The sequence below is a fragment of the Paraburkholderia sp. D15 genome, from assembly GCF_029910215.1.
In the GTDB taxonomy this organism is placed as follows: Bacteria; Pseudomonadota; Gammaproteobacteria; order Burkholderiales; family Burkholderiaceae; genus Paraburkholderia.
Window position 1 is genome coordinate 2,979,184 of the sequence record NZ_CP110396.1, and the last position, 230,686, is coordinate 3,209,869.

Annotated in this window: 192 protein-coding genes, 1 pseudogene and 1 riboswitch (1 of these 194 cut by a window edge); of the genes and pseudogenes, 109 read left to right on the forward strand and 84 right to left on the reverse strand. The window is 63.8% G+C overall.

Going from position 1 to position 230,686, the window contains the following annotated elements:
- Positions 1-70: 70 nt before the first annotated feature.
- Both LFL96_RS33060 and LFL96_RS33065 read right to left on the reverse strand, forming a co-directional pair.
- Positions 71-535: a DUF3175 domain-containing protein gene (locus LFL96_RS33060; RefSeq protein ID WP_281002097.1), complete on the reverse strand. Its 465-nt coding sequence runs from the start codon at positions 533-535 to the stop codon at positions 71-73.
- A 197-nt stretch (positions 536-732) separates the two neighbouring features.
- Positions 733-1,260, reverse strand: a complete 528-nt coding sequence (locus tag LFL96_RS33065) for a PRC-barrel domain-containing protein (protein ID WP_281002098.1) — start codon at positions 1,258-1,260, stop codon at positions 733-735.
- 202 nt (positions 1,261-1,462) lie between these two features.
- On the opposite strand from LFL96_RS33065, the gene LFL96_RS33070 reads away from it, so the two are divergent.
- Complete coding sequence (locus tag LFL96_RS33070) at positions 1,463-1,789, forward strand: hypothetical protein (protein ID WP_281002099.1); 327 nt, start codon at positions 1,463-1,465, stop codon at positions 1,787-1,789.
- Positions 1,790-1,924: 135 nt separating this feature from the next.
- Here the strand turns inward: LFL96_RS33070 and LFL96_RS33075 are convergent, their stop codons facing one another.
- A complete protein-coding gene (locus tag LFL96_RS33075; RefSeq protein WP_281002100.1) occupies positions 1,925-3,313 on the reverse strand; it encodes a DNA topoisomerase IB in 1,389 nt (462 codons plus the stop codon).
- A 435-nt stretch (positions 3,314-3,748) separates the two neighbouring features.
- On the opposite strand from LFL96_RS33075, the gene LFL96_RS33080 reads away from it, so the two are divergent.
- From LFL96_RS33080 to LFL96_RS33100, 5 genes are all read left to right on the forward strand, one after another.
- Entirely contained in the window at positions 3,749-4,090 is a 342-nt protein-coding gene (locus LFL96_RS33080) for a chemotaxis protein (protein WP_281002101.1), read from the forward strand.
- 125 nt (positions 4,091-4,215) lie between these two features.
- Positions 4,216-4,779: a type 1 glutamine amidotransferase domain-containing protein gene (locus tag LFL96_RS33085; RefSeq protein WP_281002102.1), complete on the forward strand. Its 564-nt coding sequence runs from the start codon at positions 4,216-4,218 to the stop codon at positions 4,777-4,779.
- Positions 4,780-4,907: 128 nt separating this feature from the next.
- A complete protein-coding gene (locus tag LFL96_RS33090) occupies positions 4,908-5,471 on the forward strand; it encodes a DUF4142 domain-containing protein (protein ID WP_281002103.1) in 564 nt (187 codons plus the stop codon).
- Positions 5,468-5,812 carry a DUF1488 domain-containing protein gene (locus LFL96_RS33095; RefSeq protein WP_281002104.1) on the forward strand — a complete coding sequence of 115 codons (345 nt, stop codon included), beginning with the start codon at positions 5,468-5,470 and terminating at the stop codon, positions 5,810-5,812. The genes LFL96_RS33090 and LFL96_RS33095 overlap by 4 nt, the downstream gene beginning before the upstream one ends.
- Before the next feature lie 85 nt (positions 5,813-5,897).
- Positions 5,898-6,476, forward strand: a complete 579-nt coding sequence (locus tag LFL96_RS33100) for a hypothetical protein (RefSeq protein ID WP_281002105.1) — start codon at positions 5,898-5,900, stop codon at positions 6,474-6,476.
- A gap of 93 nt (positions 6,477-6,569) precedes the next feature.
- Here LFL96_RS33100 and LFL96_RS33105 read toward each other — a convergent pair whose 3' ends face one another.
- The gene (locus tag LFL96_RS33105) at positions 6,570-6,860 is read right to left on the reverse strand and encodes a hypothetical protein (RefSeq protein ID WP_281002106.1); all 291 of its coding nucleotides are present in this window, start codon (positions 6,858-6,860) and stop codon (positions 6,570-6,572) included.
- Between the two features lie 400 nt (positions 6,861-7,260).
- On the opposite strand from LFL96_RS33105, the gene LFL96_RS33110 reads away from it, so the two are divergent.
- Positions 7,261-7,713 (forward strand): PA2169 family four-helix-bundle protein, encoded by a 453-nt coding sequence (locus LFL96_RS33110; protein ID WP_281002107.1) that lies wholly within the window; start codon positions 7,261-7,263, stop codon positions 7,711-7,713.
- A 138-nt stretch (positions 7,714-7,851) separates the two neighbouring features.
- Here LFL96_RS33110 and ilvD read toward each other — a convergent pair whose 3' ends face one another.
- Together ilvD and LFL96_RS33120 are read right to left on the reverse strand one after the other, a co-directional pair.
- A complete protein-coding gene (gene ilvD / locus LFL96_RS33115) occupies positions 7,852-9,711 on the reverse strand; it encodes a dihydroxy-acid dehydratase (protein WP_281002108.1) in 1,860 nt (619 codons plus the stop codon).
- Between the two features lie 308 nt (positions 9,712-10,019).
- Positions 10,020-10,361 carry a BON domain-containing protein gene (locus LFL96_RS33120; RefSeq protein ID WP_281002109.1) on the reverse strand — a complete coding sequence of 114 codons (342 nt, stop codon included), beginning with the start codon at positions 10,359-10,361 and terminating at the stop codon, positions 10,020-10,022.
- 519 nt (positions 10,362-10,880) lie between these two features.
- On the opposite strand from LFL96_RS33120, the gene LFL96_RS33125 reads away from it, so the two are divergent.
- The 7 genes from LFL96_RS33125 to LFL96_RS33155 all read left to right on the forward strand — a co-directional run bounded on the left by LFL96_RS33125 (position 10,881) and on the right by LFL96_RS33155 (position 19,647).
- Positions 10,881-12,362 (forward strand): RNA polymerase factor sigma-54, encoded by a 1,482-nt coding sequence (locus tag LFL96_RS33125; RefSeq protein WP_281002110.1) that lies wholly within the window; start codon positions 10,881-10,883, stop codon positions 12,360-12,362.
- A gap of 199 nt (positions 12,363-12,561) precedes the next feature.
- Positions 12,562-13,749 carry an aminotransferase class I/II-fold pyridoxal phosphate-dependent enzyme gene (locus LFL96_RS33130; RefSeq protein WP_281002111.1) on the forward strand — a complete coding sequence of 396 codons (1,188 nt, stop codon included), beginning with the start codon at positions 12,562-12,564 and terminating at the stop codon, positions 13,747-13,749.
- Between the two features lie 95 nt (positions 13,750-13,844).
- Complete coding sequence (locus tag LFL96_RS33135; RefSeq protein ID WP_281002112.1) at positions 13,845-15,677, forward strand: peptidase S10; 1,833 nt, start codon at positions 13,845-13,847, stop codon at positions 15,675-15,677.
- Positions 15,678-15,867: 190 nt separating this feature from the next.
- Entirely contained in the window at positions 15,868-16,617 is a 750-nt protein-coding gene (locus LFL96_RS33140; protein ID WP_281002113.1) for a FadR/GntR family transcriptional regulator, read from the forward strand.
- Between the two features lie 315 nt (positions 16,618-16,932).
- Positions 16,933-17,688, forward strand: coding sequence for a (Fe-S)-binding protein (locus LFL96_RS33145; protein WP_281002114.1), 756 nt, complete (start codon positions 16,933-16,935; stop codon positions 17,686-17,688).
- Positions 17,685-19,076, forward strand: a complete 1,392-nt coding sequence (locus tag LFL96_RS33150) for an LUD domain-containing protein (protein WP_281002115.1) — start codon at positions 17,685-17,687, stop codon at positions 19,074-19,076. The genes LFL96_RS33145 and LFL96_RS33150 overlap by 4 nt, the downstream gene beginning before the upstream one ends.
- Positions 19,063-19,647 carry an LUD domain-containing protein gene (locus LFL96_RS33155; protein ID WP_281002116.1) on the forward strand — a complete coding sequence of 195 codons (585 nt, stop codon included), beginning with the start codon at positions 19,063-19,065 and terminating at the stop codon, positions 19,645-19,647. The genes LFL96_RS33150 and LFL96_RS33155 overlap by 14 nt, the downstream gene beginning before the upstream one ends.
- Positions 19,648-19,705: 58 nt before the next feature.
- On the opposite strand, the gene LFL96_RS33160 is transcribed toward LFL96_RS33155, so the two are convergent.
- From LFL96_RS33160 to LFL96_RS33170, 3 genes are all read right to left on the reverse strand, one after another.
- Positions 19,706-20,092 (reverse strand): hypothetical protein, encoded by a 387-nt coding sequence (locus LFL96_RS33160; protein ID WP_281002117.1) that lies wholly within the window; start codon positions 20,090-20,092, stop codon positions 19,706-19,708.
- Positions 20,093-20,171: 79 nt separating this feature from the next.
- Positions 20,172-21,359 carry a GDSL-type esterase/lipase family protein gene (locus LFL96_RS33165; RefSeq protein ID WP_281002118.1) on the reverse strand — a complete coding sequence of 396 codons (1,188 nt, stop codon included), beginning with the start codon at positions 21,357-21,359 and terminating at the stop codon, positions 20,172-20,174.
- Positions 21,360-21,442: 83 nt separating this feature from the next.
- On the reverse strand, positions 21,443-22,381 hold the full coding sequence (locus LFL96_RS33170) for a helix-turn-helix domain-containing protein (protein ID WP_281002119.1): 939 nt from the start codon (positions 22,379-22,381) through the stop codon (positions 21,443-21,445).
- A 189-nt stretch (positions 22,382-22,570) separates the two neighbouring features.
- Here LFL96_RS33170 and LFL96_RS33175 point away from each other — a divergent pair, with 189 nt between their 5' ends.
- The 4 genes from LFL96_RS33175 (at position 22,571) to LFL96_RS33195 (ending at position 29,466) form a co-directional block, all read left to right on the forward strand.
- A complete protein-coding gene (locus tag LFL96_RS33175; RefSeq protein WP_281002120.1) occupies positions 22,571-23,986 on the forward strand; it encodes a cytochrome P450 in 1,416 nt (471 codons plus the stop codon).
- Positions 23,987-24,096: 110 nt separating this feature from the next.
- Positions 24,097-26,115 carry a VRR-NUC domain-containing protein gene (locus tag LFL96_RS33180; RefSeq protein ID WP_281002121.1) on the forward strand — a complete coding sequence of 673 codons (2,019 nt, stop codon included), beginning with the start codon at positions 24,097-24,099 and terminating at the stop codon, positions 26,113-26,115.
- Positions 26,112-28,388 (forward strand): ATP-dependent DNA helicase, encoded by a 2,277-nt coding sequence (locus LFL96_RS33185; RefSeq protein WP_281002122.1) that lies wholly within the window; start codon positions 26,112-26,114, stop codon positions 28,386-28,388. The genes LFL96_RS33180 and LFL96_RS33185 overlap by 4 nt, the downstream gene beginning before the upstream one ends.
- A gap of 535 nt (positions 28,389-28,923) precedes the next feature.
- Complete coding sequence (locus LFL96_RS33195; protein WP_281002124.1) at positions 28,924-29,466, forward strand: hypothetical protein; 543 nt, start codon at positions 28,924-28,926, stop codon at positions 29,464-29,466.
- Between the two features lie 626 nt (positions 29,467-30,092).
- Here the strand turns inward: LFL96_RS33195 and LFL96_RS33200 are convergent.
- A complete protein-coding gene (locus LFL96_RS33200; protein WP_281002125.1) occupies positions 30,093-30,374 on the reverse strand; it encodes a hypothetical protein in 282 nt (93 codons plus the stop codon).
- Between the two features lie 439 nt (positions 30,375-30,813).
- On the opposite strand from LFL96_RS33200, the gene LFL96_RS33205 reads away from it, so the two are divergent.
- The 7 genes from LFL96_RS33205 (at position 30,814) to LFL96_RS33235 (ending at position 35,809) form a co-directional block, all read left to right on the forward strand.
- The gene (locus tag LFL96_RS33205) at positions 30,814-31,032 is read left to right on the forward strand and encodes a hypothetical protein (RefSeq protein ID WP_281002126.1); all 219 of its coding nucleotides are present in this window, start codon (positions 30,814-30,816) and stop codon (positions 31,030-31,032) included.
- A gap of 434 nt (positions 31,033-31,466) precedes the next feature.
- The gene (locus LFL96_RS33210) at positions 31,467-32,186 is read left to right on the forward strand and encodes a hypothetical protein (RefSeq protein ID WP_281002127.1); all 720 of its coding nucleotides are present in this window, start codon (positions 31,467-31,469) and stop codon (positions 32,184-32,186) included.
- Positions 32,187-33,000: 814 nt separating this feature from the next.
- Positions 33,001-33,327, forward strand: coding sequence for a hypothetical protein (locus tag LFL96_RS33215; RefSeq protein ID WP_281002128.1), 327 nt, complete (start codon positions 33,001-33,003; stop codon positions 33,325-33,327).
- Positions 33,320-33,664: a hypothetical protein gene (locus LFL96_RS33220; protein ID WP_281002129.1), complete on the forward strand. Its 345-nt coding sequence runs from the start codon at positions 33,320-33,322 to the stop codon at positions 33,662-33,664. Before LFL96_RS33215 ends, LFL96_RS33220 begins: the two co-directional genes overlap by 8 nt.
- A 45-nt stretch (positions 33,665-33,709) precedes the next feature.
- Positions 33,710-34,363, forward strand: a complete 654-nt coding sequence (locus LFL96_RS33225; protein ID WP_281002130.1) for a hypothetical protein — start codon at positions 33,710-33,712, stop codon at positions 34,361-34,363.
- Positions 34,364-34,681: 318 nt separating this feature from the next.
- Complete coding sequence (locus LFL96_RS33230; protein ID WP_281002131.1) at positions 34,682-35,083, forward strand: hypothetical protein; 402 nt, start codon at positions 34,682-34,684, stop codon at positions 35,081-35,083.
- Positions 35,084-35,512: 429 nt separating this feature from the next.
- Positions 35,513-35,809, forward strand: coding sequence for a YrhB domain-containing protein (locus tag LFL96_RS33235; RefSeq protein ID WP_281002132.1), 297 nt, complete (start codon positions 35,513-35,515; stop codon positions 35,807-35,809).
- A gap of 692 nt (positions 35,810-36,501) precedes the next feature.
- Here LFL96_RS33235 and LFL96_RS33240 read toward each other — a convergent pair.
- The 3 genes from LFL96_RS33240 to LFL96_RS33250 all read right to left on the reverse strand — a co-directional run bounded on the left by LFL96_RS33240 (position 36,502) and on the right by LFL96_RS33250 (position 39,003).
- Positions 36,502-36,993 carry a hypothetical protein gene (locus LFL96_RS33240; protein WP_281002133.1) on the reverse strand — a complete coding sequence of 164 codons (492 nt, stop codon included), beginning with the start codon at positions 36,991-36,993 and terminating at the stop codon, positions 36,502-36,504.
- Between the two features lie 203 nt (positions 36,994-37,196).
- Positions 37,197-37,874 (reverse strand): peroxiredoxin-like family protein, encoded by a 678-nt coding sequence (locus LFL96_RS33245; protein WP_281002134.1) that lies wholly within the window; start codon positions 37,872-37,874, stop codon positions 37,197-37,199.
- Between the two features lie 28 nt (positions 37,875-37,902).
- Positions 37,903-39,003 (reverse strand): alkene reductase, encoded by a 1,101-nt coding sequence (locus tag LFL96_RS33250; protein ID WP_281002135.1) that lies wholly within the window; start codon positions 39,001-39,003, stop codon positions 37,903-37,905.
- Positions 39,004-39,107: 104 nt separating this feature from the next.
- On the opposite strand from LFL96_RS33250, the gene LFL96_RS33255 reads away from it, so the two are divergent.
- Positions 39,108-40,013 (forward strand): LysR family transcriptional regulator, encoded by a 906-nt coding sequence (locus LFL96_RS33255; protein ID WP_281002136.1) that lies wholly within the window; start codon positions 39,108-39,110, stop codon positions 40,011-40,013.
- Between the two features lie 342 nt (positions 40,014-40,355).
- On the opposite strand, the gene LFL96_RS33260 is transcribed toward LFL96_RS33255, so the two are convergent.
- Positions 40,356-41,990 (reverse strand): SEC-C domain-containing protein, encoded by a 1,635-nt coding sequence (locus tag LFL96_RS33260; RefSeq protein ID WP_281002137.1) that lies wholly within the window; start codon positions 41,988-41,990, stop codon positions 40,356-40,358.
- A gap of 356 nt (positions 41,991-42,346) precedes the next feature.
- Here LFL96_RS33260 and LFL96_RS33265 point away from each other — a divergent pair, with 356 nt between their 5' ends.
- Complete coding sequence (locus tag LFL96_RS33265) at positions 42,347-42,826, forward strand: NUDIX domain-containing protein (RefSeq protein WP_281002138.1); 480 nt, start codon at positions 42,347-42,349, stop codon at positions 42,824-42,826.
- A 127-nt stretch (positions 42,827-42,953) separates the two neighbouring features.
- Here LFL96_RS33265 and LFL96_RS33270 read toward each other — a convergent pair whose 3' ends face one another.
- Complete coding sequence (locus LFL96_RS33270) at positions 42,954-43,388, reverse strand: hypothetical protein (RefSeq protein ID WP_281002139.1); 435 nt, start codon at positions 43,386-43,388, stop codon at positions 42,954-42,956.
- Between the two features lie 302 nt (positions 43,389-43,690).
- Between LFL96_RS33270 and LFL96_RS33275 the strand changes: the two genes are divergently transcribed.
- The 6 genes from LFL96_RS33275 (at position 43,691) to LFL96_RS33300 (ending at position 52,572) form a co-directional block, all read left to right on the forward strand.
- Positions 43,691-46,456, forward strand: a complete 2,766-nt coding sequence (locus tag LFL96_RS33275) for a type VI secretion system Vgr family protein (RefSeq protein ID WP_281002140.1) — start codon at positions 43,691-43,693, stop codon at positions 46,454-46,456.
- Between the two features lie 14 nt (positions 46,457-46,470).
- Positions 46,471-48,861: a hypothetical protein gene (locus LFL96_RS33280; RefSeq protein WP_281002141.1), complete on the forward strand. Its 2,391-nt coding sequence runs from the start codon at positions 46,471-46,473 to the stop codon at positions 48,859-48,861.
- On the forward strand, positions 48,858-50,330 hold the full coding sequence (locus LFL96_RS33285; protein ID WP_281002142.1) for a virulence factor: 1,473 nt from the start codon (positions 48,858-48,860) through the stop codon (positions 50,328-50,330). Before LFL96_RS33280 ends, LFL96_RS33285 begins: the two co-directional genes overlap by 4 nt.
- A gap of 19 nt (positions 50,331-50,349) precedes the next feature.
- Positions 50,350-50,607 carry a PAAR domain-containing protein gene (locus tag LFL96_RS33290; RefSeq protein WP_281002143.1) on the forward strand — a complete coding sequence of 86 codons (258 nt, stop codon included), beginning with the start codon at positions 50,350-50,352 and terminating at the stop codon, positions 50,605-50,607.
- A 157-nt stretch (positions 50,608-50,764) separates the two neighbouring features.
- A complete protein-coding gene (gene tssF / locus LFL96_RS33295) occupies positions 50,765-52,351 on the forward strand; it encodes a type VI secretion system baseplate subunit TssF (RefSeq protein WP_281002144.1) in 1,587 nt (528 codons plus the stop codon).
- Positions 52,342-52,572 carry a type VI secretion system baseplate subunit TssF gene (locus LFL96_RS33300; protein WP_281002145.1) on the forward strand — a complete coding sequence of 77 codons (231 nt, stop codon included), beginning with the start codon at positions 52,342-52,344 and terminating at the stop codon, positions 52,570-52,572. The genes tssF and LFL96_RS33300 overlap by 10 nt, the downstream gene beginning before the upstream one ends.
- A 45-nt stretch (positions 52,573-52,617) precedes the next feature.
- Here the strand turns inward: LFL96_RS33300 and LFL96_RS33305 are convergent, their stop codons facing one another.
- From LFL96_RS33305 to LFL96_RS33315, 3 genes are all read right to left on the reverse strand, one after another.
- Positions 52,618-53,118, reverse strand: coding sequence for a flavin reductase family protein (locus LFL96_RS33305; RefSeq protein WP_281002146.1), 501 nt, complete (start codon positions 53,116-53,118; stop codon positions 52,618-52,620).
- Positions 53,119-53,258: 140 nt separating this feature from the next.
- On the reverse strand, positions 53,259-54,287 hold the full coding sequence (locus tag LFL96_RS33310; protein WP_281002147.1) for a methionine synthase: 1,029 nt from the start codon (positions 54,285-54,287) through the stop codon (positions 53,259-53,261).
- A gap of 26 nt (positions 54,288-54,313) precedes the next feature.
- Positions 54,314-55,297 (reverse strand): DUF1852 domain-containing protein, encoded by a 984-nt coding sequence (locus LFL96_RS33315; protein WP_281002148.1) that lies wholly within the window; start codon positions 55,295-55,297, stop codon positions 54,314-54,316.
- 244 nt (positions 55,298-55,541) lie between these two features.
- On the opposite strand from LFL96_RS33315, the gene LFL96_RS33320 reads away from it, so the two are divergent.
- Positions 55,542-56,450, forward strand: a complete 909-nt coding sequence (locus LFL96_RS33320) for a LysR family transcriptional regulator (protein WP_281002149.1) — start codon at positions 55,542-55,544, stop codon at positions 56,448-56,450.
- Between the two features lie 151 nt (positions 56,451-56,601).
- Positions 56,602-57,663: pseudogene (locus LFL96_RS33325) on the forward strand (nitronate monooxygenase).
- A gap of 58 nt (positions 57,664-57,721) precedes the next feature.
- Here the strand turns inward: LFL96_RS33325 and LFL96_RS33330 are convergent.
- On the reverse strand, positions 57,722-59,257 hold the full coding sequence (locus LFL96_RS33330) for a hypothetical protein (protein ID WP_281002150.1): 1,536 nt from the start codon (positions 59,255-59,257) through the stop codon (positions 57,722-57,724).
- 1,118 nt (positions 59,258-60,375) lie between these two features.
- Here LFL96_RS33330 and LFL96_RS33335 point away from each other — a divergent pair.
- Entirely contained in the window at positions 60,376-61,065 is a 690-nt protein-coding gene (locus tag LFL96_RS33335; protein WP_281002151.1) for a hypothetical protein, read from the forward strand.
- Between the two features lie 217 nt (positions 61,066-61,282).
- The gene (locus tag LFL96_RS33340; RefSeq protein WP_281002152.1) at positions 61,283-62,146 is read left to right on the forward strand and encodes an alpha/beta hydrolase; all 864 of its coding nucleotides are present in this window, start codon (positions 61,283-61,285) and stop codon (positions 62,144-62,146) included.
- On the opposite strand, the gene LFL96_RS33345 is transcribed toward LFL96_RS33340, so the two are convergent.
- From LFL96_RS33345 to LFL96_RS33355, 3 genes are all read right to left on the reverse strand, one after another.
- Entirely contained in the window at positions 62,085-64,961 is a 2,877-nt protein-coding gene (locus LFL96_RS33345; RefSeq protein ID WP_281002153.1) for a mechanosensitive ion channel domain-containing protein, read from the reverse strand. The genes LFL96_RS33340 and LFL96_RS33345 overlap by 62 nt on opposite strands.
- A gap of 483 nt (positions 64,962-65,444) precedes the next feature.
- Complete coding sequence (locus tag LFL96_RS33350; protein ID WP_281002154.1) at positions 65,445-65,774, reverse strand: NIPSNAP family protein; 330 nt, start codon at positions 65,772-65,774, stop codon at positions 65,445-65,447.
- A 105-nt stretch (positions 65,775-65,879) separates the two neighbouring features.
- On the reverse strand, positions 65,880-67,322 hold the full coding sequence (locus LFL96_RS33355; protein WP_281002155.1) for a sigma-54 dependent transcriptional regulator: 1,443 nt from the start codon (positions 67,320-67,322) through the stop codon (positions 65,880-65,882).
- Positions 67,323-68,603: 1,281 nt separating this feature from the next.
- Here LFL96_RS33355 and LFL96_RS33360 point away from each other — a divergent pair.
- From LFL96_RS33360 to LFL96_RS33370, 3 genes are all read left to right on the forward strand, one after another.
- A complete protein-coding gene (locus LFL96_RS33360) occupies positions 68,604-68,855 on the forward strand; it encodes a hypothetical protein (RefSeq protein ID WP_281002156.1) in 252 nt (83 codons plus the stop codon).
- A gap of 73 nt (positions 68,856-68,928) precedes the next feature.
- Entirely contained in the window at positions 68,929-70,131 is a 1,203-nt protein-coding gene (locus LFL96_RS33365; protein WP_281002157.1) for an AAA family ATPase, read from the forward strand.
- A 148-nt stretch (positions 70,132-70,279) separates the two neighbouring features.
- A complete protein-coding gene (locus tag LFL96_RS33370; RefSeq protein WP_281002158.1) occupies positions 70,280-71,722 on the forward strand; it encodes a nicotinate phosphoribosyltransferase in 1,443 nt (480 codons plus the stop codon).
- Here the strand turns inward: LFL96_RS33370 and LFL96_RS33375 are convergent.
- The 3 genes from LFL96_RS33375 to LFL96_RS33385 all read right to left on the reverse strand — a co-directional run bounded on the left by LFL96_RS33375 (position 71,719) and on the right by LFL96_RS33385 (position 75,547).
- Positions 71,719-73,623, reverse strand: coding sequence for an ATP-binding cassette domain-containing protein (locus LFL96_RS33375; RefSeq protein ID WP_281002159.1), 1,905 nt, complete (start codon positions 73,621-73,623; stop codon positions 71,719-71,721). The two genes, LFL96_RS33370 and LFL96_RS33375, sit on opposite strands and share 4 nt — an antisense overlap.
- Positions 73,624-73,627: 4 nt before the next feature.
- Entirely contained in the window at positions 73,628-74,509 is an 882-nt protein-coding gene (locus LFL96_RS33380; protein WP_281002160.1) for an extracellular solute-binding protein, read from the reverse strand.
- A 114-nt stretch (positions 74,510-74,623) separates the two neighbouring features.
- Complete coding sequence (locus LFL96_RS33385) at positions 74,624-75,547, reverse strand: hypothetical protein (RefSeq protein ID WP_281002161.1); 924 nt, start codon at positions 75,545-75,547, stop codon at positions 74,624-74,626.
- A gap of 243 nt (positions 75,548-75,790) precedes the next feature.
- Between LFL96_RS33385 and LFL96_RS33390 the strand changes: the two genes are divergently transcribed.
- The 3 genes from LFL96_RS33390 (at position 75,791) to LFL96_RS33400 (ending at position 77,415) form a co-directional block, all read left to right on the forward strand.
- Positions 75,791-76,279 (forward strand): molybdopterin-dependent oxidoreductase, encoded by a 489-nt coding sequence (locus tag LFL96_RS33390; protein WP_281002162.1) that lies wholly within the window; start codon positions 75,791-75,793, stop codon positions 76,277-76,279.
- A gap of 51 nt (positions 76,280-76,330) precedes the next feature.
- Positions 76,331-76,954, forward strand: a complete 624-nt coding sequence (locus LFL96_RS33395) for a nitrogen fixation protein NifQ (RefSeq protein ID WP_281002163.1) — start codon at positions 76,331-76,333, stop codon at positions 76,952-76,954.
- 137 nt (positions 76,955-77,091) lie between these two features.
- A complete protein-coding gene (locus LFL96_RS33400) occupies positions 77,092-77,415 on the forward strand; it encodes a LysR family transcriptional regulator (protein WP_348638437.1) in 324 nt (107 codons plus the stop codon).
- Between the two features lie 53 nt (positions 77,416-77,468).
- On the opposite strand, the gene LFL96_RS33405 is transcribed toward LFL96_RS33400, so the two are convergent.
- The 3 genes from LFL96_RS33405 to LFL96_RS33415 form a co-directional block, all read right to left on the reverse strand.
- The gene (locus LFL96_RS33405; protein WP_281002164.1) at positions 77,469-78,818 is read right to left on the reverse strand and encodes a DUF2325 domain-containing protein; all 1,350 of its coding nucleotides are present in this window, start codon (positions 78,816-78,818) and stop codon (positions 77,469-77,471) included.
- A gap of 141 nt (positions 78,819-78,959) precedes the next feature.
- Complete coding sequence (locus LFL96_RS33410) at positions 78,960-79,598, reverse strand: hypothetical protein (RefSeq protein WP_281002165.1); 639 nt, start codon at positions 79,596-79,598, stop codon at positions 78,960-78,962.
- Positions 79,599-79,786: 188 nt separating this feature from the next.
- A complete protein-coding gene (locus LFL96_RS33415; protein WP_281002166.1) occupies positions 79,787-80,665 on the reverse strand; it encodes a LysR family transcriptional regulator in 879 nt (292 codons plus the stop codon).
- Between the two features lie 164 nt (positions 80,666-80,829).
- Between LFL96_RS33415 and LFL96_RS33420 the strand changes: the two genes are divergently transcribed.
- From LFL96_RS33420 to LFL96_RS33430, 3 genes are all read left to right on the forward strand, one after another.
- Positions 80,830-82,434 (forward strand): MFS transporter, encoded by a 1,605-nt coding sequence (locus LFL96_RS33420; protein WP_281002167.1) that lies wholly within the window; start codon positions 80,830-80,832, stop codon positions 82,432-82,434.
- 138 nt (positions 82,435-82,572) lie between these two features.
- Positions 82,573-83,052 carry a nuclear transport factor 2 family protein gene (locus LFL96_RS33425; protein WP_281002168.1) on the forward strand — a complete coding sequence of 160 codons (480 nt, stop codon included), beginning with the start codon at positions 82,573-82,575 and terminating at the stop codon, positions 83,050-83,052.
- Between the two features lie 130 nt (positions 83,053-83,182).
- Complete coding sequence (locus LFL96_RS33430; protein ID WP_281002169.1) at positions 83,183-84,058, forward strand: 2OG-Fe(II) oxygenase; 876 nt, start codon at positions 83,183-83,185, stop codon at positions 84,056-84,058.
- 86 nt (positions 84,059-84,144) lie between these two features.
- On the opposite strand, the gene LFL96_RS33435 is transcribed toward LFL96_RS33430, so the two are convergent.
- From LFL96_RS33435 to LFL96_RS33455, 5 genes are all read right to left on the reverse strand, one after another.
- The gene (locus LFL96_RS33435) at positions 84,145-84,813 is read right to left on the reverse strand and encodes a cation diffusion facilitator family transporter (RefSeq protein WP_281002170.1); all 669 of its coding nucleotides are present in this window, start codon (positions 84,811-84,813) and stop codon (positions 84,145-84,147) included.
- A gap of 125 nt (positions 84,814-84,938) precedes the next feature.
- Positions 84,939-85,373: a GNAT family N-acetyltransferase gene (locus LFL96_RS33440; protein ID WP_281002171.1), complete on the reverse strand. Its 435-nt coding sequence runs from the start codon at positions 85,371-85,373 to the stop codon at positions 84,939-84,941.
- A gap of 69 nt (positions 85,374-85,442) precedes the next feature.
- Positions 85,443-86,882 (reverse strand): MFS transporter, encoded by a 1,440-nt coding sequence (locus LFL96_RS33445; protein WP_281002172.1) that lies wholly within the window; start codon positions 86,880-86,882, stop codon positions 85,443-85,445.
- A gap of 367 nt (positions 86,883-87,249) precedes the next feature.
- Positions 87,250-88,131, reverse strand: a complete 882-nt coding sequence (locus tag LFL96_RS33450) for an oxaloacetate decarboxylase (protein WP_281002173.1) — start codon at positions 88,129-88,131, stop codon at positions 87,250-87,252.
- Positions 88,128-88,400 carry a hypothetical protein gene (locus LFL96_RS33455; RefSeq protein WP_281002174.1) on the reverse strand — a complete coding sequence of 91 codons (273 nt, stop codon included), beginning with the start codon at positions 88,398-88,400 and terminating at the stop codon, positions 88,128-88,130. Before LFL96_RS33455 ends, LFL96_RS33450 begins: the two co-directional genes overlap by 4 nt.
- Between LFL96_RS33455 and prpR the strand changes: the two genes are divergently transcribed.
- The 4 genes from prpR to LFL96_RS33475 all read left to right on the forward strand — a co-directional run bounded on the left by prpR (position 88,387) and on the right by LFL96_RS33475 (position 94,801).
- Positions 88,387-90,507, forward strand: coding sequence for a propionate catabolism operon regulatory protein PrpR (gene prpR, locus LFL96_RS33460; protein ID WP_281002175.1), 2,121 nt, complete (start codon positions 88,387-88,389; stop codon positions 90,505-90,507). The genes LFL96_RS33455 and prpR overlap by 14 nt on opposite strands.
- 141 nt (positions 90,508-90,648) lie before the next feature.
- Positions 90,649-91,212, forward strand: a complete 564-nt coding sequence (gene ahpC, locus LFL96_RS33465; RefSeq protein WP_281002176.1) for an alkyl hydroperoxide reductase subunit C — start codon at positions 90,649-90,651, stop codon at positions 91,210-91,212.
- A 204-nt stretch (positions 91,213-91,416) separates the two neighbouring features.
- Positions 91,417-93,009 (forward strand): alkyl hydroperoxide reductase subunit F, encoded by a 1,593-nt coding sequence (ahpF, locus tag LFL96_RS33470; protein ID WP_281002177.1) that lies wholly within the window; start codon positions 91,417-91,419, stop codon positions 93,007-93,009.
- A gap of 637 nt (positions 93,010-93,646) precedes the next feature.
- Positions 93,647-94,801 (forward strand): alkane 1-monooxygenase, encoded by a 1,155-nt coding sequence (locus tag LFL96_RS33475; RefSeq protein WP_281002178.1) that lies wholly within the window; start codon positions 93,647-93,649, stop codon positions 94,799-94,801.
- 114 nt (positions 94,802-94,915) lie between these two features.
- On the opposite strand, the gene LFL96_RS33480 is transcribed toward LFL96_RS33475, so the two are convergent.
- Positions 94,916-95,641, reverse strand: coding sequence for a pirin family protein (locus tag LFL96_RS33480; RefSeq protein ID WP_281002179.1), 726 nt, complete (start codon positions 95,639-95,641; stop codon positions 94,916-94,918).
- Positions 95,642-95,768: 127 nt separating this feature from the next.
- Between LFL96_RS33480 and LFL96_RS33485 the strand changes: the two genes are divergently transcribed.
- Positions 95,769-96,665, forward strand: coding sequence for a LysR family transcriptional regulator (locus tag LFL96_RS33485; protein ID WP_281002180.1), 897 nt, complete (start codon positions 95,769-95,771; stop codon positions 96,663-96,665).
- Between the two features lie 7 nt (positions 96,666-96,672).
- Here the strand turns inward: LFL96_RS33485 and LFL96_RS33490 are convergent, their stop codons facing one another.
- Positions 96,673-97,689 carry a 1-aminocyclopropane-1-carboxylate deaminase gene (locus tag LFL96_RS33490; RefSeq protein ID WP_281002181.1) on the reverse strand — a complete coding sequence of 339 codons (1,017 nt, stop codon included), beginning with the start codon at positions 97,687-97,689 and terminating at the stop codon, positions 96,673-96,675.
- 178 nt (positions 97,690-97,867) lie between these two features.
- Here LFL96_RS33490 and LFL96_RS33495 point away from each other — a divergent pair, with 178 nt between their 5' ends.
- From LFL96_RS33495 to katE, 4 genes are all read left to right on the forward strand, one after another.
- Complete coding sequence (locus LFL96_RS33495) at positions 97,868-98,446, forward strand: Lrp/AsnC ligand binding domain-containing protein (protein ID WP_281002182.1); 579 nt, start codon at positions 97,868-97,870, stop codon at positions 98,444-98,446.
- A gap of 135 nt (positions 98,447-98,581) precedes the next feature.
- Complete coding sequence (gene msrB / locus LFL96_RS33500; protein ID WP_281002183.1) at positions 98,582-99,103, forward strand: peptide-methionine (R)-S-oxide reductase MsrB; 522 nt, start codon at positions 98,582-98,584, stop codon at positions 99,101-99,103.
- Between the two features lie 435 nt (positions 99,104-99,538).
- Positions 99,539-100,435, forward strand: coding sequence for a MipA/OmpV family protein (locus tag LFL96_RS33505; RefSeq protein WP_281002184.1), 897 nt, complete (start codon positions 99,539-99,541; stop codon positions 100,433-100,435).
- Between the two features lie 191 nt (positions 100,436-100,626).
- Positions 100,627-102,831, forward strand: a complete 2,205-nt coding sequence (gene katE, locus LFL96_RS33510; RefSeq protein ID WP_281002185.1) for a catalase HPII — start codon at positions 100,627-100,629, stop codon at positions 102,829-102,831.
- A 71-nt stretch (positions 102,832-102,902) separates the two neighbouring features.
- Here katE and treA read toward each other — a convergent pair whose 3' ends face one another.
- On the reverse strand, positions 102,903-104,723 hold the full coding sequence (gene treA, locus LFL96_RS33515) for an alpha,alpha-trehalase TreA (RefSeq protein ID WP_281002186.1): 1,821 nt from the start codon (positions 104,721-104,723) through the stop codon (positions 102,903-102,905).
- Between the two features lie 251 nt (positions 104,724-104,974).
- On the opposite strand from treA, the gene LFL96_RS33520 reads away from it, so the two are divergent.
- The 4 genes from LFL96_RS33520 (at position 104,975) to LFL96_RS33535 (ending at position 111,300) form a co-directional block, all read left to right on the forward strand.
- On the forward strand, positions 104,975-108,580 hold the full coding sequence (locus tag LFL96_RS33520) for a response regulator (RefSeq protein WP_281002187.1): 3,606 nt from the start codon (positions 104,975-104,977) through the stop codon (positions 108,578-108,580).
- A 104-nt stretch (positions 108,581-108,684) separates the two neighbouring features.
- Positions 108,685-109,530, forward strand: coding sequence for a CheR family methyltransferase (locus tag LFL96_RS33525; RefSeq protein WP_281002188.1), 846 nt, complete (start codon positions 108,685-108,687; stop codon positions 109,528-109,530).
- A gap of 6 nt (positions 109,531-109,536) precedes the next feature.
- The gene (locus LFL96_RS33530) at positions 109,537-110,163 is read left to right on the forward strand and encodes a chemotaxis protein CheB (RefSeq protein WP_281002189.1); all 627 of its coding nucleotides are present in this window, start codon (positions 109,537-109,539) and stop codon (positions 110,161-110,163) included.
- Between the two features lie 9 nt (positions 110,164-110,172).
- Positions 110,173-111,300 (forward strand): hybrid sensor histidine kinase/response regulator, encoded by a 1,128-nt coding sequence (locus LFL96_RS33535; RefSeq protein WP_281002190.1) that lies wholly within the window; start codon positions 110,173-110,175, stop codon positions 111,298-111,300.
- Positions 111,301-111,382: 82 nt separating this feature from the next.
- On the opposite strand, the gene LFL96_RS33540 is transcribed toward LFL96_RS33535, so the two are convergent.
- From LFL96_RS33540 to LFL96_RS33550, 3 genes are all read right to left on the reverse strand, one after another.
- A complete protein-coding gene (locus LFL96_RS33540; RefSeq protein ID WP_281002191.1) occupies positions 111,383-112,981 on the reverse strand; it encodes an FAD-dependent monooxygenase in 1,599 nt (532 codons plus the stop codon).
- Between the two features lie 241 nt (positions 112,982-113,222).
- Positions 113,223-114,245, reverse strand: a complete 1,023-nt coding sequence (locus LFL96_RS33545) for a DUF4919 domain-containing protein (protein ID WP_281002192.1) — start codon at positions 114,243-114,245, stop codon at positions 113,223-113,225.
- Positions 114,246-114,571: 326 nt separating this feature from the next.
- Positions 114,572-115,483 carry a LysR family transcriptional regulator gene (locus tag LFL96_RS33550; protein ID WP_281002193.1) on the reverse strand — a complete coding sequence of 304 codons (912 nt, stop codon included), beginning with the start codon at positions 115,481-115,483 and terminating at the stop codon, positions 114,572-114,574.
- Positions 115,484-115,620: 137 nt separating this feature from the next.
- Between LFL96_RS33550 and LFL96_RS33555 the strand changes: the two genes are divergently transcribed.
- From LFL96_RS33555 to LFL96_RS33565, 3 genes are all read left to right on the forward strand, one after another.
- Complete coding sequence (locus tag LFL96_RS33555; protein WP_281002194.1) at positions 115,621-116,142, forward strand: hypothetical protein; 522 nt, start codon at positions 115,621-115,623, stop codon at positions 116,140-116,142.
- Positions 116,143-116,478: 336 nt separating this feature from the next.
- The gene (locus LFL96_RS33560) at positions 116,479-117,291 is read left to right on the forward strand and encodes a hypothetical protein (RefSeq protein ID WP_281002195.1); all 813 of its coding nucleotides are present in this window, start codon (positions 116,479-116,481) and stop codon (positions 117,289-117,291) included.
- 198 nt (positions 117,292-117,489) lie between these two features.
- Positions 117,490-118,848: a hypothetical protein gene (locus LFL96_RS33565; RefSeq protein WP_281002196.1), complete on the forward strand. Its 1,359-nt coding sequence runs from the start codon at positions 117,490-117,492 to the stop codon at positions 118,846-118,848.
- An 83-nt stretch (positions 118,849-118,931) separates the two neighbouring features.
- Here LFL96_RS33565 and LFL96_RS33570 read toward each other — a convergent pair whose 3' ends face one another.
- On the reverse strand, positions 118,932-119,495 hold the full coding sequence (locus LFL96_RS33570; RefSeq protein ID WP_281002197.1) for an isochorismatase family cysteine hydrolase: 564 nt from the start codon (positions 119,493-119,495) through the stop codon (positions 118,932-118,934).
- A 57-nt stretch (positions 119,496-119,552) separates the two neighbouring features.
- Complete coding sequence (locus LFL96_RS33575; protein WP_281002198.1) at positions 119,553-120,455, reverse strand: LysR family transcriptional regulator; 903 nt, start codon at positions 120,453-120,455, stop codon at positions 119,553-119,555.
- A 153-nt stretch (positions 120,456-120,608) separates the two neighbouring features.
- Between LFL96_RS33575 and LFL96_RS33580 the strand changes: the two genes are divergently transcribed.
- From LFL96_RS33580 to LFL96_RS33590, 3 genes are all read left to right on the forward strand, one after another.
- Entirely contained in the window at positions 120,609-122,378 is a 1,770-nt protein-coding gene (locus tag LFL96_RS33580) for an adenine deaminase C-terminal domain-containing protein (protein ID WP_281002199.1), read from the forward strand.
- Positions 122,379-122,560: 182 nt separating this feature from the next.
- Positions 122,561-123,271 carry a DUF6198 family protein gene (locus tag LFL96_RS33585; RefSeq protein ID WP_281002200.1) on the forward strand — a complete coding sequence of 237 codons (711 nt, stop codon included), beginning with the start codon at positions 122,561-122,563 and terminating at the stop codon, positions 123,269-123,271.
- Positions 123,272-123,432: 161 nt separating this feature from the next.
- Complete coding sequence (locus LFL96_RS33590; protein WP_281003927.1) at positions 123,433-124,509, forward strand: porin; 1,077 nt, start codon at positions 123,433-123,435, stop codon at positions 124,507-124,509.
- Between the two features lie 100 nt (positions 124,510-124,609).
- Here LFL96_RS33590 and LFL96_RS33595 read toward each other — a convergent pair whose 3' ends face one another.
- Both LFL96_RS33595 and LFL96_RS33600 read right to left on the reverse strand, forming a co-directional pair.
- A complete protein-coding gene (locus LFL96_RS33595; protein WP_281002201.1) occupies positions 124,610-125,497 on the reverse strand; it encodes an SDR family oxidoreductase in 888 nt (295 codons plus the stop codon).
- A 152-nt stretch (positions 125,498-125,649) separates the two neighbouring features.
- Positions 125,650-126,906 (reverse strand): MFS transporter, encoded by a 1,257-nt coding sequence (locus LFL96_RS33600; RefSeq protein ID WP_281002202.1) that lies wholly within the window; start codon positions 126,904-126,906, stop codon positions 125,650-125,652.
- 107 nt (positions 126,907-127,013) lie between these two features.
- On the opposite strand from LFL96_RS33600, the gene LFL96_RS33605 reads away from it, so the two are divergent.
- Positions 127,014-127,904, forward strand: a complete 891-nt coding sequence (locus LFL96_RS33605) for a LysR family transcriptional regulator (RefSeq protein ID WP_281002203.1) — start codon at positions 127,014-127,016, stop codon at positions 127,902-127,904.
- Between the two features lie 133 nt (positions 127,905-128,037).
- Positions 128,038-128,886 (forward strand): helix-turn-helix transcriptional regulator, encoded by an 849-nt coding sequence (locus LFL96_RS33610; RefSeq protein ID WP_281002204.1) that lies wholly within the window; start codon positions 128,038-128,040, stop codon positions 128,884-128,886.
- A 3-nt stretch (positions 128,887-128,889) separates the two neighbouring features.
- Here LFL96_RS33610 and LFL96_RS33615 read toward each other — a convergent pair whose 3' ends face one another.
- Positions 128,890-129,870: a LysR family transcriptional regulator gene (locus LFL96_RS33615; protein ID WP_281002205.1), complete on the reverse strand. Its 981-nt coding sequence runs from the start codon at positions 129,868-129,870 to the stop codon at positions 128,890-128,892.
- Positions 129,871-130,055: 185 nt separating this feature from the next.
- Here LFL96_RS33615 and LFL96_RS33620 point away from each other — a divergent pair, with 185 nt between their 5' ends.
- The 3 genes from LFL96_RS33620 to LFL96_RS33630 all read left to right on the forward strand — a co-directional run bounded on the left by LFL96_RS33620 (position 130,056) and on the right by LFL96_RS33630 (position 133,190).
- Positions 130,056-131,255, forward strand: coding sequence for an amino acid aminotransferase (locus LFL96_RS33620; protein ID WP_281002206.1), 1,200 nt, complete (start codon positions 130,056-130,058; stop codon positions 131,253-131,255).
- A 73-nt stretch (positions 131,256-131,328) separates the two neighbouring features.
- A complete protein-coding gene (locus LFL96_RS33625; protein ID WP_281002207.1) occupies positions 131,329-132,120 on the forward strand; it encodes a class II aldolase/adducin family protein in 792 nt (263 codons plus the stop codon).
- A gap of 86 nt (positions 132,121-132,206) precedes the next feature.
- Complete coding sequence (locus LFL96_RS33630; protein ID WP_281002208.1) at positions 132,207-133,190, forward strand: 2-dehydropantoate 2-reductase; 984 nt, start codon at positions 132,207-132,209, stop codon at positions 133,188-133,190.
- Positions 133,191-133,283: 93 nt separating this feature from the next.
- Here LFL96_RS33630 and LFL96_RS33635 read toward each other — a convergent pair whose 3' ends face one another.
- The 4 genes from LFL96_RS33635 to LFL96_RS33650 form a co-directional block, all read right to left on the reverse strand.
- Positions 133,284-133,475 (reverse strand): hypothetical protein, encoded by a 192-nt coding sequence (locus LFL96_RS33635; protein ID WP_281002209.1) that lies wholly within the window; start codon positions 133,473-133,475, stop codon positions 133,284-133,286.
- Positions 133,476-133,515: 40 nt separating this feature from the next.
- The gene (locus tag LFL96_RS33640) at positions 133,516-135,267 is read right to left on the reverse strand and encodes an FAD-dependent oxidoreductase (RefSeq protein ID WP_281002210.1); all 1,752 of its coding nucleotides are present in this window, start codon (positions 135,265-135,267) and stop codon (positions 133,516-133,518) included.
- Positions 135,268-135,581: 314 nt separating this feature from the next.
- Entirely contained in the window at positions 135,582-137,558 is a 1,977-nt protein-coding gene (locus LFL96_RS33645) for an AI-2E family transporter (RefSeq protein WP_281002211.1), read from the reverse strand.
- A 188-nt stretch (positions 137,559-137,746) separates the two neighbouring features.
- Entirely contained in the window at positions 137,747-139,024 is a 1,278-nt protein-coding gene (locus LFL96_RS33650; protein ID WP_281002212.1) for a DUF445 domain-containing protein, read from the reverse strand.
- A 231-nt stretch (positions 139,025-139,255) separates the two neighbouring features.
- On the opposite strand from LFL96_RS33650, the gene LFL96_RS33655 reads away from it, so the two are divergent.
- Together LFL96_RS33655 and LFL96_RS33660 are read left to right on the forward strand one after the other, a co-directional pair.
- Positions 139,256-140,413 (forward strand): DNA repair exonuclease, encoded by a 1,158-nt coding sequence (locus tag LFL96_RS33655; protein WP_281002213.1) that lies wholly within the window; start codon positions 139,256-139,258, stop codon positions 140,411-140,413.
- Positions 140,410-143,043 (forward strand): AAA family ATPase, encoded by a 2,634-nt coding sequence (locus LFL96_RS33660; protein WP_281002214.1) that lies wholly within the window; start codon positions 140,410-140,412, stop codon positions 143,041-143,043. Before LFL96_RS33655 ends, LFL96_RS33660 begins: the two co-directional genes overlap by 4 nt.
- 6 nt (positions 143,044-143,049) lie before the next feature.
- Here LFL96_RS33660 and cobJ read toward each other — a convergent pair whose 3' ends face one another.
- Genes cobJ through LFL96_RS33680 form a run of 4 tightly spaced genes read right to left on the reverse strand, consistent with a single transcriptional unit; the run spans position 143,050 to position 147,782 of the window.
- Positions 143,050-144,837, reverse strand: coding sequence for a precorrin-3B C(17)-methyltransferase (gene cobJ / locus LFL96_RS33665; protein ID WP_281002215.1), 1,788 nt, complete (start codon positions 144,835-144,837; stop codon positions 143,050-143,052).
- Positions 144,825-145,559 carry a precorrin-2 C(20)-methyltransferase gene (locus tag LFL96_RS33670; protein WP_281002216.1) on the reverse strand — a complete coding sequence of 245 codons (735 nt, stop codon included), beginning with the start codon at positions 145,557-145,559 and terminating at the stop codon, positions 144,825-144,827. Before LFL96_RS33670 ends, cobJ begins: the two co-directional genes overlap by 13 nt.
- The gene (locus LFL96_RS33675; RefSeq protein ID WP_281002217.1) at positions 145,556-146,182 is read right to left on the reverse strand and encodes a precorrin-8X methylmutase; all 627 of its coding nucleotides are present in this window, start codon (positions 146,180-146,182) and stop codon (positions 145,556-145,558) included. The genes LFL96_RS33670 and LFL96_RS33675 overlap by 4 nt, the downstream gene beginning before the upstream one ends.
- The gene (locus LFL96_RS33680; protein WP_281003928.1) at positions 146,175-147,782 is read right to left on the reverse strand and encodes an oxidoreductase; all 1,608 of its coding nucleotides are present in this window, start codon (positions 147,780-147,782) and stop codon (positions 146,175-146,177) included. Before LFL96_RS33680 ends, LFL96_RS33675 begins: the two co-directional genes overlap by 8 nt.
- Before the next feature lie 204 nt (positions 147,783-147,986).
- Positions 147,987-148,166: riboswitch (cobalamin riboswitch) on the reverse strand.
- Positions 148,167-148,233: 67 nt separating this feature from the next.
- On the opposite strand from LFL96_RS33680, the gene cbiE reads away from it, so the two are divergent.
- Genes cbiE through cobM form a run of 3 tightly spaced genes read left to right on the forward strand, consistent with a single transcriptional unit; the run spans position 148,234 to position 151,048 of the window.
- A complete protein-coding gene (gene cbiE / locus LFL96_RS33685; protein ID WP_281002218.1) occupies positions 148,234-149,502 on the forward strand; it encodes a precorrin-6y C5,15-methyltransferase (decarboxylating) subunit CbiE in 1,269 nt (422 codons plus the stop codon).
- Positions 149,499-150,281, forward strand: a complete 783-nt coding sequence (locus LFL96_RS33690; RefSeq protein ID WP_281002219.1) for a cobalt-precorrin-6A reductase — start codon at positions 149,499-149,501, stop codon at positions 150,279-150,281. Before cbiE ends, LFL96_RS33690 begins: the two co-directional genes overlap by 4 nt.
- A gap of 41 nt (positions 150,282-150,322) precedes the next feature.
- Positions 150,323-151,048, forward strand: coding sequence for a precorrin-4 C(11)-methyltransferase (gene cobM, locus LFL96_RS33695; RefSeq protein ID WP_281002220.1), 726 nt, complete (start codon positions 150,323-150,325; stop codon positions 151,046-151,048).
- A gap of 55 nt (positions 151,049-151,103) precedes the next feature.
- On the opposite strand, the gene LFL96_RS33700 is transcribed toward cobM, so the two are convergent.
- On the reverse strand, positions 151,104-152,189 hold the full coding sequence (locus LFL96_RS33700; protein WP_281003929.1) for a polyamine ABC transporter substrate-binding protein: 1,086 nt from the start codon (positions 152,187-152,189) through the stop codon (positions 151,104-151,106).
- A 76-nt stretch (positions 152,190-152,265) separates the two neighbouring features.
- Entirely contained in the window at positions 152,266-153,234 is a 969-nt protein-coding gene (speB, locus tag LFL96_RS33705) for an agmatinase (RefSeq protein WP_348638438.1), read from the reverse strand.
- A gap of 179 nt (positions 153,235-153,413) precedes the next feature.
- On the opposite strand from speB, the gene LFL96_RS33710 reads away from it, so the two are divergent.
- Entirely contained in the window at positions 153,414-154,295 is an 882-nt protein-coding gene (locus LFL96_RS33710; protein WP_281002221.1) for a LysR substrate-binding domain-containing protein, read from the forward strand.
- A 162-nt stretch (positions 154,296-154,457) separates the two neighbouring features.
- Here LFL96_RS33710 and LFL96_RS33715 read toward each other — a convergent pair whose 3' ends face one another.
- Complete coding sequence (locus tag LFL96_RS33715) at positions 154,458-155,954, reverse strand: MDR family MFS transporter (protein ID WP_281002222.1); 1,497 nt, start codon at positions 155,952-155,954, stop codon at positions 154,458-154,460.
- Positions 155,955-156,161: 207 nt separating this feature from the next.
- On the opposite strand from LFL96_RS33715, the gene LFL96_RS33720 reads away from it, so the two are divergent.
- The 3 genes from LFL96_RS33720 to LFL96_RS33730 all read left to right on the forward strand — a co-directional run bounded on the left by LFL96_RS33720 (position 156,162) and on the right by LFL96_RS33730 (position 158,121).
- Complete coding sequence (locus LFL96_RS33720) at positions 156,162-156,422, forward strand: DUF1488 domain-containing protein (protein ID WP_281002223.1); 261 nt, start codon at positions 156,162-156,164, stop codon at positions 156,420-156,422.
- A 335-nt stretch (positions 156,423-156,757) separates the two neighbouring features.
- Positions 156,758-157,087, forward strand: coding sequence for a DUF4148 domain-containing protein (locus LFL96_RS33725; RefSeq protein ID WP_281002224.1), 330 nt, complete (start codon positions 156,758-156,760; stop codon positions 157,085-157,087).
- A gap of 398 nt (positions 157,088-157,485) precedes the next feature.
- Complete coding sequence (locus tag LFL96_RS33730; RefSeq protein ID WP_281002225.1) at positions 157,486-158,121, forward strand: carbonic anhydrase; 636 nt, start codon at positions 157,486-157,488, stop codon at positions 158,119-158,121.
- A gap of 147 nt (positions 158,122-158,268) precedes the next feature.
- Here LFL96_RS33730 and LFL96_RS33735 read toward each other — a convergent pair whose 3' ends face one another.
- Positions 158,269-158,853: an alpha-ketoglutarate-dependent dioxygenase AlkB gene (locus LFL96_RS33735; protein WP_281002226.1), complete on the reverse strand. Its 585-nt coding sequence runs from the start codon at positions 158,851-158,853 to the stop codon at positions 158,269-158,271.
- A 176-nt stretch (positions 158,854-159,029) separates the two neighbouring features.
- On the reverse strand, positions 159,030-161,354 hold the full coding sequence (locus tag LFL96_RS33740; RefSeq protein ID WP_281002227.1) for a PA14 domain-containing protein: 2,325 nt from the start codon (positions 161,352-161,354) through the stop codon (positions 159,030-159,032).
- 325 nt (positions 161,355-161,679) lie between these two features.
- Here LFL96_RS33740 and LFL96_RS33745 point away from each other — a divergent pair, with 325 nt between their 5' ends.
- Positions 161,680-162,579, forward strand: a complete 900-nt coding sequence (locus tag LFL96_RS33745) for a DMT family transporter (RefSeq protein WP_281002228.1) — start codon at positions 161,680-161,682, stop codon at positions 162,577-162,579.
- 293 nt (positions 162,580-162,872) lie between these two features.
- Complete coding sequence (locus LFL96_RS33750) at positions 162,873-163,916, forward strand: DUF4148 domain-containing protein (protein WP_281002229.1); 1,044 nt, start codon at positions 162,873-162,875, stop codon at positions 163,914-163,916.
- Between the two features lie 200 nt (positions 163,917-164,116).
- On the opposite strand, the gene surE is transcribed toward LFL96_RS33750, so the two are convergent.
- Complete coding sequence (surE, locus tag LFL96_RS33755) at positions 164,117-164,896, reverse strand: 5'/3'-nucleotidase SurE (protein WP_281002230.1); 780 nt, start codon at positions 164,894-164,896, stop codon at positions 164,117-164,119.
- A gap of 321 nt (positions 164,897-165,217) precedes the next feature.
- Between surE and LFL96_RS33760 the strand changes: the two genes are divergently transcribed.
- The gene (locus LFL96_RS33760; protein ID WP_281002231.1) at positions 165,218-166,375 is read left to right on the forward strand and encodes an epoxide hydrolase family protein; all 1,158 of its coding nucleotides are present in this window, start codon (positions 165,218-165,220) and stop codon (positions 166,373-166,375) included.
- An 85-nt stretch (positions 166,376-166,460) separates the two neighbouring features.
- Here LFL96_RS33760 and LFL96_RS33765 read toward each other — a convergent pair whose 3' ends face one another.
- Positions 166,461-167,909, reverse strand: a complete 1,449-nt coding sequence (locus tag LFL96_RS33765) for a cytosine permease (RefSeq protein ID WP_281002232.1) — start codon at positions 167,907-167,909, stop codon at positions 166,461-166,463.
- 483 nt (positions 167,910-168,392) lie between these two features.
- On the opposite strand from LFL96_RS33765, the gene LFL96_RS33770 reads away from it, so the two are divergent.
- The 3 genes from LFL96_RS33770 to LFL96_RS33780 all read left to right on the forward strand — a co-directional run bounded on the left by LFL96_RS33770 (position 168,393) and on the right by LFL96_RS33780 (position 171,332).
- A complete protein-coding gene (locus LFL96_RS33770; RefSeq protein WP_281002233.1) occupies positions 168,393-169,748 on the forward strand; it encodes a sigma-54 dependent transcriptional regulator in 1,356 nt (451 codons plus the stop codon).
- A 352-nt stretch (positions 169,749-170,100) separates the two neighbouring features.
- Positions 170,101-171,075: a hypothetical protein gene (locus tag LFL96_RS33775; protein WP_281002234.1), complete on the forward strand. Its 975-nt coding sequence runs from the start codon at positions 170,101-170,103 to the stop codon at positions 171,073-171,075.
- Positions 171,039-171,332, forward strand: coding sequence for a hypothetical protein (locus LFL96_RS33780; RefSeq protein WP_281002235.1), 294 nt, complete (start codon positions 171,039-171,041; stop codon positions 171,330-171,332). The genes LFL96_RS33775 and LFL96_RS33780 overlap by 37 nt, the downstream gene beginning before the upstream one ends.
- Positions 171,333-171,557: 225 nt before the next feature.
- On the opposite strand, the gene LFL96_RS33785 is transcribed toward LFL96_RS33780, so the two are convergent.
- A complete protein-coding gene (locus LFL96_RS33785) occupies positions 171,558-172,337 on the reverse strand; it encodes a YkgJ family cysteine cluster protein (RefSeq protein WP_281002236.1) in 780 nt (259 codons plus the stop codon).
- 791 nt (positions 172,338-173,128) lie between these two features.
- Between LFL96_RS33785 and LFL96_RS33790 the strand changes: the two genes are divergently transcribed.
- From LFL96_RS33790 to LFL96_RS33800, 3 genes are all read left to right on the forward strand, one after another.
- Positions 173,129-175,306, forward strand: coding sequence for a M1 family metallopeptidase (locus LFL96_RS33790; protein WP_281002237.1), 2,178 nt, complete (start codon positions 173,129-173,131; stop codon positions 175,304-175,306).
- Positions 175,307-175,566: 260 nt separating this feature from the next.
- Positions 175,567-176,511 carry a metallophosphoesterase gene (locus LFL96_RS33795; protein WP_281002238.1) on the forward strand — a complete coding sequence of 315 codons (945 nt, stop codon included), beginning with the start codon at positions 175,567-175,569 and terminating at the stop codon, positions 176,509-176,511.
- A gap of 128 nt (positions 176,512-176,639) precedes the next feature.
- Positions 176,640-176,915, forward strand: a complete 276-nt coding sequence (locus tag LFL96_RS33800; protein WP_281003930.1) for a cupredoxin domain-containing protein — start codon at positions 176,640-176,642, stop codon at positions 176,913-176,915.
- Here LFL96_RS33800 and LFL96_RS33805 read toward each other — a convergent pair.
- Positions 176,879-177,133 carry a hypothetical protein gene (locus LFL96_RS33805; RefSeq protein WP_281002239.1) on the reverse strand — a complete coding sequence of 85 codons (255 nt, stop codon included), beginning with the start codon at positions 177,131-177,133 and terminating at the stop codon, positions 176,879-176,881. The genes LFL96_RS33800 and LFL96_RS33805 overlap by 37 nt on opposite strands.
- A gap of 293 nt (positions 177,134-177,426) precedes the next feature.
- Here LFL96_RS33805 and LFL96_RS33810 point away from each other — a divergent pair, with 293 nt between their 5' ends.
- A complete protein-coding gene (locus tag LFL96_RS33810) occupies positions 177,427-178,401 on the forward strand; it encodes a hypothetical protein (RefSeq protein ID WP_281002240.1) in 975 nt (324 codons plus the stop codon).
- A complete protein-coding gene (locus LFL96_RS33815) occupies positions 178,361-179,566 on the forward strand; it encodes a GGDEF domain-containing protein (protein ID WP_281002241.1) in 1,206 nt (401 codons plus the stop codon). The genes LFL96_RS33810 and LFL96_RS33815 overlap by 41 nt, the downstream gene beginning before the upstream one ends.
- On the opposite strand, the gene LFL96_RS37095 is transcribed toward LFL96_RS33815, so the two are convergent.
- Together LFL96_RS37095 and LFL96_RS33825 are read right to left on the reverse strand one after the other, a co-directional pair.
- Positions 179,539-179,913 carry a DUF1289 domain-containing protein gene (locus tag LFL96_RS37095; RefSeq protein ID WP_348638450.1) on the reverse strand — a complete coding sequence of 125 codons (375 nt, stop codon included), beginning with the start codon at positions 179,911-179,913 and terminating at the stop codon, positions 179,539-179,541. The two genes, LFL96_RS33815 and LFL96_RS37095, sit on opposite strands and share 28 nt — an antisense overlap.
- Positions 179,856-180,239 (reverse strand): hypothetical protein, encoded by a 384-nt coding sequence (locus LFL96_RS33825; RefSeq protein WP_281002242.1) that lies wholly within the window; start codon positions 180,237-180,239, stop codon positions 179,856-179,858. Before LFL96_RS33825 ends, LFL96_RS37095 begins: the two co-directional genes overlap by 58 nt.
- On the opposite strand from LFL96_RS33825, the gene LFL96_RS33830 reads away from it, so the two are divergent.
- Complete coding sequence (locus tag LFL96_RS33830) at positions 180,238-180,945, forward strand: phytochelatin synthase family protein (RefSeq protein WP_281002243.1); 708 nt, start codon at positions 180,238-180,240, stop codon at positions 180,943-180,945. The genes LFL96_RS33825 and LFL96_RS33830 overlap by 2 nt on opposite strands.
- Positions 180,946-181,076: 131 nt before the next feature.
- Here the strand turns inward: LFL96_RS33830 and LFL96_RS33835 are convergent, their stop codons facing one another.
- Complete coding sequence (locus LFL96_RS33835; RefSeq protein WP_281002244.1) at positions 181,077-181,724, reverse strand: glutathione S-transferase family protein; 648 nt, start codon at positions 181,722-181,724, stop codon at positions 181,077-181,079.
- 487 nt (positions 181,725-182,211) lie between these two features.
- On the opposite strand from LFL96_RS33835, the gene LFL96_RS33840 reads away from it, so the two are divergent.
- Positions 182,212-184,137: an FAD-binding protein gene (locus LFL96_RS33840; RefSeq protein WP_281002245.1), complete on the forward strand. Its 1,926-nt coding sequence runs from the start codon at positions 182,212-182,214 to the stop codon at positions 184,135-184,137.
- A 67-nt stretch (positions 184,138-184,204) separates the two neighbouring features.
- Here LFL96_RS33840 and LFL96_RS33845 read toward each other — a convergent pair whose 3' ends face one another.
- From LFL96_RS33845 to LFL96_RS33865, 5 genes are all read right to left on the reverse strand, one after another.
- Positions 184,205-184,597 carry a VOC family protein gene (locus LFL96_RS33845; protein ID WP_281002246.1) on the reverse strand — a complete coding sequence of 131 codons (393 nt, stop codon included), beginning with the start codon at positions 184,595-184,597 and terminating at the stop codon, positions 184,205-184,207.
- 20 nt (positions 184,598-184,617) lie between these two features.
- A complete protein-coding gene (locus tag LFL96_RS33850) occupies positions 184,618-185,451 on the reverse strand; it encodes a hypothetical protein (protein ID WP_281002247.1) in 834 nt (277 codons plus the stop codon).
- Positions 185,452-185,633: 182 nt separating this feature from the next.
- A complete protein-coding gene (glgA, locus tag LFL96_RS33855) occupies positions 185,634-187,271 on the reverse strand; it encodes a glycogen synthase GlgA (RefSeq protein ID WP_281002248.1) in 1,638 nt (545 codons plus the stop codon).
- Positions 187,272-187,652: 381 nt separating this feature from the next.
- A complete protein-coding gene (locus LFL96_RS33860) occupies positions 187,653-189,125 on the reverse strand; it encodes a sodium:solute symporter (RefSeq protein WP_281002249.1) in 1,473 nt (490 codons plus the stop codon).
- The gene (locus tag LFL96_RS33865) at positions 189,122-189,340 is read right to left on the reverse strand and encodes a DUF3311 domain-containing protein (protein WP_281002250.1); all 219 of its coding nucleotides are present in this window, start codon (positions 189,338-189,340) and stop codon (positions 189,122-189,124) included. The genes LFL96_RS33860 and LFL96_RS33865 overlap by 4 nt, the downstream gene beginning before the upstream one ends.
- A 238-nt stretch (positions 189,341-189,578) precedes the next feature.
- Between LFL96_RS33865 and LFL96_RS33870 the strand changes: the two genes are divergently transcribed.
- The gene (locus LFL96_RS33870; RefSeq protein WP_281002251.1) at positions 189,579-190,256 is read left to right on the forward strand and encodes a MarC family protein; all 678 of its coding nucleotides are present in this window, start codon (positions 189,579-189,581) and stop codon (positions 190,254-190,256) included.
- A 30-nt stretch (positions 190,257-190,286) separates the two neighbouring features.
- Here LFL96_RS33870 and LFL96_RS33875 read toward each other — a convergent pair whose 3' ends face one another.
- Both LFL96_RS33875 and LFL96_RS33880 read right to left on the reverse strand, forming a co-directional pair.
- Positions 190,287-192,071: a cobalamin biosynthesis protein CobT gene (locus tag LFL96_RS33875; protein WP_281002252.1), complete on the reverse strand. Its 1,785-nt coding sequence runs from the start codon at positions 192,069-192,071 to the stop codon at positions 190,287-190,289.
- A 2-nt stretch (positions 192,072-192,073) separates the two neighbouring features.
- Positions 192,074-193,318 (reverse strand): AAA family ATPase, encoded by a 1,245-nt coding sequence (locus LFL96_RS33880; protein ID WP_281003931.1) that lies wholly within the window; start codon positions 193,316-193,318, stop codon positions 192,074-192,076.
- A 345-nt stretch (positions 193,319-193,663) separates the two neighbouring features.
- On the opposite strand from LFL96_RS33880, the gene LFL96_RS33885 reads away from it, so the two are divergent.
- From LFL96_RS33885 to LFL96_RS33895, 3 genes are read left to right on the forward strand one after another with little or no spacing between them, the layout of a single operon-like run.
- Positions 193,664-194,137 carry a sugar dehydrogenase complex small subunit gene (locus tag LFL96_RS33885; protein ID WP_281003932.1) on the forward strand — a complete coding sequence of 158 codons (474 nt, stop codon included), beginning with the start codon at positions 193,664-193,666 and terminating at the stop codon, positions 194,135-194,137.
- Between the two features lie 2 nt (positions 194,138-194,139).
- Positions 194,140-195,762 (forward strand): GMC family oxidoreductase, encoded by a 1,623-nt coding sequence (locus LFL96_RS33890; RefSeq protein WP_281002253.1) that lies wholly within the window; start codon positions 194,140-194,142, stop codon positions 195,760-195,762.
- Positions 195,763-195,764: 2 nt separating this feature from the next.
- Positions 195,765-197,081 carry a cytochrome c gene (locus tag LFL96_RS33895; protein ID WP_281002254.1) on the forward strand — a complete coding sequence of 439 codons (1,317 nt, stop codon included), beginning with the start codon at positions 195,765-195,767 and terminating at the stop codon, positions 197,079-197,081.
- A 25-nt stretch (positions 197,082-197,106) separates the two neighbouring features.
- Here LFL96_RS33895 and LFL96_RS33900 read toward each other — a convergent pair whose 3' ends face one another.
- Together LFL96_RS33900 and LFL96_RS33905 are read right to left on the reverse strand one after the other, a co-directional pair.
- Positions 197,107-199,473: an FdhF/YdeP family oxidoreductase gene (locus tag LFL96_RS33900; protein ID WP_281002255.1), complete on the reverse strand. Its 2,367-nt coding sequence runs from the start codon at positions 199,471-199,473 to the stop codon at positions 197,107-197,109.
- A gap of 136 nt (positions 199,474-199,609) precedes the next feature.
- Positions 199,610-199,789 (reverse strand): hypothetical protein, encoded by a 180-nt coding sequence (locus LFL96_RS33905; RefSeq protein WP_281002256.1) that lies wholly within the window; start codon positions 199,787-199,789, stop codon positions 199,610-199,612.
- 164 nt (positions 199,790-199,953) lie between these two features.
- Here LFL96_RS33905 and LFL96_RS33910 point away from each other — a divergent pair, with 164 nt between their 5' ends.
- From LFL96_RS33910 to LFL96_RS33935, 6 genes are all read left to right on the forward strand, one after another.
- Entirely contained in the window at positions 199,954-200,199 is a 246-nt protein-coding gene (locus tag LFL96_RS33910) for a DUF6723 family protein (protein ID WP_281002257.1), read from the forward strand.
- Between the two features lie 216 nt (positions 200,200-200,415).
- Positions 200,416-200,721 carry a hypothetical protein gene (locus LFL96_RS33915; RefSeq protein ID WP_281002258.1) on the forward strand — a complete coding sequence of 102 codons (306 nt, stop codon included), beginning with the start codon at positions 200,416-200,418 and terminating at the stop codon, positions 200,719-200,721.
- Positions 200,722-200,769: 48 nt separating this feature from the next.
- Positions 200,770-201,315, forward strand: coding sequence for a cupin (locus LFL96_RS33920; RefSeq protein ID WP_281002259.1), 546 nt, complete (start codon positions 200,770-200,772; stop codon positions 201,313-201,315).
- 248 nt (positions 201,316-201,563) lie between these two features.
- Positions 201,564-203,642: a transketolase gene (tkt, locus tag LFL96_RS33925; protein WP_281002260.1), complete on the forward strand. Its 2,079-nt coding sequence runs from the start codon at positions 201,564-201,566 to the stop codon at positions 203,640-203,642.
- A 329-nt stretch (positions 203,643-203,971) separates the two neighbouring features.
- On the forward strand, positions 203,972-206,197 hold the full coding sequence (locus LFL96_RS33930) for a hypothetical protein (protein ID WP_281002261.1): 2,226 nt from the start codon (positions 203,972-203,974) through the stop codon (positions 206,195-206,197).
- Complete coding sequence (locus LFL96_RS33935) at positions 206,194-207,675, forward strand: virulence factor (RefSeq protein WP_281002262.1); 1,482 nt, start codon at positions 206,194-206,196, stop codon at positions 207,673-207,675. Before LFL96_RS33930 ends, LFL96_RS33935 begins: the two co-directional genes overlap by 4 nt.
- A 49-nt stretch (positions 207,676-207,724) precedes the next feature.
- Here LFL96_RS33935 and LFL96_RS33940 read toward each other — a convergent pair whose 3' ends face one another.
- The 4 genes from LFL96_RS33940 to LFL96_RS33955 form a co-directional block, all read right to left on the reverse strand.
- Positions 207,725-208,810: a hypothetical protein gene (locus LFL96_RS33940; RefSeq protein WP_281002263.1), complete on the reverse strand. Its 1,086-nt coding sequence runs from the start codon at positions 208,808-208,810 to the stop codon at positions 207,725-207,727.
- 238 nt (positions 208,811-209,048) lie between these two features.
- A complete protein-coding gene (gene zapE / locus LFL96_RS33945) occupies positions 209,049-210,161 on the reverse strand; it encodes a cell division protein ZapE (RefSeq protein ID WP_281002264.1) in 1,113 nt (370 codons plus the stop codon).
- Positions 210,162-210,185: 24 nt separating this feature from the next.
- Positions 210,186-212,522 carry a PAS domain S-box protein gene (locus LFL96_RS33950; RefSeq protein WP_281002265.1) on the reverse strand — a complete coding sequence of 779 codons (2,337 nt, stop codon included), beginning with the start codon at positions 212,520-212,522 and terminating at the stop codon, positions 210,186-210,188.
- A 156-nt stretch (positions 212,523-212,678) separates the two neighbouring features.
- Positions 212,679-213,581, reverse strand: coding sequence for a YihY/virulence factor BrkB family protein (locus LFL96_RS33955; RefSeq protein ID WP_281002266.1), 903 nt, complete (start codon positions 213,579-213,581; stop codon positions 212,679-212,681).
- A gap of 218 nt (positions 213,582-213,799) precedes the next feature.
- Between LFL96_RS33955 and LFL96_RS33960 the strand changes: the two genes are divergently transcribed.
- The 3 genes from LFL96_RS33960 to LFL96_RS33970 all read left to right on the forward strand — a co-directional run bounded on the left by LFL96_RS33960 (position 213,800) and on the right by LFL96_RS33970 (position 217,280).
- Positions 213,800-214,828: a ligase-associated DNA damage response exonuclease gene (locus LFL96_RS33960; protein ID WP_281002267.1), complete on the forward strand. Its 1,029-nt coding sequence runs from the start codon at positions 213,800-213,802 to the stop codon at positions 214,826-214,828.
- Entirely contained in the window at positions 214,825-216,552 is a 1,728-nt protein-coding gene (locus tag LFL96_RS33965; RefSeq protein WP_281002268.1) for an ATP-dependent DNA ligase, read from the forward strand. The genes LFL96_RS33960 and LFL96_RS33965 overlap by 4 nt, the downstream gene beginning before the upstream one ends.
- Positions 216,553-216,821: 269 nt before the next feature.
- Entirely contained in the window at positions 216,822-217,280 is a 459-nt protein-coding gene (locus tag LFL96_RS33970; RefSeq protein ID WP_281002269.1) for a response regulator, read from the forward strand.
- Positions 217,281-217,416: 136 nt separating this feature from the next.
- Here LFL96_RS33970 and LFL96_RS33975 read toward each other — a convergent pair whose 3' ends face one another.
- On the reverse strand, positions 217,417-217,812 hold the full coding sequence (locus LFL96_RS33975) for a PRC-barrel domain-containing protein (RefSeq protein ID WP_281003933.1): 396 nt from the start codon (positions 217,810-217,812) through the stop codon (positions 217,417-217,419).
- 390 nt (positions 217,813-218,202) lie between these two features.
- Between LFL96_RS33975 and glgX the strand changes: the two genes are divergently transcribed.
- The 3 genes from glgX to LFL96_RS33990 all read left to right on the forward strand — a co-directional run bounded on the left by glgX (position 218,203) and on the right by LFL96_RS33990 (position 222,917).
- On the forward strand, positions 218,203-220,425 hold the full coding sequence (gene glgX / locus LFL96_RS33980; protein WP_281002270.1) for a glycogen debranching protein GlgX: 2,223 nt from the start codon (positions 218,203-218,205) through the stop codon (positions 220,423-220,425).
- A 180-nt stretch (positions 220,426-220,605) separates the two neighbouring features.
- Positions 220,606-220,836, forward strand: a complete 231-nt coding sequence (locus LFL96_RS33985; RefSeq protein ID WP_281002271.1) for a DUF2934 domain-containing protein — start codon at positions 220,606-220,608, stop codon at positions 220,834-220,836.
- Between the two features lie 11 nt (positions 220,837-220,847).
- A complete protein-coding gene (locus tag LFL96_RS33990; RefSeq protein WP_281002272.1) occupies positions 220,848-222,917 on the forward strand; it encodes an AI-2E family transporter in 2,070 nt (689 codons plus the stop codon).
- 114 nt (positions 222,918-223,031) lie between these two features.
- Here the strand turns inward: LFL96_RS33990 and LFL96_RS33995 are convergent, their stop codons facing one another.
- The 6 genes from LFL96_RS33995 to LFL96_RS34020 all read right to left on the reverse strand — a co-directional run bounded on the left by LFL96_RS33995 (position 223,032) and on the right by LFL96_RS34020 (position 230,014).
- Positions 223,032-224,699 carry an efflux transporter outer membrane subunit gene (locus LFL96_RS33995; RefSeq protein ID WP_281002273.1) on the reverse strand — a complete coding sequence of 556 codons (1,668 nt, stop codon included), beginning with the start codon at positions 224,697-224,699 and terminating at the stop codon, positions 223,032-223,034.
- A 2-nt stretch (positions 224,700-224,701) separates the two neighbouring features.
- Entirely contained in the window at positions 224,702-226,288 is a 1,587-nt protein-coding gene (locus LFL96_RS34000) for a DHA2 family efflux MFS transporter permease subunit (protein WP_281002274.1), read from the reverse strand.
- A gap of 148 nt (positions 226,289-226,436) precedes the next feature.
- Entirely contained in the window at positions 226,437-226,742 is a 306-nt protein-coding gene (locus LFL96_RS34005) for a DUF4148 domain-containing protein (RefSeq protein ID WP_281002275.1), read from the reverse strand.
- Positions 226,743-226,886: 144 nt separating this feature from the next.
- Positions 226,887-228,098: an HlyD family secretion protein gene (locus tag LFL96_RS34010; RefSeq protein ID WP_281002276.1), complete on the reverse strand. Its 1,212-nt coding sequence runs from the start codon at positions 228,096-228,098 to the stop codon at positions 226,887-226,889.
- Positions 228,099-228,197: 99 nt separating this feature from the next.
- Positions 228,198-228,437 (reverse strand): hypothetical protein, encoded by a 240-nt coding sequence (locus LFL96_RS34015; protein WP_281002277.1) that lies wholly within the window; start codon positions 228,435-228,437, stop codon positions 228,198-228,200.
- Positions 228,437-230,014 carry an FAD-dependent oxidoreductase gene (locus LFL96_RS34020; protein WP_281002278.1) on the reverse strand — a complete coding sequence of 526 codons (1,578 nt, stop codon included), beginning with the start codon at positions 230,012-230,014 and terminating at the stop codon, positions 228,437-228,439. Before LFL96_RS34020 ends, LFL96_RS34015 begins: the two co-directional genes overlap by 1 nt.
- Before the next feature lie 275 nt (positions 230,015-230,289).
- On the opposite strand from LFL96_RS34020, the gene LFL96_RS34025 reads away from it, so the two are divergent.
- Positions 230,290-230,686: the start of a hybrid sensor histidine kinase/response regulator gene (locus tag LFL96_RS34025; RefSeq protein ID WP_281003934.1), read on the forward strand. 1,757 nt of this gene lie beyond the right edge of the window; only the first 397 of its 2,154 coding nucleotides appear in the window; the start codon lies at positions 230,290-230,292; its stop codon lies beyond the right edge, outside the window.

The window sequence follows — 230,686 nt, forward strand, 5'->3', positions numbered from 1 at the left end:
GCTTGAGGTGCGCGTGAGCCGTGTGCGAGGGGCAGGCGAGAGGCGCAACGCGGGGACCAGGCGAGCCGTTTCAGGGCGCACGTCCGAAGGCTTCGCGCAGCTTGCGCTTGGCCTGCTGCAAGGTCGCGCGACGGGTCTTCGGCAGATTCCTGCCGGCGCGGTTGATGTAGAAATTCAGCATCGACATCGCGGACTGGAATGGCGTGCCTTTGCGGCGTCGGCTGCGCGTCGAGGATTTTTTCAGCGACTGAGCGATCTCCTCCGCGCTGCCGGATTTGAAAACGTCCTGTTCGACGTCCATCGCGTCGCTGGTTTCCATCACATGATGGGACCACTTGTTCGTGCGCTTCGTGCTTGGTCCTGACGCGCGGGATGACGACTTCGATGCCTTCGCGCGCCGCGCGGCATGAGCCTGCGCGTGGCGCTGACGCGGCGGGCGGCCCGCCTTGCCGCGCGTGGCGGGGTGGGTGGCCGAGTGTCCGGCGGATCGTCTGGATTTGCCGGCGGTCTTGCGGGGGGATTTCCTGGCAGCCATGGTGAGGTCTCCGGGTCGTCGGTGCCGGCGGGGTGGCCGGCGAAGGCGGGTATAGCTCGGTAAAGCTCGGCGAAGCTCGGCAAACTTCGGGAAAACCTGGAACGCCTGGAGCGTCTGGAACGTTCGGAAAGCGAAACGCGCCGGTCGCCGCGCGGCATGACCGCGGCGAACCGGCGCATCCGGAAACAGGCGAATGGTTACAGCTTCAGCCCGCCCGCTTCGGGCGCATCCGACGAGCCCGCCGGAATATCGCCGACGCCGAGATCGTCGCGCGTGTCGTACGCACCGCGTCCCCAGTACGGCTCGCTGCCGTAGTACTGATGCACGGAGGTGGCCCACGTCTGATCGGCCATGGCCGGCCAATGATCCTTGTCGAAGCCCGGCGCGTTTTTCACGCGCTCGGCGCTCATGTTCAGCACGAAGCATTTCTGTTGCGTGTCGAGCGTGAGCGCGTGCCACGGAATCGCCAGCAGCTTGTCGCCGATGCCGAGAAAGCCGCCGCTCGACAACACCGCGTACGCGACGCGACCCGAACCGACGTCGAGCATGATGTCCTTGATCTTGCCGATGTCTTCGCCGTCGCTGCTGAGCACCTTGTTGCCGTCGAGAGTCGCCGCGGCCATCACGTCCGGACCGGGGCCGTCCGCGCTCGCGCTGCCCTTGCCGACGATGCGGGCGCCCTGGCCCTGCGTCATACCGGCTTGTGTCTGTGACTGGTTGAGCATGATGTGTCTCCCTACGGGTTGGATGTAGTGGAGGTTCAGCAACCGCCGTTCCCACGCTTTCCCGATGTGAAGCGACATGCCGGGGCCCACGTCGGCTCAGGAGGCATGGCCCTTGCGGCGCTGTTGGACGACAGCGCATGCCGCGCGTCAGGCTTGAGATGACGCGGCGCGCGTTCTCTTTTCATTCACCAGGGAGATTTCGATGAACTACCTCAAAACTAACGCGGCAAAGGCATTGCTGGCATCGGCACTGATCGCGGTATCGGGCGCGGCGCTCGCGCAGTCGGGCGGCGGCAATGGTAACGGCGGCAACGGCGGAGGCGGCGGCCCGGGCGACGCGCACGGCGCGGCGACGGCGGCGCCGACCACGGGCAACCAGCCTTCGTCGGGTGGAGCAATGAGCTCCGGTTCCAGCTCGATGAAGATGCATCACACCACCAAGTCGAAGATGTCGAAGACCAAGAAGCCGATGACCGATACGACCAACACGCCCGGCGCCGACGCGAGCAGCGACACGAAGGGGCAGTGACGGATAGGGCAGCAGGCTGCGTTCGACCGCGACGGAACTTCAACCGGTAAAGGTTGTATTCGTTGCACGACGCGGATGCGGCGATGGTTCGCCTGGCGCGGACCCTCGCCGCTTTTTATGGATGGTCACGATGCATCACGATGCAAGCGGCCGGGCAAGCTTCGCCGTTGACTTCCTGGTCGTGACGCCGGCAGCCGGACGCGCGGCGCGTGTCGTTGCGGCTTTACCGTTGCTGTTGCTGTTACCGTTGCCGTTGCCGTTGCCGTTTTTGTCGTTTGTTTTACCACCCGCCTCCTTGCGCACCGCACGCGACTTCTTCAACAGTCGCGTCAACGAATCGTCGATGCTCTCGGCGACCGCCGCTTCACGCACCTTGCGTCCCTTCGCGCCGGTTGCGCGTGCGAGTTTCGCCGCGCGCTTTTCCGCATGAGCGAGCAGCGCGGCGAACGCCACCTCGTCCACACGCAGACCGCGACGCGCCTGACCGGGCGGCAGCGTCTGCAACTCGTCGGCTTCGAACGCGCTGATCACCGCCGGATGGATGTAGCAACGCCGGCATACGGCCGGCGTATTGCGCAGCAGCACGGCGACGTCCTTCACCATCGCGACGATGTGACGGCGCGCCTCGGCCGCATCGCCGCAGATCAGGCGACGCAGCGCGGCCAGCGCATACACGCTGCCCGCCCACGTCCGATAGTCCTTCGCGGTGAAGTCCGCGTCGCTCGCGCGGCGCAGGTAGTCGTTGATATCGGCCGAGCCGACGGTGCGGCGCGTGCCGTCCTCGTCGAGATACTGGAACAGGTCATGGCCGGGCAGTTCGGCGCAGCGCCGCACGATCCGCTTGATGCGCGGATTGTTCACGGTGACGTCGTGCTCGATGCCGCTCTTGCCGCGAAACTTGAAGCGCAAACGGCCCGCTTCGATCTTCACGTGTTTCTTGCGCAGCGTCGTCAATCCGTACGACTGATTGTCGCGCGCGTATTCGACGCTGCCGATCCGGATCAACGTCGTATCGAGCAACTGCACGATCGCGGCGATCACCTTGTCGCACGGCATGCCCGGCAGCTTCAGATCGCGCGCGACGCGGGCGCGGATCTTCGGTAGCGCGCGGCCGAACGCGGCCATGCGTTCGTATTTGTCGGCGTCGCGGGTCTCGCGCCAGCGCGGGTGATAGCGGTACTGCTTGCGTCCGCGGGCGTCGCGGCCGGTCGCCTGAATATGGCCGCGCGGGTCGGGGCAGATCCACACGTCTTCATAAGCGGGCGGAATCGCCAGCGCGTTGATGCGCTGGATGTGTTCTTCATCGACGACGCGTTCGCCCGCCGCGTTGAAATAAGCGAAACCGTCTTTCTCGCGCTTGCGGGTGAAGCCGGGTTTGCTGTCGTCGGCGTGGCGCAGGCCGGGCGGCAAGGGCGCGGCGGTGGATTGCGGCGCTTGCGCGTTCGCGGCGGCAGTGGCGTCGGCGGTCGCGGCGGCTTTTGCGCGTGATGCGCGGCGCGCAGGCGAAGTGGTTGTCTCGGTCATGGTTGTTGTGGGTAGAAGTTGCAAGCCCGTTCAAGCCGGTAAGCGCATTCGCGCTGATGAATGCGTGACAAGCAAAGCCGGTGCCCAGGGTGTGCCGGGTTGGCGGCTTGGCGGGTGCGGTCCGGCGCGATGCACCCGGGCGTCTGGGCTAGATGTGAAGTGTGGACGTGCGGCGGCGTGTTTGCGCGTGAACGAGTTGGCAGGGAGGCAGGGAGGGCAAGGAGGGCAAGGAGGCAAGGAGGCAAGGAGGCAAGGAGGCAAGGAAGCGGTACGCACGTAATGAGCCACGCGGCCCCCAGGCATTTGAACGCCCGAACGCCAGGCGGAACGGTCCTTGCGAACTCGCTTGCAGACAGTGCAGGTGGACTGCCCGATCGTCTGGCGGGTCTTGCTTGCAGGTTTTGAATGACCCCGAACCCCATGAAGGAGAGCGCCATGAGCAGCACGCTAAACCCCGACGAAGAGCCGCAACAGGTGGTGAAACAGACGGCCGGCACGACAGGCGCGCTCGGTCCGAGCGATTCGTCGGACAGCGGCAGCGACGTCGCCGGCGCGAAGCGTCACGAGTTCGACGTCGATACCGAACTCGACAACCACGCGCTGGAAACCGGCGACAGCGAACTCGGCAGCGATACGGACCGGGCGGGCACTGGCGAGCGCGCCGCGGCCGACGGCGATTCCACGTTGACGCCGGATCGCGATATCGAGCCCGACCGGGTGGTCGATCCGCTCGCCAATGACGACGACGGTCTCGACGACGACCCGCACGGCCTGTAGCAAAAGCGGAGAGCCGGCGGTCCGCACCGCTTCATCTCACGGGCACACCTTTTGCTGACCCGTCATGTTAACGATGGGACCGCGCGGCCACGCGCCCCGGCCCCACACGAGCAAGGAGAGCAGGCATGAGCAGCACAAAGACAGACACGCTGAAGGGCTACAAGGTCGCGGTACTCGCCGTGGACGGTTTCGAGCAGGCTGAACTGGTCGAACCGAAGCGCGCGTTGCTCGACGCAGGCGCAACCGTCCACGTCATCTCTGCGAAGCCTGGCAAGATCCAGGGCTTCAAGCACGTCGACAAGGGCGATGCGGTCGATGTCGACACCACCTTCGACAAGGCCACCGCCAACGAGTACGACGCGGTCGTCCTGCCGGGCGGCGTGGTGAACGGCGATGCGATCCGTCTGCTGCCGCAGGCGCAAGCGTTCGTCAAAGCCGCCGACGGCGCGAAGAAGCCGATCGCGGTGATCTGCCACGGCGCCTGGTTGCCGGTATCGGCGGGCATCGTGCAGGGCCGCACGCTGACGAGCTGGCCGAGCCTGCAGGACGATATCCGCAACGCGGGCGGCACGTGGGTGGACAAGGAAGTCGTCGAGGACGGCAACCTGATCACCAGCCGCAAACCGGACGATCTGCCGGCGTTCAACAAATCGTTGATCGCGCAACTGGCGAAGCGCAAGGCGGCGTAGGCATAGGTGGCGCGGCGTGCGGTGCAACTTGCGCCGCACGCGCAATGCGTGCGGCAGGAAGGGCACGAAAAGCAGGAAAGGCACGAGGCAAACGGCTCGGTCAACCCGTCGAACCAGGGAGAAAATGCATGAAATTCCGGTATTCCCTACAAGTGATGACTGCCGCGCTGGGCTTCAGCGTGGCGTCGATCGGCGCGGTCCACGCGCAGGCGAGCGACGCGCCCGCCAGCGATGCCCCCAGCGCCGCCACGCAACTCTCGCCCGCCGACCAGCAATTCGTGCAGGACGCGTCGCAGGCGGACGCGACCGAAATCGCGGCCAGCAAACTCGCGCTGAAGAATTCGAACGACGCGAACGTGAAGAAATTCGCCCGGCAGATGATCGTCGATCACACGAAGCTGTCGCATGGCATGGCGGCGCTGGTCGCGAAGAAGGGTTTCACCGCGACGCCTTCGGCCGATGCCGCGCTGGTCGGCAAGCTGCAAACGCTGAAGGGCCGCCAGTTCGATCAGGCGTACGTCGAACAGATCGGTCTTGAAGCGCACCAGCGCGCGGTCGACCTGTTCCAGCAGGAAAGCCAGAGCGGTACCGATTCGCAACTGAAGGCGGCCGCCGCGCACGCGCTGCCGACCATCCAGCATCATCTTGCGATGGCGCAGCAACTCGCCGGCGCCATGAAGGGTTCGTCATGAACGCGATCTTGCCCCGGCCGGCCTACGAGGACTCTCTTATGCAGATCTCTTTTTCCGACGATAAACCCTCGTTCGACGGCGCGAATCTGACGGTGCGCTTCATGGCGCGGGTCGACGGCGAAGCGGTCGAATGCGCGATCACCGCCGAGGCCCTGGAGGATCATTTTGGCGCCGATTCGGCGCTCGAATCCGCGTTGATGTCCGCGTTCGATAAAGGCCGCAATCGCATCCGTTCGGTATGCGCGGAAGTGCTCGACCTGAACGCGGGCGAGGGCGTAGTGTTGCATAGCGGACTGTTCCGGGTGGAAGGCATGGAACCGGATCGCGGCGCGGCAGCTTGATCGCAGTTTGATCGCAGTTTGCTCTTTAAGCGCCCGCCATCGAGGTAAATCAACGACGCACATGCAAACGATGCAAGGAGGCCGTATGTCACTCATCGTCGCAGCACGTTTCACCACTTTTCCGGCCGCGGAAGACGCGGCGCAAAAGCTGTTCAACGCGGGGTTCGTCGAGGAAGACGTGACCCTGTTCTTCGTCAATCCGCGCGGGCAGCACGCGCGTTATCCGATTGGCGGCGACTCCGCCACCGATGCCAACTCGAAGGAGGCGCCGAAGGGCGCCGGCATGGGCGTGACGCTCGGCGCCGTCGCCGGCGCGGTGGTCGGCGTGGCGATTTTCGCGGCGTTTTCCGCGCCGATCATCGTGTCGCTGATCGCGGCGGGTGTCGGCGCCTACGTCGGCTCGCTGGTCGGCGCGATGGTGCGCACGCGCGGCGGCACGTCCGGCCATCACACGCCGTTTCATGCGGAAACGCGCGATTCCGGCGTGCTGGTCGCGGTGCACGTGTCGCCCGACAATCAGCTCGACGCCGCGCGCGTCTTGCGTGAGGCGGGCGGGGTGGCGATCGAACGGGCAACGGGCCGCTGGCAGCAGGGGCGCTGGGCCGATTTCGATCCGCTCAAGCAGCCGGTACCGTTGAACGAATACGCGGAGAAGCATGCTTGAGGTTGTGTTTCTCCAGTCGATTTTTTTCCCGCGCAAAAGCAAACGGCCCGACTTCAAGTCGGGCCGTTTGCTTGGGTCATGGGATTCCATTCACTACACCCAGATACGCGGCGTGACGCGCGGTTGCGGCGCGCGGTCCACCTGACGCTGGTCGCGTGCATGACGCGTAGCGCCGGCATCGCGTGTATTGCGTTCATCGCGTGTCGCTTCGCAGCTCGCCGGCATCAGACCTTCGTGCATCGCGCCGCATGACGTCGCCGCGTTTTCCTCGCTTGCGGCCTGCCCATCCGGTTGGCGCAGATGTTCGCGTATCTGCATCACGGTGGCCGACGAGATGATGGCGACGGCGACGAGAAATTCCGCGCTCCTGATCTTCGTCTTCATGGTGACACTCCCTGTCGTTATTGCCTGCCTGTTGTTATGAATTCCTGCACTGCGGCGGCGCTTCTTTTCGCTTCTTTTCATGCCTGTCGTTTGCCCGTCGAGCGGATTCGAGACCGCGCGGGCGCAGGAGATAAAGCAACCGTCGTGCCATTCTTGAAAGCCCGCTGGGACGGGGCTTTCAGCGCATCGAGCAGGAACGCGCCGGGCAACATTTACGCGCGTCGGCAAGATTGGCAGCGGCGCGCGCGGACGAACGTCGCGCGATGTTGCAGAGCATCAGCCGGGCACGCGTCATGCGAAGAGAACACTGAACCCCGCCGGTCGCGTGCATGCGCACCGTACCCCTACGGCGCGATGCAGACCGGCGGATTCCACGATCAATGAAACCTGGGAGGTTTACATGGCTACGAACGTTGTTTCCGTACTGAACGATCTGGTCGAAACGTCGAAGGATGGCGAAAAGGGTTTCCGCAAGGCAGCCGAGGACGCGCACGACGCGCAGCTGAAAACCTTGTTCCTGTCGCGCGCGGAAGATTGCACGCGCGGCGCGCGCGAGTTGCAGGATGCCGTGCAGGCGCTAGGCGGCAAGCCCGAAACGGGCGGCAGCGTGACGGGTGCGTTGCATCGCGGCTGGGTCGATGTGAAATCGGCCGTGACGGACCGCAGCGATCACGCGATTCTCGCCGAATGCGAAAAGGGCGAGGACGTCGCGAAGAAGCACTATCACGAAGCGCTGGAGAAGGATCTGCCGGTGGATGTACGTGCGATCGTGGAGCGGCAGTATCAAGGCGTGCTGCAGAATCACGACCGCGTGCGCGATCTGCGCGATCAGTATGCGGCGGCGAAGCGATAACCGTTCGCGCCGATCCGATACAGGCGCGTGACGTGAGATGGTAGAAGCAAAAAAGCCGCTCCAAACGGGGCGGCTTTTTCACGTCCGGGCCAAGCGGCCCGGACCAATGGACCAAGTTAGAACGTCAACCGTTCGTCATCAATCCTCGAGCAAGGACAGATCGCGCACCGCGCCCTTGTCCGCCGACATCACCAGCTTCGCGTACGCCTTCAAAGCCGCCGACACCTTGCGCGGACGCACGTTGACCGGCTTCCAGCCCTTCGCGTTCTGCTCTTCGCGGCGGCGCGCGAGTTCCTCGTCGGACACCAGCACGTCGATCGAACGGTTCGGAATGTCGATGCGGATGCGGTCGCCGTTGCGCACGAGGCCGATCGCGCCACCCGCTGCCGCTTCCGGCGAGCAGTGACCGATCGACAGACCCGACGTGCCGCCCGAGAACCGGCCGTCCGTCAGCAGCGCGCAGGCTTTGCCGAGACCCTTCGACTTGATGTAGCTGGTCGGGTAGAGCATTTCCTGCATGCCGGGGCCGCCCTTGGGGCCTTCGTAACGCACGATCACCACGTCGCCGGCCTTGACCTTGTCGTTCAGGATGTTCTCGACCGCTTCGTCCTGCGATTCCGTCACGTGCGCATTGCCTTCAAACACCAGAATGCTGTCGTCGACGCCCGCGGTCTTCACCACGCAGCCGTCCAGCGCGATGTTGCCGGTCAGCACGGCGAGGCCGCCTTCCTTCGAGAAGGCGTGCTCGTACGAGCGGATGCAGCCTTCCGCGCGGTCCAGATCGAGGCTCGGCCAGCGGGTGTTCTGGCTGAACGCGACCTGGGTCGGCACGCCGGCCGGACCGGCCATGTAGAACGTACGCACGGCTTCGTCACCGGTGCGCACGATGTCCCACTGGTCCAGCGCATGTTTCAGGCTGGCGGCGTGGACGGTCGGCACGTCGGTGTGCAGCTTGCCGGCGCGGTCCAGCTCGCCGAGGATCGCCATGATGCCGCCCGCGCGATGCACGTCTTCGATGTGGTACTTGTTGGTGTTCGGCGCGACCTTGCACAACTGCGGCACGCTGCGCGACAGACGGTCGATGTCCTTCATCGTGAAGTCGATCTCGGCTTCGCGCGCGATGGCCAGCAAGTGCAGGATCGTGTTGGTCGAGCCGCCCATCGCGATGTCGAGCGTCATGGCGTTTTCGAATGCCTTGAAGCCGACCGCGCGCGGCAGCACCGACGCGTCTTCCTGCTCGTAGTACTGGCGCGCCAGTTCGACGATGCGGCTGCCCGCGCGCTTGAAGAGCTGCTCGCGGTCCGCGTGCGTGGCCACCACCGTGCCGTTGCCCGGCAGCGACAGGCCGAGCGCTTCGGTCAGGCAGTTCATCGAGTTCGCGGTGAACATGCCCGAGCACGAACCGCAGGTCGGGCAGGCGGAGCGTTCCACCTCGGCGACGTCGGCGTCGGAATAGCTCGGGTCGGCGGCGACCACCATCGCATCGATCAGGTCGAGCTTCTTGAACTCGATGGTGCCGGTCTTCGGATTCGCGAGGCGCGTCTTGCCGGCTTCCATCGGACCGCCGGACACGAAGATCACCGGAATGTCGAGGCGCATCGCGGCCATCAGCATGCCCGGGGTGATCTTGTCGCAGTTGGAGATGCAGACCATGGCGTCCGCGCAGTGCGCGTTGACCATGTATTCGACCGAGTCGGCGATGATGTCGCGGCTCGGCAGCGAGTACAGCATGCCGTCATGGCCCATCGCGATGCCGTCGTCGACCGCGATGGTGTTGAATTCCTTCGCCACGCCGCCGGCGGCTTCGATCTCGCGCGCGACGAGCTGGCCCAGGTCCTTCAGGTGGACGTGGCCGGGCACGAACTGGGTGAACGAATTGACCACCGCGATGATCGGCTTCGAGAAGTCTTCGTCTTTCATGCCGGTGGCGCGCCACAGCGAGCGCGCGCCCGCCATGTTGCGGCCGGCGGTGGAGGTTTTGGAACGGTATGCGGGCATTGTGGTTGTCGATGAAAAAAACGCGGGAAGAAAATACGGACCTGGCGCGCGGCTTGAACACGCGGCCTGAACACGCGGAAAAACTCGGGCCACGGGAGTAGGGGCCCTCACGCGCCCGTGCGATCAACCTTTTGAGCCGCGCTCCGGGCAAACTTCGCGATTATCCCATACCCGTTGCGGGCAGGTGCGCGACGCCGGCCGGGACGAAAAAAAGCCGTCCGCCAGATGGCGGACGGCTTTCCTGTCCGTGCTGAAGCCCTGGCAGGAGGCGCCGGCCAGGGCCGGCTGCGCTCCGCCGTCGCCGGATCTTATTCGGCGGCGATCTTCAGGTGGTTCTTGACGCTGCTCACGCCCTTCACGGCTTCCACGACTTCGCCGGCGGCGGCCTTGTCGTCAGCCGACGGCACCGAGCCCGTGAGCCACACCACGCCCTTGCGGGTCTTCACGTGAATATGGGTCGACTTGACGTTCTTGGCGGCCAGCAGATCGGCCTTTGCCTTGGTGGTGATCGTGCCGTCGTCGACGTGCTGGCCGATGGTTTCCGATGCGGCCGACGGCGCGCTGGCCTGCGCCATGGCGTTCGTTGCGTTCAGTGCGAATGCGACACAAGCGATGCTGCCTGCTGCCTTGAGGATCTGGATCGTCTTCATGGTTTCTCCTTCGGGTGTTGATGAAAATTGCGGTCTTGTTGCCTGCGAACGATCGCGGCCGAAGCCGCCGATGACTCGCGTGGGGTCGTTGCCGCTACGGTTCCGTCACGGCCCGTTATCGACACCGGACGAGGGTTCTTGCATGGCTTCTGCCGCGTTGCCGCTACTGTGCTGCCGCATTCCCATGCAAGGACCGACGTCCGTCCACATAGTGCCCGGCCGCAAGGGGTGTGCCCGGCCACTGCCCCGGCGCGCCGCGATCGGCGGGGAAGCTTGCTGGCGCGGCGCTTTCGGCTGAGGAATGAAGCGAGGCGCCGCGCTGTCGCCTTGCGCCGCACCGCGTCACGACGTAGACCGGAATTTGCCGGGCGCTTGTAAAAAGGGCGCGCGGCGCCTGCGCAATTCGTGGGCCTGAAAGGATGAAACGTATAAAAAACAGCGTGTTGCGAAAGCTGGTACGACAGTTGCTCTAGTGATGTCACGAATCATTTCTCAGCTTATCAACGGGACCTCACTACGATGCCTTCGATCGAACTACGCACACGGCAGTCTCTCGCACTTACGCCGCGTCTCCAGCAATCGGTGCGTCTGTTGCAGTTGTCGTCTCTCGAATTCCAGCAGGAGTTGCGCACCGCGCTCGATACCAATCCGTTCCTCGAGTACGACTCGTCGGAAACGGAAGACGTCGCGCTCGCCACGGCATCGCCCGGTGAGGAAGGCGGCGCGCTGCCGGCCACCGACACCGTCGCCTCCGCCGAACCCGATTCGCTTCCCGCCGATGCCGCCGGCAGCGATTCGATGGAAAGCTCCGGTGGCGACGACATGCCCGGCGATTTCTCCGGCGATTACGGCAGCCGTGGTTCCAGCCGCCAGAACGGCGACTCGGACGGCAGCGATCCCGCCGAATGGGCCCGCTCGCAACCGACGCTGCGCGAACAACTGCACGACGCGCTGCGTCTGTATCGTCTCGACGACCGCGACCGCGCGGTGGCCCGCTTCATCATCGAAGCGCTCGACGACGACGGCTATCTGCGCCAGGACCTCGCCGATCTCGCCGACAGCGTCGATCTCGAGCCCGAGTTGACCGAAGAAGAATTGCTGGTCGCGCTGCGTCTCGTGCAATCGCTCGATCGCCCGGGCCTTGGCGCGCGTTCGTTGTCCGAATGCCTGTCGCTGCAGGTGAATGCATTGCCCGCCGACACGCCGGGACGCGATGTCGCGAAGCAGATCGTCGATCATCATCTGGAACGGCTCGCGCGGCGCGAGCAGGCCGAATTGCAGAAGCAGATCGGCTGCAGCGCCGACGAATTGCGCGTGGCCTGCGCGCTGGTCCGCAAGCTCGATCCGAAACCGGGCAACTGCTATGGCCGCACCGAGGACAACTACGTCGTGCCCGACGTGATCGTGCGCCAGGTGCGCAACAAGTGGGCCGTCTCGATCAACCCGGCGGTGCAGCCGCGCGCGCGGATTCACCGCATGTACGCCGAGCTGTTCGCGCAGTCGGCCGGCGCGAGCCGTTCGCCGCTCGCGCAGCAGTTGCAGGAAGCGCGCTGGCTGATCCGTAACGCGCAGCAGCGCTTCGATACGATTCAGCGCGTCGCCGAATGCATCGTCGCGCATCAGAAGGCGTTCTTCCAGTACGGCGAAATCGCCCTCAAGCCGATGGTGCTGCGCGATGTCGCCGACGAACTCGGCCTGCACGAATCGACCATCTCGCGCGCCACGGGCAACAAATATATGGCCACGCCGCGCGGCATCTTCGAATTCAAGCATTTCTTCCCGCGCGAACTCGGCACGGAAAGCGGCGGCACGTGTTCCGCCGCGGCGGTGCGCGCGCTGCTCAAGGAAATGATCGCCGCTGAAAATACCCGCGATCCGCTGTCCGACGTCACGCTCGCGAAAATGCTGGCGGATCAGGGCGTGCTGGTCGCGCGCCGCACGGTGGCCAAGTATCGTCACCTGATGAAGGTGCCGCCGGCGGAGTTGCGTCGTCAGGTGTGACCTGTAGTGACCTGTAGTGACCTGTAGTGACCTGTAGGGCCGCGATATGACCGCGTAGCGCGCGCGGGTCACTCGCGGTCGGGCATGCCGCCAAAGAAGCGCCACCCGGACTGTCCGTCCGCGTGGCGCTTCTTCGTATCTGGACGTTTCGAGCCGGCCCCTTTACATTGGCGGGTCCAGTGAAAACGGGGTGAGCTCAATGAAGTACTCGAATCTGGTCGAGCGTCTGCAGGGCCGGCGCACGTCGGCATGGGAGATTCATCGCGCCGCGCAGCAGGCGTTCGCGAGCGGCGAGGACGTCATCGTGCTGAGCGTCGGCGACCCCGATTTCGCGACGCCCGCGCCGATCGTCGAGCGCGCGGTCGAGGCCCTGCGTGCGGGCGACACCCACTACAGCGCGGTGTCCGGCCGCGACCCGGTGCGCGTGGCGATCGCCGAGGACCACATGCGCACGACCGGCTGCGTGACCGGCGCGGCCAACGTGATCCTGACGGCGGGCGCGCAGAACGGCGTGTTCGCCGCGTCGCTGTGTCTGCTGCAAGCCGGCGACGAAGTGATCGTCCCCGAGCCGATGTACCTCACTTACGAAGCCTGCGTGCGCGCGGCCGGCGCGACCCTGGTGGCCGTGCCGGTGGATGCGGCGCGGGATTTTCACGTCGATTGCGACGCGCTCGACGCGGCGATCACGCCACGCACGCGCGCCATTTTCTTCGCCACGCCCTGCAATCCGACCGGCGTGGTGATGCCGCGTGCGGACCTTGAGCGCATTGCGCGCCTCGCCTGCGAGCACGATCTCTGGGTGCTGTCCGACGAGGTGTACGCCGAGCTGACATTCGAGCGCGAGCATGTGAGCATCGCCTCGCTGCCCGGCATGGCGGAGCGCACGGTCACGCTCGGCAGCCTGTCCAAGTCGCATGCGATGGCGGGCTGGCGGGTCGGCTGGGCGATCGGGCCGACGGAGCTGATCGAACATTGGGGGCGGCTCGCGCTGGCCATGCTGTACGGCTTGCCGGGCTTCATCCAGCAGGCCGCGTTGACGGCGTTGCAGAACAAGAAGCAGATCGCCGCCGAGATGCGCGAGATCTACCGGCGCCGCCGCGACGTGGTGTTCGAGCGCTTACATCGCGTGCCGGGTTTGCGCTGTTTGCTGCCGGAGGCGGGGATGTTCATGATGGTCGACGTCAGCGGCACCGGCCTCGATACCGTCGATTTCACGTGGCAGCTGTTTCGCGCGAAGGGCGTGTCCTTGCTCGACGCGAGCGCGTTCGGGGAAACGGCGAACGGGTTCGTGCGGCTCGGCTTCGTGGTCGACGAAGCGCGTCTGATCGATGCGTGCGAGCGGATCGTGGCGTTTGTCGGCGGGTTGCGGGAAGGGAAGGCGGGTTAGGGGACGGGCGGCGTGTGGCGGCCTGGATCGATCGGATCACGATGGGGAACAGCATGGGCCTTCGGTTTAACGCGCGATCGACAACACCGGCACGCATGAGAGTCGTGCTCGGCGTCGCGGCCTGGATCGCGTTCGGCTATGTGAGCGCGGCTAACGCGGAACAGGATTCGGCGGAACGCGCGGCAAGCGTGGCGACGGCGGGTTCGGCGGCGTCGGATTCGGCCGCGCCTGCCGCGTCTTATGCGCCGGGGGCGCGGACGCCATCGGCGAAGCAGCGTCTCGAGGCGAGCGGACTGTCCAGCGGCGATGCGAACGCGGTTCCTCAGGCTAACGACACGCACGGCACGTCGGCGCGTAATCCGGCGCAACCGCGCACTGCGCCCGCCGCATCACGTAGCGAACCACGCAGCGAACCACGCAGCGACACACCCGGCACCGCCTCCCGCGACGCGTCACGCGACAATCCGCACGACGCGTCCGCATCCAAACCCGACGCCACCCCCACCCCCATTCCGCCGGAATCCACCGCAGTCACGCAGCACAGCATCCGCCTCGACGGCCGCAAGCTCGACTACACCGCGACCGCCGGCAACCTGCTGCTGCGCGACCGCAACAACCAGCCGAACGCGAGCGTGTTCTATATCGCGTACACGGTGGCGAGCAAACCGCCCGGCACGCGCCCGGTGACGTTCCTGTTCAACGGCGGCCCCGGCGCGGGCAGCGTGTTCCTGATGATGGGCTCGTTCGGCCCGAAACGCGCGCACACCGCCAGCCCCGCGATCACGCCGCCTGCGCCCTACGTGCTCGACGACAACCCCGACAGCCTGCTCGCCAGCACTGATCTGGTGTTCATCGACGCGGTCGGCGCCGGCTTCTCGCGCACCGTCGGCCGCGGCACCGGCAAGGACTTCTGGGGCGTCGACAAGGACCTCGACGCGTTCTCGCAATTCATCGATCGCTATCTGACGGTGAATCAGCGCTGGAATTCGCCAAAGTATCTGCTCGGCGAATCGTATGGCACCGCGCGCGCCGCAATGCTCGCGTACCGGTTGAGTCAGGACAACATCGCACTGAACGGCGTGATCCTGATGTCGTCGGTGCTCGACTCCGCCGATTTTTCCCCGGGCTCGGATTTTCAGAGCGAAAGCTATCTGCCGAGCTTCGCGGCGATCGCGTGGTACCACGACAAGATCTCGCCGAAGCCGGCCAGCCTGCCGGCCTTCCTGGACGAAGCCCGCGCGTTCGCGCGCGGACCGTACGCGCAGGCCCTGGCGCAAGGCGACGCTTTACCCGACGCCGAACGCGACGCGATCGCGGCGCGCGTCGCGCAATTCACCGGCCTCGACGTGGGTTATGTGAAGCGCAGCCGTCTGCGTCTTTATCCGGGGCGTTTTCGCGACGAATTGTTGCGCAACGAAGGGCGCAGCGTCGGCCGCTACGATGCGCGCTTCGAAGGCCTCGAATTCGACGGCGTATCGGAGCGGCCCGATTACGACGCATCGGTGACCAGCGTGTCGGCCGCGTTCGCGGCGGCGCTGCATCAGCATCTCGCGCAGGACCTGCACTACACGCCGACCGACCGCTATCGCGTGTTCAACGACGAGGCGCTGACGCAGTGGGACTGGAAGCATCGCGAGTGGTGGGGCGAACATCTGGCGGTGCCGTACGCGGCGGGCGATCTCGCCGAGGCGATGCGGCAGAATCCGCATTTGCGCGTGATGTCGCTGAACGGCTACTTCGATCTGGCCACGCCGTTCTTCGCGACCGAGTACGCGCTCGCGCATCTCGGCGTGGATGCGCCGCTGCAGGCCAATGTACGGATCGCCTACTATCCGACCGGCCATATGATCTATCTCGACGATGGCGCCTTACATGCGCTCAAGCGCGATCTGACGAGCTTCTACGCGGGCGCCGCGCAGCAGAACTAGCCGGGTTCGCGCGGACCGCCGGCCGGTATAATTCCCGGCCTGCGAGGTGGCCTCGAGGTGACCTCGAGGTGGCCTGGCGAGGTGACCTGCAAGGCGACCTCGCAGGCGGCCCGGCATATCCGGCCACCCCGCCCGCAGCCCTGATTTCCGACAACCCGCTTCATCAACCGCGTTTCGCCCACCGCCGCCCATGCCATTTCGCCCGATCCCGTCCTTCACGCGCAAACGGCTTTCCGACGTGGTGTCCGATCAGATCAAGCAGTTGATCTCGGACGGCGCGCTGATGCCGGGCGACCGCCTGCCGGCCGAACGCGATCTGGCGACCCAGCTTGGCGTATCGCGGCCCTCGCTGCGTGAAGCGCTGATCCGGCTCGAAGCGGACGGCTACATCGAAACCTCGGGGCGGGGCGGCTTCACGGTGGTCGACGTAACTGCGCCGATCATCTCCAAACCGCTCGCCGAACTGCTTACGCAGAATCCGCGCACCAGCGCCGATATTCTGGAACTGCGTCAGGGCCTCGAAGCGATGTCGACGGTCTACGCGACGCAGCGCGCCACACCCGCCGATCTGCAAAAGATCACCGAGGCGTTCGAAGCGCTGAAGGCCGGCTCGCTGTCGCAGGATCGCGCGAATCTCGCCGAACTGGACGCGGCGTTTCATCTGGCGATCGCCGACTCCACCCACAATGTCGCGCTCGCGCATGTGCTGCACGGCATTCATACGCTGATTCGCGAGGGGATGCGCCAGTACCATCGGCTGATCGATTATGACGACGCGATGGAAAAGCAGTTGATGACCCAGCATCAGGCGATCTACGACGCAGTGCTCGCGCGCGACGCGCAAAAGGCGCGCAAGGCGGCCGAGCGTCATCTGACCTACGTGCGCGAGATTTACGAAGACGACGCGGCGAATCCGTCGGCGACGAACATCGTGTCCTGACCGCGTGCCGGTGTGCCGGCGCGAGTTCGTGGCGCCCGGCCGATCGCCTTTCGTTTCAGGTCCCTCACCTCCGGGCGCCACCGCGCCCGGCTCCCCATCCGCCGATTGACACCGTCCGCCGACTTCCTTATATTTCGTTGGTCAGACCAACATGACCAAACTTACCAGATAGCCGGACATACCCCAACTGCCCGCGGTTCCGGTTCAGCAGTAGAGTAGGTCGATCCCCGTTCGCCCGGCACGGACGCGCCCCGCCATGCCGCCGCGCTTGCCCGTGTTTTTTCACGCCGCGCGCGGTTTCCTTTTATTGAGCTTATGAAAGTCGCCCTGTTCATCCCCTGCTTTATCGACGCGTTCTATCCCGAGGTCGGGATCGCCACGCTCGAACTGCTCGAACGCTTCGGCATCGAGGTCGACTATCCGCGGGAGCAGACCTGCTGCGGGCAGCCCATGGCGAACAGCGGCGCGCAGGCCGAGGCGGCCGGCGCCGAACGCGTGTTCGCGCGCAATTTCGCGGGCTACGACTACATCGTCGGGCCGTCCGCGAGCTGTATTCATCACGTGCGCGAGCATCTGAGCGCGATCGATCAGACCGACGAGGTGAAGAAGGTCCGCGCGAGCGCGTATGAACTCGTCGAGTTTCTGCACGACGTGGTCGGCGCGCGCGAATTTCCGTGGGCCGAGTTTCCGCATCGCGTCGGCCTGCACAACAGTTGCAGCGCGCTGCGGCATCTTAAGGAAGCGTCGATCTCGGAAGTGGCGGGTACGCCGTTCTCGAAGCCGCGTGCGCTGCTGGCGGGCGTGAAGGGTATCGAGTTCGTGAAGCCGGTACGGCCCGACGAGTGCTGCGGTTTCGGCGGCACCTTCTCGGTGACGGAAGAGCCGGTGTCGGTGCGCATGGGTCAGGACAAGGTTCGCGATCATCTGCAGGCGGGCGCGCAATACATCGTGTCCGGCGACATGTCGTGTCTGATGCATCAGCAAGGCTGCGCCGAACGCATGAAGGCGAGTCTGCCTTCGACCCCGCGTTTCATTCACATCGCGCAGGTTCTCAACGGAGCGCGCGCATGAGCCGCATCGACCACGCGAAAGCCGCCGGCGCTTTCATCAAGAAGACCGAGCACGTTGCGTTTCACGACAAACGTCTATGGGATCTGCGCGAGAAGCGCGACGCGCAGGCGCATCACATCGCCGAGTGGGAGACGCTGCGCGAGCTGGCGTCGGGCATCAAGGAACACACGCTGTCCCATCTGGCGGACTACCTCGCGCAGTTCGCGGCGGCGGCGGAAGCGAACGGCGTGACCGTGCATTGGGCGGCGAGCGCGGAGGAACATAATGCGCTCGTCCACGAGATCATGTCGACGCGCGGCATGACCACGCTCGTCAAAAGCAAATCCATGCTCACCGACGAGTGCAAGATGCGCGAGTATCTCGAACCGCGCGGCATCACGGTGATGGAAACGGATCTCGGCGAGCGCATCCAGCAGCTCGATCATCAGGACCCGAGTCATATGGTGGTGCCAGCCGTGCACAAGCTGCGCGCGGACGTGGCCGAACTGTTCGGCCGCACCATCGGCACGGATCCGCAAAATAGCGACATCCACTATCTGGCGGAAAGCCAGCGGATGAACACGCGTCCGTATTTCGTGCGCGAGAAAACCGCCGGCATGACCGGCTGCAATTTCGCGGTGGCGGAAACGGGCACGGTGGTGGTGTGCACGAACGAGGGCAACGCGGATCTGTCCGCCAATGTGCCGCCGCTGCATATCGCGTCGATCGGGATCGAGAAGCTGATTCCGAAGGTGTCGGACCTCGGCGTGTTCATCCGCATGCTGTCGCGCAGCGCGCTGGGTTCGCCGATCACACAGTACACGTCGCACTTTCGCGCGCCGCGTCCGGGCACGGAGATGCATTTCATCCTAGTCGATCATGGCCGCTCGGAACGGCTCGCGATGGAGGACTTCTGGTATTCGCTCAAATGCATCCGCTGCGGCGCGTGCATGAATACCTGTCCGGTGTACCGGCGCAGCGGCGGGCTGTCGTACGGCGGCACGTACTCGGGACCGATCGGCGCGATCATCAATCCGACCTTCGACCTGAAGCGCTATAGCGCGCTGCCGTTCGCCTCGACGCTGAACGGCAGTTGCACGAACGTCTGTCCGGTGAAGATCAACATTCACGAGCAGATCTACAAATGGCGCACGGTGATCGCCGCGAATCATGAAGTGCCGTTCGTGAAGCAGGAAGTGCTGAAGATGGCGGGGCGCTTGCTCGCGAGTCCGACCTTGTATCGGGCGACGGTGTCGTCGATGGGTAGCGCGCTGCGAGGCTTACCCAATTTCGTGTTGTACAACCCGCTGAACATCTGGGGCAAGCAGCGCGAGTTGCCCGAGGCGCCGAAGCTGACCTTCCACGCGTGGTACAAAAAGAATCGAGGAGATCGAGATGGCAACGCGTGACGCGTTTCTCGCGAAGGTGCGCGCGGCGCAACCGGCGGCGCGGCCCCGGCCCGATGTGCCGCTGTTCGACACGCCGGGCGGCGATCTGCGCGTGCGCTTCACGGCCGCATTGCAGGCGATGGGCGGAACCTGCGTCGATGCAACGAGCGCCGCCGACGTGAGTGCGTTGATTCGCGAACGCTTCGGCGATACGGCGTCGGTCGCTTCCGCCACGCCGGAAGTGGCGGGTACGCGTGCGCTCGCCGCCGGCACGGAGCCTGCGTCGCTGCAGGACGTCGACGTCGGTGTGGTGCGTGCGCGCTTCGGGGTCGCCGAGACCGGGTCGGTGTGGTTCAGCGAGCGGGAGTATGTGGTCAACGCGTTGGGGTACATCGTCCAGCATCTGGTCGTGTTGCTCGACCCGGCGCAGTTGCTCGACGGTTTGCAGGACGTTTACCGGCGCGACGATTTTCGTGACGCGCGCTATGCCGCGCTCGTCACGGGACCCTCGGCGACGGCGGATATCGAAGGGGTGTTGATTCGCGGCGCGCAGGGCGTGCGGTCGTTGACGGTGGTGTGGCTGGCGGTTTAAGGCTTTCGTCTTTACCTTATGCCTCTGGCAAAGGTGCTCGCCGCGCCGTGTCGTCCGCTCACGTATCCGGCAGCAGCGTCGCTTTCCTGCTCCGCTTGCGCGGCTTCGGTTCGACGCCGATGCGCGGATCGCGCGCGAGAACCAGCGCGGTCAACTCGGCCGCGGTCGTCTCGAACTCTGCGTCGTCCTGCGGGACGTACAGCCATTTTCCCAGCACCGGATGCGGTCGCAACGCGGGCAGCGTGTCGATCAAAGCCGCATGCCGGTCGTGCGACGTGCACACGAGCAGGCCGCTCCACGGTTTCCCGCGATCGGCGGCGATCAGACACAGCAGGCCGTCGAGATAGGCGGCATCGCTGCCGAACATCCGTTTGCGCAGGTAGGTCGGGTCGCGTTCGAACGCGTCGAAGATCCAGAGAAGCGAGTTGCTGACCGTGGAGGGCATGGCGGCGAAATCCTTGTCGAAGTAAGCGGAGCCCGTGAGCGTTGCCAAAAGCGTGGCGGTCGCGGCCGGCGGCTCGCAGTCAGCCGCGCGTGCCGCGCAGCCAGCCCTCATTGCCGAAAGCGATCTTGCCGAAGCGTTCGCCGATCCGCCGATGCGACGCCCCGTCCGGATGCAGCCGGTCCGGCAGCGGCAGCTCGGCAAAATCCGCCTCGCCGTACAAAGTCAAACCGTTCACATAGTGCAGGTTAGCGTCATCGCGCGCACGCTGCTCGACGATACGCTGCAACTCGTCGCGGATGTAGCTGAGCGTCAGCTTGCCCGCCTTGCGTTCGGCCGCGTCGCCCGTTGCGCGAAACGCGACCTGGCCGTTGGCGAGCGCGTCGGGATCGAACGCGCCGGGGCCGGGCGTGTCCTCGTGAATCGGACAATAGAGCGGCGAGATCACGACGAGGGGTGTGTGTGGATGACCGTCGCGGATCGTGTCGAGAAAACCATGCACGGCCGGCGTGAAAGCGCGAGCGCGCATCAGATCGGTATTGCACAGGTTGATGCCGAGCTTCACGCTGATCAGATCCGCCGGCGTGTCGCGCAGCGCGCGTGCGGTGAATGGATCGAGCAGTGCGCTGCCGCCGAAGCCGAGATTGATCAACTCGACGCCGCCGCTCGCGGCGGCCAGCGCCGGCCAGATTCCGGTGGGGCTCGCCGCGTTGGACCCCTGGCTGATCGAACTGCCGTGATGCAGCCATACCTTGCGTTGCACCGCGCGGCCGGGTTCGATGCGCGCGTTGACGCGCAGCGCGACGAGTTCGGTGGACTCGTTGTGCGGCAGCCAGAGTTCAACGGTCTTGTCGTGCGCGGGCAGGCCGTCGAAGCGCAACGTGCCCGGTTCGTTCGACTGTTTCGATACCGCGCCCGTGCTCATGTCGATCGTCACGACGTCGCCGCCGGACGCGCTCGCCTGCGCGGCGAGTTGACCATCGACGACAAGGTCGTACACGCCGGCCGGACGTGGCGGCACGCCGGCATACACGTAGCGCGTGGGCCGCACGTCGAGTTCGAGCGCGGTGGCGGCGGTGCGGAACACGAGCCGCACGCCGGACGGTTGCGACTCGACCATCGTCAGTTGAGGGTCGTTGCATTGCGCGCGCGCTCGCGCGGGCAGCCGGTGGATGCGCACGCCGCGCGCGGTGGATTCGAGTTCGAGCGCACCGTGGACGATGGCGTCGGTGAGCGCAATGGTGTGCCAGTGGTGTGGATCGGTGGTCATGCGAAGGGGAGAGTTTGTTTTTCGAGGGGGCGGTTTGCGTGCCTATTGATCCGTGCAGCCGCGCGACGAATGCTGCGTTCGCGTCAGACCCACAAGCGGTAAACCCAGAACGATTCGTCGTCGAGAAAACGCTGTGCGAATTCGCCCGGTGCAAAGCCGGTGATGCGCTTGGCGGTGCGGCTCAGATGCGCCTGATCGGCAAAGCCTTCGTCGAACGCAAGCGCGGCCCAATCGACGGATTCGCCGGCGTCGTAACGCTCGCGCGCGCTGAAGAACACGCCCTCGGTTTTCACCAGCGCTTGCCACTCGCGCAGCGATCGTCCGCTGTATGCCTTGACCCGGCGTTCGACCTGACGCGCGCTGTGTGTATTGCGCCATTCGTACGCCTGCAGGCCCAATCGTTCGACCCAGTGGCGGCCAATCTGCCGCAGCGACGGCGAGCCCGATGCGCGTCCCTGCAATGCCTGCCAGCGCGGGCCGAGATGCTGCTGCAAGGCGGCGAGCGCGGCGGCGTCGTCGCGGGTGTCGAGCATGGCGCGCAACGCGTCGTGCCAACTGTCGTCGAGCACGCGGCTCGCCGGCACGAAGCGGTCCTGCACGACGGCCGGGTCGATACCGAACAGGCTGCGCGCGATGTCCGCCGTGAAGCAGATCATGTAGCCGCGTCCGACCGTCGGCGACCACGTCACGATCGGCCGCGACTGGCTGCCCGCCAGCATCACCGTATCGCCGAACGGATCCCAGCGCGGGCCTTCGTTCGCGCGTTCGACGAGACCGCCGTCGCCCCCTTGATACCACGACAGAGTCAGCAGCGGCGACGCGGGAAAATGCGTCAGACGTTGTGCGTCGTTTAGCGCGAGCCCGTGCGTGTCGCGGCTGAGGATCGCGACCACCGCGCCTTGCAGGACGGGCGGCGCCGGATGGATTCGCGCGTGCGCGCTTTCCGTCGCGGGAGCGAAGCGCGCGGCGCGCGTCAGCGGATCGGGACAGGACGCCTCGCGCGTCAGCAGGTCGGGTGTCATGGCGGCAGAGTTTAAGTAAAAGCGGCGCGGGTGTCAGCAATCGCGTGCGGCCGGGGTGTGCAAGGTGTCGTGCTTCGATGGAGGGACAGCGGCGCGTGCCGAGGTATCCGCCGCGTGACGATGCACTCAAAGACCCCGATGTCGTTTGCGTTCAAGACACCCGCGCAGGCTCGGCCAACAATGCGTTCCATGACTACCTCACCTCCCTCCCAATGCCCCTTCCACGCGGATCAGCCGCGTCCTCCCGTCCGTCACGCGCCTGGCGTCTGGCCGCCGGGTCCGGCGGTCGGTCTCGGCTGGGGCGCGCTGCGGCGCATGTCGCGCGATCTGCTCGCGCTGGTGGCCGAATGGCAACGCGATTTCGGCGATGTCGTGTATCTGCGTATCTGGCCGGAACATCAGATCGTCGTGACCGACCCGGACCTCGCGCGCGAACTGCTGGTCAATCATCACGACGACCTGATCCGCTGGGAGCGCGGCATGCAGGTGTTCGGCGAGGTGCATGGGCAGAGCGTGCTGGTCGTCGAGGGCGCGGCGTGGAAGGCCAAACGCCACGCGCTGCAACCCGGCTTCTCGCGCCATTCCGTGCACGCGTTCGTCCCGACGATGGTCGCGGCCGCCGGCGACGCCTTCGCGCGCTGGCCGCGCCACGACGACGCATGGCGGATCGAAAGCGCGATCACGTCGCTGGCGATGGATGTGATCGTGCGGATGATGTTTTCGAGCGAGATCGGCGACGATGCGCGGATGGCGGAAGAGGCGACGCACACGCTGATCGTCGCGATGTACAAAGGCCTGTACTGGCCGGTCGGCTCGCCGCGCTGGGTGCCGTGGAAGCGCGCGGCGCGCAAAGCGCAGGCGGTGCTGGACGGCCTGATCGACCGTCATCTGCAGGCGCGGTTGCGCATGGCGCGCGACGCGTGGCCGGACGATCTGCTGTCGCGCCTCTTGACGCTGCATCTGCACGATCCGGCGACGTGGCCGCTGCAGGCGGTCCACGCCGAATGCATGACGTCGTTCCTCGCGGGACATGAGACGAGCGCGGCGACCTTGACGTGGTGGGCGTGGTGCATGGCCGCCAATCCGGCCGCGCAAACCCACGCACGCGACGAAGTGCGGCGCGTGCTGCAAGGCGCCGCGCCCGACGGCGACACGGTAGCCGCGTTGCCGTATCTGACGCAGACCTTGCAGGAAACGCTGCGGCTGTATCCGACCGCGCCCGTGCTCAGCAGCCGGCGTTCGACGAATCCGCTCAATGTCGGCCCGTGGCAGTTGCCCGCCCGCACGATGTTCATGGTGCCGGTGCAGTTGATGCATCACGATCCGCGCTGGTTCGCCGATCCGCTGACGTTCCGGCCCGAACGCTTCGGCCCCGATGCGCCGGACTATCCGCGCGGCGCGTACATGCCGTTCGGCGCGGGACCGCGCGTGTGTCTCGGCCAGCATCTGGCGATGACCGAGATGAGCGTGATCGCGGCGATGCTGTTGCAGCGCTTCGAGCTGAGCGTGCCCGACGGGATGAGCGCGCCGCGGCCGGTGCTGAATGTATCGCTGAGGCCCGAGGTGCCGTTGCGGCTGCGCGTTAGAGAGGTCGAGCGGGATTGAGCGCGGTGAGTGAGCGCGGCGAGGTTATTGGGGACGATCGTCGCATTGCTGGAGCCGCCGGGGACTTTGCTATCATTACTGTATAAACATACAGGTTTCGTGAAAGCACCTTGGCAACCGAATCCCGCCCGGATTTTCCGTCCGGCGCCCCTTACTACCTGCTGAATTTCGAGCGCGCGCTCGCCTGGCTCGCCGAGCGTTACGACGATCTGCTCGACGCGGACGAGCACGCGTTTCTGCGTGCTTTCGCGGGGTTGCCGCCCGCATCGCGCGCGCTGCTGGTGCGCATGCTGATGCGCAAGGGCACGCTGTTCCGCGCGAGCCAGTTGCGGTACGACGAGATCGGCTGTCCGTTGCAGGCCGCCGCGCCGCTGGCTGCGCTGGGCTGGGTGGATACCGAGCCCGGACTTTCGCTCGACGATCTTTTCGCGCTGACCACGCGCGCCGGTTTGCTGGAGATTTTCGCGGACGAGACGAAGCGGGCGCCGGGTTTCAAGGCGCTGCGCAAGCCGGACATGCTGGCGGCGTTGCGAGTGTTTTATGAAGCTGGCGATGTTGGCGATGAGCGTGATGAAAACGTAAGTGCTGAAGGTGCGGAAGGTGCGGAAGGTGCGGAAGGTGCGGAAGGTGCGGAATGGGCGGTTGATAGGGGCGAGCGCGACGCGGAGGTTAGCGCTTTCGAGCGCGTCGCCGTTGCCGTCTCCGTCTCCGTCTCCGCCGCCCGCTCCAGCAAACGCCCGCTGTCCGCGTGGCACGCGGCGACCACCGACAGCGTCCTGCGCGTCGTCATCGCGCCGCTGTGCGACCGTCTGCGGTTGATGTTCTTCGGCAACCTGTATCAGGAGTGGTCGGAGTTCGTACTGGCCGACCTCGGCGTGTTCCAGTACGAGAAGGTCGCATTCGCGCCTTCGTCCCGAGCATTCCAGCAGCGCGCGGACGTCGACGTGTATCTCGCGCTGCATGCCTGCCGCGAAGCGCTCGATTCTCTGCCTCAGCTTTCCTCGCTTCCCGGCGACGACACGGAACTCGCCGCCATCGACGCGCTGGTCGCCGCCGTCCGCCGCATCGATACGTCGAACCCGTGGCTTGAAACGCGTCGCGCGAAACTGCTGTTTCGAATCGGCCAGCATTGCGAGCGTCGTCTGCAGTGGCCGGCCGCGCTCGCCGTCTATGCGATATGTGCGTGGCCGGGCGCGCGGCATCGGCGGGTGCGGGTGCTTGAACGCAGCGAGCGTTTCGGCGAAGCGTTCGATCTCGCCACGCAAGCCGCCGCCGCGCCGGAAAGCGAGGAAGAAGCGCAGCGTCTCGCGCGGTTGCTGCCGCGTCTGCGGCGCAAGCTCGGTGAGCCGACGGTGCGTGCGGCGGCAGCGCGACCAGTCGAGCGCGGCATGGTGGTGCTCGCGCGACCGGATGCCGCGCTGCCGGTCGAATACGTCGCGCGTGATCATTTGAGTTGCGAGGCCGCGCCGGTGCATTACGTCGAGAATGCGCTGATCAATTCGCTGTTCGGTCTGCTGTGCTGGGAGCCGGTTTTCGCGGCGCTGCCCGGTGCGTTTTTTCATCCGTTCCAGCGCGAACCCGCCGATCTGCACGCGCCTGATTTCCATGCGCGTCGTGCGCCGCTGTTCGCTGCGTGTTTCGCGCAACTCGACAGCGGCGCGTATCGCGACACGATTCTGCGGCATTTGAACGAGAAGGCGGGTCTGCAGTCGCCGTTCGTGTTCTGGGGACTGCTGACGCCGGAACTCGTCACGCTCGCGCTCGACTGTCTGCCGGCCGCGCATCTGAAACTGTGGTTCGAGCGCCTGTTGCGCGACATCCGCGGCAATCGTTCCGGCTTACCGGATCTGATCCAGTTCTGGCCTGCCGAGCGCCGCTACGAATTGATCGAGGTGAAAGGGCCCGGCGACCGTTTGCAGGACAACCAGATCCGCTGGCTCGCGTACTGCGTCGAACATGGCATCCCGGTGCGCGTGCTCGACGTGCGCTGGGCGGAAGAGGGGCCGCTTTCTGGTGTTTCTGCCGAAGCTGCTGAAGCCGCCGAAGCTGCCGAAGCTGCCGAAGCTGCTGAAGCCGCCGAAGCCGCTGAAGCTTGCGATGCCACCATCGTCGCCAGGACAGCGTCATGACCTACACCGTCGCCGTGCGGGCGATGTGCGAGTTCACCGCGCGGCGCGGCGATCTCGATCTGCGCTTCACGCCCGCGCCGACTTCGCTCGAAGGCATGGCGGGCCACGTGACCGTCGCGGGCCGGCGCACGAGCGCGTACGAAACCGAGATCACGCTGAGCGCCACGCATCGCGGGCTGACGGTACGCGGCCGCGCCGACGGCTACGATCCGGCGAGGAACCGGCTGGAGGAGATCAAGACGCATCGCGGCGAACTTGCGCGCATGCCCGCCAATCACCAGACGCTGCACTGGGCGCAGGCGATGGTGTATGGCCACCTGCTATGTCGCGCTCGCGGGCTGGCGGGGTTGACGGTGGCGCTGGTTTATTTCGATGTCGGCACGCTGAAGGAAACGCTGCTGGAGGAATTTCACAGCGCGCGCGGCCTGGAGGTGTTTTTCGTCGAGCAATGCGAGCGCTTTCTCGATTGGGCGGTGCAGGAAGAAGCGCACCGCGCCGCGCGCAACGCCGCGCTCGGTGCGCTGCAGTTTCCGCATGGACAGTTTCGCAGCGGTCAGCGTGAACTCGCGGTGTCGGTGTATCGCGCGGCGCGTGACGGCAGGCCGCTGATGGCGCAGGCGCCGACCGGCATCGGCAAGACGCTCGCGACGATTTTTCCGCTGCTGAAGGCGTGCGGAGCGGATCAGATCGAGCGGGTGTTTTTTCTGACCGCGAAAACGCCGGGCCGCGCGCTTGCGCTCGATGCGATCGCCACGCTGCATCGCAGTGCTGCCGCGGCCGGTGCGCCGTTGCCGTTGCGCACCCTCGAACTGGTCGCGCGCGACAAGGCCTGCGAACATCCCGACAAGGCGTGCAACGGCGAGTCCTGTCCGCTTGCGCGAGGCTTCTACGACCGGCTCGACGCGGCACGCGCGGCGGCGCTGGCCGGGCCGCGGCTCGATCGCGCGGCGGTGCGCGAGGCCGCGCTCGCGCACGAAGTCTGTCCGTACTATCTCGCGCAGGAATTGACGCGCTGGGCCGACGTGGTGGTGGGCGACTACAACTACTACTACGACAGCAGCGCGATGCTGTACGCGCTCACGCAGATCAACCAGTGGCGTGTCGGCGTGCTGGTGGACGAGGCGCATAACCTGCTCGAACGGGCGCGGCGTATGTACACGGCGTCGCTCGATCAGGCGGCGTTGCGGGTCGCGCGAAAGACCGCGCCGGCCAGCTTGCGCAAACCGCTGGAGCGTTTGCAGCGCGAATGGAATGCGCTCAAGCGCGCGCAGACCGACACGTACCAGGTTTATCCGGATGTGCCGGGCAAACTGCTGTCGGCCGCGCAGAACCTGGTCGGCGCGGTGACCGATCAACTCGCGGACGCGCCGCTTTCCATCGACGAAGCGTCGCTGCGGTTCTTCTTCGACGCGATGCATTTCGTCGCGCTGGCCGAGCAGTTCGGCGAGCATTCGATCTTCGATGTCACGCTGGCTGCCGACCGTCACGCGCCGCGCGATAAGACCTCGGCCACGCTATGCGTGCGCAACGTGATTCCAGCGCCGTTCCTCGCGCCGCGTTATGAGGCCGCGCGCACTACGGTGCTGTTTTCCGGCACCTTCAATCCGCAACACTTTTACCGCGATACGCTGGGGCTACCCGAGGCGACGCAATGGCTCGACGTCGAGGGGCCGTTTCGCGCGGAGCAACTCGAGGTGCGCGTGGCAGGCAATGTGTCGACACGCTGGCGCGACCGCGAGCGTTCGCTGCTGCCGATCGTCGATCTGATTGCACGTCAGTATGCGAAGCAACCGGGTAACTATCTCGGCTTTCTGAGTAGCTTCGAGTATCTGCAGCGGGTGGTCGAGTTGTTGCGCGAGCGGCATCCCGAGCTGCCGGTGTGGACGCAGGAGCCCGGGATGGACGAAGCCGCGCGCGATGCGTTTCTTGCGCGGTTTCGCACGCACGATCAGGGCGTGGGTTTCGCGGTGCTTGGCGGGGCGTTTTCGGAAGGCGTGGATCTGGTCGGGCAGCAGTTGATCGGCGCGTTTATCGCGACGCTTGGGTTGCCGCAGTTCAATGAGGTCAACGAGCAGATGCGCGGCAGGATGGAGGCGAAGTTCGGTAGCGGGTACGACTACATGTATCTGTATCCTGGGTTGCAGAAGGTCGTGCAGGCGGCGGGGCGGGTGATTCGTACCGAGCAGGATCGGGGCGTCGTGCATCTGATCGATGATCGGTATCGAAGGGCGGAGGTGAGGAGGTTGTTGCCGAAGTGGTGGAGGGTGGAGTGAGGGGGACTATAAGATCGCTTCTGGTTGATCAGAGTCCCCATTCTTTGGTGAGCAGTCGGGCACTTTCGACGTTCGATGTCGTGGTCTGAATCGTTGACAGCTGCAAGGCAAAACTGACTGGCAGCGCCGTCGGCTTCACCAGATTCGATGACAATCCGGGACAATGGCTTGTCTCGGTAGATTTGGAGAGTCCTCTGCCGCCCGTCACAATTCAGTCGAGGCAACCGTTCGTATGGCCTGCAATCTCGGCTTCAAGACGTATCTCGTTGAGGATGGATGCTTCACGTTCGCCCGGACCGACTGGAACGGGACGCCGCGAAGCGCCGATGATATTCACACGATGTCGCTAGCCAACCAGGACTCCGAATACTGCACCGTCACGACTGCGGATCGGGTGTTGGATGCGTCAGGTTGAGGTGTGGGCTTCGTGCTTTTGCCGCTCTGTGGCGAGGGCGCTGTGCGGCCAGAACGGACGTTCGACTTCAATGCATGAATCGTCGACAATCCTACTTACTACGACGGACGACAATTTCAAGTGCAAGAAATAAACACACAATTTGGATTACTCAACGTTGTGAACGCGCCCGCGTATTCGTTTGAGTCACAAGACAATGTGCAGTCGTACGAGCTCGAAGTGCTGCTCACGCAGGACCGGTGTACATCCATCTATGGGATAGCGTTGAACGGTACGGGAATAATGGTCGTTGGCGCAGGCGGAGGCTGCTCATTGGTGAATGATCATTCTGCGCTAGTGCTCGACGACAAGCTTTACCTGGCGGTTGGCGATCACGTCGCCTGCCTTTCTTTATCGTTGCCCCATCGCTTGGTTTGGTCCACGCAGGTCGATATAGCCACGTGCTTCGGTATCCACTGGAAACATAGTCGGGGTGCCCTCATTTCACATGGGGAATTGGAGATTTCTCGCCTGTCATTAGAGGGCGAATTGATTTGGCAGGCATCTGGCGCCGACGTGTTCTCTGAAGGATTTCGTTTGCTGCCAGACCACATCGAAGCCGTGGATTTCAATCGAACCGTGTATCGGCTTGATTACGCGACTGGCGAAGCAAGGGTTAGCTAGGAGCTATGTCCCACGCTGGACGGCCGCTTTCGGAGAAACCGGCCATCCCTCTCGGGTCGTCAGGTGCCTATCGCATCGGGCTCCGTCCGGTCAAACTTAAGACATTCAAGAGACCCCGTAAGATCCGCGACAATCATGGCGGGCTAAACATATCTCACGCGATTATGTCCAATGACCAAAGAAGCATTTGCCAGCGATTCGGCGCAGAATACACGCCGCCCGAGGCCAGCCAGAAGATAGGGATATCGCTTGGATCCCTTGGAAATGTGCCGCTTCACGCGGTTCGGCTATTCCCAAAGAATGGTACATGCGGTTGGTATATTCACGGTGGCGAGTACTCACCGGACGATGACTTCTATCAGCCGCTTCATGTCACCCACTTGATCGGGCGCTGTCCGAACATTGTCCCTTACCTGGCACTGCCGCCGGGATGGCGTGTATTGCTGACGCCGGACTATGAGGATGTCTGGTTCGACGGTGAAGTGCTAAAGGGCGTCACGGATAGTCTGTAACGGCCAGCCTCGGTTTATCGAACCCCGCTTTTCGGGGCGGCTACGGTCTGACGGGCGATGCGCTGCCTGAGAGTTCATACGTGCGGGCCATTGGGCACGTTCGGCCAGGAACGGTCATCCAGCAGTAAAGCTTGGATCGTCGACAAATGAACATTCCGGTACGGGACCAGTCGCTATCGGGCGACTAAAGAACGCCACTTTCAGGACGATAAACGATATATCACCGTTCTCGTTCTCCATGCACATGACATCGTCCCTGATGATCCACCCGACCATGCCCGAGAGGCGGGTTAAAAGCGGCTTCAACTGGCCTGCCTTGATATTTGGCACCATGTGGGCATATTCCGAGGGATTGATTGTCCAAGGGGGGCGGATGGCCGCGGCCGATGCTGCCACCGGTCTTCTCTGTGTTTGCACCCATCCAGCCTTTCGGATTGCAGCTTTGCTTCTGTTCGTGACGAAGAACGTTTACTGTGCACGCCACGGCGGCACCTGGATACGCCGTCGATTGCACGATCAAGGGTATCGCGCGCCCAAATAGTCACGTATCTGGACTACGACGACGAGCGCTATTTTTAACGGCCGTTTTGGGCAGAGGTGATCGTCTCCTGTGGGGCGGCTGCTGTCGACCGCGGCGGTTTCAGATTCGCGCAATCCCATGCTGAATGCATGAGGAAGCGATCGGCCAGGTTGAGACGTTCGACACGGTTGCCAGAATCGTCGGCAATCTGGGCGCGAACGCCGTAAATACGCGTAACAAGAAAATTGGTTCGCCTTGCAAAGACGACTGTCACTCGGCAACCTAATCGATGAGACGGACAGATCGGGGGGAAGCATGACAATTCAGGGCGCGATTTTCAGTGCGATGCTATTGGCGGTCGTGCTTTACGCCATGAACCGCCTTAGAGAAAGACGGAGCGTGGCGGATATCACGCCTAAACCAAGGAATGTCTCGACGCAGCGTGTCGCAGGCTTTGTGATGGGGTTAGTAGTGTTTACTTTGGTCGTCTATTACCAGCGCCATCAAATAGCCGCAACCTTTCATATTCACTGACAACGCGTCACGCGTTTTGACGAGAGTCGAGGGGCGACGACCCATGCGGTTTGAAACTCTCCTTGCAGACAGTTCGAATGTCAATTCCGGGTCGCCTGCTATGGACCGCGGCGGTTTCAGATTCGCGCAATTCCGTGCTGCATGCATGAGGCAGCGATCGGCCAGTTTGGGACATTCGACAGCGAGCGCTAGATCGTCAACGATCGAGCCCACTGTCGCGTCTTTCCCTATAGGCAAAGCGGGCCTAAAGTATCCAGTCCAATTGTCGTTACACAATATGCGCGAACAGAACATGTCGCAGCCGCTCACCACGGTTGGTGAAATCCATAGCGTCAAAGCCCCCTAATTCCATACCGCGCGCCATATCTTAGATGCGACGTCCCATACCGCTTTCCCTTTATGCGTATCTCCAGCTCTACGAGGTTGCGTCACTCTTGCTGTACCTCTATCGAGTATTCCTGTTTGAATATCGGCCGCTTCTGACGTGGCACGATCACTGGCTGATAGAGACTGATTTCTATTTCGTCGCTATTTTTATGCAAGTCCTGTGCGCTCTCACGGCGCTAAAAGGCAGCCGATGGACGCGGCCTTTTAGCATCACCTGGCTTCTTCTAAAGGCACTTTCTGCAGTCTTTGGCGCACGCTACGGAGCGGCGCATATCCCTTCGCTCGTTTTTATCACAGAACTTGTACCCCTCGCCCTGCTATTCGCACCATCCGTTTCAGCCTATTTGAAGACACGCCCGCAGATTCGCGTGGTATGGCCAGGCCTCGGAAGTGTGGTGAGAATCGTATGCTGCGTGTTTTCAATGGGCGTGTTCAGTCTGTCCTTGCACTTCATGCTTGCCTCCGCTCCGCCGCGCGATAGCCTTGCGAGCGTACGAAACGCATTTACAGTGCCCGGTATCGTGTTCCTTGCAACCTTGTTCGGCACTCGTCGCCGACTGGGCGCGATGCGCGAGATTGGATTGGCGTTGGTGGCCTGTGTGGTATCCAATATCCTTCTCGCCATGGACTTCGCTATCCTTCACGTATTAATTGATCAACTGCACGGCACTTATGTTGTCTGGTGCTGGATCGTCTTCGCGGTCGCCGGGGTGGGGCTTGTCGTCTATGCCGCTGGGCGGGGGCAGCATCCAGAACCGAAGACATGACATAGCGCGTCTCCGATCGCCGTCGGTCAACGAGAACGCTGCATATCGGTTCAGGGGGCGCGTGCTGCGGATCGCAGCTGTCTGAGATTCGTGCAGTTGCATGCCGCATGCATGAGACTGCATTCGGCCAATTGCGGTCGTTCGACGTCGTCGCTCAGATCGTCGACAATTGGTGTCCCCGGTATCAAGATTACATTTTCTCTATGCGAAGCTTACAGTCATCCCGCTTCTATATCGCGGGAAACTCGGCGGAGCCGGTTCTCATACTCGACGGAACAGTCTCCGAGTGGCTCTTCGCGTCGGGATTCTGGAGTCGAATTAACAACTCGTTGGGCACGATGTTCGACCAATTCGAAGAGGATGACGCTGATGCCACAGTTCTTTTACAAATTGCGTCCGAGCTAGAGGCTTGTATTCGGTCGCTTGAATTGCAGGACGAAGACACTGTGTGTTTCGTTTGCGGTTGGTCCCTTTCCCTTGGCGGGAACGCCCAGACTATACGAGCTCAGCGGACGGATGTTGTCTCGCAACCGGTCACACTACGAAGTCTCTTCGCTTCTACTGCGACCAACGGGGACGCTCTTGAATTCAGTCTTTGACTGCGGCCTGCTATCCACATAGGCGACCGGCAGCCACGAAGGGGCGGTCGACACATCAATGCGAATCGCTGCCGATCGAACGCTGGCGTGTTTGTATCCCTCGTCATTCAGACCAAACGGAGATCTTTCGATAGCCAGTAAGTCACGAGGCGAATATCCTCATGGTAGCTGACTCAGACTGTCAGTGAAGAACGAACCCATGACAGGTGGTCAACTTGACAACGCAGTTCAATCGGTTACTCGAGAAAATTGCTTCACTGCAGCGCCAGTTGAATGATAAACACTTTCTCGAACTTCGTCTTTATCGGCGCGATGCGGCGATTTATCAGTTGTCTAGTGCGGTCAATCACACAATTGCTTGCTGGTTTAGCGAGAATTATCGACCGATCAGCTTCCTTATCGACCGCGGCAGAGACTTTATGCGCGAGACTCCGGCCGGCAAACCCGAAACTGCACAGTATTACGGGCTTGCGGAAGAGTTCTTCGCGGTCGTGCTATCCGCACTTGAGATTATCCCGGACGCGGAAGCTCGCGATGACTGAAAAATATCGAGTGAGGCTCATGTTCGAGTGGGGCGGTGGTTGCATTTGGGCGGGAGACAAGACCACTCGCGGTGCGTACGGGGTTGGTCCGATTGAAGACTCGCTGCCGATAGCTGATGAGACGCGCAGAAAGCTTGCGGAAATGACCGCGTGGCATGACCTATCGCTCAACTGGGAATACCCTCCAGACCCGGGACCATGGGATGCACAGGAGTACCAGCGCTTTGAAGCGACTGCGGCTGCAATGTGTGATTATCTTCAACAGGAGTTGGGAGACCACTTCGCTGTTGTTTACGAGAGATTAGGAGTTTATGAGGGACGCGCCGAGAATCTGTAGCCTAGTGCACCCAAAACAGGAAGGTGCGCCTGCGCCTCTCCGCGAATGTCCGCTGCAGAGAAGACCATTGTCCCTTCCGGGGCGATGACGGTTGGTTACGTCTGGCAAAGATCGGCCACGACGAGTCATTCGACGGGGACGCCAGAATCGTCGACAATGACGGCACGACCAGAACCGCTGCATGCTTACTTGGACGCCATGCCATCGTCCGATCAAATGTCCTCGAACCCCGACGTTGCGTTTGCCTTAAAGAAAGTAAAACTGGGCATTGGCGTGATGATAGTTGCGTCGCTGTTAGTAGGGTTCGTCGTCTTGTACGTACAAAAACTCGGCGACAAACACGACTATGCGCGGTACACGGCACCGAACGAGGCCGATCTGGTGCATGCACGAGGGCGAATCACCAGGATATCAAACCACATTCCGTACCTCGAAATCCAACTGGACGATGGTCGGGATCTGTTAGCGACGTTCCTGGTCTTCCCGCAGCGCGGCGGCCACGACGTCTATGTGCGAGACACCGGCGCTTTCAATCAAGCAAAACTGTCCTCACTCGCAAGTTGCGGACGGGCCGAATTCGAGTTTTATCCCATGCACGGCTCCATGATCAGCTACTGGATTTATGGTCTGAAATGCGACGGTACCGACGTGCTCAGCTACAGAGACACGATGAGTTATCTTGCACTTCGAAAGCCGTGACGCAAATGCGGAAAGTTGTCACGCTCGAATGGCCGCTGCTGGTTAAACCGGGTGACCGCTCCGGGTCGGCTACGGTCTGACGGGCGATGCTCTGCCTGAGAGTTTTTACGTGCGGGCCATTGGGCACGTTCGGCCACTTTCGGCCGTTCGACACGCATTGTCAGACCGGTAACAATGTGGACGTCGAATGCGCCAACTAAAGTAGTAGGGCTTGTCGGGCGCGGATATGGTCTTGGGCAAGGAAGCTGGAACGAGTCTGATCCGATGCCCATTGCGTTGGCGCAGCAGGCTCACTGATAAGGAACGGACGCAACTCGAATGAGACTCGGTGAACTAAGATCGCTCGGACACAATATTGCGCATTCATTGGCTAGCGGTATCGGCTTAATGATCGGCGTGTACGAAATTTATATATTTTCGGAAGCTTCAGCCGGTGCAGAAGGGTTTGTTTCCGTCAATTTCCTTGATGGAACAACATTCGGCAGCCCGATTTCTGAAGCAACGCGACGCGCCGTTTGCCTTTACCGTGACGCGCTTCCGGGACTTTGCGATAAGCACCGCATCGCATTGTCAGACGTCAAGGTGTTGACCGCTCGATACGGAAGCGATCAAGTCTATGGCCCGCATTTTTCAGTACGTGTTGAAAGCATTCTCGGTAAGACGGCGACTGATCAATACGTCGGGACGTCCGGCAGGTGGTTGCGCCGAATCCAAGCCTGATGTGTAGCCAGAACGTGTCTAATCTGAACCGGTGGTTTAGCCATCGCGACGAATCTACCGTACTGAAACTCAGAGAAGCGCCTAATATGTGCGGCGGGGCAAGGTCTGCGCCTGACAATTACGCAGACGGTGCCCAAGACCCTGGGCGCGGTCGGCATTATCCACTGGTGCCCCCTGCGGGGTGTCCGTCCCCCCGCCGCTGGACAAGTATATCGGCATTGTGGCGTTAGCCACGCTATGAGAATCGTTGTTGGCGAAGGTCCGCTAACGAGAAAGCTGATCAGACTCGCTTGCTGCCGATCGAACCCTTGCTGGGTTCGGGGTGTGTATGGCATTGGCATGAGGCAGAAAACGGCCACAATCGGCCGCTCGACTTCAGTATCTGAATTGGTGACAATCGGTTCGCAAATACATCCACACTAACATCTGATGGAACTTACAGCCGAGCAAGCAAAGGAAGTTGCCCAACGTGCCATCACCAAGGCAGGTTGGGAAGGCTGCGACGCGGTTGTTGTCGACGAATACACCCAAGAGTTCGATGTCGGCTGGGTCTTCTACTATCAGTCAGCGCGTTTTCTCGAAACGGGAGAACATGGTTTCTCGCTGGTCGGAAACGCTCCCATCTTCGTGAGTCGCGTGGGGGAGTATTCCGCCTTCATCAGCTACCTTAGACCCGTTGTCGAATCCATCGAAGCCTTCCGCGTCTGCGGAAATGCAAACGCGTAGTCAACAACGGCACATGCGGCGCAAATTCTTGAGTGACCGTTTTGGGAGGCGAGTGAAGGGCTGCTCGGGGTCGATTTGAGCCACTCCTCATCCGGCAACGTTCGATCAAAAACGATCCGTCGACACCTTAGCCCAAGTCGACGACAGTATCCCGTGGGCTCTATTGAATCGGTAAGCAGCGATGTTCCAAGGAGCGTGAGAAAAATGCCGAAAACGATCTACTGTTGGCGTTGCCGGATAGATGTACCGATGCTGACTGAAGATGAGTGGCAATTGGTCAATCCTGGAGCTTTGCTCGAGCAGATAAAACAATACCGGAACGAGACAGGAGCATCATTGGCGGAGGCCTACCGGAGCGGTACCGGGCTTCCCGCTCTAGTTGCCTACGAACGCATTACGGGATTCCGCGAAAGTAATGCAAACGCATTGATGCATCACCGCCTCAAGCTATATGGTCCTGCATGCACCGCTTGCAACAAACCGCTTCGCACGCCCTTCGCGAGTTTTTGCGCTGCTTGCGGGGCAAGTCGCGTGAACTGAGTCGCACCATAGGTGACGGCATAAAGGGCGGAGTTACCACATCACACAGTAGTCGGCCAGGAACGGGCTTTCGGAATGACCTCACGATCGTCGACAATTTTCTGGCGTTTTGAGTGTTGCAGTCAGTCGGTAAGGCTCGTCGTTAGATACATTCAATGACGCTGCGCCATCAGTCGAGCCAAAGGCGCTCCAATCAGAATGCAAGCTATGCATCCTACGATGCACCACAAAAATAACACGTGAATCCGCGTCATCAGCCTGGATCGACGAAGCACCCCCGGATTTGAGCGCACGATGCGATTGATGAATAAACCGCTAAGCGCCGTCAGCAGGGCAAAAATGATAATTCCAGTGGTTCTATGACTCGCAAGCGAGATCAGGACGCCAAGGGCGCCCACGGCCTGCAAAACGTAAAGGCTAAACCCTGTCATTCTTTGGGCGCTCGTCATCCCGTTTTCCTTTTTTTTAGATTGATGCGTATTGCTGTCTAGTCGGATATCGGCTGCCGTACTGTATTTCTTGAACTCGACGATGGAGGCCGTGGTGGACGTTACATCATCGTGCCGACCGTCTCTCCCGATTCCGGCGCCTCGGATATTGATATTGCTGCGATGGTGGCCCTTACGTGGATCGTTGACTCGCAACAGGACTGCACGGGCGTCAAGGAGATCTGACCATTATCAGCGAGGCTACCAGATCATATGACGAACGACGGGACCAGTACCAGGTAAGTGCACAACGCCGCACATGAACTCATCGCTACCGCGAGAGAGCTTGGCGGCTAACAAGACTTGCCTGGGGGAATACGAGTACAAGAACACTGTCCCGTACTCCCTTGAAGCGTTATTTACGCTGCGTCAATTTTGACGCGATCAAGCACGGGCAACAGCTCTTCGGGGTCAGGCCGGCGCGTATAGTCCGGGTTGACCTCCGCGTAGAGAATTACTCCGTCTTGACCGATGACGAATCGCGCGGGCATCGGCAGCGTCCAGCTTGCCTCGCCGTTCGCAACAGCGAGATCGTTTTTGAAAACGGTCTTGTACAGATCCGCCAGGTAGTCCGGCAACTTGAATCGGATACCGAATGCCGCGGCGACTTCATTGCCCGGATCTGACAGGATGGGGAAGCTTACATGGTTCTCCCGCTGGCTACGTCGACTGTTTGGAGCGGTCTGCGGTGAAATCGCTACGAGTTGGGCGCCTCGGCTTTCGAGTTGCGGGAGCGATGCCTGCAATGCCTGTAAATCGAAGTTGCAGTATGGGCACCAGACGCCGCGGTAGAACGTCATGATCAGCGGCCCGCATGCGAGGAAATCTGCGGACGAATGGGACGTTCCTTCAGCATCATTCAGGGTAAAGGCTGGGGCCTTGTCTCCCACCTTCAGCGCCCGTCCAGCTGCGCCGGATTCGATCAGTTCGCGTGTGGCGCGGTGCATCGGCTCGTGGATATGTGACGGAGCATTATAAGGAGGGCCGCCAGCTTCGAAGTTGGCACGGAATGCGTCGAGCTTGTCTTGCAGTGACATGAGAAAACCTCTTTCGGGTGATAAAGCATCAGGCAGTTGCCCAATCGGTGTAAAAGGGATAGTCGAGATAACCGCGGTGATCGCCGCCATAGAATGTCGAGCGGTCGTAGGCGTTGAGTTGCAGGTTTTTCCGGAATCGTTCCGGGAGATCCGGGTTCGCGAGGAAAGCGCGTCCGAACGCGACTGTGTCGGCCGCACCCGATTCAATGATGGCTTCGGCGCTGTCGCGATCGAAACCGCCGGCTGCCATGATTGACCCCTGGAAGATTTCACGCAGCATGGCGGTGGCGACGGGTTGTGCACCGTCCTCGATTTCCTCGGTGCCTTTAATGCGCGGCTCGATGACGTGAAGATAGGCAAGGCCGAAGCGGTTCATCGCTTCTGTCACGTAGGAGAATGTCGCTTTCGGATCGCTGTCGAACATCCCGCCAAATTTTCCGCTCGGCGAGACCCGAACGGCGGTTCGATTCCCACCCCAGACAGATGTCATGGCTTCCACGACTTCAAGAAGGAACCGGGCGCGCTTCTCCATCGTTCCGCCATAAGCGTCGGTTCGGATGTTGCTGCCGTCTTGCAGGAACTGATCGGCGAGATAGCCGTTAGCCGAGTGCAACTCGACGCCATCGAACCCGGCTTCCATCGCACGTTCCGATGCCCGGCGAAACTGTCCGATGAGCTCAGGTATCTCGTCGAGTTCGAGCGCACGCGGCATCGCAAATTCGATCTCTCCATTCCTGGAGAAACCAACGCCCTCGGCGCGCAGCGCGGAAGGGGCGATGGGCGTTTCGCCGTCGATGATGTCGGGGTGAGACTGGCGGCCGCTGTGCCAAAGCTGGAGAAAAATAATCGAGCCAGCGGCATGCACGGCGTCTGTGACCCTACGCCATCCCGCGATCTGATGATCACCATAAATCCCCGGAGCACCGGCATACGCAATCCCGCGCCTTGAGACTGGCGAAGCTTCGGCAATCATGAAGCCGCCCTTGCTGGCGCGCTGCCGGTAGTAATGAACCATCAACTCCCCGGGTATGTCGCCCGCCTCGGAGCGCATTCTCGTCAGGGGAGCCAGAACCACACGATGGGCAATCTCGTAAGGACCGATTGCCGTTGGACTAAAAAGCTTGCTCATGAACACTCACCGAGTTGATGTACTGAGCTAGCAAGTTAAGTTATTCCATGAAAAAGAAGTAGACTGCGATTATCGATAACATTCATTCCACTGGAGAATGACTTGTGGACAGATTCACCACCATGGAAGCATTCGTGCGCATCATCGAAACGGGTTCCTTTTCGGCAGCAGCGCGCCAACTCCGGGTTGGTCAGCCCTCTATATCAAAAGCGATTGCGCAGCTTGAAGAACGACTGGGAACGCGACTGCTCTCACGCTCGACACGAGGGCTATCGCCGACTGAAGCAGGGCAAGGGTTTTATGAGCGGGCGCGGCGCGCGCTCGAAGAAGCAAACGAAGCGGACCTGGCAGCAACTGGAGCAGGGACTGGACTGACAGGGCGTTTGCGCTTCAGTGCAACGGTGACGTTTGCCCGGCTACACGTCATGCCGGTGCTACCCGCGTTTCTCGAGGCACATCCTGCACTTACCGTCGAAGCAATTCTTGACGACCGCAGCGTCGATCTGATCGAAGAGAACATCGACATTGCGCTGCGGATGGGCGATCCAAAGTCGGTGACGGTAATCGGGAAGCGGATTGCCACGTCAAAGCGCGTGGTCGTTGCGACTTCCCGCTATCTCGATCGGCATGGCACGCCTGAGCGGCCGGCCGATCTACCTGACTTCCCGGCGGTCATCTATGCGCAAGGCGGCGGAGGTGAGACATGGACTTTCAGGAATGGCGCAAAGTCGGAGGTCGTGACGCTCAAGAACATGATCAGCTCCACCGCAGCGGAGGGCGTGCGTGAGGCCGTTTTTGCAGGTATGGGATTGGCTGTCGCCACGGAGTGGATGTTCCAGCCGGATATCGATAACCATCGCGTGGAAACGGTTCTTAGCGATTGGACGCTTCCCTCACTGGATCTTTGGGCCGTGTATCCAGCAGGGCGTCAAACTACTGCGAAGGCTCGCGCCTTTGCTGCTTTCATCAGTGAGTGTCTGGCAAAAACACCTTTTACGCCTGTCGGGTAGGCTGACGGCCTCTTTCCTGGTTGCATCCACGATTTGGCGCGCGAGTCTGCCGATGCATTTTTGAAGTGAACGTCTGCTGTTGGGGAGCTGGACCGTGTCTTATGGGGCGCATGCTGCCAATTGCGACGGTTACGATTCGTGCAGTTCCATGTCGTTGAAATGAGGCAGCGATCGGCCAGGAGGCGACGTTCGCCGGATGGTGACGTATGGCGGAACCTCGATGCGGTTCGGTCATTCGAGACATTTGATGTCGGTTAAGCGGCCCGAGTCTTGTCTGTTTGCGTTTGTACCCTTGCATCTAAGTAGAGATTTCAAGCTTCGGGCGCTGCCGCTCTTTGATCGCTATGGCGTCTCCGGCTTACTCTTCGAAGTATGTGCCCAAATAGCCCATGTCATCCGTTCGGCATATTCTTCTAGAAGATCGCGGTCAGTAAGGCGCTCAAGGCGTTCGAAGTCGGACGACCCGGCCATATTCGTGAGCAACTGCGCGCGCGTTGCATTTTTATGCGCATCAAGCAACCACATAAACGTCTTGAACGGCGTCTCGATCGTTTGCTTTGCGGAGGGATCAATACGTTCAAAGAACGTTGTTGGATGCCGTCTATAGGCCTGCAACTCTGCTGCTGAAAGGGGGACGCTTACAACGACTTGCCGCCCGTCCTGCAGCTGAAAAATGCACGTTGCTGATCGTTCAGGTTCGGAGACAATTCCTTGAAGCAGCTTGGCCGGTGTCGCCTCACCTTCTGGCTCTACTTGGACCTCGTACCACGAGCCAATTGTTAGCCGCGCTTCGTTTGTCGAAAACGCCAACTCAGGGGCCTCTCCGTCGAACGTTGATGGCACTTCGCTGTGATCGCGCAGCGATCTGGCGAGGTCATGGATATCCTGATGAGCTCGCATAGCGGCGTATGCTTCTCTCAGGGAAGGGAACCCCGAGTCAAGCTTGAAATCTGGGATCTGGAATCCTTCGGCGAGTATGACAGTGCGTCTCCCTGCACCTTCGAGGTCTCGGTCTGAAGGCATGTTCGTGAGGAAGACATACGCCGCGGGAAGCGGATGGCCGTTGAGGTCACGCCCTTCAAACCGGCGCAAATCGTTGAGTGCTTGCCGCATGAAGCCCGGCAGCGCGTCGTCCATTTGATCATCTGGAACTCCGACGTCAAGAAACACGATTCGTGAATGAGCGGCCTGTTTCCTCAGGGCGCCTTGGAGACGTCTTCCGAGCCGAAACTTAAGTGTGCCTGTTGCATCGCTCCGGTTACGATGCTTCGCTTCTACTGAATAAATATTGCCGCTTGTTTTGCAGGTGGCGACAAATTCGCAGTGAGTTGCGGAGCGGTCATCTTCATCTTCAAACACAATGTCGAATCCCGACCGAATCATTGCGGCAGCAACGTACGTTTCATATCGAGCGCCGGGGAACATGTCCAGGTTCTTGAGTCGGCCGACCAGCTTCTTCTGCAACTCGGCATTGTGGTCCAGTGCGTACAGGTCGTATGCAAGGCGAAGCCATGCAGATGATGCACCATTCCCTTCGACCTGCACAACGGAGTCACCCGTTAAACCGGAACGCCGCTGCAAATTGCAGATACTGTCATACCACTGGAGAATCGGATGTCGATCGCTCAATGGCTTCTTGAGTTCGGCGTTTCCCCACGCGGGATCCAAGACGTCCCTGAGATAGTCCCCTAGGAAGTCGTGGAACGTCTTGCCCTTAATGTAATAGAGCTTGTTTCGTACGGCAACGATTCTGCGTCCGCCAATCTCCGCACTGATGATCGGCCGGCCTAGCCCCTGTTGAGCGACGCGTTGGGCCTCCTTGGCCTTAGCTTTCGCGCTTGCCTCAACAACGGACTTTGCCAGCCCTGGTGGCAAAGTCTGGCGCGCTGGTTCGGCCGCAATCCATCCATGGCAATGCTTATATTTCTTCCCGCTCCCGCATGGACAACGTTCATTGCGTCTGATTTTCTCAGCCATAAGCATGCCCCCATGCCGACTCGTTCCAAATATGTTCGCACATGTTCCTGCTCATTCGAGCAAGTAGGTCTTCGCGGACGCACTGAGCGCTGGCGACGAGCAAGTTAAACAGTCGACGACTGACTGTCCTACCGCGCGATCCCGTTGGCCGGTAACATAGTGAGTGCCTGCAGCGCAGCGTGCGAATGTCTCATATCGGTGGGTCAGCGGACCGACGCCCGTGGTGACTCAGTGACTCGAACGGGTCGATGACTGTCCACCATGCCCATAGAACAGTCGGCCACCTTCGATTGCTCATTGCGACTTTTCAGATTCGCGCCAACTGCCCTCGATACCCATCTCGGTCAAATATCTTAATGGCTCAACTTTCCTATGCAGGTGGCACTTTGAATGACGAGAGTTACATCGCCTGGTTAAGAAAACAGGTCGGAAAAAATCTAATACTGAGCCCTTCAGTCGGGGCCGTGATTCACGATCGCGAGGGGAGGCTTCTCCTGCAAGAGAAGTCTTCGGGCGAGGCGTGGAGTTTGCCCGCCGGGGGAATAGAGCCAGGCGAAAGCCCTCAGGAAGCGATCATCCGCGAGGTGTTGGAGGAGAGCGGCTATGCCATCCATATTCATGACATTCTGGGCGTCTACGGCGGCAGGGCATTCCGCTACATGTATCCCAACGGCGATCAGGTTGAATACGTCGTGACGTTGTTTCAGTGCAAGATCATGAGCGGCTCTGGAATTCCTGGTGACACTGAAACCAGGTCGATCCGGTATTTCAAGCGGCACGAAATGCCCAAACTGGCGTTGCCATATCCGATCGACGATTTGTTCCGCAAGTTCTGAAAGCTAGTAGGAGGCATTTGCGCATGACCATCCGCAACCCCGCCCAGCAAGGTCGGTTGACTGGCCGTCCTCAGTCAGAGTCCATAGCCAGGGATGGCGGCCATGTTCACCGATTCGAGCAGTCGAGTTAGCCCACCTTCGACCTGAACCAAAATGTGCTTCGCGGCACCAACAGAAATAGCGCAGCGACGGCTTCTGCGGCAACGCTTATCAAAGTCATGATGTCGCGCTGTTGGAAGGAAATCCCGTATGCCAGCAGGCGACGGACGGTTATCACGACAACGAGTGCAGTCAAAAGAAGTACGACATTCCTTGCCCAAAGCTTTCCAGACGAAAGCCGGACGATAGTAAATGCATAGGGGATCAAAAACATGCACAGCAGTACAAGCGCCGTGATCGCCCCTTCGATTTCCGGGCGAGTGTGGAACGGGGGAATGCCTACGTCAGAAACGAGGTGAACAAGAAAGTTTGCTAACGCCAGCCAGTAAATTGCGACGGCGACTCGAACTACGCTCGGCGTATTCTTGCCCGGGAAAAAGTGAAATTTTGTTTCCGCGCTCAAAGCAGTCTCCGTAAATTTAGAAACCGGGACCTGACAGTTTTCCGATCATAGTGCTGTCTCCGCGCTTTTTCTAGCGATAAATAGATCGTGCAGCGCAAATGCCGATCCAGGCAATCCCCCTCAGCAAACCTGCGGATCATGCCAAACAAATAATGAGATTACAAAAGTTTGACAGAATCTTGACGGCCTGATAATTTCTGCGCGCTTTCATTCGCAGATAAACGTGCCGCACGGTTCAGATCGACCGACTGCCAGCTAATTTATTTCGGATGCCTTGTTAGTCGAGATCTGGAAATGTGATCGTGAGTACTGTTCTTCAACGCGTATTCGGCGGCGCGCTGCCTTTGCAGGATAACCGGCCGTTCCGTCTGTTCTGGCGTGCTTCGCAGAATCTCGCGGGTCTACTGCTGATTCAGCGCCTTGATGTTCGCGAAGAACTGTGCGGTGGCATCGAGGGGCGAATTTCCTGTTTGTCGACCCGCATCGGCGTACCGCTCGAAACATTTCTCGGGCAGCCCGTCACAGTGCAGCTTGTCACGGACCAAGGTGCGCTCCACGCGATATGTGCAATCGTCACCGATGCGTACGAGGGTGAAAGCGACGGCTCGATTGCGACTTACCAACTGGTGATTCGTGATGCCTTGTCGCTCATGGAGCGTCGCACCAACACGCGTGTTTTTCGCACAAAAAACGTCGTCGATATTATCAAGACGCTGGTGCACGAATGGCGGCGCAAGAGCACGACGCTCGGCGGAACATTCGACGTCGATGTATCCAGGCTGGATACATCGAAATATCCGGCCCGAGAGCAGGTACTCCAGTTCGACGAATCGGACGCCGATTTTATCCGGCGTCTTTGCCGTCGCGATGGCATTGCCTGGTTTATCCGCGCCGGTGGCGCTCAGGCTTCCAACCTCTCGGCGCAACCGTTCCACACGCTGGTGCTCTTCGACAACGCGACGAAACTCGCCCAGGCGAGCGTCGGAACGGTTCCCTATCACGCCGATGCAGCGGTCGGCGCACGCGACTCGATCACGCTGCTGTCAACGGGGCGGCAGGTCGTCGCTGGTTCGATCCGGCGAGTGAGCTGGGATCTCAAACCCAGTCGTGTCGATCAGGTTCAGGCGCCTACACGGGTCGACCAGGGAAGCGCGGGCAATGATCTCGCCGGCCTGCTGTCGGACGCGCGGATCGACTCTCCGCATATGGCGGATTCATGGGCTGATTACGACCGCATCGGCATGGCACGCCTCATGTCGCACGGCGCGCGTTCGGTGCGTGTGGACGGCGCGAGCGGTGTGCGCGATCTTACGGTCGGCTGCTGGATCACGGTGTCCGGTCATCCTGAGCTGGACCGCTTACCGGAGCAGCAGCGTCGTATCGTGATCACAGCGCTGCATCACACCGGCGAAAACAATCTGCCGAAGGATTTGAACGAACGCGCCCAGGCGCTGTTCGGGGCCAGCCGCTGGCAGTCTGTGACCGCACCGGTCTCGGTCGACACGCGCGAACGCCCGACGAGTTTCGATGGCTCATCGCAGAGTCGCTACGAAAATACCTTCAGCGGTGTGCCGTACGGAACGCCGCTGACACCTGCCTATGATCCGCGTATCCATCTGCCGAAGGTCTATCCGATCACCGGCATCGTGACCGCGACGCAGGGCGAGCAGGTGCATTGCGACGGCTTCGGGCGCATCAACGCGCAGATTCAGGGGATGGCCGCCGCGGACCATGAGCACGCCGGCGGCGCCGGGACCAACGGCACGCCGGCGGACAGCGCGTTCGTGCGGGTGTTGTCCAGTTGGGCGGGTGACAACTTCGGCGCGCACATGGTCCCGCGCGCGGGCATGGAAGTGCTGCTGGATTTTGCCAATGGTGACCCCGACCGGATGTACGTGGCGGGCGTGTTCAGCAACGGCGACAACATGCCGGCGACCTTCAGCCGCACGGGCTCGCTGCCTGGCAACCGCTATCTGTCCGGGTTGAGGTCGCGCGAAATCAAAGGCGAGCGGTACAACCAGCTCCGGCTCGACGACACGCCGTCGCAGATCAGTGCGCAGTTAGCCAGCGAACATGCTTCGTCCGAATTGAATCTGGGTTTTCTCACGCAGCCTCGCGACAATGGGCAGGGCGCGAATCGTGGCGAGGGCGCCGAGTTGCGTACCGATGCCGCAGCTTCGCTACGGGCCGCGCAAGGCATTCTGCTCACGACCTACGCGCGCGCACGAGCCACTGGCACGCAACTGGACCGGCAGGAGCTTATCCAGTTGCTCGGCGAGTGCACGGAGCTCTTCAAATCCTTGGGCGACTACGCGGGCCAGCATGGCGGGCAGGCATCCGACACGTCCGGACAAACCGCCGTTACCGATGCATTCCGGACCTGGCAGGCGGACGGTCAATCCGCTTCGGATGGATCGCAGGCGCTGATGGCACTCGGCGCTCAGGCCGGTTCGGTCAACCTCACGCCGAAGACGCACGTCACCTATGCGGGCGAGAACATCGATCAGATCGCGCGGAACAACGTGCAGGTCGCAAGCGGCCAGCGGATCAATCTTCAGGCCGGGCAGGGGCTGGCGATGTTCGCGCAGAGCCATGGCGTATCGGCGGTTGCGAACCAGGGCAAGGTGCTGCTCCAAAGTCAGGCCGACGACACGCGGATCGACTCGGCGAAGAACCTCCATTTCACCGCCGCCGACGGCAAGATCGTCGGGATGGCACGCGAGCAGATAACGCTCACCACGTCGGGCGGCGCCTACCTGAGGATCGACGGCGCGAATATCGAACTGGGCTGCCCCGGATCGTTCACCGTCAAGTCGGCGGGACATAAGTGGTCGGGTCCGGCCAGCATGAGCACGGAGATGCCGAATTTCGACAAGAGCGCGCTCGGGCGCTTGCCGGCAGTCGTGCGTCCGGTCGATGGGCAGGGCGTGCAGGGTCTTCAGGCGGAAATCAAGAAAGCATCGGGCGAACGGATGAAGGGCCAGTCCAGCGCAACGGGCGAGCTTGCGCCGTTCACGACCGACCAGTTCGAAAAATTTGCAGCGCAATTCTTTGAAAATCAATCCTGATTGGGAACATCGGTATGACGGGCATCATCGACACCACGCCGGGTACATCAGCAAGCGACCGGGCCACGCCGGCAATAAACAAAGCGGGGAGCGCGCTCGATCCGGGTACGCCTGCCTCGTCGCCGGCCGGCGCGGGCGATAGCGACAGCGATAGCGATAGCGCATCGGATCGCTATGTGGTCGCAAGCGGGGAAGGCGTGACGCTACTCAGTCAGTCGAAATTCCTGTGCCTGTTGCAGATGCCCTTGCCGGGCGTCGTGATCTTCGTGCATGGCGTGAATTCGGAGGGCGAATGGTTCAAGGCCGCAGAGGAAGGGCTGTGCAAAGGCTTGAATCGGAGACTCGGCCGATTGGATGATCACCTGATGTATACCGGCAAGGCGGCCGGACAGATGGCGCCGATGCAGTACACGGGGAGTCTCACCGAGGATGGTTTTATCAATCCGAAGCTCTGGTCCGGCAACTACCTTCAGCCGACCGGCGACACCTTTTCACCAGTGATCCACTTCCGCTGGGGCTATAAGGCAAACAAGGACGACCTCAAGCGTTACGGCGACAAGATATTCCTCAACGAGCAGGACTATTGGGGCGGCGGTCCGTTCGCGAACGGATGCGGCAGCTTGCCCGATCTGTGGAATCTTGGCGTCGACCCACGCATCTTCGGGTTCCTTAACGTTCAGGGCGTCAATCCGACCAACCGGCCGATCTTCGAGACACCGCCGCGCGCCTACAACGTGATGGCCGCACTTCGTCTGGCCAAACTCATCGAGTCGATCCGCAAGGCACAGCCGGACGTGCCGGTCACGGTCATCTGCCACAGTCAGGGAAACATGGTGGGTCTCGCCGCCGCTTTTCTCGGCGACCGGTTATCGAAGGATGCGGGTGTGCGGTGCGTGGCCGACTCCTACGTACTCGCGAATCCGCCGTACAGCTTGCTGGGCACGATACCCGGCGACAATTCGCCGGCAATGGAGGTGTGGACGGAACGCCTGGACAAGGATTCGCAAGGTAACCGCGGCCGGGTGGGAAGCACGGCGAGAGCGGATACGCTGAAGAAATTCTTCGCCTTGATCGCCGATAGCAAAGATCGCGAAGATCAACGTGATCCGTTCAATTTCCGGATGATGATGGCCAACCATAACCCCGGTCCAGACGGCAAGCCGTTTTATGACCCGGATGCCGATCGTCAGCGCTACGGTGTGCAGAATCACACGTATGGCCGTGTGACGCTGTATTCGTGCCCGCATGACCAGGTGATCTCTGCTGCGCCCGTGCAAGGTATGGGCTGGCGCGGTCTGCACCCGGAAGAGGTGGCGAAGGTCAAGGGTTCCAGCCTGTTCACGCAGCGGGTGTTCGCAAGCGGCTTCAAGGTCGGCGAGCAGGCGGCCTCAGTCCCGGCTGCGATCCCGACCTCGGCCATGCCCGGTGTCTACCGCGCATGGGCGGATGACTGGCGCCACGGCAAGGGTTCGACCACGCAGTTCTTCTATCCGACGTCGCCACCCGCACGTTTCAATCTGGTCAAGAATCTGCGCGCCAATGAACATTGGGTCGCGAAAATCATGGCCGTGGCATCCGCGCCCGTGCTTTACGTGGTCACGACGGCAACGTCCAGTTTTGGACTCGCGCGTGCGAACGGCGAGCCGCCGAAGGACTGGTACGTGGTCTGCGATGCGCCGGCCTTGCCCGAGTCGTTCACGCCGCAAGCCATGCGTTTTAATAGCGTGGTTCACGTGCAGGACGGAACCGCCACCAGTGACTTCAATGAGGAAAACGATCCGGTTGCCTCGTACCGTAGCAAGGACAAGTCCGGCTGCAAGGATGATCCCTACGACGTTTTTCGGCCGAGTACCCAGGACACGATATTGCAGGATCAGATGAAGCCGCAGGGCGACGTTGATTCGGAAGCCGGACAACGCTATGAGGACCACGCGATCACGCGGATGGAAGCGCGGCACAACAACAATCCCGACTGGGTTAAGAACGGGGTAGTGATCGGTGAAGCGGGTCCCGATGCACAGATGCCGGATGGCTACAAGGAATGGCGGGATAAAGAGATTACGCACCTTCTCGATACGGCGATCAACAACCCGACGAATCACTCGACCATCATGACGAACGCCATGCATGCCGAGAAGGCGCTTGCCTACGATGTGGCGATCGGGATTTGTCGGTTATCGGAAGCGCAGATGAATGATTTCAGAATCGAGGCGGACTGGCGACTTGGGGATGGGCTGGCGCAGGGCAACCAAAATCTCGTCTATTACCAATATTTTCAAGCTGGGAAAATAAATGGGCAGTTTTTGCAAGACTGGATTAAAAGTGATAGCGATGCAGAATTGCCATCTGAAATCGGTGATAAACGTGAAGGCGGCAAGATTCTGGTCGTCGGGGAGGCCGTATGAAGTCTTTAATTTCGACTTGGCCGAGGCGCTTAACGGTGACGTTTTTTACCGTTCTCCTGGTGACAAGTGCGCTGCTCATCAGGGCGCATTACTATCAAAATGACATGGATGTCTGGAATATCGGAGAAAGCATGAAACGATTTGTCGCATTACCGCTGCTGGCGGGTATTGCCGTGTTGGCGTTCGCGACGGCCTGGGCGGGATCGACTGCACAGGCCGCAGAGCTCAGCGGAGCGACGTCTAAAACTTCCGCCGTATCTGCAAAACCGTTTATGGCGCAGGTCGTGGGCCTTGAATGGATGAATCCGTTGCAGCGGCGGGACTATCCGACTGAATGGCAATTGCTGTGGACGATCGGGCTTGTCAAGCCGAACAAAAACGATGATATGGTAAGGACGGACCCGAAAAGTTTTACGACGATTCAGCCGGTCGCAGGCATTGCGAATGGTGTGCATGGAGAGGAAACATTCCAGGGATTTTATGAAAAATACGTCGACAAATTGCTTCTTTTGTTTGATACGAAGTATGTGATGAATCAGCGTTATTTTTACACTGTTCAATCTTCCAATCGCCGCCATTGGAGAGAGTTGGCCGGCATTCATGTCGAACTGGCGATTCCGGGACGACTTGATCCTCAAAAAGCCCAGTCCTATCTGGCCCATCAAATAAAGAATTTTTTTGAAATCGGGAATCAGTCTGCAAAGGATCTGTGGAGCAAGGATCTGCCTGCTGACATTCAAGTGCACGTTGGCGGCGCGAATGCTGGCTTCACGTCGCTGAACGCAGCGCTCGATTACCTGCAAACGCATCCGCAGGAAAGCGTGTGGGTAATGAACTGGGACGCGCCGAGCTTCCCGCCCAAAGACCAGCAGATCAACGAAAACGTGACCTTGCTGTTTCTCGCAGGCCCTGACCTGAAAACCGAGCGTGAACCGCTCGCCTGGATCGGCCGCACCGCGACGGGCAACGTCAGCGACTACGAAGCAAAGGTCGGCACGACCCGCGCCGTGCAGGCGTGGAAAGCCACGATTGCGCAGGCTGCCCAGAATGCGAACGTCGATCCCACGAGTCTCCAGTTCGTCGTGCACGACGCAGGCAAGGGCAGCGAAGCGGCGTCGACGCGCCTCGTCTCACTCTCGCAGACCCTGACCGAAACGCTGCCGGAATTCGACTACGGGAAACAGATGTTCAACACGCCGGCCCTGCTCGGCGACATGGGCGCGGGCACGACCCTCACGGACATCGCGCTCGCTATCGGGCGGATCAATCACTTCGGTGGCAATGCACTGGTCGCGGGAACCACGGACCCGAATCATCCGACCGCGGTGGTGGTCCTGCCGCCGTCGAAGCTCACCGCGATCGATCCGGAGCAGGACTGGTTCCGCGCGCGCGGCGAAGACAACGCCTATCTGCCGTGGTGGGGACGTCGCTACGACACGAATTACCGCATGCAGGGTTATTCGTATTAACCGCACTGAGGACAAGAAAATGCGAGGCATCATTCGTGTCGGTGATCTGCATACCCACGGCGGTCGCGTAGAAACCGGGGCGGCTCACAGCGAAGTCATGGGCAAGGCAGTTTCCCGAAAGGGCGATCGTTGTACCTGTCCTCTTCACGGAAAATGCGTGATCGTCGATGGCGATGAGGATTTTATCGTCGACGACGAGCCGGGCGCTTTCGACGGCCACAAAACATCATGCGGCGCGACGCTGATATCGAGCTTACCGTCTTCCGGGCGCGAGTGATGCTCCGGTAGCAATCCGCATCAATCTGCCTTGATTCACGATCCCGCAGACAACGCGCCAACGCGCAACCCCTCACCGGGCGCAACGCGTCGGCGTGCTTTTCCCATTCCCGCGATGCAGTGTTTCTGTGTCCGTACTCGTTTTAATGCACTCCCCGATGGACGAATTGTTATCTGAGTACGAACGCGAACTGGCACACCTGCGCAGTTCGCTCGGCGAATTCGCCGAGCGTTTTCCTCAAGCAGCGGCGCGGCTGGCGATATCAGGCGATCATTCGGAGGATCTACACGTCGAGCGGCTAATCCAGTCGGCGGCCCTGCTCAATGCGGCAAGCGCCGCTCGTATCGACGACGAGATTCCTGAGTTCACTCGCGCGCTGCTGGAAGTTCTCTATTCGGAGTACCTGCGTTCGTTTCCATCCTGTTCGATTGCGCAATTCATGGGCAGCAACGCACTGGAAAGTCTGAAGGAGCCCGTTGTGATTCAACGTGGCGTCGAGCTCAAGACCCGGGTCAACGAGTACTGTTTTCGCACAGCGCATGACGTGGTGCTGGCGCCCTTGCGTATCGAGCATGCGCGTTTCGATCCTAACGCTGCTGCACCAGTCAATGTCCAACTGCCGCCCAATACGACCGGTGTGATAACACTGACCTTTGCCGGCTTCACGCGGGGACACATGCTGGGCGCGGCGGTGCCGGAAACGATACGCGTGTTCGTGGACGGGGAGCGAAACGCGGTTGCTGCGACCATCGACGCACTGCTGCAACGCGCTACCGTCGCTTTCGTCGAAGCGAGCGGTAACGGGCACTGGATCAACCTGCCAGCCGTCCCCGTGTCAGCGGCGGGTTTCGGTTGCGATGAAGCGTTGATCGAACGGGCGGACGGCAGGCCGTCGCCGTTCCGGCTTCTGTTGGAGTATTTTGCATTTCCCGACCGGTTCGACTTCATCGACATCGATTTCGCGGCACTTCAAAGTAAGACCGGTCCGTGCGAGCGAATGAGCTTGCATTTACCCGTTGCTGGTCTTCATCGGGACAGCGCGGCGGCGCGCGCAATGGAATCCCTGACGGCCGCGAATTTCAGGCTCTTCTGCACGCCGGTCGTCAACCTGTTCAGACGATCTGCCGAACCGGTCTCCCCAAAAGACACCCCGATGTCTTCCTATCCCATCGTACCGCAGGCATTGAATGCGTCGGACGTCGCGGTGTATTCGGTCGATGCCGTTCGTGCGTCGAAGGGCGGGGTGGTCGCGCCTATCAAGTCGTATCAGTCACTGTCCCACGACGGGGAGCTGTACTGGCTGGCCGAGCGCGATACAAAGCCTGGCTATTTCATCGCTGGCCCAGACACACTGCTCTCGCTGAGAGACCGGGATGGAGAGTTGATACAGTCATCCGCGGAGCAGATCGATGTGGACCTTACCTGCACGAACCGCAATCTTCCGTCGTCGCTTTCTTTCGGCAATCCCGCAGGGGACCTGGTCCATGCGGACAAGGCATTGACAGGCGCGATCGTGATGCTACGGCGTCCGAGCGTGAGCCTGCCGGTTACCTTCAACCGCGGGCGGGTGTGGACGCTGATTTCGATGATTTCCGCCGGGCCGGTAAGCCTCGACCAGTCGGGATTGCCTGCGCTAAAGGCGCTGCTCAACCAGCACGTGAATACGCCTTCCTCACTCGCTGCGCGGCATATTGAAGGGATCGTGGGCTGCAGCGAGAGGCGGCGACTGCGTGGATGCCGATGAAACCGTCGCCGATGATCGTGCGGGGTATCCGCGTACGGTTGACGATCGATGAAGCGGCCTTCTCAGGTCACGCCATCGACACCTTCTTGCGCGTGCTCGAAAGCATATTCGTGCGATACGCGCCAATAAACGGCTTCGCGCAACTGGTTCTGATATCACGACAGAACGGCGCCGAACTGGCGCGCGGTCGTCAATTGCCGGGGCAGACTCCGATGATCTGATTTTGTGAGCGTGCGCCCTTGGGGGGCGTAAGCACTCAAAAAACGCTATGCGCCGGCGATGTTGCAATATTGCCCTCTGAAGTACAGCAACGGCTGCGCAGCCGCCGCTTCTTTCAGGTCCAACGCTTTCACTTCACCAATCACGATCAGGTGATCGCCCGCGGCATGTTCAGCGTAAATTTCGCAATCGAGCCAGTGAAGGCTGCCGGCGATGATCGGGTTACCTAGCGGCGATTCCTGCCATTCGACGCCGTGCCATTTGTCCGCGCTTCGTCGCGCGAACTGGTTTGAAATGCCGACTTGCTCGTCCGACAGGATATTGACGACGAATCGGCCCGCCCGACGAATTTTCGGATAACTGGCTGAACTGGACATGACGCTGAACGACACCAGCGGCGGGCTCATAGACACGCTATAGAAAGACTGGCAAGTGAAGCCGATCGGCTCGCCATCGACGTGTGACGTAATCACCGTGATACCGGATGCGTAGTGCCCGAGCGATTCGCGAAAACTCACAGGCTCGATGGCCGTGCTGGAATGTGACATGAGTGGATGGCAAAACGGGGTATGGCTCGGAGATGTCAAGACGGCATATTCCGATGGATTCAGGAAGCATTTTCAAAGTACTCCCCGAAATCCACCCAGCCTTCAATTCATCAAGTACCAGTTCCAGCTTTAGCTCGGAACTAGCTCAAGAGTTCTCCGCGGACGATTTCCGCGCCTGCACTCAATGCTTCCAGCTTGCCTTTCGCAATTGCGCGCGACAGCGGCGCCATGCCGCAATTGGTGCAAGGGTAGAGCTTGTCGGAATCCACGAATTGAAGTGCTTTTCTTAACGTGCCGGCGACTTCCTCGGGGGTTTCGACGGTATTCGATGCCACATCGATGGCACCCACCATCACCTTCTTACCTCGAATGAGTTCGATCAGTTCCATGGGAACGTGCGAGTTGTGGCATTCCAGCGAAACCATGCCGATACTGGATTTTTGCAGCTTGGGAAAGGCTTCCTCATATTGCCGCCACTCCGACCCCAGCGTCTTCTTCCAGTCCGTATTGGCCTTGATGCCATAGCCATAGCAGATATGCACGGCGGTTTCGCACTTGAGACCTTCAATCGCCCGTTCCAGGGTCGCGACGCCCCAATCATTCACCTCGTCGAAGAAGACATTGAATGCGGGCTCGTCGAATTGAATGATGTCGACGCCGGCCGCTTCCAGTTCTTTGGCTTCCTCGTTCAGGATCTTTGCGAACTCCCAGGCCAGCTTTTCGCGACTCTTGTAGTGATCGTCGTAAAGGGTATCGATCATGGTCATCGGGCCCGGCAAAGCCCACTTGATGGGCTGGCTGGTTTGCTGGCGCAAGAACCGGGCATCGTCCACGAAAACCGGTTTTTGCCGGGCGACCGCATCGACGACCGTCGGCACGCTTGCGTCGTAGCGATCGCGAATGCGCACGGTCTTGCGGTTCTCGAAATCGACGCCGCTGAGGTGTTCGATAAACGTGGTCACGAAATGCTGGCGCGTTTGCTCGCCGTCACTGACGATGTCGATGCCCGCATTTTGTTGTTCTTGCAGCGACAAGCGCAAAGCATCCTGTTTGCCCTCGATTAACCCCTGATCCTGCAACTTCCAGGGTGACCAGAGTTTCTCGGGCTCTGCAAGCCAGGAGGGTTTAGGCAAGCTGCCGGCAGTCGAAGTGGGTAGCAATTTTTTCACGGTAGGCGACCTTGCGTTTCTGTTAGTCAAAGAGCGTAATCAGCGGACCACTGCTCAAGAATGGATTGATATGGTTTGATAAATTGCTCCTCGACAAACCTTCCCTGCTCGATAGCCAGCCGGCTACGTTCTTCCCGATCGTAAACAATTCGGGTTAGGGAGAAATCCTGGTGCTTCAAACTCGGCTGATAGGATTGTCCTGCCGGAGAATTCGCATTGTAGATCTCAGGCCGGTAAATCTTCTGAAAGGTATCCATCGTGCTGATGGTGGCAATAAGCTCAAGATCGGTGTAGTCAACGAGCAGTTCGCCAACGAAATAAAATGCCAAAGGTGCGACGCTATTCGGCGGCATGAAATAGCGAACCTTCAAACCCATTTTTTCGAAATATTCGTCGGTCAGGGAATATTCGTCCTGCCGGTATTCGATGCCCAATACAGGGTGCTGGTTGGCAGTCCGGCGATAGGTCTTGCTGCTCGAAACGCTCAGACATATCACTGGGGGCTTGGAGAAGTGGTCTTTATAAACGTCGGAATTGACGAAGCACTTGAACAGCTTTCCGTGCAGGTCGCCAAAATTTTCTGGCGTGCTGAACCCAGGCCGATCCTTGTTGTGTTCCAGCAATACGACGCTGAAATCATAATCCCGCACATAAGAGGAAAAATTATTTCCCGCAATGCCTTCAATACGCTCATTGGTCTTTTGATCGACAATATTCGTTTTCAATATTTCGATCAAAGGGAGTACGTTGCCCCGGGTTTCTCCCTCAATGTTCATTCCAACGGAAATGATTTCAAGTTTGACAGCGTAACGATCGCCCGCAGGATTATCCCAATGCGCCAGCGCATTGAAGCGGTTGTCAATCATCCTGAAGGTATTGCGCAGGTTATCCTGGCGGCTATTTCCTCTCGCGAGGTTCGCAAAGTTAGTCGTTATGCGCGTGTTTTCGGAAGGGCGATAATCTTCATCGAAACAGATGCTGTTGATGGCAAATGTGAAATCTTTACTCATTTTATTCTGCACCCTGATTTCTGAAAACTTCCTGCTTTTCTTCGCTGGTTTTCCAACCGGGCATGAATGGATTTCATGCAACCATTAGTCATGCTCATGGCGCGTTGCGCGTTGATCTGCACGGTGGCCATGTGCGTCAGTGCCCACGGAAGAAAAGTGACTGAAAGCGATGATATAGTCTCCATTGCATGAATGAAAATGGATTTATTTCATGCAAACATTAAATTTGTTCATGGAGTGAGCAATGCTGGATCGCAGTCATCTGATGGTCGTGCGGGAAGTGGAGCGGCAGGGTTCGCTCACGGCCGCCGCCGATACGCTCCATCTCACGCAGTCGGCGCTAAGCCATGCGGTGAAGAAGCTCGAGCAGCAACTCGGTACGCCGGTGTGGACGCGCGAGGGCCGTTCCATGCGTCTTACGCAGGCCGGACAGTACCTGCTGGGCCTCGCGAACCGGATGCTGCCGCAATTCGAACTCGCCGAGGAGCGCATGAAGCAGTACGCGCAGGGCGAGCGCGGCACGTTGCGAATCGGCATGGAATGCGCGCCGTGCTATCAGTGGCTGCTGAAGGTGGTGTCGCCCTATCTCGCACGCTGGCCGGATGTCGATGTCGACGTGAAGCAGCGCTTCCAGTTCGGCGGCATCGGCGCACTGATCGGCTATGAAATCGACGTGCTTGTCACGCCTGATCCGCTGAAGAAGCCCGAGCTGAATTTTCAGCCGGTATTCGATTACGAGCAGGTGCTGGTGGTCGGCGACGACCATAAGCTGGCCAGAGAAGCGTACGTCACGCCGGAGCAGTTAGCGGACGAGGTGCTGATTACGTATCCCGTCGAAACGGACCGGCTCGACATCTACACGCAGTTCCTCACGCCCGCGAACAGGGTGCCGAAGCGCCACAAGGTGATCGAGACGACCGACATCATGCTGCAGATGGTGGCGAGCGGCCGCGGCGTGGCGGCGTTACCGCGCTGGCTCGCGGAAGAATACGCGGGCTGGATGCCGCTCACGCCCGTGCAACTTGGAAAGAAGGGTATCGCGAAGCAGATCTTCCTCGGCACACGCAAGACTGATGACGACATCGATTATCTTGCCGCGTTTGTGAAGGCGGCGCGGGAGTGGAAATGGGCGGAAGCGAAGATGCGAGACTAGTCTTGCATGAGAAGATGAACAAAACTGATCGCGAGATCAAAAACCGCTTCCCTGCACGGGCCAAAAAAGACGACTCAAATAGCAGGATGTCGCACCGCCCATACCTGCCAGGTCCGTTGTGAACACCGTCAGCCTTCCTGCAAACACGACAATGACACTGCCTTCCAGCCTCCCCATCATTCAAGCACCGATGGTCGGTTCTTTCAGTCCTCTCACGATCGCGGTCAGCGAGGCAGGCGGTCTGGGTTCGCTAGCCTGTGCCGCACTCACCCCGGCGCAACTACGCGAACAGATCGCCTCGATTCGCGCGGGAACGTCGGCGCCGTTCAACGTCAATTTCTTCTGCCACACTCCGCCGAGCCCGGACGAGGAAGCCGAAGCAAAATGGCACGACTTACTCGCCCCTTATTACAGGGAAATCGGTCTTGATCTGTCCGCAGTCCGCAGAGGACCAGGTAGGGCGCCTTTCGACGAGGCCATGTGCGATGTGATCGAGGAGACGAGGCCACCCGTCGTCAGCTTCCATTTCGGGTTACCCGACGAGGCTCTGCTTGCCCGCGTCCGGAACACCGGTGCAGTGATTCTGTCGTCCGCAACGACGGTCGAAGAGGCGCGCTGGCTGGAGAATCGCGGCGTCGACGCGATCATCGCGCAGGGCGTGGAAGCTGGCGGTCATCGCGGCATGTTTCTGACCGGCGATATCAATGCGCAGCCCGGTTTGTTCGCGCTCCTGCCGCAGATCGTCGATGCGGTGAGTGTGCCCGTCATTGCGTCGGGCGGGATTGCGGACGGAAGGGGGATTGCAGCAGCCTTCGCGCTCGGCGCAAGTGCTGTGCAGATAGGAACGGCTTATCTGCTCACCCCTCAGGCCGACAGATCCGGTATTCACCGCGCAGCCTTGCGTGCGGCGCGTGACGACATGACGAGGCTGACCAATCTTTACACCGGTCGGCCGGCGCGCGGCTTGATGACCCGCTTCATGCTCGAATAAGGGCCGATGAGCGACGTCGCTCCCGCGTTTCCACTGGCGACTGGCGCGGTGGATCCGCTTCGCGCCGCGTTCGAACAAAGCGGACGCGGCGATTTTTCGCTGCTCTGGGCCGGTGAGGCGGCGGCACTGGCGCGCGAGGAAGAGGCGGGGGTGCTAACGCGCCGGCTCTGGGAGGACGCGCTGAAATGCTCACGGATCACGCACGCCAGTATGTGCCGATGACCGGACATGTTCGGCGATTTCTCGGTGCTCCGCCCTCCGGCGGGCTCTCCTGGCGCTTTCACCAAACGCCATAATCGGGCGACGTCAGCGGATAGGACTCGACCACGCCATAACGTGAAAGTGCAGCGCGCACGTCGGGGCGATGCAAAACCGTATTCAGCCGATGTGCCATCGTCGCGAGAAAAGGCGTTGGGTTAGGCGTCGGCGCGTAAGCTTGATCCGCAGCGAGTTCGTAGTTGCGAGTCAGTGGGTCATCAAGGCGTCCGACGATTACCTGAGCGAGGCGATCTTCATCGTCGATACATAACAGTGCCGATCGCACGGACTCAGGGTCGAGGTTCGAATTCACGAGCAGCGCGTCAACGGCGGCGCGTGCCTTTGCCTTCTCGCCCATTTGCGCGTAGGCGCATACCTTCACTTGCGCGAACTCCGTCATGCCGTATTCGCTGGCAGTGTTCTGGTCCAGACCTCGAACTGCACGAAGCGCCTCTCGCGGTCGATCGAGTCGATTGAGCATCTCTCCAAGGTTTATCGTTTGGCTGGCGAGGTCCTTTTTTTGCCGGTTTGCTTCGTCACGCGCGGCCTGGGCCGCTGACAAGGCTTCGTTCCAGCGACCCAACCGCGACAACGCCTTTGCGCGGGCATCCAGCATCCAGCGCAGATTGTCGGTCAGGTCATCAAAGGGCGGCCGATCGGCAGGGGCACGGTTGATTTTTTCGATCGAGGCATCGATGACGGCAAGCGATTCAACCGGCGCACCTGAGTTACGAAGCGCTTCAGCAAGCAACTGCCGCGCGGCAATACTACGAGGCTGATCCGCCGCCTGTCGGCGCAGGTAGTCGAGATAGCCGCGATTCATCACGTCGTTGTCAGCGTAGCGCGAATCACCAGGCAGTGCCTGTCTGTAACGGTTGTCCGCACGAAGACGCACGATCTGGTACGGGTCGACAATCGCCGTTAGATAGCTTTGGGCTTGAGCTGTCTCGCCGTGGTCGACATCGTATTCGAAGAGTTCAGCCCAGAAGGACTGCAGACCGGCGCGTTGCGCTGCGTCGTCGGGCCGATAGGCTGCCTGCCACAGTGCCGCCTGGAGCAGATGACGGTGATAACCGCCGTCATTCATTTCATGGGTGGCATCCATGATCGTCCACATCAACCCGATATCGATGCGCTGTGCTTTGACGGGGTCCGCTCGCAGCGCCGCGCTCAATGCTTCGGCGGCGACATAGTTGTGGCCTGTCGTTACCGCCGCGGCCATGAGCATCTGCCAGTATTCAAAATTGCGGAGCTCCGGCGCGACATCGCCGGCACGGCTCACGCTTTCATACACGCCCTGAGATTCGCCATTGGCATTCTGACAGATCGATAGTCCGAGGTACGCCGCGAACCGCAAGCGGGGTGGCGCGCGATCGATGTCCGGCGAACCAAGGAACGCCCGCAGGTCGACTTCTGCACCTTTGTAGTCGCCGATGCTTAACTTCGCCCGGGCGTCTCCCAGTGTTCTGGACGGGTTGGCGGACGCGGGGGCGCCCTGTACTGACTGCGGCGAATACTCGGGAGCTGTTGCATGCGCCGCCAACGGTGTGCTGCCCAAGCTCACTACGGTCAAGCAGCCAGCAGCGAAAACGGCGAATTGGCGAAGGGGAGGCATGTTCGATAGAGTTGGCAATTGCCATGCGCAATGTGCCGGGAAATGGAGATCAATGGTCGGGCGAGCTGCAGCGTGGCAGGTCGCAGTGCTTGCCTATCGTTGCAACGTATCTATCGGCAAACTTCGGAATGTCTTTATGGTCAGCGAGGGTGACCACGCGCATAGCTTGCTTTGTTCGAGGATACGAGTGATGGGGCGGCTTTGTTCCTCTGATGGGACTTGACGCGAGTGAGTCTGTCGCATGCGAGCACTTTGTATCTGGTGGTTGCCGGCATGTCGATTAAGAAATGTAGTCGTCGCTGTTTTTATCCCATCTGTTTTACTCTGGTCATGTTCCGTACGTTCGGAAGTGCCGAACCTTGATTCATGGCAAGGTGAATGGTCCGGTGTCGACAGTGAAGTTGATCAACGTTGCCCGCCAATGGGCTTGGGGGGCTTGATCAGGACATGCTGAAAAAGTGCAATCAAGCGGTTTCCCCCTCAATTCTAGCCAGGAGCGGTCATTGAATGCCCGCGGTCGAATCGACGAAATTTTTTTCCTAAAGAACTTCCTTGATTCTGCCGTTATTGCATTGGTTCAGCTTGTCTTTCTTTGAATTGTTCGATAAATTTTCTGAAAATATGACTGCTACTCCATCGAATAAAACAAAGCGGCCAATCGCGGTCTGCATCATAGCGGCTATTTGCATGCTTCAATATCTTGGGATTGTCATCGCCATTCTTAAAAATCCTGGCGCAGTTCGGGAGTTGGCTCAAATTTACCCATTTGTCGAATTATTTTTTAAATTTCTTCCTCCTATCGTGCTTTTTATTTCGGGAATTCTATTGTTTTTCATGAAAAAGGTTTCTCTCTACTTTTTCATGGTTTATATATTGTTGATACTTGGGAATGCGGCAATGCATCTCACTTCTTTCGTTCCGTATTTGTCTCTGATAGCAATCGCTTGTGTAATTGTATATTGTTTTCGGCTGAAACAGTCCGGACGGCTCGCCTAGGTTTTCCGTGTTTCAGCGGTGTCGGAGGGGCGGATAAGTTTGAATTGTCGCTTGAGCGGTCAATCTTGTCGATTATCGACGTGCTGGCGAAAAATCGTACAGTCGATAAGGTTGTCCGGATCCTTGGAAATAAATTTTCACCTCGATTCCCACTGCAGTCACTGCAGAGAAAATCGAGTCATTACAAATTGATGGATATGACTAAAAATAATTTTGTGCCGCTCCAGGCGCGGGTAATTATTGCTTCTCTACTGCTCGCCTTTCTCGGAAAATCTGCGGATGCATCCGTGAAAAATAGCCCGGCCACCGAGGCCCTGATCGAAAAAGTCGCTGCGTTGACCGAGCACGGAGATCCCGCCGCCATGGAAAAAATGACAGCGGGCTATTTGATCGATGCATCCAGGAAATTCAATCCGGAGGTTCCGGAGGACACATGGAAGTCTGTCCGTGCGGATGTCAATGACGTTATTTCGAAAAAAATAAAATCAGGATACGGGGAGCAAGCTCTTCTGACAAGGCGCTTTGTGGAAAGCGCGAATTTCTCGGATGATGAACTCAGGCATCTTATAACGATAATGCAAGATCCCGTCATGCAAAGATGGGGGGACGTGATGCGAAATAGCGATACGGTCAGCTATATGGCAACGCTATCGCAGCAGGTCAATAATCAGTTGTGGTTTATGGTTTCCATTGTCCTTCGACGACATGGGCTGCAGACGACTGACGCGTCTGCAGCGGCAAAACAGGGTCATTGAGCACGCACGCCACTTGCGTCGATTGCCGATGCGGGACATTCGAATGTGATGGCGCGAACGAATCGGTATTTCGGGAATGTGACTGAATTTCTGACACACCGTCGCGGAAATCCTTAAAACCACTCCAGCATTACCTCCCGCGTAATCGTCTTGCGTCACCCAACACGGCAAAGTAAGGCCATCCCCACCCGACATCCACTCAGGTAAAGAGGCCTCCATGAACGCAGCCACCCCGCATCTCGCCACCCAGCTCGCGGACCACCCCAACACCATTCGCACCGCCGACAACACGCATCTCTTCTACCGCGACTGGGGCCAAGGCCGGCCACTCGTCTTCCTGTCCGGCTGGACCCTGAACACCGACATGTGGGCGTACCAGATGGAGCCGCTGTCGCGCCTGAACTGCCGCTGCATCGCCTACGACCGTCGCGGCCACGGCCGCTCCAGCGACCCGGGCCGCGGCTACGACTTCGACACGCTCGCCGACGATCTGCACAGCGTGCTGACCCAGCTCGACCTACACGACGTCACGCTAGTCGCGCATTCGATCGCGAGCGGCGAAGCGGTCCGCTACCTGACGCGCCACGGCGCCGCGCGAATTGCCCGCGTCGCCTTCGTCGCCCCGGCGGCCACGCCATATCTGCTGAAGACCGCCGACAACCCCAACGGCATCGACGCCGCGTTATTCGAGCAGGGCCGCGCCGCGCTGAGCCGTTCGTTTCCCGACTGGATCGAAGCGAACGCGGCGCCGTACTTCGGCCCGGGCGTGTCGCGCGCGCCGCTCGACTGGACGATCCGCATGATGCTGCAAACCTCGCATCAGGCGATGCTCGAACTCGCGCATGTGCAGACCATCACCGATTTTCGTGCGGAGTTGAGACGGCTGGATTTACCGGCCCTCGTCATTCAGGGCGACCGCGACGCATCCGCGCCGCTGGAATTGACGGGCCGGCCGACCGCCCGCTTGATCGCCGGCGCTTCGCTGGAGGTCTACGAAGGCGCCGGTCACGGCCTGTACTTCACGCATGCGGAGAGGTTGAACCAGGATTTGCTGGCGTTCCTGGACCGCCGGCCGGCTTAGGATCGACGGGCAACTGATCGTCGACGGGCGCGTCGCCTTTGCGGGCCGCGGCGGAATCTTTCGGGGATGCCGTGTCACGCGGCAAAGCAGCGCCTTCCGCAGGCTGGGATGCCGCGTCCGCTTCGTCCCTCGGCGCCGAGCCTGCCTGCGGATCCGGCGGCGCGTCCTTCGACGTTCGAGCCGACGCCGCCACCCCGTCTACGCCGCCCACGCCGCCCGCACCACCTTCCGCCTCGATCCGCGCCGGCACGCTCTGCGCATCCCACGTCAGCAAATGCCGCTGCGGATTCGCGATCGCAATCCCCAGCTCGCTGAAGCGGTTGAGAATGCGTCGATTGAACTCGCGCTGCACACCCCAGCGCGCGCTGTCGCGGCATTGAATCTGCCCGGCCAGCGTGACCGCCGAGCCGTCCAGCCCGTCCACACCCCAGAAGCTGAAGTCGGACAGAATGCCGTCCTTGTACTTGTCGTCCTCGCGCAGCGCGGCGCCGATTTCCTTGAGCGTCGCGATCGCCAGATCGACGTCCTCGCCGAACGCGATATTGACCTTCACCGCCGCGTTGCCGAGCCCGCGATTGGTGTTGTTCACCGTCGACACCGAACTGAACGGCACCGTGTACAGCGAGCCGTCGCCGCCGCGCAGACGCACGGTGCGGATCGACAGATACTCGACGGTGCCCGACACGCCCGCAAGCGTGACCCAGTCGCCGACCTGCATCGCGTTTTCCATCAACAGGAAAATGCCGGTGATGAAATCCTGCACCAGCTTCTGCGAGCCGAAGCCGAGCGCCACGCCGAAAATGCTCGCGCCCGCCAGCAGCGGCCCGATGTTCACACCGAGTTCGCTCAAGCCGGTCAGCACGACCACCAGCGCGATCGCGCAGAAGAGGGCGCTGCGCAGCATCGGCAGCAAGGTGCGCAGACGCGCGGCGCGCACCAGGTCGCCGCTCGTGGTCCAGCGATCCAGCCGCTGTTCGACCGACACGTTGACGCTCTCCCACACCAGCAGCGCAACGACCGCCGCCACGCCGATCGTCACCAGCGCCGACGCGAGCCGGTGGCCGATGGTGCCGGCGCGGAACAGGTCGATCACGTCGACGCCCCACACCTGCAGCAGCGCCAGCGCGGTCACCACGCCGATGATCCACGACACGACGCGCCGCAGCAGTGGGTAATAGCGGTACGCGTGCCGGTGCACGAGCGATTTCTCGGCGTCGTCCTGCACGTTGAAGAGCCGCGCGAGCGCGCCGAAGATCACGATCGACATGACCCGCGCGCCGACCAGCACCGCCAGCGAAATGCCGCCGAGATGCAGCAGTTCGTGATAACCGTTCTGCACGTCGAGCGCCCAGATGAACCACAGCGCCATCACGACGAACACCGACAGCCACGCCCACGTGTCGGCGAGCGCGTTGCCGAACATCGCGAGCGATTCGCGCGCGGCGAAACGCTTGCGGATCAGCTCGCCGACCGGCTTCGCGCATTGCAGGATCAGGATCGAGATCATCACGTGGCCGGCGAGCGCGACCACCTTCATCAGCGCGAGATGCGCGGCATCGTTCAGACCGAGCGACTGCGCGATCTCCGCGATCGCCGAGCCGATACCGACCACGGTGACGATGCGCACCACCCAGCGTTGCACGAACACGGCCCACGCATCGCTCATGCGCAATAACCGCAGACGCGGCGCGGTCGGTTGCAGAAAGAAGCCGCTGACGATCACGATCACGCGGCACAGCACGTAGATGTCGATCAGCGAATCGAGTGCGCGGTCCTGCGGGGTGCCGTCATCGGTGACGATCGAGATCAGCGCGCTCGCCGCGCCGACGAACACCGCCAGCGGGATGAAGCGCAGCACCAGCGTCAGCAGGCCGCGCGGCAGGCGTTGCAGCAAGGTCCAGTGATGCGCGGCGTGTTGTTTGCCTTTGGCTTCGTCGACCTTGCCCTTGGTGGCCGTTGCCGTTGCGGTGGCGGCGGCAGCGTCTGTCGCCGCTGCGGCGGCCGGTGCAGTGGCGGTCGCCGTTGTTTTCGCGGCGGCGGCCGTCGTTGCCGTTGCGGTTGCCTCGGCCGCCGTCGCCGCCGCTGCCTGGGCCTCGACCTCAGCCTCCGAAACCGGCGCAACCGGCAGCGGCGGCGCGGCGTTCGGCGCATCGGCCGGTTGCGGCGTGACGTCGACCGGCAGATCGGTGCGTGGCGGCTCGTCGCCGATGCCCAGTTCGCGGCGGGCGGCAAGCGCCATGTAAGCACGGCGCAACAGCCGGCGAACGAGCCATTCGAGCGCGAGCGCCGGCAGCAGCGCGGCGAGCAGCGACCACACGACATGACCCAGCACGGCGCGCGCTTGCGGGTTGTTCAACTGCCAGTTCCACCACGCGCGCACCGAGGTGGTATCGAGCAGCGCGGCTGCCGAGGTCCGCAGCGACTTGCCGAGATGAACCGCCCAATGCGCGCCCTGGCGGACCAGTTGCGACGCGAGTCCGTTGGACTGAAACGCGGCCGCGACGGACGACGCCGCGCTTGCCGCGGCAGGTGCCGACGAAGCGGTCGCGGCCGATGCCGCGGCGGTGCCGGACGCCGGCGGCGCACTCAGCGCGCCGGCGGCGGCGATCGCTTGCAGCGTATCGGAGACTTGCGCGCGGCGTTTCGGGTCGTTGAGGACAGCCAGCGCCTGACGGGCCTGATCAGGCGTCAGCGTGACGGCCGTGGTGGACGCGGGGGCGGCGTGTGGCGCGGTGTTAGCGGCGGCGGCCGCAAAGACCGGCGACGCGCCGAGAAGGAAAACGAAGAGTAACCAGACGTGGAGTAATTTGCGCATAGGGTGTAAAGCGGGGGCCAGGTACAAACGCAGCGACACCCGCGTGGGCGGATGGCTGCGGCGGCGGCATACGAGGACCGGATCGGCGGTGCAACCCTGAACCGACACGGTTCAGGTCAGACAAGTTCCGCGCGGTTCGTGGCGGTGCCAGCTTCGGGCATGCCGCGCGCGGGCCGGAAAAACGTCGGAAAAACGCCGGAAAAACGCCGGAAGCGCGGCCGTCACGCACGGAGCGGGCAGACCGCAAACAGGCGACAGGCTAGCACGGGCAGCAAAAAACCTGCCTGAACCCGAGCTTGATAACGCGTTTGGGAGGGCGGGAGAGGCGGCGTGGAAGGGGGACGGTGTCGCGCACCAGCAGCGGCGACTTGAACTTGAGCAACGAGCAAACGCGTCTGATGGCTCGCCGGCCTGCGTCCAGCGGCGTCAAACCGGCATACGTCGAACAGGCCGTTTCAAACCAGCGGTGTCAAACCAGCGGCGTCAAACCGCCGGCACCCCCAACGTCCCCTCGACCACTTCGGTGAACGTCCGCTCTTCACTCAGAATGAAGCGCTTCGTCTGCGCGCGCTGGAAATTGCCGCGCGCTTCGGGATCGGCGCGCAATCTCGCGCGATAGGCTTCGTAAGCCGCGAGGCTGTCGAACGCGATCAAACCCCACGCGATATCGTTGGTGCCTTCATGCGGCAGGAAGTAGCCGACCAGATGCCCGCCGCAGCGCGGGATAATGCGCCCCCAGTTGCGCGCGTATTCGTCGAAGGCGTCGCGTTGGAACGGATCGATCTGATAGCGGATAAAACAGGTAATCGTCATGGGCAGGCTCCCGGGGCGGTGACGGTGGTCCGAACTGCGATGACCTCAGTATCGCGTGCCCCGTCACGGCGACGTTTCACCGCGTCCTGAACCGTCGATCCCCGTTCACACCAGCGAGGAAGCCTGCCGCTCGGCCTCGTCGTCGGCATCCGCGCCGCCCGCGCCACCCGCGCTCGACGCGCGGCCCGCCGCCGGTTCCTGGTGCAGCCGGTTCGCATGCATCAACCGGTACAGCGTGGCGCGCGAAATCCCCAGTTCCGCGGCCGCCTCGGAGAGTTTGTAGCCGTGCCGCTGCAACGCGTGTTCGATCGCATCCTTCTCCGCCTTGCTGCGGATTTCCGCGAGCGTCACCGCCGGACCGTTATCGGCTTCCGGCAGACCGAGATCGCTCGCGGTGATGAAGCGGCCCTCGCTCATCACCACCGCGCGCCGCACGCAGTTGATCAACTCGCGCACGTTGCCCGGCCACGGATAGTTCGACATCGCGACGATCGCATCGCTCGACAGGCCGCGCAGTTTGCGCGCGCCGTCCTGCTTGTACATGCTGAGCGCGTAGTTGGCGAGCAGCTTGATGTCGCCGCCGCGCTCGCGCAGCGGCGGCTCGATCAGACGCAGCACGCACAGACGGTGATACAGGTCGGAGCGGAAGCGGCCGTCTTCCACCGCCTTGTCCAGATCGACGTGGGTCGCCGAAATCACGCGCACGTCGACGTGGATCGGACCGCTACCGCCCAAACGCTCGATCGTGCCTTCCTGCAGAAAACGCAGCAGCACCGCCTGGCATTCATGCGGCATGTCGCCGATTTCGTCGAGGAACAGCGTGCCCTCGTGCGCCCCTTCGATCCGGCCGATCTTGCGTTGCAGCGCGCCGGTGAACGCGCCGCGTTCATGGCCGAACAGTTCGGCCTGCAGCAGGCTCGGCGGAATCGCCGCGCAATTGATCGCGACGAACGCGCGGCCCGCACGCGGCGAGCGTTCGTGGATGGCCCGCGCGGTGAGTTCCTTGCCGGTGCCCGATTCGCCAGCGACGAACACCGGCGCATCGGTGACCCCGCATTTGTCGATGCGGCGATAAAGCTGCTGCATCGCCTCGCACTGGCCGACCATGCCGTGACGGCCGAGCGACGGCTCGGGCATGACCCGCGTTTGCCGCAGACTGGAGAGTCCATGCGCATGACCGAGCGCGAAGATCAGCCGTTCGTTGAGCCACGGCCGGGTCACGAAGTCGAAGCAATAGTCGAGGATGAAGCGGCTGACCAGTTCGTTTTCCGCCTGGCCCGGCGCGATCTGGGCGACCCAGTTGGTTTCGACGCGCCGCATGCAGGTGGCCAGCGCGGACAGATGCTGCGACGTGCATTCGTTGGGCAGCTCGACAAGCCCGACCTTGATGTTGCCGCGTTCGATCAGCCGTTCGGCGCCCGCCGTGCTCTTCGCATGCACGGCTTGCCAGCCGGACGCCGCGAGAAAGTCGGCGAGTTTGTGATCGGGCGCGTTCGACACGTAGAGGACGGTGCGCTCGGCGTCGACAGGCGTGGCGGTCGCAGTCATGTTTCTCCCCGGTTCGATGCTGCTCTCAGAACTGCTCTCCAACCTGCTGGCATGGACATGGCAACGGCATGAACGGGCGGCGCGAACCGCGACTTGCGACATCCCGGACGGATGGCGGATCAGCAGTTCATTGCTGAAACCCGGCCGGTTCACTCATCCCCGAAACACGACGACTTACGACGACCCATGACAACCGCTGTTGGCCTCGCTGGCCTGCTACAAGGCGCTCTAGGCGGCGCATGGCTTAACCATAAGCGAAACCGCCTTGAAGCGCCATACAAACAATTATGGATTAAGAAGTAAATCGGCGGGCGCGCAGGCGCCGCTGGGCTTTGCTTTGCCGGTTTTCGACCGGCTCGTGCGTATTCAATAATCATCGGTCAATCCTGCCTGTGCGGGAGATCCCACATAACGGCGTAATTCCTCGCATTGGCCGGCTGCCGCGCGCTGAGACAGCCAGGGCATTCGCCGCGCATGGCGTCTCAAGCTTGCGACAGGTTGGGCAAGCGCCTGGGGCCGTCACTTCGCGCGCCGGCGCGTCGGCACATTTGACCGGCGACCGGCGCAATCCCTTGGCTGGCAGGAGCGCGCGCGGATCTGCCGGACGACCGGTCGCTGGCGCATGGTGGCCGAGCGCACCGACGACGCATCGCCTTGCGTGTCGAATCCGAATCAACCGGCACGTATCGGCCGGCCCCGGCACGGTGCAACGCAACAAAAAACACCGTGCGACAAGGCTTTGAGCGTGCATGGCATAGCCGTTGCAATACAGGGCTCAACAGAGTTTGCCGACGACAGGTCTCAGCCAGGGAGGAACGGCAGTCGTGGAAGGACAGAGACCGGCGGCAAGGCATCGTAAGCACAGGCGGGGAATCCAATGTGTCTTATGAGGGAAGTGGGCGGGGCCAATGAAGGGCGAATGTCAAAAAAACGGCGCGAACGGCCGGTACCTGTACCGGCCGTTCGACGACCGGACAACGCGAAGCAACACAAGAACACAAGAACACAAGAACACAAGAACACAAGACCATAAGCACGCAGGAACAGCAGAAGAAAAGGGTAGCGACGGGGAAGCAGCGCACGGTAGCGACCAGCCGGCGCGAAGAGGCGGGGAGCCATGGCCTTGAGTCTCCTTAAGAGAGACCACTGTACGAGGTGAGCTGGGTGCCGTGTCCGCGTGGTGGCGGACACGGTTCTCGGTGAATGAGGGTTGCGCATTCAGTCGTGGCGCGGTCGTGCATGAGCATCGGCCGTCATGCGGTTCATCACTCGGGGGTTGTCATGAAAACGCTGATCAACAAGCCAATCGATGGCGTCGCCTGGCGGCGCCTGCCGGATGCGCCGCGCGCGCTGTTCGCCGCGCCGCCGCCCGACCTGCTGACGCTGGTGATCGCCGACCAGCAGAAGCGCAAGGCGCAAGCCGAAATCCGGCGCGACGCCTACCGCGAGGCGCTGTACGACATCCCGGCGGCGCCGCGACGACACGAAGACCGCGGCACGGACGACGACTCGTTCGACGCCGACGACGAATAAACCGGAACCGGACGTCGATCGAGATCGACGCGGCCTCGCCAGCCGAACGGCCCACGCACGGCGGAGACCCGACATGATCGACATCTTGCTGATTTCATCCAGCGCCGAGCGCGCGCCGCAGATCGCCGCGCGACTCGAGGAAAGCCGCGTGCCGCACCGGCTGCGCGTCGTCTACGGCACCGCGCGGCGCCTGCAGGACCATGCGCGCGCCATCAAGTCCGCCGACATGCTGATCGTCGACGACATCGAATTGAACGCCCGCGAACTCGAGGGTGTGGAAGAAGTGCTGGCCTGCACGCCCGCGCTGCACTGCATGCTGATCACGCCCGAGCCGTCGACCGCCTTGCTCGGCGCGGCGATGCGCGTCGGCGTGCGGCACGTGCTGGCCTGGCCGGTCGAGACCAGCGAGATCATCAGCGCGCTGCTGCAGATTCATGCACGCAAGAACGCCCGTAGCCGTCGCGCGGGACGGGTGGTGTCGCTGGCATCGTCGAAGGGCGGCAGCGGCACCACGCTGCTCGCCGTGAACCTCGCGTATTCGCTCGCGACCTTGCGCCATCGCCGCGTGCTGCTGATCGACCTGAGCCAGCAATTCGCCGATGCGAGCCTGCTGCTCGCCGACAAACCGCCGCCGACCACGCTCGCCGACCTCTGCTCGCAGATCGGCCGGCTCGACGCCGCGTTGCTCGAATCCTGCCTGATGCATGTTCACGCGAATCTCGACGTGCTGGCCGGCGCGGGCGACCCGTTGAAGGCCGCCGAACTGTTGCCCTCGCAACTGGAGCGCATTCTGCTGCTGGTGCGCGAGCGCTACGACGCGATCCTGATCGACGTCGGCCAAAGCCTCAATCCGATGACGATCCATGCGCTCAATCGCAGCGACTCGATCTGCATGGTGGTGCGGCAGAACCCGCTTTATCTGCACGGCGGCCGGCGCATGCTCGATATTTTTCGCGAGCTGGGCTATCCGTCGAGCAAGGTGCGCGTGATCGTGAACCAGTACGACAAGAACGCGCAGATCAATCTGACCACGCTCGAAAAAACCCTTGGCGCGAAGGTCGCGCATCAACTGCCGCGCGACGACCAGCTCACCAGCGACGCGCTCAGCCGCGGCGTGCCGGTCGTCACGGCGGCGCGCGACAGCGCGCTCGCGCAAGGCATCAGACTGCTTGCCGACATGCTGTGGCCGCCGCTCGTCGAGCGTCGCAAGGGCGTGCTTGGCCGGCTGTTTCCATCGCGGCCGAACGTGCCGCCGCAATTGAAGCCGGGGCATTGAAGGGCGGCCATTGAAGGTCGCGCATGGCAGCGGACGGCGATCGAACGAAGCGTGTGCGAAGGTCGAGCGGCGTGCTAACGGTCTATGGTAAAAAGAACGCCACCCGTCCGCTCACTTTCGAAGGCGCCTCGCACGCGCCGCTTCGCTCATGCACAACGTCAGTCACGGCTTTAACGACATCGCGTCGATCCTGTCGAATCCGCTGCTCAACACGGACTCGTACAAGGCCTCGCACTATCTGCAATATCCGCCCGGCGCATCGGCGATGTTTTCCTACATCGAGTCGCGCGGCGGACGCTATGAGCGCACGCTGTTCTTCGGCCTGCAGATGCTGATCAAGTCGTATCTGTGCAAGCCCATCACGCCCGCCATGATCGACGAGGCGAAGGCGTTCTTCACCGCGCACGGCGAACCGTTCAACGAAGCCGGCTGGCGCTACGTGGTCGAGCAATGCGGCGGCTATCTGCCGGTGCGGATCCGCGCGGTGCCGGAGGGCTCGGTGGTGCCGACGCACAACGTGCTGGTCACCGTCGAATGCGACGACCCGCAGGTGTTCTGGCTCGCCTCGTATCTGGAGACCATGCTGCTGCGCGTCTGGTATCCGGTCACGGTCGCGACGCAAAGCTGGCATCTGCGGCAGACGTTGCGCGCCGCCCTCGAAAAGAGCAGCGACGATCTCGCGCAATTGCCGTTCAAGCTGCACGACTTCGGCGCGCGCGGCGTGTCGAGCGCGGAGTCGGCGGCGATCGGCGGCGCCGCGCATCTGGTCAGTTTCATGGGTTCGGATACGGTGCTCGGCGTGGTCGCCGCGAACCGCTACTACAACGAGACGATGGCCGCCTTTTCCGTGCCGGCGGCCGAGCACAGCACGATCACGTCGTGGGGCCGCGCGCGCGAAGCCGACGCGTTCCGCAACATGATCGAGCAGTTCGGCAAGCCGGGCGCGATCGTGTCGGTGGTGTCCGATTCCTACGATCTGTTCGCCGCGCTCGACACCTGGGGCGGCGAGTTGAAACAGGCGGTGCTCGATTCGGGCGGCACATTGGTGATCCGGCCGGACTCCGGCGATCCGCAGACCATCGTGCTGCAAACCCTGCGCGCGCTCGACGCATCGTTCGGTTCGACGGTGAACGGCAAAGGCCGTCGCCTGCTGAACAACGTGCGCGTGATTCAGGGCGACGGCGTGAACCCGGACTCGATCGCGGCGATTCTCGCGGCGATCGACGAAGCGGGTTTCGCGGCGGATAACCTCGTGTTCGGCATGGGCGGCGCGTTGTTGCAGCAGATCAATCGCGATACGCAGCGCTTCGCGATGAAGTGCTCGGCCATCCGTCTCGGCGACACGTGGCACGACGTGCGCAAGGACCCGGTCACGGACGCCGGCAAACGCTCGATGAAGGGGCGCCTCACCTTGCTGCGCCATCGCCATACCGGTGAATACCGCACGGTCACCTTGCCGCTCGCCTGGCACGACGGCATGGCGGAAAGCGACTGGGAAGACGCGCTGGTGACGGTGTTCGAATCGGGCAGGCTGATGAGCGACGTATCGCTGACCGAGATTCGTGGCCGCGCGCACGCGCACGAGGCTTAAGCGGCGTCGGCTGCCCGCCACGCCGTCACGCCGCTCGCCTCGATGTCGATGCGGCAGGGGGCGCCTTCGCGCAGCGTCATGCTCGGGGCCGCGTCTTCGCCGGGCAGATCGAAGGAGACGCCCGCCACGTTCACGCGAACGTAGCGCTCGCCGCGCCGCAATTCCACCGCTTCAATGACGCCGTGATGGGCGCCGTCCGCCGAAATCGTCACGGCGTGCGACGACACGCGCCACATGACTGCTTCGCCTGCATGCAGGTTCGCGCCTGAGCCGTTTGAGTCTACGGATGCCTCTGCGTTTGCGCTAACACCGGCATCGATATCGATCGACAACTGCGAATTGATCTGCAAGCGTGTCGTGCTCGTCATCGTTCCCTCGCCGACATTGTGCAGACCGAGCAGGCTCGCCACCCGCATCGACGCGGGCCGTTCGAACACCGCGTCGATCGGACCCGCCTGCAGTACGCGGCCCTGTTCGACCACCAGCACTTCGTCGGCGAGCAGCGCAGCCTCGTCGGGATCGTGCGTGACGATGATCGTCACGGCCGCGATCTCGCGCTGCAACGCGCGCAGCGACTGCTGCAAGCGGCGCCGTCGCGGCGTATCGAGCGCGGCGAACGGTTCGTCGAACAGCAGCAGCTCGCTATGCCGCGTCAGCGCGCGCGCGAGCGCGACCCGCTGACGCTGACCGAACGACAGTTGGCGCGGCAGCCGTCCAACCAGTTGCGTGAGACCCAGATGATCGAGCCAATAGCGCGCGCTGGCCGCGTCGGCATCGACGGGAAAGCTGAGCTGGCGCGCCACGTTCATGTGCGGAAACAGGCCGTAGTCCTGCGGCATGTAGCCGATCTGACGACGCTCGGGCGGCAGCGCATGCAGCGCCTTGCCACCGAGCTGCACGGTGCTCGACGCATTCGAGTCGAGCCCCGCGATCAACCGCAGCGCGAGCGATTTACCGGAACCCGACGGCCCGATGATCGCGAGGCGTCGCGTGACCGGTTGCCACGCGAGGTCGAGCGTGAAGGCGCCTAGCCGACGGCGCAGATGAAACGCGAGGCGCAGATCGGCGGTGGCCTCGCGGTTTGCCGCTTCGGGTTGCGGCACGGGTTCCAGCGCGTCGTCGCCGTGCTCCGTCTGTTCGCGCGCGGTGCCTTGCCGAAGACTGTAGATCGACAACACCGCGCACAGAATCGCGATGGCGAGCGTGGGCAGCAGCAAGGGCATCATCGCGGGCAGGCCCTGGCCGCCGAAGACCACATAGGTGTAGACCGGCAGCGAGTACGGGTGATAGGCGACCATCACGGTCGCGCCGAATTCGCCGAACGCGCGCAGCCACGCGAGCGCGAGTCCCGCGCGGATCGCCGGCCACGCGACCGGCAGCATCACGCGGAAGAAACGGCTGCCCGCGCGATGACCGAGCGTCGCGGCGACATCGTCGAGCACGGGGTCGACGGCGGCGAACGCGGACTTCGCGGCGATGATGAGGAACGGCGCGGCCACGAAGGTTTCGGCCAGCACGATGCCGGTGAACGAATCGGTGAGCGCGCCGCCGGTCACGCGACCGACCCAGCTATACGGACCGAGTAGAAACAGCAGCAGCACGCCGCTGGTGAGCGGCGGCAACGCGAGCGGCAACTGCACGACGAAGCCGAGCAGCGCGACCTTGCGCGAGGTGGAACGCGCCAGAAAATAGCCGAGCGGTACGCCGCCCAGCAGAATCACGAGCGAGGCGACGCTCGCGCTGCCCGCCGACACGGCGACCGCCGACCACGTGGCGGCCCAGTCGACATTCGCCCAATCCGCCGCGCCGAGTTGCGGCACGCTCGCGACGAACGGCGCGCACAGATAGACGGCCAGCAGCGCGGCGAGCCACAGCAGCGGCCGCGCGTTCGAGCGAGGCACCGGCTTACTGCGCGTTGGCGTCGATCACCGCTTGCACCGAGGGCGGCATGCCTTGCACGTTGCCGGTCACGGTCGGTTTGATCACGTCGACGCCATGCTCCTTCAGCAGCGCGCGGCCTTTCTCGCTCAGCAGAAAGTCGACGAAGCTGCTCGCGCCGGTGCGGTTCGGCGCGTCCGAGAGGATGGTCAGCGTGTAGCTGGCCTTGGCTTGCAACTCGGGCGCCGGACGGATCGCGGGGATCTTCAGATCGGAGGTCTCGGTCGAGTAGAAGAAGCCGGCGTCGAGCTGGCCCGATTGCAGGCGGCCTACCAGCGTTTCCTCAGGCAGCACCTGGGCGGGATTCTCCGGCGCGCCGAGCGTCTTCTCGACCAGATCCGGCTGATGGTAGAGGTCGGCCGCCTTCGTCATCATCTCGACCGTGAACGCACCCTTCGGATCGAGCTTCGGATCGGTGCGGCCGATGCGGATGCCCGGCTCCTGCAGCACCTGATCCCAGCGTTTGCTCTTGAATGCCGCGGCGAACTTGCTCTGCGGGTTGTAGCCGATCATCAACGGCGATTCCGCGAAATTCACATACCAGGTGACGTGGTCGCCGTTGGCTGCACCCATCAGGCTCTGGTTGACTTTCGGGCTCGCGCTGATGAACACGTCGCCGCGCCGCAGCTTGCCCTTGATCTCGTTGGCGATCTTGTTCGAGCCCGCCGCATAGCCGCGGAACTGCTGGCCGGTGGCTTTCTCGAACGCGGGGCCGACGCTGCGTTCCATCAGGTTGACGAGCGATCCGGCGTACAGCACGTTGACGGTATTGCTGTCGTCGGCGAAGGCGGGCGAGGCCGTCACGACACCGGCGACGACCACGAAGGAAGCAAGCAGCTTGCGAATCATGCGAAAACCCCGATACGTTATTAAGAGCGCTATATTACGACGCCATCGCGCCGTGGTGCACGGATGGCGTCGATGGCGCGATGCAATGCGGCGCCCGGTAAAGCGCGTGGGCGCTCAGTGAAGCTGGAACGTGCGCACGTAGCTCGTGCCGCCGGTTGCCGCGCGGTCGATCGCGTACAGCAGGCCGCGCGGCGCGTCGACGGCGACGCCGCGGGCGTCCTGAAAGTCGTTTGCAAGCACGCTGATGGTGCCGTCCGCCGCGATCCGGCACAGGCCAGTGGCGTTGCACTTGGTGTAGAGCGTGCCGTTCGCGTCGACGGCCATCAGGTCCGGTGCGTTGATCTGCACGAACGCGCCGTTCGCCGCCACCGCTTGCGAGGCATTGAGCAACGCGCTGAGGCTCGCCTTGACAATGTCGTTGTTGGCCTGGTCCGACACGTACACGTTGTCGCCCGACACCGCGATGCCGACCGGTTTGCCGAGGCCCGTCAGCAGATCGCGTTCCACGGCCGTGTGCGCGACCGGATCGTAGGTGATCAGGCTCAGCGCGCCTTGCGGCGGATTGCTGCCGTTCTTGACGAACCACGTGGACAGCAGACGGTTCGAGCCGATCGCGATCAGGCCGAGACGGCGGCGGGTCGGATCGGGACCGCTGAATTGCGCGATCGCATTGGCGCCGGTGATGCCGAAAATCGCGCTGGCCGTGCCGAAACCGAAGCGTTCGATCAGCAGCGTGTTCGCATCGGCGAAACTCAGCTGGCTCAGGCTGTTCGCCTGGCCGGCGACCGTCGGCACGCTCGCGTAGGTCGAGAAGGTGCGGGTGTCGGTGGCGGCCAGCACGCTGTTGGTTTGATCGTCGGTGATGAAGACCGCGCCGTCGGCCGCGCGCACCGCGATGCCGTTCGGCGCCGCATTGACCGCGATGCGCTGCGGCACGAAATTGACGTTGTCGCCGCCGCAACCGGCGAGCGCGGCGATCAGTCCGAGCGTGACGGCGGCAAGACGCGTGGTGCGATGCAGTGAAGACGAGAGGCGCATGAGATCTCCTGGACGGCGGGCGGGCACGAGCCGCGAGCGGTTGCAACGCGCGCGCCGATTGTTGTGATGGTTGTTATCGAATCAGGCCGCCGCCGTAAAAAAGCCCGATACGTGCGGCGATATAGTGCGTATTCATGAAGTCGCGGCGCGGATTGACGCGCAAGCCGCCGCCGCCGCGTAATATACACACGGACATAACGAATGAACAGGCCGCCTGGCTGCCGATTCTGGAGATAAGCGCGAATGGATAGTGTGAATGCGATTGCCGCGGCCGCCGTCGACGGCGCGCTCGTTTTGAACGGACGATTCCAGCGCGCGCTGCGGATCGATCTCGACCGGTTGCGTCGCTACGATAGCGTGCTGGCCACGCCGTTCGACCTGCGTTGCTATACGACGAACCGCTTTATCCGCAGCGTCGAACCGTATCGCGGCGTGCGGCTGACCACGCTGATCGAAGAAGCGGGCCTGCCCAATTCCGTGCCGGGCGAGTTCAAGCGCACGGTGTTCGTCGCGGTGGGACAAGACGGCTACGTGGTGACGTTTTCGTGGCACGAGCTGTTCAATACGCCGGTCGGCGAGAACGTGCTGGTGGCTTACGAATGCGGCGGCCGCGCGCTCGATGCCGAAGACGGCGCGCCGATCCTGTTCTCCGGCTCGGACATCCTGCCGGCGCCGCGGCATGTGAAGCGGCTCGCGCGGATCGAGGCGCATGTGCTGACGGCGTTGGGGTGAGGCTGGCCAGCGGGCGTACCATGAGGCGCTATCTTTTCGTGCGTCGATACCATGTCTGACAATTTGCTTGCCGTGGGTGTTGCGGGTGCCGCGGGTGTCCCGTCTGGCGACGAGGTGGCCGTCTGCGCCGCGCAATGGCTTGCCTGCGCGACCGACCCCGCATCGGCCGATACGCAGTTGTTCGCCAAGCTCATCGCCGCGCGCGACGCTCGGCACGAACTCGCGTTGCTGGGGCTGTCGCAAGCGGCATGGCAAGGGCTGACGGCGAGGCACTTCGCGCGAAAAAGCCCGGCCGGGACGACGCGGCTCACGCTGCCGCCCGCTGTTCTCACCAGCGAGCACGCTGCCTTCGTCGGCACGCTCCACGCGTTGCTGCTCGCCGAGGCCAACCCCGAGGTCGATGCCGCCGACGCCCACTGTCTCGCGACGATCGTCGCACACGCCTGTCTACGGCCGGATCACTTGTGGCGCGACCTCGGCCTGCGTGGCCGCGACGACGTCACGTGGATGCTCACGCGCTACTTCCCGGCGCTCGTCGAACGCAACGTCGACAATCTGCGCTGGAAGAAATTTCTCGCCGCACAACGCGCGTTGTCGCTCGGGTTAGCGCCCGGCCCCGCGCCGGGTTGTCCGGGCTGCGAAGACTACGGTTTCTGCTTCGCGCATCCCGTCTGAACCCTGGCTGTTCGCCGCCGGCCGGGGTGGCAGCGCAAGGCCGTTCGTGTATGCTCTCGCGCATGGCCGACACCGCAAAAACCCCACCTTCCGCCGCGAAAAAAACGGCGAAGACGCGCCCCGAAGTGCGCTTCAGAATGCGTATCCGTACCGCCGGCACCGTCGCGCTCGGACCGGGCAAAGTCGAGCTGCTCGAAGCCGTGCGGGAATTCGGTTCGATCTCGGCGGCCGCGCGCAGCCTCGACATGTCGTACCGGCGCGCATGGCTGCTGATCGACGAACTGAACCGCTCGTTGAAGTCGCCCGCCACGCATTCGGAGCAGGGCGGTCCGAGCGGCGGCGGCTGCACGCTGACGCCGGTCGGCGAAACCATCGTGCGGCTGTATCGGGACGTCGAGGAGGAGGCGCAACGCAGTTGCGCGAAGCAGATCGCCGAGTTGACGCGTCTGATCCGGACTTGAGCGGTTTGGCGTGGCGTCAGCGTTAGCGTTGCGCTCGCATCGGTCTTCAGCCGTTAACCGTGCCGCAGGCAGAATGCCGGCGCCGGCGCTTGCTCCAGTTGCGCGACGTGCTCCGGATGCAGCCGCGCCATCAATTCCACGAAGCTCGCCACGCTCGCCGTGCGCAACGGGTGATAGTCGATCTGGTGCCGCTCGCATACGCGCTTGAGCGTGTTCATCGAGTCGTGATCGACGCAATCCACCGGAAACACCACGATATCGGCGCCCGGCAGCGCGGCCGCGAGCAGGCCCTTGCGGTCTTCCACGCCGCCGTCGTGCACCAGCAGCTCGCCACCCGCGTTTTCCACCAGACGCTTTAACGCCGCATTCGAATTCGGCCGTCCGCCCACGTAGACGATGCGCTTGCCCTGCACGCTATCCAGGCTCGCACGGCGCGCGCCGTGGGTGGCGCCGGCGGCATCGACGGTTGCGCGTTCCAGTGCGTCGCATTCGCTTTGCACCAGCTTGAGCAGCTCAAGCGCGTGATCGTGGCGCTTGCGCAGCGTCAGCGCGGCTTCCTGTTCCTGCTGCACGCGTTGCTCCGCGGCTTCGCGGCGGCTGGTGTGGAGGGCCACGCGCTGATCGGCATCGTCGAGGCGTTCGCGTAGACGTTGCGTTTCGGCGGCGAGACCGGCGGCATCGGCCGGGAACTGGCGTGCCGCGTGCGCGCTGAGTTGCGCGATCTGCTCGTGCAGCGCGGCGATCGACGCGTCGCGCTGCACGCTCAGTTCATGCAGACGGCTTTGCTGACGCTCGATCTTCTCCTTCAGCGCCGCGTTCTCTTCCTCCAGCGCGACCAGCCGTCGAATGTCCGCGCGATTCGCGGCGCCCACCAGATGCGACAACATGTGCAGATCGCCGAACGCTTTCTGGCGCACGGGCAGCGTCGCGTGACGGTGCGTCATCACGGCCCAGTAGGCGGGCGGAATGTCGCCGCTTTTGAGGGCCTCGTCCCACAGCTTCAGCAGTTCGACATCGTCGGCGGCGTCGTCGAAACGGCGCAGCGCGCCTGCGTAGTGTTCGTCGAGCAGCTTGTTCAGCGCCTTGGCGCCCGCGCCGCCGGCCGTTGCCAGTTCGACCGCGTAATGGTGGATGTCGAGATCGCTGGCGTCGCGGCGGTCGAGGCTCGTGAATTTCGGCACCAGCTTGCGCAGCTCGTGCGTGGTCAGACAGGTGCCGATGATCGAGCAATGTAGATGGGCGTCGAGTTCGCTGAGCCGCGAGCGCCGCGCGGCAGCCGGTTGCGGCGGCGCCTTGGCGGGTGTGCAGCAGGCGTCGGCGGCGCGCAGACCGGTGCCGGCGCGGTCGTCGCCGGACAATTTGAGGCGGGAGGGCTGGGCGAGACGAAACGGGGGCGTGTGCATGAGGTCCTCGAATCCGGTTCGGGGTCAGTCGTGCTCGACGGGGACGGCGTGCCTCGTCATGTCGGTACGCGGATGTCCCGCGCTATGTTTGAGGCGATATAGCGATGGGCAAAAGAGCGCGTCATCTGTTTGGCTGGCGGTTTATTCGTTCGCGCCGGCGAGGGCGGCTTCGGTGAGCGAGTCGCGGCGAGCCGCAGCCGTTGCCCTTTCTGTCACTGCCGCCGCTGCTTTTGCCGTGGCGCCGCGACCGCGCGCCGGACGGGCCGCGCCGCGCGTGGCCGAACGCGGCAGGGCGTCGGCGGCCACCGGCGCGTGCTGTTCCAGCACATGGCCGACGCACAATCCGATGAAAGCGGCATCGAGCCGTTCAAGTTCGGCGACGACCTTGCGCAACGCGGTCAGATCGTTGCTGAACGCGTCCGAGAAAATCGCGTCGCGGAGTTGATCGGCGGAGCGGGCTTCCTCGATCGAGGCTTTCAGATCGGCGAGGCGCGCGAAGCCGACGGCGCGCGCACGTTCGGCGAGGATCGACAGCAACTGGTTGAAGGTCGGCGACCCCGAGGTGCCGACCGACGCGAAGTTCAACGGATCGGCGCTCAGCATCAGCACGAAGCGCTGCACGCTGCCGTAAAGCCGCCGGTAAGCGTCGACGACGTCGCGGATCGATTCCGCGCGGCCGCGCTCGGACGCCGATTTCACGGCGACGATGGTCGACGAGATCTCGTTGGCAAAGCGTTGGCGGCCGTTCGCCGGATCGGACTGAGTGGATCGACTGCGCACTGCTGATGGCTCCCGCTGGCGTGTTGGGCCTCGTGCGGCGCGGCGGAGAAGCCCGTTGCGCGCCGTTCGAGGCCGACCGTGATATTCGAGAGGATATAACGAAAGGCGAGCCGGGTGTGGAACCGAACGACCGTTTCCGTTGCGCGGGATCACAACATGGCGGCGGCGCTGCGATGTTGATGCGCCGCTCATCCCGCGCGGGCAAACGCGAGGAAAGCGTTGACCGCCGCCGCCTTCTCGTACTTCCGGTAGGCCAGTGCGATCTCCGACGCGATCGGTTTCCCCGCGATGTCGCGATACACGACCCCGGGCAGCGCGACGCATTCGGCGAGCGTATGCGGCACCACCGCGACCATCCCGCCGAGCGAGACACGGGCCAGTACCGACGCAAGCGTGCCGGGCCGTGGCCCGAGGCGCGGCGTGAAGCGGCCGCGCCGCGCGACTTCGAAGGTCGGCGCTTCCTGCTCGGGCAGCACGAAGCACTGGTCGCGCAGTTGCGCCGGCTTGATGCGTTCCGCCGACGCCGCCAGCGGGCAATCCGCCGGCAAGGCCAGCACGAAGCGGTCGCGATGCACGGTGACCGCCGCGATGCCGTCGGCGAGCGGCAGCGGCGGGCGCACGTAGGCGGCGTCCAGTTGACCGTCGCCGAGCATGGCGGCGACCGTGTCCATCGGCACTTCGCGGATCGACACGTCGACGCCCGGATGCGCGGCGCGAAATCCGCCGACCGAGCGTTGCAGCACGCCCGCATACGCGGCCGACGCGACGTAGCCGACCTCCACGCGCCCCAGTTCGCCACGCTCGGCGAGCAGCGCGCGCTCTTCGCCGCGGGCGAGATGATCGAGCGCGACGAGCGCCTCCGCGAGATACGCATGGCCCGCCGCGCTCAACGCCACCGAGCGCTTGGTGCGATGAAACAGCCGCACGCCGAGCAGCCGTTCGGCTTCCTGGATCAGCTTGGTCAGCGAGGGTGGGGCGATGCCGAGTTCGTCGGCGGCCCGCGAAAAATGGAGCTGCCTCGCGACGCAAACGAACGCGTGGATATGACGAAGTTCGAGTTGGCGCATAGGACTCGCTATTTCCAATCAGGTTAATTATGTTGCGATTCTATGCCAATGACAGGCAATAAATGGATCGCTAGGATGAACCCACTTGCCTCGATCCCGCGAACTTCGATCCCGCGAAGCGGGGTCAAGAACCGTTCCACCTTCGTCCACGCCTGCTCGCGCCCATGACTTCCGCCTCTCCCCGTTCCACCGCATCCCCTCCTGAAATCTCCCGGCACGCCGCCAGCCCCGCCTTCGTCCTCGCCACCGCCTCCGCGACCTGCGCGCTGATCGTGCTGGACACCAACGTCGTCGCCGTGTCGCTGCCGTCGATCGCGCGCTCGTTCCACGCCAGTTTCGCCGATGTCGAATGGGTGGTCAGCGCGTACATGGTCGCGTTCGCGTCGTGTCTGCTGCCTGCCGGCGCGCTGGCCGACCGTTTCGGCCGCAAGCGGATGCTGCTGCTCGGGCTCGCGGTGTTTTTCCTCGCGTCGCTCGGTTGCGGGGCGGCGCCTTCCGCGTTGCTGCTGAATCTCGCGCGCGGGGTCAAGGGCGTGGGGGCGGCCATGCTGCTCACGGCGGCGCTCGCGGTGATCGCCAACACCTTTCACGAGGGGCCTGCGCGGGTGCGCGCGTGGGCCGTCTGGGGCACCTGCATGGGACTCGCGACCACCATCGCGCCGCTGGTCGGCGGCGTGATCACGCAATGGCTCGGCTGGCGCTGGATCTTTCTGCTGAATCTGCCGGTGTGCGCGGTGCTGGCGTGGTGCGCGTCGCGCGCGATCGGCGAATCGCGCAACCCGCAACGCGGACCGCTCGATGCCGCCGGCGGCATCCTGTTCGGTCTCGCGCTGTCGCTCGGTATCTGGGCGCTGATCGAAGTGCCGGCCGACGGACTCGCGAGCCGCGCGACCGTCGTCAGACTCGCGGGTTGCGTGCTGCTGCTCGGCGCCTTCATCCAGGTGCAGCGCGTGCGCCGGCACGCGATGGTCGATCTCGCGCTGTTCCGCCAGCCGCGCTTCGTCGCCGGCGTGCTCGCGATGTTCGGCTACGCCGCCTGCGCGCAGGTGATGATGACGTTCCTGCCGCTCTATCTGCAGAATGCGTTCGGCCTGTCGGCGGTGGCGGCGGGCGTCGGCATGCTGCCGTTCGCGCTGGCGATGGTGGTCGGCCCGTACCTGGGCGCGCGTCTCGACAAGCGGCTTTCCGCCCCCGCGATGCTGTCGGCCGCGCTGCTGCTGATCGCGCTTGGCAATCTGCTGACGGCCTTCGTCGCGAGCGATGCGCGCTATGCATTCGTCGCCGTCGGCATGATCGTGACGGGGCTCGGCGCCGGCATGCTGAACGGCGACACGCAGAAAGCCATCATGGCCTGCGTGCCGCCGGAGCGGACCGGCATGGCATCCGGCATCAGCACGACGACGCGCTTCACCGCGATCGTCACGTCGGTCGGTGTGCTGGGCGCGGTGCTGGCGGCGCGCACGCAGGCGGCATTTATCGCCGACGCGCCGCGCACGCCGGCCGTCCAGACGGCGCTCGACGCGGGTTTCCTGTCCCGTGTGCTGGCGGGCGACGCCGCGCAAGCCACCGCGCAACTGGCGCCGGACGTGCGGCGCGCATTGATGTCGGCCGCGCAGGCGAGTTTCGCGAACGGATTCGCTGCCGCGCTGGCGTTGGCCGGCGCCGCCGCGGTGGTGATTGGCGTTGCGGTCTGGCTGCTGGCCGGGCGCGGCGCTTCAATGCAAACACCAGCGCAAACCCCCGCTCAACCGCAGGGCAAAATTGGGTAGAACTGTCAGGCGCCGCTCGCGCATGCCCCCACCCGCGCGATTTTCCGATATCTTGTGCAGCGTGCTCGCGGCCGCCTTCGCCGCGGAGCGCCACCGATCCAGCATTCCTCGCCAACCGGCATCGCACAAGACGAAAAAATGAGCGCATCCAACATCGAAGTGATCGAGCGGTTCTACACGGCATTCCAGCAGCGCGACGCCGAAGCCATGGCCGCCTGCTATGCCGGCGACGTGGTCTTCAGCGACCCCGTGTTCGGCGAATTACGCGGCGACGAGGCGCGCGACATGTGGCGTATGCTGGTTGCCCGCGCGCAGAATTTTTCGCTGACGTTCGACGGCGTCGAAGCCGACGAGCGCAACGGCCGCGCGCACTGGGTCGCGCGTTACCTGTTCAGCCAGACCGGCCGCGAGGTCGTGAACCGCATCGAAGCGCGTTTCGTGTTTCGCGACGGTCTGATCGCCGAACATCGCGATACCTTCGACCTGTGGTGGTGGTCGCGCCAGGCGCTGGGCATCAAGGGCGGCCTGCTGGGCTGGACGCCGATGATGCAGCGCGCGATCCGCGCGCAGGCGAAGAAGGGCCTCGAGCTTTACCGGAGCCGGCAGTTGCGGACCTGAGGCCAGCCGGCGCCGCTCGTACGCGGGTCGCGTGCCGGTCTTGCGCCGCTTTCGTGCCGCTCTCGTGCCGCTTGTCGCGCGCCATCGACCTGCTACATTAGTCCGTCACGCCGACGAAGCGAGGATTGTCATGCCCGTACTGGATTCCGCCTGGGAAGAATGGCTCAGCAGCAATGTCGCGCGCGGCTGCAGCGTGGATTCGATGGTCGAGTCGATGGTGCAGGCCGGCTTTGCGGCCGACGCCGCGCGCGCGGCGGTGCACCGCGCGGCCGGCCAGGACGCACAGGCCAGGATAGCGGCGGTTGCCGCGACCGAGGCCGTGCTGGCGAAAACCGCGCCGCGTACCTTCGAGTACGACGCGATGCCGGTCGCCGCCGGCAATGTGATTCACGCGTTCGACCGCGACGTGCGCGTCGTGATGCGTTGCGAGCGGCCGCAGGTGGTGGTGTTTGCCGACGTGCTGTCGCCGGAGGAATGCGCGGAGATGATCGAGCGTTCGCGGCATCGGCTGAAACGTTCGACGATCGTGAATCCGGACACCGGCAAGGAGGACGTGATCCGCAACCGCACCAGCGAAGGCATCTGGTACCAGCGCTGCGAAGACGCGTTCATCGAGAAGCTGGACCGCCGGATTGCCGCCTTGATGAACTGGCCGGTCGAAAACGGCGAGGGTCTGCAGATTCTGCATTACGGCGTGACCGGCGAATACCGTCCGCATTTCGACTATTTCCCGCCCGACCAGCCCGGCAGCGCGGTGCATACCGCGGAGGGCGGCCAGCGCGTGTCGACCCTGGTGATCTACCTGAACGACGTGCCCGGCGGCGGCGAAACGATTTTTCCCGAAGCGGGCCTGTCGGTCGCCGCGAATCAGGGCGGCGCGGTGTATTTCCGCTATATGAACGGTCAGCGCCAGCTCGACCCGCTGACCCTGCACGGCGGTTCGCCGGTGCTTCACGGCGACAAGTGGATCATGACCAAGTGGATGCGCGAACGCGCGTACGGGTGACGGCCGATGCGGGCGTGACCGGCGCCGCCGCCGCAGCGTCTCGCTGATGAGCCGCTCATGCTTCGAACCGGCGTTGGCCTCGTGACCTAGTCGACCGTCCGTCCGATGGAAGCCGTCGCGGTGGCTGTAGCCGTCGCGGCTTCGGCCGATCCCGCCAGCAACTGTTTCAACGCCGTCCGGCCGCTCGTGTAACCCATGCGCAGAATCATCATGCCGATCGCCGCGCCCGCGACGTGATCGAGCACCGGCACGCCGGCGAGACTGCCGGCCAGTCCAAGTGTCGCGACGAGCGCCGAGACGGCGTCCACGCGCGCATGACAGGCGCTGGCCATCAGCATCGCCGAATCGGTACGGCGCGCTTCGGCGCGCAGATAGCGGAACAGCACTTCCTTGGCGATCGTGACGAAGCCGCTGATTGCCAGCGCGCCGATATACATCGCGTTGCTGCCGCTCAGCGTCGACGTTTGCGCGACGCTGTTCCATAGCATTTCGATGGCGGTAACGCCCAGCACGGCGGCGATGAACAGCGACGCCAGCGCCTGTTCGGTGCCGCCATTCGCATCACGCTGCGCGGTGCCGCGTTGCCGTGTGGTGAGGTACAGCACGACCAGCACGACGCCGTCGGCGGCAAGGTCGCTCAACGTATGGATGCCGTCCGCGAACAGCCCGTCCGAATGCGCGGTCAGGCCGATGGCGATCTGCATCGCGCAAAGGAAGGCGTTGAGCAGTGCGCTCGTGGAGGCGGCCTTAAACAAGATGGCCGCCGGAAAGAACCTGACTGCGGCAGTCGCGCACGGGAAGCTGGGACATTGGCTGGGGACCGTTTCTTCTGTTGTCGCAGCAAAGTACCCGGCCAACGTGGCACGCGCATGACAGCGGGTCAGGGCGTCCGGTAGATATCCGGGTTATGCAGTTCCATATAGCGCTCCGGATTCGCGAGGCTGGTGAAGCCGTGCGGCGCATACACGTGGTGCGCGTCGCTCGTGACCAGCACGACGCGGCGCAGTCCCTTGACCGACGGACTCGCGAAGATGTGCTTCATCAACGCCGACGCGACGCCCTGGCCACGATGCGCGGGCAGCACGAAAACGTCGCACAGGTACGCGAAGGTCGCCTCGTCGGTGATGAGCCGCGCGAAGGCGATCTGGTTGCCGTCGCGATAGGCGCCGAAACACTGCGAGCCCGCGACCGCGCGCTCGAACGTGTCGCGCGGCATGCCCTTGGCCCACGCGGTCTGCTGCGACAGAAACGTGTAGATCATTTCGAGGTCGAGTTCGTTTTTGTCATTCGACAGGCTCAGATCGTTCGATTGCACCGCGAGTCTCCTGCTGTTTTTTCTGGATTGATGGATACCGTTGAGCGTCGTGAAGCGCGCCGCCGCGCTTCATCCCTTGGCCGGGTCTTCCGTGCCGCGCGAGCCGCCGCCGATGCTTTGTCCCGCGTTATGCGGCAGCCCCCAGTAGCCGATCACCGACACCAGCGTCAGCACGCCCGCGGCAAGGAACGCGAGGCGGAAGTCGTCGAGCGTGAACACGCGGCCCGTCGTTTCGCCGTTGACGAACGCCGCCGCGCGCAACGCCACTGCGCCGAATGCGATGCCGAGGCCGATCGTCATCTGCGCGGCCGCGCTCCACAGCGTGCTGGCCGCGCTCATCTGCGGCTGCGCGACATCGGCATAGGCGAGGGTGGCGAGCGTGGAGAACTGCATCGAGCGCGCCACGCCGTAGACGAACACGACGATCAGCACCAGCGCGAGCGGCACGTTCGGCGTCAGCAGCCCGCATGCGACGATGAAGATGCCGGCGATCGTCACGTCGACGATCGACACCATGCGAAAGCCGTAGCGTTGCAGAATGCGCGTGGTCAGCGCCTTCATGCCGAGGTTGCCGAGCGCGCTCGCGAGCAGCAGCAGGCCCGACTTGAACGCCGACAAACCGAAGCCCACCTGGAACAGCAGCGGCATCAGATACGGCACCGCGCCAATGCCGATGCGCGTGAACGAACCCGTCACCACGGTCACGGAAAACGTCGGAATCTTCAGCGTCGACACGTCGATCAGCGGATGCGGATGACGCTTCGCGTGCTGGAACGCGACCACGCCCATCAGCAGACCGAACACGATCACCGCGCCGGCCACCCACGGATTCTCGCCGGGCTGGCTCGCGAGTTCGGCGCCGTACAGGATCGCGGTCAGGGTCGTGCCGCTCAGCAGCAGACCGGCCACGTCGAGCGGCTTGCGCTCCGTGCCGCGCAGGTTCGGCACCAGCGCGAGCGCCACCGCCATCGCGGCCAGACCGAACGGCACGTTGAGCAGGAAGATCCAGCGCCACGACGCGTAGGTGGTGATGAAGCCGCCGACCGGCGGCCCGATCACCGGCGCGGCGATGGCCGGCCACGTGATGGTCGAGATCGCCTGCATCATGCGGCTCTTCTCGGTGCTGCGGACCACGATCAGACGGCCCACCGGCACCATCATCGCGCCGCCCATGCCTTGCAGCAGACGCGCGGCGGTGAATTCGACGACGTTCTGCGACAGTCCGCACAGCACCGAGGCCACCGTGAACACGCCGATCGCGCTGAAGAACACGGTGCGCGAGCCGCAGCGGTCCGCGACCCAGCCGCTCGCCGGAATGAAAATGGCAAGCGCCAGCATGTAGGCCGTCATGCCGAGACTGAGGCTATTGGGGCCGACGCCGAACGAGTGCGCCATCTGCGGCAGTGCGGTGGCGATCACCGTGGTGTCGAGATACTCCATGAAGAAGGTGGCCGCGACGATGTACGGCAGCCAGCCGATGTGCGCGTTGCGCGTCTCGCTGGTGCTCATCGCGCGGACCTCGCGGTGGGCTTGACGGGCGCGATTGCCGCGGCGGCGCCGACGGCAAAGCGCTGCGTGGCGCGCAGGCGGCAGGCGCGAATCCGGATGGGCTTCATGTTCTTGCGACGACCTTTCGAATGCGGAGCGGCGTCACGTGGCGGAGGTGGGCTGGCGGCAAGCGCGGCCCGCACGGTGACGCAGCGGTGGAAAGGCGGCCTTGCGCCGCCAGCCTTGCATCGTAACGCAACAGCGCCGCTTGTATCGTCGAGGATTGCCGTAGCGTTGGAGCGCGGCGGGCCGACTTCGGTCGATGTCGATCAGGATCGGCCGACATCGCGCAATGTCGTTCCGCCACGCCGCGGTATGACGATGCCGCTCAGTCCTTTGCCGCGTACTCGCGGTCGAGCTTGTCGTACAGCGGCTTGTTGACGAGCCGCTGACGCTCGCTGAACGGCGCGACCAGCGTCGCGTCCTCGTCGAGACGGCCGTTGCTCTTCAGCGTGCCGAGCGCGCGCTGCATGCCGAGCACCGCGCCCTGCAACGCCGCGTTCGCGTACAGCACGATGCCGTAGCCGAGCTTGCCGAGCGCCTCGCGCGACTGCACCGGCGTCTTGCCGCCGATCACGATGTTGATCAATTGCGGCGTGTCGAACAGCGACGGCAAACGTTCGATGTCGGCCAGCGATTCCGTCGCCTCGATGAACAGAATGTCGGCGCCGGCTTCGATGAAACGATGACCGCGCTCGATCGCGTCCTCGATGCCGTGGACCGCTGCCGCATCGGTGCGCGCCATGATCTGCAGATTGCCGTCCTCGCGGGCATCGACCGCCGCGCGGATCTTGCCGGCCATCTCGCTCGCGCCGATCACCTCCTTGCCGGCGAAGTGGCCGCACTTCTTCGGCATGATCTGGTCTTCGAACTGGATCACGTCGGCGCCGCTGCGTTCGAGCACGCGCACGGTCTGGCGGACGTTCAGCGCATTGCCGAAGCCGGTGTCAGCGTCGACGATCAGCGGCAGCGCGACCGCGTCGCGAATCCGCGCGGTGTGCTCGGCGACTTCCGCGAGGCCGATGAAGCCGAGGTCGGGCAGCCCGAGCGACATGTTCGTCACGCCCGCGCCGGTGATGTAGATCGCCTCGAAGCCGGCGTCCTCGATGACGCGAGCGCTCATCGCGTTGAACGCGCCGGGTACGAGCAGGCCCTGGCGGGCTGCGACTTTGGCGCGGAACGCGGCGCGGCGGGTGGCGGAAGTGGTCATGGCAAGGTGTCTCCGGTGATGAAGGCATGAGTGTGTCGCGAGGCGCGGCGTTCAAGCGCCGTCGAGGCGACGGCTGCGGCCATTTGTGCAGGAAGCATGCCATTGCGTGGCCGGGCTGCGTTTGTTTTTAATTTGTTTTTGTTAATCAATGAATTAGCGCATATGGAACGCATGAAGGCGTTCGTGGCACAATGCTGGAACGGTTCCGTGAAACGTTTCATGGAACGTTTCAACGTTTTCGCGCGGAGTGCCGGGATGTCCACTTTCACGTCGTTTCCCGCTTTGCCGCCGACCACCAGCCGGCCGGGCGTCGCACTGGTCAGTATCAGCCGCTTGCAGTCGCTTTGCGAGACGGTCGCGCCGCGCTACGCGGAGCAGGCGCGCTTCTTTTCGGTTCGCGAAGGCTACGGCGCGGCGGTCGCGACCCTGCAAGCCTATGTGGACGCCGGCTCGGTCGACGTCGTCCTCGCCGCGGGATCGAACGGCGCGTATCTGCGCGACAACCTGAACGTGCCGGTCGTGATGGTCAAGGTGAACGGCTTCGACGTGCTGAGCGCGATCACGCGCGCCACCACCACATGGCCCGGCGCGCAGATCGGCCTCGTGCTGCATGAAACGATCTCGCACGAGCTTGCCGATCTGACCGGCTGGCTGAAGGTCGGGCTGAAACAGCGGGCGTACCGTTCCGTCGATGAGGTACGGCTCGCCGTCGGCAATCTCGCCGACGAGGGGTGCAGCGTGATCATCGGCCCGGGCATGGCATGCGATGTCGCGCAGCAGGCCGGGCTCGCCAGCGTGTTCCTGTATTCGCTCGGCGCGGTCGAGGAGGCCTTCGAGCGCTCGGTGGAACTGGCGCGCGTCAGCCGCCAGAAGGAAGCGAAGCGCGAGCGGCTGAACACGATCGTCGGCCATCTGCGCGACGGCGTCGCCGCGTTCGACGACGCCGGCCAGCTCGAAGCCGTCAACCCGGCGATGCTGGAACTGCTCGGTGTGGATCGCGCGGGAGACGCGCCGTTCGGCGGGCGCGATCCGGACGTGGCCGCGCAGGTCGCGCGCGCCGTCGGTCCGTGGCTGCGGGAGATGAACGATCGGCACGACCCGGCCCGGCGGATCGAAGAACGGATCGAACAGATCGGCGGGCGCGCGTTGATCGTCAACTGCGTGCCGGTCATGGAGCAGGGTGTGCGTTCGGGATCGGTGGTGACGGTGCAGGATGCGCTCGTCGCGCAGCGCATCGACCGTTCGCTGCGCACCAGCCAGCGGCCGAAGCAGCTGGTCGCGCGGCATCATCTGGACGATCTGGTGGGCCAATCGGCGGCGCTCGAACGCGTGCGGCGCCTTGCGCGCGCGGGCGCCGCGCACGACGCCACGGTGCTCCTCACCGGCGAAAGCGGCACCGGCAAGGAACTGGTCGCGCAGGGCATTCACAATGCCAGCCGGCGGCGCGGCAATCCGTTCGTCGCGTTCAATTGCGCGGCGTTGCCCGAAGGTTTGATCGAAAGCGAGCTGTTCGGCCACGAGGAAGGCGCGTTCACCGGCGCGCGGCGCGGCGGCAAGCCGGGGCTTTTCGAGATCGCGCACACGGGCACGATCTTTCTCGACGAAATCGGCGAAATGCCGGCTGCGTTGCAAAGCCGTCTGCTGCGCGTGCTGCAGGAACGCGAGGTGATGAAGCTGGGCGCCGGACGCGCGACGCCGGTCGACGTGCGGGTCATCGCCGCCACGCATCGCGATCTGCACGCGCTGGTCGAGCAGGGCGCGTTTCGCGCGGATCTGTATTTCCGGCTGAACCTGCTTCAGATAGAATTGCCGCCGCTGCGCGAACGGCGCGGCGACGTTGCCAATGATGTTGCCAATGACGTCGCATTACTCGCGCGCCATCTGTTGAAGCGCGGCGCGCTGCACCATGGGCTGCCGGAAGCGGCGCTGGAACGGATACTCGCGTTCCTCGCGCCCTTGTTCGACGGCTACGCGTGGCCCGGCAACGTGCGGGAGCTGGAAAATCTGCTGGCGCGCGCCGCGATTTATCTCGGCGACGGGGCGGGCACCACGGGTTCGGCGGCTTCTGACGGCAGTTCGGCCGCGGGCGCCAAACCGGACGCGATGCCGGGCGAAGACTGGCAGGCGGTGTTCCCCGAGTTCGGGCGGATGAGGCAGGCGGCGCGTGAAGCCGATACCCGTCTCGCGTTACACTCGCGTACTACCGGTCTTCCTGGTAACGGCGACGCAGCAACGGCCAAACCGGCGTTGCCTCGCTCGACACCGACCCGCGAGGACGTCATGCGCGCCCTCGAATCGACCGGCGGCAACCGCGCCGCGGCGAGCCGGGCGCTCGGCATCGGCCGCACGACGCTTTGGCGGCTGATGAAAACCTGAGTGAATTCAATGCGATAGTCACTACCCGCGAAATAAATAGCGTCAGACTATCATAATCATTAAAACAATCCGCTTTACCTATTAAGCGTCGTCTGAGATACTTACTCCACTTTCCAACCACTCAGAAAGAGGACTCAGTAAATGCCGATCATCAACACTCAAGTCAAACCGTTCAAGGCACAGGCTTACCACAACGGCGATTTCGTGACCGTCACTGAAGAAAGCCTGAAGGGCAAGTGGTCGGTTTTCGTTTTCTACCCGGCTGACTTCACCTTCGTTTGCCCGACGGAACTGGGTGACCTGGCTGACCGCTACGCCGAATTCCAGAAGCTCGGCGTGGAAATCTACAGCGTGTCGACCGATACGCACTTCACGCACAAGGCTTGGCACGACACGTCGGACACGATCCAGAAGATCAAGTACCCGATGCTGGCCGACCCGACGTTGACCATCTCGCGCGCTTTCGACGTGCTGATCGAGGAAGAAGGCCTGGCGCTGCGCGGCACGTTCGTGATCAACCCGGAAGGCGAGATCAAGCTGAGCGAAGTGCACGACAACGGCATCGGCCGTGACGCAGGCGAACTGCTGCGCAAGGTGCAGGCTGCACAATACGTCGCCGCTCACCCGGGCGAAGTCTGCCCCGCCAAGTGGACGCCGGGCGCTGAAACGCTGACCCCGTCGCTGGACCTGATCGGCAAGATCTAAGGTTTCGCGTGCATGCCGCCCGCTTCGCGGGACGGCATGCGGCAGCCCGCAGCACCCGCAGTCGGCGCCTCAGGGCGCATCAAGACGCATCGCCGCGCGGATCGTTAGATACAGCGATTTGCGCGTCCCCGGGCCTCACGCTTCCTATCCGGATGCGTGGCGGCGCCGGGAAACCAATACCCATCGTCACGGAATCGAATCGCCATGCTTGATGCCAATCTCAAGACTCAACTGAAAACGTACCTCGAAAAGGTTAGCAGGCCTATTGAGATCGTCGCGTCGCTCGACGACAGCGCAAAATCGCAGGAGCTGCTGGCATTGCTGAACGATATCGCGACGTTGTCGGAGCGCGTCAGCGTGATCGAGCGGCGCGGCGACAGCGAGCGCAAGCCGTCGTTTTCGATCGGCGAGCCGGGCAAGGAAACGGGCATCCGTTTCGCCGGTATTCCGATGGGACATGAATTCACGTCGCTGGTGCTGGCACTGCTCCAGGTCGGCGGCCATCCGGTCAAACTCGACGATGCGGTGATCGAGCAGATCCGCAATCTCGACGGCGACTATCAGTTCGAAACGTATTTTTCGCTGTCATGCCAGAACTGCCCGGAAGTCGTCCAGGCGCTGAATGTGATGGCGTTGCTCAACCCGCGCATCCGCCACGTGGCGATCGACGGCGCGTTGTTCCAGAACGAAGTCGAAGCGCGCCAGATCATGGCGGTACCGACCATGTTCATGAACGGCGAAGTGTTCGGCCAGGGGCGCAGCGGCGTGAAGGAAATTCTCGCGAAGCTCGACACCAATGCCGGTGCGCGTGCCGCGAAAGAGCTCGAGAAGAAACCGGTGTTCGATACGCTGATCGTCGGCGGCGGCCCGGCCGGCGCGGCGGCGGCGATTTACTCGGCGCGCAAGGGCATTGCGACGGGCGTGGTGGCCGAGCGCTTCGGCGGTCAGGTGCTGGATACGCTGGCCATCGAGAACTTCGTCTCGGTGACGGAAACCGAAGGGCCGAAGTTCGCCACGGCGCTGGAGCAGCACGTGAAGGCGTACGAGGTCGACATCATGGACGTGCAGCGCGCCGAGGCGCTGATTCCGGGGCGCATCCACGAGGTGCGTCTGGCCAACGGCGCGGTGCTCAAGGCGAAGACGATCGTGCTGGCCACCGGCGCGCGCTGGCGCGAAATCAACGTACCGGGCGAGCGCGAATATCGCAACCATGGCGTGGCGTACTGCCCGCATTGCGATGGGCCGCTGTTCAAGGGCAAGCGCGTCGCGGTGATCGGTGGCGGCAATTCGGGCGTCGAAGCGGCGATCGATCTCGCGGGGATCGTGCGTGAAGTGACGCTGCTGGAATTCGGCGCCACGCTGCGGGCGGACGAAGTGCTGCAACGCAAGCTGCGTAGCCTGTCGAACGTGAAGGTCGTGACCCAGGCGCAGACCACCGAAATCACCGGCGACGGCAAGAAGGTCAACGGTCTGGTCTACAAGGACCTGAGTTCGGGCGAGGTGAAGAGCGTCGAACTGGAAGGCGTGTTCGTGCAGATCGGTCTGGTGCCGAATACCGAGTGGCTGAAGGGCACGATCGAGTTGTCGAAACACGGCGAGATCGTCGTCGATGCGCGCGGCGCGACGTCGGTGCCCGGTGTGTTCGCGGCGGGCGACGTGACCACGGTGCCGTTCAAGCAGATCGTGATCGCGGTGGGCGAGGGCGCGAAGGCATCGCTGAGCGCGTTCGATCACCTGATCCGTCACGGCGATGAAGTCGATGCCGAGAGCGAGGCCGAGGTTGAGGCTGCGGTTTGATGATGTGGCTGTAGTTGGTTGAGTAGTGAAGCGGCGGCCTTTGGGCCGCCGTTTTTATTTGGTGAATCGGTGACAGGCAAAGAAGGTCAGCTTCAGAACCTTGCTGCGGGCGGCGTACGTGGGGAGGGCGATCAAGGCTTAGCAGCAGGAGCGGCTGTCACCGCAACAGGGCGGCTGCTACGGAAGTTTCATCACAAAAGTGCCGCCACAAAAACCAACGGCTGCCTTTCGGCAGCCGTCGCATGCGGGATTCTCTATCTTGCCTTGCGGCAGAATTTCCATTCCAGATGGAACCCGGTTGCCCGGGCGGCGCTACGTTTTTCGCACCCGCTCGTACGTAGTTTTGAAGCGCCGTTATATGAATCCACGTGCGGGCGGTCAAGCGCCAGGCCGTAGCAACGAACATCGCGCACTTATCGCAGCGCCCCCGAACACCCGTTTCATTCGCACGCTCGAACCACGTACGGCAAGCCGCACCCGGACCAGCCATGTTTGGAGACTCCCACCTGGCGCAATTCCTTGGCGATCCTGCATGTCAGGCCATATAAATCTGGGAGTCGGAAAAGACCCATCGACTCATGCGCCGCTCGTCCACCGCCGCGGCCTATGCGGGCGACATAAAACAAGGAGGGAGACAATGGCAACATCGCGAGCGGCCCCCGCGCGGTGGGTCGACAGCAAACGCTATCTGTGGCTGCTCGGCGCGCTCACGATCACCTTGCCGCTGCATGCCGCGAATCTGGCGTTGCACACCGGCTGGCATATCTTCTGGTGGTTCGGCCCGATCTTCGTATTCGGCATCATTCCACTGCTCGATTATCTGATCGGCGACGACGCCAGCAATCCGCCCGAGGACGTCGTGCCGACGCTCGAAAAAGAGCGCTATTACCGGCGCGTCGTGTATCTCGCCACCGTCATCGAATACATCTCGTTCTTCGGCGCCGTGTGGGTCGTCGGTACGCATGCGCTGACGTGGTACGACTATCTCGGCTTCGCGCTGTCGCTGGGCGCGGCGACCGGCGTGTCGATCAACACCGCGCACGAGTTGGGTCACAAAACCGACCGCTTCGAACGCTGGCTCGCGAAGATCACGCTCGCGCCCGTCTGCTACGGCCATTTCTTCGTCGAACACAATCGAGGCCATCACGTTCGCGTGGCCACGCCGCCCGATCCGGCCAGCGCCCGCTACGGCGAATCGTTCTGGGCGTTCCTGCCGCGCACGGTATTCGGCAGCATCGCCTCTGCGTGGCGGCTGGAAAAACATCGGCTGGAACGGCTCGGCAAATCGCCGTGGACCTTGCGCAACGAAGTCCTGCATTCGTGGGCGATGACCGCCGTTCTATGGGGCGCGCTGATCGCGCTATTCGGCAAGGTGGTGATTCCGTTCCTGCTGCTGCAGGCGGTGTATGGCGCGTCGCTGCTCGAAGTGGTGAATTATCTGGAGCACTACGGCCTCGGCCGCAAGCAACTGGCGAGCGGGCGCTACGAGCGTTGCCAGCCGCAGCATTCGTGGAACAGCAACCGCATCGTGACGAATCTTTTCCTGTATCAGTTGCAGCGTCACGCCGATCATCATGCGAATCCGACGCGGTCGTATCAGGCGTTGCGCCATTTCGACGACGCGCCGCAATTGCCGTCCGGTTACGCGACGATGATCATGTTCGCGTATATACCGCCGCTGTGGTTTCGCGTGATGAATCCGCGCGTCGTGGCGCACTATGGCGGCGACATGACGCAGTCGAATATCCGTCCGGCGATTCGCGAGCGGGTGTTGGCGCAGTTCGCTCACTAGACACATCGCTCATCGAGCCTCGCGCAAAATAAAAGCTCGCCGGCATTTCGCCGGCGAGCTTTTTTCAGCTTCACTGTTCAACGCATTGCGTCAGGAAAGCACCCGCGCAATCGATCAGGCCCACAACGCGGACGTCTCGATGTTGCGCAGATCGAACACCAGCACTTCGGCATCCTGTCCGTGCGAGAAGTCGAGCACCTGTTCGTCGCGCACTCGCGCACCGTCGCCTTCGCCGAGTTCGACGCCGTTCACCGTCACGCTGCCGCGCGCCACGTGGATGTACGCGTAACGGTCCGCCGCCAGTTCGAGCCGCGCGCTTTCGTCGCCGTCGAACAAGCCGGCGTAGACGCGCGCATCCTGCTGCAATACCAGCGAATCCTCGGCGCCATCCGGCGACATCACGAGACGCAGCGCGCCGCGCTTCTGATCCGCGCTGAAGTGGCGCTGCTGATAACGCGGCGTCGTGCCGTTTTGCGCCGGCGCGATCCAGATCTGCAGGAAGTGCACCGGGTCGCTCTTCGAATGGTTGTATTCGCTATGCGCGACGCCGGTCCCCGCGCTCATCAACTGGATGTCGCCGGGGACGATCACCGAGCCGGTGCCCATCGTGTCCTTATGCTCCAGCGCGCCTTCCAGCACGTACGAAAAAATCTCCATGTCGCGATGCGGATGCTTGCCGAAACCCTGTGCCGGCGCGACGCGGTCGTCGTTGATCACGAGCAGGTCGGAGAAGCCGTTCTGCTTCGGATCGTGATAGTGCGCGAAGGAAAACGTGTGACGCGAGCTGAGCCAGCCGTGCTCCGCGCGGCCGCGTTGATTGGCGTGTCGAATGTCGAGCATGTTTTTCTCCTGGTTTGTGCGATCCGGCCCGTCGTGGCCGTCGATCCATGAACGACAGTTTAGGTCAATTGGGATGGATATAATCGCGTGAAAACCGGAAACAATGTCACGATGGAGTGGACAATATATGCAGCTCGACGACATGCGGATTTACGTCGCGACGATCGACGCCCACAGCTTCACGGCCGCGGCGAACCGGCTGTCGCTGTCGAAACAGTTCGTGAGCCGCCGCGTGATGGCGCTGGAGGAAGCGCTCGGCGTGCAGTTGTTGATCCGCAATACGCGCAAGCTGGCCGTCACCGAACTCGGCCAGGAGTTCTACGAGCGCGCGCGGCGCATCCTCGGCGAAGTCGACGACGCCGAGCAGGCCATGTCGAGCCGCCGTGCCGGTCCGCGTGGACTGGTGCGGGTGAGTGCGCCGATGTCGTTCGGCATGATGCATCTGTCGCCGCTACTCGCGCTGTTCCTGCGCGAGCACGGCGAGGTGCGGGTGGACATGGAGCTCAGCGACCGCACCGTCGACGTGATCGGCGAAGGCTTCGACATGGCGATCCGGATCGGCACGCTGGCGGACTCCACCCTGATCGCGCAGAAACTGGCGGATCTCAGGATGGTGGCGTGCTGCAGCCCCGGCTACCTGCGGCGCCGCGGCCAGCCCGCGACGCCCGCCGATCTGGCGCGGCATGCGTGCCTGGTTTATGGCCACGGCGGCGCGGTGAGCTGGGAGTTCCTGATGGGCGGCGCGCTGAAGAGCGTCGAAGTGCACGGGCCGTTGCGCGCCAATAACGGCGACCTGATTCGCGACGCGGCCGTCGCTGGAATCGGGATTGCGCGGCTGCCGGACTTTATCGTCGCCGACGCGCTGAGCCGGGGTTTGCTGGTGACCGTGCTCGACGACTACCTGCCCGCGCGGACGAGCGTCCACGCGGTGTATCCGCAGCATCGGCAAAGCTCGCTCGCGATCCGCGCGTTCGTCGATTTTTTAAAAACCGGCTTGCCTGCGCGCCTCGCGGCCGGGGCGTAGACAACCCTCAACCGTCGCGGAAAATAAAGCTGTAGCCGTTCAACGCCGGCACACCGCCCAGATGCGCGTACAACACGCGCGAGCCCGCCGGAAACTCGCCGCGCTGGGTCATCTCGATCATCCCGTGCATCGACTTGCCTTCGTACACCGGGTCGGTCAGCACCCCTTCCAGGCGCGCGCAAAGACGGATCGCCTCCAGCGTGCCGTCGTTCGGCAAACCGTATTCCGGACCGCCGAAGCGCTCGTCGAGCGCCACGTCCGCGCCGGTGATGTCGCGGCCAAGTTCCACCTGTTCCGCCGTGCGTTTCGCGATCCGCGTGATCTGCTCGCGCGTTTGCGCGGGCTTCGCGGAGGCATCGATGCCGATGACGCGGTCGGCACGGCCGTCCTCGGCGAAACCGACGATCATGCCCGCCTGCGTGCTGCCCGTCACCGAACACACAACGACGTAGTCGAACCTGAAGCCGAGTTCCGCTTCCTGCTGGCGGACTTCTTCCGCGAAGCCGACGAAGCCGAGGCCGCCCAGCGGATGATCCGAGCAGCCGGCGGGAATCGCGTAGGGCGTGCCGCCGGCTTCGCGCACGCTTTGCAGCGCGTCCTCCCAGCTCTTGCGGAACCCGATGTCGAAACCGTCCGGCACAAGCCGCACGTCCGCGCCAAGAATGCGCGACATCTGGATATTGCCGACGCGGTCGTACACCGCATCCGAGTAGTTGACCCAGTTCTCCTGCACGAGCACGCACTTCATGCCGAGGTGGGCGGCCACGGCGGCCACCTGGCGGGTCTGGTTCGACTGGATTCCGCCGATCGACACCAGCGTGTCGCAACCCTGCGCGAGCGCCTCGGGGATCAGATATTCGAGCTTGCGTGTCTTGTTGCCGCCGAACGCGAAGCCGCTGTTGCAGTCTTCGCGCTTTGCATAGAGCTGTACCTTGCCGCCAAGGTGGTCGCTCAGGCGCTTGAGCGGCTGGATCGGCGTCGGTCCGAAAGTGAGGGGGTAGCGGGGGAATCGTTGCAGGTTCATGGCAGCTCCGTGGGTGCTTTGGGTGCTTCAAGTGCTTTAGGGGCGCGGCTGGAAGTCGGCGCGTCGAACCTCATGGTAGGTAAAAGCGCGAGAAATGAGCTTGCGAAAAAAACTGCCGGCACTTAAGTTTGAAAAATACATCTCGTGATTGTTTTAATAAAAAAATGTTCGACCGCCAATGAACGCAACAAAAATTCGCCGTAGCGCAACGAAGCGAGCGAGCCCGCCAGCGCCGGCAAGAACCCCGGCCCGGCCGGAATCCCATGCCACCGTTGCCGCGGTCCCGGCCGACCCGCTCCAGTCGCTCGACCGCATCGACCGCGCGATCCTTCGGCAACTACAGGCCGATGCGTCGATCTCGAACGTCGCGCTGGCGGCGAAAGTCAAACTGAGCGCGCCGGCCTGTCTGCGACGCGTCGAGCGGCTTAAAACGTCGGGGCTGATTCGCGGCGTGGTCGCATTGATCGATCCGAAGGCGGCCGGGGCGGGAATGCTGGTGATCATCGGCGTGGTGCTCGATCGCTCGACGCCGGAGTCGTTCGCCGCCTTCGAGAAAGCCGCGCAGAAAGTGGCCGGCTGCATGGAGTGCCACGTGGTGACGGGCGAGTTCGACTATTTCATGACGATCCGCACGCGCGACAGCGACAGCTTCAACCGGCTGCACGCCGAACAACTGCTGTACCTGCCCGGGGTGCGGCAAATCCGCTCGTTCATGGTGCTCAAGGAAATCCTCTCGACCACGAAATTTCCGCTCTAGCGCGCTCGCCCGAGGAAAAACGCGCGCATGCTGTCATAAACGCCGCCGCCGTGCGACCAACCGTCGAGACCACTCGTGGATGGCGGCGTGCGCCTGACCGGGTGAACGGCACGGACTTTCCGAGGGGCGATCATCATGACTTGCAACAGACGGACTTTCTTCAGGTTTCTCGGCGCGGCGTCGCTGGCGGGCGGCGCATCGGCGTGGGGCGGGGCACGTTCAGCGGCCGCGGCGGACACGAGCACGGCAGCGGCGTTCGAGGTGTCGCACAGCGATGCCGAATGGCACAAGCTGCTGAGCGACGCGCAATACCGCGTGCTGCGGGAGGCGGGCACGGAGCGTCCGTTCAGCAGCCCCTTGAACGACGAGCACCACGCCGGCACTTTTTCCTGCGCGGGGTGCAGACTGCCGCTGTTTTCGTCGAAGACCAAGTTCGACAGCGGCACCGGCTGGCCGAGTTTCTATCAGCCGCTCGATCACGCTGTCGTCACGCGCACGGACAAATCGTTCGGCATGGTGCGCGACGAAGTGCTGTGCCGTCGTTGCGGCGGCCACCTCGGTCACGTATTCGACGATGGGCCGAAGCCGACCGGCCTGCGCTATTGCATGAACGGCCTCGCGATGACGTTCGCGCCTGGGTCGGCGGGAACGAGTTAGACGGGCCGAACCCGCGACGAACCGTGCCGCGCGCTTCGCGAGTCGAGCGACGCGCGCCCACACGTCAGCGCACAACCACGGCATCACCGCACCACCGCACCACACCACCGCCCGGTTCTGCCTTCGGGCGCGTCCTCCTCGCCATTCCCTCCCATCGCCCCTCGCAACCCGAAGCCTCGCTCCACCGTTCAGGCCCGCAATTTGCACTAGCGTGTCGGTCGGCAAATCTTTCGCACACGATTGCTCGTACTAAAGCCCGTTTTACGGCTTGCCGGTCTGGTTGGGCATCGTGTTTTGCCGGATAGTGCGAGTCACTGGCTGAAAAAATTACAGGCTGCCCGGTTGGGCGGCGATCGTCCGGATGCCGCCTGGCCATGGCGGCTCCGGGCGAAAAACATAACCCTCTTCGCGACAGGCGAAATTCGGAGGCTTCTGGTGTTGAACAGCCGTAGAAAGCGGATCGGCATGATCCGCAATAAACAAACAAGCATCGCGGCAACGTCTCTGATGGCCGTGACCCTCGGCGGCATTGGCATCGTGCCGGATTCGGCGATGGCGCAAACGCCGTCGCCGCTCAACGAATGGCAGTACTCGGTCGGCATTCCGCTGCAGAAGATGTGGCAGCCGAACATTCCCGACTGGCAGGTGCGCTTCGGCGCGGCCGCGTCGTTCCAGCCGCGCTACGAAGGTTCGGACCGTTACCACATGATGGGCGGCCCGAGCATCGACGTGCGCTACAAGGACCTGTTCTTCCTGTCGAGCGGCGAAGGCCTCGGCGTCAATTTCGCGCAGGGCGAGAACTGGCGCGCGAGTCTGGCGGCGGTCTACGACCTCGGCCGCCGTGCCCACGACGATCCTCAGGAACTGAACGGCCTCGGCAACATCAATGCCGCGCCCGGCGTCAAACTCGCCGGCGAGTACGTGATCTCGAAGGATTTCCCGCTGGTGCTGCGCGCCGACGTGCGCCGTTACTTCGGCGGGTCGAACGGCTGGACCGGCGACTTCGGCGCATATATGCCGATGCCGGGCAGCACCAAGAAGTTCTTCTGGTTCGCTGGACCGAACGTGTCGCTGGCCGATTCCACGTATATGAACAGCTGGTTCGGCGTGAATCAGAATCAGGCCGCGCATTCGCAATACTCGCAATATCACGCGAGCGCGGGCTTCAAGTCGGTGGGCTTCGGGGTCAGCGCGGTGTGGCTGTTCAACAAGCACTGGTTCGCGACGGCGGACGGCGCGTACGAACAACTGGTCGGCAGCGCGGGTAACAGTCCGATCACGCATCGCAAGGCGAACGGCGTCGCGGATATCTCGATCAACTACCGCTTCTGACACGACGGCGTCGCCGCGCGATTCGAGCGGCGACGACCACACGGCGCTCGGGCAATCCACGCGCGAGCGCCTTATGTCTGCCGCGCCGACTGCCGGACGGTTTCGTTGCCGGCAGAACTGCTCCGCATGCCGCCGGACACTCCGGCGGCTACCTCTTGTCCGCGCTCGCGGGTATATCGCTTGCTGCCCTTGTGACGTGCGTTAGACCGGACTCCCCGCCGGCACGCCCGAATGCAAGGAGCACTCCCATGGCTGGTAAAACGAGTAATGGCGCGAGTAAAAGCACGAGCAAAAGTATGGATGCAGGCAAGCCCGCGGCGAAGGCCGCGCCGGCGAACGATCCGAAATCGAAAGACCTCGAACAGTTTCGCGTGAGTCCGCAGGGCGAGGCGTTGCGGACCAATCAGGGCGTCAAGATCGCCGACAACCAGAACACGTTGCGCGCGGGTCCGCGCGGTCCGTCGTTGCTGGAAGATTTCATCATGCGTGAAAAGATCACGCACTTCGATCACGAACGGATTCCCGAGCGCATCGTGCATGCGCGCGGCTCGGCGGCGCACGGCGTGTTTCAGGTGTACGAGTCGATGCGCGACTACACCAAGGCCGCCTTTCTGCAGGACCCCGGCGTGCAGACACCGGTGTACGTGCGCTTCTCGACGGTGCAGGGACCGCGCGGTTCCGCCGACACCGTGCGCGACGTGCGCGGCTTCGCGGTGAAGTTTTACACGCAGGAAGGCAATTACGATCTGGTCGGCAACAACATGCCGGTGTTCTTCATTCAGGACGCGATCAAGTTTCCCGACTTCGTGCACGCGGTGAAACCCGAGGCGCCGAACGAAATGCCGACCGGTGGTTCCGCGCACGACACCTTCTGGGATTTCGTGTCGCTCGTGCCGGAGTCCGCGCACATGGTGTTATGGACCATGTCGGACCGCGCGATTCCGCGCAGTCTGCGCACCATGGAAGGCTTCGGGATTCACACGTTCCGCTTCGTCAATGCCGAGGGCAAGGGGCGCTTCGTCAAGTTTCACTGGCGGCCGGTGCTGGGCTCGTATTCGCTGCTGTGGGACGAAGCGCAGAAACTCGCGGGCAAGGACCCGGATTTTCATCGGCGCGATTTGTGGGAGGCGATCGAACGCGGCGATTATCCCGAGTTCGAACTGGGCGTGCAGATCGTCGAGGAGAAGGACGAGCATGCATTCGACTTCGATCTGCTCGATCCGACCAAGCTGATTCCCGAGGAATTGGTGCCGGTGAAGATCGTCGGCAAGATGACGCTCAATCGCAATCCGGACAACTTCTTCGCCGAGACCGAGCAGGTCGCGTTTCATCCGGGCCACGTGGTGCCCGGCATCGATTTCTCCAACGATCCGCTGCTGCAAGGGCGTCTGTTCTCGTACACGGATACGCAGATCAGCCGGCTCGGCGGCCCCAACTTCCACGAGATTCCGATCAACCGGCCCGTGTGCCCGTTCAACAACAACCAGCGCGACGCAATGCACCGGCAGACCATCAACGTGGGGCAGGCATCGTATGAACCGAATTCCGTGAGCGGCGGCTGGCCGAAGGAAACCGATCCGGCGGCGTCCGATGGCGGCTTCGAAAGTTATCAGGAGCGCGTGGAGGGCACGAAGATCCGCGTACGCAGCGAATCGTTCGCCGATCATTTCTCGCAGGCCGCGCTGTTCTACAACAGCATGTCGGCGCCGGAGAAGGACCATATCGCCGCCGCGTATCAGTTCGAACTCGGCAAAGTGACGAAGCCGGAAATTCGTGCGCGGGTGGTGAACGAGATCCTGGCTAATTTCGATGCCGGTCTGGCGGCGAAGGTGGCAGAAGGCCTCGGTCTGCCCGCGCCGAAGAAGGGCACGGCGAAGCTGGCCGGACCCAGGGAGTCGCCGGCATTGAGCCTGCTCAATCGCGCGCAGCCTGGCATCAAGACCTGCAAGATCGCGCTGCTCGCGGCGCCGGGTTCGGACGGCGCCGCGATCCGCAAGCTGCAGAAGGCGCTGCACGACGAGGGCGCGACGCCGATGCTGATCGCGCCGACGCTGGCGCCCATCGACGGCATCGCGCCCGACGCGACGATCGCCGGCTTGCCGTCGATCATGTTCGACGCGGTGATCGTGACCGGCGGCACGGCCGGCGCGAAGCTGCTCGCGCAATCGGGCGACGCGCGGCATTTCGTGCTCGAAGCGTTCAAGCATCTGAAGGCGATCGCGGCGCTGGGCGCGGGGCGCGACGTGCTCACCGCCGCGCATCTGCCGGAGAACGCGGATGGCGTGGCGACCGGCGATGATAAGCAGGCTGCCGATGTATTGAAGTCGTTTATCGAAGCGGCCGGGCAGCATCGCGTGTGGTCGCGCGCGGCGCAGGCGGAGACGGTGCCGGCGTGATCGCATGGCAGACGTAGCGATGCGTCGATGCCGGCATGCAGACGCCGGCATCGACAGCGACCGATGTCGCGCTACGGATTGACCCGCGTCGCGTCATGCAGGCGGTGCGTGTTTTTCGGCGCCGCCGCGGCGGAAGCCGCGGCCGCCGACACGCCTGCCGGACCTTCGGGAATATCGCTCGGCCGCGCGTTCGCTTCGGCCTTTTGCGGATACAGCACCAGCAGCGCGCGCAGCACGCCGTTGGTCCAGCCGAAACCGTCCTGCAACGGATACTCGCCGCCGCCCGCCGACACCCCCGGCGCGGCGGCGTCGACATCGTATTTCTCGACCAGCTTGCCGGTGTGCTGGTAGTACGCGACGTTCGTCCCGATCCAGCGCGTCGCGATGGTTTGCGCGAGCGCCGCTTCGCCGTAACGCCGCAAGCCCAGCACCGCCAGATACTGCAACGGCGCCCAGCCGTTCGGCGCGTCCCATTGCTGACCGCTCGTCATCTGCGTGGTGGCGAGGCCGCCAGGGCGCAGCAACTCGCGCTGCACGGTCGCGGCGACCGCCTTCGCCTGACGCCGGTCCGCGACGCCCGTGTACAACGGATACACGGTCGCGGCGGTCAGCCGGTGCGTCAACGTGCGATGCACGAAGTCGTAATCGCCGAACGCCTGCAGGCGCGGGTCCCACAACACCCGGCGAATCGCATCGGCACGCGTGGCGGCGCGCTGCTCCATGTTCTCCGCGTGCGTGACGTCGCCGCGCAACCGGTAACCCTTCGCCAGCGAACGTTCGAGATCGACCAGCAGACAGTTCAGATCGACCGGCACGAGCGAGGTCACGTCGACGGTGGCGAGCGTCTTGCCGTCCGCGAACCAGCGCGAGCTGAAGTCCCAGCCGGTTTCGCCGCCCGCGCGCAGATTGCGCCACAGGTCGGCGGCCTCGCGCTGCGGCGTCTGCTGCGCGGTCAGCACGTCCTCGCGATACGACTCGTCGCGCGGCGTCGCACGTTCGTCCCAGTAGCGGTTGAGCAGCGTGCCGTCCGCGAGACGCACCACGTGGCGATTCGCGTGACCGGCCGCGAGGCCGTCGCTGCCGTCCATCCAGTACGCGTATTCGCGCTCCAGTTCGGGCAGGTACTGGGCGTAGACCGCGTCGCCGTCCTTCTGCGCGACGAGCCGCACCATCTGCGCGAAGAACGGCGGTTGCGAACGGCTCAAGTAGTACGTGCGATTGCCGTTCGGAATATGGCCATAGCGATCGATCAAGGTCGCGAAATTTTTCAGTTCGTCGACCACGAGTGCATGCTGTCCGCTCTCTTCGAGTCCGAGCATGATGAAGTACGAGTCCCAGTAATAGATCTCGTCGAAACGGTCACCCGGCACGATGTACGGATACGGCAGCGGCAACAGCGAGGACCACGGGCTCGCATTCGCATCCGGCTCGCGGCGCAGCACGTTCCACAGCGTATCGATGTGGCCGACCACGTCCTGATTCGGATCGGAGACGTAGGCTTTGGCGGCGCGCGCCGGCAGCGTGAAGTTGCGCTTCACGAAGTCGGCGAGACTGAAGCCGGGCTGGCGCTTCGCGGCGTCGTAGGCGGCGACGATCTGCGCGGGCGGCGCGAGCGGCACCATGTCGGCGAACGTCTTGCTGTCGGGGTAGAGATGCGCGAGCTGCACGTCGCGATAGAGCGCGGGGTACTGCTCGGAAGGCGGCACGGGGACGACGGGCGACGCCTGGGCCGGCGGCTCGACGTGAAGCGCGACCGGGGAGAGGGCGGCGTCGTGCGTGGCGGCATAGGCCGCGCCACTGAGCAACGCGTGGCACACGAGCGTCGCGGCGACCAGCGCACGCAGCGGAAAACGGGACGAGGCGCAAGACGTGGGAGAAGCGGAAAGAGTCATCGGCGACCGGAAATGAGTGGAGAGCAGGAATGGCGAATTTGCATTGTTCGCACGATTGACCCGCATCGGTCGCGCAAAGTTGCGTGCTTCGGCAGCAGCCCCGCCCAGCAAGCCTGAGCCGCCGTCGATACGTCTCAAAATCAGGCTCATCCTGTATGATGACGCGGGCTCTTTAGCGACCCGCCACACCGCGCGAGAAACCTGAAAATTATTCCGAATCCACTCGATTCGCCCAGCCGAAGACAGAAAAAATGACCGCATCTCAGGCCGTCGATCAGAATCGTTTCCGCAGCATCATTCGCCGCAATATCGCTTTGCCCCTGGGCGTGGGCCTCGTCACGATGGCCGTGTTCGTGGGACTGATCGCGTATCTGGTGTCGACCATGAATTGGGCCGAGCACTCCGAGCGCGTGATCGGACAGGCGAACGAAATGTTGCGTCTCGCGGTGGACCGCGAGTCGTCGATGCGCGGTTTTCTGATCACCGGCGACGAGAGTTTTCTGACGCCCTACGAAATCGGCGGTCCGAAGTTCAAGACGCAGATCGAGGCGCTGCAGGAGATGGTGTCCGACAATCCGCCGCAGGTCGAGAAACTCAAGCAGATCGAAGCGATCCAGCAACGCTGGAGCCGTTACGCGGACACGATGATCGATGCGCGCCGCCGGAATCAGGACTTCGAAAGCGCGGTGTCGAGCGGTCGCGGCAAGATCGAGTTCGACGAAACGCGCCGTGAATTCGGCGATTTTCTCGACGTCGAATTGCGTTTGCGCCAGGAGCGCTCGGACGCGACGCGCCGCGTCACCAATACGCTGGTGAGCGTGTTCCTGCTGTTCAGTCTGGGCGTGAGCGGTTTGCTCGCGTGGGTGGGGCGCCGTGAGCTGCTGGGTCTGTCTTCCACTTACGACGGCGTGCTGCGTCAGCAGGCCGAACAGACCGAGGTCCTGCAGGAACAGGTGTGGCTGCGGTCGGGGCAACGGCTGCTCGCGGAGAAGGTGGTCGGGCAGGCGACGCCGCAACTGGTCGGTCGCGCGATGCTCGATTTTCTCGCGGAGTATCTGGACGCCGCCGTCGGCGCGCTCTACATCCGCGATAAACAACACGGCACGCTGCGCCGCATCGCTGCGTACGGTTTTAGTCGCGAAAGCGAGCAGGCCAGCGCGCGTCATTTCGAGGAAGGCGAAACGCTGATCGGCCAGGCGGCCGCGGCGCGCCGGGTACTCGTGCTGCGGGACGTGCCGGACAATTACATCCAGGTGGTGTCCGCGACCGGCCGCAGCGCGCCGAAGAACCTGTTCATCATGCCGATCGAAAACGACGGCCAGATCAACGGCGTCGTCGAACTGGGCTTCATTCGCGAGCTGACCGTGCGCGACCAGGAGTTCATGGAGTTGATCGCCAACGCGATGGGCGACTTCGTCGAAGCCGCGATGTATCGCGAGCGCCTGCAGGACGCGCTTGCCGAGACGCAGCAGTTGAACGAAGAGTTGCAGGTGCAACAGGAAGAGTTGCGCGTATCGAACGAAGGCCTCGAGGAACGCGGCCGCGCGCTGATGGAATCGCAGACGCGGCTCGAGGCGCAGCAGGCGGAACTCGAACAGACCAACGTGCAGCTGGAGGAATACGCGCAGCGCCTGGAGCGGCAGAAGTCGGACCTGCTGCGCGCGCAGGACGATCTCGCGGCCAACGCCGCGCGGCTCGAACAGTCGAGCCGCTACAAGTCGGAATTCCTCGCCAACATGTCGCACGAACTGCGCACGCCGTTGAACAGTTCGCTGATTCTCGCCAAGCTGCTGCAGCAGAATCGCACCGGCAATCTGAGCGAGGAGCAGGTGCGTTACGCGGAGACGATCCACGCGTCGAACAGCGACCTGCTGGTGCTGATCAACGACATTCTCGATCTGTCGAAGGTCGAGGCCGGCCAGGTGACGGTCGAACTCGAAACGGTATCGATCGACGCGACGCTGCAGTCGCTCGAAGAGATGTTCAAGCCGCTCGCCGCGAACAAGCATTTGCAGCTCGCGTTCAACCGCGCGCCGGGCACCCCCGATACGTTCGTCACCGACGGTCAGCGCGTCACGCAGATCCTGCGCAATTTGCTGTCGAACGCGGTGAAGTTCACCGAGCATGGCGAGGTGGCCTTGACGGTCGCGCCCGCCGAGCGCCACCAGTTGCGCATCGACGTGCGCGACTCCGGCATCGGTATCGCGGCGGACAAACTGGACATGATCTTCGAGGCGTTCCAGCAGGCCGACGGTTCCACCAGCCGTCAATACGGCGGCAGCGGACTTGGCCTGTCGATTTCGCGTGAATTCTCGCGTCTGCTGGGCGGCAGGATCACGGTGGCGAGCGAAGTCGGCAAGGGCAGTGTATTCACGCTGTGGCTGCCGCTCGATTCGAGCGCGGCGCTGGCGCAAGGCGAGGGCGCGCAGACGCCGGAGCAGGCGTTCGCGTCGGCGCACGCCAACGTGCAGGCGAGCGCGTCGGCGTTGACGTCGTCCTTGACGCCGGTCGCGGCGAGCGCCGAGGTCGAGCCGCCGCTGGTGCGCATGCCGCCGCGCGTCAATCAGACTACCGTGATCACGCCGGCGAACGGGTTGAGCAACGGCCTGATCGGCGGCGACAGCACGCCGGAAACCGTGAGCGGCCCGATCGCCGACGACCGCGACAACCGCACCCGCGCGGGCCGCCTGATCGTCGCCGTGGAAGACGACCTCGCGTTCGCCGAGATCCTGCGCGATCTGACGCACGAACTCGACTTCGATTTCGTTCATGCCAGCGACGCCACGAGCGGCCTCGCGCTGGTGCGCGACATGCGTCCGGCGGCGGTGCTGCTCGACGTCGGTCTGCCGGACCGCTCGGGCCTGACCGTGCTGGAGTGGCTGAAGAACGATCCGCTCACGCGTCACATTCCGATCCATATCGTCTCGGCGACCGACCACGCCGACAAGGCGCTGCACCTCGGCGCGATCGGCTACACGCTCAAACCGACCGCGCGCAGCACGATGGAAGCCGCGATCCGCCGTCTCGAAGCGCGCCTGCAGCAACGCCTCAAACGCGTGCTGGTGATCGAGGACGACGGGCCGATGCGCGAAAGCATCCGCGCGTTGCTGCAAAGCGAGAACACCGAGATCGTTGCGGTTGCAACCTTGGCCGAGGCGCTGGAGTATCTGGCGAAGTTCAGCTTCGACTGCGTGGTGACGGACCTCGCGTTGCCCGACGGCACCGGCTACGACCTGCTCGAACGGCTAGCCGCGAACACCGCCCATGCCGCGCTGCCGGTGATCGTCTACACCGGCCGCATGCTGTCCGACGAGGAAGAGCATCGCCTGCGCCGCTATTCGAAGTCGATCATCATCAAGGGCGCGAAATCGCCGGAGCGTCTGCTCGACGAAGTGACGCTGTTCCTGCACAGCGTGGAGTCGTCGCTGGCGCCCGAACAGCAACGCATGCTGCGCACCGTGCGGCAGCGCGACAACGCGTTCGAGGGCCGCACGATCCTGCTGGCGGAAGACGACGTGCGCAATATTTTCGCGCTCTCGCACGTGCTGGAGCCGCTCGGTGCGAAACTGGAGATCGCGCGCAATGGACGCGAAGCGCTCGACGCACTGGAGAACGGTCCCGAGGTGCATCTGATCCTGATGGACATCATGATGCCGGAGATGGACGGGCTGACCGCGATGGGCGAGATCCGCCGCAATCCGCGCTTCGCGCATCTGCCGATCATCGCGCTGACCGCGAAGGCCATGGCCAACGACCGGACGCGTTGCCTCGAAGCGGGCGCGGACGACTACGTATCCAAGCCGATCGACGTGGACAAGCTGGTCGCGCTGTGCCGCGTGTGGCTGCGGCAACGGTAAGCGATCAAACCAATCAATCGATCGATCCATCGCGAAACCGTGCACCGCCGACCTGACTGACATTGAATGACACTGAGCGAAACTGAACGGATGAGCCTGAACGAATGAGCCGGTCCGAATTCGACGCGCCGCAACGCATCAGCGATTTCGACATCGAGTTGAAATTGCTGCTGGAGGCGATTTACCTCAAGTATCAGCACGACTTTCGCCATTACGCGATGTCGTCGCTGCGGCGCCGTCTTTCGCAGGCGCTGGAGGAGTTTGGGCTAAAGACGCTGTCGCAGTTGCAGGACCGCATCATGCGCAACCCCGACGAGTTCTCGCGGCTGTTCCAGTACCTGACGGTGCAGGTCAGCGAGATGTTTCGCGATCCGGCGTATTTCCTCGCGCTGCGCGAGCATGTGCTGCCGCGTCTGCGCACCTATCCGTCGATCAAGGTGTGGGTGGCGGGGTGCAGCACCGGCGAGGAACTGTGGTCGCTGAAAATCCTGTTCGACGAAGAAGGCCTGACCGAGCGCACGCTGTTCTACGCGACCGACATCAATCCGGACGCGCTCGCGCGCGCCGAATCGGGCATCTACGCGCTCGACCGCATTCAGGGCTTCACGCAGAACTACCTCGCGGCGGGCGGCAAGCGTTCGCTGTCGGACTACTATCACGCCGCGTATGGCGGCGCGCGTTTCGCGGGCTCGCTGAAAGACCGCGTGGTGTTCGCCGACCATAGCCTCTCGACCGACGAAGTCTTTCTCGAAGCGCATCTCGTGTCGTGCCGCAACGTGCTGATCTATTTCGATCGCGGCTTGCAGGACCGCGCGCTCGGCCTGTTCGAAAACGCGCTGGTGCGGCGCGGTTTCCTCGGTCTGGGTAGCAAGGAAAGTTTGCGGTTTTCCCGTCACTACGAAGCCTTCGACGAATTTCGTCCGGGCGAACGTATCTATCAGAAGCGCTAGGCGGCCATGCCGAGCCCGAAAACATCGTCAACCGTTTCCGCCTCGCGAGAGGCGGATGCGTCGCGCGCGTACGAGCTGGTCGTGATCGGCGGGTCGGCGGGCGGCATCGAAGTGCTGAACGTATTGCTCGGCGCGTTGCCGGCCGGCTTTGCGGCGGCGGTGATGATCGTCACGCATTTGCCGCCCGATTCGCCGAGCTATCTGGTGCATGCGCTTGCGCATCGCTGCGTGTTGCCGGTCATCGAACCCGACGCCGGCGAACGCATTCTGCCGGGGCGCGTGCTGGTCGCGCCGCCGGGCTATCACATGCTGGTCGAAGTCGATCGCACAGTGGCGCTGTCCACCGATGCCGCGGTGCGCTTCTCGCGTCCGTCGATCGACGTGCTGTTCGACTCCGCCGCCGCGGTGTGCGGCGAGCGCCTGCTGGCGATCCTGCTGTCCGGCGCGAACGACGACGGCGTGCACGGTTTGCAGCGGGTGCGCGCGCTGGGCGGCACGACCTGGGTGCAGACACCGGACACCGCCGGCTCCCCCGAAATGCCACGCGCCGCGATCGAACGCGGCGTGGCCGATTACATCTACACTCCCGAAACCATGGCCCGGCGGCTCGCAGCATTGCCGGCCTTTCTCTGACGCGATGCCATGACGAACTCACCTGTGAATATCCTGATCGTCGACGACATCGTCCACAACATCACTGCGCTCGAAGCGCTGCTGGCGCGGCCGGACGTGCACGTGCTGGTGGCGGATTCGGGCACCGCGGCGCTCGACCTGCTGCTCAAGCACGAAGTCGCGCTGGCGATTCTCGACGTCAACATGCCGGGCATGAACGGCTTCGAACTGGCGGCGCTGATGCGCGGCAGCCCGCGCACCTCGCATGTGCCGATCATCTTCCTGACGGCGACCGCGCAGGACGCGTCGCGAACCTTCCGCGGCTACGAAGCGGGCGCCGTCGACTTTCTGTACAAACCGTTCGACCCGCGCATCCTGCAGTCGAAGGTGGATGTATTCGTGCAGCTCGAACAGCAGAAGCGTCAGCTCGCCGCGCAGCTCGTCACCACGCGGCAGATGCTCGAAGCGAACGAAATGCTGATGGCGGTGCTGAGCCACGATCTGCGCACGCCGCTCGGCGCGGTGCTGGCGTCGGCGGAATATCTGATGCGTACCGCCGCCGACGAGCAATCGGTGACGGTCGCCACGCGCGTGAAGAACAGTTCGCTGCGCATGGCGCGGATGGTCGATCAGTTGCTGAACCTCGCGCGCCTGCAAGGCGGACGCCTGCCGCTGCAACCGCGTTCGATCGAACTGGCGACGCTATGCCGCTCGGTGATCGACGAATTCGCGTCGCGCGAGAACGGCAAGCGCATCGTGTTCGCGAGCCGCGGCAATACCGCCGGCGCGTGGGATACGGATCTCGTGTGGCAGGCGGTGTCGAACCTGGTGAGCAACGCGTTGCATCACGGCGCGCCGGGCGGCGATATCGGCGTCGAAGTGGACGGCGAGGCCACCGACGTGGTGCGTTTGAAGGTCGCGAATCGCGGCTCGATTCCGGCGGAAGTGTTTCCGCATCTGTTCAAGGCGTTCGGGCCGAACACCAGCGGCGCGCGCTCGCGCGAGGGGCTGGGGCTCGGGCTGCATATCGTGCAGGAAATCGCGCGCATGCACGGCGGCAATGTCAGCGTGAATTCGGACGATGCGATCGGGACGGTGTTTACGATCGAGTTGCCGAGAATGGTGACGTTGCAGCGGGGGTCGTTTACGCGGAAGTGAGCGGTGTGGCGCGGTAGCGTTCTGTGCCGACACGGAAGGCGGCGCGCATCGATCGATCTTGCCGTGCAACGGTGTTGCTTGCCTAAGCGAGGGGAGTCCCGCTTCTGGGGCCGCCGAACCATCTGCATAGTACCTGCACGACATTTTCATTGTCCGGCGCGGCGTCGCTGGCCCACGCGACGAATCCATCGGGACGTACAAGAACCGCGCGCACACCGAGCCGATCCTTCACGTCGCGATCGACGTAGACGAGCTGCTCGCGCCATTGGTTTGCGAGCTCACGAAGCGATGCGTTCGCATCGAAATCGAGCAACAGCCCCTTTCCTTTTGCTTCGCGCAGAAGCGTGCCGCATTTCGTTGCGTCGGTGAATTCGAAATCAGGCACGCTGCGGCCTGTTAGCGGATGAGTGTCGTTGTCGTTACCGCCGAGGTCGTAGCGCAGCGAAACACCCCACACGCGTTCGGCGAAATACGTCGCGCCGTCGCGCGTGGCCAGCAGATCGCGGACGATCGCTTCCAGCGCGCGCGTGCTTCGGGTCGGACGCATCAGCGCGACTTGCGCGCGCGACCAGTCGAGTACTTGCGCGCCAACCGGATGCCGCTCTGCTTCATAGCTGTCGAGCAGACCTGCCGGCGCGTCACCGCGAATCGTCGCGACCAGCTTCCAGCCGAGATTCAACGCGTCGCCGATGCCAAGATTGAGACCCTGGCCACCTAGCGGCGAATGGATATGCGCGGCATCGCCCGCGAGCAGCACGCGCCCCTGGCGATAGCGTGTGGCCTGAAACGCGCGATCCGTCCATGTGGTCGCGAGTCGTAGCGCGGCGAGCGTGACGTGAGTGCAGGACACGCGGCGCAGCACTGCTTGCACGTGCTCCAGCGTCAGCGTCTGATTTCGATGATTTGCGCCGCCGTCGAAGTCCACCATCGCAATCGTGCCGGGCTGCGCGTAGGTGTACATGCCCGTTGCGGTGTAGTGTCTCCCCGGTTGAAGTACTTGTGGATCGCTGAGTTCGACTTCGACGGAATAGCCGGTGAACTCCGGGTCCGTGCCGGTGAAGTCGAATCCGCCTGCCTTGCGCACGGTACTGCGGCCGCCATCGCATCCGACGAGCCAGCGCCCGCTGAATGTCTCTCCATTGGCGTGAACGTCCACGCCCGAATCCGAGGGTGTGTAACTGTCGACGCCGCAGCCGCGCCGGATCTCCGCGCCCATCTCCGTCGCGTGATGCGCAAGCAGATTTTCGAGTGCGGCGAGTTCGATGGCCATGTTCGTATCGGCGGGACTCGGCAAGCGATAGGGCCACTTCGATGTGTCGACATCGTCGTAGAAGAACTGAATGCCCGCGAAATGTCCTGCAGGCCGACGCGGCTGCTGCATCCAGTGCGCGGCCGCCGCGGTCTTGCTCGCGTCTTTGTTCGAGTCTTTGTTCGAGTGAGACGCGCGTTGCATCGCGATGAGATCGTCGAGCAATCCGCGACGATAAAGCGCTTCCAGCGTCGGCACGGAAAGCCCACGCATGCCGAACGGTAGACGCTTTAATGGAGAGTGAGGATCTTCGGCGCGTTCGAGTACGAGAACCGATAGATCGAACCGCCGCAATTCGCAGGCGAGAAAGAGACCGACAGGGCCGGCTCCGGCAATGATGACGTCGTAGGCAGATTGAAAGTGCTTGTGCATGAACGGACTCCGGTTGTCGATGTTCGACCGGAGCGTTCCCCACGTTGAGAGCCGCACGGACGAACGACGGGACGCGTAGAGCGTCCGCTGTTCGTCGTGGGGATCTTGTGCACGAGGCCAAAGACCAGAGCTTTCGTTACCGAAAGGACTTGGGCTTACCAAACCAAGTCTGCCTTTTCCGACACGGCTTTATATCATCGTGGCGGGGAGGGTGCAACAGGGGCGGGGTTGATTACCCACGTTAATGGATCATGCTGGTTTCCCGGATAAATAACTGACTCACGTTGAAATAGTAGCTGTGAGCGTTACCGTCCTGATCGGTCGCGTCGATGATGTCGTAACGCTGGTCACCCTTTTGTACCAGCCTTTGACGGGTAAAGCGCATCTGCTTGGCGGCGAGCCACGAGAATTCCTCCGATGTCGCCACGATGTGAATCGCGGACTCGGGCGTCGATCCGTCGCCGCTATGCGCGATATCCTGAGTAATACCGAACAGGAACAGACGCGCGTCGATTTGCGCCTCGACGTTCCCGGTCTTGCCTAGCAGGAAGCTATAGTTCGAGATCACGCTGAAGATCGGAATCTGCTGCAGCGGACGCACGCGTTCGATTTCGCGGAGTTTCGACAGCGCCGCATTGAAGTCGCCTCGCTGCGCAAGTGCCATCGCGTCGCGATTGGACTCGTTGCACAGTTGGATCAGTTCCGGATAGTTAAAGCTCTGGTCGTTCAGGAACTTCACGCGCTCTTCATGTGCGTGCGTCAGCGCGGTCTGATATTGGCCGTCTTTCGGCGAAACCGGTAGCGGCGCGAAGATATCGTGCGCTGTCTTGTTCAGCGACGCGACGAATCGCGGCGTTAACCTGAAGTACACCACGACCGCCTGTCCCGCCGTTGCTGTACTGGTGTAAGTGACCGCCTGAAGATCCTCGCCATGGTAGGGATAACCGCGTGCGCCGGATAGATGGCCTGACTGCGAGTCGACCCAGTCAGTGAGTTCGGCGACGGTGATGACGCGTACCGGATCGTCCGGCGTGGCGCCGCTGCCAGACTGTTTTTGAAGAATGTTTGCCATGGCGGCGGCGCGCTCGTCGCATCCCGACGCATCGTCCGGTTTGGAAAGTTTTTTGTAAATCCGTTTGCACAGTAGTTGTACGTCGAAGCTGGGAAACTGCGTCAACGGTGCGTACTTTTGCAGCGTCTGGAGGTGGGCGAGGGCATCGGCTTCGTTGCCGGCCTGATCGGCTGCGTTCGCATCACGGACCACCGCCTGAATTTCCTTCGAGAGCGTCTGCAGGTCGATCTTGTTGTCCTGCTCGAACGCCTGTCGTTGCGATTGCAACTGTTCGGTAATTGAAAGCGGCTCAGCGGCGAAGCATGTGACGGATAACGCAACGAGCAACGTGCTGACCAGACATCCAGACTGACGCATGCCTTCCCCTTGGATGAGATATTGGTATCGTGGATGACAAAAGCCATGGAAGCGGCTTTCATCTGTAATTTTTTTTGCGAGCGAATGACTAAAAATCGCGCGGGAAAAAGTCTATCACGCAGATCTGTCTCTACTATTGCGCGGGCATTATTCAAGCGCGCTTATTCTTCCTTGAACCTGACGTGCTCGATGAACGCACGCAGTTTGGGCAGAACTTGATGTCTGCCCGAGTGATACAGAAACACACCCGGCGTCATCACGGCGAACGTCGACAGCAGCGGCACGAGGCGCTCTTCGGCAATGGCGCTTGCGGCAAGTGGCCTGGGCACCTGCGCAAGACCCACGCCGCGAATCGCCGCGCCGACGAGCGTGGGGTAGTCGCGGGCAATGAGCGATCCGGAAACGCTGGCTTCCACGCGCCGGCCGGCATCGAGAAAAGCCCACGGTGCGATCGACCCGTTCGAGCGTCGCATGCGCAGGCAGTTGTGTTCACGCAGATCGTCTATATTCTCCGGGCGCTTGCGCTGCTGAAGATAGTTTGGGCTCCCGATAACCTCGAATGGAAACGGCGGCGTCAATCGCACCGCAACCATGTCGGCCTCGATGAACTGGCCCATGCGGACACCTGCATCGAATCCTTGCGCCGCCAGATCCACCAGCTCCGCGCTGGCGACGATCTCGACCTGCACATCGGGACAGGCTTCGCAGAACGAGGCAATCAACGGCTCCAGCACGATCGGCACCACTGAACTCGGTACCGAGAGTCGCAACAGCCCGGACGGTTTCTGTCCGAGTTCACGCACGTCTTCGCTTGCATCGACAAGTTCCTCGAATGCGGGTTTCGCGCGAGCGAGAAAGCGTTCACCGGCTTCGGTCAAACCGACGCTGCGGGTTGTGCGAACGAATAGCGCCGCGCCGATACGTGTTTCGAGCAAACGTATCGTCTGGCTGATCGCCGAAGGCGTGACGCCGAGTTCCGCCGCGGCGCGGCGAAAGCTGCGGTGCCGGGCAACGCTGAGGAAGGCTTCGACGCCGTCGAGCGCGCCTTGCCGGACTGTGAAGTTCTGCTTCATGGCCCGTCCATGTTAGCGCGGCTAGTCGCTTGCCGGTAGCGCTCCTAGACTCTAGGTGCGGATCGGGCAATCCCGGTTCCGTACTCCGCCCGCGGTGCGTGATGCCGCGCCGGTCCGTCCCTGCCTGGAGCGCCGCCATGTCGCCTGAAGTTATCTTTCCGATCCAACTGATTCTCGGCTACGCTGCGTGGCTGCCTTGCGTGATGGCGTATGGGCTGCCGAGACTCGAATCGATGGATCGCGCCGCCGCGCAACGCGCGATCGCCACGCTGCACAGTTTCCGCTTTTTCGGGCTCGTGTTCGTGCTTCCGGGCGTGGTCGGTGCGAATCTGCCTGGCGGCTTCGCGCAGTTCGCCGCGTACGCCGATTTCGCGACCGGTTTGCTGGCGTTGCTCGCCGTGTTGACTTTCAAGGCGCGGCGTTTGTTCTGGTTTTTCGTGGTTGCCTTCAATGTCGTTGGGGCGGCGGACATTCTCATCGACTACTACCACGCGATCCGGCTCGGTCTTCCCGCGATGGCCGGGCAGTTCGGCGCCGCCTATGCGATTCCCGTCGTCTATGTGCCTCTGCTGATGATCACGCATGGCGTGGCGTTCTATCTGCTGATGCGCCCGTCGCCCAGCGCGGCGTGGTCGCTCGCCGGGAACACGACGCCCTGAATCGACTGCGTATCGCAAGATGGCGTGCGTGAGAGCGCTGCGCCGGAAAGCGAAATGCAAGCTTGGCCATTGCAATATCGTGACTCTATTTGTCAGTTCTCTAAGGTGTTAGCAGAGTCATTTTTTACCGGTAAAAACGTCGCTGAGGACATTCCCTTATTCGCTCTTTTCCCGCTTCAGGAAGGCTGCAAACGCGTCGATAACGCAAAGACATGAGAGGGCGATTTCAGCTTGAGATCGCATTGCTCATTTCAACTTTCGACGGTCGCCGGTTTGCGTTGCCGCCATGTTTAGCGAGGTGAAGCTGTGAAAATGAAATTGCTATCAGGGATTTCAATGTCCGTCGCGTTGTTGTCGGGCATGCTGCCGCCCGCTACCGCGCGTGCCGATGGTCCCGTGTCCGCATACGGCAAGGGCGCGATGGACGCTTCGCTCGATCCGGGCGAGGAGCGCATGACCGCCGACGAAGAGAACAACGCGCGTTTGAAAGATATCAGCGACGCCTATCACAACGGTTACAACGCGCGAGCGAAAGAAGATGCGGAAACCTATGCATCGTTGCGCGAGCAATTGAAGCGCCCATCGAAGGTCGCGCCGAATCAGGTGATGCCGCCGCTGCCCGAGGGTGTGCCGGGCGACGAGGAGGCGCAGGTGAATCCGGTGCAGAAGCCGCATGTGGTTCAGCGCGCGTTGCTGGCTCAACAGCCGCCGCAACCAGTGCCGCAGGTTCAGCAGCCGCAATACCGCCAGGCATATCAGCAACCGCTGCAACCGCAGCAACCGCAGTACGTGCCTCAACCGCCTCAGGCAGTGGCGTATCAGCAGGCGCCGGAATACGCGGAAGCGCCGCCCGCCTATGCGCAGGCGCAGGAGATGTACAGCCCGGCAGGCTATGCCGAGGAGGAAGCCTATGCGCCTGCGCCTGCGCCTCGTCTCGCGCAGCCGGTGCAATACATGCCCGTCTATGCACAGCCCACGTATGTGCCGCAACCGCCTCCGCAAGCACTAGCGCAACCGGTGATCATGGTGGCGCGTCCTGCCGCATACCCGGGATATCGCCGGGCTTATTGGGCGCGGCCGTATCGACGCCCCGCGCCGGTTCATTACGGTTACGCCGTGCAGGCCGGCGACTATCGCGACTGGCAGTAGACACGGCGCTTTTCTCGCACGACGTAATAACGCCTCGCCGGCTGACAAAGCTGGCGAGGCGTTTTACATGGCACCTGGCCGGGCGAATTGCATGCGCATATCACGTCGCGCGATTAACAAAGCGTTTTATCTTGCTTGGGTTCGGAGAGGTGATACGACAGAATTTTTTGGGTCCATCAATCAAAACAAGGAAAAAGAATGACCCTGCCTCTCGGACTCGCACGCTCCACACTGAACCGCTCCATTCGCATCGCAAGTATGACGGCGGTGCTCGCTACATCGGCAACACCGGCACTCGCCGTTTCGCCGCTCGTTACCGCGGATCAGATATCGCTCGACACGCTAGCCGTGCAGGTCAACCAGGACAATGGCTATCCGGTACTGAAAGCCGAGGCGAAGGCCGCTTATGCATTGGCGTACGGCGGCAATGTGAGCGCGGAAGCCGCGAGCCGGCTCGACAATGCGATCAACGAATTGGCATTCAGCTCCATTCAGAAAGCGGTGAATAGCGATCCGTTCAATCCGAAAGTGTATTGGGTCGATGCACCACCGCGTAATCTCTCGGGTGTCAATGTACCTGGTGGACGCTATTCCTACGATAACCCCGACAACATATACCGCATCGTTCCGATCGACGGCTCGTCGCGCTACGTGATCAACGGCAAGCGGACATTTCCGGGGCCAACGGACGTGACCTTCTCGTTGATCAGCAATCCGAATTCGCAGCAGACGGTAGCGATACTCGCGGGCAAGGATCTGGTGGTGAATGCGGACGGTACATTCACGATCACGGTGGACAGTTCTCCGGCCAATGGTCGAGTCAATCATATCCAGTCGACCGGGCAGGCTCAGCAGCTTTTCATTCGTAATAACCTCGGCAACTGGAATACGGAAACGCCGGACTCGTTGAGCGTGCAACGGATCGCCGACGGCAGTGTTCATCTGCCGAAAGGTCCGATTGCGATTGCAGCAACGGCGTGGCTCGATTTGCAGGAGTCGATCGTCGATTACGGGGCGGGCGCGCTTGGGTTGAAGATGCATACCAATCCGGTCAATACGGTATCGAGTCCGTCCGTTTCGTCGACGCTCGGTACGCTGACCACGCAAGCGAGTTCATTCGGTTATTTCAAGCTGGCCGACGACGAGGCATTGGTCGCGACGGTGAAAACCGGCGGCGCGGGTTACGTGGTATTCCCCGTAACCGATCCGTGGATGGTCACCGTCGATCCGATCAACCATCAATCGAGCCTGAACAACGTGCAGGCGACGCCGAATGCGGACGGTAGTTTTACGTTTGTCGTATCGGTGAAAGATCCGGGTGTGGCGAACTGGATCGACCCGGTCGGCTTGCATGAAGGGACCATCATGGTGCGCTGGCAGAACCTGCCCGCGACAACGCCGGCTAGCGGCGGTCCGGCGATCCAGACGCAGGTGGTCAAACTGGGCGATCTGGCCAGCGTGTTGCCGGCGGGGACCCGTTATGTGACGGCGGACCAGCGCGCGCAGCAGGTGGCGAAACGGGCGCAGGGGTATGCGCGAAGGGTGGCGGTGAAGTAGTCGAATCAAGCGACGTGATGCCGGGTTCCCGTTTGCATCTGTTCGGGAGCCCGCGTTCGACTCGTCGATGAAAGCTGAAGCCGCTACTCCAGCAGCGCCAAAGCCTCCCCCAGCGTCAGCACCGTCGTACGCGACTCGAAAGCGGTAGCGAACAAACGCTCATGAACGACCTGATCCGGGTCATAACAACAATCCTTGACCGTGAACAGGCGAAAGTCCGCATCGCTCGCATACGCAACGGACGAGAACATCACACCGGTCGACGCAATGCCCACCATGATCAGTGTATCGACATTGCGCTCGGCAAGTCGCGCCTGAAGATCGGTGCCGAAAAACACACTCGCCCGATGGGCAATGACAAGCGGTTCTTCCGGACGCTGCCCTAGCTCCGGCGCGGTTCGATCGTCGACGAAAAGACCGAGTTGCTTGATCCCCTGGCCGTTCTTGTTCAACGGACTGACCTCGGGATAACCCGCCTGAAACCGGAGATTGGCGAAATAGACGCCGACGCCTTTGGCCCGCGCCGCATCGCATAGCTTGCGGGTGTTATCGAGTAAACCCGGCGCGACATCGGGAAACAGTCCGAGAATATCGGTCTGGTAATGCATGACGATCAGCGCGGTTTGCGCCGCCACGATTGCATCCATTCGCACGCCTCCTTGATATCGACACGCATCTTCCGAGCGACCAAAACACTCGCATGCTCAACCGCTCATTTCCCCCAGCTTCCCCATGATCTCCTCGGCGAGCAGCATGCTCGCGAGCCCATGTCCGTGCTTTTCGCGGCGCACAAGCGCCAGCGCATTCTTGCTGAACACCCGGTCGCGGATCTGCCGGTAAACCAGCAACTCCTGACGGTGCTCCTCGGCGATATCGAACTTGCTGAGAAACGCAATGCTCTCGCTCGCGGCGGCCAGGCGTTTCATCGTTTCGATCGAGTTCGTTCGAAATGCGGGCTCCACGCTGAGTCCCGCTTCCTCGAACGTATCGGCGACGATCCCGTGCATCAGCATTGAACGGTCGGCAAAGATCAGAGGATAGGACGTGCAATACGCGAGGGGAATGGATTCCATGCGCGCCAATGCATGAGTGGGCGAAATCACGGCGCCGAGGCTCGTGTCCATTTCCCACAGCGTTTCGAGTTGCGGCGTGGGCGGCAGATTGAAGCCCAGGCCAAGATCGGCGTCGCCGCTGGATACCGCGTCGGCTATCTCGCGCGTGAACATCACGCGGATCGAGATCTGGATATGCGGGTGGCTGGCGCAGAAGCTCGCGGCGGCGGTCGAGGCAATGCCGCTCGCGAGCCCGGTCACGGTGGCGATGATCACCTCGCCCTTCTGCAGAGTCTTCAAATCCCGAATCTCCGCTTCGACCTGACGATATTCGAGAATGGTCCTGCGTACGTGGGCAAGCAGAATCTCACCGGCCGCCGTGGGCCGCAGCCCGCGCGGCAACCGCTCGAATAGCGGTTCGCCGATCTCTTCCTCGAGCAGCAGCAGATGCTTGTTGATCGCCGATGGGGCAATGTGCAGCTTTTCTCCGGCGGCGCGAATGGAGCCGGACCGTGCGACTTCGTCGATATACCGCAGCAATCGTGAATGAAGCATGTTCCCCTGCCTCCCTGGTCGGAGGCCATCGTACTCGAAAAGTGCACGCTCCGTGCAAAAAACGCTTGTTTTTAGAAACGCTCGCTTCCTTCCTAATGACGTCAGCCGCAGTCGTCGGCGGCACAAGCAGCTTCAACCATTGAGGAAGAGATCATGTATCAAGAAGTCAGCGAAAGAAGCGTCGGGGCAGCGGCACCGCAGAGCGACGTCAATGCCCACTACGAACAGGTGAAGGGGATTTTCGAAGTGCTGAACGGCCGCAAGGAGGCCGATCTGCTCCTGAAGAACCTGAATATCCTCGACGTTCATAGCGAGTCGGTTTATCAGGGCTCCATTCTCGTCTACAACAAGCGCATCGTCGCATTGAATCCCGACGAGTCGGCCATCAAGGTGCGCGAGGTATTCGACGGCGAAGGCCTGTACGCGATTCCCGGGCTGATCGACGCGCACGTTCACTTCGAGGCGCAACTCGCGCATCCGGCCGCGTTCGCCGAAGCGATCGTGCCGTGCGGCACGACCACCATCTTCTCCGAGTGCCTCGACTTCGTGAGCGCCGCGGGCGCGGAAGCGATCGAGGCGACCGAACAGCTATTCAGGAACCACGAACGCCTGCCGTACCGCGTATTCGCGTTCGCGCCCGGCAAGAAGACCTCGGTCGAAGTCACCGACGCCTTGCTGAAAATGGACCCGGTGATCGGTCTCGGCGAACTCGCGCATCTGACCTACAGCGTGGGCAACGACGACGACTTCCGCAAGTCGGCATTGGGACGCGCGAAGGGCGGCTTCATGAACACGCACTGGGGCGTGACCACGTTGTCGGACATGATGCTGAACTACATGCCCGCAATCGGTGCATTCGCCAATCACGATGTCTGGAAAGAAGACGACATCGAGAAGAGTGTGCGCTACGGCCTGCAGACGCAGATCAAGTTCGGCGTCGGTAGCCCCGAGGTGATCAAGATCATGTTGCGTTCCATCGTCAAACGCAAATGGCCGGCCGAGAACTTTCAGCTCTGCGCGGACAACATTTCGGTGGACCGGCTGTTGACCAAGGGCCACATGGACTGGATCGTGTCGCTGTGCGCCGACATGGGCATCGAGCCGATCAAGGCGATCAAGATGGCCACGCTCTACACGGCGCGCGCGTTCCGGATGGACAACAAGTTCGGTTCGCTGACGCCGGGCCGCTTCGCCGATATCGTGCTGACCGACAGCCTGTCGAAGATCAATCCGCGTTTCGTGTTCAAGGACGGCGAACTGGTCGCGAAGGATCGCAAGCTGCTCAAGCAGGCCGACATCGACTATTCGGGCATGGTCAAGAAAGCGGTGCCGGGACTCGGCGATCTGACGCCGGAACAACTGGACCTGACGCCGATGGAAATCTCGGCGGACGGCACGCAGGCCAAGGTCTACCTGTTCGACGTCTATGGCCGCGGCCACGAAAAGTTCTTCCAGGAAGTGTGGGTGCCGTTCCGCGACGGCAAGGTCGTCACCGAATACAACGGCGCGAAGCTCAACCGCATTTCGGTCGTGCAGCGCTACGCGAACGGCAAGCGGCATGTAGTCAATGGTCTGTTCAAAGGCGTCTATATCGAGCGCGGTGCGGTGGCGACGTTCTGGCCGGCGCCCAAGGCTTATTTCGTCGCGGTTGGACAGGACAGCGCGGAAATGTGTCACTGTCTCCAGCAGGTGGACGGTTACGCGGGCGGTTGCGCGGTCACCGAGAACAAACAGGTGAAAGCCCTGTTGCCGCTGGAGATCTATGGTGTCCAGGCCAACATGAACCTGACCGAGTTGCTGACGGCGACGCGCCAGATCGACGCCGCGCTGGCGGCCATGGGCAATCATAATGAAGGCGAGCCCGTGGTGAACAAGCTGCTGACCCTGTTCATCTCGCTGGACCGGTTCGGCTTCATGGTTTGACGTAGCGTGCTCCGACAGGAGGAGACCCGCCGGGACTTCGGTGCCCGGCGGCCCGAGGAGCACGGGCGGGGCCGGCGTAATGAGCCGGCCCCGCCTCGCAGTACCCCACAAGAGCGCGGCGCGACATCGTCGGAACAGACGTGCGGCACCGCACCAGTCAGGCAGACAATGAAGGGACAGTCATGGCGCACCATGCAAGGGAAACTGAAGTCATCGATACCGGCAATCTGACGCGGCGCTGGGTCACGTACGTCGTCGGCATTTACATTTTGACCATGGGGATCAGTCTGGCGGTCAGAGCCGGTATCGGCATTTCGCCGCAAAGCAGCCTTACCCGCACGATGACGCTGGTTGACCCGCGTCTGAGTCAGGGCACGTATAACTTCATGCTCGAACTGTTCATGTTGTTTCTGACGTGGCTGGTCGCACGCAAGGATTTCACGCTGAAGAACTTCGCGTCGCTGATTCCGGCCTTCGTGCTCGCGACGTGTCTCGATCTGAACCTGATGCTGACTCGCTCGATCGTGTTTCAGGACTATTTCATGAAGTTCTTTCTACTGGCCTTCGCGGATGCGCTGCTTGCGTTGGGCCTGTTCCTGATGATCCGCGCGAATCTGGTGCTCATGCCGATCGACATGTTCGTCAATACGCTGTTCAGGCGAACCGGTTTCCGCTGGGGCGACATCAAGACCAGTTTCGATTGCACGCTGTTGATCATCAGCGCGGTGATCGGCTTCACGCTTCTCGGCGGTCCGAAGTTCATTCGCGAAGGTACCTTCATGAATGCGATTCTGGTGGGCCAGTACATCAAGCTCTATTTCTATCTCTTCCGGAAGATCAAAAACGCGGTCTCGTTCTATCAGCGAAGATCGCTCGAACAGCGGACTTATTGACCTTCGGAAAAAGGGTCATTCGAGTTTGACGGGGCGCCGGTTCCGGTCCCCTCGGTCTGTTTGCCATTTCCGCTACGTGCGCAACGTTGAAACGCCTGGACGCCGAATCCGACGTCGGCATTCACTCGCCTTTTGAAAAGAGAAGAGACCACATCATGCTGATGGAACGCACCTGTCTTGTCGTGTCGAAACAAAAGAAACTCATTGCCGCGAGTGCCGCCTTGATGGCGATCGCTACGCAGGTGCACGCGCAATCGAGCGTGCAGTTATACGGGATTGTCGATACGTGGGTCGGCGCACAACGCTATCCCGGCAAATCGTTGAGCTGGCAGGAAGGGGGCGGCGGCTTGTCGACGTCGTTCTGGGGTTTTGGCGGCAAGGAGGATCTCGGCGACGGCTATAAGGCGATCTTCGCGATCGAAGGCTTCTTCCGCCCGCAGAACGGCGCATACGGTTCATTCAATGGCGACCCGATGTTCTCCCGCAATGCGTATGTGGGTCTGTCGACGCCGGCGGGAACGTTGACGCTTGGGCGTCAAAGCAGTCTGCTGTATTTGCAGGCCTGTCAGTTCAATCCGTTCTACGCGTCGTTCACGTTCTCGCCGACTATTGTCCAGATGTACGCGGGACTCGGCACCTATCCCGCGTACAAGACCGATCAGGGAATTATCGGCGGTACCGCGTGGAGCAATGCGGTGCAGTACGCCACTCCCGAACTGTACGGATTGAGCGGCCATGCAATGTACGCGTTCGGTGACAGCAGCACGGGCAACGGCAGCAAGCAGTATTCGCTTCAGGCCTCGTATCGCAATGGCGGGTTTGCGGCGGGGGGCGTTTATCAGTACGCCAATTTCAATTCGACAGCGGGCGATCTGAACGGGTTGCTGAAGGGGTTCCATGGCCAGTCGGCGGCACAGCTCGCCGCCTCGTACGAGTTCTCCGCCGCGAAGCTCTATGGCGAGTACACCTATACCAACGACAGCGTGATCAACCGCAACTTCCATGTGAACATGGTGGAGGGCGGATTGAGCATTGCGGTGGGAACAAGCCGGATACTCGCGTCGTATGCGTATTCGCGGGACTCTGGCGGGCTCGACCAGACTCGCCAGACTGCCACGCTGGCGTACGACTATCCGCTTTCCAAACGCACCGATATTTACGCCGCGTATATGTATGACCGCTTGACGGGTCTGTCGTCGGGAGAGACGGCGGGTGTCGGGATACGTTCGCGGTTTTAGGCAAGCACGAACAGGTAGCGCGGAAGGAGGTAGAGAAGGACTGACGGCGCATGCCGTGCCCGTCCTTCTCCACTAACCGCACGAAGTAGATAAACCGCGCTTACACGTACCGCTCTTCGTTCAGGTCGTCGATCAAGCTTGGGCCTGACGGACGCCATCCAAGGCTTGCCTGCGTCTTTGCACTGGACGCCGGCATATCCAGCCCGACAAACATCCCCATCCAGCCGAAGTGCGCGGCGGCCTCGTCGGGATGAATCGACACGGTGGGCAGCTTCAAACCGCGTCCCAGCGCTTCAGCGATCTCGCGACTGCTCACGCCTTCTTCGCCGACCGCGTGATAGCGCGCACCGCGTTCGCCTTTTTCCACCGCGAGCCGGTACAGCCGCGCGACATCGGAAAGATGTCCCGCCGGCCAGCGGTTGCGACCCTCACCGACATAAGCCGACACGCCTTTCGCGCGCGCGATCTCGACGAGCGGCGAAATCAGCCCTTGCTTGTACGGGTTATGAACCTGCGGCAAACGCACCACGGAGACATTGATCCCCGCATCCAGCAGCGCATTCCCCGCGATTTCCGATGCGATGCGCGGATTCGGATGACCGGTGTTCAGCACATCCTCGCGGGCCAGCTCGCCATGCTCGCCGCTGCCCATGCCGGTTCCCGACGTGATCAGCAACGGACGGCTGGAGCCGGCGAGCGCGGCGCCGAGTGCGGCGATCACGCGCTTATCCTTCTCGCAGTTCTCGACGAAGCGCGAGAAATCGTGATCGAACGCGGCGTGGATGACCGCGTCGGCATCCTCGGCGCCGCTGCGCACGCTTGCCGGATCTTCGAGGGTACCGCGATGGACTTCGGCGCCCGCGTCGAGCAGGGCCTTCGCGCCCGCATCCGAGCGCGTCAGGCCGATCACCTGATGCCCCGCGCCGATGAGCTCGGCGACGAGCGCGGAGCCAATGAAGCCGGTCGCGCCGGTCAGATAAATACGCATAGTGACTATCTCCTGGGTCATGACCCGTTCACTATCCGATTTTTCGTCGCGTCATTGAAGTGGTGAGTTCATCGTAGTAAACGAACTAACAGGCTAGTTGCTGCATGGGTCATCGCAACTGTCACGGGTCACTGCATTGACCACGAACATCGTTACCGCGACCCGTCACGCAGATGCATCACGAAAGCCGCCGCGAAGAAAATCAACGCAGCCACGCAGACGCCCGGCCAACCCCAATGCGCGAGTGCCGGTCCCGCGATCGTCGCGCCCACCGCGCTGCCGACGAAGAACAGACCGGTGAACAGTCCATTCACACGTCCACGCGATTCCGGCGCGAGCAGATTGATCGCACGGCGTCCAAGCGCCTGATCGGCGATCACGCCGCCGTCGATGAAGAACGCGGCACCTGCCAGCACGCCGATCGATGCCGCGCGCGACAGCCCCGACGTCAACGCGAACGTCGCCGCCAACGCCGCGGCCATGGCGACCAGATGCGCGACGATGGTTGCGCGCCGCGACCAGCCGCGATCGCCGGCGCGGCCCGCCAGCGGCGCGATGAACACGCTGCCGCCGCCGGCCAGCGCGAACAGCGCGACCGCGTTGCTGTCGAGGCCGAGCGGCGCATGCGTCAAGACGATCGCGACGCTGCTCCAGAACGCGTTGAAGCCCGCCATCAACAACCCTTGATACAAGGCCCGGCGACGCAGCACGGGTTCCTGCGCGATCAGCTTGCCCATCGACGCCAGCAACGCGCGATACGACGGCGCAACGGCCGGCCGCACATCCGGCAAACGCGGCACCACCGCCAGCGCGACGGCCGCGAGCAGCAGCGAATCGGCCGCATAGAACGCACGCCAGCCGGCCATGCCGCCGATCAGGCTCGCAATGGGCCGCGACAACAGGATGCCGAGCATCAGACCGCTCATCACATTGCCGACCACCTTGCCGCGCGACTCGGGCGGCGCGAGCGACGCCGCGGCCGGCACCAGCATCTGCACCACGCTCGATGTCACGCCGACCGCGAACGACGCGGCCAGAAACACCGGCGCGAACGGCGCGAAGGCGGCCAGCGCGAGACAGACAATCTGCGCCAGCAAGGTCGCGGCGATCAGCGGCCGGTTCGGCAGGCGGTCGATCAGGGGCACCAGGCCGACCAACCCGGCTGCGTAGCCGAGCAAGGTCAACGCGGTGACGAGCGTGGTCCACGCGCCGAGATGCAACGACGCGTCCAGCGGACCGATCAGCGTTTGCGATGCATAGAGCGGCAATACGGCGACCGCGACCATCGCGGCGAAGCGGGCGGTGGGGACGCTTTGTTCGGGCGGCACGGCGGTGACGGTGGAGGCGCCGGTGGCTTTGCGGGCCGGTGCTCCGCAAGCAGCCGGGCATTCGAGCGCGGATGAATCCATGTCGGGTCTCGCATCGGGTTAACGTGCAAACGGTGCTACTCTCACGTCGAACAAACACAATTCGCACAGAATCGGATACATCCTAACGATAATCGGGAGAATCGATCATGGACGCGTTACGCGACCTCGAAACGCTGGTGGCGGTCGTCGAGGAGGGCAGCCTGACGAACGCGGCGCGGCGGCTCGGCCGCTCGCTGCAGGCGGTGAGCCGTTCGCTGCAGATGCTGGAACGCGCGCACGGTTCGACGCTGATCGTGCGCACCACCCGCACCTCGCAACCGAGTGCGGCCGGCCGGCGGTTTTACGAGCGCGTCAAGGGCGCGCTGAGCGAACTCGAACTGGCGCGCACCGAACTGGCCGAGGAGGCGCATCAGCTCAGCGGTCGTCTGCATGTGAACGCCCCCACGCTGTTCGGGCCGAAGTTCGTCGCGCCGCTGGTGGCGGAGTTTTTGCAGCGGCATCGGCAATTGACGATGTCGCTGGATCTCAGCGACGACTATCGCGATCCCGCCGAAACCGGCGCGGACGTCACGATCCGGATCGGCGAGATGCCGGATTCGCGGCTCATCGCGCGGCGCATCGGCACGCTGCGGCGGGTGGTGTTCGCCGCGCCCGCGTACCTGGCGGAACACGGCAGGCCGTCGCATCCGCGTGATCTGCTCCGGCATGAATGCGTGGTGCGCACGGGTGGTCCGCATCCGGGCCGTTGGCAATTCACGGCGCCGGACGGTGAGGACGTGATCGTCACGGTAACGGGGCGGTTCGACAGCAATCAGGTGGCCGCCGTCAACGCGGGCGTGCTGGGCGGAATGGGCATCGGCGTGGCGGCGTACTGGCAGATTCAGGAGTGGGTCGAGGCGGGCAGTGTCGAAGTGCTGTTGCCGGATTTTCAGCTAACACCTCTGCCGCTGCATGCGATGTGGTTGAAGACGCGACGCCTGCCGCGCAGAACGCGCCTGCTGGTCGATTTCCTGGCGGTCAAGCTGTTGCAGTTGTAGTTGCACTGCGTGCCGCCAGCGGGACGGTCGCGTTGCCGCCCGCTCGCAGTCTGGCCGACACCCTGTGCTACGCTTGACGAACCTCAACCTTCACCGCGCGCACCCCAACGTTGCGCGCGAGCCGAATCCCATCATGCGTTCCTGGCGTCTCGCCGCACCGCACGGTAGCGGACAACTCAGCATGTCGCGCGCCACCGATCTGGTCATGTCGATCTCGCATGCCGACCCGGACGCGCTCGCCGCCAGCATGTTGAGGATCGCCGGCGAGACGTTGCCGGTTTCGCAGTGCACCGTCTTCGCCTACGAGTTCGACGCCAAACCGCGTACCGTGTCGGCCGCCGATCATCGCGGCGGCCGTTTTCTACGTGACGTCGCGGATCGCTACACCACGCATTTCTACGCACTGGATGGTAATCGCTCGATCATCGAACAGTCGTCCGGCCGCGGCGAGTCGCGTGTATCGTCCGGTTCCGGTGACCTGGCCAACGCGCTCGTGCTGCACCAGCAACACAGCGCGGAGATCGAGAACGAAGCGTATCGCGCGGCCTGCTACGCGCGGCCGAACGTGTCCGACCGTTTATCGTTGCTCGTGCAACCGGTCGACCATGTCTGGCTGTCGATCAATCTCTATCGCGACAGTGCGTATGGCGTATTTCAGCCGGATGAGCTGGCGCGCGTCGAGCGTGTCGCCGGGTTGTTCGCGCATGCCGCGAAAAGCCATTACGCGCTGAATGGTCAACATCAGCAGGGTCCGGGCGCCGCGATGCTGGCCCGCGTACGGCGTGTGTGCCCGGCGCTGACGCCGCGCGAACTGGATGTGCTGCGCGGCACGCTCGAAGGCGCTACCGCCGCGGAGATCGCGCTGCGGATGGGCATCAAGCCGGGCAGCGTGATCACGTACCAGAAGCGCGCTTACGCACGGCTCGGCATTTCGACGCAGCGGCAACTGTTCGCGCTGTGTCTGCAATCCGGGCAACGTTGAGTATCAGGCACGCGTCACACGCTTCTGCACTTGCTCCCGTTTGGCACGGCTTTCCCCGCGTGCCTGTCCCTGCGTTTCGCGATCCCAGCGCTTGAGCCACGGCACGATGAAATCGGCGAAACCGTCCGCCGGCGGCGATAGCGCGCGCTCCGTGGCACGGTACACGCACACTTCCCGAATCGTTTCAGGATCGACGATCCGTTTCATCACCAGCCCGAACGTGCGCGCGAGCGGCGCGACGTACGCGGGCGCGAGCGTGACCGCCAGACCCTGCGCGGCGAGGCCGAACGCGGTGGTCACGTTGTCCACCACGTCGACCGGCACGATGCGCGCCTCCGGCGGCAGGTTGGCGAGCATCTGCCCGACCGCGCGCTCGTGATCGCGGCCGGTGGCGACGATCGGCACGTCACGCAGATGCTGCCACTGCACGCGGCGCCGCGCGTTCAACGGATGCGCCGGCGCGCACCACATCACCCACGGGCTCGCGAACGCCGGATCGCAGCGCACCCGTGTGCCGCTTTGCCTGTCGGGTCCGATCGCGAGATCCACATCGCCGCTTTCCACACGCTCCACCAGTTGCTCGACCACCGTGTCGCAAATGCGCACGACCACCTTCGGCTTGTCGCGCGCGTAGTCGGCGATGGCCGCCGGCAGCGCGGTGGCCGCCAGCACCAGCGGCGCGCCCACGCGCACGATGCCGGCCGCGCGGTTGCGGATGTCGTCGGCGGATTGGGCGGCGGCGCGCACGTGGCGCAACACCGATTCCGCCGACGACAGAAAATCCTGCCCCGCGCTCGACAGATCGACGCGCCGCGTGGTGCGGTCGAACAGCCGGAAACCGAGTTCCGTTTCGAGTTCGCCGAGCAACTGGCTGACCGCCGACGAGGTCAGCCCGAGCCGTTCCGCCGCCGCGCCGATGCTATGCAAATCGACGATGGCGAGAAACGCTTCGAACTGGCGGATGGTGACGCGGGTGAGTGGCATAGGTCGATTCTAAAGAAAAACTTAAGAATCGTGAAAAAACGGTTGATTGTGCGCGGCCGCCCGTTGACCGAGACTTCCCCTGATCGACGCACGCCGCCGTGCCGCTTAGACTTCGCTCTCGACTGCGGGCCTGTTTGCACCGCATTCCACGACTCAATCGACTCAATCGATTCAAGGACTTTGCCATGTTCGACCACATTCCCGCCTATCCCGGCGACCCGATCCTGAGCCTGAACGAGGATTTCCAGCTCGATCCGCGCCCCAACAAGGTCAATCTGAGCATCGGCATCTATTTCGACGACGCCGGCAAGCTGCCGGTCATGGACGCGGTGCGCCACGCCGAGAGCGCCTTGCTCGACGCGATCGGCCCGCGCTCGTATCTGCCGATGGCGGGCCTGCCGCTGTATCGCGACGGCGCGCAGGCGCTGGTGTTCGGCGCCGGCAGCGCGGCGCGCGCGGCCGGGCGGATCGCAACGCTGCAGACCATCGGCGGCTCGGGTGCGCTGAAGGTTGGCGCCGATTTCCTGAAGCGCTATTTCCCGGGCTCGCAGATCTGGATCAGCGATCCGAGCTGGGAAAACCATCGCGTCGTATTCGAAAACGCAGGGCTCACCGTCAATACGTACCCGTATTACGACGCGCAAACCGGCGGCTTGCGTTTCGCCGACATGATCGACGCGATCGGCCGCGTGCCCGAAGGCAGCATCGTGCTGCTGCATGCGTGCTGCCATAACCCGACGGGCGTCGATCTGAGCCCCGCGCAATGGGCCGAACTCGTGCCGGTTCTGCAGCGCCGCAAGTTGATCGCCTTCGTCGATATGGCCTATCAAGGTTTCGGCGCCGGCCTCGACGAAGATGCCGCCTGCGTGCGGATGCTCGCCGAAACGGACGTGCCGCTGATCGTCGCCAATTCGTTCTCGAAGAATTTCTCGCTGTACGGCGAGCGCGTCGGCGCGCTGAGCGTGGTGTGCCGCAGCGCCGAGGAAGCGGGCCGCGTGCTCGGCCAATTGATGGCGACGGTTCGCTCGAACTACAGCAATCCGCCGACGCACGGCGCGCGCCTCGTGGCCAACGTGCTCGCCGACGCGTCGCTGCGCGCGTCGTGGGAGACGGAACTCGCCGCCATGCGCGAGCGGATTCTGGCGATGCGCGGCGTGATTCACAGCGGACTCGCCGGACGTGTCGACGAAGTGATGCGGGCGCGCTACGTCGCGCAGCGCGGCATGTTCACCTACACCGGTCTGAGCGAAGCGCAGGTCGAGCGTCTGCGCGGCGAATACGCGGTGTACGTGCTGCGCTCGGGACGCATGTGCGTGGCCGGATTGAATGCGCGCAACGCGGATTACGTGGCGGCGTCGATCGCGGCGGTGGTGTCGGGCGCGTGAAGGGCGCACGCCTCGCAAAAGCAAAAGCAAACGCAAACGCAAGCCGAAACCGAAAGATCACAAGGAGACCCTGATGACCACCCTCGACATGGAACCGGCCGTCGTACCGAAGCATGCGGCGATGCATCCCGACGAATGGCAGGCGCGCGTGCAGCTCGCCGCCTGCTATCGCATCTTCGACATGCTCGGCTGGACCGAGATGATCTATAACCACATCACGCTGCGCGTGCCGGCGAGCGTGAGCGGTAACGAGCGGCACTTCCTGATCAATCCGTTCGGCTTGCACTACAGCGAGGTGACCGCCAGCAACCTCGTGAAGATCGACGCGCAAGGCCGCGTGCTCGACCGTTCGCCGTATCCGGTGAATCCGGCGGGTTTCGTCGTGCATGCGGCGATTCACGAAGGTTTGCCCGACGCGCACTGCGTGATGCATACGCACACCACGGCGGGCGTCGCGGTCGCCTGTCTCGAAGGCGGTTTGCAGCAGACCAACTTCTACAGCGCGCAATTGCACGATCGCATTGCGTATCACGACTTCGAGGGCATCACCGTGCATGCGGAAGAGGGCCCGCGATTGCTCGAACATATCGGCGACCGGCAGGCGGTGATTCTGCGCAATCATGGTTTGCTTGCGTGGGGCCACACGTTGCCGCAAACTTTCGCGGTGCTGTGGACGCTCAATCGCGCGTGCGAGATCCAGATGGCGACCTTCGCGATGGGCCGCGCGCGCCCCGTGCCGGAAGCGGTCGCGATCCGCTGCTCGCGCGACTCGTTGCAGTTCGATCCGCGTCACGGCGCGGGGCAGGACGTGTTCGACGCGCTGGTGCGGAAGGTCGATCGCATCGACGCGAGCTATAAGGAATGACGCGCGGAAACGGTGCACGTCGAGGAAGGTCGCGGAGCGGCCTCGGCAAGCGTGCCCGATAAGCGCACTCAATAAGGATTCGAACGATGAAAGTAGCGATTTACGGCGCGGGCGCGATCGGCGGCTGGATGGGCGTGAAGCTCGCGCAGGCCGGTCACGGCGTCAGCGTGGTCGCGCGCGGCGCGACGCTGGCGGCGCTGCGCGAGCACGGCTTGCGTCTGATCGAAGCCGGCCGGACGCAGGCGGTGCAAGTCCACGCCAGCGACGACCCCGCCGAACTCGGCGTGCAGGATCTGGTCGTGATCGCGGTCAAGGGACCGGCAATGGCGTCGGTGGCCGCGCGGATCGCGCCGCTATTGAACGCGCAAACCATCGTGCTGACGGCCATGAACGGTGTGCCCTGGTGGTTTTGCGACGGCCTCGGCGCGGCGTTCGCGGGCAAGCGGCTGAAGTCGATCGATCCCGACGGTGCGATTGCCGCGGCGATTCCGGGCGCGCAAACGGTCGGCTGCGTGGTGCACGCCAGTTGTCTGATCGATTCGCCGGGCGTGATCCGTCATCATCAGGGCAACGGTTTGATTATCGGCGAGGCGTCGGGTCAGCCGAGCGAGCGCGTCGCGGCGCTGACCGCGACACTTGCGGCAGCGGGCTTCAACGCATCGGCATCGGAGAAGATTCAGCGCGACGTCTGGTACAAGCTGTGGGGCAACATGACGATGAATCCGATCAGCGCATTCACCGGCGCGACCACCGACCGGATTCTGCGCGACGAACTGGTGCGCAACTTCGTCACGAGCATCATGCTGGAGGCGAAGGAAATCGGTGCCCGCTTCGGCATTCCGATCGACCAGGCGCCGGCGGACCGCCACGAAGTCACGCTCAAGCTCGGCGCGATGAAAACCTCGATGCTGCAGGACGTGCAGGCCGGCAAGGCAGTCGAACTCGATGCGCTGGTGGCCGCCGTGCGTGAGTTGGGACAGATGACGGACGTGCCGACGCCTTTTACGGATGCGTTGCTGGGTCTCGCGCGTTTGCATGCGAGCACGTTGGGGTTGTACCCGCAGCAGTAAGCGATGCAGTGAAAAGAAAGGCCGCCGTATTCCGGGCGGAATTCCGGAAGGATACGGCGGCCTTTCTGTTTTTTGCTTATGGTGTTTCCGCGTTCAGGCCGTTATCGCGGCAGACGCCGGCAAGCGCGCTGCTTCGATCAGCGCCAGTCCGCGTTGCGGATCGTCGAGTTCGGTCAGGCACAGCATGACGAGCCGGGCGAGATACAGCGGCGTCTGGGTTTCGCCTTCGCGCGTGAGGGTTTTGCAGAGCGTCGTGTAGACGAGATCGAGATCGCTGTCGGTCATGAGGGTTCTCCTGTGCGGTTCCGTTCGGTCTTTAAGCCGTTCAATCGTTGAGCGCCGCGATCAGCGCGTGCATGACCTGCTGCGCGGTGCCGTCGCGCCAGCGCGCGAGCACGTGGCCGTCGGGACGAATCAGATAGACGGTGCCGGGCATGGCGTCGAGCATGTCATGCAGACGGCCCGTGCGATCGCGTACCGGTACGCCGATCTCATCGGGCGACCCGGGCGAATCGCCTTTCACCAGCGTGATCGCGTTGAACGGCATGCCGCGCGCGGCAAGCGTGCGTTGCACGTCGCGCCACGCATCGGCGCTGTCCGCGGCGGTGCCGAAACGCAATGCGGTGAAGCAGGGACCGAGCAGATCCGTGAGATGAATGTCGATGTCCACGCCGTCGCCATTGCGCTTGCCGAGCCGGCATTCGGGCAGCACGCTGCCCGGCGCGGGGCCCTGGCTGAACAGCGCTGACGCGTCCGAAGCAACCCGGTTCAGCGGCGACTGCGTGTACGCGATCGCATGCGTCTGGCGCGGATTGATCAACGGCCTCACGGCGGCATGATCGGCCGCGAGACCGAGCACCGCCTTGCGCATCAGGTCGAACGCGAACGATGGCGGCGCCATGAACTCGGTGCTCTTCATGCCGTAGCTCAGGTTCTCGCGCGCCGCGAACACACGCTCGTCGCTGTAGCTGTCGAGCAGCCCCGGCGACGCGATACCGTTGATCACGCAACCGAGTTTCCAGCCGAGGTTGTCGGCGTCGTCGATCCCCGAGTTGGCGCCGCGCACGCCGAAGATCGGCACGAGATGCGCGGCGTCGCCCGCGAACAGCACCGGGCCGTGTCGATAGCGCTCCAGCGTCAGCGCATTGGCCTTGTAGAGGGTGATCCAGATTGGCGACCACGCGCCCGTTTCGCCCATCGCGTCGAGCACGCTCTGCACGCGCGGCATCACGTTGGCGGGCTCGATCGCGGCATTGGGGTCTTCGTCGTCGCGCAACTGGTAGTCGATCCGCCAGACGTTGTCGGGCTGCTTGTGCACCAGTACGGTCGAACCGGGATTGGACGGCGGATCGAAATACGCGAGACGTTCAGTGGCGCGAGCGCTGTCCAGTTCGATATCGACGATCACGTAGCGGCCTTCGTACGTGGTGCCCGTCAGCTTCAGGCCGAGCGCTTCGCGGATCGTGCTGCGCCCGCCGTCGCAGGCGATCACCCAGTCGGCGTCCATATGCCAGGGCGTGCCGCCGGTGCGCAGCGAGAGTGTGGCGCCGCTTGTATCGGTTTCCGCGCCGCGGTCCGCTTCTTTTCCGTGCAGTTCGAGCCCGGTCACCCGCGTTTGCCAGCGGATGTCGATCAGATCCGCGTGCCGCTCGACCTCGTCGAGCAGAGTCTGTTCGATCTGGTATTGCGCGATGTTGATCATCGGCGGCAACGATTGCTCGTCGTCCTGGTGCATCGCAAAGCGGAACACCTCCATGTCGCGATAGAAGCTGCGACCGCCTGTCCACGGCAAGCCTTTTTGCAGGAAGCCGTCCAGCACGCCGAGCCGTTTGAAAATCTCCAGACTGCGCCGCGAGATGCAGATCGCGCGGCTGCCGGTGCAGACACCGTCGTCGGCTTCGATCAGCACCGAGCGTACGCCCTGACGGGCCAGCGCGAGCGCCAGCGTCAGACCGACGGGGCCGCCGCCGACGATCGCCACGGCGCGCCGCACGGGGTCGCGTCCGTCGATCAACGGCGGCGGCACGCCGTCGTAGTGACGCGGCGAAAAAGGATAGGGTTTGAAATCGCGGCTCATGCCGGTGTCTCCTGGCGCGTTCTGATGTATCAAGGCTGATGATTGCGCGGCAACGGGCAGGGCGGAAGTACCCCTCCACGGCTGCGTCAATCGATAGCCAAGTATGACGGAGGGCGCGCGCGAGGCTGTCCTCATTTTGGGTACAAGCGCGCGGCGGGAAACCGGCGAGCAGCGACCTGAAAGTAACGCGCCAACGCGCCAACGCGGCTTCAGCGCCGGACAACAAAAAACCGCGAGCCGTTCACACGACTCGCGGTTCTCTTCATGCATCCGGTACCGACGAACCGGCGCCTACGAACGGCCACGCGACACGCTCAGTCCGCGCCACCCACATGCGAAACCTGCCGCGCATGCTGCATGCTGGACGCCTGACATTCCTCGATCATCGCGCGGAACGTGGGCGCGGTATGCGTCGCGCTGGTCGAGCCCGCTTCCATGCCTCCCTCCGGCGCTCCGCCGACGCCGACCACCAGCGTCGCGCGGGGCCGCCATTCGCGCGTTCTGCGCAACATGTTGCGCAGATACGGCGGCGATTCCGGCGCATCCAGCGAGACGATGCAGATGATCGGCGTGTCCTTGAAGCTCGGTTCGTCGGCGCGTGCGCTGCGGTAGCCGGAGTGCGTGGCCATCATCGGCGCGAGGCCATGGCGGCCGAGCAGTTGCACGGCGACGGCGGTCGTGACCTCGTCGAACGCGCCGCGGCCGGGCACGCAGAGCACGGCGGTTTTCTCGCCGCCCTGGCGCAGTTGGGGATGCGCCGCGATGTGGCTGTCGTGCCGTTCCGACGGATTGCCCGAGGCCGATGCCGGTGCGCCGGGCATCGGCGGAAAATTGCCGCCGTCCGCCGCGTCCGGCCGCGACAGGCGGTCCGGCACGCCGTCGGCCACCTCCAGGTTCTCGACGATATCGACCAGCGCATCGTTGATCCGCTGCAACTGGTCGGGCATCAGCACGCCGCGCATCGCGTCGTTGCGCGCGAGCTTGAGCCCTTCGAGCGCGACCTTGTCGTAGTAGTCGAGCAGCGACATCTCGCGCAGCAGACGCTCGGCCTGCACGATCGCTTCGTGCGGATCGTCCGCGAGCAGCCGCTGATAGAAATTCTGCGCGGGCGTGAGCGCGGGCTGGTCGCCGAGCAGCACGGTCAGAAAGTTCAGACGATCGGCGTAACGGCCGAGCGTGACCACGCACAAGGTCAACGGCGTGGACAGCACGAGGCCGATCGGCCCCCACAGCCAGCTCCAGAAAATCGCCGCGACCACCACCGCGAGCGGCGACAGCCCCGAGCGATGCCCGTACAGCAGCGGCTCGGCGATCTGCCCGGCCACCACGTCGACAACGATGAACAGGATCAGCGTATAAACCGCCATGGTCCACTGCGGCTGGATCGCGGCGGCGAGAAACACCGCGAGGATCGCCGCGATCCAGATGCCGATATACGGCACGAAGCGCAGCAGCGCGGCGATCACGCCGAACAGCAACGCGCCCGGCACGCCGATGATCGCGAGTCCGATCGCGATCACGCCGCCCGCACTGAGGTTTACGCCCAGTTGCGCGACGAAATAGCGGCTCAGGCGCACGGCCGCGTCGTTGATCGCCGTGGTGGTGCGATGCAGGTCGCGTGAGCCGAACAGACTGATCAGCCGGTCGCGCAGATCCTCGCGCTGCAGCAGGATGAAGATCGTCACCACCAGCACGATGAAGGTCGTCTCGATCGGCGCGATGGCCGGCGAGAGCGCACGCTGCGCGAGTTGCATCGGGGTAGGAGAGGGTTCGTGCACTTCGACCGGCGTCGGCACGGGCGGCGCATTGCGCGCGGCGCGGCCGGTCAGACGCGGCGGCGCCGGCTTGGACGGCGCGACCCGCTGCAAGGTCGCGGCGGCCCGGCTCATCAGCGAATCGGCCCGGCCGACGGTCTTCTCCTGCACGGTCTCGATCTTCTGTTCGATCGCCACCTGGTACTGCGGCAGGTCGCCGGCCAGTTGCACGAGCTGCGCGGTGATCAGCGCGCCGACCGCAAGCAGGCTGGCGAGGGCGAACAGCACGGCGATGAAGATCGACGGCAGATGGCCCATATGCAAGCGGCGCAACATCTGCACGAGCGGCGCGAGCAGAAAGCTCAGCAGCACCGACAGCGTGATCGGAATCAGCACCGCGCGGCCGAAGTAAAGCCCGCTGACCACCACCACGCCGGTAATCACCGAGGCGAGGCCATGCAGACTCGGCGTACCCGGCGGGTAGACGCGATTCGGCCGCCCATGCGGCCCATGGGGCGGCGGCAACGATATTTTCATGAGCACACTTTCCGGTTGAGGAGCGCTATTGTTCGCTGTTGTTTTATATCCGCCGCGGGTGGATGCGACGAGGTGCGACGGGTTGCAAAGCGGGCAACACGCGACAGCAATCCGCATGCCTGGATTGTAGGCGCTTTGAGCGGCCCTTCGTTAGCCCGCGAACGCCGCTGCGATCCGTTCAAATCACGCTAGATGTGCGAGCGCAGCACGTCGAACAGCAGCGAACTCGCATACAGCAGCAACCCGATAAACCCGCCGACGATCGTCCCGTTGATGCGAATGTATTGCAGATCCTTGCCGATGTTCAGCTCGATCTGCCGCGACATCTCGCGCGAGTCCCAGTTCTTGACCGTATCGCTGATATGCCGCGTGAGGAACGCGGCGAATTCCGGCGCCATCGTCCGCGCGGCGTCTTCGAGATGATCGTTCAACGATTGCCGCAGCGCGGGATCGTGCGCGAGTTCGCGGCCGACCCACTGGCCCATCGCCATCACGCGGGCATGCAGCGCCGAGTCCGCGCGTTGCAGGTCGCGCTTGAGCCATGCGCGCAATTCGCCCCACATGTCCTTCACATACACGCCGAGCGCTTCGCCTTCCAGCAGATAGCGCTTCAGGTCCTCGCCCTTCTGCAGGAACGCGGGGTCGGTCTTGAGCTTGTCGATCAGCTTGTGCGCGGCCTCGTCGAACTTCTCGCGCAACGCGTGCGCCGGGTTTTCGCTGATCTGCTCCAGCATGCGGTTGACCGCGTTGGCGAGCGCCTCCGCGCCTTTCTCGCCGAGCCACGCGGACGGCAGGATTTTCTCCAGCTTCGGGTATTCGCCCTTGACCCATTCGACGATGCGCTCCGCGATGAACTCGCGCGCCTGCTCTTCGCGCAGCAGCGCCACCACCTGTTCGATGCCGGCGTCGAGCAGTTCCTGATGGCGGCCGTCCCTGGTCAGCGTGTCGAGGATCGAACCCATCGACTGCGAGAGATCGACCCTGGCCAGCACGTCGCGCAGCGCGTCCTTGATGAAGCTCTGGATGCGCACGTCGTCGGTCACGTCGAGAATGCCGCCGGTGAGCTTGACCACGTAGTCGCCCAGACGCGCGGTATTGGCCGGCTCGGTGAGCCAGCGGGTGATGCTGTGCGCCGGGTCGTGCTTCTTGATCAGCCCGACCAGCGAAGGCACGTCGAGAAACCTGTCCTGCACGAACACCGCGAGATTGTCGGCGATCTTGTGCTTGTTGCGCGGAATGATCGCGGTATGCGCGGACACCACCGGAATCGGCACGCGGCGAAACAGCGCGGCCACCGCGAACCAGTCGGCGAGTGCGCCGACCATCGCGGCTTCGGCCACGGCCTTGATGCCGTCCACCCAGATGCCGCGCGGCATGAACGCGGTGACGACAAAAACGCAGGCGGCCGCGAGCAACAGCAGTAACGGCGTCCGCTTGGCCTTCTTCAGTTCGATTGCTTTATTCATCGGCGGCGAGGCGAGGTTGAATGAGCCGGAGCGCATCGTTATGCCGATGCCTGCTCCGACACGCGAGTGTAGCGCCGCGCCTCGTGGATTGACCAATGCGTGGGCTAACTCATGAATTGACGCATGAGCCGACGCATGACCGCCGGCGCGGGCTTAGCTTTCGCGCCTCGGCACGGTAACATCCGCGGTTAGACTGCGAGGTCATCGAATCCAATGCAAGGGAGAGGCACAGTGATCAGGTTTCTGCACACCGCGGACTGGCAGATCGGCACGCAGTTCGGCCAGTTCGAGCCGGACGAGGCGACGCATCTCGCCGAGGCGCGCTTCGAGACCGTGCGCCGCATCGCCGCCGAAGCCGCCGCGCGCAAGGTGGACGCGGTGCTGGTCGCGGGCGACGTGTTCGATCTGCAAACGGTGTCGGACACGGTGATCCGCCGTTTGTTCGGCGCGCTGCAGGGCTTCAGCGGCCCCTGGATCATGCTGCCCGGCAATCACGACGCGGCGCTGGTCGAGAGCGTGTGGACGCGCGCGCAGCGCTTGAACTGCATTGCGGCGAACGTGCGCGTGGTGCTCGAACCCGGCGTGGTGTTGCTGGATGCATGCCGCTGCGCGCTGCTGTGCGCGCCGCTCACCCAGCGCATCACCTACGACGACACCACCGGTTTCTTCGACCAGACGGAAACGCCGGACGGCTATCGTCGCGTCGGGCTCGCGCACGGCAGCGTCGGCGGCATCCTGCAGGACGGCATCGACTCGTCGAATCCGATCGCGCCCACGCGCGCGGTCAGCGCGCGCCTCGACTATCTGGCGCTGGGCGACTGGCACGGCCATCTGCGGGTCGACGAACGCACGTGGTACGCGGGCACGCATGAGCAGGACCGCTTTCGCGGCAACGAACCGGGCTTCGTGCTCGACGTGACGATCGGCGAGAGCAGCGACGCCAACGCGGGCGCCGCGCCGGTCGTCGAGCCCGTGCGGGTCGGCCGTTACCGGTGGCACCGCTGGGACGTGACGATCGACGTGCCGACCGACGTCGACGCGCTCAAGGCGCGGCTCGCCGAACTCGGCGACGACGACGTGCTGCGTGTCGCGGTCGGCGGCACGACGGCGCTGGCGGAGGCCGAATCGATCCGCGTTGCGCTCGACGAAACGCGCGCCCGCGTGCGTGCGCTGCGTGTCGATGTCAGCGGCCTGCAGGTACTGCCGACCGCCGACGATCTCGCCGGACTCGGCGCGCAAAGCGGCTATCTCGCGAAGGTGGTCGCCCGCCTGCGCGGCTTGCAGGAAGACCCGCAATCCGACCCGCAACAGGTCAAGCGCGCGGCGCAAGCGTTACTGCTTCTGGCGCGCTTTCAACGTGAACTGCCGCGCGAAGCGAGGTCCGCATGAAGCTGGAAAGTATCGCAATTCAGGAATTCAAGCAGTTCGCCGGCCGCATCGTGATCGACGATCTGCAGCCGGGTCTGAATCTGTTCACCGGCCCGAACGAGGCCGGCAAAAGCACCATCGCCGAGGCCGTGCGCGCGGTGTTTCTCGAGCGCTACAAGGCGTCGCATCTGAAGGATCTGCTGCCGTGGGGCAAGGCGAGCGGGCAGCCTTCGGTGGAGGTCAGTTTCGATCTCGATGGCGCCGCGTGCCGTCTGTCGAAGCAGTTCGTCACGCGTCAGCGCTGCGAGTTGAAGATCGGCCAGAGCGTGTTCGGCGAGGACGAAGCCGAGGACAAGCTCGCGGCATTGCTCGGTTTTTCGCGCGCCGCGCGTGGGCCGCTGAAGCCGGAGAACGCGGGCGTGCCCGGTTTGTTGTGGGTGCAACAAGGCGACACCCAGGACGTGCGCGATTCGACCGGACATGCGGCGCAATATCTGCGCGATGCGTTGTCGCAGTTGTCGGGCGGCAGCGAATCGGCGGGTGAGGATGCGCTGATCGCCGCCGTGCAGCGCGAGCTCCGGCTGCTGCTCACCGCGCGCACGCAGAAGTCCACCGGCGCGCTGGCGGAAGCGGAACAGACGCTGGCCAAATTGATCGAGGAGCGCGACGAACTGCAACAGCAGCGGTTGCAGTTCGAAGAGAACATCGCGCGCCTCGCCACCCAGCAGGAAACCTTCGACGACGTCGAGCGCAAGCGCCCGTGGGAAGCGCACGAGCAGAAGGCGCTGGCGGCGCAGCGGCGCGCCGAGGCCGCGGCGGAACTCGAACGCGGATTGAAGGAACTGAAAACGGCCGTGGCGTTGAGCGAGGCGCAACTGGCACTGTCGTTGCAGCAGGAACGCGATGCGGTGGAGCGGGAAGCGGCGGTCGCCCGCGAGCGCCAGCAGCTCAACGCGGAGCGGGCCGCTGTCGCGGCGGCGCAGGCCGACTACGACGACGCGGTCGCGAAGTCCGCGCAACTGGAGCAGGCCGCGAGCGCGGCCGGCCGCGCGCTCGAACTCGCGAACGCGGCGGTGACGGCGGCCGATCTGCGCAGCCAGATCGGCCTGCACGACACCGAACGCAAGCGGCTCGACGACGCGATCGGCGCGGCGGCCGCCGCCAACGACGCGGTGCTGAAAGCGACGCGTGAAGCCGCATCGGTCGAAATCGACGAGGCGATGCTCAAGCGGCTCGCGAAACTCGACAGCGAACGGACCGTGCTGCGCGCGCGGACCGACGCGGCGATGACGCGCATCGAGTATCGCTTGAACGGCGCGATCACCATCGACGATGCGAAGGTCAGCGGCGAAGGCGTGCTGCGCGTCGATGAAGAGAAACGCATTGGCCTTGGCGAACTCGGCGAATTGCGGGTGATTCCGGGCGTGTCGGATCTGTCCGCGCAACGCGCCGAACTGGCGTCGCTCGACGCCCATTACGCACAGGCCTTGCAGACGCTCGGCGTCGCGTCGCTCGGCGAGGGCGAGGCGAGGCTCGAACAATGGAAGGCGCTGGTCGCGCAGCAGAAGAGTTACGCGACGATGTTGAGCGCGCACGCGCCGCAAGGTATCGATACGTTGCGCGCCGCGTTGGCCTCGGTGGACGCCCGGTGGCAGGCGTCGAATGAACGGTTGAAGAGTCTGCCGGACGTATCAGGCGCGCTGCCGCTCGACGACGCGCGCCGCGACGCCGAGATCGCCCGCGACGCGCTGGACGCCGCGCGCAAGGTGCTGGGCGCGGCGGCGGAAAAAAAGACCACCGGCGTGGCGAATGTCGAATCGCTGGCCGCGCAGTTGCAGCGCAAGGAAGCGCAACTGAACGACGAGACGTTCCGCGCGGACCGCGCGAAATGGCAGACCCGGATCGTCGAACAACGCGTGCAGGTCGATGCGTTGAAGACGCAGCAGGCGGCTCGCGAACGCGAGTTGCAGGATGCGCGTCTCGACGATCCGGCCGCCGAGGCGACGCGGTATCGCACGTCGGCGGAACTGGCGCGTCGCGAGCAGCACGAGCGTCAGGTGCGGATCGCGCAATTGCGCAGTCAGTTGGAAACCGTCGGCGCGTCGGGGCTCGGTGAACGGCTTGCGGTGATCGAGGCGCGCGTCGAACAGGCGAGCCGTCGCAAGGACGAATTGAGTTTGCGGGCCGGCGCGCTGAGTCTGCTCGACGAGGTGCTGGTCGACGAACGCGACGCAGCGGTCGCGCAACTGCGCGCGCCGTTGACCGAACGCCTTGGGCACTACCTGCGGCGGATTTTTCCACAATCGACGATCGCGCTCGGCGACGATCTGAGTCCCGCCACGCTCGACCGTTACGGCCGCGCGGATACGCTCGACGCACTGAGCTTCGGCACGCGCGAACAACTCGGCATCCTGACGCGGCTCGCGTACGCGGACCTGCTGAAGGCCTCGGGCCGCCCCACGCTGCTGATGCTCGACGACGCGGCCGTGCACACCGACGCCGCGCGTCGCGACGCGATCAAGCGCGCATTGCTCGATGCGGCGACACGGCATCAGATTCTGGTGTTCACGTGTCACCCGGAGTTGTGGGACGACCTCGGCGTGCGGCAGCGGTCGATCGACGATCTGAAGGCGGCGGCGCTGGCCGCTTAGCGTGAGCTAGCGACGCGATACGTCCGGGGCGGCATACCACCTCGGCGTATAGACCCAATCGCCGCCCGCCGCGCCCGTCGAAAATCGTCGCGTGGTCGACGAACCGACGATCACCATCGTGCGCATATCCACGTCGTCCGAGCGCAGTTCGCCGAGCGTCAGCGTGCGCAGCGTGCCGCCCGGTCTGCCGATATCGCGCCCCAGCACCACTTCGGTCGCGGCGCTGCGGTAGCCGCGCACGATGTCGAGCGCCTTGTCCAGTTGCCACGGACGCGCGCGCGAGATCGGGTTGTAGAACGCCATCACCAGATCCGCCTCGGCGGCATGGCGCAGACGTGTCTCGATCACGCTCCACGGCTTCAGATTGTCCGACAGCGACAGCATGCAGAAGTCGTGACCCAGCGGCGCGCCCGCCTGCGCGGCGGTCGCGAGCGCGGCCGATACGCCCGGCACGATGTTCAGCTCGACGGCGGACCAGGCGTCGTCAGCGTCGCCGGCGGCTTCGAGCGCTTCGAGGACGGCCGCGGCCATCGCGAACACGCCGGGGTCGCCCGACGACACCATCACCACCGAGCCGCCCGCGCTCGCCAGCTCGAACGCGTGACGCGCGCGTTGCAGTTCCTCGCGATTGTCGGTGCCATGCACGCGCTGGCCGGCGCGGAATGGACCGGCCATCTTCACGTAGGTGTCGTAGCCGAGAACGTCGGTCGCTTCGGCGAGCGCACGGCGCGCAGCCGGCACCATCAGATCGGCGCGGCCGGGGCCGAGGCCGATCACCGTCAGACGGCCGCGCGCGATGCCGATCGTGTTCGCGTCGACGGCCAGCGCGGACAGCGCCAGGGCAATGCCGGCTTGCGCATCGTCGTGCAGCGTTTGGTACGGGATGCGCAGCGCGGCATGCAGCAGGCTGCTGGGCGGCTCGCCGTCCTCGGGACGGGGACGCGCGAAGCGTAGCGGCGCGTTCAGCGTCGCGGCGGCTTCGGCGAGCGCGGAGTCCGTCATGCGGCCGGCTGGGGCGAGCAGCGCGGCAAGCGACAACGCCGCGAGGCCGTGGGCGTTCAACGCGGCGCGTACGGTCGCCACGATCGCCTCGGCGGCGGACCCGGCAGCATCCTTAGTACCCTCAGTACCCGTTGCACCCACACCCACCACCGCCGCCACCACACTACGCGGATGAATCACCAGCTCGTCGGCACGTCCATCCCACGCGCGGGGCGTCACACGAATCGCGAGCCGTGCCGAATCCGAGCGCGGCAACTGCGCGTCGTCGAGCCACGGCGCTTCGCCTTCGATACGCGTGCGCTCACCCGCCAGCAGATCCGACACGAAGCGCTTGCCCTGGCCGAGATCCGCGAGTACGTAGCCGTCCGGCGGATTCAGCACGCAGGTGCCGAAGCGCAATTCGCCGCTCGTGGTGATCGCGGGCGGCACGTCGAACGCGGCGGCGATCTCGCGCGCCATCACGTTGACGCCGGCGAGTCCGCCGAGCAGCGGTACGACCGCGCTGCCGTCCTCGGCGACGGCCAGCACCGGCGGTTCGACGCCCTTGTTCGTCAGCAGCGGCGCGACGCAGCGGATCACGATGCCCGCCGCGCACAGCGCGACGATCGGCGTGCCGCTCGCGTACAGATCGCGCAATTGCGCGCCGAGTTCGGCGTAGGCGACATCGGCTTGCACACGCCCTTGCAGCGCATGCACGAGGCTGCCGGGATACCGCGCCTGAATGCGCCGCGCGCTGTCCAGCGCGCCCGCGCCGAGAATCACGATGGCGGGCGGCGTGTTCATCCGTGCCATTTTTCCCCCGGCACGACCAGCAACGAAAAATACGGCGACGCCATCGGATCGACGTCGGCGAGCGGGACGATGCGCTGATTGCCCATCGTCGCGCGTTCGACATACAGCGCGCGATCCGCCAGACCAAGCTCGACGAGCACGCGCCGCACCTTGTCGAAATTGCGGCCGAGCTTCATCACGACGGCGGCGTCGGCATCCGCGAGACGGCGGCGCAAATCGGCTTCGGGCAACACGCCGGACAGCACCGAAAGACTTTGATTGCGATACACCAGCGGCGCGCCGAGCACGGCCGCGCCGCCGAGCATCGAGCACACGCCGGGCACCACATCGCTCTCGTAAAGCGGCGCGAGACGGTCGTGCAGATACATGTACGAGCCGTAGAAGAACGGATCGCCCTCGCAGATCACCGCGACGTCGCGGCCCGCGTCGAGATGCCCCGCCACCACCTGCGCCGCGCCGTCGTAGAAGTCGGCGATGATCGCCTCATACGAGAGCGGCGGTTCGAGCGCCTCGGTCGTGACCGGATAGACGAGCGGCAGATGCTGCTGCGTGTCGTGCAGATGCCCTTCGATGATGCTGAAGGCGTTGCCTTTCTTGCCCTTGGCGACGAAATACGCGACCACCGGCGCGGCCTTCAGCAGACGCAGCGCCTTGAGCGTGATGAGTTCGGGGTCGCCGGGGCCGACGCCGAGGCCGAACAGACGTCCTCGCGGCGTCGTCATTCGACCTCCGTGGCGAGTGCGTTGACCGCGGCGGCCGCCATCGCGCTGCCGCCGCGCCGGCCTTCGACGATCACGTAGGGCACGCCGCGGCTATCGTCGGCGAGCATGGCTTTCGACTCCGCCGCGCCGACGAAGCCGACCGGGAAGCCGAGAATCAGCGCCGGTTTGGGTGCGCCGTCATCGAGCATGTCGAGCAGATGGAACAGCGCGGTCGGCGCATTGCCGATCACGACGACGCTGCCTTCCAGATGCGGACGCCACAATTCGAGCGCGGTGGCCGAGCGCGTATTGCCGAGTTCGCGCGCGAGCGACGGCACGTCCGGATGCGTAAGCGTGCAGATCACCTCGTTGTTCGCGGGCAGCCGCGCGCGCGTGATGCCTTGCGCGACCATGCCGGCGTCGCACAGGATCGGCGCGCCGTGCGCGAGCGCATGGCGGCCCGCCGCGCCCGCGCCCGGCGAGAAGCGCAGCGCGTCGACGATATCGACCATGCCGCACGCGTGGATCACGCGCACCGCGAGTTTGTCGAGATCGGCGGGGATGCGCGAGAGGTCGGCCTCCGCGCGGATCGTCGCGAAGGATTGGCGATAGATTTCCTGGCCGTCGCGAATGTAGTCAAGCATGTGTGGTGTCGGTCGGTTGAGGCGCGCGGGGCGGTGTGGGGTGAGGGCGGTCATGGTCGATGCTGGCCAGCGCGCCGGCGGCTTCGGCTGGCGTCAGCCGTTGGGCGATGCATTGGCCGAAGCCTTGTTGGCCATCGCGCCGGTACAGGTCGTAGACACTGGGTGCGCTGGCCAGCAGCGTGTAGGGCGCGCAATGCGCGGCCGCGCAGGAACGCGGGCAGCCGCTGAGATGCAATTCGACGTGCGCGGGCACATGCGACGCGAGTTGCAGTGCGTCCGCCTTGGTGTCGGCGAGGCTTTTCGCGCAGCCGCTCGAACCCGCGCAGGCGATCAGGCGCGCGATCGGGTCCGCGATGCGGGTTGCAAGGCCGAGCGCGTTCAGACCGTCGAGCACCGCGGGCACGGCATCGGTCGAGATGTCGGGCAGCAACACGCTTTGCCATGGCGTCATGCGTAAGGTGCCGTGGTTGTGACGTTGCGCGAGTTCGGCGAGGCCGCGCAGCGCGTCGGCGCTCAGGCGGCCGAGCGGCGGCTGGCCCCCTGCGTGCCAGATGCCGGGCGGGCGTTGCGGGTGGGCGCCGAGCCGGAGCATGGCGTCGGCGGGGACGCTGCGTCGCCAGTGGGTCAAGGCGATGTCGCGCGTGAGCGGGAAATCGGCGTGGCGTTGCGCGTGATGCAGGATCGCGTCGACGGAGTGCGTGGCGAGCAGGTCGCGCATGCGGGTGGCGTCGCTTGCGGCGAGGTCGAGGAACGTGTGCAGCAACGCGCGAATCAACGTGGGGACCTGGCCGGGGGAGACGGCGGCCAGGGCGATGCTGCGCTCGTTTCGGTTCGTGTGACGCGGGATGTGTGGGATGTGTGGGATGTGCGGGATGTGTGAGGCGGTGGGCGTGGTGGGCAGCGCCGAGGGCGATGCTGTCGCCAACGCTGAAACTGCGCTTTGCACTGTCGGGTCCTGTGCGTCCGAACCCACCGCCTCCGGCGGACAACCGGCCAGCCCGAACACGAACCGCACGCCATCGTCTGCCGGTATCGCCGCGAGCCACACATCATGCGGATGATCGATTCGCGCCAGGCGTTCGCCGCCATCCAGCAGCAGCGCGAATTTCGGCGACAGCGCGGCGAAGCGCGGTTCGTTCTGCAGCAAGGTCAGCAGGTCGGCGCACAGCGGCGTCGTATCGAACAACGCCGAGGGATCGCGTCCGGCGACGGGGCTGATCATCACGTTACGAATGTCGTCGGCAGCGATGGCGCTGGCCGCGTCGACGCTGGCCGCTGCCGTGCCCGCATCGCACGAATCCGTCGCGTCCCGCAGCGGCCGCATGGGCCCCAATCCCGCCTTCACCAACGCATCGATCAACGCTTGTTCCTGACCCGCGCGCACGCCCCGCACCTGCAGATTCGCGCGATTGGTCACCTCGATCGCACCGGCGGCGTAACGCGTGCAGGCATCGGCAATGGCGTGGGCTTGCGCGGCGCTCAATGCGCCGCCAGGCAGTTTGATCCGGCACAGCCCGCCGTCTTTCGCGGCAACGATGCGCAGCAGCCCCGGGCAGGCCGAAGCCCGCGCGCCGCCGGCAGCGTGCGCGCCGGCCGGCATCGGGTCGCCGACGGCCGGGTGCGCGGCGGCCGGCACCGGACTGCCAACGGCGACATCACGGCCAGCACCAGCGTGGACGGTTGTGGAAAGGGGCGAAGCTTGCTTCAAGGGACGGACACCGGTTGAGCGTCGCGCGGCGGCCCGAGCAAGCCCGATGTGACGAGGCATTGCTGCGGCATCGGTACACCCCGCCCGATGTTGGCTGGCACGAACAGTCTCGCCGGCAGGTCTCCTGGCTGGCAGGTCATCATCCGTCGCGGCCTTCCCGGTCGAACCAGTGGCGCGCAGCGCGGGCGGACTCGCTGCATACAGTTGCGGGGGCAGCCACAGCGTCACTGTGTTCCCTCTTCGGCCCCGAAGGGCACCGGCGGCCTGTATTATGCCTTTTTTCGAACAGCACAACGAGGCTGGACGCCTTGATCGGCGTGGCTCAGCGGATTATTTGAAGATAATGGACAACGAAGGTCGCCCGTCCGCGTGGCTGACCGTGGTGGGCATCGGCGACGACGGTTTCGCCGGTTTGGGACGGCCCGCGCGGCGTGCGCTGCTCGACGCGTCGGTGGTGTACGGCGGCGAACGCCATCTGTCGATGCTGCCCGCGCGGCTCGGCGCGCGGCGCGTCGCGTGGCCGCGTCCGTTCGATCTCGCGCCCTTGCTGGCCGAGCGTGGCGGCGCGGTGTGCGTGCTCGCGAGCGGCGATCCGATGTTGTTCGGCGTCGGCGCCACGCTCGCGCGGCAATTGCCCGACGGCGAGATGCGGGTGTTGCCCGCGCCGTCGTCGCTGTCGCTCGCGGCCGCGCGTCTCGGCTGGCCGTTGCAGGAGGTCGCGACGGTATCGCTGGTGGGGCGTCCGCCGGCGGCGCTCAACGCGCATCTGCATCATGGCGCGCGCGTGTTCGTGCTGAGCGCGGACGGCCGCACGCCCGCGGCGCTCGCCGCGCTGCTGAACGCACGCGGTTTCGGCGCGAGCCGCATGATCGTGCTGGAGCATCTGGGTAGCGAACGGGAGCGACGTATCGACGGCCGCGCGGATGCGTGGCCTGCCGGCGAGACCGCCGCGCTGAACCTCGTCGCGCTCGATTGCCGCGCGACCGAAGGCGCGCCGCGTCTGCCGCTGACCTGCGGCCTGCCCGACGACGCCTTCCGTCACGACGGGCAACTCACCAAGCGCGACGTGCGGGCGATCACGCTGGCGCGCCTCGCGCCGACGCCGGGCGAACTGCTGTGGGACGTAGGCGCGGGCAGCGGGTCGATCGGCATCGAATGGATGCGCGCGCATCCGTCCTGCCGGGCGATTGCGATCGAGGGACATGCGGAGCGGCAACGCTTCATCGAACACAATCGCGATGCGCTGGGCGTGCCGGGGCTGCAACTGGTGGCCGGTCGCGCGCCGGATGCGTTGCAGGGTCTGGCGAGGCCGGATGCGGTTTTCATCGGCGGCGGCGTGACGGTGGCGGGCGTGCTGGATGCGTGCTGGGATGCGTTGCGCGACGGCGGCCGGCTTGTCGCCAATGCGGTGACGTTGCAGGGCGAGGCCGCGCTGGTCGCATGGCGCGAGCGGCACGGCGGCACACTGACGCGGATCGCGCTCGCCGACGCGCAACCGCTCGGCGGTTTCGACACGTGGCGGCAGGCGTTGCCGATCACGTTGCTGGACGTGACGAAGCGGGCTGGCGCATCGGGTTCGCCAGAACCGGCCGGCGATGGGAACGCACGATGACGCGCATCCTGTTGCTCGGCGGCACCGGCGACGCGCTGCGGATTGCGCGGCAACTTGCGTCTAAACCTTCGGCCCATCGACCGACGGACCCGGCAGCCGACGTCACGCTTAAACCGGGCTCATCGCTCGTCTACAGCCTCGCGGGTCTCGGCAAGACGCCGGACGATCTCGCGTGTGAAATACGCGTCGGCGGTTTCGGCGGCAGCGACGGTCTCGCGCGGTATCTCGCCGACGAACGCATCGACCTCGTGATCGACGCGACGCATCCGTACGCCGCGCGCATCAGCGCGAACGCGGCCGAGGCCTGCGCCGGAACACGCGTGCCGTGCTGGGCGCTGCGCCGCCCCGGCTGGCAACCGCAAGCCGGCGACGATTGGCGCATGGCCGGCGACTGGGATGAACTGACGGACGCGCTCGCGCCGTTCCGCAAGCCGTTCTTCACGCTCGGCCGTGAACCGCTCGCGCATCTCGACGAGATTCCCGCGCATCAGTTCTGGACCGTGCGTTGTCTCGATCCGCATGCGGACACCGCACGCGCTCGCATCATCGCGACGCGTGGGCCGTTTTCGCTCGAAAACGAACGCGCGCTGTTCGCGTTGCTGGCATTCGATGTTGTGGTGAGCAAGAACAGCGGCGGCAGCGCGACCGAGGCAAAACTCGCGGTGGCGCGCGAACGGCATCTGCCGGTGGTGATGCTGCGGCGCCCCGGCTTGCCGCCGGTCGATCGGGAATTCGAGCACATCGACGCGTTGCTCGACGCCTTGCAGGCATTCGCCTGAACGTCGCGACGTTCGGCCTCAATGAATCATTGGAGTATCGAATGACGGTGTTTTTTATCGGCGCCGGCCCAGGCGACCCTGAACTGATCACGGTGAAAGGCCAGCGTCTGGTGCGTAGCTGTCCGGTGATCCTGTATGCAGGCTCGCTCGTGCCGTCCGCGGTGCTCGACGGTCACACGGCCGCTCAGGTCGTCAATACCGCCGACCTCGATCTCGACCAGATCGTCGCGTTGCTCAAGCACGCGCACGATCAGGGCCACGATGTCGCGCGCGTGCATTCCGGCGACCCGTCGCTATACGGCGCGATCGGCGAACAGATCCGGCGCCTGCGCGAGCTGGGCATTCCGTACGAAATCGTGCCGGGCGTGACCGCCACGGCCGCGTGCGCGGCCACGCTCGGTTGCGAACTCACGCTGCCGGACGTGTCGCAAACCTTGATCCTCACGCGCTACGCAAGCAAGACCCGCATGCCCGAAGGCGAACAGCTCGCCGACCTCGCCCGGCATCGCGCGACGATGGCGATCCATCTCGGCGTACGGCATCTTGCGCGCATCGTCGAAGAATTGCGGCCGCATTACGGCGGCGCGTGTCCGGTCGCGGTGATCTATCGCGCGAGCTGGCCGGACGAAGAGAAGATCACGGGCACGCTCGATGACATCGCCGGCAAGGTGCAGGGCACGTCGATCGAGCGCACGGCGTTGATCCTGGTCGGCGACGTGCTGGCCGCCGAGGGTTTCGCGGACTCGACGTTGTACGCGAAGCCCTAGCTGTTGTAGCCAGAGCAAAGACCTGGTTCGTCGTCGAAGTCTTGGCCGTCGATCGCTACGACCCCGACTTCAACTGCGCCCAGAGCCGGCCCTCCAGCCGCTTGATCTGCGCAGGCAAAGGCTTGAGCAGAAACAGCGTTTTCAATACCGGCTCCGGCGGATACACGGTGGGATCGTTGAGAATCTCGGGGCTCACGAACTTGCGCGCGGCCGCATCCGCATTCGGATAGAACACCGCGTTCGTGATGCCGGCATGCACCTCCGGCCGCTCGATGTAGTTGATCCAGTCGAGCGCGGCCTGAGGATGCGGCGCGTCTTTCGGAATCGCCATCATGTCGAACCAGACCGGCGCGCCGCCTTGCGGAATCAGGTACTTGATCTCGTAGTGCTTGTTCGCTTCGCGCGCGCGATGGCTGGCCATCGATACATCGCCCGACCAACTGAGCGCGAAGCAGATGTCGTCGCCCGCGAGATCGTTGATATAGCTCGTCGCATTGAACTGGGTGATGTACGGGCGGATCTTCTTCAATGCGTCGTACGCGGCCTGATAGTCGGCGGGATTCTCGCTGTTCGGGTCGCGGCCGAGATAGTGCAAGGTGACGGCGAACACGTCCGTCGGCGCGTCGAGCACGGACACGCCGCAGCTCTTCAGCTTGCTCAGGTACTCCGGCTTGAATAGCACGTCCCAGTTGTCGAGCGGCAGGTTCTCGCCGAGTATTTTCCTGACACGCGTGACGTTGTAGCCGAGTCCCGTCGTACCCCATGCCCACGGCACCGCGTATTGATTGCCGGGGTCCGCGTTCGCGACGAGCTTCATCAACGCGGGATCGAGATTCGCCAGATTCGGCAGTTTCGATTTGTCGAGCTTCTGGTAAATGCCGGCCTCGATCTGCTTCGCAAGAAAGTTCGAGGTCGGGACCACGACGTCGTAGCCGGTCGAGCCGGTCAGCAGTTTCGCCTGCAAGGTTTCGTCGCCGTCGTAGACGTCGTAGCGCACGTGAATGCCCGACTGCGCCTCGAAGTTGGGCACGGTGTCTTTCGCGATGTAGTCGGCCCAGTTGTACAGATTCAGTTGCTTGTCCTCGGCGTGCGCGGTGGGGCCGAATGCGCACAGGAGCAGGGCGGTCAGTAACGGTTTCATGGCGGTGTGGGGCATGGTGGTCGAGTCGTCGGCAAGAGGTTCAGGGGCGTGCGCGGGTCGATGCATCGGGATGCGTTTAAAGCCGCTCCTCGCGCAGCAGTTTCCGGTTACGCATCAGACACAGGATGTCGGTGGCGAGATGGGCGGCGGCCAATGCGGTCACGTCGCTCTGGTCATAGGGCGGCGACACTTCCACCACGTCCGCGCCGATCAGATTTGCCGCGCCGAGCGCGCGCACGATCTCCAGCGCCTGAGCCGAACTCAGGCCGCCCGCGACCGGCGTGCCGGTGCCGGGCGCGAACGCGGGATCGAGACAGTCGATGTCGAACGTGAGGTAAGCCGGCGCGGCTCCGACGATATCCAGCACCCTGTCGATGACGGCCTGCGTGCCATGGCGATGCACCCAGGGCGCGTCGAGCACGTGCATGCCCATGAAGTCCGCGTTCCAGGTGCGAATGCCGATCTGCACCGAGCGCGCGGGATCGATCAATCCCTCGCGGATGGCTTTGTAGAACATCGTGCCGTGGTTGAGCGAGGTGGGGTTGTCGTCGGGCCACGTATCGCAGTGCGCGTCGAAATGGATCAGGCTCAACGGTTTGCCGAATTTCTCGGCGTGCGCGATCAGCAGCGGATAGGTGATGTAGTGGTCGCCGCCGAGCGTCAGCATGCGCGTGCCGGCCGCGAGGATGCCGCGGGCGTGCGCGACGATCGCGTCGTGGATGCCGGCGGGATTGTGCGCATCGAACCAGCAGTCGCCGTAGTCGACCACGTTCAGGCGATCGAACGGATCGATGCCCCACGGGTACGCGCCGAGTTCGGAGAGCAGCACCGTCGCCGCGCGGATCGCCGCCGGGCCGAAGCGGGTGCCGGGCCGGAAGGTGGTCGCGAGATCGAGCGGCACGCCGGACACGGCGACGTCGACACCGGCGAGGTTGCGCGTGTACGGACGCCGCATGAAGGACAGCATGCCGGCGTAGGTCGGGTCCGGCGGCGGTGCGCCGGCAGCGTGGGCGGGCGGATGGAGCAGAGGGTTCTCGTCGATCATGCGTGGCGGTCCCGTCGTATTGTGGAAACGCCCATCGCATAAAAATCACTCATGTCTTCAGAGCGTCAAGTATGCGAGCTGGGCAACTGGAGCCATGATTGCCGGGAAAAATTCAGGTGAATAGCGAAGAATCTTGCTGGTAGTATCGATATTTTTAATATCTGTCTGGAGGCAGCGTGATGCGCAGATTACCGCCCCTGCAAGCTTTGCTCGCCTTCGACGCCGCCGCGCGGCTTGGCAGCTTCACGCGCGCGGCGCAGGAGCTCTCGCTGACGCAGTCGGCGATCAGTCATCAGATCCAGCAGATCGAAGCATGGACCGGGCAACCGCTGTTTCGCCGGATCGGCCGCGGCGTGGCGCTGACGGCGGCCGGCGTGCTGTACGCGCAAACGGTGAGCACGGCGCTGGCCACGCTCGCGGATGGGCGCGACCGTATCGAGCCGTACGGCAATCCGGATTCGGTGATCCTCGTCTGCGCGCCGCAGTTCGCGTCCGGCTGGCTGATGCCGCGCATGCGCGCGTTTTCGCAGGCTTTGCCGACCACCGAGCTCTGGCTCGTGACCGGCGAGGAGGTCAATGAGATCGATCGCGTCGATGTCGATCTGGTGGTGTCGTCGAAACCGATCCGCACGCCGGACGTGATCTGCGAGCTGTTGCTCGAAGAAGAGGCGATCGCCGTCTGCGGGCCGGAAACCGCGCGCCGTCTGCGCGATACGCCGGTTCCCGAGGTGCTGACCCACGCGCCGCTTCTGGTCCATGAGGGCAATCCGGAATGGGCGCCGTGGCTACCGGATCTGAAGCGCGGCGGCCTGCGCACGCGCCGGGTGTTGACGGTCAGCGATCCGCGTTTCGTCGTGGCGGCGGCGGAGCAGGAGGCCGGCATCGCGATGGTGTCGCGTCTCACCGCGGGCGATGCGCTGGCGAGTGGACGTGTCGTGCAACTGCCGCAGATCCCCGGTTTCGCGCTCGAACCGCTGTGGCTGATGCGTTCGACGCAACCGGCGCGCTCGGCGGCGGTCGATGCCGTGCATGCGTGGATGACCGGCCTGTGCCGCCCCTGAAAATTTCGCAAGCTCTGCACCGTTTTGCGGCGGCGTCATCGCCGACACGGAACTGGGCGCGCACGTGGATCGCGAGCGGATCGGCGCGGTGCACGCGCAAACCACCGCGCAGGCCGCCGATTTTTTCGCGAGGACGCTGCCCGCGCCGCACCCCTGAGCGCGTCAATCCTCCAGCGGCGACAGCGCTTCGAGCGGTACCGGCTTGGCCGTGCGGATATTGACCGGCGGCACCAGCGCGAGTAGCGCGACCACGAAGATCGCGATCACGAACAGCGAGATGAACGTGAGGTGCAGCGATTGATGCAGCACCGCGCGCACCATATCGCTATCGCCGAGACTCGCCGCCTGATTCTGCAGCAACGCCTTCAACTGATCCGACGTGACCACCGCGACGCCTTTCGCGTGACTCAGCCCGAAGTTGAGCACCGCGCCGAACAGCGTCGCGCCGAGCGTACTGCCGAGATTGCGTGAAAACAGGTTCGACGCGGTCGCGCTGCCGCGTTCGTCCGCCTTGACGATTTCCTGGATCAGCACCAGCGCGCTCACGCTCGACGTGCCCATGCCGAAGCCCATGATCAGCGAGCCGAACGCCGCGATCAGCGGCGACGCGCCGGGCGACAGGAACAGCAGCAGCGCCGCGCCGATCGGCACGAAGGTGCTGCCGCCCACCAGAATGCGGCGCAGGCCGAGGCGATGGAACGATTTGGCGGCGAGCGTGGCGCCGGTCGGCCAGCCGACCATCATCATGGTCAGCGCGAGGCCGGCGATCACCGGCGAGCGGTGCAGCACGCCTTGCACGTACATCGGCAGGAAGGTGGTGGAACCCATCAGGATCATGCCGGCGAGCAGGGTGGAACCGTTGCATGCGGCGATCGGCCGGTGGCTCCACAGCGCGAACGAAATCATCGGTTCCGGCGCGCGGCGTTCCTGCGCGACGAACAGCAGCACGCAGACGAGGAAGACGCCGCCTGCCAGCGCCGCGCGCGCGAGCTGGTCGTCGCCCGCGTAGGTCAGCGCCATCATCAGCGCGGCGATGGCGGCCATGAACAACGCCGCGCCCACGAAGTCGATGGACGGTCGCGCGTGGCGTTCCGATTCGCGCAGGAACACGATGAAGCCTGCCGCCGAGGCAAGGCCGATCGGCACGTTCATCCAGAAGATCCACGCCCACGAGAGGTTATGGATGATAAAGCCGCCGACCATCGGCCCGATCACCGCCGAGATCGCCCATACGCTCGCAAGATAGCCTTGCACCTTGCCGCGTTCGTGAGCCGGATACAGGTCGGCGACGATGGTCAGCGTGACCGGCTGGATCGCCCCCGCGCCGATGCCCTGGATGAGGCGGAACACGATCATGGCGGGCATCGACCACGCGAAACCCGCGAGCACCGAGCCGAGCAGAAAGATCGCGATGCCGGCGAGCACGATCGGCTTGCGGCCGTACAGATCGGCGAGCTTGCCGAACACGACGGTCATCGCGGTCTGCGTGAGCAGGAACGACGAGAAGACCCAGCTATAGAGATGCAGATCGCCGAGCTGCGCGACGATCTGCGGCATCGCGGTGGAGACGATGGTGGCCTCGATGGCGACCATCGCCATGGACGCCATCACCGCGGCAATGACGGGAGCACGCGACGATTGAGAGTTGCGGGAGGACATGGGGCGTTAGTATTAGGATGTCAGGCACGCCGCTCGGCGATGTGCCGCGACGTATCAGCGCGGCCGCGCATGGCAAAACCGGCGGCCGCCATCGAGTATGCACCCTGCGGCGAATCCGCGCAGCGACCCGGACACGCAAGCCTGGCATGGCGAGGCTTGGCACGGCGTTTGCGCGCTCAACGCTACTTTCACACATGGAGGGTCATCATGAGGATCGAATTCACCGGACGCCGCGAAGTAGTCGCCGCGGCGCGCGTCGCCTTCGAAGCCAATGTCGACGGAGCCGATGTCTGGTGCAGCGTGTCGCTGGATGCGCTGAACAACCATTTCGGCAACGACGGCCCATCGGCTCATCACCTCGTGAATACGTTCGAGGCGAATCGCGCACGGATTGAAAACGCTACGCGCCGGGTGCTGGAAAGAAACGGCGGAAAATCGGTGGAACTCGAGACTGGCGACTTTAATTGAGTGATTGAAGTTTGCGTCGTCGCGCGTTGCTGGTTTGCGTGATGGCGCTTTCAGATAACTGCGTTGTTCTGTGTTGCGGGCTGGGGCTGCGTTAGGCGACTCTGGCCCGTTTCGGTTTACTTCTGCTTGCCCGGTTTTGCCGCGGGCGCTTCGGGCCATTCTGGCGCGCCGACGGCAACGTGTGCGCGACTTCTCCAGATCCGGCAACACTCCCTTCGATGCGCGGCCATTACTCTCCGGCGATGCGGCGCCTATATTGGGCTCTGCGGTGGCGGCGAGTCCGGCGATTTTCTTTCGCGGCGCCGCACCATCCATGACCGGAGGTTGTTTTTATCATGAAGTCCGTACTCAAGACCGTTGTCGTCGTTGCTTCGCTCGCTGTTTCGGCGACGGTGTTTGCTCAATCGACTACACGTATCACGCGCGAACAGGTGCGCGCGGAACTGGTTCAACTCGAACAGGCGGGCTATCACGTCGGCGACGGCGATCAGGCGCATTATCCCGACGCGATTCAGGCCGCCGAGGCGCGCGTCGCGGCGATGAATGCGGCGGGGGTGGCTGGCGGCGCGACGGGTGGGTATGGTGGCGCGGCAGCGGGCGCTTCGCAAAGCGGAGCGCGTGCGGCGGTGTCGAAGGCGGATTGGGATGCGATGTATGGGCGGTGAGGGCGGCAGTATTGGTTTTTTGAGCCCGTTTCAGTGTTGATCGGTCAATGCGTAAGCACCATGCGTCGTTGCCGCGCACCGTAAAAGACCCTTCCATCGCCGCCGCTTTATCCGCTACATCGCGCCCGATACAGTAGCTACGCACGCACTGCTTCATGTGCGAGCGAGAGAGTTGGCCCCGGCTGATAAAACAGCCGGGGTTTTTTTATGTGCGGTCCGCGCGAATCATCGCGTGCTTGACACGCCGAACCTTCGACCCAACCCGATGTCCCTTCTGTCATGCCGGGCGTTCCAGCCGCCGGCTGCGGTATAGTGCCGCCAACAGACAGCAGCGCCGCCCGCTGGACCCTTCGGCGGGCAGCGCTGAAGACACACTCTGCGATTATCTGGAGAACATCGTGCAGGAAATCATCGAAGGTTTTATCCGCTTTCAACGTGACGTCTTCCCGCAGCAGATTGCGCTGTTCAAGCGCCTTTCCGCTGCGCAAAGCCCCAGCACGCTCTTCGTGACCTGTTCGGATAGCCGCGTCGTTCCCGAGTTGCTGACGCAGGTCGAGCCGGGTGCGCTCTTCGTGATCCGTAATGCCGGCAACATCGTGCCGTCGTATGGTCCGGAACCGGGCGGCGTGTCGGCGACCGTCGAATATGCGGTGGCGGTGCTCGGCGTGCGCGATATCGTGATCTGCGGCCACTCGAACTGCGGTGCGATGAGCGCGATCTCCAACTGCACGAACCTCGAACATCTGCCGGCGGTGGCGAGCTGGTTGCGTCACGCGGATGCGGCGAAGGCGATCAACGCATCGCGTCACTATCACTCGGACGCCGAGCGTCTTTCCGCGCTGGTGAAGGACAACGTGATCGCGCAGCTCGCGAATATCCGCACGCATCCGTCGGTGGCGGTCGGGCTCACGAACAAGACGCTGCAATTGCACGGCTGGATCTTCGATATCGAAAGCGGCACGATGCTCGCGCTCGATGGACGCACCGGCGAATTCCTGCCGCTGGTCGATAACCCGGAAATCTACGCGGTCTGATGTCGCGCGTTCCGGTCGAGCTGTCTGCTGACGCAGGCGGCTCGCAGCGCGCGATATGCATTTGGCGTCTCTAGACGCGATAGCGGTTCGGCGGCAGCACGATCGTGCTCAAACCGGGCCGCTATTTCAATGCTTGCTCCCATCGATTCACTCCACAAAGCAGCGAAACGCGAGACTGATGCGTGGCTCGATCACGTTCGCGAGCTTTGGAATGCCGTGCTCGTGGGTGAATTGAGACGCGTAGCTCATCACGAGGCAACTGCCGGGTTCGAGGTCGACGTGCAGCGTGCGCGCCGCGCCGGTTTTGGGCCGGATCGACATGCGGCGGGTTGTGCCTAGCGAGACGATGGCAATCGGTTGGCCGGGCAGGAGCCGGTCGGTTTTGTCGCTGTGCGGCGCGACGCTGTCGTTGCCATCGCGGTAGAGATTCAGGCCGACGCGATTGAACGGTGCGCCGATCAATGCGCGTACCGCTTCGAATGCTTCGGCAAGCGGGGCGGGGAGCGCGGCTGCGTCACGGGCGAAGGTGGCGAGAAGCCGCGGGACGGCGACTTCGCGCTCGTACATCATGCGCTGCTGGCTGAGCCAGCCGATGTTGCGTTGCGCTTCGTCGAACCAGCGTTGCGCCACCGTGGCCGGAAACGATTCCGGCAGGTAGCGGATGCCGCCTTCCCGGTCATGAACGAGGGAAACGGGTTCGGCGGCGAAGAGGCTGTGCTGGGGATGGGACACCGGCGTTCCGATTGAATAAGCCGCACGGTGGTGCTGGATGCAGGGCGGCCTGGAACGAGCATTATACTGTGTTTTTATACAGTGTTTTGCCGCGAAATCATACAGGCTCGTTGAGTGAGGCGGCAGTATCAACCAGCCGGCCGGCGTCCCCGCCGGCCAGCCGCTCGACCCTTCCCTTAATTCGCCGTCACCAGCGAGTCCGAAGGCACAACCCGCAGCCCCGCCGGATTCTTCGCCGCCGGACTCGTCCACAGCAGATGCATGCTTGCCGGCCCGGTCCCGTGCACATACTCGACCTTGATCGACGCGCGCTGTTTCGCCGCCAGCCAGGTTTTACCGCTGACCGTCCCTTGCGAGCCGCTCTTCTTGTCGACGATCTTCACGCCGTTGATCCACAGCCGCGCCACGTTGTCGCTGTCGATCGAGAACGTGTAGATGCCCGTCTGCGCCGCCTCGATCGCGCCGGTCCAGCGCACGCCGTAGTTCGTCGCGTTGACGCCCGCCGACGCATCCGGCGAATCGGTGCCGCGTTCGGTGTTCAGATCGAAGTCGATCAACGGCGTCACCGAGGTCTTCACCGGCGCGCTATTGAAGGTCGGATCGTTGTAGTAACCGACCTGCAAGACCGGCAATTTCACGTCGAAGCCGCCGGTCAGCGCCTGCACTTCCGAGGTCTGCCACGGGTGACCGTCCGGGTAGATCGTTCCCTGGAACGGCGTGGCCGGCTCGACCGTCGCGGGTGCGCCCGGCACTTGCCCCCAGTGGAAGCGCGTGTTCGTCCGCCCGATCATCAACTCCCACACGATGAACCCGGTACTGCCGCCATAGTTCGCGACGATGCCCGGCATGGTCTGACCGGTGGTGCCGGGGAAGCCGCGTTGCAGCGTTTCCGAATTCAGCGCGCTCACCGAACTGCCGTTCACCGGACCGGTGTACGGATTGTTGTACGGATGGAACGCGTAGAAGTCCGAGAAGTACGTGCCTTCATCCTCCTGCACCTGCGGCGCGTTGATCGGCTGCGTTGCGCCCGCGTTGAGGATCGCGATGCGCGCGTCGTTCATCAGCACCGCGCGGGTTTCCTGCAACGCGCCGTTGCCGCTGCAACCGGGCTCGTTCATCGTCTCCCAGAAAATGATGCGCGGATCGTTGCGATGCGGCGCGACGAAGTCGGTGATGTAGCTCGCCAGACTCGCCTTGTAGGTGACCGCGGCATTTGACGCGCTCGGCTGGAAGTAGGCCTGCTCGACCGGCGTGCCCGGCGATTGCACCCACTGGCTGTTATGCACGCCCCAGACCGGCGCGGGTTGCGGGCCGTATTGCGGCGTCGGGTTCCAGCAGTCGTCGTAGAAGATCGGCGAGACCTTGATGCCATGACGCGCGGCGATCTTCAGCAGGTTGTCGAACTTGCTCAGGAACGCGACGCGGTCGTTCGCCCACACGAGGTAGTGCAGATACACGGCGATGGTGTTCATGCCGTAGGTCTGCGCGTACGTCAGTTCGCGATTGACGATGTCGGGGTCGTAGTTCTCCCAGAAGTCGATCGCGTTGACCGCGTTCGACGGCGTGTACACCGCGCCCACCACCTTCGAGAAGTCATAGGTCGGCGAGGTCACGGTCGGGTATGTGCGAATCGTGATGTTGCTGAAACTCGCGCCGACACCGAAGCGCCGCAGCCCGAAGCTGCCCGACTGGAACACGGCGGGCAGCGCGTTGGTCGCGTCGTTGACGCTGATCACGCGCTGCTGGTCCAGGTCGACGGTGATCGCGGTGCCGCTCGTCGTCACTTTCAGATGGTGCGTGCTGCCGCCCACCACCGAACTCACCGGATACGCGATGAAGTTGGTCCAGTTGTTGTTCTCGCGTCCGACCACGACCGAGTGCGTGCCCGTATCGAGGCCGATGTAATAGCCGGTCAGGCTGTCCGGGCCGCCGGCCGTCGGGTTGGTGGTGCGCACGATAAAGCCCGCGTTGGCGGCACCCGTGCCGACCGGCGCGCTGACCGTCAGATCGGCTTCGTACGACGCGGTTGCATAGGTGCTCGCGAGCGCCACGGTCTTGTCGCCGGCACCCGTGCCGTTGGTCGCCGGCGCCGGGATCGTCACGGTCGAACTGTTCGCGCCGGCCTGCCAGCCTTGCGTGGAGCCTGGCGCGAGATAGCTGGTGAAGTCGCCGAAAGAAAGCGTGGTGGTCGAAACGGGATGGGGCGGGGCGGGCGGCGTGTAGGGCGGAAGGTTCAGCGTGGGATCGGCGATCACGAGCGGCGGGGTGGTCGTCTTCATGCCGAGCGCGACCGTTTTGACGGCCCGGAATTCGCTGTCGACGCTGGCCGAATCGGCGGCCGCTGCCGCGGAAGCCGCGGATGCCGCTGCGGCCGACGACGCCGCCGAAGCGTCGATCGCGCCGACCTGCCTGTTTGCCGACGCTGCCGCGCCGGGCGAACCGTCATTGCCACCGCAGGCGCCGAGCATGGCGAGCGCCACAAGCACAAGGTAATTGCGCACCTGTTATCTCCTGATGTCCCCGCTTAATAGATGGTCATAATTATTATTAAGGCTGAGCGAGGCCACGAAGACTGCTAGAGCGTCTCCTGATAAGGGTCTCGCGATGCGGAAATCGATATGAATAATATTATTACTTTGCCTTACCTGTATCGGTACTTACCCGCAATCGTCGACGGAAAGCGGCGGGAGGTCGTGGGCCAGTGCGCAACGGGCATAATTCGTCTTCCGATAACGCGAGCCCGGCCAATGGTTCGCGAAACCCGAGCGTCGTGCGTCCGCGCTGTGCCGTCCGTGCACCGGAACGCGCGTTCCCCGAGATCCCGCCATGCCGTCCGTCACCGCCGTCCGCACCGCTGCCGTGCCCCTGCGCAGCGTCGCGCTGATCCTCGTTTCGATGTTCTGTTTCGCGGTCGTCGACGCGCTCGCCAAATCCGTCGCGCTGGCCTATCCGGCCAACGAGGTGACGTTCTTCCGCATGCTGTTCGGTCTGCTGCCCGCCGTCGCGGTCTGTCTGCGCGGCAAGCCCCTTGTCGAGCGTCTCAAGCACATGGACGTGCGTGGCCAGACGGTGCGTGCGCTGACCTTGCTGGGGGCGTCGGGGCTGTTCTTCGCGGGCGTGCCGTACATGCCGCTCAGCGAGGCGGTGGCGATCGTCTATTCGGAGACGCTGCTGGTCATCGTGCTCGCGCCGCTGCTGCTGAAGGAAACGCTCAAGCCGCGCGATGCGCTGGCGGCTGCCGTCGGCTTCATCGGCGTGCTGCTGGTGGTGCGGCCGGACGGCGCCTATACGAACTGGCTCGGCCCGGCGCTGCTGATCTCGAGCGCCCTGTTCGGCTCGCTGTCGATCATTCAGATCAAGCGCATCCGGGCCTCCGACGATTCGGGCACGACCGTGTTGTACTTCACCGTGGTCGGCACGCTTGTCACGGGCGCGTCGCTGTTTTTCGCGTGGCGTACGCCGTCGCTCGCCGCGTTGGGCACGATGGCCTTGCTCGGCGCCTTCGCGACCGCCGGCCAGTTGCTGATGACGATGGCGTTTCGTTCCGCCGACGCCGGCGCGCTCGCGCCGTACAACTACACGAGCATCGTGTGGGCCGCGTTGTTCGGCTACGTGGTGTGGGGCGAGACGATCGGCGCCGTGGCGCTGACGGGCATCGCGCTGATCGTCGGGAGTTCGATCGCGGTGGCGGTGCGGCGCAAGGAGGCTGAAGGGCCGTTGGTTTAGTGCGGTCTAGCGGTGCGAGATTGTCGGTCCCGGGATTTGAAGAATCAAACCGCGCCGATTCGCGGATTGATTCGGAATTCAAACTTTCATGGCCAATCGTCCGAGGAAACGCGTTTGCCGGCTGGCCGTTTCCGACAACTAGCTGGCCTCATCCGACGTTTCCGCGTTTGAAACGCCGGATCGGAGATCTTCACGCATCCAGTTCAATCACACTTTCGTAAGTGACTGATTCGGGCCGCAAGCGAGGTTGCTGTTGCCGGGCCGTGGCGGTCGCATCCAATGGGGGACACGGCATGTTTGACGAACCCAGAAAGATCGTGTTGGTTGGTGTACTGGCGGGCGCGGCAACGGCGGCGGCCGCGGTGGGAATCACGGCGTACGTGTCGGCGGTCGTGCTGCGTTCTGGCTGGCACGCGCTCTCCGTCGATGAATCGACGCTTGGTGGCGCGAGGGAATCGACACGCGCCGCGCGTGCGGATGTCATCAGCGGCACGGTGACGGCCGGGCCGCGGACCGCGCCTGCGGATACCGCGCTGGCCGGTGGTTTGCAGGCCGCGCGCGAAAGTCTTCAACGCAACGATCTGGCCGCCGCGCAGGCGCATCTCGCCGCGGTCGCGTCGACGCATCAGGACGACGGGCGCGTCGTCGCGCTGCAACGGGAAGTGCAGGCGCGCGCGATGCAACAGGGCGTGGCCGTCGCGCAGGCCGATCCGGCGGGACCGTCTGCGACGGAGGCGGGTGCGCGGCGGATGTCGTCGACGTCGTCATCGGCTTCAGCGGCTTCAACAAAAGGGCATCATTCGCGCGAGCGTCGTCATGGCACGCGTGACTACTCGCGGCATGTTTCGGGTGACACCCGCGAAGCAGGCAAAGGGCAAAGCAACCCACCGCTAGCAACCGAAACAGCGGCCGCCGCTAGCGGTCGCGTTTCGCGCGGCACGGTTGCCGGCGCGCTGGCATCCGGCAGCACCGCTCGCGCGGGGTCCGCGCCACCCGCCGCACTCGCACCACCCGCGCTCAAGGTAGGCCAGAACGCCGCCAGCCTTCCCGCGATACCGCCACCGATTCTGCAAGCGCCGCCGCACGCGGTGGTCGAACAGCTGCCGTCGCCGAACCCGCCCGCCGAGTTGACCGCTCAGACGCCGCCGCAATCGACGGCGTTGCAGCCGACGGCGCCATCGGGCACCTTGCTGAAATCGGACGGACCGAAAACCCGTGCACAGGTCCGTGCCGAGATCGCCCGCGCGCGCGACAACGGGAGTTTGCCGGCGTTCGGCAACCCCGATCCGGCAGGGCCGGGCGGCGCGCCGAGTTTGACGATCGCGCCACGGCCGTGAGTGCGGCCGTGGCGCGCGTTTGTGGACGCGTTTGTGGGCGTGCTGCCCGGTGAGTCGCTGAACGAACGCTACGGCGTTAAGCGAGGTGCTGGACGTCCGGCTGGACACGCCGTGGAGCGGGCGCGTTCATCGCTTCGTCGCGCATCGGCACATCGGCGCATCGGTGCATCCCCGCATAGCCGCATCGCTACATCCCCGCATCACCCCAACGACGCAACCAGCCGCGCAAACGTCGGCTCATCCGTGCGATCGAACGCGAGCGGTGTCACCGACACGCGTCCCGATGCGACCACGGCCGTCTCGCTATCGGGCGTGTTCTCCCGCGCGCTGCGTTGAAAGCGCAACCAGTGATACGCAATCCCGCGCGGGTCTTCCTGCGGCAATACGTCGATGCCTTCCACCAGTCCCACGCCCTGGCGGGTCGGCGTCAACGGACCCGCGTCGGCCGCATCGACGTCCGGGAAGTTGATGTTCAGGCAGGTCGGCTCGGCATGTCCGATCGCGAGCAACTGACGGATCACGCCGGGCGCGAGCGCGCGCGCCGTGTCCCAGCGGACGTTGTCGCGCCGGCTGAAAGTCTGGCTGAGCGCGAACGACGGCAAGCCCAGCAGCAGCCCCGTCATCGCCGCGCCGACAGTGCCGGAAAACATCGTCTCGACGCCGAGATTGCCGCCGCGATTGATACCCGACAGGATCAGCGTGGGCGGCGTGTCGCGCATCAGATGACGCACCCCCATCACGACGCAGTCGCCCGGCGTGCCGGTCACGCCGAAACGCCGCTCGCCCTGGCGGCTGACGCGCAACGGCGAATGCAGGCTGATCGAATGCGAGGTGCCGCTCTGATCGTGCTCGGGTGCCACGACCCAGACTTCGTGGGCGATTTCGGCAGCCACGGCTTCGAGCACGGCGAGGCCGGGCGCGTCGATGCCGTCGTCGTTGGTCAACAGCACGCGCGGCAGTTTGGATTCGTGGGCGGACATCGCGGCAAGCTCCTTTCGGTGATCTCGGTGAGTGGGAGAGAGGCATTATCGCGCGACGTGCGCGTTATCCGTCGCGAGGCTTGCAACGGTGAACGTTGGCGGGAAACGCGCAATGCGAGGCCCGTCGACGTGAAACGCGCGCAATGTGTACCATGGCTTTTGCTTCGCAACCGATGCACAACCGGCACACATCGAGCACACGCGTCATCTGCTTGCACGTGCCCATCGCGTTCGTTGCCCGCTGTGCCTGCATCGCGTGCATGACGTTGCAACTCGCCCACGCACGCCGGTCCCTTCACACATCGCGCTGGATCACTCTCCATGCAAACCACCCCGTTCCAGATTGCCGTTCCCGATGCAGACCTCGACGATCTCCGCCGCCGTCTTCGTGCGACACGCTGGGCGCCGGCCACGCCGTCGCCCGCATGGCAGCAGGGCGTCGATCGCGAGTGGCTGCGCGAGCTGGTCGCGTATTGGGCCGACACCTTCGACTGGCGCGCGGCCGAGCGCAAGCTCAATGCGTTGCCGCAATTCATCGCGGACCTCGACGGTCAACGCGTGCACTACGTGCATCGGCGCGGCGAAGGGCCCGCGCCGTATCCGCTCGTCATCACGCATGGCTGGCCGGGCTCGTTCTTCGAATTCCACGCCTTGCTCGATCATCTGTGCAACCCGGCCGCGTTCGGCGGCGACCCCGCCGATTCGTTCGATGTCGTCGCGCCCTCGCTACCCGGTTTCGGTTTTTCGCCCGCGCCGGCGCAGGCGGGCAGCGCCGCGTTTCAGGTGGCGGACTGCTGGGCCTCGCTGATGCAGGGGCTCGGCTACGCGCGCTTCGGCGCGCAGGGCGGCGATCTCGGCGCGGGCGTTTCGGTGGCGCTCGCCGCCCGGCATCCCGAACGCGTGGATGGGATTCACCTCAACTTCCTGCCTTCGTCGTACGAGCCCGCGGTAGGCGCTGACCGTCAGCCGCTCACGCCGGCCGAGGACAATTATCTGCGCGAGAAAAACGAGTGGGCCGCGCTCGAGGGCGGCTACGCACACATGCACGCCACCAGGCCGGCGACGCTCGCGGCGTCGCTGAACGATTCGCCGACGGGCCTCGCCGCATGGATCGGCGAAAAGTTTCGTGCGTGGAGCGACTGCGGTGGCGAGATCGAACGCGTGTTCTCGAAGGACGATCTGCTGACCGACATTTCGCTTTACTGGTTCACGCAAAGCATCGGCACGTCGGTGCAGATGTATTGGGAAAACCGCTTGCAACCGATGCGTTTCGCCGATGGCCAGCGCGTCGCGCCGCCGGTCGGTTTCGCGAGTTTCCCGAAGGAGATCAATCATCCGCCGCGCAGTTGGCTCGAACGGACCTTCAACGTCGTGCAGTGGAGCGAGATGCCGGGCGGCGGCCATTTCGCGGCGCTGGAAAAACCGGCGCTGCTCGCCCAGGAGATCCGCACGTTTTTCCGGCCGCTGCGAAAGGGCTGATCACTGCGCGAATGGCCTGGGCTGGCCAGGGCTCGTCAGCGCCGATGGCGAGCGCTGACGAAGAACCCCGGCCAACGGATCCGCGTTACTCCGGCGACACCCGCGTACCGACATGCGCCGCTTCGCCAGGCAGAATCAGATGCGCCGGCGCAGTCCGCGCCGCGCGCCGGGCCGCGAGGAAATACAACCCCGCAGGCACGATCAATCCAACGATCCACGAAATGTCGGTACCGTCGAGCTTGTCGACGAGCGGGCCGGTGTAGAACGCGCTCGAAATAAACGGCAACTGCACCAGCACGCCGATCGCATAGACAAGAATCCCCGTCGTATTCCAGCGGCCATAACGGCCGTCAGGGTCATACAGCGCCGGCACGTCGTAACGGTCGCGCGTGATGAAGTAGTAGTCGACCAGGTTGATCGCGCTCCACGGCGTGAAGAACGCGAGCAGAAACAGAATGAACGACGAGAACTCCTTCAGGAACGCGTGACGTCCGGCGAGCGCGAGCCACATCGCAATCCCGACCATGCAGAGGATGTACGCGAGACGGCTGCGCGCGGACAGTTTCTGATCGCCGCGAAAGCCGCTGACCACGGTCGCGATCGACATCACGCTGCCGTACGCGTTCAACGTGGTGATGGTGATCTTGCCGAACGCGATCGCGAAGTAGAGCAGGGCGGCGATCGTGCCGCTTGCGCCAAGGCCGACCACGAACGACACCTCGTGCCCCGAGAACTGCTTGCCCGCCAGCGCGGCCGCGAACACGCCGAACACCATCGACACCTGCGCGCCGACGATCGCGCCGAGCGCGATCGCCCAGAACGTTTTGCGCGGCGAGGTGGAGCGCGGCAGGTAGCGCGAATAGTCGGCCACATACGGCCCGAAGGCGATCTGCCACGACGCGGAGAGCGACATCGACAGCAGAAAACTGCTGAGCGTGAAATGGCGATTCGCGAGCAGCGCGCCGACGTCGTGGCCGAGCAACAACTGCGCGAACATGTAGACGAAGGCCAACACGCCGATCACGCTGGCCACGCGTCCCACGAGGTGAATCACGCGGTAGCCGATCACCGTGAACACGACGATCACCGCGGTGAAGATGACGATGCCGAGCGCGTCGTTCACGTGCAACAACTGCGATACGACCTGGCCCGCGAGCACCGAGCCGCTTGCCGAAAAACCCACGTACATCAGGCACACCAGCACGATCGGAATGACCGCGCCGTATACGCCGAATTGCACGCGGCTCGAAATCATCTGCGGCAGGCCGAGTTGCGGGCCTTGCGCGCCGTGCAGCGCCATCACGCCGCCGCCGATTATCTGACCGATCAGCAAACCGGTCAGCGACCAGAACACATCGCCGCCGAGCACCACGGCCAGCGCGCCGGTGACGATCGCGGTGATCTGCAGATTGGCGGCGAGCCAGAGCGTGAATTGACTGAACACGCTGCCGTGCCGTTCGGCGTCGGGAATGTAGTCGATCGTGCGGCGTTCGGCGATGACGCGGGTACGCGCGCCTTGCTGGGATGCAGACATGAAAGCCCTCGTGACCCGGCGCGCGGTTCGCGTGCCGTCAACTCGACCCGGGACGCGCCCGGGCAATACGACCGATACATGCGACCCATCAGCGTCGCCGGTCTCCCGACCGCCCGCCTGGGATGCCTGTTGCCGTCATGCCGGCAAGCGGTCCGACAAGGACTTTAGAAGAATCAAAATGTATAGACAAGTGAGCGCGTCTATCGTTTACCCGAGATGAGGGCGAGATTCATATTTGTTCGACTCGTTGCCGGAAAGGCCGAGAGAAAGTGCAAGAGGCACATTACTCATACGTTTTGACACGTCATCTCGATCACGTTTGGCAGCCAGGATTTCTGTCTATACAAGATCGCCGCGGCACTTCATCGATCGAGCATTAAATTTGGTTAACGCTTGCCTTAATCAGTGCCACACCGCGTATGATCGACGGTCCTCACCGTTTCCCGCGCGCTTGCCGCAAACCAGTCAACGTCGACCTACACCATGAAGGCCATTACGCGGCGCGTCATCTATCTCACCCGCGATCCCTCGCCGGATCTGCTCGCCAGCTTCGCCGCGCGCGACTGGCGCGTCGAAGTCATCGGCTCGGTGCAGGAAGTGCGGCAGGTCATGCAGGACGGCGCGCTGGCAGGCGGGCTGATCGATTTCTCCAGCGTGTACGACGCGCGCGACGTGGCCATGCTCGAAGCGTGCCTCGCCCTACCGACCATCGGCTGGGTCGCGATGGCGCAAGCCGCGCAATTCGACGACGCGAATGCGCGCCGCCTCGTGCGCGACTACTGCTTCGACTACATCACGTTGCCGGCGGCGGATGCGCGCATCGTCGACACCGTCGGTCACGCGTGCGGGATGATCTCGCTCGGCGAGCCCGCGCACCTCGATACGTCGACGGCCGAAGGCGACATGATCGGCACCTGCGAAGCGATGCTCGCGCTGTTCCGCGCGATCCGCAAAGTGGCGACCACCGAAGCGCCGGTGTTCATCGCCGGCGAATCCGGCACCGGCAAGGAGCTGACCGCCGCCGCGATTCACGCGCGTTCGCCACGCCGCAAAGCGCCGTTCGTCGCGATCAATTGCGGCGCGATTCCGGTGCATCTGTTGCAATCCGAACTGTTCGGCTACGAGCGCGGCGCGTTCACCGGCGCGAATCAGCGCAAGGTCGGGCGTGTCGAAGCGGCGAACGGCGGCACCTTGTTTCTCGATGAAATCGGCGACCTGCCGTTCGAAAGCCAGGCGAACCTGCTGCGCTTTCTGCAGGAGGCGACGATCGAACGTCTGGGCGGTCAGGGGTCGATCGGCGTGGACGTGCGGATCATCTGCGCGACGCACGTCGATATGGAGGCGGCGATCGAGGCCGGACGTTTTCGCGCGGACCTGTACCACCGTTTATGCGTGCTGCGGATCGACGAGCCGCCGTTGCGCGCGCGCGGCAAGGACATCGAACTGCTCGCGCTATACACGCTGGACCGCTATCGCAAGGATGCGAGCCGGCGCGTGTACGGTTTTTCGCCCGATGCGATCACGGCGATGCATCAATACGACTGGCCGGGCAACGTACGCGAGTTGATCAACCGCGTGCGCCGCGCGATCGTGATGTCGGAGGGGCGCACCATCAGCGCGGAAGATCTCGAACTGGCGAGCTTCGCGACCTCGCTGCCGGTCACGCTCGCGCAGGCGCGCGAGAGTGCGGAACGCCAGGCGATCGAACTGGCGCTGTTGCGTCATCGCGGCCGTCCGGGCGATGCCGCGCGCGAACTCAGCATTTCACGCGCGACGCTATACCGTTTGCTGTCGGCGCATGGCATGCGCGATGGCGTGGATAGCGAAACGCGCGTCTGACCTGGGCGCACGTTGCGGCTGCGCGCGACGTGCATCGCCGGTAGTACATCGGGCGCGTGCGTCGGCATGTATCGCACTTCGCCAGTAACTTGTTCACAACCCATCAATAATCGATCCGCAATTATTGCGTAAAGCTTCTGCTTAGAAAGTCGATAGATAGTTTCGGGTTAACTCTCGCTGGTTTTTGGCGGAAGTGCGCCGCCGGGACGTGAAACGATTGTGCATACCTGAGACCTGCGCGGCACGCGCGGACTGGTTTCTTCACCGTGCCGCCTGCTGAAGTTCGACCGCTGGACAGGCACGGCAGCGCTGGAAAAAGCGAACCGTCTCTCACATTTGAGTGAGGAGCAACGTGAAACTTTTTCCTTGCACGCTCGTGTACCTGGATGAGGACGCGGCACCGGGGCCGAACTCGACGAATCGCGATCCGCTGTCGTACGTGACGCAGGCGCTCTGCCTGAACAACAGTTTGCGGCGGGTTGGTTTGCCGATGTTGACGATCGTCACGAATGCCCCCGAACGGGTTGCGCAGCGTTTTGCCGGCACGCCGCCGGAGCATTGGCCGGCGGTGACGAAGCTGGCCGCGACGATCGAGTTACCGAAGAACATGCCGTTCTACGCGGCGCACTTCAAGCTCGACCTGATGGACCAGGTTGCCGCGAGCCTTCCTGACGACACGATGATGCTGTTGCTGGATGCCGACATGGTGGCGCTCTTGCCGCTCGATCGCAGCCTGATCGACCGTTGCGCGGAGGCGGGAATTGGTGCATTCGACATTTCCGACCAGGTGTTCCCGGCATACGGCAGCGAAAGCGTGGTAGCGGATCTGGAGATCGTCGCGGACCGTCGCTTACGCAATCCGCGCTGGTACGGCGGCGAGTTTCTGCTGGCGACACCGGCATCGCTGCGGCGTCTCGTGCCGCGCGCGCGAGCGTATTACGCGCGATATCTGAGCGAGAGCGCGCGCCTCGAACATCACGGCGACGAAGCATTCATTTCGGCCGCGCTCAACACGCTGGTCGACGAAGGCCAGCCGCTGGTGGAGGTAGGCGCCTATCAGGCGGTGGGTCGCCATTGGGCGGGCAACAACTATCGCGACGTCCGCTGGTTCCGTTGCTGTTCGTTCGTCCATTTACCGGGCGGCAAAGCATTACTTGAACGCGAGGCCCGCTTCGTCGATTTCGCTCCGGACCGTTTCTGGCGTCACTTACGAGTCGCGCATTTGCGTGGCCGCGCGCGCCACGCACTCAAACGAATCGCGCGCGTCCTCAACTGCAGCCGCCTCGCGATGTGGTCGGCATTTGCGATACGAGGCGCCAAGGGATAAAAGAACTGGCGGCGCGCGCAATCCACCAGCGCGCCACGACGAGACAAAACCCAGACACAGAAAAGCGCCGCGATCGCCGCAACGAAAAAAAACGGCAACGAAAAAACGGCGAGGAAAAAACGGCGAGGAAAAAACGGCGAGGAAAAAACGGCGAGGAAAAAACGGCGAGGAAAAAAGAACGGCGAGGAAAAAAGAACGGCAACGAAGCCCGGTTTTTGCGGAACCCGGGGGCGCGCGAAGCGCCGCCGAAAGAATGATTGCTGTGTCACGAGCGTGGAGTGTGCGAGAGCACGGATTCCAGATGCACCACTACGGTAGCTGCGCGAGGAGCCCGCTTATGAGCTAGCGGTGTGAAGCGGCTTTCTCTGCTTACTCTCTTTGCCGCCGGCAAAGAGAGTAAGTGCCGCCCCGCACAGGGGCAACGCCAATAGACCAAACCCGCATGAAAACGAAAACAAAAACAAAAACAAAAAAACCAACCCTCAACCCACCTCATCAGCAAAAAACCCAAGATACCGAAGGTGCCCATGAGCCATCGGATCAAAAACCCGCCCGTAGGCCCCAACCGACAGCAAAGTCTGCACAGTAACCGCCCGATTCGAAACAAACCGCCACGTCGTGGCCAAATCACCAACCTCCACGACAGCACCCTCACGCACAACCTGAATCGCCGAGCGAAGCACATCACTATCGGGCGCATAAACCACAAACCCTTCATTAGCGAGCGCAGCCTCATCGACCCCCAGCACCTCACACAACCGCACCCGGGCCACTGCCTCTCTCTCACTCGCCCGCCGGGATTCCCCAACCAGCTCCCGAGTGGTCTCATCGACCAGCACCCCATGCCGCAGCAAAGCCCCATGCTGCCAGGCCTCAGGCGGACACTGCTTATTCTCAGGCGCCAACGCCACGAACGGATTAATCTCCGCCGGATAGATACGGCAAACCATCGGCCGCTCAGCATAAATCCGGCACCGCATATCCGCGCCCAGATTCGGGCAAGGCCCCGCAAACGCCCCGACCAGCAACACCGACACCCGCACCGGCAGCGTGCCGCTCATCGCCGCGGCCGAGCGCGCTTTCTTGTACGCAGCTTGCTCATTGCCGGGCTCAGGCTCGACCGGCCATGGAATCGCCTCGCACAGCAGTTCCATACGCCCGCCACGCGCAAGCCACGCATCGGCCTCGTCGAGCGTCAGCGGCAGGCGCAGATCGTGGCAGCACTTGCCGCAGGCCGTACATTCGAAGTTGATGTCATCCACCCTGGGTTCCCTTAAAAAAGTCGAAGTCGTGCTTAGTCGGGATGGGCGCGAAATTCTGACAGTACCGTGGTAGCCGCATTGTGCCGCGCGCGGATTTCTGCGAGCTTTCGGCGCTGCAAGCGGCGGCCGGCGCGCCGGCCCCGACGCTCTCGACCATGCGTCGCAATTCGACCGTTATCCGCACGCGCGCGATGAACTCACTGGCTAGTTCAAATCAAATCAAAATAAACGAAGCGAAGTGAGTGAGGAGAAGAGCAATAAATCCTGCGCGTGCGCAAATAGCACATTCATCCGGAAATAAAAAATCAATTTTTCTCGCGGAAGCAATCCGCAGTGCGCGATTAGCGATCAATTAACCGTCATTAGAGGATTAACTCTCGAGATTACCTAATGCATTCGACATGCATACACTCCGCAATGCAGCATGAAATATTTTGAAAGAAAGTTGACATGGGAATGTTTGTCAAACTAGGCTACGCACTGTCGTGAAAAGTGCTGCCGCTTTGAACCGCCTGCCCGCAGACGTAGATAAACCGTGGCTGTGCCGGTTGTGTGGATGAGCGGCATCACGCTCAGGAAAACGGTTGAAGCCGTCATTCCGAAAGCATCGTATTAACCCTAAGTCGTCATTCAAAAATCAGCCGTCAGTGCTGAGGCGGTAACACGCCCCTATATTCTCGCCAGCAATTCGGTGCTGGTGCGGGAGACCTTTTTCGCTGAAAAAACAGAGAGACACAGCTCAAGTACTCAACGCACTTTTTCATACCGATATTGTCAGTCGAGGATTAATAATGCGTATAAATTTCCGATTGCAGATTCAGTGCCTCGCGCTTGCCGCCACCGCGGCGCTCGCGGCGTGCGGCGGCGGCAGCGACAGTTCGCCGTCGCTCAGCAGCAAGGCCGCCCAGGCGCCGGCCGCGGCGTCCAACTCGGCGCTGACGCCGCCGGCCGCGCCGATCGTCGCGGATACGTCGATCGACAAGACCGTGAAGCCGGTCGAGTTGCCGGACACCGTCACGCCGGTCAACTACAAGCTGTGGTTCAGGCCGAACCCGGCGCTGTCCTCGTTCGACGGCCGCGCCGACGTGCAGATCAAGGTGCAGAAAGCGGTCAACGCGATCACGATCGCGGGCCACCGCATCAAGTTCACCAACGGCACGATCACGCTTCAGCCGGGCAACATCCAGCTGATCGCCACGCCGCAGGACGAGGGCGACTTCTACCAGTTGCGCCCCGTCAGCGGTCAGATCGCCGCCGGCAACTACTCGCTGCATATGGAGTGGAGCGGCATCATCAACTTCAAGACTTACGACGATCCGGTCGCGAAGACCGGCGGCAGTTGCGGCAACGATCCCTACCCGGGTTGCTCCGCCGCCGAGGGCGTGTTCCGCGTCGATCTGAAGTCGACCGACGGCACCACCAGCGGCGCGATTCTCACGCAGGGCGAGACGAACCTGTCGCGCCAGTGGTTCCCCGGCTGGGACGAGCCGGCGTTCCGGCCGACCTACGAGGTCAGCGCGGAAGTCCCGCAGAACTGGAACGTCGTGTCGAACGCGGCGGAGAAGCCGGCGGTCAACGTCGGCAGCGGCTACAAGCTGGTGTCGTTCGAGAAGACCCCGCCGATGCCGTCGTATCTGCTGTTCTTCGGCGGCGGCCAGTTCGACATTCTCGAGGACGATTTCACGAGCCCGTTGCCGGACGGCAAGGGTCTGCATCTGCGTATCTTCACGCCGCCGGGCATGCGTGACTGGGCCAAACCGGCGATGCAGCAGACCAAGCAGGCGCTCGATTACTACTATCGCTACACCGGCATTCCGCTGCCGCTCACCAAGTTCGACACGGTCGCCGCGAACGATGCGTTCAAGGAGCAGAAGGACCTGAACTTCGGCGGCATGGAGAACTGGGGCGCGATTCTGGAATTCGCCGACGACATCCTGCCGGCCCCGGGCACGCCGATGTCCGACTACGGCGTCACGGTGCTCACCCACGAAGCCGCGCACCAGTGGTTCGGCGACCTCGTGACGACCGACTGGTGGGACGACGTGTGGCTCAACGAGTCGTTCGCGACGTTCTTCGAGAACAAGACCAAGGTGCGTTTCTTCCCGGACCGCTTCAGCCTGGTCGACGACGTGAAGAACAAGTACGCGGTGATCAACGCCGATCTGAAGTCGACCTCGTTCCCGGTGCAGCCGAACTTCAACGGCTGGGCGTCGAACGACTTCGTGCTGAGCGCGAGCGCGTTCACGTACGACAAGGGCGGCCATGTGCTGAAGATGCTGGAGAACTACCTCGGCGAAGACGTGCTGCGCAAGGGGCTGCAATCGTACCTGGCCGACTACTCGTTCGGCAACGGCACGCCGAAGCGTCTGTGGGACGAACTGTCGAAGGCGAGCGGCCAGCCGGTCGGACCGATCGGCGACAGCTTCGTGCGGCAAACCGGGGTACCGTTGATCTCGCTCGATACCCAGTGCGATCTGACCACCAACCAGACCGTCGTCACGCTGAAACAGTCGCCGTTCCCGAACCAGAATCAGTATCCGGGTACGCAGTGGACCGTTCCGCTGACGCTCGCCTACGGCGACGGCCTCGTGTCGCGCAAGACGATCGCGCTGAAGGACGCGCAGACCCAGGTGCGACTGAACGGCTGTTCCGCGGTGCTCGCCGATCCGAGCGGTCTCGACTACTACGTGACCAATTACAGCAACGCCGCGTGGAGTCAGTTGCTCGCGCAGGGCAGCGCGCTGCAGGACCCGGTGCGTCTGACGAGCCTGCAACTGGAGGCGAAGCTGCTGGTGAAGAACGGTCTGGCCGATCCGTCGCGTGCGACCAGCATCGGTTCGCTGAGCCCGGCCGCCACGCCGCTCGCGCGTCAGTTGCTGATGACGGCGCCGACCACGCAATCGCTGCGTCCGGCGATCCGCTATCAAGGCAAGTTCCGTCTGAAGCCGCAGGCGCTGCAGGCGCAATGACCCGCGCGACCTGATGCGCCGACTCGAGTCGGCGTATCGGCGCCGCTCAAAACGGCCCGCGTCGTGATGCCACGATGCGGGCCGTTTGTCGTTGCGGCGGCAACGGATCTCGACCGCCCGGCCTCCAGGGGAAACGCCAGGCTTCGCATGAAGTTGGAATAAAACCGACACCTCGGCGGTCATGCGTGACGAACCGAGTCGCGAGACCCGCGGGATGACCCCGCAGTCCGTTCGCGATTCCTTACTCCGAGGTGGTCATCATGTCGTCACAACATCCGGTCGACGCGTCACGTCGCCACGCGCTCAAATGCCTGGCGTTCGGCGGCGTGGGCACCGTGTTCATGCTCGCGGGCGGCGTCCTCGCGCCGATGGACCTGGCGCTCGCCGCCGACGCGAAAACGTCCGCGGGCGCGCACGGCGTGCCGCTCTTTCTGCAGATCAGCGACTCGCACATCGGCTTCAACAAGGAGGCCAACCCGGATGTCGCGGGCACGCTGAAGCAGACCATCGACTACGTCAACGCGATGCCGGTCAAACCGGCGCTCACGCTGCACACCGGCGACATCACGCATCTGTCGCGGCCCGCCGAATTCGATCTCGCCGCGCAATTGATGTCGGGCCTGACGATTCCCGAACTGCACACCGTGCCGGGCGAACACGACGTGACCGACGGCACCGGCAGCGAATACTTCAGCCGCTTCGGCCAGGCATCGGACAACAAGGGCTACTACAGCTTCGATCACCAGGGCGTACATTTCGTCGCGCTCGTCAACGTGATGCATTTCAAGCCGAACGGTCTCGGCGGTCTCGGCGACGAACAACTCGCGTGGCTGGAAAACGATCTGAAGGGCCGCTCATCGAGCACGCCGATCGTCGTGTTCGCGCATATGCCGATGTGGACCATCTACGAACCGTGGGGCTGGGGCACGGGCGACGCGGGGCAGGCGATGAGCTACCTGCAGCGCTTCGGCTCGGTGACCGTGCTCAATGGGCACATTCATCAGATCGTGTCGAAGGTGGAGGGGAACATCACGTTTCATACCGCGCGCTCGACAGCGTATCCGCAGCCGACGGCAGGCAATGGCCCCGGACCGGGACCGCTGACGGTGGCCAGCGATCAGTTGCCGAAGATGCTCGGCGTCACCAGTATCCGCGTTGCACGCCATCCGCTGAAAGCGACGCTCGACGATACGACGCTGGTTTGAACCGTCGGGTTCGAACCGGACTTCCCACGATCAGGAGATCAGTCATGCCTATTCCTCAACTTATCCGCCGCGTGTCGAATGTCGTGTTCGTCGGCGTGCGCATCGCCGCGGCCTCGTGCGCGCTGTCCATGCTGCACGCGCACGTGCATGCGCAAACGCCCGACAACGTGGTCATCAAGAACTTCATGTTCATGCCGATGGCGATGACCGTCAAAGCCGGCTCGACCGTGACGTGGAAAAACCTCGACGGCGAGCCGCATACCGTGGTCAACGACGCGGGGCTGTTCCGTTCGGCCGCGCTCGATCAGAACGAAACCTATCAGTTCAAGTTCGACAAGCCCGGTGTCTACAAGGTGTTCTGCGGCATTCATCCGACCATGAAAGAAACGATTACGGTCGAGTAAATAAGTGCGGATGAAAGCACGAACGTTTCCGTACGAGGAAACGTTTCATTGAAGCGTTGCACGTTGTCGCACTTTCTCTTATCGCTTCGCTGCGCGTGTTCGCGCGACGTTTGAAGCGCAATGCATTCACGCCCGCCGGCTTCGCATTTTTCGATCGCATGGCGGGCGTGTTTTTTGCGTGATTCCTCCCATTCGGCGATCATGTCGCGGTCTCGCACGCGACAGTCCTTATGGGACGGGCTCCAGCTCTCCATGACACATAAGGCGCCGGGCACGGCGTCGGGATGATCGTTATGCGTGGCAGGTTTTACCCGCGTTACCGGGTCGAACTTTCCATATCGCCGGCCCAATGTTTAAAGCGCGGCCGGACCAGGTTGTCGCTATTCGAGCAGCGGGGTAAATTCTTCGAGCGGCCTTCGAGGCGCGGAGCCTTGTCTTCGCAAAGGCCGGGAAAAATGCAGCCCGATTACATGATTACACATCAGACATAAGGATTCCGGAGCGTATTGCGATGTTGCACGATACCGACTTACCCAATCCTGCCGTGGACGACGACGTGGTGCCGATGCCGTCCGCGCACGCCTCGTCGTTCCCGACGGCATCCGATGTTTACGCGAAGGCCTATGTCGAGGGCATCGCGGGCATGGCGAGTCTTGCGGGGCTGGCCGGGCTCGATGGCGATGCGGAGCTGGACATCGGCGCCCCGGTCGCGACGCCGCGATTCGGCCGGCTCGCGATGTGCGTGGCCGCGGCGGGTGCGCTGGCAATCGGCGTGATGGGCACGGTCGCGTACGGCGTGTGGTTCAACCACGATCAACAGGCGTACGCAGCGGCGATTGCGGGTGCAAGACAAGCGCTGGGGTCGAACGCGACGGCGAAGGCGATGGGCACGGCGATGTCGGCGACACCGGCAGCGCCAGTCATGAAGTCGGCTAGCCTGTCGACGCCACCGTCCAACGCATCGGCCATAGCGTCGGCCGCAACCACGCGCGTGACGTCGGCGACGAGCGCCCAGACCCTTGCCGCGCCCGGCGTTCCGCCCGCCTCGATGGAAGCGGAGGGCGAGCAGGGCAACCGGCTCAGTTCGTGGTCGGGCGAGGTCGCCCGTCCGCAGGCCACGGACATTGCCGTAGCCAATGCCGCCCGCGCCAGCGAGACCGGCGCCGATGCAAACCCGGCCGGCGTCAATGCAAACGCCAACGCAAACTTAAACGCCAACACGAACGCAAGTGCATCGGCAACACCATCAGCGCCCGATCGACGCCAGCCGACGCCCTCGGCGAGCGCGCGTTCGCAACGCCAGTTGGCTTCCACCCGCACCGCCAGAGATGCCCGCACCGCAGACTCACGCACCACGGCAGCCGAGCGTCGCGCGGCCGACGCCAAACACAAGAGCCTGTTCGCACGCGTCGGGCAGTTCTTCCATCGCGTGGACTACCGGCAGCATGGCGACGCAAACAGACAGGACATCTACTCCCATCCGTAAGCCGGGCCGTGCGGAGCGCACCGGGCGCGAGCGCGCCTACACGTTGCGCTTCGGGCCCGCGCCGGCGGTGCTCGCGGGCGCGTCGCTGCTGTGTCTGCTGATCGGCCTGCTGTACCTCGCCTCGCAGATCAGGACGATCTTCTCCGATCAGTTGAAACAGGAGTACGCCGGGCTCGTGCTCGACGCGGTGGATCGCGCCGACAACGCGCGCGCGCTCGCCGTCGTCTGGCAGCAGATGCCCGCCACCGCGCAAGGGGCCGCGCAAAACACGCTGCGCGCGCGCAACGATCTCACGCAGCGGGTCGCATCGCTGGCGGCGCTCGTCGACGCGAGTCCCGCGCCCGCGCCTCGTGTACCGGACGCCGCGCGTTCGTCCAATGCGTCGCTGCACGACATCGGCGCGATGCTGGTCACGGTCTCGGCCTACTGGCGTGCGCAGCGCGATGCCGACAGCGCCGACGTGCGGCTGCGGATCGCGCACGTCGCGAATCTGCTGATCGCGCTCGCGGCGTTGCTGTTCTGCATGCTGCTCGCGGCGCTGGGCATGTATGCCAAACGCAATCGGCAGCTAGCCGGGCAGTCGCTCGAATTCGAACAGGCGGCGCTGCACGATCCGCTGACTGGCCTGCCGAATCGTCGCAAGCTGTTCACGATGCTCGACGAAGCCGCACGACAGGCGGGCGCGGCGCCGGCAACCGGCATGGACCGGCGTGCCGCCGTGAACGAGCGGGGCGCGAAGGCGAACGCGGTATCGCCGTACCGTATCGCGGTGCTCTACGTGGACCTCGACGGCTTCAAGCGCATCAACGATTCGCTCGGCCACGGCGTGGGCGATGAATTCCTGGTGGCGGTGTCGCGACGTTTTCGCGATTCGGTGCGCAAGGGCGACGTGGTCGCGCGCATCGGCGGCGATGAATTCGCGGTGCTGGTGCGGGAGTTCTCGAAGGCCGAGGAATTGGGCGAGATCGCCCAGCGGCTGATTGCCTGCGTGCTGGAAACCGACGCGCAGATGCGGATCGGCTGGGTCAGCGCGAGTGTCGGGATCGCGAGCTTCCCCGATCCTGTCGACGATTACCGCCGTCTCGTCGCCGCGGCGGACGACGCGATGTATCAGGTGAAGCGCGCGGGCAAGAACAGTTACGCGTTCGCGGCGCCTTCGGTCTGAGGCGTGTGGGCGGCGCGGCTGGCGGTGGCTACGTTTGCGGTGCTTGCCGTGCTTGCCATGCTTGCGATATGTGCCGGGGACGTGGCGCCGCATGGCATCCGTGGTCCATGAATCTGCGCCTTCGCCGTCACCTCGCGCTGCGCGCGTTGCACGATGACCTGCACGCGCAGATCGTCGGTCATGTTCTTCCAGCCTTTGATTTCCTCGCGCGTGCGCAGACAGCCGATGCAGAAGCCGGTCGCGCCATCGAGTCGGCAAACGTCGGCGCAGGGTGAGGGGATGGTCGTGGTCAAGCGGTGAATTCCATTGGTGTGAGCGCGTGTCGCGAGCGGCGCGCGAAGCGGCATGCGCCGCGAATCGCCCGGAATCTTACCGTATCGGCTCCGCTCAGCGCTGTCGCGCCCGGCCACGCCTTGCGTCGTTTCGTGTTAAAAAACTGGAGCCCGTCGCGGTCGATGCCGCCCGGGTGCGTAGCGCCCGCCGACGATCGCGCAGTCGTCCCGAGTTCGTCTCCACCGGAAGAGACCATGTCCAGATATCCGTTGAATCGCGCGACGGCGCGCGTCAGGCTGACCGAATGGATCGTTGCATGGGGAGCGGCTGCGCTGACGGCGTGTGCGCCTGTGCCACCTGTGCCGCCCGCGCCGTCAGCGTCGGCTTCGGCGTCATCCATGCCGTCCGCGTCTTCCGCGCAAACGCAACCGGCCGCCGTCCCGCGCGCCGACGGTCCGCTGCCCGTTCCGCCTAACCTGATCGCGTTGACGCAGCCCGCCGGGCAAAAGCGTTTGCTCGGTTCGGTGTCGAACCAGTCGTACTGGCCGCTCTCGCAGTATTTCGAAACGCAGCGTAACCAGGCGTATTGTTCCGTCGCCACGTCGGTCATGGCGCTCAATGCGCTCGGCATTCGCCGTCCCGCGTCCACGCTGTATCCGGACTTTCCGTATTTCTCGCAGGAAGATTTTTTCCGCGGCATCGATCCGCAGATCGCCAACGCGGCGCAGGTCTCGAAGGAGGGCATGACGCTCGATCAGCTCGCCGCCGCGTTGCACGCATTTCCGGTCACGGTGCAGCCCTATCACGCGGCGGATCTGACGCTCGGACAGTTCCGCGATCTGATTCGCGAGACCACGCGTCACGGCGATCGCTTCGCTTTGTTGAACTTCCGTCGCGTGGAAATCGGCGAGACCGGCGGCGGTCACTGGTCGCCGCTCGCCGCCTACGATGCCGCGAGCGACAGCGCGTTGCTGCTCGACGTCGCGCGCTACAAGTACCCGGCGGTGTGGGTGCCGGTCGCCCAGTTGTACGCGGCGGCGCTGGCCGTCGATAACGTCAGCGACCGGTCACGCGGTATCGTGATTGTCGGCAAGGGGGCGGGGTGAGTGGGTGGTGATGCGAGTGTGACTGTCATCGCCAGCAACGTGGGCAGTGTGAGCAATGAGTCCAACCTCGACCACTCGCCCGGCCTCGACAGTCAAGCCGCATGCCTCGCGCCTCCCTCGCCGGGCCGCCTTCAGGCCGGCTCGTTGAGCCAGTCCGTCAACCCCTCGCGCGCATTCAGTTCGATGAACGACGGCAACGCGCGGATCCGGTGAATGTACGCAGCGAGGTGCGGCCAGCCGGTTGCGGGATGCGGCAGATTGCGGGTCCAGCGCAGCAGCATCACCGCGAGAAAATCCACCGTGCTCAGACGCTCGCCGATCAGATAGCCCGGCCTGGCCGCGAGTTGCGCATCGAGCCGGTTCCATGCGTCGTCGAGCCGGCGGTCCGCGAGCGCGCGCACCGCGTCGGCGCCCGCCGGATCGCCGTCGATGTCCGCATAAAAGCGGTCGCGCATGGCGGGCAGCACCGTGTTGGCGAGGAAGATCATCGTCTCCAGCCATTCGCCGCGTTCGGCGGTTCCGGGCGCGGGCGCGAGACCCGCTTCGGGATGCCGCTCGGCGAGCAGCATCAGCAATGCCGCCGATTCGTGGCGCGGCGTGCCGTCGACCACCAGCGTCGGCACGCGTCCGGACGGATTCAGGCGCAGATACTCGGGCTCGCGTTGCTGACCCGACTTGAGGTCGACGCGATGGGTCTCGAACGGGACACCCAGCTCGATGAGCATCCAGTGCACGCACAGGCTGGCCACGCCCGGCGAGTAGTAGAGAAGGTAATTCATCGATGCGCTCCGTGTCGTATTTTGATGGGTCGGTGTCCCGGCGCTGTGGTGTCGCGATGGCATCGTGTCGAGGTGGCGATGGATGTCGCGATGCGCGGCGGGCGATCGCGCCGTAGTCTAGCGTCATTCGACTGAGCGCGTCGCGTTGCCTCGACGCTGACTGACCGTTAACCAATGACTGACTAACGGCTGACTGGCGGGTAACCACCGGCTAACCACCGGCTAACCACCGGCCGACTGTCGGCTGACGTCAACGGACGCTTGTGGCCTTGTGCCGACGAAAGGCCCACGAAAACCGGTTCGACGCGCACTCTCGTAGTGGCGCATACGCGGTTTCGCGACTACCATCCTTCGACCGTTTTGACGGCCGGAACGGACATGCGGGCGACGGGTTCGCCGCCCAGGCAGCTCAACTCGCGCGCCGCATCATGCGGCCAACGCCGCCGGCGCGGCGTTCAGAATCGCGGCCGCTCAGGAGACAACACCGATGTGCGCACTTGACCGGCGGACTGTGCTGAAGGGCGCGCTTGTCGCGCCGTGGTGGGGAGCGAGCTGGCGAGCGGCGGCGCAGACGGGACAGCCGAACGCGGCGGCCGCGGCTTCAACCGGCGCGGCGAACGCAGCCAATGCCACGAACGCCGGCGCTGCGGCCACCGCCTCAACCACCGCCGACCTCGCGAACCCCTCCGGCCCAACGCTACGCCGCGTGCGCCCGAGCGACCCCGACTGGCCTTCCGCCGACGCGTGGCAGGCGCTCAACGAGTCCGTCGGCGGACGGCTACGTCCCATCACATCCGCGCTCGCGGTGTGCCATTCCGATCCCGCCGGCGACGCCTGCGCGAACCAGTTCAAGCAACTCAAGAATCCGTTCTACATCGGCGACACGCCATCCCTGACGCAGACGTGCGGCTGGCTCGACGCATGGACATCCGCGCCGAGCGAATACGTGGTCGCCGCCACCCACGCGCAGGACGTCGCGAAGGCGATCGACTTCGCGCGCCGGCATCGCTTGCGACTCGTGGTCAGAGGCGGCGCCCACAGCTACCAGGGCACATCGAACGCGGCGGATTCGCTGATGGTCTGGACACGCGCGATGCACGACATCGACATGCATGACGCATTCGTACCGGCCGGCTGCGCGGGTCGCGTGAAACCCCAACCCGCGGTATCGGTCGGTGCGGGCGCGATGTGGGGCCACGTGTATGCCGCCGTCAGCGCGCGCGGCGGCCGCTATGTGCAGGGCGGCGGATGCCTGACGGTCGGTGTCGCGGGGCTGGTGCAGAGCGGCGGCTTCGGCAGCTTTTCGAAGAAGTTCGGCTCGGCGGCGGCGGCCTTGCTGGAAGCGGAGGTCGTGACCGCGGACGGCGTGGTGCGCATCGCCAACGCCTGCACGCATCCCGATCTGTTCTGGGCGTTGAAGGGCGGCGGCGGTGGCAGCTTCGGCGTCGTGACGCGCCTGACGCTGCGCACCCACGACCTGCCCGCCGAGGTCGGCGTCGTGATCGCGACGGTCAAGGCCTCGTCAGACGACGCGTTTCGGGCGCTGGTGCACGAGTTCGTCTCCTTCGCGGCGGCCAGTCTCGTCAACGAGCACTGGGGCGAGACGGTGGCACTGCATACCGACAACACGCTGCACGTCGGGATGGTGTACCAGGGACTCGACCACGAGACCGCCGTGCGGGTGTGGCAACCGTTTTTCGACTGGGTCGCGAATGGCGAGCACGGTTGCACGATGAACGCGCCGCACATGCCGCATACGAGCGGGCAGCGCTTCTGGGATTCGGCGTATCTGATGGAGCACGTGCCCGGCGCGCTGCTCAAGGACACTCGGCCCGACGCCGATGCCGGCAACGTGTTCTGGGCCGACAACCTCGTCGAGGCGGGGCAATACCTGAACGGCTACACGTCGACCTGGCTGCCGGCCGCGCTGCTCGCGCCCGCGCAACGCGGCCGGCTGGCCGACACGCTGTTCGAAACCACACGCCGCTGGTCGATCTCGTTGCAGTTCAACAAGGCACTCGCCAAGGCGCCGCCCGACGCAGTGAGCGCCACACGCGACACCGCGACGAACCCCGCGGTACTCGACGCCTTCACGCTCGCGATCATCGGGGATCTGGGCAAGCCGGCGATGCCGGGCATCGCCGGACACGAGCCGGACCTGATTGTTGGCAGGCGCAACGCCGCGCGCATCGAGCAGGCCACGCAGATTTTGCGCAGCCTCGTGCCCGAGCCGGGGGCGTACCTATCGGAAAGCGATTTCTTCGAAGACGACTGGCGTCAGGCGTTCTGGGGCGATCATCACGCGAGGCTGGCCGCCGTGAAGCGCAAGTACGATCCGGACGGGCTGTTCTTCGTGCATCACGGCATCGGCTCCGAAGCGTGGAGCGCGGACGGGATGACGCGGGTCGTGTGAGAACCGGGAGCGGGCGTGCAAAGAAAGTGCCTCGTTCAGCGTCTTTGTTAAGCGGCCTTATTTAGCCTCATCGCTCCCACGCGGTGTTTTGCAACACGATCCGGTAGCCGTCGGGGTCTTCGAACGTTTCACCTTGACGGTCCCAATACGGGTTTTCCGATTCGCACGGCGTCACGCCGAACGCGGCAAGCCGGTCGAGCGCCGCGCGCCATTCGTCGGGTTCGGGCAGGTATAAAACGAGAAGGTGCTCAGTGGTCGGCGCACGATCGACGGTGACGCCGTGCTGATGCGTGAATTCGAGGTGCCACGGAAAGCCGCGCCGTCCGACGATGACGCCGTCGAAACCCGCGTGGTCCTCGAAATGCGCGAGCACGTCGAAACCGAGGCCACGGGTATAGAAGTCGGCGAGCCGTTGCAGATCGTTGGTCGGGCGGGCAACGCGGAGAACGGGCGACGGCATCGGCAACTCCTCATTAAAATTCAAGCCACTTCATCCACACCCAGCGACGTGGTTTGAGACGACGGAAAAAAGTTAGGCATCACCGTATCGTTGTCGAAGATATTCAGCTTGTTTCCGTACGCGTTATGTCCGGAGTTGGAAATGAAGCTGACGGTTCCGTTCGCGAACGCCTGCGCGCTGTTGGCGAACTGGAGAAAGCCGGCCGCGCTGGTCGGGTTCTGGGCGAGGTTCGCCGTTGTGCCGTCTGGCGCCGTGTAGGTACCGTCCTTCATCAGCGATTGTTGAGCCGCATTGCCCAGACTTTGAAACAGATTCAGGAAACTCACCAGACCATCGGCCTGTTTGCTCACGGCATTCGATTGTTCTTGCGTGAGCGGCGAACCGTCCGCATCCGCCCACGTTGCATAACCGGCCACGGCATCGTCATGAAATGACTGCACGGACTGAACGAGCGCGCTGTTTCCGTTCAGTTTCGCTTGAATCCAGCTTTTATCGCTCGCGCTCAGTGTCGACGAAATAACCTGAATCGATCCATTGCTCGATTGAAAATCGAATTGCGCATTGGCGAGATCGGGGCGCTGGGCCACGATCGATTGCATGGTCGGCACCAGCGCATTGAGAATGTTCTGCGCGTCCGCGCCCATGACTAACGGCGCGTCGAGTGCCTTGAGGTATTGGGCGAGCCGCGCGGAGGTCTGCCGCGGGTCGAGCGGAGCGACGGTGACCGGTGAACTCGCGAGTGTCGCGTCGCCTGTCGATTGCGCTAATGCGGCGCCACTCAAACTGGTGTCCGGCGCTAAAGGCGTTACCGCGAGATTCGATGCTGCATTGATCGAATTAACGGAAATGCTCATGCCCAATCCTCACGGTTTGAATAGGTAGCCGTTATAACGACACCTTCCGTTCGGACTTGAGTTATTTATCAGACGATAAAACTACGAAAATACGAAACCGGGCGGAGGGCCCGATTTCGTTTCCGCGCAAAGCGGTCGAAGAGGTATTAACCGGAATATCGAACAGCATAATCCGCGCGATATCACGCACTGCGCACCAGTTCTCCGACACCGGCGTTAAAACCCTCATCCGCGCGAGCGCGTCGCGTCGCGCCCGCAGCGGCCGTCCGGGCCCGCACCGACGTCTTGCGCACCCGCGTGTCGCGGGCGGCCGGGCGTGCCTCGACCAGTTCCGCGTAGAGTTCCAGATAGTTCGCGCTCGACGCTTCCCAGCCGAAGTCGCGGCTCATCGCGTTGCGCTGCAATGCATGCCACGACGCCGGTTGCAGGAACGCGGCCAATGCGCGGCCGAGCGCATGCACCACGTCCGCCACCCGTTCGCCGTCGAACAGAAAACCGGTCGCGCCGTCTTCGCCGCGCATCTCGCGCACGTCCTGCATGTCGCGCGGATCGAACACCTCGCTCGGCAGATAGTCGACGATCGTGTCCGCCAGCCCACCCACGCGCGAGGCCACCGGAATCGTGCCGTAGCGCATCGCATAGAGCTGGGTCAGTCCGCAGGGTTCGAAGCGGCTGCCGTGCAGCAGCATGTCCGCGCCGGCATGCAGCATATGCGCGCGCCGTTCGTCGTAACCGATCTGCACACCGACGCGGCCGGGCCAGGCCGCCGCCAGATCGCGCAGCGCCTGTTCGAGCGCCGGCTCGCCCTGGCCGAGAATCGCGAACTGCAAACGCGGATGCCGTTCGAGCAGCACGGGCAGCGCCCGCGCCACCACATCGGCGAGTTTCTGTTCGGTGAGACGGCTGCCGATCGCCACCAGCGGCGCGAACGGATCGCGCGCGAGGCCGAAGGCCTGCTGCAGCTCGCGCTTGCAGGCCTGCTTGCCGGCGGTGTCGGCGGCGGAATAATTGCGGGCGATATGCGGATCGGTGGCCGGATTCCACACGGCCGTATCGATGCCGTTGACGATGCCCGACAGCTTGTTCGACTGCGCCTGCAGCACGCCTTCCATGCCGTGGCCGAAACGCGGCGTCAGAATCTCGCGCGCGTAGCGCCGGCTGACCGTGCTCACGCGGTCGGCGTGCACGATGCCCGCCTTCATCATGCTCAGCGTGCCGTAGAACTCGATGCTGCGCTCGTCGGTGAGGGCCGGCACCAGCAGGTCGGACGGCACGCCGATCCAGCCGCCCATCGCGAGCGGATGGTTGCCCTGGAATGCGAGGTTGTGAATCGTGAACACGCTTTTCGCGGCGACGCCCGCGAGGCGCATGTACAGCGGCGTCAGCCCTGCATGCCAATCGTGCGCGTGCACGATGTCGGGGCGCTTCAGGTTGCGCACGCCGCGCGCGATGCGGGTCGCGGCCGCCGCCAGCGACGCGAAGCGCGTCAGGTTGTCGAGATAGTCGCGGCCCTGCGGATCGCGGTACAGCCCTTCGCGCGCGAATAGATGATCCATCTGCAGCAACAGCACCGTGACGCCGGAGTCGGGCATGCGCGCGCGCAACAGCCGGGCGTCGCCGCCGGGCAGGCCGGTCATGCGGGCGATGGGCGTGAGCTCGAGCGCGCGTTCGAGCGCGTCGGGATAGGCGGGCATCAGGATCGAAACATCGACGCCGGCATCGCGCAAGGCGGCGGCGTAGGCGCTGACCATGTCGCCGAGGCCGCCGGACTTGGCGAGCGGCACGGCTTCGGAAGCGACGAGTAGAACGTTGAGCGGCAAGGGGGCCCCCGGGGACGCGGTTTTTTGCACTTGCACAGTGCGGCGGATTTCGCAGACGCGTCTATTCAGCAAGGGGTGTGCCCGAGCCGTGGGGTCTGATTGCGCATGAACGGAGCCTTGTTGCTGCGCTGCAAAGCGCTGTATCCGTGTGTGACGTTCGCGGCGGTGGCCGAACGTTTTTTCATCGATATGTAGATTTGACGATCGACTCTAACGTTGCGGGCGGCGTGGACGGTTGGTTGCAGGTGCAACGAAACGGCGACGACCACGGGCAAGTAGCCAGGCCAGCGGTCAAACAAGCGGCCATGAAAAAAGGGCTGTCGCCAACGGCGACAGCCCTTCGATCGACAGCGGACGCTGCAACGCCCGCTCAATCCCCGCTCAGTGCACCGGCGCGTGCGTCTGCTCCACCGGACGCGGCTGGGTCAGCGCGCTCACCAGCGCGAACACGATCACGTTGACCGCCAGCGCGAGGAAGCCGATGTTGATGTCCTTGAGCGCGTCGGGCAGGAACGGCATCAACTGGCCGATGCCCAGATGCAGGGTGGTGGTGAGCGCGACCACCGCCACGCCCGCCAGAATCCCGCAGAACGCGCCCTGTTTGGTCGCGCGGTTGCGCGGCAGCAGGCTGCAGATCACCGCCGGGAACAGCTGCGTCACGAAGCTGTAACCCATCAGCAGCAACGCCACGATAGTCTCGCCGCCATGCAGCGTGAAGCCGACCGCCACCAGCGCGACCACCGGCACCAGCAGGCGGGCGAGGGTGGCCACCGTCGCGTCCGGCGCGTTGCGGCTCAGCACGCCGCGATAGACGTCGTTGGCGAGCAGCGTGGAGGCGGAGGTCAGGATCATCGAGCCCGGCACCAGCGCGGTCAGAATGCCGGCCCCGCCGATCACGCCGACGAACCACGGGTCGAAGGTCTGCAACGACAGGCGGAACAGCGACAGGTCGATGTCGCCGCCCTTCAGACCGGGCACCTTCAGCGTCGCGGCAAAGCCGACGAAGAACACGAACAGCAGGATCAGCTGGTACAGCGGCAGCACGATCGCGTTGCGGCGGAAGATGCGCTCGTCCTTCGCGGTGAAGATCGAGCCGAACGAGTGCGGCCACATGAAGAAGCCGAGCGCGGTCAGCAGCACCGTCGACTGGAACCAGAACACGCTCGAACCCTTGGCCGGGAAGGTGAGGAAGCCGGGGCGGGCGGCGTCGATCGCGCGGAACATGTCGCTGAAGCCGCCGTAGTAATGCAGCGGCATATAGATACCGAGGAACAGCACGATCGCGAGGATCAGCAGATCCTTCACCACCGAGTTCCAGGCCGAGCCGCGCACGCCGGACACGGTCACGTAGGCGGTCACGACGCAGGCGCCGATCCAGATCGCGGTGGTCGACGAAATCGCGCCGTACGATGCGGTCGCGACGATGATGCCGAGCCCCTTCAGTTGCAGCACGAGGTACGGAATCAGCGCGGCCACCCCCACCAGCGCGACCAGCGCGCCGAGCACCGGGCTGTCGTACTTGTGCGCGAAGAAGTGCGGCTGCGAGACGAGGCGGTGATTTTTCGCGTAGCGCCAGATGGGCGGCAGCATCCAGTACGAGATGATGTACGCCAGCGTGCCGTACGCGAGGATGTAGTAGACCGGCGCGCCCTTGCCGTACGCGAAGCCGCTGCCGCCGAGGAAGGTGAAGGTGGTGTAGATCTCGCCCGCCATCAGCAGGAACACGAACGCGGTGCCGAAACTGCGGCCGCCCACCGTCCATTGTTCGAGGCTCATGTCGTGGCCGCGCCGCGCGCGTACGCCGAGGTACAGCGCGAACAGCGTGACTGCCGCAATGATGACGAGGGCGCTCATGGGCGGATCTCCTCGCCGTCGATGGCGGCGAGTTGGCGGTTGGACGGGTCGAGACGATAGACGATCGCCATGATCACCGAGGTGAGCACGACCCACGCGACGATCCAGCCCAGCACGAACGGCATGCCGAACATCAGCGGTTCGACGCGATTGACGAACGGAACGCCGAGCACAATGCCGATGAACGGCAACGCGGCGAGTACACGAAGCAACATGGGGCAACTCCTCGAACCGGTAAGTACGTCTCGTTGATCTTGTTGAAAGTGCGGCTTCGCTGCCGACTGTATGCCTGATGCTTCCTGTACGTAAAGCAGGTCAAAATTCCGTAGGCTGGTTGAAAGTTTATGGTGCACCGCACCGCGCTATGATCCTGTCCACGCAACGCGAGCCGCGCAGCAGCACAATGCGGCCAACGCACCCAACCCGCCCAACCTGCCCAACCCGGAAAAGCATATGGTCGAAAGTCTGATCTCGGACATTCTGTTTGGCTTCACCGGCCTCATCAGCATCATCAACCCGATCGGCATCGCCTTCGTGTTCCTCGACCGCACCGCGTCGCTGACTACCGAGGAGCGCACCGCGCTCGCCCGCAAGATCGCCATCAACGTGGTGTGCGTGCTGCTGGTGGCTTTCTTCATCGGCACGCCGATCCTGCATTTCTTCGGGATTTCGATGCAGGCGTTGCGGATCGGCGGCGGGCTCGCGGTGGCGGTGGGGGGCTGGCAGATGCTGAATGCGCCCGACACGCCGCCGGCCGAGCAACCGGCGGTGAAACGCGTCGACGCCGACAATGCGATGTCGAAGGCCTTCTTCCCGCTGACCATTCCGTTGACCACCGGGCCCGGTTCGATCGCGACCGCGATCGCGCTGACCGCGAACCGCACGCACAAGCTGTCGGAGTTCGTGCTGTCGAGCATCGCGTCGGTGGTGATCTCGCTCGCGGTGGCGCTCACCGTGTATCTGATCTACAGCCGCGCGGTGATCTTTGCGCGTTATCTCGGCGTGGAAGGCACCAAGGTCGCGATGCGGGTATCGTCGTTTCTGCTGCTGTGCATCGGCGTGCAGATCATGCTGACCGGCTTCTCCGAATTCCTGATTCCGATCGCGACCCTGCAGCCGGTGGCGAAATAAAGCGCGACGCGGCGGGAGCCAACGGCCGCTTCAACGCTTGAGCAGCATCGCGCTCAACACGGAGAACACCGTCGACGGCAATTCGACGAGCCGGCTCACCACCACGTTGTGCGGATAGAAGTCCTCCACCGCGTCGGTCAGCACGCCGACCCCGACCAGCTCGATGCCGCGTTCGCCGATCGCCGCGACCCGTTCGCGCAGATCGCTGCGCAACACCTGCGGGTCGCCGTCGCCGGTCGACGGATAGCCGTCGGAGAACACCATCAGGATGCGACGCGCGGCCTGATGATCGGCGAGCCGCGTCGCGGCCCACGCGAGCGCTTCGCCATCCGGGTTCTCGTGCCCGCAGTCGATCCGCGCGATGCCGCTGAGATCCGTCGCGCCGAAGCGTTTATAGACCTTCAGATCGAGCCGTTCGACGAAGCGGTTGTAGCGCCGCAGATCGGCGCCCGCGGCAAGCTGCCGTTCGTAGAGCCGCCGCAACGGTTCCGATTCGACCGAGCAGTAGCCGAGCACCTCGCAATCGAACGACAACTGCGTGAGCGCATCGCACAACGCCGTCGCGCAGAGCCGCGCGAGTTCGATCTTGCGGCCGGCCATCGAACCGCTGCGGTCGATCAGCAGCGTCACCGCCACATCGCGACCCTTGTGGGCGCGCTGCGTGCGGAACGGCGTGCGATAGCCGGGCGAGGTGGCGAGTCTGGCGAGCGCCGTGCGGTCGATCTCGCCGCGCTCCTGTTCGCGGCGCCAGCGCGTGCGCTCGTCGGCGCTCAGCGCGCGTTCGAGTTTTTCCTTCAGCGGCGCGGTGTCCGCGCGGGCCTGCGCACGCAGCGCGCGCCATGCGGTGCTGTCGCCCTGGCCGGTGAGATCGGCGAGGTCGTCGAATTCGGTGGCGAGCGGAATGGAGAGCGTGGCGCGCAGCGTATCGGCGACGGCCGGACCGGCTTCGCCGTCGCTGTCCGTCGCCGGGGCCTGAGCGTCCGACAGCGATTGCCCCATGCCGACCGCGTCGTCGGCCTGCGCGCCGCCGCCGCGTGCCGAGGGCGGCGCGCTCGCGCCGTCGTGATCGGGCAGCACGGTGTCGTCGTCATCGTCGTTGGGCGCGGCCTCGCTCGGCGCCGTTTCCGTGTCGATGTCCTCGACCGGGTCCGCGGTGAACACCATGCTGTTGACGTCGCCCGCCGACAGCGCGCGCACGCGTTCCACCAGCGCATGCGCGGCGGCGATGCTGTGCGCGCTCGAACGGCTGTTGCGCGCGTCGAGCAGCAGATCCTGCGACGCGTGCAGCGCGGCGAGCAGCGAATGCACCGCCTCGGTCCGGGTCGGCGTTTCGTCCCATAGCGTGCGCTCCACCAGCCAGACCAGCCGGTCGCGCCAATGCAGCTTGGGCCAGCGCTGCCGGACCCGCTCGGCGGCATGCTCGCGCAGTTTGCCGATGAACCAGCGCGCGCCCGGATACTCGTCGAGCAACTGGCCGCACACGCGGCGGTCGTCGATCACCTGCGCGAGCTTCGCGGCGATGCCCGGCGGCTGCGCATCCATCTCGGCAAGCGACGCATGCTTCGCGCGCGCCACCAGCAGATCCAGATAGCCGATCAACACATCGCGTTCGATGCCGCCGCTCAACTCGTAGTCCGGAATCACGATGCGGCCTGGCTCGACGCGCGGCCCATCCGGACTGAACGCCACCGTCACGCCGTATTGACCGGTCAGTACGCGGGCGATCTTGCTGAGCGTGGACTCGAACGTAAAGCCGCGCGTATCGCGGACCTGACGATCGTCGCCGGCCTCGCGCGGCGCGTGCAGCGTGCCCACGCTCAGGTGGCCGGCGCGATGTGGTGGCGAATGATGCCGCGAATCAGCGCGGCGTCTTCCGGGCTCACTTTCGCGTAGATGGCGGGGCCGGCCGCGCGTTCGGGATCGCCGGTACGCAGCATCAGCTCGGCCCAGTCGAGCAGACGCCGCGTCGAGAACGCGCTCGACAGATCTTCGCGCGCGAACGCCGCGCGGCAGTCGGCGGCGATCGCGGCGAGCGTGACGGCCAACGGGCGTGTCATGTGCGGGGCGAGCGTGCGCATCAGCACGTCGGCTTCTTCGGCGGGTGTCAGATAGTCGAGCAGATAGACGCGCCAGCGATCGAGAAACGCCTCGTTCATCAGATTGGCGCCCTGATACAGATGCCGGAACTGGCTCATCGCGCCGACTGCGTTCGCGGTGGCGAACAGCCGGAACGCGGGATGCGGCGCGACGATCTCGTTGCCTTTCTCCTTCAGCACGAGGCGGCCCTGCGGTTCGAGCACGGCGGTCAGCGCGGCGAGAATCGACGGTTCCGCGAAATCGATTTCATCGACAATCAGCCAAAGACCTTCGCGCATCGCGGTGGGCAGCACGCCATCGACCCACAGCGTTTCGCCGCCCTTGACGGTCCAGAAACCGACGAAATCGCCGACCGTCGTCTGGCCGTTCATGTTCGAGCGCAGCACGCCGTGGCGCGAGCGCGCGGCCACCTGTTCGATCAGGCTGGTCTTGCCGGCGCCCGTATGGCCGATCAGCATCACGCGCCGATTTTCGACGATGTCCTCGACGATGTCGTTGAAGCGCTCGGAGAACAGATAGGCCGGGTTGATGCGCGGCACGAGCGGCGTGGCGACCGGATTGTCCGCGCCGCAAATCACGTCGACGTGGCCAACGCGTACTGTTTGTCGTGTTTGTGCCTGCGCGCCACGCGTTTGCTGCCTGGCCGCCGCGGCCGATGCCGTCGCGCGTTGCAGTGCCGGCATGAAGGCGATGCGTTCCGCGGCGGCCGCCGCGCCGTCGGCGCCGGCCGTGTCGATCGCGAAACCTTCGCGGCGCCATTTCTTCAACTTGGAGCGCAGATTTTCCGCATCGACCACCAGATCGATATCGACCGCGCCCGCGCCGTGCTCATCGTCGACGCCATGTTCTAGCCGGTAATTCTCCGGCCGGTCGGCGACGCTCACGCGCCACCATTCGGCGCCGTGTTCCGTCACGCGTTGATAAAGGCCAAGGTGTTCGTCTTCGGTCAGATCGGGCGCAGCCATGTCGAGCGCAGTCATGTCGGTCGGGAGCAGGGAGGTGGCAGCGGCGGCGCGAGGCCGGCACTGGCTTGATGAGCGCCTATCTTAGCGTGAGCGGCGCGAGCTCTGCTGGTTCGCGGGCAGCCCGGATGCGCCGAAGACTACCCCGGCGGCATGAAACGTGCTACCGCCAACAGGCGCGACCCGGCGCGCGGCTGCCTTTCGCGGCCGGACACACGATGTCACGTCGCGCCGCATTGGCATCACCTATATTGATTCAGAGAAGAAGAACGCCCCACGAGCATAAGGAAGAAACAACACGTGACCCCACTCGATCCTCACGACGCGTCTTCCAATGGGACCGCGCCCATGGCGGCCGATGCGCCGCCCTTCATGTCGCGCCGCCGCTGGCTGCAGGGCGCGCTGGCCTTGACCGCCGCGAGCCTCGCCGGTTCGCTCACGCTCAAGGCGCTCGCCGACGATACGTCCGCCGCGCCCATCGATGCTTTCATGAGCCTGTCGCAAGCGCTGACCGCGCGCAGCACGCTCGACCACGACGTCGGCGCTCGACTGCTCGCGGCATTGCAGAAGTCATCGCCCGATCTGCTCGCGCAGTTGCCGGCGCTGGCCGGCGCGCTCGCCGCCGGTTCCGCCGATGCGAACCAGCAGGCGCTCGCGTTGAAGATCCTCGAAGCGTGGTATCTCGGCACCGTCGATAACGCCGTGGTGATCTACGAACAGGCGCTGATGTACGACGTGGTCTCCGACACGCTGATCGTCCGTTCGTACTGCCCCAACAAGCCCGGATTCTGGGCCGCCAAACCGATCGAAAGGCAAGTCTGAGCATGGCCGACGCACAAGCATCCACTCAACAGGCCGACGTCGTCGTGGTCGGCTCCGGCGTCGCGGGCGCGATCGTCGCGCATCAGCTGGCGCTCGCGGGCAAGTCCGTGATCCTGCTCGAAGCGGGGCCGCGCATGCCGCGTGGCGACATCGTCGAGCGCTTTCGCAACCAGTTCGACAAGTCGGATAACTCGGCGCCGTATCCATCGAGCGCCTGGGCGCCGCATCCGGAATACGGACCGCCGAACGATTATCTGATCCTGAAGGGCGAGCACAAATTCAACTCGCAGTACATTCGCGCGGTGGGCGGCACGACGTGGCACTGGGCCGCGTCCGCCTGGCGCTTCATGCCGAACGACTTCCATATGAAGAGCGTGTACGGCGTGGGCCGCGACTGGCCGATCGAATACGGCGAACTGGAGCCTTACTATCAGCGCGCCGAGGAAGAACTCGGGGTCTGGGGCCCCGGCGACGAAGAACTCGGCTCGCCGCGCAGCCGGCCGTATCCGATGGCGCCGCTGCCGCTGTCGTACAACGAGCAGACCATCAAAAGCAAGCTCAACGCGTTCGACTCGACGTATCACGTCGTGACGGAACCGGTCGCGCGCAACAGCCGTCCGTACGACGGCCGCCCGACCTGTTGCGGCAACAACAACTGCATGCCGATCTGCCCGATCGGCGCGATGTACAACGGCATCGTGCATGTCGAGAAGGCGGAGCAGGCGGGCTCGAAACTGATCGTCAACGCGGTCGTGTTCAAGCTCGAAGTCGGCGCGGACAAACGCATCGACGCGGCGATGTACAAAGACCCGCAGGGCAACGAGCATCGCGTGGAGGGCAAGTACTTCGTGCTCGCCGCGAACGGCATCGAAACGCCGAAGATCATGCTGATGTCCACCAGCCACGATTTCCCGAACGGCGTGGGCAATAGCTCCGACATGGTGGGCCGCAACCTGATGGACCACCCCGGGACCGGCGTCACCTTCTACGCGGACGAAAAACTCTGGCCGGGCCGCGGCCCGCAGGAGATGACCTCGCTGATCGGCTTTCGCGACGGCGCGTTCCGCGCGAACGAAGCGGCGAAGAAGATCCACCTGTCGAACCTGTCGCGGATCGATCAGGAAACGCAGAAGATCTTCAAGCAGGGGCAGTTGATCAAAGCCGCCGATCTCGACGCGCAGATTCGCGACCGCTCGGCGCGCTTCGTCGAGTTCGACTGCTTCCACGAAATCCTGCCCGCGCCGGAAAACCGCATCGTGCCGAGCGCGACGGAGAAGGACGCGATCGGCATTCCGCGGCCCGAGATCACCTACCGGATCGACGACTACGTGAAGCGCGGTGCCGTGCATACGCGCGAGGTCTACGCAAACGCGGCGAAGGCGCTGGGCGGCACGGAGATCGCGTTTCAGGACGAGTTCGCGCCGAACAATCACATTACCGGCTCGACCATCATGGGCAGCGATCCGCGCGATTCGGTGGTCGACAAACACTGCCGCACCTTCGATCACCCGAACCTGTTCATCTCCAGCAGCGCGACGATGCCGACCGTGGGCACCGTCAACGTGACGCTAACCATCGCGGCGCTCGCGCTGCGCATGGCCGACCAGTTGAAAAAGGAAGTGTGAACGTGCTGAAGAAACCCTTTTTCTATCTGCTCGCCGGCGCACTTGCGTTGCCGGCGCTCGCGCGGGCCGACGATGCGGCGAACGCAAACGCAAACGCGAATGCAAGTGCCGCCGCCAACGATCCCGCGCTGATCAAACGCGGCGAATATCTCGCGACGGCCGGCGACTGCATGGCCTGCCACACCACGGCGCAAGCCAAACCGTACGCCGGCGGCCTGCCGCTGAAAGTGCCGATGCTCGGCACGATCTATTCGAGCAATATCACGCCCGACGTGCAGACCGGCATCGGCAACTGGACGCTCGACGATTTCGACCGCGCGTTGCGCAAGGGCGTGTCGAGGGACGGCCACAATCTATATCCGGCCATGCCGTATGTGTCGTACGCGAAGGTCAGCGACGACGACGTGAAGGCGTTGTACGCGTACTTCCGCTACGGCGTCGCGCCGGTCCATCAGCCCACGCATGCCGCCGACATTCCGTGGCCACTGAACATGCGCTGGCCGCTGGCGGCGTGGAACGTGCTGTTCCTCGAACACGGCCCGTATCGCAACAAGCCGAACCTGAGCGCCGAATGGAATCGCGGTGCGTATCTCGTGCAGGGTCTCGCGCATTGCAGCACCTGCCACACGCCGCGCGGCTTCGCGATGCAGGAGAAAGCGCTCGATGAAACCGGCGGCGGTTTCCTCGGCGGCTCGGTGCTGGCGGGATGGGACGGCTACAACATCTCGTCGTCGGCGAATGCGGGGATCGGCAACTGGACCCAGGCGCAGCTCGTGCAGTATCTGCGCACCGGCAGCGTGCCGGGACTCGCGCAGGCCGCGGGGCCGATGGGCGAAGCCGTCGAGCACAGCTTCTCGAAGATGACGGACGCCGACGTCGATGCGATCGCCACCTATGTGCGCACCGTACCGGCGGTCGACGACGGCAGCAAGCAGCCGCGCGGCACGTGGGGCAAACCGGCCACCGACGTCACGCGTCTACGCGGCGTCGCGCTGGAAACCGGCACGCTCGATCCCGCGCGCCTGTACCTCGGCAATTGCGCGACCTGTCACCAGGCGCAAGGCAAGGGCACGCCGGACGGCTACTATCCGCCGTTGCTGCACAACACCACGGTCGGCGCGGCCAATCCTGGCAACCTGGTGCAGGTGATCCTGCACGGCGTGCAGCGCAAGACCGCCAACAACGATGTCGGCATGCCCGCGTTCGCGACGGAGTTGAACGACGCGCAGGTGGCGGCGCTCGCGAACTACCTGACGGATCGTTTCGGCAATCCGGCGACGCCGAAGGTCACCGTGCAGGACGTCGCGAAGCTGCGTTGATATAGCGGCGGTGTTTCGTCGTGTGTCAGGCTGCGGCAAGTCCATCCTGTTCCGTACCGGACTTGCGCAGCCGCACCGGAATCGATTTCGACGCCGGGACGAGGCTCGCTTTCGCGTGATGCGCCAACGGAATCAGCGGATTGCACTCGGGGTAGTAGCCCATCACGCAGCCGGCCGGAATGTCGAATGCGTGCACGTGCAGGCCGTCCACCTCGCGCGTGACGCCGTCGTTCGATACCGTCGATGCGCACACCGTATCGCCTTCCACCAGACCGAGCCGTCCCATGTCGCCTGGATGCATCAGCAGCACGTCGCGGCTGCCGTAGACGCCGCGAAAGCGGTCGTCGAGCGCGTAGACGGTGGTGTTGAACTGGCTGTCGCCGCGCGTGGTCATCAGGCGTAGCACGTCGGCATCGGTGGACGGCATGTCGGCATCTTCGTCCAGCGTATCGGGGACGATGAAATTCGCCTTGCCGGTTTCGGTGTTCCATTTGCGCTCGCTGGCGGCGAGCGGGCGGTGAAAGCCGCCCGGCTGCCGGAAGCGTCGATTGAAATCCTTGAACTGATCCGGGTAGGTGCGTTCGATCGCCTCGCGCACCAGCGCGTAATCGCCGACCCACGCATCCCAGTCCACTTTCGGATTCGGCGGCAGCAGCGCCTTCGCGATGCCCGCGACGATCGCCGGCTCGGACAGCAGCATGTCGGCGGCGGGCTCCGCCATCCCGTGCGAACCGTGCACGCAGGCGGTGCTGTCCTCGACGCTGACCCACTGGTCGCCGCTCGTCTGCCGGTCGATTTCGATCCGTCCGAGGCAGGGCAGCAGATACGCGAGCTCGCCGTGCAGCAGATGGCTGCGATTGAGTTTGGTGGCGATCTGCACGGTGAGCCGCAGCGAGCGCCACGCCGGGTCCATCACGTGATGATCCGGAATCGCCACCTGAAAGTTGCCGCCCAGCCCGATGAACGCCTTGACCTTGCCGTCCAGCACGCCCCGGCACGCTTCGACGGTACTCATGCCCTTGTCGCGCGGCGGTTCGAAATCGTAGAGCGCTTTCAGCTTGTCGAGCGGCGCCAGTTCGGGTTTTTCGGTGATGCCGACGGTGCGCTGTCCCTGCACGTTCGAATGCCCGCGGATCGGACAGATCCCCGCGCCCGGCCGTCCGATGTTGCCGCGCAGGAGCAGCAGGTTCGACAGCATCTGCACGTTCTGCACGCCGTTGCGGTGCTGGGTGATGCCCATGCCGAACAGCACCATCGCCGCCTTGGCCTTCGCATAGACGCGCGCGGCGTCTTCGAGCGCGGTGCGGGTGAGTTGCGAGCGCGTTTCGATCTCGTCCCACGTAATCGCGCGCATCGCGTCGGCGAACGCGTCGAAACCGTGCGTGTGTTCCGCGATGAAGGCGGCGTCCAGCACGCGCGGCGCGCCGTCGCGCTGGGCGTCGTCGTCCCATTCGATCAGCAGCTTGCAGAGTCCGGCAATCGCCGCCTCGTCGCCGCCGATCTTCACTTGATGGTATTGCGTGCTGATCCGCGTTTCGGCCGGCGTCAGCATGTCGAGCGGCGATTGCGGATTGGCGAAGCTGACCAGACCGCGTTCCTTGATCGGATTGAAGGTGACGATCTCGATGCCGCGTTTGCGCGCGTCCTGCAACTGATGCAGCATGCGCGGCGCGTTGGTGCCGGTGTTGTGGCCGAAGAAGAACAGACAGTCGGTGTGTTCGAAATCCTCGACCTGCACGGTGCCGACCGGTACGCCGATCGTCTTCGGCAACGCCACCGACGTGCTTTCGTGACACATGTTCGAACTGTCGGGCAGATTGTTGGTGCCGTACAGCCGCGCGAGAAGCGCGTACATGTACGAGGTTTCGAGCGACGCGCGGCCTGATGCGTAGAACACCGCTTCGTTCGGTTCGATCGCTTGCAGTTCCTTGGCGATCGCGGCGAAGGCGTCCTTCCAGGTGGTGGGCACGTAGCGGTCGGTGGCGGCGTCCCAACGCATCGGCGCCGTCAGGCGGCCGCGCGATTCGAGTTCGAGGCCGCTCCATGTACGCAATTCGCTCAGCGTGTGTTGCTCGAAAAAGTCGGCGCCGACGCGCTTGCTGGTGATTTCCCACGCCGTGGCCTTCGCGCCGTTTTCGCAGAACTCGAACAGGTGCGGGTCGGCGGGCTTGGCCCACGAGCAGCTGACGCAGGCGAAACCATCGGCTTTGTTCTGATGCGATAGCACGCGGCTGCCGTTCAACGCGACGTGCTCGTGCAGCAGGATCGACGCCACCGCCTTCACCGACCCCCAGCCGCCCGCCGCGTTGCGGTAGGGCTTGATAGGGGCGGAATCGGGTTTGTCCGCGGTGGCTTCGGCGACATGGGGGACGGCGGCGTGTTCGGTGCTCATGCTGGCTCCTGGCGATAGCTCTCGCCCGTTTGGTGCGATTTGCCGGAACACGCGCAAAGACCGGACCCGCGATATCGCTGCCCGTTCATTCACTGATGCATGCATCGACCCATCGACCCATCGACCCCATCGACTGCTACGCGCTGATCGGCGGCGCCTTGGGCGGTGGATCGCCTTCGGGTGCGGGATCGGTGTCTGGAATGTCCGCGGGTTGCGGATCGGGATCGACCGTCGGCGGCGGTGTCTCCGGATCGATCTCGGGCGGCATCGGCGTATGCGGTTGCGCCGTGGCAGGCAAGCTATTCGGTAAATCCATCGCACTCTCCCCATGGTTGTCGTCTTCTATCGACGCGTGGCACGCATTCGCCGTGCCACTGCCGCGAAACGCTTGACTGAAGCCGCGCGGCGGCGCGTGGTACAGCGCTTGCTCGACTCATGACTCATGGAACAGCGAATACATCAGGGAAAGGAAAGTACAACATGGCGCGACACAAGGCCGACGTGGCCGACGACGACTTCGAGATATTCGCGAGTTATCACGGAACCGGCGACGGACGTTACATAGGCGGACTGAAAGTCGTCAGGAAAGCGGATCGCAAGATCCTGTTTCCGTTCGACGGCGCGCCCGAGATCGGGCCGTATGCGACCGCCGATGAGGCGCGGCGCGCGGCGATCGATTACGGCCGCGAGATCGTGGCGGCCGATCGCGCGGCGCCGGAGAACTAGCCGCGCATGGGGGGCCGCGCTTTACAGTGACTTGCAGTGGCTCGCGGTGGCTGTCACGGGCGGGTCCATTTTTACAAAGCGCGCCGATGCTTCGTGTGTGAATGTCATGCCCGTTCAGCGTGATACCCGCTGCTAGCGACGAGCGACGGACATCAGCGTCGCAGGGTCCGGATGTTGCTGCATCGATTGAAGTCAGCCGATTCGAGGGAGAGCGACATGCAAGGCGAAACACGTGAGGATGCGCAGCAAACGCACGACTCCACAAGCGATCAGGCGAATGCCCGTCGCGATCCGTGGCACGTCTCCGAGGAAACGAAGGCACGCAACAAACCGAGCGGTACGCATTACATCGAGCCGAGTCCGCTGGGGATCGAGCCGGTCGAACAGACTGGCGTCGACAAGGCGACCAATCCGCCGCGTTCGAGCGAACGGCCGGCACAGAGTCCGGAAGTGCCGCTCGGTACCGGCGATCACGCGGAGCCGCCGGGCGGTGGCGGGCGTGAATCGCAGCGCAAGGCATGACGCTGTCCGTCTGCATCCACCGCTCGATGCACACCACAGGAGCACACGATGTTCAACGATTCGAAGCACGGCTTCGATGCGGCACAGACCGAATACGAAACCCTCATGCTCGCGCCGCACGATTGGGTGCCGAATAACCGGAAGCTGCCGGTGGTGATTTATCGCCGGGCGCTCCTGCCGAAAAGCGGCGACCTGGCCGCCGCGTTCGAACTGCTGTTCGAGCGCAACGACTGGCCGCCGCAATGGCGCGACGGCATCTTCGACTATCACCATTTCCACGCGACCGCGCACGAAGTACTCGGTATCGCGGACGGCGCCGCCCAGGTGATCGTCGGCGGCCCCGGCGGACGGGTCGTCAATCTTTCGGCCGGCGACGCGCTGTTGCTGCCGGCCGGCACCGGTCACTGCCTGCAAGCGCACGAGCGGCATTTCCTCGTGGTGGGCGGTTATCCGGCGGGGCAGCAGTGGGACATCCGGCGCGACGCATTGAGCGCGGACGAGCTTGCCGCGATGGAGGCGTTGCCGTTTCCGTCGCTCGATCCGGTCGACGGCAAGCTCGGCCCGCTCGTGCAATTCTGGCCGCAAGCGTCCTGAAAGACCGCCTGTCGTTTCACGCATACTGCGCAGCCTGGCAACTGGCGTGCAGAATCGTCCGCATCGGCGCATCATCGGTGAGCCTGAATGCGGTGTCTTCTTTGTGATTCCCTGAAAGATTCTCTGAACGGCGCCGCCGGCCACGCTGGCTTACGCAAGCAACCGCAACGCGCGACCTGCAACCGCAAGCGCGAACAACGCGCACCGCGCGCCGTTCCTGTTCCCACCCGCCGAACAAGGAGTGTCCCATGCAAAACGATCCCGCCCTCGACCAGTTGTGCATCAACACGATCCGCACGCTGGCGATGGACGCCGTGCAAAAGGCCAATTCCGGCCACCCCGGCACGCCGATGGCGCTCGCGCCGGTCGCCTATCACCTTTGGCAGAACCATCTGCGCTACGACCCGGACGAACCGCTGTGGCCGAATCGCGACCGCTTCGTGCTATCGGTCGGACATGCGTCGATGCTCCTCTACGCGTTGCTGCATCTGACCAACGTCAAGGCCGTCGATCACGACGGCAAGCCGACCGATGGACCGGCCGTATCGCTCGACGACATCGAACATTTCCGCCAACTCGACAGCAAGACGCCCGGTCACCCCGAGTACCGCATGACCACGGGCGTCGAGACGACCACCGGGCCGTTGGGCCAGGGGCTCGGCAACAGCGTCGGCATGGCGATGGCCGCGCGCTGGTACGAGAGCCGTTACAACCAGCCCGATGCGCCATTGTTCGACTACCGCGTGTACGCGCTGTGCGGCGACGGCGACATGATGGAAGGCATTTCGCACGAAGCGGCGTCGCTTGCCGGCCATCTGAAGCTGTCGAACCTGATCTGGATTTACGACAGCAATCGCGTGACGATCGAAGGGCACACCGATCTCGCGTATAGCGACGACGTGGAGAGCCGCTTCCGCGGCTACAACTGGCACACGCTGCACGTCAACGACGCGAACGACGCCGCCGCGCTCGAAGCCGCGCTCGTCGAAGCGAAGAGCGTGACCGACCGGCCGACGCTGATCGTCGTGCACAGCCTGATCGGTTATGGCTCGCCGCACAAGCAGGACTCGTCGGCCGCGCATGGCGAACCGCTCGGCGTCGAGGAAGTGGCGCTGACGAAGAAGGCCTACGGCTGGCCGGAAGACAAATTCTTCTACGTGCCGGACGGCGTGCACGAACGTTTCGCCGCGGGCTTCGGTGCGCGCGGCAAGGCGGCACGCGCCGAATGGGTCGCGAAGCACGACGCGTATCGCAAGCAATACCCGGATCGCGCGAAGGAACTCGCGTTGATCGACGCGCACGAACTGCCGGAGGGCTGGGACGCCGACATCCCCGTGTTCGACGCGGACCCGAAGGGCATGGCGTCGCGCGAATCGTCGGGCAAGGTGCTCAACGCGATTGCCGCGCGCATTCCGTGGATGATCGGCGGCGCGGCCGACCTGTCGCCGTCCACCAAGACCAACCTGAAATTCGAAGGCGCGGGCAGCTTCGAGGCCGACAACTATGGCGGCTGCAATCTGCACTTCGGCATCCGCGAACACGGGATGGGCGCGGCGGTCAACGGACTCGCGCTGTCGAATCTGCGGCCGTTCGGCTCGACCTTCCTGATTTTCAGCGACTACATGAAGCCGCCGATCCGGCTGTCCGCGATCATGGAAGTGCCGGCCATCTACGTATTCACGCACGATTCGATCGGCGTCGGCGAGGACGGGCCGACGCATCAGCCGATCGAGCAACTGGCATCGCTGCGTGGCGTGCCGGGGCTGACTGTCTTGCGTCCCGGCGACGCGAACGAAGTCGCCGAAGCGTGGCGCGTGGCGCTGACGCATCCGCGCCGTCCCTCGTGCCTCGTGGTCTCGCGCCAGCCGTTGCCGACGCTCGATCGCAGCCGCTATGCGTCGGCGCAAGGCACGCGCAAGGGCGCCTACGTGCTCGCCGATGCACCCGGCGGGCAGAAGCCGCAAGTGATCCTGATGGCGACCGGCAGCGAGTTGTCGGTGTGCGTGGAGGTCTACGAAAAGCTCAAGGGCGAGGGCATTGCCGCGCGCGTGGTGTCGATGCCGTCGTGGGATCTGTTCGAGCGTCAGGACGACGCGTACCAGGAGTCCGTGCTGCCGTCCGATGTCGATGCACGTGTCGCCGTCGAACAAGCCGCGACGCTCGGCTGGGATCGCTACGTGGGACGGCTCGGCGCGCAGGTGGTGATGCATACGTTCGGCGCCTCCGCGCCGCTCGCCGATCTGAAGAAGAAGTTCGGCTTCACGCCCGAGCATGTGTATGAAGAGGCGAAGCGGCAGATAGCGCGGGTGGAGGCGAAGCGGAAGTAGTCCTCGATCCGTCGTTCGACGTACCGACGTACCGGCGTACAGACGTACCGACGTACCGACGTCGACGTACCGGCGTATCGCGCTGTGTTCTCCGCACAGTGCGCTACGCCGGACGGCGTGCTGCCGTAACGTTGATTTTTCTTTACCTATTTTTAAGAATTTCAACAAAAAACAGGCGGCAAAAATCCATCGTAAATAATATTTGTAGATTAATGTCAAAGACGTTAAATCGTTTTGACAATAGTTAGTCACCCTGATAATTTCGCCACCCTTCTGCGCGCAATTTAAGCGCGCATTCGCTAACGTGGAATAAGCATTCAGGGGTTGTCGTGAATTACACCAGCGCGCGCGTCGAGCCGCCGCGTATCGTCGTCGCGCAGGGGACGGGCGTGACGTTGCTCAGCAACAGCAGGTTCGTCTGCGTGATGCAGCAGCCATTGCCCGGCGTCGTCATCTTCGTGCACGGCGTGAACTCCGAGGGCGAGTGGTTCGAGGCGGCGGAGAAGGGACTGTGTCTCGGTCTGAACCGGCGCCTCGCGCGACTGGACGATCAGTTGATGTACACAGGCGTGAGCGCCGGTCAGCTCTTGCCGGCGCAGTACACCGACAGTCTGACGCCCGAGGGGTTTCTGAACCCGGCCTTGCTGCCGGACAACTACATCAAGCCGGATCCTTCGTTCTCGCCGGTGATTCATTTCCGCTGGGGCTACAAGGCGAATAAGGAAGAACTGAAGGAGTACGGCGACAAGATCTTCCTGAACGAGCAGCACTATTGGGGCGGCGGTCCGTTCGCGAACGGCACGTCGAGTTTGCCCGACCTGTGGCACGAAGGACTCGACGACCGCATTTTCGGTTTCATTTCCGTGCAGGCGGTGAATCCGACCCAGCGTCCCCTGTTCCGCACGCCGCCGCGCAGTTATGCCGTGCTGGCCGCGCTGCGTCTCGCCAGGCTGGTGCGGTCGATCCGCGAGAAGCAGGCCGATGTGCCGATCACGATCGTCTGCCACAGTCAGGGCAACATGGTGGGACTGACGGCGGCGTTTTTCGGCGATGCATGGGAGCCGGTGACGGACCCGTGGGGCAAAAGCGGTCGTTGCGTCGCCGATGCCTACGTACTTGCGAATCCGCCGTACAGCGTGGCGAATACCGATACCGGCATGGATAACTGGTCGCAGCGCGGCGTCTACGATGCCCAGCATCGGCGAGGACGCGAATCGTACGACGCGCGCACGAAGACGCTCGCCGCGTTTCTCGACATCATCCGTGAACGGACGGCATTCGAAACGCCAGCTGACAGGATCGACAAGGCGATGGCGAATACCCGCACGTCGGAGAGCGGCGGCAAGCCTTATACGGCCAGCGCCGACCGGGCCGCGCATGGTTTGAACGGCCACACGCATGGACGCGTGACCCTGTATTGCTGTCCGCACGATCAGGTGATTTCCGCTGTCACGGTTCAAGGGATCGGCTGGCGCGGGTTGGGCTACATCAAGGGGAAGCCCACCCAGGAACTCGACGATATTCGCGCCAGCGGCGTGTTGACGCAGCGTGTGTTCGCGAGCGGCTTTCCGGTGGGGCAATACGCCGAGTACCACTACTGGGAAAACGACTGGCGTTACAAAAAGGGAAAGACATCGGGGTTCTGGTTTCCGCCTTCGCCGCCGGCTCGATACGGCCTCACACGCGCGTGGAGTTCGAACGAAAACTACGTGGCGAAGTTCGCCTCCACGGCGGCGGCGCCCGTGCTTTATGTCGTGACCCTGGCCACCTCGGCGCTCGATCTGTTTCAGGTCAACGCCAACCCGCCGAAAGACTGGACGGTCCTGTGCGATGCCCCGCCGCTCGACGAACCGTTTACGCCCAAGGCATTGCTGTACGGCAATGCGGTATCGGTCTGCGACGGCGATCATGCCCACAGTGAATTCAACGAAGGCAACGATCCGCCCGCAGCCTCACGGAATGCGCACAAGCCAAAAAAGGCAGAGAGCGATCCGTACGACCGGTACGAGATCAAACAGAAAGATCAGGAGGCGATCGGCAACGTCGACAGCGAGGCGTCGCAGCGCTACGAGGATCACGCGATTCTGCGCATGCGTGCGCGCAGGCAGGGCAATGCCGGGTGGGTGGATAGCGAAGGCAACGTGATTGGCGAGGATGGCAAGAGCCAGATGCCGGAGGGCTACGAGGCGTGGCACAACGAACAGATCACCGGCATCCTGGACGATGGCCGCAGGAACAATCCAACCAATCACTCGACCATCATGACGAACCCGATGCATGCGGAAAAGGCGCTGGCTTATGACGTGGCGATCGGGCTGTGTTACCTGTCGCCGCAGCAGTGGGAGGATTTGAGGGTCGAGGCGGATTGGCGGCTTGGGAAGGGAATGGACGATGACAATCCGAACAAGAAATACTGGGAATACTTCAACAATGGATCGATGGGCGGGGTTTCGTTATCGCAATGGGTTGGAGGAGATGGCGAGGCACGCCGACCGGAAAAGATCGTCGACGAACGCGAAGGTCAGTTCTATCTGAAGGTCGGGGGTATCGCATGAGTGCCTTGATATCGACATGGCCTCGCAGGATGGCGCTTGCCGCGCTGACGATGATGCTGGCTGCCATCGTCATGGTTGAGTTGAGTATGAAGTTCGGTCCTGTACCGATTTCGGAATTGACAATGGGAGATTGGATGAAACGATTGATTCTTGTGCCGGGCCTGCTGGCCTTCGTAACGTTTGTATTCACCACAGTCGTCATGCAGACATCCGCGCGGGCTACCAATCTGGAAGCGGAAGTACAAACAAAGACAGTCGAAGCTGATCCTGCAGAGTCCTTTATGGCGCAGATTGTCGGTCTCGAATGGCTCAACCCGTTGCAACGGCGCGACTATCCGACCGAATGGCAGATCCTGTGGACAATGGGGCTTGTCAAACCGAACCAGAACGACGATATGGTACAAACGATGCCTGAAAAATTTGCATCTTTCGGGTCAATTGGCGCGCTCGTCTACGGTAATCACGGTACCGAGACTTTCAAGGGTTTCTATCACAAGTACGTTGAAGAACTACTCGGCAAATTCGGCGACCGTTATGCGTTGAACGCCAAGTATTTCTACACGGTCAAGCCGGACAACAAAAAAGACTGGCGAGAGCTCGCCGGCATCCACGTCGAGTTCGCCATTCCCGACCGGCTCGATCCGCTGGAAGCGCAAACCTATCTCCGCAAGAAAATCACCAGCGAATTCTGCATCGGCAGTCGAGGATTCCCCACGCTATGGAGCCGCGACACGCCGCCCGACGTGCACGTCACCCCCGGCGGCCCCAACGCCGGTTTCACCTCGCTGAACAACGCGCTCGACTACCTGCAAGCCAACCCCGACAAAAGCGTCTGGGTAATGAATTGGGACGCGCCGGGCTTTCCACCCAGGGACGGCCAGCTGAACGAGAACATGGTGCTGCTGTTCCTCGCCGGCCCGAACTTCAAGACCGAGCGTGCGCCGCTCGCATGGATCGGCCGCGCGGCCACCGGCGACGTGCAGTCCTTCGAACGCAAAGTGGGCACGACGCGCGCCGTCGAAGCGTGGAAAGCCACCATCGCACAAGCGGCTCACCACGCGAACGTGCCAACAACGCAGATCGAGCACGTGATCTACGACGCAGGCATGGGCAGCGAGGTTTCATCGGAACGTATCGGCTCGCTCGCCCGCACGTTGACGGAAACGTTGCTGGAGTTCGACTACCAGAAACAGACCTTCAACACACCGCGCCTGCTCGGGGACATGGGCGCGGGCACCGCCTTGACCAATGTGGTGCTGGCGATCGGTCGCGCCAATCATTTCGGCGAAACCGTACTCGTCGCCGGCACGACGGACGCCGATCATCCTGTCGCCGTGGTCGTCACGCCACCGCCGCAGGTTGTCCCCATCGATCCGAACGCCGACTGGTTCCGCGCGCGTGGCGAGAACAACGCCTATCTGCCGTGGTGGGGACGTCGTTACGACTCGAAGTACGGTATGCAAGGATTTTCGTGGTGACGTAACGGCACGGCGAAGCTGGCTCGATTACCCGGCGCAATTACCCGGCTCAATTCGCCGGAATCGTCACCACCGGCGCCTTGCTGCTGGTATCCGCCTCGGCGAGCGCCATCAGGTTCTGCACCACCGTGAACGCGTATTTCGAATCGAAGTCGTTGCGGTCCACCCAGTACACGGACGGCCCGTACGAAATCATCACGTACACATCGTCGGGCGGCGTCTTGCCGGAACGCACGATGATGGTCGGCCGCGTCTCGCCGCCGATCAAACCCACGGTCGGTTTGGTCGACCCGTCGCTGATCCGTTCGACGGGCACCTGCACCTGGGCGCCGAGATCCGTCAGGATGCCGAGCACCGAGCGCGTCACCATCGGAATCTTGTCGCCCTTCTGCGACGCCGACGACGGCCCGTAGACGATCTCGTACGTACGCGTCGTCGCCGACAGATGCAGCATCGTGCGCACGCGCGCGAGATCGGCGGCAGTTTGCGGCGACTCGCCGCTGGTGGCCGCGCCCATCACCAGATACACGCCCATCTGGCCGTTTTTGGCATCCGCCTGGCGCGACTCGACGTTCAGCTCGCCGGCGAGCTGCAAACGCCGCAACGCCTGCAGCAGTTCGAAAAAGCCCGGCGCGCCCGCGCTGTTCTCGCCACCGAGCGCATTGCCGTTCTGCAGGCCGCCCACCGATTGCGCGGTAATCCGCAACAGCAGATCGATCGGAATGCCGCCCTCGGCGAGCGGCAGTACCAGTGCCGGCGCGAGTGGGCGGATATAGGCGGACGCGAACGCCTCGCCGGTGGTCGGCGTGAACGTGAAGGTCGGATGGTTCGAATACGACACGCTGCCCGTCGCGAGCGCATAGCTCGGCTGGCTGCCGGAACCGGCGTTGGCGGTCGCGCCGCCGGTGGCGTCGAACGTGTACGCGGCGATGATGCTGCTGACGGTCAGGAACGCGGGCGCATCACCGTAACGCAGACCGACCACGGCGGCGAGAATCTCGCGTTTCTTGGCGTCGCCGAGGGCGCGCGCGTAATCGACCTGATCGGCTTTCAGACGCGACGGCCCGATATGCACGCAGGCGGAAGTCAGGCAGGCCGCGCACAACGCAGCGGCGACAGAGACGGTTCTGAGCATGGCAACGACACGGGCGGACGGCAATCCGCTGAAGAATGGACCCGCAGTGGCGTAGCAGGGTGCATTCCCGCGCCGCGTGCCGGTTTGGCTCGATATGCCGAATCCGCTGATGAATAGGGCGTTGGCGGCGATTGCGTCGAACCCCGCCAGGCAGATGCCGGCGTGCAGGATGTGCCGCGGCGTTGCAAGAATTGCAGAGAAAGGGGGCCGAGGGCGCGGCGTTGATCGATGCCGCGACTTAGACGGCAGCCTCGCCGAGCGTGCTGCCGCGCGTACTATCGAGTGTGCTGTCGAGCGTGTTGTCGAATGTGCAGCGATAAGCGCGCGATTGCATCTCGGCCAGCCGGCTCAGCGTTCGTGACAGATCGTGCGCGCCTTCGAGACCCGCGAGCGCGGCTTCGATCGGTTGATCGGACGCGATGAACAGCGCCCGCTTGCGATCGTAGAAGATGTCGACCAGCCACACGAGCCGTTGCAGCGTGTGCGCCTGCTTTAGCCACTCGGTGCGGACGTTGTCGAGAATCAACCCATGCCATTGCCCGGCAAGATCCAGATAGTCGAGGTGCGAGCGGCTGGCCACGCACAGGCTCTCGAAGTCGGCCCACAACAGCGCGGCGCCGGCCGCTCGTGCGAGCAGCGGCCGCCCGGCTGCGCTCACGGTCACGGGTTCGAGATCCACGTCGCCTTCATGACGCCGGAAGATCGCCCGCAACGCGTCGCCGCTCGATGGATCGAGCGGCGCGAAAAAGCGCTGCAGTTCCGCCGCCTCGCCGCCGAAACGGTAATCGCGCGCGCCATCGAAATGAATCACCGTGAAGCCGCGTTCGATCTGCTCGATGGTGGGCAGAAAACGTTCGTGAAACTCGGGGTCGGGGAGCAGCGCACCCGGTGCGTAGTTCGAAGTCAGCACGACGCGCGTGCCGAGGCCGAGCGCGGTGTCGAGAAAGCGGCCCATCAGAAATGCGTCCGCGATGTCGTGCACGTGAAACTCGTCGAAGCACAGCAGTTCGGTGCCGTCGAGCCACTGTCGCGACACCGAGCCGAGCCGGTCATCGCCACGCGGTTCGGCGACGAACCGCCGGTTCATCTCGCGCAGAAACTCGTGGAAATGCAGACGCCGTTTGCGGCAGCTCGCGAGTTCGAACACGGTGTCGACCACCAGGCTTTTGCCGCGGCCCGGAAGCCCGTGGCAGTACACGCCTCGATGCGTCGTCAACCCATTCGCGGAATGCGCACGCCGGCTCGGCGCACGCAGCAACGCGACAAGCGCCGCGATCGTCTTGCGCTGCGTGGCGTCCGGTTCGATACCGCGTTGCGCGAGCGTATCGATCACCTGGCTTGCGTCGAGCATGGCGGAGAACGTCGACGAGGCGGCTTAACCGCGCCGGCGACTCAGCACGCGTTGCAACTCGCGCGGATCGACCGGCTTGGTGAAGTGATGATCGAAGCCCGCTTCCACGGCGGTCTGCTTGTCCTGCTGCTGGCCCCAGCCGGTCACGGCGATCAGCAACATGCCCGCGTGCCGATGCTCGGCGCGAATCCGCCGCGCGACTTCGTAGCCGTTCAGACGCGGCAGGCCAATGTCGAGAATCACCGCGTGCGGCGCGAATTCGCCGATCAGCGCGAGTCCGGCGACACCGTCGCCGGCGGTGCGCACCTCGTGGCCTTCGAGTTCGAGCACCATCGCGAGACTGTCGGCGGCGTCGGCGTTATCGTCGACGATCACGACGCGCAAGCCGGCCGTCTGCGCCGCCTCGGTGGGCGCGCTGTCCGCCGGAGCCGCGAGCGAGGCCGACAGCGGCAGGCGGATCACGAACTCGCTGCCGCTGCCCGGCCCTTCGCTGAATGCCGCGACCGTGCCGCCGTGCAGTTCGGCGAGACCGCGCACCAGCGCAAGGCCGATGCCGAGGCCGCCTTGCGAGCGGTCGAGCGCGGGCGCGAGTTGCGAGAACATTTCGAACACACTGTTCAGATGCTCGCGCGGAATGCCGATGCCGGAATCGCGCACCACGATCACCGCTTCGTCGCCTTCGCGTTCGGCCGACAGCGCGATGCTGCCGCCCGGCGGCGTGTACTTGGCGGCGTTGTTCAGCAGGTTGAGGATCATCTGCGAAAGACGCGTGGGATCGGCGTCGAGATACAGCGGCTCGCGCGGAAGCGTCACGCTCAGATGATGCGCGGATGCCTGCACGGTGGGGCGCGCGGCTTCCATCGCCGATTGCATCGCGCGCGCGAGTTCGAGGCGCTGCTTGCGCAATTCGAGCTTGCCCTGCGTGATGCGCGACACCTCCAGCAGATCGTCGACCAGATGCGTCATGTGCTGCAACTGGCGGTCGAACACGTCGCGCGACCAGCTCAGTTGCGGATCGGCGAATTCCTTCAGGCGCAGAATCTCCAGCACGTTGCGCATCGGCGCGAGCGGATTGCGCAGCTCGTGCGCGAGCGTCGCGAGAAATTCGTCCTTGCGGCGATCGGCTTTCGAGAGTTCGAGATTCAGCCGCTGCAGTTGCAGTTCGGCGTGCCGGCGGCTGGTGATGTCGCGGCTCACGCAGACGGCGCCGTAAATATCGCCGCGTGCATTCGCCAGCGGTTTGACGACGGTGTCGCATGCGCCGCGCGAGCCGTCGCGCCGCACGAACGGCAGCTCGCCGCGCCATGTGCCGTCGGCGGCCAGCGCGGCGAACGCGGCGCGGCGAATCCGCAGCGCTTCGTCCGCGGGATGAAACATCGATACCGGTTTGCCGAGCACTTCGCGGCGGCGGTAGCCGAGCATGCGTTCGCCGCCCACGTTGAAGTCGGTGATGTTGCCGCGCAGATCGGTGATCACGATCGCGTCGCTGAGGTGCTCGAAGATCGCCGCCTGGCGCAGCAGCACGGTCTGCGCTTCCTTGCGCTCGGTGATGTCGATGCCGAGACCGTAGACGGTCATCGGTTCGCCCTGGCGGTTATAGGTCGCGCGGCCGCGGCCTTCCATCCAGCACCAGTCGCCGCTCGCATGCAGGAAGCGGAACTCGACGACATAGTCGTCGCCGACGGCGACCGCATGATCGACCGCCTCGTTGAGCGCGATCAGATCGCCGGGATGGATCAGTTCGAAGAAGCCGTTCGGCATCTTCGCGAAGCGTCCCTCGGCATAGCCCGCGAGCGCTTCGAGCTCGCGGCTCCACCAGAAGCGGCCGGAACGCGGCTCGTGCGACCACGCGCCCATGCGCGCGCCGCGCATCGCGAGGCTCAGCACGTCGCGGCTTTCCTGCAACTCCTGCTGCGCGCGCTGATGCGCGGCCACCGACGCCTCCGCGTTGCGCCGCGCGAGCAGCAGTTCCTGTTCGTACTTGTGACGGTCCTCGACGATCAGCACCGCGATCTCGAGATAGTCGGCCTCGCCGTGACGGCGGCGTGTCGCGTTGAGCAGCATCGGCACCATGTGGCCGTCGCTGTGCAGCATGTTCAGCTTGATCTCGGCCACCGATCCCTGCGCTTGCAGCAGCGGCGCCCAGTGCGTCTGGTAGAACACCTTGCCGCCGGCGCTCAGCAGATCCATCAGCGTTTTCGCGTCGGCCAGTTGCGCGGCTTCGTAACCGAGCCAGCCGCAGAAGGTGGCGTTGACACGCAGAATGCGGCCGGTGTGGTCGGTCAGCAGCAGGCCGCAAGCGGCATGTTCGAACAGGGCGTCGCCCGATAGCTGGGGGTGGTTGCGCTGCGTGATGCTCATCGTAAGGTCCTGGGGCCTGCCGGGCAGAAGCGGTCATTCCGTTGGCGGCCACGCGCGCCCGGTGTGTGCGGGATGTTACCGCAGTCTCGCCGCCCGGCGGGGCTCATTGGGCATCGATTGGGGATCGATTGGGGATCGATCGAGGATCGACCCGCATCAACCCGTCTTGATCCTCGGCTGCGGCGCGCTGGCGGGTTCCAGTCCGAAACGCTCGTATTGGGAGATCACCTGGGCGCCGAACAGCAGCAAGGTCGCCAGCCATTCGAGGCTGAACAGGATCACGATCGCCATGGTCAGCGAGCCGTACACCACGCTCACCTGCGAAAGCGTGGCGAAATACCAGACCAGCACATGACGGGTGATTTCCCACAGCACGGCCGCCGTCACGCCGCCGAGCAGCGCATGCTTGAGCGACGGTTTGCCGACCGGCATCACCAGATAGATCGACGTGAGCACGAAAATCTCGCCGGCGAGGCCGAGCAGATAGAGCACCACGCGCGAGAAGCCCTGCAGCGACACGTGCAGCCCGAATAGCTCGATGCCTTCCGCGCCGATCGCCTCCAGCCCGCTCGACACGAACGTGACGATCAGCAGGCCGATGCCCAGGCACAGAATGTAGCAATACGGCAGCAGCGCGGACAGCAGGAAGTGCCGCCGCCGCACGACCACCCGATGCACGAAGATCAGCGACATCGCGTTCTCGAGGACGGTGAAGGCGAGCGAGCTGAAGAAGATCATCGTCACGAGCAACACCCAGCCGATCACCGCGCGGTGCGCGAGAAAATTGGCCAGCTCGCGCACCAGCGCGCTCGACTGGCCTGGCACGAGCCATTGCAGCAGATGCCCGAGCGCGGTCAGCAGCACGTGTTGCGGCACCATCCGCGAGAGGGCGATCACGATCAGGATCAGCAGCGGCACAATGGAAAGCAGCGCGTAGTAGGCGACCGCGCCCGCGAGCAGCAGCCCCTGATTCGCGCGGAAAGCCTTCAGCGTTTGCAGCACGAAGGTACCGGGATGTCTGGCGACATATAACGCATGCTCGTCGATGATGGCTTGCATGAAAGGCCTCGTGGCGCGAAAGCGCGGGATGATCCATTGACGCAAGCAAGAATGCAGCCATGCGGGTGCGCGTGCGGTGGGAACATGCCTTGCTTGATCCTTGCTTGATGTTTGCTTGATATTTGCCGATCCGCGTGATTGCCGCGTGGCATCCGCTTGACGATCGCGTCGAACCGATCGCGTCGAACGACATGAAAGACGAATGACGACGAATAAAGATGAGTGACGAAACCGACCTCGTCGTGGCCCGGCCCGAAGGTCTTTACTGTCCGCCGGGCGATTTTTACATCGACCCGTGGCGGCCCGTCGAGCGCGCGGTGATCACGCACGCGCATTCCGACCACGCGCGTTTCGGTCACCAGTACTACCTCGCGTCGCGCGCAGGCGCCGACGTGCTGCTGTCGCGTCTGCCCGGCATCTCGTTGCAGACGCTCGCGTACGGCGAACGCATCGCGATCGGCGCCACGCACGTGTCCCTGCATCCCGCCGGCCACGTGCTGGGTTCCGCGCAAGTGCGGATCGAGCATGCGGGGCGCGTATGGGTGGCGTCCGGCGACTACAAGCTCGACCCCGATCCGACCTGCGATCCGTTCGAGCCGGTGCATTGCGACACTTTCATCACCGAATCCACCTTTGGCCTGCCGATCTACCGCTGGGACCCGCCGCAACGCGTATTCGACGGCGTCGATTCCTGGTGGCGCCATAACGCGGCCGCGGGTCGCGCGTCGGTGCTGTTCTGCTATTCGTTCGGCAAGGCGCAGCGCGTGCTGGCGAGCGTCGACGCCGCGATCGGTCCGATCTTCTGTCACGGCGCGGTCGAGCCGCTGAACCGCGCGTATCGCGAAGCCGGCGTGCGCCTGCCGCCGGTCGGGCTGGTGAGCGACATCGAACGCAAGGACAAGGCCGCGTTTCGCGAGGCGTTGATCGTCGCGCCGCCGTCCGCGCAGGGCAGTGCGTGGCTCAAGCGCTTCGGCGACTACAGCGACGCGTTCGCGTCGGGCTGGATGCGGCTGCGCGGCGCGCGGCGCCGGCGTGGCGTGGATCGCGGCTTCGTGCTGTCGGATCACGCGGACTGGCCCGGCCTGCAGACCGCGATCCAGGCGACCGGCGCGCGCCGCGTGATCGTCACGCACGGCTCGGTCGAACCGATGGTGCGATGGTTGCGCGAGCAAGGACTCGAAGCGGGCGCGTTTCAAACGCAATACGGCGACGACACCGTCGAAGCGGATACGGCGGTCGAGTCATGAAACGCTTCGCGGCGCTCTACACCGCGCTCGACGCGACCACCTCCACGCACGACAAACTCGATGCGCTGATCGCCTATTTTTCGGCGGCCGAGCCGGAAGACGCCGCGTGGGCGGCGTATTTCCTCGCGGGCGGCAAACCGCGCCAGGCGGTACCCACGCGTCTCTTGACCGAGATTGCCCGGGAGCGCGCCGGTTTGCCCGCGTGGCTGTTCGAGGAGTCGTATCACGCGGTCGGCGATCTCGCGGAGACCATCGCGCATATCCTGCCGCCGCCCGCGCGCGATTCCGAACTCGGCCTCACGCAATGGATCGAGCAGCGCGTGTTGACCCTGCGCGGCATCGCGCCCGACGAATTGCGCACGCGCTTGCTCAGCTATTGGGACGAACTCGACTGGAGCGGACGGTTTCTGCTGACCAAGCTGATCGGCGGCGGGTTTCGCGTGGGCGTCGCGCGGCAACTGGTGGTGCGGGCGCTGGCCGACGTGGCGGGCGTCGATCATAAGCGCATCGCGCAGCGCATGGTGGGCTGGACCGATTCGCGGCAAGCGCCGGGCGCGGCGCGCTATCTGCGGCTGATCGCGCCGCTGGCGCCGGACGACGGCACGGGCAATAACGTCAGCAACGACGCATCCAACGAAGCATCCAACGGCGCCGCCGCGCTCCACGACAGCGATCTCGGTCTGCCGTATCCGTTCTTTCTCGCGCATCCGTTGCAGGCCGATCCGGCGACGCTCGGCGCGCCGTCGCGCTGGCAGATCGAATGGAAGTGGGACGGCATTCGCGCGCAACTCGTCAAGCGCGCGGGACGGGTCTGGTTGTGGTCGCGCGGCGAGGATCTGATCACCGAGCGCTTTCCCGAAGTCGCGGCGCTCGGCGAAGCGTTGCCGGAGGGCAGCGTGATCGACGGCGAAATCCTCGCATGGGAGCCGGGCGCGAGCGCGCCGTTGCCGTTCGCGCGTTTGCAGCCACGCATCGCGCGTAAAACGCTGACTAAAAAGATCCTCGCCGATTCGCCCGCGACCTTGCTCGCTTACGATCTGCTCGAACTGCACGGCAACGATCTGCGCACGACGCCGCTCGCGCAGCGGCGCGCGCAACTGGAGGCGCTGGCCGTGACGATCGACGGCACACTGGCGCGCGATCTGCTGCGTGTCTCGCCGACGCTCGATGCGTCCGACTGGCAAACGCTCGCCACGCTGCGCGACGAAAGCCGCGCGCGCGGCGTGGAAGGTTTGATGCTGAAGGAGCGCGAGTCGTTCTACGGCGTGGGCCGCACCAAGGCATCCGGTACGTGGTGGAAATGGAAGATCGATCCGTACGCGGTGGATGCCGTACTCGTCTACGCACAACGCGGTCATGGCCGACGCGCGAGTCTGTACACCGATTTCACCTTCGCGGTCTGGGACGAAGCGAACGGCGTGCGCACGCTGGTGCCGTTCGCCAAGGCCTATTCCGGCCTTACCGACGAAGAAATGCGCCAGGTCGATGCCATCGTCCGCAAGACCACGATCGAAAAATTCGGCCCGGTGCGTAGCGTGACGCCGAGCCTGGTGTTCGAAATCGGCTTCGAGGGTATTCAGGCGAGCCCGCGTCATAAATCCGGCGTGGCGGTGCGGTTTCCACGCATGCTGCGCTGGCGCACCGACAAAACGATCGACGAAGCCGACACGCTCGCGATGCTCAAAGGATTTATCGACGATCGGGCCGCACCGCGCGCGGGATAACCCTCTGAGCGGAAACCCGTAAAAACGCCGTCGGGTATTTTGACGCGCGAACAGTTCCCTGCATGCTATGAACGTCACCGCGAACGTACCCGCGAACGTACCCGCGGAAATCGGCGCGGTATGCATTGCGCACGTCTTGGCCGTCGATACGCAGCCCGTCCGATAAAGCACGAGGATGGGCGGCCTGGCGGGAACGAATCGTGCAAGCGTGCGCCGGGGTTGCACGCTTGCAACGCGGACGTAGCGCACGAAAGAACAAGGAGAAGAGAGTGAGGCTCGACGACAGGATGGACGAGAACGACGACGTGGTGGTCTGGCGGCCGATTCCGCACGCGATGACCTCGCATCGCCGCGTGCTGGTGGTGGACGACTACCGCGAAGCCGCTGACGCGCTGCAGATGCTGCTCAACGCGGACGGCTTCGAATGCCGCGCGCTCGACGATCCGCTGGCCGTGTGCGACATGGCCAGCGAATGGCAGCCGTTCGCGGTGGTGCTGGACATCAAGATGCCGGGCCTTGACGGTCTCGAACTCGCGCGCCGCTTGCGCGCGCATCCCGATACGTCGCACATGCTGCTGGTCGCGTGTACCGCGTTCGCGTCGCGCGACGACCGGGCGCGCGCGAAGGCCGTGGGCTTCGATGCGCATTGCGCGAAGCCGTTGACGCCGGAGCGCTTGCTGCGGGTGCTGGAATCGGCGGCGGCCCTGCACTCGGGCGCGCCGCCGTAAGCGGTGGAAGGAACAATGGAGTGGCGGGAACGGGAATAGCGGTTTGAAAAAACGGTTTGAAAAAAATGCGGTACCCAGAAGTTTTCTTCATCCGGATCATGTCCACCCACACGCCGCGTCGCGCGCGCGTTCCGCTTCAGTCCGGCGCGTACTTGAATTCCGGCAGCGCCTCGAGCGATTTTTTGGTGGCCTCCGGCAACACGATGCGCCGGTTGGCGATCTGCAGATTGCTGAACGGCACGGCGACCAGATGTTTGCCCATCCCGAGGAAACCGCCGACCGACAGGATCGCGTACGCGGCGTGATCGTCGCCGGTCGAGACGATCAGGTCGTCGAACGTGCCGATCGTGTCCTTGTCCTTGTTGTAGACATCGGCGCCGCTCAGCTTCGACGCGCGATAGCCGCTGCCGAGCTGAACCACGTCGGTGCGCTTTTCGGTGATCGCCTGCGGTGCGCCCTGCGCGTACGCACTGCCGTAAGAGGCGAGCGTGCCGAGCAGAAGTGCGGTGCCCAGTAGCGGTTTGAATTGCATTCGCATGTGAATTTCTCCCTGATGTCGTTGATGGGGCGAGTTAATGGTCCGGTGACTGCGCCTCGGTAACGCCTCCTCGGTAAAGCTTCATTAACCGCTCGTTGAATAGTCGTCGAATGCCGGCCCGATTTTCTGTGCATTCCCTGTGCATTCCCTGTGCAAGTTGCAATAGTCGTGCCGCGATTTACGCCGTTCGCGGCGACGGCAACGTCGTGCACCGCGCGGCGCGGGTCTCGCGAGGTGGCGCGGCGTCTCGCCGAGTCAGGCCCAGGATTTGCTCCATCTACGCGCTGACTATTCGTTAAGTGTTCGTCAAGCCCCTCGTCAAGCCAACATAAAACGTGCGCCATTGCGCCGCCCGACGCCACGGGATCACAGGAAGGAACCACGATGTCTCAACCCACTTACTCCACGCGTATCGCGGAAGGCACGCCGTTTCCGCTCGGCGCCACATGGAACGGTAGCGGCGTCAATTTCGCGCTGTTCTCGGCGCACGCGACCAAGGTCGAACTCTGTCTGTTCGACGAAACGGGGACGACGGAAATCGAGCGGATCGAACTGCCGGAATACACCGACGAGGTGTGGCACGTGTTCGTGCCGGGTCTGCGGCCCGGCGCGATCTACGGCTATCGCGTGCATGGTCCGTACGAGCCGGAGAACGGCCACCGTTTCAATCCGAACAAGCTGCTGCTCGATCCGTACGCGAAAGCGCATGTGGGCGAGCTGAAATGGGCGCCGGAAATTTTCGGCTATACGCTCGGTTCGGACGAGGGCGATCTGTCGTTCGACGAACGCGACAGCGCGCCGTTCGTGCCGAAGTGCAAGGTGGTGGATGCGACGTTCTCGTGGAGTCATCCGGAGCGCAACGCGCTGCCGTGGGAACGCGTGATCTTTTATGAAACCCACGTGCGCGGTTTTACGAAACATCATCCCGACGTCCCCGAAAACCTGCGCGGCACTTTCGCGGGATTGGGGCAGCAGCCCGTGCTCGACTACATCCGCAATCTCGGCGTGACGTCGGTCGAGTTGCTGCCCATCCAGACCTTCGTCAACGACAGCTATCTGCTCGACAAGGGACTCACCAACTACTGGGGCTACAACACCATCGGTTTCTTCGCGGCCGACCCGCGCTTCTTCGCATCGTCGACGGATTCGGTCGCCGAGTTCAAGGAGATGGTGGACCGCATCCATAACAACAACCTCGAAGTCATTCTCGACGTGGTGTACAACCACACCGCCGAAGGCAACGAGCTCGGCCCGACCATTTCGTTCAAGGGCATCGACAACGCGTCGTACTACCGTCTGATGCCCGACGAGCGCCGCTATTACATCAACGATACGGGCACCGGCAATACGCTGAATCTCTCGCATCCGCGCGTGCTGCAGATGGTCACGGACAGTTTGCGCTACTGGGTCACGGAAATGAAGGTCGACGGTTTCCGTTTCGATCTCGCGACGATTCTGGGCCGCGAGGATCACGGCTTCGACGAAGGCGGCGGCTTTCTCGACAGTTGTCGTCAGGACCCGGTGCTCTCCAGCGTGCGCTTGATCGCCGAGCCGTGGGATTGCGGTCCCGGCGGCTACCAGGTGGGTGGTTTCCCGCCCGGCTGGGCGGAGTGGAACGACCGCTTCCGCGATACGGTGCGCGAATACTGGAAGGGCGACGAAGGCAAGGTCGCCGATCTCGCCACGCGGCTTACCGGCTCGGGCGACAAGTTCAACCATCGCGGCCGGCGTCCGTGGGCGAGCGTGAACTTCATCGCCGCGCACGACGGCTTCACGCTGAACGATCTGGTCTCGTACAACGACAAGCACAACGAGGCCAACGGCGAGGACAACAAGGACGGCCACTCGGACAACAAGTCGTGGAACATGGGCGCGGAAGGCCCGACCGACGACGACGGCATCCGTCAGCAGCGCGAGCGCCAGAAACGCAATCTGCTCGCCACGCTGCTGCTCTCGCAAGGCACGCCGATGATTCTCGCGGGCGACGAATTCGGCCGCACGCAACGCGGCAACAACAACGCGTATTGCCAGGACAACGAGATCAGCTGGGTCGACTGGAACGCTATCGACGACGACGGCCGCGCGCTCACCGAGTTCGTCAGGAACCTGACCACGCTGCGTCACCGGTTGCCGGTGCTGCGTCGTGGGCGTTTTCTGAGCGGCGAATACAACGAGGCGCTCGACGTCACCGACGCGCGCTGGCTGTCGCCCGACGGCGCCGATCTCACGCAGGAGCAATGGGACGATCCGTCGATGCGCTGCTTCGGCCTCGTGATCGACGGCCGCGCGCAGGAGAGCGGCATACGCCGGCCCGCCTCGGACGCGACCTTGCTGCTGGTGCTCAACGCGCATCACGACGTGGTGAATTTCACGCTGCCGGAGATTCCCGAGGGCGAGCAATGGACGTGTCTGCTCGACACCAACATGCCGGTGCGCGCGGAATTGCCGCAATTCAGCTCTGGCGACGCGTACCAGGTGACGGGCCGCTCGCTGCTGCTGTTCGCGCTCGACGCGCCGACGCGCGCGACGCAGCGCGTGTTCGACCGGCTGGAAGAACAGCTCACCACGGATGAAAGCGAAACGCCGGACGCGGCGCCGGCCGCCTGAGCGCAGCGTGTGGAGGCGGGTATAGCGTTTGCTTGCAGCGAGCTAAGCGGTAAGCGGTAAGCGGTAAGCGCGCCTGTCGTGGTCCGGCACAAGTCTCGACGACTACGGCAGCGCGCGCCGCAGCCTTGCGGCGTACCGTCGCGAGACGGTGTTTTCATCAGGTCAAACCGAGGTGAGCAAATGGAACAGGAACCGACCTCTCTGGAGGAACAGATTCGCACGCGCGCTTACTACTTGTGGGAACGGGCCACCGATCCCAAGGGCACGCCGGACGAGTATTGGGAACAGGCGCGCGCCGAAGTCGAGGGCGAGGCGGATGCGCCGCCGGTGGAGAGCGGTCCGGTGGATCCGGCCGCCATTCCTGATACGCCAGAGGCCGCCGGCACGTCAGCGAAGGAGGCGGCGAAGTAATCCGCTGACGCATGAAGGATCTCCCCGACCCGCGCGGCGCGCGGCCCGCCGTCCGCGTTGCCGCGCCGCCCGCGGCGTTTGGTATCGACACCCTGATCTCGCTCGCGGTGGGGATCACGGTGGTCGCCTGTCTGTACTTCGCGAGTGCGGTGCTGATCCCGATCACGCTCGCGATCCTGCTGAGCTTTCTGGTCGCGCCGCTGGTGGATGCGCTCGCGCGCTTGCGCCTCGGCCACGTCGCGTCCGTGTTCGCCGCCGTGCTGGTGTCGGTGTCCGTGATTGCGCTGCTCGGCACGCTGATCGCGACGCAACTGACCGATCTCGCGAGCGGCATGCCGCGCTATCAGGCGACGATCCAGCACAAGATGGATACCGTGCACAGCCTGACCATCGGCAAGCTGGACCGCTTCGCCGGCGCGGCCGGTCAGGCCTTGCAGCGCGTGACCAGCGAGCCGCCGCCGGAACCCCCGCATAGCACCGGCACGACAGGCGGCACGCATGCGCCGGCCGCCGTGCCGGTCGAAGTACGCGAGCCGCTGCCGACACCGTTCGAACTCACGCGTCGCGTGCTGTCGCCGGCGATCAGTCCGCTCGAAACCGCCTTCATCGTGTTCGTCGTGATGATCGTGATCCTGTTGCAGCGAGACGATCTGCGCGATCGCGCGATCCGCCTGTTCGGCTCGCGCGACCTGCATCGCACGACCACGGTGATGGACGAAACGGCGGGCCGGCTGAGCCGCTATTTCGTGTCGCAACTGGGCGTGAATGCGGGCGTCGGCGTGGTGATCGGTGCGGGCCTGTTCCTGATCGGCGTGCCGAGTCCGATTCTGTGGGGCATTCTCGCGGCGCTGTTGCGGCTCGTGCCGTACGTCGGCATCTGGATTTCCGCGACACTGGCCACCGCGCTCGCCGCTGCCGTGAGTCCGGGCTGGGCGATGGCGATCTGGTCGCTCGCGTTGTTCGGGGTGGTCGAGGTGCTGGTCGGGCAGGTGATCGAGCCGCTGCTGTATGGTCACAGCACGGGGCTCTCGCCGTTCTCCGTGGTCGTCGCGGCGATTTTCTGGAGCTGGATCTGGGGGCCGATCGGACTGATCCTCTCCACGCCGCTCACGTTATGTCTGCTGGTGCTGGGCCGTCATATCCGGCGCCTCGAATTTCTCGACGTGCTGCTCGGCGATCAACCCGCGCTCACGCCCATCGAAAACTTCTACCAACGCGCGCTCGCCGGCGATCCCGATGAAGCGATCGAGCAGGCCGAGAGCCTGTTGCGCGAATGCTCGCTGTGCACGTACTACGACGACGTGGCGATCAAGGGTCTGCGGCTCGCCGCGCACGACGTGACGCGCGGCGGCGTGACGGCCGCGCAACTTGCACGGATCGAGGCGACGGTCAACGATCTGGTGGACGGGCTCGACAGTTACGCGGACGAGGAACCGCCCGCGCCGGTGGTCGAGCCAACGTGGAGTTCGATCGCACCGACCGAGCCGCCGAGCGACGCGCGCGACGCGACACGCGATGCGTCGGAGAGCGAACGACGGGACGACCCAACGACGACGGCGGCTGCGAGTCTCCCGCAAACCGCTGGCGTTGGCGTTGGTGTTGGCGTTGGAGTTGACGTTGACACCGGCGCAATGCAGGCGGTCGAGCCCGGCAAGGCCAACCGCGTGCTGTGCATCCCCGGACGCGGACCGCTCGATCCGTTCGCCATGACGATCCTGCAGCAATTGCTCGGCAAGCACGGCTTCGCGTCCCGCGCGTTGCCGCACGAGGCCACGTCGCGCACGGCGATCGACTCGCTCGATGCGGACGACGTCGGCATCGTCTGCATCATGGCCTTGCAGGTCGAAGGCGTGCCCTCGCATCTGCGCAATCTGGTCAGGCGGCTTCGCGTGCGTTTGCCGAACGTCGTCATCGTGGTCGGACTGTGGACCGCGGAGGACGCGCAGAAATGGCGCGCCGATCCGCAAAGCGCCGTTGGCGCGGTGTGCTACGCAGCGTCGTTGCGGGACGTGCTCGCCGCCTGCCATCAGGTCGATGCGACGACGAAGGGGGAAGCGTCGTTGGCACTGATCGACGCGTGATGCTTCCGCGTGACGCCTCGTTTGGCCGCTTATTTTCGCGCTTATTTTCCCGCTTATTTTTTACGCTATTAGCGCACGGCCGTACAACTTTTCATCCGCGATCGGATCGCGCGCTCAACCGCCGTCGCGCGATACCGGCGCAGCGCCGGCATCCGTTGCATCCTGCCAGCCACCACCCAACGCCTTGTACAGCGCGACCAGATCCGTGCTCACCTGCATCGTTCCCTGCGCATACTGCTGACGCGCCTGCGCCAGTTGCCGCTCGGCATCCAGCACGTTGATGAAGCTCGTGATGCCCTTGCGGTAACTGTCGCGCGCGAGCTCGTACGAGGTCTGCTGCGCGGCGACGCTGTCGCCCAACGCATCGCGCCGGGCCTGATCGGTGCGATACACGGCCAGCGCGTTATCGACGTCGCGCAGCGCGGTCAACACCGTCTTGCGGTAATCGAGCGCGGCCTCGGCCTGCTGCGCCTTCGACATGCGCAGGTTCGACACCAGCGCGCCGCCCTGGAAGATCGGCAGCGATACGCTCGGTCCGAACGAATAGAACAGATGCGACCAGCGCGACAGGTCGCTCGCATTTTGCGCGCGCGTGCCGATCTGGCCGGTCAGCGACACATCCGGATAGAACTGCGCGACTGCCACGCCAACGCTGGCCGTCGCCGCATGCAGGCTGGCCTCGGCGCGGCGAATGTCTGGACGGCGACGCGCGAGCGTCGACGGCAAACCCACCGGCACGGTGGGCGGCACCGGCGGCACGGCGGCGGGCGTAGCGAGTTCGGTTTCGAGCGCCCCGGGCGCTTCGCCGACCAGATACGCGAGACCGTTCAGTGCCTGGGCAATCTGCTGATCGTACTGCGGCAACTGGGCCTGAGTTTGCGCGAGCTGCGCAACGGCACTTTTCACGTCGATGTCGCTCGCGAGCCCGACCTTCGCCTGACTCTGCGTCAGCGTGACGATCTCGCGCTGCTGATCGACGAGGCTCGCGGTGATCGCGCGCAGGCTCTGCGCGCCGCGCAACTGCATGTAGGTTTGCGCGACTTCGGCTTCGAGCGAGAGCAGCGCGTCGTTGCGGCTTTCCTCCGCGACTTCGGTTTGCGCCTGCGCGGATTCGACGGAGCGGCGCACGCGGCCGAACAGATCGAGTTCCCACGACGCGTCGAAACCCGCCTGCCAGAGGTTGACCGGCGAAGTCAGCTGATTCAGAAGATTGTTCGCGCCGGCACCTGGCGCGATCGCGTTGACCGGCGAGTTCGGCGCGCCGAGTTGGTTGACCTTGTCGTAGACGCCGTCGGATTCGAGGAAGCCTTTCACGCCGAGCTGTTCACGCGTATAGCTGCCGGTGGCGCGCACGTTGGGCAAACCTTGCGCGGCCGCGCTTTGCACTTGCGTGCGGGCCTCGACGATGCGCAGCACCGCTTCCTGCAGATCGAGATTGCCGCGCGCCGCGCGCTCGATCAGGCTGTCGAGCAGCGGGTCGTTGAAATTGCGCCACCAGCGCGGATCGGGGTCGGTGTCGAGCGTGGGGACGGAGGTGGCGGGCGACGGATTGGCGTGACCGGTGGCGTTGGCCGTGTTCGTGCCGGAGGCCGGGACCGCAGCCGGAACCGCAGCCGAGGCCGCAGCGGCCGAAGCCGCGCGCTGCGTATCCTGCCACTGCGCGGGGACGTCGGCTTTCGGCGGATGAAAATCCGGGCCGACGCTGCATGCGGCGAGCAGCATCGTCAGAGAGAGCGCGGAAAGCCGCGGATAAACGCCGGACTCGATTCTCGTGCGTCGCATGGTCAGTGTCCTCCCGCGCCGCCGGCCGGCTTGGCCGGTGAAAAGAAGAACGTCATCGGAATGCATAGCGCGCAGAACACCGCGAGTATCGCGAACACGTCCACGTAGGCGAGGATCGTCGATTGCGAAATGAAGGTGGTGTACAGGCGGCCGGTGGCGGTCTGCATCGCCTGCGCGAACGGCACGCCGGTCATGTCGGCGATGGTCTGCGCGGTGCGCTGCAAGGTGTCGTTATAGTTTTGCGAAAGCGTGGACATGTGGTCGGAAAGATGGGCCATGCGAGCCTGGGTGCGCTCGCGGATCAGCGCGGTCGAGAGCGAGATGCCGATCGACCCCGCCACGTTGCGGAACATCGTGAAGAGCGCGGACGCGTCGTCGTTCAAACGCGGCGGCACGGTCAGATACGCGAGGGTGGTGATCGGCACGAACAGGAAACCGATCGCGAGCGACTGCGCGCTGCGCATCTTGACGAGCGTCGCGTAGTCGATATCCGGCACCAGCAGATGCGAGTAGGCCAGCGCGCAGGTGAGTAGCGCGAAACCCGCCGCGACCAGAAAACGCGTCTGTATGTACGGCATCAGTTTGCTGATGATCGGAATCTCCAGCGTGATCAGCACCGCGCCGGGCGACAGCACGAGACCCGCGAGCATCGCCGTGTAGCCGAGCTGCTGCTGCGCGAGTTGCGGCACCAGCACCGCGCTGCCGTACAGCACGGTCGCGAACGCGCCGATCGTCATGCAGCCGAGCGCGAAATTGCGGTCCTTCAGGCAGCGCAGATCGACTACCGGTTTCTTCGTGTACAGCAGCCAGAAGACCGCGCCGACTATGCCCGCCACCGCCAGCACCGCGAACGTGACGATAAAGTTCGACGAGAACCAGTCGTCGTCCTCGCCGCGGTCGAGCATCACCTGCAGGCAGCCCAGGCCGATCGCGATCAGCGAGATGCCGATGTAGTCGATCGATACCTTGCTGTCGCCTTTCTTTTTCCATGGTGGATCTTCGACGAGTTGCATCACCGCGAGCGTGGTCAGCACGCCCACCGGCACGTTGAGCAGAAACACCCAGCGCCACGAGAAGTTGTCGGTGATCCAGCCGCCGAGCGTCGGACCGAGCACCGGCGCGACGACGATCGCCACCGCCGAAATGGAAAACGCGCGGCCGCGTTGTTCGGGCGGGAAGGTGTCGAGAATGATCGACTGCTGGTTCGGTTGCAGACCGCCGCCGAAAAAGCCCTGCAATATGCGGAAGATGATCAGTTGCCACAGATCGGTCGCGATTCCGCACAGGAACGAGCAGATCGTGAACGCGACGATGCAGACCAGGAAGTAGCGCTTGCGGCCCATCGCCCGCGCAAGGAAGCCGGAGATCGGCAGCACGATGCCGTTCGCGACGAGGTAGGAGGTGAGGGTCCACGTGGCTTCGTCGTAACTGGCCGACATGGTGCCCGCGATGTGCGGCAACGCGACGTTGACGATGGTCGTGTCGAGCACTTCCATGAACGCCGCCAGCGTGACGACGATGGCGATCAGCCAGGGGTTGGCGGCGGGTTTCCAGTTGGACTGACTGGCGGCGGCATCGGCTGAACTCATGTCGGCCCTCCTTTGCCGGAAGGGCGGACGGGCCGTATTGCCTGAACTGCGCGGACCTTGCGGACGTTACGGACACGACGGACAGCGGTGCGGGCCGGTGCGGAACATACCCCGCCCGCAAGATGCGCTGACGACGATGCCGCCTCCGCTATTGCGTATTCTGTCCGTTGGCCGCGCCGCCGGTCGTCTTTTTCTCGGCGTTCTGGATGTCCTGCGGATAGTGCGGATCGTCGGCGCTCGGCTGATAGCCGTTCTTTTCCAGTTGCTTCAACTCGGCTTTCTTCGCCGCGCGTGTCGTCGTGCTCTGGGTGGTCGTGCTGGTCGCGCCATTGTTGTCCGAGGGCGCGGCCGGCTGTTGCGCGTGAACCAACTGCGCGCTCGCCACGGTCAACGCGGACGCCGTCAGCAGACGGGCGAGCAAGGGCAGTGCGGAATGACGGTTGGATGGGTTCATGACGGTCTCCCTGAATGTGGCCTTCATGACTGTTTCCGCCGCATGCCGTGTGCCTGATGTGACGCGCGCCGATCGGCACCCACGCGGCCGGTGTCGACAGTTGCGCCTGCAACGTCTCGCGCCCGCTTGAAAGAACGGAGCGCGTCATTTCAGGTACACCTTCGGCGTCACCGACAAGCCCAGCCCGAGCGGCTGATCCTTCGGCAAACCGTCGTCGATCACGATCTTCACCGGCACACGTTGCACGATCTTCACGAAATTGCCGGTCGCGTTCTCCGCGGGGAATGCCGAGAAGCGCGAGCCGCTGCCGAGCTGCACGCTGTCGATGTGCCCGTGCAGATCGAGCTTCGGATACGCATCGACCTCGACCTTCACCTTGTCGCCGACGCGCATGCGTTCGAGTTGCGATTCCTTGAAGTTCGCCGTCACCCAGACCTGCGGCGTGACGATCGAGAACAGCGACACACCCGCTTGCAGGAAGCTGCCGAGCTGCACGTTGCGCCGCGTGATCCAGCCATCGGACGGCGCACGCACTTCGCAGTAGGAGAGATTGAGCTGCGCCTGTTCGAGTTGCGCCTCGGCCTGCTGAACCTGCTGACGGCGCTCCTCGACCGTCGCTTCGGTCTGACGGATCTGTTGCGGCACGAGGCTCGCGGTCTGCTGCTGGGCGCGTGCCTGTTCGACGCTGGCGTTCGCGGATTGCTGCTGTGCGTCGGCGGTGTCGATGTTCTGTTGCGAGGTCGCGCGCTGATCGACGGCATGCTGGCGCACGTAGGCCGCCTGCGCCTGCCGGAGGTTCGCTTCCGCCGACGAGGTCTGCGCCTTGGCCTGCCGGTACTGCGCCGGGTACTGAACCCGCGCGATGTCGAGTTGCACCTGGGCGGCGTTCAACTGGGCCTTGGCCAGACCGACCTGGGCCTGGGCCTGATCGACCTGCGCCTGGTAATCGCGCTTGTCGATCACGATCAGCAGGTCGCCCTTGTGGACATAGACGTTGTCGTTGACGGCGAGCTGCACCACGTAGCCGGAGACTTTCGGCGCCATCGTGATGGCGTTGCCGTCGGTGTAGGCGTCGTCGGTCGTGACTTCATTGCGGGTGGCGAACCACCAGATGAATGCGACGATCGCAAGCAGGATCACCACGACGGCAAGAATGATCAGCGGTTTCTTGCCGGGCTTCTTGCGCTTCTTGTCGTCGCCGTTGCCGTTGCCGTCGTCATCGCCTTTCTTGCCGTTGCCCTGGTCGCTTTCCTTTTTGCCGGAATCGGCGTCTTTACCGTCGTCCGGGTTCTTCGTGTTCCTGCGTCGTTCCTGATCCTGCGTGTCTTCAGCGGAGCCGTTGTTTTCGTCTGACATGGCGATTCGTTCCCATCGGTCGAGGGGTAGCAGATGCGTGGCAGAGAAAACCGCCCGTCGGCGCGAGCGCCGAGGGCGGTGTACAGAGGTGAAACCTGTCTAGTGCTTTGCCGGTTTGGCGGCGCCTTGCGTCCCGCCGTGTTTCGATGCGTCGTCCTTCTTGTCGGTCACGATCTTCGTGGCGCCGCCGGTGGAGGGCGGGTCGCTCGCGGGGAAGCTGTCTTCGACGGCGTTGTCGATCTGTGCTTCGCTCTTTTCACGGCCGCTGTGCGTTTTCTTATCCGCATGCTTGTCCGCGTGCTTATCCGTGTTCGAATGCTTGTCCTTGTGTTCGCTCATCACGCCTTCTCCTTCTGTCCGGTTGTGGGTTCGACGATCTTCAGCGCCTCCGCTTTCGATAGTCCTCCGTCGCGCCGCATCGCGTCGATCAACCGCGCGGTGCCGGCTTCGCGCTCGCAGGCGAGCACGGCGACGACGCGATCGCCTTGCACATACAGCGCGACGAACGACTGCTGGTCGAGATCGCCTTCCACGACGATGTCGTCCCACTCGCTCGCATGGCCGAGGTATTCGAAGTTCTTGCCGAAGTGATAGGTCCAGAAAAACGGCACGCCCGCGTAGCGATGCCGCGCGCCGCACATGTTTTCCGCGGCAATCCGTGCATGCTGCTGCGCGACGCGCCAGTGTTCGATCCTCACCGGCTCGCGATCCTCGTGCAGTGGAAACACCGCGATATCGCCCGCCGCATAGAGACCGGGCGCGGCCTGCATGCCGGCGTTGACGAGCACGCCGCCGTCCTTCTGCAACGGCAATCCTTCGACGAATCCGGTAGCCGGTGCAACGCCCGTGCCTAACAGCACGAGATCGGCGTCGACGTGTTCGCCGCCTTCGAGCATCACCGCGTGCACGTTGCCTTCCTCGCCCTCCAGCGACGCGACCTTCGCACCGAGTCGCAGCGTGACGCCGTTGCGTTCGTGCAGATCGCGGAACATCGCGCCCGCGCGTTCACCGAACTGTTTGGCGAACGGCACCTTGTCCGGCGAAATCACGGTGACCTGCACGCCGCGTTTGCGCAACGCCGACGCCGTTTCCAGTCCGATGAAACTGCTGCCGAGAATCGCGACGCGCAGTTGCGCGGGATCGTCGCCGAGCGAGTCGACCAGTTCGACGGCATCGTCGAGCGAGCGCAGCACATGCACGCCACCCAGCTCGCAGCCGGGCAGATCGGGGATCTTCGGCGTGCTGCCGGTGGCGAGCAAGGCGGTGTCGTACGTCAATACGTCGCCGCCCTCGAAGTGAAGCGTGCGCGCGGGCACGTCAAGCCGCGCGACCTTCGCGACCCTGCGTTCGATGTCGTGCGCATCGAGCCAGTCTGGGTCGAGTAGCGGCGGCACGTCGGCAGGCGTCATCTCGCCCGAGGGCACGAATTTGCTGAGGGCCGTGCGGTCGTACGGCGCATGCGGTTCCGCGCCGATCAAGGTGACGCGTCCGCCGAAACCGTTTTCACGCAAGGCGGCGCACGCAGCGGCGCCGGCCGCGCCCGCGCCGATCACGACGAAGTGCGGCTCGCGCGCGGATGCATTGCGCATAGGGCGAGGGATTTTTTGCGGCGTGACCATCACGTCGTCGCCGGATATCGACACCGGATAGCGGTCGAGCGGCATCAGCGCGGGCGGTTCGAGGACGTTGCCGGTCGCGACATCGAAGGTGGCCTTGTGCCATGGACAGATCAGACGTCCGTGACAGAGCGCGCCTTCTTCCAGCGGCGCACCCGCATGCGGACAGTCGGCGGCGTAGGCATGCACGGTGTCGCCGTCGCGTAGCAGCAGAATCTTTTCACCCTCCACCTCCACGCGTCGAGCACGATCCGCCCGCAGTTGCGAGAGTTGAGCGACGTGTCGGGCAGTAGAGGACATAGCCGGTTCCTTGCGGACGATGGGGCGGGAATGAAGATAGGGCTAGCGCATTCGATTTCTGCGCCAGCAATCCATGTGCCCGCGACGATGCGCGCGCAAGCATCGGTGCTCAGCCGCTGAAGCAGGCTTTGGAGAACGCCAGAAGTGAGGTAAATTGAGGAAGCAAGGAAATAGCGCACGAACAACGCGCCGTGCATGGACTCGCGAGTGGATTCATGAGCAGGCTCACAACCGGCCCCTTGCCTTCTAAAGACCTTTCAATGGAGATCGTGACCGTGCAGCGTGCGGAACGTGTCGCAGTCGATTTCCCCATGCCGTCGCGCAATTTCGCGGCGACGCGGCGCTTGCTGCTGGTCGTGCTCGCCGTGTCGATCCTCTTTCCGCTCGCCTGTCTCGCGGGTTATGGCTATTTCGATTACCAGCGCCGTATCGCCGATTCGAACGACATGATCGACCGGCTCGCGCGCGTGGCCGAGGAACAGGCGGTCAAGGTACTGGACCTCAACCAGCAGATGGCCTCGCGCATCGTCGAATTGCTCGGCAACGCGGACGACGCGCAGATCCGCACGCGCGAGTCGGAATTGCATGACCGTCTGCGCGAAATCGGCGGGGACTTTCCGCAGGTGTCGTCGATCTACCTGGTCGGCGTCAATGGCGATCTGCTGGTATCGA

Bases quoted from the DNA above. Each gene is read 5' to 3' on its own strand.
- LFL96_RS33060 (WP_281002097.1), bottom strand. From the start codon at position 535: ATGGCTGCCAGGAAATCCCCCCGCAAGACCGCCGGCAAATCCAGACGA.
- LFL96_RS33065 (WP_281002098.1), bottom strand. From the start codon at position 1,260: ATGCTCAACCAGTCACAGACACAAGCCGGTATGACGCAGGGCCAGGGC.
- LFL96_RS33070 (WP_281002099.1), top strand. From the start codon at position 1,463: ATGAACTACCTCAAAACTAACGCGGCAAAGGCATTGCTGGCATCGGCA.
- LFL96_RS33075 (WP_281002100.1), bottom strand. From the start codon at position 3,313: ATGACCGAGACAACCACTTCGCCTGCGCGCCGCGCATCACGCGCAAAA.
- LFL96_RS33080 (WP_281002101.1), top strand. From the start codon at position 3,749: ATGAGCAGCACGCTAAACCCCGACGAAGAGCCGCAACAGGTGGTGAAA.
- LFL96_RS33085 (WP_281002102.1), top strand. From the start codon at position 4,216: ATGAGCAGCACAAAGACAGACACGCTGAAGGGCTACAAGGTCGCGGTA.
- LFL96_RS33090 (WP_281002103.1), top strand. From the start codon at position 4,908: ATGAAATTCCGGTATTCCCTACAAGTGATGACTGCCGCGCTGGGCTTC.
- LFL96_RS33095 (WP_281002104.1), top strand. From the start codon at position 5,468: ATGAACGCGATCTTGCCCCGGCCGGCCTACGAGGACTCTCTTATGCAG.
- LFL96_RS33100 (WP_281002105.1), top strand. From the start codon at position 5,898: ATGTCACTCATCGTCGCAGCACGTTTCACCACTTTTCCGGCCGCGGAA.
- LFL96_RS33105 (WP_281002106.1), bottom strand. From the start codon at position 6,860: ATGAAGACGAAGATCAGGAGCGCGGAATTTCTCGTCGCCGTCGCCATC.
- LFL96_RS33110 (WP_281002107.1), top strand. From the start codon at position 7,261: ATGGCTACGAACGTTGTTTCCGTACTGAACGATCTGGTCGAAACGTCG.
- ilvD (WP_281002108.1), bottom strand. From the start codon at position 9,711: ATGCCCGCATACCGTTCCAAAACCTCCACCGCCGGCCGCAACATGGCG.
- LFL96_RS33120 (WP_281002109.1), bottom strand. From the start codon at position 10,361: ATGAAGACGATCCAGATCCTCAAGGCAGCAGGCAGCATCGCTTGTGTC.
- LFL96_RS33125 (WP_281002110.1), top strand. From the start codon at position 10,881: ATGCCTTCGATCGAACTACGCACACGGCAGTCTCTCGCACTTACGCCG.
- LFL96_RS33130 (WP_281002111.1), top strand. From the start codon at position 12,562: ATGAAGTACTCGAATCTGGTCGAGCGTCTGCAGGGCCGGCGCACGTCG.
- LFL96_RS33135 (WP_281002112.1), top strand. From the start codon at position 13,845: ATGAGAGTCGTGCTCGGCGTCGCGGCCTGGATCGCGTTCGGCTATGTG.
- LFL96_RS33140 (WP_281002113.1), top strand. From the start codon at position 15,868: ATGCCATTTCGCCCGATCCCGTCCTTCACGCGCAAACGGCTTTCCGAC.
- LFL96_RS33145 (WP_281002114.1), top strand. From the start codon at position 16,933: ATGAAAGTCGCCCTGTTCATCCCCTGCTTTATCGACGCGTTCTATCCC.
- LFL96_RS33150 (WP_281002115.1), top strand. From the start codon at position 17,685: ATGAGCCGCATCGACCACGCGAAAGCCGCCGGCGCTTTCATCAAGAAG.
- LFL96_RS33155 (WP_281002116.1), top strand. From the start codon at position 19,063: ATGGCAACGCGTGACGCGTTTCTCGCGAAGGTGCGCGCGGCGCAACCG.
- LFL96_RS33160 (WP_281002117.1), bottom strand. From the start codon at position 20,092: ATGCCCTCCACGGTCAGCAACTCGCTTCTCTGGATCTTCGACGCGTTC.
- LFL96_RS33165 (WP_281002118.1), bottom strand. From the start codon at position 21,359: ATGACCACCGATCCACACCACTGGCACACCATTGCGCTCACCGACGCC.
- LFL96_RS33170 (WP_281002119.1), bottom strand. From the start codon at position 22,381: ATGACACCCGACCTGCTGACGCGCGAGGCGTCCTGTCCCGATCCGCTG.
- LFL96_RS33175 (WP_281002120.1), top strand. From the start codon at position 22,571: ATGACTACCTCACCTCCCTCCCAATGCCCCTTCCACGCGGATCAGCCG.
- LFL96_RS33185 (WP_281002122.1), top strand. From the start codon at position 26,112: ATGACCTACACCGTCGCCGTGCGGGCGATGTGCGAGTTCACCGCGCGG.
- LFL96_RS33205 (WP_281002126.1), top strand. From the start codon at position 30,814: ATGACAATTCAGGGCGCGATTTTCAGTGCGATGCTATTGGCGGTCGTG.
- LFL96_RS33220 (WP_281002129.1), top strand. From the start codon at position 33,320: ATGACTGAAAAATATCGAGTGAGGCTCATGTTCGAGTGGGGCGGTGGT.
- LFL96_RS33225 (WP_281002130.1), top strand. From the start codon at position 33,710: ATGTCCGCTGCAGAGAAGACCATTGTCCCTTCCGGGGCGATGACGGTT.
- LFL96_RS33230 (WP_281002131.1), top strand. From the start codon at position 34,682: ATGAGACTCGGTGAACTAAGATCGCTCGGACACAATATTGCGCATTCA.
- LFL96_RS33235 (WP_281002132.1), top strand. From the start codon at position 35,513: ATGGAACTTACAGCCGAGCAAGCAAAGGAAGTTGCCCAACGTGCCATC.
- LFL96_RS33245 (WP_281002134.1), bottom strand. From the start codon at position 37,874: ATGTCACTGCAAGACAAGCTCGACGCATTCCGTGCCAACTTCGAAGCT.
- LFL96_RS33250 (WP_281002135.1), bottom strand. From the start codon at position 39,003: ATGAGCAAGCTTTTTAGTCCAACGGCAATCGGTCCTTACGAGATTGCC.
- LFL96_RS33260 (WP_281002137.1), bottom strand. From the start codon at position 41,990: ATGGCTGAGAAAATCAGACGCAATGAACGTTGTCCATGCGGGAGCGGG.
- LFL96_RS33265 (WP_281002138.1), top strand. From the start codon at position 42,347: ATGGCTCAACTTTCCTATGCAGGTGGCACTTTGAATGACGAGAGTTAC.
- LFL96_RS33280 (WP_281002141.1), top strand. From the start codon at position 46,471: ATGACGGGCATCATCGACACCACGCCGGGTACATCAGCAAGCGACCGG.
- LFL96_RS33285 (WP_281002142.1), top strand. From the start codon at position 48,858: ATGAAGTCTTTAATTTCGACTTGGCCGAGGCGCTTAACGGTGACGTTT.
- LFL96_RS33290 (WP_281002143.1), top strand. From the start codon at position 50,350: ATGCGAGGCATCATTCGTGTCGGTGATCTGCATACCCACGGCGGTCGC.
- tssF (WP_281002144.1), top strand. From the start codon at position 50,765: ATGGACGAATTGTTATCTGAGTACGAACGCGAACTGGCACACCTGCGC.
- LFL96_RS33300 (WP_281002145.1), top strand. From the start codon at position 52,342: ATGCCGATGAAACCGTCGCCGATGATCGTGCGGGGTATCCGCGTACGG.
- LFL96_RS33305 (WP_281002146.1), bottom strand. From the start codon at position 53,118: ATGTCACATTCCAGCACGGCCATCGAGCCTGTGAGTTTTCGCGAATCG.
- LFL96_RS33315 (WP_281002148.1), bottom strand. From the start codon at position 55,297: ATGAGTAAAGATTTCACATTTGCCATCAACAGCATCTGTTTCGATGAA.
- LFL96_RS33320 (WP_281002149.1), top strand. From the start codon at position 55,542: ATGCTGGATCGCAGTCATCTGATGGTCGTGCGGGAAGTGGAGCGGCAG.
- LFL96_RS33340 (WP_281002152.1), top strand. From the start codon at position 61,283: ATGAACGCAGCCACCCCGCATCTCGCCACCCAGCTCGCGGACCACCCC.
- LFL96_RS33345 (WP_281002153.1), bottom strand. From the start codon at position 64,961: ATGCGCAAATTACTCCACGTCTGGTTACTCTTCGTTTTCCTTCTCGGC.
- LFL96_RS33350 (WP_281002154.1), bottom strand. From the start codon at position 65,774: ATGACGATTACCTGTTTTATCCGCTATCAGATCGATCCGTTCCAACGC.
- LFL96_RS33355 (WP_281002155.1), bottom strand. From the start codon at position 67,322: ATGACTGCGACCGCCACGCCTGTCGACGCCGAGCGCACCGTCCTCTAC.
- LFL96_RS33360 (WP_281002156.1), top strand. From the start codon at position 68,604: ATGAAAACGCTGATCAACAAGCCAATCGATGGCGTCGCCTGGCGGCGC.
- LFL96_RS33365 (WP_281002157.1), top strand. From the start codon at position 68,929: ATGATCGACATCTTGCTGATTTCATCCAGCGCCGAGCGCGCGCCGCAG.
- LFL96_RS33370 (WP_281002158.1), top strand. From the start codon at position 70,280: ATGCACAACGTCAGTCACGGCTTTAACGACATCGCGTCGATCCTGTCG.
- LFL96_RS33380 (WP_281002160.1), bottom strand. From the start codon at position 74,509: ATGATTCGCAAGCTGCTTGCTTCCTTCGTGGTCGTCGCCGGTGTCGTG.
- LFL96_RS33385 (WP_281002161.1), bottom strand. From the start codon at position 75,547: ATGCGCCTCTCGTCTTCACTGCATCGCACCACGCGTCTTGCCGCCGTC.
- LFL96_RS33390 (WP_281002162.1), top strand. From the start codon at position 75,791: ATGGATAGTGTGAATGCGATTGCCGCGGCCGCCGTCGACGGCGCGCTC.
- LFL96_RS33395 (WP_281002163.1), top strand. From the start codon at position 76,331: ATGTCTGACAATTTGCTTGCCGTGGGTGTTGCGGGTGCCGCGGGTGTC.
- LFL96_RS33400 (WP_348638437.1), top strand. From the start codon at position 77,092: ATGCGTATCCGTACCGCCGGCACCGTCGCGCTCGGACCGGGCAAAGTC.
- LFL96_RS33405 (WP_281002164.1), bottom strand. From the start codon at position 78,818: ATGCACACGCCCCCGTTTCGTCTCGCCCAGCCCTCCCGCCTCAAATTG.
- LFL96_RS33415 (WP_281002166.1), bottom strand. From the start codon at position 80,665: ATGCGCCAACTCGAACTTCGTCATATCCACGCGTTCGTTTGCGTCGCG.
- LFL96_RS33420 (WP_281002167.1), top strand. From the start codon at position 80,830: ATGACTTCCGCCTCTCCCCGTTCCACCGCATCCCCTCCTGAAATCTCC.
- LFL96_RS33425 (WP_281002168.1), top strand. From the start codon at position 82,573: ATGAGCGCATCCAACATCGAAGTGATCGAGCGGTTCTACACGGCATTC.
- LFL96_RS33430 (WP_281002169.1), top strand. From the start codon at position 83,183: ATGCCCGTACTGGATTCCGCCTGGGAAGAATGGCTCAGCAGCAATGTC.
- LFL96_RS33445 (WP_281002172.1), bottom strand. From the start codon at position 86,882: ATGAGCACCAGCGAGACGCGCAACGCGCACATCGGCTGGCTGCCGTAC.
- LFL96_RS33450 (WP_281002173.1), bottom strand. From the start codon at position 88,131: ATGACCACTTCCGCCACCCGCCGCGCCGCGTTCCGCGCCAAAGTCGCA.
- prpR (WP_281002175.1), top strand. From the start codon at position 88,387: ATGTCCACTTTCACGTCGTTTCCCGCTTTGCCGCCGACCACCAGCCGG.
- ahpC (WP_281002176.1), top strand. From the start codon at position 90,649: ATGCCGATCATCAACACTCAAGTCAAACCGTTCAAGGCACAGGCTTAC.
- ahpF (WP_281002177.1), top strand. From the start codon at position 91,417: ATGCTTGATGCCAATCTCAAGACTCAACTGAAAACGTACCTCGAAAAG.
- LFL96_RS33475 (WP_281002178.1), top strand. From the start codon at position 93,647: ATGGCAACATCGCGAGCGGCCCCCGCGCGGTGGGTCGACAGCAAACGC.
- LFL96_RS33480 (WP_281002179.1), bottom strand. From the start codon at position 95,641: ATGCTCGACATTCGACACGCCAATCAACGCGGCCGCGCGGAGCACGGC.
- LFL96_RS33485 (WP_281002180.1), top strand. From the start codon at position 95,769: ATGCAGCTCGACGACATGCGGATTTACGTCGCGACGATCGACGCCCAC.
- LFL96_RS33490 (WP_281002181.1), bottom strand. From the start codon at position 97,689: ATGAACCTGCAACGATTCCCCCGCTACCCCCTCACTTTCGGACCGACG.
- LFL96_RS33495 (WP_281002182.1), top strand. From the start codon at position 97,868: ATGAACGCAACAAAAATTCGCCGTAGCGCAACGAAGCGAGCGAGCCCG.
- msrB (WP_281002183.1), top strand. From the start codon at position 98,582: ATGACTTGCAACAGACGGACTTTCTTCAGGTTTCTCGGCGCGGCGTCG.
- treA (WP_281002186.1), bottom strand. From the start codon at position 104,723: ATGACTCTTTCCGCTTCTCCCACGTCTTGCGCCTCGTCCCGTTTTCCG.
- LFL96_RS33520 (WP_281002187.1), top strand. From the start codon at position 104,975: ATGACCGCATCTCAGGCCGTCGATCAGAATCGTTTCCGCAGCATCATT.
- LFL96_RS33525 (WP_281002188.1), top strand. From the start codon at position 108,685: ATGAGCCGGTCCGAATTCGACGCGCCGCAACGCATCAGCGATTTCGAC.
- LFL96_RS33530 (WP_281002189.1), top strand. From the start codon at position 109,537: ATGCCGAGCCCGAAAACATCGTCAACCGTTTCCGCCTCGCGAGAGGCG.
- LFL96_RS33535 (WP_281002190.1), top strand. From the start codon at position 110,173: ATGACGAACTCACCTGTGAATATCCTGATCGTCGACGACATCGTCCAC.
- LFL96_RS33540 (WP_281002191.1), bottom strand. From the start codon at position 112,981: ATGCACAAGCACTTTCAATCTGCCTACGACGTCATCATTGCCGGAGCC.
- LFL96_RS33550 (WP_281002193.1), bottom strand. From the start codon at position 115,483: ATGAAGCAGAACTTCACAGTCCGGCAAGGCGCGCTCGACGGCGTCGAA.
- LFL96_RS33555 (WP_281002194.1), top strand. From the start codon at position 115,621: ATGTCGCCTGAAGTTATCTTTCCGATCCAACTGATTCTCGGCTACGCT.
- LFL96_RS33560 (WP_281002195.1), top strand. From the start codon at position 116,479: ATGTCCGTCGCGTTGTTGTCGGGCATGCTGCCGCCCGCTACCGCGCGT.
- LFL96_RS33565 (WP_281002196.1), top strand. From the start codon at position 117,490: ATGACCCTGCCTCTCGGACTCGCACGCTCCACACTGAACCGCTCCATT.
- LFL96_RS33570 (WP_281002197.1), bottom strand. From the start codon at position 119,495: ATGGATGCAATCGTGGCGGCGCAAACCGCGCTGATCGTCATGCATTAC.
- LFL96_RS33575 (WP_281002198.1), bottom strand. From the start codon at position 120,455: ATGCTTCATTCACGATTGCTGCGGTATATCGACGAAGTCGCACGGTCC.
- LFL96_RS33580 (WP_281002199.1), top strand. From the start codon at position 120,609: ATGTATCAAGAAGTCAGCGAAAGAAGCGTCGGGGCAGCGGCACCGCAG.
- LFL96_RS33585 (WP_281002200.1), top strand. From the start codon at position 122,561: ATGGCGCACCATGCAAGGGAAACTGAAGTCATCGATACCGGCAATCTG.
- LFL96_RS33590 (WP_281003927.1), top strand. From the start codon at position 123,433: ATGGAACGCACCTGTCTTGTCGTGTCGAAACAAAAGAAACTCATTGCC.
- LFL96_RS33595 (WP_281002201.1), bottom strand. From the start codon at position 125,497: ATGCGTATTTATCTGACCGGCGCGACCGGCTTCATTGGCTCCGCGCTC.
- LFL96_RS33600 (WP_281002202.1), bottom strand. From the start codon at position 126,906: ATGGATTCATCCGCGCTCGAATGCCCGGCTGCTTGCGGAGCACCGGCC.
- LFL96_RS33605 (WP_281002203.1), top strand. From the start codon at position 127,014: ATGGACGCGTTACGCGACCTCGAAACGCTGGTGGCGGTCGTCGAGGAG.
- LFL96_RS33610 (WP_281002204.1), top strand. From the start codon at position 128,038: ATGCGTTCCTGGCGTCTCGCCGCACCGCACGGTAGCGGACAACTCAGC.
- LFL96_RS33615 (WP_281002205.1), bottom strand. From the start codon at position 129,870: ATGCCACTCACCCGCGTCACCATCCGCCAGTTCGAAGCGTTTCTCGCC.
- LFL96_RS33620 (WP_281002206.1), top strand. From the start codon at position 130,056: ATGTTCGACCACATTCCCGCCTATCCCGGCGACCCGATCCTGAGCCTG.
- LFL96_RS33625 (WP_281002207.1), top strand. From the start codon at position 131,329: ATGACCACCCTCGACATGGAACCGGCCGTCGTACCGAAGCATGCGGCG.
- LFL96_RS33630 (WP_281002208.1), top strand. From the start codon at position 132,207: ATGAAAGTAGCGATTTACGGCGCGGGCGCGATCGGCGGCTGGATGGGC.
- LFL96_RS33635 (WP_281002209.1), bottom strand. From the start codon at position 133,475: ATGACCGACAGCGATCTCGATCTCGTCTACACGACGCTCTGCAAAACC.
- LFL96_RS33640 (WP_281002210.1), bottom strand. From the start codon at position 135,267: ATGAGCCGCGATTTCAAACCCTATCCTTTTTCGCCGCGTCACTACGAC.
- LFL96_RS33645 (WP_281002211.1), bottom strand. From the start codon at position 137,558: ATGAAAATATCGTTGCCGCCGCCCCATGGGCCGCATGGGCGGCCGAAT.
- LFL96_RS33650 (WP_281002212.1), bottom strand. From the start codon at position 139,024: ATGAATAAAGCAATCGAACTGAAGAAGGCCAAGCGGACGCCGTTACTG.
- LFL96_RS33660 (WP_281002214.1), top strand. From the start codon at position 140,410: ATGAAGCTGGAAAGTATCGCAATTCAGGAATTCAAGCAGTTCGCCGGC.
- cobJ (WP_281002215.1), bottom strand. From the start codon at position 144,837: ATGGCACGGATGAACACGCCGCCCGCCATCGTGATTCTCGGCGCGGGC.
- LFL96_RS33670 (WP_281002216.1), bottom strand. From the start codon at position 145,559: ATGACGACGCCGCGAGGACGTCTGTTCGGCCTCGGCGTCGGCCCCGGC.
- LFL96_RS33675 (WP_281002217.1), bottom strand. From the start codon at position 146,182: ATGCTTGACTACATTCGCGACGGCCAGGAAATCTATCGCCAATCCTTC.
- LFL96_RS33680 (WP_281003928.1), bottom strand. From the start codon at position 147,782: ATGCCGGCCGGCGCGCACGCTGCCGGCGGCGCGCGGGCTTCGGCCTGC.
- cbiE (WP_281002218.1), top strand. From the start codon at position 148,234: ATGGACAACGAAGGTCGCCCGTCCGCGTGGCTGACCGTGGTGGGCATC.
- LFL96_RS33690 (WP_281002219.1), top strand. From the start codon at position 149,499: ATGACGCGCATCCTGTTGCTCGGCGGCACCGGCGACGCGCTGCGGATT.
- cobM (WP_281002220.1), top strand. From the start codon at position 150,323: ATGACGGTGTTTTTTATCGGCGCCGGCCCAGGCGACCCTGAACTGATC.
- LFL96_RS33700 (WP_281003929.1), bottom strand. From the start codon at position 152,189: ATGAAACCGTTACTGACCGCCCTGCTCCTGTGCGCATTCGGCCCCACC.
- speB (WP_348638438.1), bottom strand. From the start codon at position 153,234: ATGATCGACGAGAACCCTCTGCTCCATCCGCCCGCCCACGCTGCCGGC.
- LFL96_RS33710 (WP_281002221.1), top strand. From the start codon at position 153,414: ATGCGCAGATTACCGCCCCTGCAAGCTTTGCTCGCCTTCGACGCCGCC.
- LFL96_RS33715 (WP_281002222.1), bottom strand. From the start codon at position 155,954: ATGTCCTCCCGCAACTCTCAATCGTCGCGTGCTCCCGTCATTGCCGCG.
- LFL96_RS33720 (WP_281002223.1), top strand. From the start codon at position 156,162: ATGAGGATCGAATTCACCGGACGCCGCGAAGTAGTCGCCGCGGCGCGC.
- LFL96_RS33725 (WP_281002224.1), top strand. From the start codon at position 156,758: ATGAAGTCCGTACTCAAGACCGTTGTCGTCGTTGCTTCGCTCGCTGTT.
- LFL96_RS33745 (WP_281002228.1), top strand. From the start codon at position 161,680: ATGCCGTCCGTCACCGCCGTCCGCACCGCTGCCGTGCCCCTGCGCAGC.
- LFL96_RS33750 (WP_281002229.1), top strand. From the start codon at position 162,873: ATGTTTGACGAACCCAGAAAGATCGTGTTGGTTGGTGTACTGGCGGGC.
- surE (WP_281002230.1), bottom strand. From the start codon at position 164,896: ATGTCCGCCCACGAATCCAAACTGCCGCGCGTGCTGTTGACCAACGAC.
- LFL96_RS33760 (WP_281002231.1), top strand. From the start codon at position 165,218: ATGCAAACCACCCCGTTCCAGATTGCCGTTCCCGATGCAGACCTCGAC.
- LFL96_RS33765 (WP_281002232.1), bottom strand. From the start codon at position 167,909: ATGTCTGCATCCCAGCAAGGCGCGCGTACCCGCGTCATCGCCGAACGC.
- LFL96_RS33770 (WP_281002233.1), top strand. From the start codon at position 168,393: ATGAAGGCCATTACGCGGCGCGTCATCTATCTCACCCGCGATCCCTCG.
- LFL96_RS33790 (WP_281002237.1), top strand. From the start codon at position 173,129: ATGCGTATAAATTTCCGATTGCAGATTCAGTGCCTCGCGCTTGCCGCC.
- LFL96_RS33795 (WP_281002238.1), top strand. From the start codon at position 175,567: ATGTCGTCACAACATCCGGTCGACGCGTCACGTCGCCACGCGCTCAAA.
- LFL96_RS33800 (WP_281003930.1), top strand. From the start codon at position 176,640: ATGCTGCACGCGCACGTGCATGCGCAAACGCCCGACAACGTGGTCATC.
- LFL96_RS33810 (WP_281002240.1), top strand. From the start codon at position 177,427: ATGTTGCACGATACCGACTTACCCAATCCTGCCGTGGACGACGACGTG.
- LFL96_RS33815 (WP_281002241.1), top strand. From the start codon at position 178,361: ATGGCGACGCAAACAGACAGGACATCTACTCCCATCCGTAAGCCGGGC.
- LFL96_RS37095 (WP_348638450.1), bottom strand. From the start codon at position 179,913: ATGCCGCTTCGCGCGCCGCTCGCGACACGCGCTCACACCAATGGAATT.
- LFL96_RS33830 (WP_281002243.1), top strand. From the start codon at position 180,238: ATGCCGTCCGCGTCTTCCGCGCAAACGCAACCGGCCGCCGTCCCGCGC.
- LFL96_RS33825 (WP_281002242.1), bottom strand. From the start codon at position 180,239: ATGGATGACGCCGAAGCCGACGCTGACGGCGCGGGCGGCACAGGTGGC.
- LFL96_RS33835 (WP_281002244.1), bottom strand. From the start codon at position 181,724: ATGAATTACCTTCTCTACTACTCGCCGGGCGTGGCCAGCCTGTGCGTG.
- LFL96_RS33840 (WP_281002245.1), top strand. From the start codon at position 182,212: ATGTGCGCACTTGACCGGCGGACTGTGCTGAAGGGCGCGCTTGTCGCG.
- LFL96_RS33845 (WP_281002246.1), bottom strand. From the start codon at position 184,597: ATGCCGTCGCCCGTTCTCCGCGTTGCCCGCCCGACCAACGATCTGCAA.
- LFL96_RS33850 (WP_281002247.1), bottom strand. From the start codon at position 185,451: ATGAGCATTTCCGTTAATTCGATCAATGCAGCATCGAATCTCGCGGTA.
- LFL96_RS33860 (WP_281002249.1), bottom strand. From the start codon at position 189,125: ATGAGCGCCCTCGTCATCATTGCGGCAGTCACGCTGTTCGCGCTGTAC.
- LFL96_RS33865 (WP_281002250.1), bottom strand. From the start codon at position 189,340: ATGTTGCTTCGTGTACTCGCCGCGTTGCCGTTCATCGGCATTGTGCTC.
- LFL96_RS33870 (WP_281002251.1), top strand. From the start codon at position 189,579: ATGGTCGAAAGTCTGATCTCGGACATTCTGTTTGGCTTCACCGGCCTC.
- LFL96_RS33880 (WP_281003931.1), bottom strand. From the start codon at position 193,318: ATGGCTGCGCCCGATCTGACCGAAGACGAACACCTTGGCCTTTATCAA.
- LFL96_RS33885 (WP_281003932.1), top strand. From the start codon at position 193,664: ATGGCGGCCGATGCGCCGCCCTTCATGTCGCGCCGCCGCTGGCTGCAG.
- LFL96_RS33890 (WP_281002253.1), top strand. From the start codon at position 194,140: ATGGCCGACGCACAAGCATCCACTCAACAGGCCGACGTCGTCGTGGTC.
- LFL96_RS33900 (WP_281002255.1), bottom strand. From the start codon at position 199,473: ATGAGCACCGAACACGCCGCCGTCCCCCATGTCGCCGAAGCCACCGCG.
- LFL96_RS33905 (WP_281002256.1), bottom strand. From the start codon at position 199,789: ATGGATTTACCGAATAGCTTGCCTGCCACGGCGCAACCGCATACGCCG.
- LFL96_RS33910 (WP_281002257.1), top strand. From the start codon at position 199,954: ATGGCGCGACACAAGGCCGACGTGGCCGACGACGACTTCGAGATATTC.
- LFL96_RS33915 (WP_281002258.1), top strand. From the start codon at position 200,416: ATGCAAGGCGAAACACGTGAGGATGCGCAGCAAACGCACGACTCCACA.
- LFL96_RS33920 (WP_281002259.1), top strand. From the start codon at position 200,770: ATGTTCAACGATTCGAAGCACGGCTTCGATGCGGCACAGACCGAATAC.
- tkt (WP_281002260.1), top strand. From the start codon at position 201,564: ATGCAAAACGATCCCGCCCTCGACCAGTTGTGCATCAACACGATCCGC.
- LFL96_RS33935 (WP_281002262.1), top strand. From the start codon at position 206,194: ATGAGTGCCTTGATATCGACATGGCCTCGCAGGATGGCGCTTGCCGCG.
- LFL96_RS33940 (WP_281002263.1), bottom strand. From the start codon at position 208,810: ATGCTCAGAACCGTCTCTGTCGCCGCTGCGTTGTGCGCGGCCTGCCTG.
- zapE (WP_281002264.1), bottom strand. From the start codon at position 210,161: ATGCTCGACGCAAGCCAGGTGATCGATACGCTCGCGCAACGCGGTATC.
- LFL96_RS33950 (WP_281002265.1), bottom strand. From the start codon at position 212,522: ATGAGCATCACGCAGCGCAACCACCCCCAGCTATCGGGCGACGCCCTG.
- LFL96_RS33955 (WP_281002266.1), bottom strand. From the start codon at position 213,581: ATGCAAGCCATCATCGACGAGCATGCGTTATATGTCGCCAGACATCCC.
- LFL96_RS33960 (WP_281002267.1), top strand. From the start codon at position 213,800: ATGAGTGACGAAACCGACCTCGTCGTGGCCCGGCCCGAAGGTCTTTAC.
- LFL96_RS33965 (WP_281002268.1), top strand. From the start codon at position 214,825: ATGAAACGCTTCGCGGCGCTCTACACCGCGCTCGACGCGACCACCTCC.
- LFL96_RS33975 (WP_281003933.1), bottom strand. From the start codon at position 217,812: ATGCAATTCAAACCGCTACTGGGCACCGCACTTCTGCTCGGCACGCTC.
- glgX (WP_281002270.1), top strand. From the start codon at position 218,203: ATGTCTCAACCCACTTACTCCACGCGTATCGCGGAAGGCACGCCGTTT.
- LFL96_RS33985 (WP_281002271.1), top strand. From the start codon at position 220,606: ATGGAACAGGAACCGACCTCTCTGGAGGAACAGATTCGCACGCGCGCT.
- LFL96_RS33990 (WP_281002272.1), top strand. From the start codon at position 220,848: ATGAAGGATCTCCCCGACCCGCGCGGCGCGCGGCCCGCCGTCCGCGTT.
- LFL96_RS33995 (WP_281002273.1), bottom strand. From the start codon at position 224,699: ATGCGACGCACGAGAATCGAGTCCGGCGTTTATCCGCGGCTTTCCGCG.
- LFL96_RS34000 (WP_281002274.1), bottom strand. From the start codon at position 226,288: ATGAGTTCAGCCGATGCCGCCGCCAGTCAGTCCAACTGGAAACCCGCC.
- LFL96_RS34005 (WP_281002275.1), bottom strand. From the start codon at position 226,742: ATGAACCCATCCAACCGTCATTCCGCACTGCCCTTGCTCGCCCGTCTG.
- LFL96_RS34010 (WP_281002276.1), bottom strand. From the start codon at position 228,098: ATGTCAGACGAAAACAACGGCTCCGCTGAAGACACGCAGGATCAGGAA.
- LFL96_RS34015 (WP_281002277.1), bottom strand. From the start codon at position 228,437: ATGAGCGAACACAAGGACAAGCATTCGAACACGGATAAGCACGCGGAC.
- LFL96_RS34020 (WP_281002278.1), bottom strand. From the start codon at position 230,014: ATGTCCTCTACTGCCCGACACGTCGCTCAACTCTCGCAACTGCGGGCG.